This window comes from Hymenobacter coalescens (assembly GCF_054783195.1).
This window is the reverse complement of sequence record NZ_BAAGRA010000016.1, coordinates 113499-343528: the sequence shown is the minus strand read 5'-3', so window position 1 is coordinate 343528 and position 230030 is coordinate 113499. Positions and strand designations below refer to the sequence as shown.

Sequence of the window (230030 nt, the reverse complement as noted above, 5' to 3'; positions counted from 1 at the left end):
ACGTCGGCATCAGCGACATTCTGGACATGTGGATGGGCCAGAGCGAGAAGAAGCTGCACGACCTGTTTGAGCTGGCCCGCATGCAGGCCCCGTGCGTGCTGTTTTTCGACGAAGTGGACGCGCTGGCCGCCAACCGCCACGACCTGCGCCAGAGCGCGGGCCGTACCCTCATCAACCAGTTTCTGGAGGAGCTGGACGGCGCCCGGCACTCCAACGACGGCGTGCTCATCCTGGCCGCTACCAACGCCCCCTGGCACCTCGACCCGGCCTTCCGGCGCCCCGGACGCTTCGACCGCATCGTGCTGGTGACGCCGCCCGACGAGCCGGCCCGCACCTCCATTCTGGAAGTGATGCTGCAAGGCAAGCCTGTGGAAGACAAGGTGAGCCTAAAAGCCGTGGCCAGCCAGACGGCCGGTTTCTCCGGCGCCGACCTCAAGGCCGTGGTGGACACGGCCGTGGAAACGCGCCTGCGCGAGTCGATGCGCGCCGGGCGGCCCCTGCCCGTGCAGCAGAGCGACCTGACGGCCGCCGCCAAGCAGGTGCGGCCCAGCACCAAGGAGTGGTTTGCCACGGCCAAGAACTACGCGCTTTATTCCAACGAGGGCGGCACCTACGACGACATCCTAGTGTACCTGGGCATCAAGAAATAACCTTGAGCCGGCGCGTCGGGCCCTAAGGCTCCGCAGCCTATGCGCACGGCCGATTCGAAGGCAACGACGCGGCGCGAAGCACCCCCAAGCCATGAGTGCGGATATCAGCTCTGCCGACCGCCAACGCCTGCGGGCCCTGTTTGGCCTCCGTCGTCCGGAGCTAGCCGAGCAGGCGCTTCGGCGGCTGCTGCAGCAACACCCGCAGTCGGTCTGGCTACACGGCATGCTCGCGTGGGCCCATTACCAGCAGGATCAATGGCCCGCCGCCCGCGAAGCGGCCGCCACGGCCGTGGCGCTGAACCCGGAATACAGCTACGCCCACTACTTGCTCGGGCTGGTTGCCTTGGCTGAAGGCCGGTTGGGGCTGGCCGCCGTCAGCCTGACCGAAGCCCGGCGCCTCGACCCGCTCGCGGCCAACTACCAGACCGCCCAAGGCATGCTGTACTACGCCCAGCAACGGTACGGCGAAGCCCTGGACGCGCTGGCGGAGGCACTGGCCCTTAATCCTACGGCCACCGATGCCTGGCGCTTTCGGCACGCGGCCCTGGTGGGCCTGGAACGCTACGCCGAGGCCGAACAAACGGCCCGGCAGTGGCTGCGGCTGGAGCCCCAGCACCACCTGGCGCAGCAGGCGGCGGGGCAGGCAGCCCTGCGCCGCAAAGATTACGCGGCCGCCCGGCAGCACCTCGCGGAAGCTCTACGCCTGCAACCGGATTGGCCGGGGGCCAAGCGCGACCTGGCGCAAGCCCTGAAGGGCCGATTCCGGCTGTGGCGGTGGCTCGACGCGGGCTACGAGCACATGCAGCGCCTGTACGAGCGCGGCCGACGCGGCAACGTGCTGGCATGGGTGGCGGTGCTGGCCGGCAGCGTGGTGGTGGCCTATCTTTGCGTACCGCTGTTGCTGCTGCACCTGGGGGTGTACCTGCGCTGGCGCCTCGATCCGCAGGTGCGGCACCTACTCCAGTCGTCCAAACGGAGGCGCTGGCTGAAGAAAACGGCGGGTACGCAGCGGGGCACGTGGATCTGGGTGCTGACCTTAAGCTCGCTGCTGGGCGGACTGATCTGCCTGCCCTTCAACGACACCTGGGGCTACCGGCTGTTGGGCCTGGGCTTGGTAGTAGGAATCATTGCGGAACGTTTCACCGATAAATCCGCCGACTAAAGGCGCCAGATTTCGGAACTTGCCACCGGGCAGCGCCACCGTCCCCTGCCTTTTGTTTATGCCCGCTTACTTGGATACCTCCCGCCTCCACCTGCTGCTGCAGCACAAGCGCCCCCACGACGCCGAGCAGGAGGCCCGCCGCCTGCTCACCGACGACCCCGAAAACGGTTACGTGCAGGCGCTGCTGGCCCTGGCGCTGCTGGAGCAGGACCGCCTGCCCGAGGCCCAGGAGGCGGCCCAGCGCGCCATTGCCGCCGAGCCCGAGTACAGCTTTGCCTACCACCTGCTCAGCGAAACGCACCGCCGCCAGCACCGCCTGCCCGAAGCGCTGGAAGCCATCGAGGAAGCCCTGGCCCTCGACCCGGAGGAAGCCATTTACCACCACGTGCTCGGGCTGATTCGGTTTCAGCAGGGGCAGCTGCAGGCCGCCCTGCGCGCCGCCGAGGCAGGCCTGGCCGCCGACCCCGCCAACGTGGACTGCCTGGGCCTGCGGGCGCGCTGCCTTTCCCGCCTGGGCCGCCGCGACGAGGCCGAGGCCAACTTTGACGAGGCCCTGCGCCAAAGCCCGACCGACGCGGGCACCTACGCCGACCTGGGCTGGGTGGCGCTGGAGCGCGGCCGGGCCAAAGACGCGACCGGGCATTTTCAGGAGGCGCTCCGGCTGAGCCCGACCATGGAGTACGCCCGCGAAGGCCTCGTGGCGTCGCTGAAAGCCCGTTACTGGCTCTACAACTGGTTTTACCGTTACGTAGTCTGGACGCAGACGCTGAGCAGCAGCACGCGGATGGGCATGTTTTTCGGCCTGTACCTGCTTTCCCGCTTCGTGCCAGTGCTGCTGCCGCTGTACTTGGTGCTGGTGTTCATGAGCTGGTTTGCCGAGCCCATCTTCAACTCCCTGCTGCGCCTGAACCGCCACGGCCGCCACGCCCTCAGCCCGACCGATACGCGCGACTCCAACCATTTCCTGGCTACGCTGCTGGGCGGGCTGGCCCTGCTCGGCGCCGGCGTGTACACCCACACCGAGGCACTGCAGGTGCTGGGGCTAGTGGGCCTGGCCCTGCTGTTCCCGCTGGTGGGCCTGCAGCGCGAAGTGCTGCCCGCGCGGCGCCGCCAGTCCATGTGGTACGGCAGCGCGCTGGCCCTGGTGGGCGTAGCGGCCGCCTTGCTCACCGGCCTCGGCCACGAGTGGGGCGACCTGCTCTTTAAGGCTTTCGGGTTTGGGTGGCTGGCCTACATCTGGCTGTTTGCCATCCGCAGCACCTGATTGCCTGAATACCTGACAAAAACGCCCTGCGGGGCCCGAACGAAGCAGTCTGGTCGCTTCGTTCGGGCCCCGCAGGGCGTTTTCGGGCCGCTGGAGGCGCTTACCCGGCATAGCGGCCGAGCACGTTTTCCAGGTATTTCTGGGCCGAGCCGGTGTTGAGCAGCAACAGTTGCTCGTGGGGTTGCAGCCAGCCCGTGGCCAGCAGCTGCCGGGCGGCCATCCACACGGCGGCGCCTTCGGGGGCCACAAACAGGCCTTCCAGGCGGGCCAGCTCGCGCATCCCTTCCACCATGTCGTCGTCGCTGATGCTCAGGGCGGTGCCCCCCGACTCGGCCAGCACCTGCAGCATCAGGGCCTCGCCCAGGGGGCGCGGCACGGCCAGCCCGTTGGCAATGGTGGCCCGGCCCTGGTAGTCGTGGCAGTTGGGCTGGCGGCCGGCCAGCGTTTCCACCAGCGGGCAGCAGTTTTCGGCCTGCACGGCCACCATGCGCGGCAGCTTGGCGTCGGCGGGCAGCCAGCCGAGGTCCTGCATTTCGCGCAGGGCCTTCCAGATGCCGATGAGGCCGGTGCCGCCCCCGGCCGGGTACAGAATGACGTCGGGCAGCTGCCAGCTGAGCTGCTCGGCCAGCTCGTAGCCCATGGTTTTCTTGCCCTCCAGCCGGTAGGGCTCCTTCAGCGTCGAGACGTCCAGCAGGTGGCCGTCGGCGTTCAGGGCGCGCACGCGGGCGGCGCAGTCGTTGATCAGCCCGTCGACGAGCTGCACGTCGGCCCCGTACCAGTAGCATTCCTCCTTGAAGGCCTGCGGCGTGTGGCGCGGCATGACCACGGTAGCGGGCAGGCCGGCTTTGGCGCAGTAAGCGGCCATGGCCACGCCCGCGTTGCCAGCCGTCGGGATGATGCAGCCCTGCGCGCCCAGCTCCTTGGCTTTCGACACGGCCATGCCCAGGCCCCGCGCCTTAAACGAGCCGGTGGGGTTCTGGCCTTCGTCCTTGAGCAGCAAGGAGCGCAGCCCGTACCGGGCGCCCAGCCGGCCCAGGGTGAGCAGCGGCGTCATGCCCTCGCCCAGGCTTACCTGGTTAGCTTCGTCGAGCAGGGGCAACATTTCGCGGTAGCGCCACATGGTGGCCGCACGCGTCAGCAGCACGCTTTGGGGCAGTTTTTCACTTTGCTGGTAGCGCGCGAGCAGCGGCACCGCGCAGCACGTGGAAACAGTTTGGGGACGGAAGGCGTCGTGCGGGGCGTGGCAGCGGCTGCACACCAGGGTACTTAGGCAGCTGGGGGTGTCAACGTCAATGAGCATAGCGGGCCGGGGTGTACTGGGCGGCATCCATACGGCGGAAGTCCACTTCCCCAAACGCCGGCAAGTAGGCCCTGGGTTATGCCCGGAGCAAATGGTAATTCGGCATAGTCTATTCCAGATTGGAATAGTAGCGCAGGGCAAACTGCATAAACTCCCGGAAGGGTGTGAGTTGCTCCGTACCCCGGCGCTGGATAAACTCGAAGTGTCGCGTCAGGTGCAGGTCGCGCACGGCCACCTCGGCCAGCTCGCCGGCGGCCAGGGCCCGGGCCACGGCCTGCCGGGGCAGAAAAGCCAGCACGTGGTCGTCGACGCGCACGAAGTTCTTCAGCGCCTCGGTACCGCCCAGGCGCACCTGCACTCGCAAGTCGGCCAGGCGCACGCGCTGCGCCAGCAGGGCCTGCTCCAGCACGGCCAAGGTGCCCGAACCGGCTTCGCGCAGGGCCAGGGGCACGTCGTAGAGGTCGGCCACGTGCAGCACGCGGTGGCGCAGCGGGTTGCGCGCCGAGCACACGGCCACCACGTCGTCGGTGAGCAGCGGGGTGTAGGTGACGTGGCTGACGCGGTGAATGCCCTCGATGACGCCCAAGTCGATTTCGTGCTCCAGCAGGGCCTTCAGGATGTTCTCGCTATTGCGGTTTTTGAGCGTGAGTTGGGTGTGCGGGTTCTGCCCCAGGTAAGCCGACAGCACAGGCGGCAGCACGTACAGCGACACGGTGGTGCTGGCCCCGATGACCATGTGGATGCCGGGCGTGAAGCGCGGGCTCAGGGCAGCCATTTCCTGCCGCAGCTCGGTTTGCAGCTGCTGGACCTGCAGCAGCTTGCGGTACAGCAGCTGGCCGGCGGGCGTGAGGGCCACCGCGTTGCCGAGCCGCTCGAATAGCCCGACTTTGTAGTATTCCTCCAGCGCCTTCACTTGCTTGCTCACCGCCGACTGGCTCAGAAACAGGCTCTGGCCGGCCTTGGTGAAGCTCAGCCGCCGCGCCACCTCCAAAAATACCTCGTGCTGGGACGACAGCATGGCCCTACTCCGTTGCCAGGCCCACGATGGCCGCCACGGCCCCATTTACCACCTCCGCCATCCGCCGAAAGTCCAGGGTGTCGATGGTATCGGAGGGCAGGTGGTAATGGGGGTTGCGCAGAAACGACGTGTCGTTGAGCATCACCGCGCGGTGGCCGTAGTGCCAGTAGTTGCGCTGGTCCGAGAGGCCCGCGAGGCCCGCTTTGGCGGGCAGGTTGATGCGCTGCACGTCCACGTCGGCAGCGGTTTGCATCAGGCGCTGTACGCGCTCGGCAAAGGCCTCCTGCCCGGTGCAGCCCACCACCGTGATGAAGTTGCCGGTGCTGGGGTAGTGCTTGGCCAGCTCCTCGTTGGGGAAGCGCTGCGAGCCGGGCTCGTCGCGGAAATAGCCGATCATCTCGTAGCAGATCATGGCGTGCACCGGCACTCCGGCTTGGTGCAGGGCCTTGGCGTGGATGGCGCTGCCCATGTACTCGCTGGCGAAGTAGGGCGGCTCTTCGTTGGGGTAGGCCACCAGCTCCACGCAACGCTTCAGTGTGGGCTGCAGGGCCTGCAGCAGCCGGGCCGTTTCGAGCAGGCCGGCCACGGCCGAGGCGTTGTCATCGGCGCCGGGCTGCTCGCCGCACACATCGTAGTGCGCGCCCACCACCACGCGCTCGGCATCGGGCGGCCCGAAAAAGGTCATCACGTTGCGGTACTGCCGGCCGTCGGCTTTGAAGGGCTGCTCCTGCACCGGCAGGCCGGCCTGCTCAAACCCGGCGCGGATGTAGTCGGCGGCCTGGTTGAGCGAGGTCAGGTTGCGGTAGTGGCGGGCCGGCTGCAGCTCGGTCAGAAACTTAACGTCGGCGTAAAGGCGGTCCTGGTCGGCGCGCATGCGGGAGGAGGCTGATGGGCAGGCTAAGCTATACGATAAGCGCTTACCTGCGGCCACCCCCGCGCTGCTCATCCGGCTGGTGGCATAAAACCGACTTCCCCAGCCGCATCAGTTGCACCTGGTTTTTCCCGAATCAGCCCGCCGGCGCGGCTACTGCCGCTACTGCACCTTGGCTAGTTGCTGCTGCAGGGAGTTGGCGTAATCCACGAGCCGGGCCATGTGGAAGCTGTCGGTGTACTGCAGGCGGTGGTCCCGGGCGTACTGCTCGATCAGTTCGGCTTCGGCCGGAAAGTACGCCAGCAGGTCACGCTTGGGCTTGCGCAGCGCCACAATCTGGCCTTGCGGCGTGGCTAGGTACAGCAGTTCGCGCACATCGGTATAAGACAACGACATGCTCTGGTAGCGGGGCGCGTAGCCCATGGCACCGCCGGTGTACTGGTCGGCGATGGGCAGGGCCCGCTGCACCAGCTGCTGGCGGCGCAGCAGGATTACCGGGCCGCCATTGAGCCGTTCAAAAAAGGCCGGAGCGGCCGCCGCGTTGTAGTCCCGGTCGTGGTTCCAGGGGTACACCAGAAACGGCCGGGCGCGCTGCACATCGCGCCAGCGGCGGCGCAGGCGCTGCGGAGCCGCCGCCGGGTTGCCGTACACGCTTGCGGGCAGGCGGTCGAAGCGCATGATTTCGTGGCGTACGGCAAAGGTGCGCACGGCCAGCGCCGGCACGGTGCGCACGGTGTTGTCGGGCATCGTTATCAGCAGCAGATCGGCCTCCTGGTGCAGCGCCAGGGAGCCGCGCAGGGTGTCGCCGCTGGTGAGCACCACGGTGCTCTGGGCAAACTCCTGCATCATCACCGGCCGCTGGCTCTGGCCCCAGGCTCCCACCGGCAGCACGCCGGCCAGGAGCATTCCCTGCAAGAAGCGTAAAGGCTGTTTCATGACCGGAGGCTGGCTGATCTAAGCTAACGAAACGTAGCGGGCCGCCAACGAGTTGGGCCGCGCATGGGACTTCTAAAATAACACCGAAACGCCGGGCAAGCAAGCCCAAGGGGCAGCAGTTGCCCAGTAATTGCGACGTACCCAGCCCGGTGCGGGGCTGTTGAAAAGGCGGCCCTGGAAACGAGAGCCTGCCAAGTCACGAAGAATTGCAGCGGCGATTTCAGAACACGTGGATTTCGCGCAGCTCCAGGGTGAGGTAATCAGGGTAGCGAAGCACGTCAAACGCAGCCGTCAAATCACTCCAAAAGCCGTTCAGCGGCAGCGCGTACCAGATTTCACCCACGATGATAACTCCTGTTCGGTGGGGATGGTCGTAGGGCTCTTCTTCCGCCGTTATCTCCTGGTAACGGCTAGCATCGCCTGCCCGAAATTGTGCTGTTGCTATTGGCGTAACCCGATAACCCTCAGCCTGCTCTTTTCGCTCTTCGATCAGCCCATACCCGTAAATCAACTCCCGTATCAATTCAGGGGTCCATCGCTCAGGAGTATCCTCGTATTCCAGGCTGTGCTCGGTAAACGCATAGGCCTTTTCGTACTCTTCCCGGGCCAGCATTTCTACCCAAGCTTCCACGGCGCTCAGAAGCTCAGCCGCGTCAGCCTGGAGCGTAAAACGAACCGGTGTTGAAATTGATACCTCTTTCATAACGCCGAAATTACCTTGCGGTGGCCTAACCAGCCGCACTTGTTCAGCCCGGTTTTTCTCTACCTTTCCGGCCGCCGCCACCCCTCCCCTATCCCCGTTATGCCTACCCCCCGACTGCTCCGCCTGCCGCTGCTGGTGCTGCTGGCTATGCTATGCGCGTGCTCGAAAAACGGCGCCGACGACGCGGCCGCCAGCCCCGACGGCGAGGAAATCGACCCGTACGAAAACCTGGTCTTCAGTTTTGATGAGCCGGTGGCCGCGCCCGCCCAGCTCAGCCGCTGGGACACCACGCAGTACCTGCAGTTTGAGCCGTCCGTGCGCGGGCGGTTTATGTGGACCTCGGAGCGGGAGCTGGTGTTTGCGCCGGCCGAGCCCTTCCGGCCCAGCACGGCCTTCAAGGCCGAATGGCGCAAAAAGGCCCTGCCCGCCACCCAAACCAAAACGCCCGAGCTGAAGCGGACCCGCTTCCACACGCCCTACCTCGACCTGGGCACGCCGCAGGTGTTCTGGACCGCCGGCGAAACGAGTGGCGCGCCCCAGGTGCGCCTGAACGTGGTGTTCAACTACCCCGTGCGCCCCGACGAGCTGCGCAGCCACCTGCGCCTGTCGGCCAACGGGCAGGTGCTGCCCTTCGAGGTGGTGTCGAAAGAAGCGGACCGCACGCTGGGCGTGCTGCCCACGCAGCCGGTGGCCGCGGGCAGCGCCGTGCAGATTGATGTGCTGCCGGGCTTGCTGCCGGTGGGCGCCGAAGCCCCGGCCGAGGTGCAGAACGGCGACGCGGCGGGCCAGGCCAACGCCCGCAAGCTCTCGGCCGCCGTCACCGTGCCCGACCCGCAGGACCTGCAGGTGCGCGAGCTGACGGGCACCGTGGTGGACGGCGAGCCGGTGGTGAACCTGCTGCTGAATCAGCCCGTGGACGCGGCGGCCGTGCAGCCGCTGATTACGGTGCAGCCCACGGTGGCCTACACCGTGGAAAGCCTGGAAAACGGGCTGCAGCTGCGCGGCGGCTTCGAGGAAGGCAAAACCTACACGGTGAGCGTGCAAAGCGGCCTGCGCGGGCAGTTTGGCGGCGAGCTGCAGCGCGCGTTCAGCCAGGCCGTATCCTTCAGCGACGAGCGGCCCAGCCTGAGCTTCGCCCACGGCGACAAGGCCATGTACCTCGGCGCGGCCGGCCTGCGCAACCTCGGGCTGCGCATCAACGAGGTGGAAAAGGTGCGGGTGAGCATCTACAAGGTGTACGCCAACAACATCCGCGAGCTGCTGTGCTCCGGCCAGCAGTACGGCTACGACGAAGGCAGCGAGGACGGCGGCGACTACGAAGAGGGCGGCGAATACGTGGACCGCAGCTACAACTATTACAACACGGCCGATTACGGCAGCCTGCTCACCGAGCGCACCTACACCACCGCCGGCCTGCCCAAGCAGGGCGCGCTGCGCCTGCTGCACCTCTCGCTGCAGGACCTGGAGTTCGGCAACCAGCTCAAGGGCCTGTACGTGGTGCGCGTGCAGGACCCCGAGCGCACCTGGCTGCAGGTTTCCAAGCTGGTGATGGTCTCGGACCTGGGCGTGGTGGTGAAGCAGGGGCCGCAGGGCGCCACGGTGTTCGTGAATTCGCTGCGCACGGCCAAGCCCGTGGGCGGGGCCGCGGTGCGCTTCATCAGCCTGAACAACCAGACCATGTTTCAGGGCGCCACCAACGCCCGCGGCGTGGCCCAGATGGGCGCCGTGGGCGACACCCTGCTGGCCCGGCGCTTCCGCCTGGGCGCGGTGATGGTGCAGAGCGGCCAGGACTTCACCTTCCTCGACCTGGAGCGCAGCCGCGTGGAAACCTCGCGCTACGACGTGGGCGGCCTGCAAAGCAACGCGGCCCGCTTCCAGGCCTTCCTCTACGGCGACCGGGACCTGTACCGCCCCGGCGACACCGTGCGCACCAACACCGTGGTGCGCACCGACGACTGGCGCCTGCCCGGCGCGGTGCCCATGAAAATCCGGCTGCTGCTGCCCACCGGCAAGGAGTACGCCAGCTACCGCCGCACGCTGAGCAAGCAGGACGGCTCGTTCGAGGCGCAGTTTGTATTACCCCCGGCCATCATGACCGGCCTCTACACGCTGGAAGTGCTGACGGGCAACGACGTGCTGCTCACGTCGCAGAAAATCAGCGTGGAGGAATTCATTCCCGACCGCCTGAAGGTGAGCGTGACGGCCGCGCCGAAAGTGGTACGGCCGGGGCAGACGGTGCAGGCCACGGTGCTGGCGCAGAACCTCTTCGGCCCGCCGGCCACCGACCGCAAAGTGGAAGTGGAGTTTTCGCTCAAGCAGAAGCCCTTCGCCCCGAAAGACTACGCCGGCTACGCATTCAGCCTGGAAAGCGGCACCGAGCGCCGCGGCTCCTACGGCGAGGAGGGCAGCGAGTCGTCGCTGAACGAGCGGTTTGAGAAGGCCGTGCGCGAAACCCGCACCGACGAGCAGGGCCGCGGCACCGCCGCCTACGAAGTGCCCGATTACCGCGACCTGGGCACGCTGGAGGGCACGGCCTTCGCCACGGTGTTCGACGAAACCGGCCGGCCCGTCAACCGGCTGGCCACTTTCGAGGTGCGCACCCAGCCGGTGCTCTACGGCGTGCAGCGCCTGCCCGAGCTGCTGAGCACCCGGCAGCCCGCCACCATCCGCGTGGTGGCCCTCACGCCCGAGGGCAAGCCCGCCCGGCAGGCCGCCGAGGTGCGCGTGGTGCGCCTGCTCTGGGAAACCGTGCTGGAGCGCCAGGGCGGCCGCTACGTGTACCAGTCGCAGCGGCGGCAGGAAACGCTGCTGACCAAAACCGTGCAGGCCGCCCCCACCGGCGAGCTGACGTTTACGCCCACTTACTCGGGCGAGTACGAGGTGCGCGTGGCCCGGCCCGGCGCCGCCACCTACGTGGCCAGCCGCTTTTACGCCTACGGCTACGGCGACACGCAGAGCAACGCCTTCGAGGTGAGCAACGAGGGGCAGGTGGAAATCGAAGCCGACAAGGCCAAGTACCAGCCCGGCGACAAAGCCACCTTGCTGCTCAAGACGCCCTTCCCCGGCCGCGTGCTGGTGACGGTGGAGCGCAACCGCGTGTTCGAGCACTTCTACGTGGATACCGACGAGAAATCGGCCCGCGTGACGGTGCCCATCACCGCCGCCCACGTGCCCAACGTGTACGTGACGGCCACCGCCATCCGGCCCATTTCGGCGGACAGCAAGGTGCCGCTGACGGTGGCCCGGGGCTTCGTGCCGCTGACGGTGGAAAAGCCCGGCACGCATTTGCCCGTTGCCATCAAGGCCCCGGCCCAGAGCCGCTCCCAGACCTGGCAGACAGTGGAGGTGCAAACCAAGCCCGGCGCGGCCGTTACCCTGGCCGTGGTGGACGAGGGCATTCTGCAGCTGAAAAACTACCAGACCCCCGACCCCTTCGGCTACTTCTACCAGAAGCGCGCCCTGGAAGTCTCGGCCCACGACGTGTACCCCTTCCTGCTGCCCGAGCTGGGCACCAGCTCCTCGGGCGGCGACGGCTACGACCTCGCGCGCCGCACCACGCCCGTGCCCTCGCGCCGGGTCCAGCTGGTGGCCCGCTGGAGCGGCCTCAAGCGGGCCGACGACAACGGCCGGGTGCAGGTGCGCGTGCGCGTGCCGCAGTTCAGCGGCGCCCTGCGCCTGATGGCCGTGGCCTACACCGGCGACGCGTTCGGCTCGGCCGACCACACCATGCGCGTGGCCGACCCGGTGGTCATCAGCACCGCCCTGCCCCGCTTCATGAGCCCTGGCGACACGATTGACGTTAGGATTACCTTGACAAATACAACCAATAGGGAAATTATCGGCTTGGCTGGCTTTGTAGCGACAGGCGTAAATGAAAACTTCTCTTTGGATTACGAACTGACCAGACAAATCAGCAAAGGCCCCCTTGCTTCATTGAATCCTGACGTTCCGACGCCGCACTCTTACGCTGGGGCTAGGGCTCTTATCCCTTCACTGAGCCTAAAACCAAATGCAGAAACCGTAGTGAGAGGACGAATTGTGGCAAAATCCATTGGCACCGGGAAGGTGTTGGCTGGAATCAAGGTGGGCAAGGAAACCTTCACCGAAACCATCGAAATACCCATCCGCCCGGCTTCGCCCCTGCAGATGCGCACCGGCGGCGGCACGGTGGCGGGCGGTAAGACCCAGGCGCTGGATTTGCGCACCGATTTCCTGCCGACTTCGCAGCGCAGCCAGCTGGTGCTGAGCCGCTCGCCCATGACAGAGTTCAGCAAGGATTTGCGCTACCTGCTGCAGTACCCCTACGGCTGCCTGGAGCAAACCGTGTCGGCGGCTTTCCCGCAGCTGTATTACCCCGACCTGGCCGCCACGCTGGGCCAGACCAAGAAAGCCCAGCGCTACAACCCCAACTACCACGTGCAGGAGGCCATCCGCAAGATTGAGAGCATGCAGCTCTACAACGGCGCCCTCAGCTACTGGCCCGGCGGCGACTACGACAACTGGTGGGCCACGGCCTACGCCGCGCACTTCCTCTTCGAGGCCAAGCGCGCCGGTTTCGCCGTCAACCAGGGCATTCTGGACAAGGTGATGCGCTACCTGCAGTACCGCATCCGCAAGCGCGAAACCGAGGAGTACCAGTTCATGGACGTGAACAACATCGCCCGGCAGAAGACCATTGCCAAAAAGGAAATTGCCTACTCGCTCTACGTGCTTGCCCTGGCCGGCAAGCCCGACCCGGTGGCCCTGAACTACTACCGCGCCAACCAGCGCCTGCTCGCCCAGGACTCGAAGTTCGTGCTGGCCAGCACCAGCGCCTTATCGGGCCAGACCAAGGGCTTCCGCGACCTGCTGCCGCGCTCCTTCTCCGAGCCCGCCGCCCGCCGCGCCCTCGACGGCTCGTTCTACTCCCCGGTGCGCGACCTGGGCCTGGCCCTGAACACCCTCATCGAAGCCGACCCGAACAACCCGCTGGTGGCGCAGATGGCCCGGCAACTCTCGCGACAGGTGAAGCAGGCCGGCTGGCTAAGCACCCAAGAGCGCGCCTTTGCGCTGCTGGCCCTGGGCAAAGTGGCCAAGCAAAACCGCAACAGTACCGTGACGGCCACCCTGGCCGAAGCCGGCGGCCAAGTGCTGGGCCAGTACAAAGGCCCGCAGGACCTCTCGGTAAACAACGTGGCGGGTCGTCGCCTGCGCCTGCAGACGCAGGGCACGGGCAGCCTGTACTACGCCTGGACGCTGGAAGGCATTTCGCCCACCGGGCAGGTGCGCCAGGAGGATCAGTACCTGCAGGTGCGCCGGCAGTTCTTGGACCGAACCGGCGCGCCGCTCGGCCGGGCCGAGTTCCGCCAGAACGATTTGGTGGTGGTCAAAATCACCCTGCAGGCCGCCGACGCGGCCGGCGAGGTGCCCAACGTGGCCATTACCGATCTGCTGCCGGCCGGCTTGGAAATCGAAAACCCGCGCATCGGGGCGGTGCGCGACCTGACCTGGGCCACCGACGCGGCTACGCCCGACTACCTGGACGTGCGCGACGACCGAATCAACCTCTTCACCACCGCCACCACCCAGCCCAAGCACTTCTACTACCTGGCCCGCGCCGTGTCGAAGGGCACGTTCAAGCTCGGCCCGGTGAGTGCCGACGCCATGTACAACGCCGAGTACCACAGCTACAACGGAGCCGGCGTGGTGCGGGTGCGGTAGCACCAGCCGGGTTGGCCGGGCGGATCCACCGCCCGGCAGGTACGAAAGCAGTAACGGCCGCAAACGGGTGTCAGCGCCCGATTCGCACGTTGAAACAGACCCAAAACGGCTGTCGGCCCTCGTTCTGGAACGGGGCCGACAGCCGTTTTTTGTGCGGGCGGCGTTGGCTTGGGCAATCGAGGCGCTGAGGACGGCCCGTAGCGGCCGGGGCGGTAGCCATTCAGCCGCTCACGGTTACTGCGGCGAAAACTCCCAGAACTGGTTGTAGAGGCCGTTGCCCACGTCGCGGCCGCGCAACACGTAGCCCTTGCCGGGGGCACTCAGATGCACTTTGCCGGTAAAAATCAGGGGCTCAAAGTCCGCCTCGCGCGCCCAGGTGTTGGTGGCGGGATTGTAGGCGTAGAGCATGTTGCCGCCCATGGCGTACCCTTTACCACCCGCCGTGAAGCCGTTCGGTTCGTAGTTGGTCACGGGCAGGTCGGCCTTGCGCGTCCAGCTGTCGGCCACGGGGTCGTACTCCCAGAAATCGGTCAGCAACGCCGAGCTCGTGCCGGTGTCGCCGCCGCCCAGGTAGCCCTTGCCGCCGAGCGAGAAGTACGTGGACAGGTAGCGCCCGGCGCCCGGGAAGCTGCGCTTGCGCGTCCAGGTGTTGGCGGCGGGGTCGTACTCCAGCACACCCTTCGTGTACTTATCGGTATCGACAAGGTAGCCCCGGCCGTTCAGCCCAAACACGGCGCCGTGGTGGGCGTTGATGCGCCCCGGCGAGCTGCGGTGGCTCCACTGGTCGGTAGCGGGGTCGTAGCGGTAAAAGCGGATTTCATCGACCGGGTAGTTGTACAGGTACACGCCCACGTAGGCGTAGCTGCCCGCCACAAAGCTCAGCAGCTCGCCCGCGCGGGAGCTTAAGGCCACTGTCCCGACCGGGTGAGGAGCTTTCGGGACCCAGGTGTTGGCGGCAGCGTCGTAGGCCCACAGCTCGTTGGTGCCGGGCACCATCGCGTAGGTTTTGCCCGCCAGCGTAAACCCGGTGCCGTACATGCCCGCGCCGCCGGGGAAGTCGGCCTTGCGCGTCCACCGCCCCGATACCACCACGAAAGATTCGTGGGTGGTTTCCGCCTGCTTGTGCACCGTCAGGGTGAGCGGCCCGGTGGCCGCGTTGGGGGGTACGGTTACCTTTAGCGTGTCGAGGGGCGTGCCTTTGCGCACGAAGCTGGCTTTGGCTTCGCCGGCAGTAAATTTGACGACGTTGTTGGCCGGCGTCGCGCTGAAGCTGCTGCCCAGAATGGTAACAGTGGCACCCGGCGCGGCCGCCTGAGGCGAAAACCGCAATACGCGCGGGGAAGCCAGGTTTTCGGGCTGTTCGTCGTTACGGCCCCGGCAGCTTGCCACTACTAGCAAAGGCGCTGCGGCCAACAGGATTCGGTTCATATATTTATGATGGTGAGCACCGCTAATTATTCTGTTCATAAAGGTAGCAACCGTATCAAGTTTGCGGTGCGTTTTCTGGCTTTGCGGCCGCTCAATCGGGTATGCGCCAGCTGCTAAGCCCCTTCCTTCGCGCCACCCGGCCCGGGGTGCGGTGGCTGCGGGCCGGGCTGCTGAGCCTGGTAGTCGTGCTGGCCGTGGCCCTGAGCCTGAATTGGCTGTTTCCCCTGCCCCCGGTGCCGCCCTACTCCCCCGTAGTGCTGGCCGCCGATGGCGCGGTGCTGCACGCCTACCTCTCGCCCGACCAGAAGTGGCGCCTGGCGGCCGAACTGCGCGACATAACCCCCACCCTGCGCCGGGCGCTGATTGCCAAGGAAGACCGGTGGTTTTACTACCACCCCGGCATCAACCCGGTGGCGCTTCTCCAGGCGGCCGGTCGCAACCTGCGGGGCACGGGCCGGCGCACCGGGGCCAGCACCATCACCATGCAGGTGGCCCGGCTGCTGGAGCCCAAACAGCGCACCCTGGGCGGCAAGCTGCAGGAAATGCTGCGGGCCCTGCAGCTGGAGGCGCATTACTCCAAGGACGAGATTCTGCAGCTGTACCTGAACCTGGTGCCCTACGGCTCGAACGTGGAGGGCGTCAAGTCGGCCGCGCTGCTGTACTACGGCCAGCCCCCGCACTACCTGTCGCTGGCCCAGACGGTCACGCTGACGGTGGTGCCCAACAACCCCACCGGCCTGGCTCCCGACCGCCACAACGCCCGCCTGCTGCGGGCCCGCAACGCGTGGCTGCGCCGGCTGGGCTCCCGCGGCGTGTTTCCGGCCAAAGACATCGAAAACGCGCTGCTGGAGCCCTTGCTGGCCCGCCGCCGCGCCGCGCCGCAGCTGGCGCCCCACCTCTCGCGCCGGCTGGTGCAGGAATGGTACCGGCAGCCGGCCACGGGCCGGGCCGCCAGCGCGTCGGCCGGCGGGCTTTACTCCACGCTGGTGCGGGGCAAGCAGGCCAAAGCCGAGGACCTGACCCGGCAGTACGTGCGCCGCCTCGCGCCGCTGGGCATCAGCCAGGCGGCCGTGCTGGTGGTGAATAACCGCACCCGCGCCGTGGAAGCCTACGTGGGCTCAGCCGACTTTGGCGACGCGGCCGCCCAGGGCCAGGTCGACGGCATTCGGGCCATCCGCTCGCCGGGCAGTACGCTGAAGCCCTTCCTGTATGCCGTGGCCCTGGACCGCGGTCTGGTCACGCCCAAGCGGGTGCTGCCCGACGTGCCCACCAGCTTCGGCGGCTTCCGGCCCGAAAACTTCGACAAGCGCTGCAACGGCGAGGTGACGCTGGAACGCTCCCTGGCGTACTCGCTCAACATCCCGGCCGTGCACGTGCTGCAGCAGGTGGGCGTGGGCCACTTCACCGGGCAGCTGCAGCGGGCGGGCTTCCGCACCGTGGCCCGGCAGGCGCCGCAGCTGGGCCTGAGCACCATCCTGGGCGGCTGCGGTGCCACGCTGGAAGAGCTGACGGGCCTGTACGCCACGCTGGCCACCGGCGGCCGCTACGAGCCCCTGCACCTGACCCAACCGGGTCGCGCCGCGACGGCGCCAGCCCAACTAGTGTCCGAATCGGCCGCGTTTCTCGTCACCGATATTCTTTCCCAGCTCGTGCGGCCCGATTTGCCCGTGGGCTACGAAAACTCGCTGCGCCTGCCGCGCATTGCCTGGAAAACCGGCACCAGCTACGGCCGCCGCGACGCGTGGAGCATCGGCTACAACCGCCACTACACCATCGGGGTGTGGGTGGGCAACTTTACCGGGCAGGGCGCCCCCGCCCTCACCGGCACCGACGTGGCCACGCCCCTGCTCTTCGACCTGTTCAACGCGCTGAGCTACAACGACGGCGGCGAGTGGTACGCCCCGCCCGCCGGCCTCGACTTTCGCCTCGTGTGCCCCGTTAGCGGGCAGGTCCCGGGCGCGCACTGCCCCGACCAGGTCATGGATTACTTTCTGCCCGGCGTGTCGGACGTGCGCCGCTGCGAGCATCAGCAGGAGGTGTTTGTGGCCGCCGACGGGGCCGTGAGCTATTGCCGCGCCTGCCTGCCCGCGGCGGGCTACCGGCGGGTACTCTTCCCCAATTTCTCGCCCGAAGTACTGGCCTTCAAGGCCGCGCAGGGCCTGCCCCACGCCGTGCGCCCCCCGCACAACCCAGCTTGCACCTTGGTGCGCGCCGCCGACGCCGCGCCCGATCAGGCCCCGCGCATTCTCTCGCCCACGCCTAACGCCGAGTACGTGCTCGACCGCCACGACTCGCAGCAGCTGCAGCTGCGCTGCGCCGCCTGGAGCGACGTGCGGCAGGTGTACTGGTACGCCAACGACCAGTTTGTGCGGGCCGCCGCGCCCACCGAGGCCGTGTTCATCCGCCCCGCCGCCGGCCTGTTGAAGATATCCTGCGCCGACGACCACGGCCGCAACACCAACGTGCAGGTGCTGGTGGAGCACCTGTAGAGGCCGACCAGGATGTGTGCCGGTGCGCCGCCCAAGCGGCCGCGGCGCCTGCCCGGGCTACGTGCCGAAACCCTACGGCAGCAGTGCTGCGCCAGCTACCAACCGCCGCCGTCCGGGCCTACGCCTTGCAGCGCGGCTTCGCGGCGCTGGGCCGTGAGTAGCCACTCGGTGGCTTCGCCTTCCTGGCTGGCGTAGTGCAGCCTGTAGGGCAGCGGGTCGTCGTCGGCCAGCTCGGTACGGCGCAGGCTCTCGGCATCCACGAGGTGCAGGGGCGACACGAGGTAGCTGAAGTACAGGCGCCCGCCCAGGCGGTGCGCGGTCTGGGGCGCAAACTCGTCGAACACCCAGCGCGTGACCACCGGGCTGGAGCTGGGCCGGCGGCGCGCGTCGAGCAGCCAGTAGCGGCACTGGTGCGCGTCCACCTGCTCCAGGTGATGGAAAAGGCGGCGAATCTCATCGTCGGTGGTGGCGCTCAGCCAGCGGACTACCAGAATGTGCAGATCGGGGCGGTAGGAAAGCTCGACGAGCGGAGACGGGGCGGAAAGGCGCATGCGGGCACAACGGGAAACTGCGGCTGCATACGCAGCCGGCCGCGCCCAGTTGGGCTTCGCGGGCGCGGCACATTCAGTTGAAACGCACTCCGCTATCTTCGGCAGGTAATGCGACTCGTTATGCGCCTTCTGCTTTCTGCTTTCGTTGTTTGCGCGGTATCGGCTACGCGGCTTTCGGCCCAGAGCGTGGAGCCGCTGTACGTGGGCACCGTGCCCAACTCCAAGCCCAGCGAGGTAAAGGAAACCAGCGTGACGCTGGCCAACGGCGGCGTGCGCATCTCCAACGTGGTGCAGCCCACGCTGACGGTGTTTCGGGCCCCCAGGGACAAAGCCAACGGCACGGCCGTGGTGGTGTGCCCCGGCGGCGGCTACGCCCGCCTTTCCATCGACCACGAGGGCTACGACGTGGCCCGGCGGCTTACCGAAATGGGCATCACGGCCTTCGTGCTGAAGTACCGCCTGCCCAACGAGCAAACCCAGCCCGACAAAACCACGGCTCCGCTGCTGGATGCCCAACAGGCCCTGCGCCTGGTGCGGCAGCGGGCGGCCGAGTTCGGCGTGAACCCGGCGCGCGTCGGCATCCTGGGTTTTTCGGCCGGCGGGCACCTGGCCAGCACGGCCGGCACGCACTTCGCCCAGCCGCTCGGGGCGCCGAAGGACAACATTTCCGTGCGCCCCGACTTTCAGGTACTGCTTTACCCCGTCATCAGCTTTTCCGACAGCCTGATGCACGCCGGCTCGCGCACCAACCTGCTGGGCCCGGCACCCGCTGCCGAGCAGATCCGGCTGTACTCCAACGAGCTGCAGGTGACGCCCCAGACGCCACCCACCTTCCTGGTGCACGCCGCCGACGACAAGACCGTGAAGGTGCAGAACAGCCTGCGCTTCTACGAGGCCTGCCTGCACCACGGCGTGCCGGTGGAAATGCACCTGTACCCGCAGGGCGGCCACGGCTTCGGGCTGCACAACAAGACCACCAAGGACGACTGGATGGGCCGTCTGCAGAACTGGCTGGATGCCGGCGGCTGGCTGACCCGATAAAATATTTCAACCGGCCATTTCCTTCGCCAAAAAGCCCCTGCAAATGCGTTTTCAGGGGCTTTTTGGCAATATCCAATGTTGCTAATGCACCAGCTTTGGGCGCTGTGTAACCTTCTTTCCACCGCCTCAGTTTAGGGTTGTGTATCCGGTTTTGGCACAGTGCTTGCAAAACACCAAACAGAACTCGGAAACAAATTTTGGTACTGGTTCGCCGAACCTTTAATTGAGACACAGCCATGAAAAAGCTCCCGTATATCTTCAGCCTGATGCTGGCCCTGGTGATTCTGATGCAGTCGGTTTCGGTGCAGGCCCAGGATGGTAAAGTAAGCCCGCAGGCCAAAGGCGCCATCATCGGTGGCCTCGGTGGCGCCGCTGCCGGTGCCATCATCCACAAGCGCAACCGCGTGGTGGGTGGCGCAGTAGGGGCCGCCGCTGGTGCCGGTACCGGTTACATGATCGGCCGCAACATCCAGAACAAGAAGAAAGCCCAGGCCGCCGAGGCCGCCCGCGTAGCCGCCGCCAACCGCGCCGCCCGCGCCGAGCGCAGCGCCGCCGCCGCCCGTGCCGAGCGCAACGCCCTGGCCCGCCGCGCCGAGGCCGCCGAGCAGAAAGCCGCTCTGGCCCAGGCTGGTCAGCTGCCGCAGCAGCAGGCCTTGCAGCCCCAGGGCCAGTATCCGGCTATGGCCACCGGTTTTGCCGCCGCTGGCACCCCGGCCATGCTCTACAACACCAGCAACACGATGGCTGGCGCTTACCTGCCGAACAACTCCTACGGCGACCGTTCGACCCCGTACGCTTCTTCGGAAGTACGTCGTAAGAGCTGGTAAGCAGCCCGCTGCTATCTTCCCCCGAAAACCCAGGCCTTCGGGCTTGGGTTTTCGCTTTCCCTACCCCAACCAAACCCGTTCCATGAAAGCATTTGCATCCGTTCTGCTTGCTTCCGCCCTCGCCGCGGCGTGTACCAAAACCGCCGAAACCCCGGCTGTGAACGTGCAGACCCTCAACCAGCAGTTCATCAGCGCCTGGAACTCGCGCAACGCCATTCAGCTGGATACTTTGCTGGCCGACGACGTGCACTTCCTGCAGGGCGAAGCCCACTACCAGGGCAAGTCGGAGGTGTCCGATAAGTGGGTCCGCGCCACGATGGGCACCATCGAGGACCTGCGCCTGCGCGTGGTCAGCTCCGGCAACGACGCGACCACGGCCTACGAAGGCGGCACCTACTCGGTAGACGTGCTGCCCGCCGGCCCTGGCCAGCCCGCCGGCGAAGGCGAAGGCAACTTTATCCTGCTCTGGAAAAAGAACCCCAAGGGCCTCTGGAAGCTCAGCTACGCGCAGCTCGAAGGCCTGCCGGTGAAAGCGAAGTAATTGTCCGCCGCTTTGCGACGCGAAACGCCCCGATGACCGGAGTCATCGGGGCGTTTCGCGTTTTAGCACCTTGGCCGGTATGTACACAGCTATTGCGGAGCGTTTTGAGAGCGAAGAAGCCGCGGCACAGCTTTTAAACTCTCCGCTGAGCCTACTCCTCGCTTCCCTGCGGGTACTCCTCCCCGTCGTACACCGGGGCCATGTGCTGCTCTTCCTGCTCGGTAAACAGCCGGGAGCGAATCAGAAAGCGCACGCCCAGCGGGATTTCCAGCGAAAAGCTCGCGCCGCGGCCCTTGGTCACGTCGACGGTCAGCTGGGTGTGCTTCCAGTATTCGAACTGCGCGCTGCTCATGAAAAAGTCGCAGCCGTGGATGCGGCCCAGCCACACATCGTTGCTGCCGACCTTGAACTCCCCGGCCGGGAAGCACATGGGCGACGACCCGTCGCAGCAGCCGCCGCTCTGGTGAAACATCAGCGGGCCGTGCGCCTCGCGCAGCACGTCGATGGTGGCTTCGGCGGCCGTGGTCACGAGCACGCGGGGGGTAGGTTCAGGCATTGGCATGGGTTCAGGTGGGTTGAGATGGCAGCAGGCACTTATGGGCTGTTCAATGCGCAACAGGCCGCGCCACCGCCACGGGAAGCGGCACGGCGCGGCCTGCGGCGGCAGCACGCGAAACAAGCAACGCGGGGCGTTTTACCGGCCGGGCCGGGTGCGTCCCCACGGAATTTGACGCGCACCCTGGCCCCGACCGGTAACAGCGCGCCCCCACGCGCTGTGTGAGGTGGTGATTTAGTGACTTAGTGAAGTGCCGTTCTGAATTTCGCTGAGTCGCTAAATCACTAAATCACCATTAGAAGAAGCCCAGCTTCTGCTGGCTGTAGCTGATGAGCATGTTCTTGTTCTGGCGGTAGTGGTTGAGCATCATCTTGTGATTCTCCCGCCCGAAGCCCGACTTGTGGTAGCCGCCGAAGGGCGCGCCGGCCGGGTAATGGTGGTAGCAGTTGACCCACACGCGGCCCGCTTCGATGGCGCGCGGTACCTGGTACAGCTCGTGCGCGTCGCGCGTCCACACGCCCGCGCCGAGGCCGTAGAGCGTGTCGTTGGCCATGGCTATGGCTTCCTCGGTGGTCTTGAAGGTGGTCACGGACACGACCGGTCCGAAAATTTCCTCCTGGAAGATGCGCATCTTGTTGTGGCCCCGGAAAATGGTCGGCTGGATGTAGTAGCCCTCGGCCAGCGCCCCGTCTTCCTGGGCGTAGGCGTCGCCGCCCACCAGCACCTCGGCGCCCTCGGCCTTGCCGATTTCCAGGTAGCTCAGGATTTTCTCGAACTGGTCGTTCGAGGCCTGCGCGCCCATCATGGTTTCCTTGTCGAGCGGGTTGCCGAGCTTGATGGCCTTCACCCGGGCAATGACGCGCTCCATGAACTCGTCGTAGATGTCTTCGTGCACCAGCATGCGCGAGGGGCAGGTGCACACCTCGCCCTGGTTCAGGGCAAACATCACGGCGCCTTCCACGGCCTTGTCGAGGTAGTCGTCGTCGGCGTCCATCACCGACTTGAAGAAGATGTTCGGCGACTTGCCGCCCAACTCCATGGTCACCGGAATGATGTTTTCGGAGGCGTACTGCATGATGAGGCGGCCGGTGGTCGTCTCGCCGGTGAAGGCCACCTTGTTGATGCGCGGCGACGAGGCCAGCGGCTTGCCCGCTTCCAGTCCGAAGCCGTTCACGACGTTGAGCACCCCGGCCGGCACCACGTCCTGAATCAGCTCCATGAGCACCATGATGGAGGCGGGCGTCTGCTCGGCGGGCTTTACCACCACGCAGCAGCCGGCGGCCAGCGCGGGCGCGATTTTCCAGGTGGCCATCAGCAGCGGGAAGTTCCACGGAATGATCTGCCCCACCACCCCGATGGGCTCGTGCACGTTCAAGGACACGGTCGTCTCGTCGAGCTCCGACACGGAGCCTTCTTCGGCCCGAATTACGCCGGCGAAGTAGCGGAAGTGGTCGACGGCCAGCGGCAGATCGGCCGCGAGGCACTCCCGGATGGCTTTGCCGTTTTCCACGCACTCCACGGCCGCCAAGTGCTCCAGGTTTTGCTCGATGATGTCGGCAATCTTGAGCAGAATGTTGCTGCGCGTGGTGGCCGAGGCGTGCTTCCAGGTCTTGAAGGCCTCGTGCGCCGCGTCGAGGGCCAACTCGATGTCCTCCTTGGTGGAGCGCGCCACCTTCGTGAAGGCCTTGCCGTCGATGGGCGACAGGTTATCGAAGTACTGTCCTTTGACGGGTGCTACCCACTTGCCGCCGATGAAGTTGTCGTAGTGGTCCTTGAACTGGGGGCGGGCAACCAGGGTGGAGGTTCTTTCTAGCGTTTCCATGCGGATGGGAATGGGTTGTGGTTTCGATAGCCCAATCTCCCTGTATTCTGCTCCAAAACGCTGTCTTATCCTCTCAACAAACTCACCGATTGTCGCAACTTAGTAAGTACTTGCTCACCGGACATAAATGAGCGTAATTCCGCCCACCACTGCCCTTAGCTTGCCCCGCTTCGGCCCGTACGCCGGCCCGGCCGGCGCAACCAAGTGCCTGCTTTCGGGTTGGTTACCTAAATTAGGAGTCCGCGTTTTCGTTTCTGGCTTACCCCCCGCCCCCATGAGCCGAACCCTCTTGCCCACGCCCATCGCCCTGAACCGCCCAGCCGACCTGACGACGCTGGTCGAGCACCGCACGGTGTACTCGCTCAACGCCTTCGAGCTAAACATCTTCGAAACGCACCAGCAGGCTGCCCGCGTGCCCCTGAACCTGGGTTCCTTGGTGCTGACCACCATGCTGCGCGGCAAAAAGGTGATGCACCTGCCGGGCCGCGAGGCGTTTGAGTACCTGCCAGGCGAGTCGGTCATCGTGGGCGAGCAGCAGACCATGGAAATCGACTTTCCGGAGGCCGACGAGCAGAACCCGACCCAGTGCTTGGCGGTGGCCATTCCGGCCGACACCATCCGCGCGACCATCGATTTGCTGAACGAGCGGTACCCGCGCGTGGAGGAGCACCAGCCCTGGCAACTGGACGACCGTGATTACGCCCACCTGCACAACACGCCTGAGCTGACGGGCACGCTGGAGCGCATCATCCGCGTGTCGCAGGAGGATACCGGCGCCAAGGACGTGCTGGCCGGCTTCACCCTGCAGGAGCTGCTGGTGCGCCTGATGCAGACGCAGGCCCGCAAGCTCATTTTCGACCATTACGCTCAGCACCTGACCTCCCACCGCTTCGCCCACGTGGTGCAGTACATCAAGCGCAACCTGGCCGAACCCCTGCCGGTGGAGAAGCTCAGCGAAATGGCCTGCATGAGCAAGGCCACGTTTTTCCGCCTGTTCAAGCGCGAGTTTGGCCTCACGCCGGTGGAGTACATCATTCAGGAGCGGCTGAAGGAGGCCAAGCGCCTGCTGCGCCACCCGCTGAGCACCGTGGCCGAGGTGTGCTACCGCGCCGGCTTCAACAACCCGGCCTACTTCCAGAAGCTGTTTCGCAAGCACGAAGGCCTTACGCCGGGCCTCTACAAAAAGCAGCAGGGCGTCATCGGCTGATCCGGGCTAGCTTTGCGGCATGGCCGACGACCTCGACACCCTGATTTATAGCTTATCGGACAAGCAGAAAGCCGTGTTTGCCGGCCTGCTCTGCGAGCGGCTGCTGCCGCAGTACGAGGCGTTTTGCCAAGCTGTAGGCTGGGGCAGCCCGGCCGTGTACGAGCGCGGCGTGGAGCTGCTCTACAACTCCGGCCTGGGCGAGTTTCACCGGTCGGAGGCCGCTTCGCTGCTCGAAAAGCTGGAGCTGGTCACGCCGGCGCTGGCCGAATTTGACCACCCGCTGACGTCGTTTGCGCTGGACGCCTGCATCGCCCTGCACGAGGCGCTGCAGTTCCTCGTCGATCAGCAGGAAACGCACATCAGCAACGGCGCCACCGCCACCCTGGACAGCGTGGAGCTGTTCGTGCAGGAATACCGCCGGCTCAGCCCCGACCAGCGCGGTTTCGACGCCACGGTGGCCGCCGACATGTTTATGCAGGCCGAAAAAGCCCGGCAGCACCGGCTACTCGACGCGCTGCTCAGCGTCCACGAGTTCGATGCAGCCAGCATCCACGCGCTGCGCCGGCTCAACGGTAGCGGCGGCATCATCGACGTGGCGCGGCTGCCACAACGCCCCACCTATTGACCTGCTCAAGTACACGACCGTTCCTGTCACCTGGGGTCGGTCAAAACACCACGCTGTAGGGCGCGTCGGCAATGGCTATTTTCTCTTCGGCCAGCTTCACACCTAATATTTCGTGCACGTTCACCCGGATGCGGTTGGCCATCTGGGTCAGCGGCAGGTCGTTGCTGTCCTTGCCGAAAGGGTCCTCGATTTCGTCGCCGATCATTTCCACGCCCAGCAGGGCGAAGGCCCCGAACATGGTGATGGGCACCATAAAGTAGCCGTACGTGGAGAGCAGTACCAGCGGCATCACCACCAGAAACACCGTGATGAAGGCCTTGATGAAAAAGCTGTAGGAGAACGGAATGGGGGTTCTCTGAATCCGTTCGCAGGCGCCGGTCACGTCCAGCAGGGCCTCGTGGTGGCGCTGAATGGCCAGCAGGTGCACCGGCAAAATCAGGTCTTGGCGCAGCAAGTCCTCGTAAAACTCCTGCAGGGTGGCTGCCAGCAGGGAGGGCACATGCCCGGATTGGCGCAGCCCCTCCATGAATTCGGGGCCCAGGTCTTCCAGCTTTTCAAAGCGCACGCCCCCGCGCAGGTGGCCGTCGAGGGCCATCGGGAAGTTGGAAAGCAGCTTGGCGAGGTGAAAACGGTTGACGTGGTCGGTGGCGGGCAGGCGCGCGTGCAGCAGCACGGCCAGGTTGCGGCAGTTGTTGATGAGCTGCCCCCATTGCCGACGGCCTTCCCAGAACCGGTCGTAGGCGGTGTTGGTGCGGAAAGCCAGCAGCAGGCTGAGCAGGATGCCCAGCAGCGAGAAATACTGCGGGTCGACGGTGAACTTTACCTGCATTACCCCGCGCCCCAAGATGGCCACGGCCGTGCCGTAAAGCCCCGAGAGCAGCACCCGGTGCAGCAGCTTGCGGATGATGGACGACTTGTGCAGGTGGCGGAAAGCGTCCCACCAGTCACTTGACTTGTAAACAATCATGGGCTACACACGGGGCGAAAGCGGCCCCACGGGCAAAGCTACGCCGGGCGCCCAAATCCCCGGACCCGCCGCTAGCCGCCGTAGCTGATACCGGTCACCTCCACGGTTTCCTCGCGCGTGCCCAGGTGCAGCGGCACGGTTTGCCCCAGCTTGGCGCCGAGCACCGCCCGCGCAATGGGCGCCACAAAGGCCACTTTACCCTCGGCCACGGAGGCCTCGTCCACGCCCACGATGGTGAAGCGCCGCTCCGTACCCGGCTTGCCCCCGCTGCGGGTGCGCAGCGTTACCGTCGCTCCGAAGCGGATTTCGTCGGCTGGCTGCTGGCGCGGGTCCACCACCTTGGCGCTGGCAATGCGGGCGCTGAGCAAGCTGAGCCGGCCGTTGAGCAGGCTCAGCTGCCGGGTGCGGTCCGTGTCGTTGTCGCGGTTGGCCTCCACCTGGGCGCGCTCGGCTTCCAGCGCCTCCAATTCCTCGCGCAGCAGCTCCAGTCCCCGCGGCGTGACGTAGTTGGGCGTGTTTGGGGGCAGGGCTGCCCGGGGGGGTATGATGGGCGGCTGTTGCGAGTCGTCTTCTTTTACAAAACCTCGGCTCATGGGTGTTCAAACGTAGCCGCCAATAATTTGTGGCGCATGCCTACCATTAACCTGCTGCCGGCCGTGGCACCCGCAGCAGTCGTTTCGGGCGACGCCCACCCAAGCCGCAGCGGATTGTCCGGCAGCCTTGTTACCCGTACGTATCATTCCCGCCCTACAGGCAGCCTATGGCCGAAGCACACAAGCAACCCTTATCCGCGGCACCCGCTGCTCCACCGCTCAGCAGCAGCCTGGTCTGGCTTATGTCGGTGACCTGCGCGCTGGTGGTGGCCAACATCTACTACAACCAGCCGCTGCTGGGCGAAATCGGCCGCACCTTCGGCATTCCCAGCGGCCGGGCCAGCCTCATTGCCACCGTCACGCAAGTGGGCTACACGCTGTGCATGTTGCTGGTGGTACCGCTCGGCGACAAGCTGGAGCGCAAGCGCCTGATCCTGGGCATGCAGTTCGGGGCGGCCCTGTGCATGGCTGCCGCAGCCTGGGCACCCAGCTTCGGGGTGTTGCTGGGCGCCAGCCTGCTGATCGGCGTGTGTTCGGCCGTGCCGCAGCTGCTGCTGCCCATGGCCGCCCACCTGGCGCCCGCCGCAGCCCGCGGCCGCATCGTGGGCCGCATCATGAGCGGGCTGCTGATCGGGATTCTGCTCTCGCGCACCGTGAGCGGCTACGTGGGCGCCCATTTAGGGTGGCGCACCGTGTTTGGCGGCGGGGCGGCCGCCATGGTAGTGCTGGCGGCCGTGCTGGCCTGGCGCCTGCCCACCGACCGGCCGGCCTTTACCGGCACGTACGGGTCGCTGATGAAGTCATTGCTGACGCTCACCCGCACCCTGCCCGCGCTGCGCCGGTCTGCCCTTATTGGGGCGGCCATGTTTGCCGGCTTCAGCGTGTTCTGGACGACGCTGGTATTCCTGCTCGAAGGCCCGCCCTACCACTACCGCAGCGACGTGGCCGGCTTCTTTGGCCTCATTGGCGCCTGCGGGGCGCTGGCTGCGCCGTTGGCGGGCCGTACCGCCGACACCCGCGGCCCCGATTACGCCATTCGCATCGGCATCGGGCTGGCGGTGCTGGCCTACGTGATTATGTTTCTGGGCAGCACTTCGGTGGCGGCGCTGGTCGCAGGCGTTATCCTGCTTGACGTGGGGGTACAGGCCACGCACATTTCCAACCAGTCGCGCGTGTTCTCGCTGATTCCGGAGGCGCGTAGCCGCCTGAACACGGTGTACATGACGGCCTACTTCATCGGCGGGGCAGTTGGCTCGCTCAGCGGCGGGTGGGCGTGGACGCACGGCGGCTGGCCCGGCGTGTGCGCGGCCGGGCTGGCCTTCGTAACGCTGGCCTTGGGCGCCGGCCGCTTCACCGGGCGGGCCGCCGCGTAGGGGGCGTATCGGCGCGCCCCGGCTGGCGCCCGCCGGAGCGGGCCGTCCGGCAGCCGCACGTCCGGTTCTTTCTTCAGCCGCACCGGGCCCTGCTGCCCCTTACCGGCAGCACGATGAGGCCGTGGCCTACCCCGTGGGCAGGTGCCGATGCAAGCTCATCGGCAGGGTGATTTTTATTTCGTATTCTTTTTTCATCCCGAGAATGTTCTTGATATTCAAGGACAACTATCCAAATCCACCATGGAAGTGTACCAAAAACTCGCACACCTCATTCTTTCTTCTTCTCATGAAAAAGCCAACCTCTACCCTCTGGCTTGCCCTCGTAACGGGCAGCCTCCTGTTTGCTACCGGTTGTGAGCAGACGACCATCGCGCCCGCGCCGACAGCTACCGCCGTGCAAGACCTCGCCGACGACAACGAGCGGGGCATTGAAATCAGGGTGGCCGGCATCTACTCCCTGACCGGCCAACGTTTCTCCGCGACCCTGCGCGTGGAAGGCTTCCGCATCGCCGGCGGCGGCGAAATGTACACCATGGTTTCGCTGAGCCAAATCGGCGGCGGATTGTCCAAGGAAGATATTGCGCTGCTGGAGGCCACGCAGCTGGCCTTTTTCACCAACTACCCCGACAACACAGCCTACTCATACTTCAACGCCTGGCAGACCGAGACCAGCTCGTTTCGGTTCAGCCTGTCCCGGCGGGACCTGATCAACGCCGATCCGACCGTGGTGCTCAACGAAGAGTACATCATCACACTCGATCAGCAGACTCCTAAGTACAACCGGATTTCCGCCACCATTGCCAACATCGTGGCGCTTTGGAACCCGGCCACCACCAACGCCGCCGGGCAGCCGTCTTTCTCGGGCTCGGGCCTGAATGCCTCGGGGCTGGTGATGTTGGCGGATTACCTGAACAGCATTGCGGTCATTGTGGGCCGCCCCTAACACCTCACGTTGAACGGCAGGGAAGGATAGCCCACCCGGGCATTGGAAGCCGGCGACTCGGCCGGCTGCGCAGCGCGCACCGCAAGACCTTACGAAATCCTTGTTTTCCACCCGCCGGTGGACGGGCCGGCGCGTGCCGGTTAGGGTCGTCCCCGTTAGGGCTGTGGAGGGGTCCGGCCGGTTGGCTGGCGCCGCGCCGAGGCTTACTCCCACCCGCCCCCCAGCACCCGCACCAGCTGCACGGTATAGCGCAGCTGCTCGCCGCGGCTTTGCACCAGCAGGCGGGCTGCATCCAGGCTCACGCGGTTGGCGTCCACCACCTCGAAGTAATTGGTCAGCCCGGTGCGGTACCGCTCATTGGTCAGGCGTACGGCGGCCCGAGCCGCGCGCTGGGCGCGCTGCTGGGCCGCCAGTTGCTCGTAGCTGTAGCGCACGTCGGCCAGCGCGGTTTCTACTTCCTGAAACGCCGACAGGGCCCGCTGCCGGTATTCGGCTGCCCGGGCTTGGTACTGCGCTTCGGCGGCTTGCTGAGTGGCACGGTTACGCCCACCGTTGAACAGAGGGATGGAAACGAGCCCGCCCACATAGTAGGTATAGTTCTCGGCGACGCGGGGCAAATCCACCAGCCGGGCGCTCTGCGGGCCGATGTAGCCGTTCAACGACACGGTTGGCAGGCGAGCCAGCCGGGCCACGTCCACCCGGGCGTTGGCGGCGGCCAGCTGCCGTTCGGCGCGCTGCAGGTCGGGGCGGCGGGCCAGCAGGGCGGCGGGCAGCGCCACCGGCACGGCGGGCGGCGGGCCGGGCACGCCGGGGCGCGGGGCCAAGGCAAAGGTGCTGGCCGGCTGGCCCACGGCGGCGGCTATGGCAGCTTCCAGGCCGGCGCGCTGGCGCTGCACATCGAGCAGCGCGGCTTCCACCAGGGCCAGCTCGCTTTCGGCGCGGCGCAGGGCTATTTCGTTGTCGACGCCTGCCTTGAAACGCGCCTGGGTGAGCTGTACGGCCCGCTGCCGGTCCTGCCGGGTGGTGTCGAGCACGGCCGCGTCGGCGTCGAGGGCACGCAGGCCAAAGTAGTAGGTGGCCGCGTCGGTGGTAAGGGTGAGCTGCACAGCGCGCAGGTCGGCCTCGGCGGCCTGGGTTTCGGCGCGGGCGGCCCGCACCCCGCCGCGCAGCCGGCCCCACACGTCGGCCTCGTAGCTCACGTTCAGGGGCACGTAATACTGCGTTTGCACCACGCCGCGGGGGTTGTTGGCCCCGTCGCCGAGGGCAAACGGGATGGGACGTAGGCCCGAGAGGCGGGTGCGGTAGGCCTGCGGGTCCAGGGTTAGCTCGGGCAGGCGGTAGGAAGTGGCAATGCGCAGGTTGGCGCGGGCCTCTTCCACCCGGGCCGCGGCGGCTTGCAGGGTGGGGCTGTTGACCAGCGCCTGCGTTTCCAGGGCGGTTAGCTCAGGGTCGGCAAACAGCTCCCACCACGGCGGCAGGGCCGGCGGCTGCTCCAGCGAGGGCACTTCGGCGGTGGTCAGCGGCTGCGGCACGATGGGCGCGGCCGGGTCAGCTGGGGTTTTCCAGGTAGTGGGCAGGGGCACCGCGGGCGGCTGGTAGCGCGGGCTGCGGGTGCAGCCGGCTAGGCCCAGCAGCCCGGCGGCCACCAGCAGACCCAGCAGAAAACAAACGGCAGACCTCATGCGCGGGCGGCGGTTAGGGAGCGACGATGGATACGGGAGCAACAGCACGGCCTTTAGGGTTTACTTTGTGCTGATTCGCCCCCTGGCGGCTTGCCGGCGCCGCGGGCCGCCTGGGCATCTGGCCGGCCAGGGCCCGCCGATTTCTTATCCACGGGCAGGGACTGGCGCGGGCGGTCCGGCTCGTAGAGCGGCTCGGGGCCTTCGGGCTTATCCTTCTTGCCCTTTCCTTTTTCGTCCTTGCCGGGCTCGGCTTTGCGCACTTCCACGGCCAGCCCGTCGCGCAGGGTTTCGCTGGGGTTGATGACCAGCAGCTCCCCGCCCTTCAGGCCCTTGATTACTTCCACCTCGTCGCCAAAGTCCCGGCCGGGCACGATGGGCTGGTAGTACACCTTCTGGTTGCGCACCACCACCACGCGCGGCTCCAGCCCACTCGGCACCAGGGCGTTGGCCGAAATAATTACGCTCGGGGCATTGCGCGGCACCCGGAAGCGAACCAGGGCGAACACGCCGGGCTTGAGCTGTTCCTGCCGGTTGGGCACTTTCACTTCGGTGAGCAGGGTGCGCGTGTCGGGGGCCAGGGCGCCGGCGTCGCGCGAGACGCGGCCGGGGAAGGGCTTGTCCGGAAATTCAGGCACGATGACGTCAGCCATGAGGCCGCGGCGGATGCTGGGCGTGAAGTTCTGCGGCACGTTGACGAAGGCCCGCAGCGTGTCGGTTTGCTCCAGCTTGAAAAGTTGGCGGCCCTCGGCGTTGCTCACCGCAATCAGCCCGCCCACTTCCGCGTTGCGCTCCGTGACGATGCCGCTGAACGGAGCTGTGACGAGCCGAAAGTCGCGCTGGGCCAGCAGCTGGTTGAGAATGGCGCGCTGGGCCTCGTACTGCGCGCGGCCCTGGTCCAGCTCCTGGGCCGAAATGGCGCCCGGCAGCCCCACGTTGCGCAGGCGGTTGTAGCTGGTGCGGGCCAGCTCGGCGTTGGCGCGGGCCTCGGTCACGCGCTGGTCCAGCTCGGGCGTGGCAATGCGGGCCAGCAGCTGCCCGCGCCGCACCCGCGCCCCGATGTCGGCGTACCAGGCCTCCACATAGCCGTCGACGCGGGCGAAAAGGTAGGTTTCGCGGTTGGCGCGGGTGTTGGCCGGCAGCTCCAGGCGGGTGGTGTCGGGCGCTTTCACGGCGGGCAGTACACGCACCACGGGCTTGGCAATGAGGGTGGCGCGGGCGGCTTTTTTCCGCTCCTGGCTTTTCTTGATGCGCGGAATAATGCCCACCAGCAGCAACACCACGAATAAGCCGCCCGCAATCAGCGCCACCAGCCAGAACCGCCGCTTGCTGCGCGGCTTCGACTCGTTGCCGGCGGTCTTTTCGTCTTCCGAATCCACGGCGTTGGCTGACTTATCGTCGGTCTTCTCTGAATTCCGCTCCGAATCCGCCGGCTTTTCCGGGTTGCCCTTTGGCTTCTCGGCGTCCTTATTCTCCCGTTTGTCGTCAGCTGCAGAGTCCTTGTTCTTTGCGGCCGATTTCGCGTCTTTTTCGCCGGACTTGTCGTCTGCGTCTGCTTTAGCCGCGTCCGCGTTGCCCTCTCGCTCCTCCCCTTCTTTCTGCTGCGAAATTGGGTTTTCGCCGAAGCGCATGTGGTCCTTGATGGCTTGCCCGGGCTCGTTGTGGTTTACCGGGTCGGGCGCGGCATGGGCGTCCGGGCTCGGGTCGTCGATGCCGTGCTCGTCCGCGTGGCGGCGCTGCTGGCCCGCAGCGTCCCCAGCTTGGGCGTCGTCTTCGTCGGGGCGGTCGGGGGTCGGTTTATCGGGCTTATCGGCGGACATGCGGCGGCAAAAACACTAACTACGGAGTCGATACAGGACTAGGCGGCTTGCTGCGCGGCGGCGGCCGGCTTTTTCTTTAGAATGCTGTACATCAGCGGCACGAACAGCAGGGTGGTAAACGTGGCCAGCAGCAGCCCGCCGATGACGGCGCGGGCGAGCGGGGCATTCTGCTCGCCGCCTTCGCCCAGGGCCAGGGACATGGGCAGCAGCCCGATAATGGCCGCCAGGGCCGTCATCAGCACCGGCCGCAGGCGGGTAAAGCCCGCGTCCAGGGCCGCGTCGGCGGGGCTTAGCCCGGGCTCGGCGGCCATCCGCTCGTTGGCAAACGACACCACCAGAATGCTGTTGGCCGTGGCAATGCCGATGCACATGATGGCGCCCATCAGCGAGGGCACGCTGAAGGTGGTTTGCGTCACGAACAGCATCCAGAGCATGCCCGATAAGGCGCCCGGCAGGGCCGTGATGATGATGAACGGCGTGAGCCAAGACTGGAAATTGACCACCATCAGCAAGTACAGCAGCAGAATGGCGCCCACCAGCCCCAGCCCCAGGCCCAGAAACGAGGTGCGCATGCTCTCCACCTGCCCCCGCACTTCGATGAATGAGCCCTCCGGTAGGTTCAGCTCCACCGACTTGACGATGTCGCGGATGTCCTTGCTCACCCCGCCCAGGTCGCGGCCTTCCACGCTGGCGTAGATATCGAGCACACGCTGAATGTCGTAGTCGCTGACCACGGCGGTGGCCAGCTCGCGGCGGGTGGTGGCGAAGTTGCCCAGCAGCTGCGCTTCGGGCTGGTTCGGGCCGGTAATGCCGATGTTCTTCACCTGATCGAGCGTGGCCAAGCGGCTGGGCGGCGTCTGCACGGCCACGGTGTAGTTCACCCCCGACTCGGGGTTGAGCCACTGGTTGGGGTTGGTTTGGGTGCTGGAGCTCAGGTTGACCAGCACGTTGTCGGCCACGTCGCTCTGCGAAAGACCGGCCTGCTGGGCGCGGGTCCGGTCCACGTCGACGCGCAGCTGGGGTACTTTGGTTTGAAAGATAAAGGCGTCAACCACGCCCGGCACGGCCGCTATTTTGGCTTGCAGGCGCCGGGCCAGGGCCTCGTTTTCCTCCACCGACCGGCCCGTAATCTGCACGTCGATGGGCGCGGGCAGGCCGAAGTTGAGCGTCTGGTTGACGATGTCGGCCGGCTGGAAGAAGATTTCCAGGTCCGGGTACTCCTGCTTCACCCGCCGCCGGATTTCGGCAATGTACTCTTCGCTCGGCCCGTGCTTTTCCTTCAAAGCCACTAAGATTTCCCCGTCGCCGGGCCCGATGACGGGGTTGTCGCTCAGCAGCAGGTTCACCGGGATGTTGGGCAGGCCGATGTTAGACAACACCAAATCCAGCTCCTCGGCCGGAATCACGCGCCGGATCAGCTGCTCCACTTCCCGGAAGCGCCGCTCGGTTTCCTCCAGCCGGGTGCCCGTGGGGGCGCGCACGTGCAGGCGGATCTGCCCCGCGTCCACCTTCGGAAAAAAGTCCTGCCCGATAAACGGGTATAAACCGGCCGACACCACGAACAGGCCCACAAAGCAGCCGACCACCAGCTTGCGGTGCGCCAGGGACCAGCGCAGGGCGTCCCCGTAGGCGTCGCGCAGCTTGTTGAAACGTTTCTCGAAGCCCAGGTGCACCCGCCAGATCCAGCTTTTCTCGATTTTCTCGGCGCCCTTTTTCTCCTCATCGGTCAGCGGCGCTTCCTCGGCTTCCTGCTGCGGGGTGTCGCGGGCGGCTTCCTTGTCCTGCTCGGCGGCGCGCAGGCGCTGCAGCCCCTGCTCGGCCCTGCTCACCGGCTGCCCGTCGCGGATTTCCTGGCTGGGCACCCGTTCCGGCCCCTGCTGGTGGTAGATGGGCAGCTCCTTACGCATAAACACCGAGGCCATAGTCGGCAGCAAGGTGCGCGAGAGCAGGTAGGAGACGAAGAGCACGATAATCACCGTGGTGGCCAGCGGGGTGAAAATGTCGGCGGCCACGCCCGTCAGAAAAAAAATCGGCACGAACACAATGGCTAGGCCCAGCGTGGACACCAGCGCGGGCAGGGCCACTTCGCTGGCGCTGTCGAGGATGGACTTTTTCACGCCCTTGCCCATGCTCATGTTGCGGTGCAGGTTTTCCACCTCCACCGTCGCGTCGTCCACCAGGTTGCCGATGCTCATGGCCAGCCCACTCAGGGTCATGATGTTGAGCGTTTGCCCGAGCCCGTTCAGGATGATGATGGTGAGCAGCGCGGCCAACGGAATGGAGAGCGTAATCATGCCTGTGGAGCGCCACGAACCCAAAAACAGCAGGATCATCACGCCCGTCAGCGCCGCCGCTGTCAGCCCCTCGATGACCACGCCCGTGATGGCCGAGCGCACAAAAAACGATTGGTCGAAGAGCAACTTCACGTCGAGGCCCGGCGGGGCCGTGTTCAGCACCTGCGGCAGCTCCCGTTTGATGCCATTGATGACGTCCAGCGTGCTGGCCAGGCCACTTTTCAGGATGGGAATCACCGCCGTGCGTTTGCCGTCCTGGCGCACCAGGTTGCTTTGCACGGCCGCGCCTTCGTGCACGAAGGCCACGTCGCGGATGTACACCGGCACGCCGTTGACGGTCTTGATGGGCAAATCGTTGAGCGACTGCACCAGCTCGGGGCTGCTGTTCAGGCGCACGTCGTACTCCCGGTCGCCGATTTTGGCCACCCCCGCCGGCAAAATCACGTTCTGGCTGACCAGGGTATTGACCACGTCGTTGCCCGAGAGGCCCTTGCCGGCCAGGGCTTCGGGGTCGAGGTCGACCATGATCTGCTTGCGGCGGCCACCGTTGGGCACCAGCAGCGAGGCGCCCTTGACCACGGCCAGCCCCGGGCGGATAAACGAGCTGCTGGCATCGTAGAGGTCGGCTTCGCCCAGGCTCTCGGAGCTGAGGCTGGCCTGGGCAATGGGCACGTTGGAGGCCGAGTAGCGGATGATCAGCGGGGCCCCGATGCCCTCGGGCAGCCCGCGGATGAGCGTGGCCGTGATAGCCGTCAGCTGCGCGACGCCGGCATCGGGGTCGGTACCCGACTGAAAAAACACCTTGATCAGTCCCACGCCCTTGATGGCACGCGACTCCAGGTGCTCAATGTTGTTGACGGTGGTGGTGTACACGCGCTGGTTCACGTTCAGCACGCGCTTGTTCATCTCTTCGGCGCTCATGCCCTCGTAGCGCCACACCACGCCCACCACCGGGATGTTCACCTCTGGAAAAATGTCGATGGCCATCGTCAGGATGGTGGCTATGCCCCCGGCCACGATGAGCAGGGCCATGACAATGAAGGTGTACGGGCGCGACAGCGCGATTCGGACTATCCACATTCCTTCGCGGCAACTAGGGCGGCCACCGCAGCATGCGGCGGCCATGGGGTGCCTGTTGCATACGGAGACGCGAGGGTTTCAGCCGAGTTGGCGCTTGCTAACGCCCAAGCCCTAAGCCGCCCCGGCCACGCGCGCGTCGCGGCTTGGGGCCTGGTTGGTTCTTGCCCGAAGTGGCCTGAATCGTTCTGCCGGGCCCTGCCGCCGTGCGAGCCGCGCCACGTCTTCCTTAGTGCTTGCCCGGTCCGGAATTTTCTGGCGCGGCGGGGCCTTGCTTGTTATCGATGGGGCGGTACTGCCGCTCGCGGGGCTGTTTTTCGGTGAGGTACTTCCAGTAGCGCTTGGGCATGTGGCGGCGGTGCAGCTTCACGTTTCGGCGCTCCGGGATGTTCACGTGGTCGAAGTAGGCCTGCCAAAGTACCTGAAACAGCGGCTCCCGCTCGTCGAGCACGGCCGCCGATACGGCGCTGCTGCCCGCCGCCACGGCCTCCACGGCCCCGTCGAAACTCACCACGTCGGTGCGCTGCAAATCATAGTAAAGTCCGTAGCGGCGGCGGCGGTCGAAGATCAGCCAGCGCTGGTCGGCGTAGCGCTTGGTAAAATGCTCGGCGATGAGCGGCAGCACGTCAAAATCGGGCTCGATACTGGCATGAAACAGGCCGTCCTGGGTTCGTTCGAAGCGCACGAAGGCCTCCATGCGGTGCTTCTCGCGAAACAGCTGCTTGGTCACGTCGGCCAGGGCGCGCACCGTGTCGTTGCCGAAGTTTTCGCTGATGTCGGCCCCGCCGGCCTCGATGGCCAGCTGCACGTAGCGAAAGATGAGCAGCTCCCGATCGGGGCGTTCCGACAGGAAGGCTTTGTACAGATTGGTACGCGCCTCGCCGGGCATGTGCCGCAGCAGCCCCTCCCACACGCGCCGCGCCTGCGCTTCGTCGGTGGGCACGAAGTGCGTTTCGCTGAAGAGGCCGCCCTGCGCGCTGCCTTCCTGCTCAATGGCTTCGGGCCAGAGACGCCGCTCCCAGCAGGCCAGCAGCACCGACAGCAGCCCGTCGAAGGAGCCGTCGTAGGTGAAGCGGGCGGCCGCGTCGAAGCGGGGCGGCAGGGCCCCGCCCCGCCGCAGCGACGTAACGGCTGGCTGCGCCGGCAGGCCCGGTGCCCGGCGTTGCAGAGAAGTAATGCGCGGCTTTTTCAAGAGAAGAGCAGGTAATGCAAGCGGTGTGGTCAGGCTTGTCGGACAAATGGAGGTGCCCCACCACGACGCCGTGCGGGCCGGGCGGGTGAAAACGGTGGAACCGAGCAGATCAGTCTCCGGTGCCGTTCACTGGTGCTTAGCTTCCCCGAAGGCTGCCCCTTCCCCGTGGGGCAGCGCGTCGGCCAGAAACTCCAGTAACAGTTCATTCACCCGCTCCGCTTCCTCGTGGTGTACCCAATGGGTGGCCTTGTCGAAGTACGTCAGCCAGCCCTGGTCGCAGTACTTGAGGCTTTCCTCGGCCATGCGCGCTTCCAGAAAGGCGTCGCGGCGGCCCCAGATGAGCTGCAAGGGCACCGTCACACGGCCGTTGCGGGCGCTCTGGCGGCCGGAGCGGGCGGCGGCCCTATACCAGTGAATCATGCTGCGCATGGCGCCCGGCTGGCCCCACGCTTCCTGGTAGCGGCGCAAATCCGCTTCGCTGAACGTACCGCGCCGGCTGGTGCCCACCAGGGTTTTGCGGCCGGCCCACCAGCGGCCCAGCCGCGCCAGCCGCTCGGGCAGCCACGGCAGCTGAAAAAAGAACGCGTACCAGCTTTTGCGGCGCTGGCGCCCGCTGCGGCGCAGGGCACGCCCAAACACGGCCGGGTGCGGCACGTTCAGAATGACGGCCCGCGCCACGCGTTCGGGGTGTTGCATGGCCAGATGCCACGCCACGATGCCGCCCCAGTCGTGCCCGACGATGCTGGCCTGATGCCGGCCGGCCGCCTCGAGCAAGCCCACCACGTCGGCCACCAGCTGCGGCACCGCGTACTCGGCCACGCGCCGGGGCTTGGCCGAGAGGTTGTAGCCGCGCTGGTCGGGGGCCCACACGCGGTAGCCCGCGGCAGCCAGGGCCGGCAGCTGCCGGCGCCAGCCGTACCAGAATTCCGGGAAGCCGTGCAGCAGCACGACCAAAGGCCCCTCGGGCGGTCCGCACTGCACCACGTGCAGGCGCACGCCGTTGGTATCGGCGTAGTGGTCTTCCAATGCGTAGTCCATAGTCCCTATACCGCGGCGGCGGCAACAGGTTGAGGCGCACGCACTTGATGGCGCTTACGCGGCCTCGGCGGGACGCTGCTGGGCGGCCAGCTGCTCGCGGCGGGCCTGCAGCTGCTGGCGCACCAGCGGCAGCAGGTCGGAGAGGCGGCAGCAGCAGGCCATGCGCGCCACTTTATCGGGTTGCTCACCGGCTTCGAGCGGCAGGGCGGGCAGGTCGCGGTGGGAAATAGTCATGTCGGTGTTGAGAGAAGAGGTTGGGAAGGGTTAGCCGGCCTGGCGAAAGAGGTCGAGCTGGGGCGACACCAGATCGGGCGCGGTGACGATGGTGGGCTCCGGCGCGAACAGGTCGAGCTGGCGCTTGACCAGGGACGAGCGCGTCTGCCCGTCGCCGTAGAGGATTTTGCGGCGCACGGTCTGCTCGTCGTACTCGCGCTTTTCCAGGGCCATGCCGCGGCAGGTGATGAAGTAGCGCGCCCGGCGCAGCACCACCCCGAACTTGTGCAGGTGGTCGAGGGTGAGCGGGGCGAAGCGGCGGGCCGCCACGATGCGCTTCGCGGACTTCATACCGATGCCCGGCACGCGCAGAATCAGCTCGTAGTCGGCCGTGTTCACGTCGACCGGAAACACGTGCCGGTGGCGCAGGGCCCAGGCCAGCTTCGGGTCGATTTCCAGGTCGAGGTGCGGGTGCTGGGGGTCGAGGATTTCGTCGGCATCGAAGCCGTAGAAGCGCATCAGCCAGTCCGACTGGTAGAGGCGATGCTCGCGCATGAGCGGCGGCTGCACCACCTGCGGCAGGCGCGCGTCGCCGCTCACGGGCACGTACCCGGAGTAGTACACGCGCTTGAGGCCGTAGCCCTTGTAGAGGCCGTCGGCGAGCTTGATGATCTGGTGGTCGGTTTCGGGCGAGGCGCCCACCACGAGTTGGGTGGTTTGGCCGGCCGGCGCAAACTGCGGGGCCTTGCGAAACAGCTCCCGCTCCTCGCGGTTCTGGGCCACGTTGCTCTGAATCTGGCTCATCGGGGTCAGAATCTCGGCGTAGTTCTTTTCCGGGGCCAGCGCCTGCAGGCTCAGCTCCGAGGGCAGCTCAATGTTGACGCTCAAGCGGTCGGCGTACAGGCCGGCTTCCTTGATGAGGTCTTCCGAAGCGCCGGGAATGGTTTTGAGGTGGATGTAGCCGTTGAACTTCTCCTCGGTGCGCAGCTTTTTGCAGATGCGCACCAGCCGCTCCATCGTGTAGTCGGGCGAGGAGAAGATGCCGCTGCTCAGAAACAGGCCCTCGATATAGTTGCGGCGGTAGAAGTTCATGGTCAGGTCCACCACCTCGTCCACCGTGAAAGCGGCGCGCTTCACGTCGTTCGACTTGCGCGAAACACAGTAGGCGCAGTCGAAGATGCAGTGGTTGGTGAGCAGAATCTTCAGCAAGGACACGCAGCGGCCGTCCTCCGTGTAGGAGTGGCAGATGCCCATGCCCTCGGCGTTGCCCAGGCCTTTGTTTTCGTTTTTGCGCTTGCCGCCGCTGCTCGAGCACGAGGCATCGTACTTGGCGGCATCGGCCAAAATGCTTAGCTTTTCTATGATTCGCTCGTTCATCCAGGGGCTGCGCTTTGGGTTGTAAAGAACCAGAAAAACCGCCTTTTGAACAACAACGTTCCAGTATTTTTGGGACTAATTTTTTTAGGAATAGTTCCGCCGCTGGCCGCGTGGTCAACAGCCCGACGAGTGGTTTCGTATCTTCGGCAGCGACGCCCGGGGCCCGGGCTGAGTTTGCTAAGTTGTGTTTATCTGTTTGCCGCGCTTCCTGTTTGTCCTGCTCACGCTGGTGCTAGCCCTGGCCCCAGCCGGCCGGGCCGTAGCCCAGCAGGTAGGCGCCCCGCCCGCCCCCGACACCACGCGCCGCGGCCCGCAGCCCGTCGACTCGCTGCGCCGGCGCTTCGATGAGCAGCGTTTCCTGGGCGGCTTGAAGGCGTACACCAAGCGCAAGACCATCCTGGGCAAGGCCGCTTCCGTGCTCTTCAACTTCACCGAGCGCCGCGAGGAGCAGGGCGGGCTCGACGCGACCCTGCTCGACCGGCAGTACGACCGGCACAACTACAAGGTGGTGCGGCGCGTGGAGGTGAAAGCCCTCGACGCGTTCGGCTACAACATCAACGACACGACGCGCGTGCCGCGCAACATCCTGGAAAAGGGCGGCAACGCGCTGCACATCATCACGGCGCGGCGCAAGATTCGCAAGCTGCTGCTGTTTCGGCCCGGCCAGGAGCTGCAGCCGCAGGCCCTGGCCGAAACCGAGCGCCTGCTGCGCCAGACCGACTTCATCCTCGACGCGCGCGTGCTCGTCAACGAGAAGACCTCCACCAAGGACAGCGTCGACCTGAAAGTCATCACCAAGGACGTGTTCAGCCTGAGCGCGGGCCTGCAGATCCGCGACGTGGGCGCGGGCCTGCTCACGCTGCGCGACAAGAACTTCCTGGCCCGCGGCCACGACTTCCGCAACCGCCTGGACTACGGCCTCTCCAACCCGCAGGGCTGGCGCTACGAGGGCAGCTACACCGTGCCGCTGCGCAACTACCTCACGGCCCAGGCGCGCTACCGCAACCAGTGGCAGTACGAGGAGATGGGCGCGTCCCTGTACCGCGGGTTCGTGTCGGTGAACACGCGCTACGCCTACGCCCTGAACCTCTCGCGCTACGACCAGGGCCTGCAGCGCACCTACCCCACCGACGGCACGCCGCCCCGGTTCGATCCGATGGGCTCCACCGTGGCCGACGCTTGGGTGGGCCGCGCGTTTCAGCCGCGCTCCTACGATTTGGGTTACGACAACCCGGCGCGCATCATCGTGGCGGTGCGGGCCCTGCGCACCGATTACTACCGCCGGCCCGACGCGACGTTCGTCAACAACAACACCGGCCTGCTGAGCCTGGGCTACAGCGTGCGCCATTACTACAAGGACCGGTATCTGTTCGGCTTCGGCCGCACCGAAGACGTGCCCACCGGCTCCCTGCTCACGCTCACCGGCGGCTACGACGTGAACAGCCGCAACACCCGCCCCTACCTGGCCGGGCGCGTGGCGCTGGCCGGCTTCAACACCCTGCGGGGCTACCTGTACGTCAACGGCGAGTACGGCCGCTACTTGCGCAGCGGCCGCTGGCAGGAAGGCGCTTTCACCGGCGAGCTGCTGGCCTTCACGCGCCTGTACCACACCGGCAACTGGCAGTGGCGGCACTTCTTCTGGCACCGCAGCATCATCGGCATCGGCCGGCCGCCAACGGACCGGGCGCTGAGCATTGCCGGCGACCGGGGCCTGCGCGGCCTCAGCGACGACGGCACGCTGCGCGGCACCAGCCGCTTCGTGCTCAACTACGAGGCCAACGTGTTCACGCCCGTCTCCTTTCTGGGTTTTCGCCTCGCCGGCATTGCCTGGGCCGACGCGGCCTGGCTGAGCACCAACGGCCGTCCTTCGCCCTTCCAGGGCAAACCCTACACGGGCTTCGGCCTGGGCGTGCGCCTGCGCAACGAGTACCTGGCCGTCAGGACCATTCAACTGCTGTTTGGCTTTTACCCCAACGGCATCGACGACGGGCAGGGCACGCGTCTCTACCAGACCTCGCGCAACATCTACCGCTTCAACGATTTCAGCTTCGGCCAGCCCAGCATCGTGCGCTACGACTCCAACCTGTAGGCGGCGGGAACCACAGGAGCCTAGGCATACGGAGTCCAGGTGCGCACGCCGCCGGTTAAATGGGCACCGGCCGACTGCCCACAAAACCCCACCTTTGTAGTGGCGCGTAAGCACGCTGAGCGGCTTGGCTTGCTCCGTGTTTCCTGCCCCTTGACCCTTGCTCCTCCCCTGCCCATGAATCTTGGCGACTATAACGACTTGGAAGTAGCCCGCTTCGTCGAATTTGGTGTGTACCTGACCTCCGACGACGGCGACATTCTCATGCCCGACCGCTACGTGCCGGCCGGCGTGCGCGTGGGCGACGTGCTGCGCGTGTTCGTGTACCGCGACTCCGAGGACCGCCTCGTGGCCACCACCGACGTGCCGCTGGCCCGGGTAAACGAGTTTGCCGTGCTCAAAGTCACCGATACCGGCGCGCTGGGCGCCTTCCTCGACTGGGGCCTGCCCAAGGACCTGCTGCTGCCCCTGCGCAACCAGCCCAAGCGCGTGCACACCGGCGACCGGGTGCTCGTGTACATCTACCTCGACGCGGCCTCCGACCGCCTGGTGGCCACCGCCAAGTGGGAAAAATTCACCGACCGGGAGCCCCGGCTGGAGCCCGGCCAGCAGGTGCCGCTGCTGGTGGCTGGGCAGAGCGAGCTGGGCTACGCCGTGCTCGTGGACGGCCGCTACCAAGGCCTGCTGTTCCGCAACGAGGTGTTCAAGCCGCTGAGCGTGGGCGATACGCTGCCCGGCTACGTGCGGCAGGTGCGCCCCGATGGTAAAGTGGACCTGAGCCTGCAGCGCCAAGGCTACGACGAAGCCCTGGCCGCCGCCGAATCATTGGTATTGTTTCTGCGCAAGGCCGGGGGCAAGCTCTCCATCACCGACAAAACCGACCCGGAGGAAATCTACCGGCGCGTGGGCATGAGCAAGAAGGTGTTCAAGAAAGCCCTCGGCACGCTTTACCGCCGCGGCCAGGTGGAGCTCCACCCCGACCACACCCGCCTCATCGACGACGCGGAATAGAGCCTTGCAACCTTGCCGGCGGCCGGTGCATCTAGAATGCGCCGGCCGCCGCTGCTTTACGGGTGCTGGCGCGTGCTGATTTTCGATAAATACCCACTTCCAGGTATTGGATTTAACCCTGATTCAAGTACATCTTTGTAGATTCAAACTCCTACCCTTGCCGCTTCTCCGGTCTCTATCACTTGGTTTTGATTCTCACCCGCGCTTCCAGACGCATTCCCCCTTTCTAGCCCATTCCGGCCTTGCTGCCTGAACCTGACGGCCGGCGTTGGCCCCCCTTTTCTACTAATTCTGGCGCGCCGGTGCCCCTGCCTTTTTCCGTCTTACCCTTTCCACTTCCCATTTTTCGCATGAAACACTTCTTCCCTTCCATCCTTACTGCCGCGCTCTGCACGGCGGCTATCGGCAGCTACGCTCAGGGCCAGCACCAACACCGCGCGGCTAAGCACAACTGGAGCAAAGCGCCCCACGCTGAAGCAGCCTTGGCCGCCCGCGGCATCAACGCGGCTGTGACCCTGCCGGGCCGCAGCGTCAGCCACTACTGGGACGACCAAACCAACCGGTGGGCCGACGGCCGCATCACGGCCTATACCTACGACACCCGCGGCCGGGTAACGCAGATGATCGAATCGGACTCGGTCACGAACGCGCCGTATGGGAAGTACCTGCTGGCCTATAACGCCCAGGGCCAGATGACGGAAGAAATATCGCAGTACTGGACCGGCATGGCTTACGTCAACAGCAGCCGCGACCTGATCAGCTACGACGCGCAGGGCAACGAAACCCAGTACCTGAGCCAGGAGTGGCAGAACAACGCCTGGGTGACGCGCTACGGTACCCGCATTGCGAATACCTACAACGCGGCCAACGTGCTCACGCGCCAGGTAGAGGAAGACTGGGACCAGAACACCGGCACGTGGCTGCCGGACTCCCGCCAAACCTATACGGTGGACGCCAACAACCGCTGGACGGCCATGCTCCACGAGGACTGGGACAACGGCGCGTACGTCAATGGCTACCGCCTCCAGAACATTACCTGGTACGACTGGGCCAAGCTGCTGCCCTCGAGCCTCGTGGAAGAAGAATGGGACGCAACCACCAGCACCTGGATCGATGCGTACCGCACCACCACGACTTACCAGCCCAACGGCAGCCGCGTGGAAATCGGGCAGGTGCAGACCGGCCCCACCACCTGGCTCAACGACGACCGGCACACCTACACCAACGACAACTTCGGCAACGAAATCCTGCACCAGGGCGAAACCTGGACCAACAACGCCTGGGTTATCGACCACGCCGACCGGAACCTGATCAGCTACACGCCCACCAACGAGATGCGCCGCACCCTGGCGCAGGACTACGACACCAACCTGGGCCGCTACGTGAACCAGGAGGTGACGACCTACGGCAGCTTCGTCACGCTGGCGGCGCGCCGTTCGGCGGGGCTGGCCGCCGCCGCGGCGCTCTACCCCAACCCGACGCTGGGCTCGGCCACCTTCACGCTCACGGGCCTGCGCGAGCAGCCGGCGGTGAAAGCCGAGCTGGTCAACGCCCTGGGCCAGGTGGTGCACACGCTCACGCTGCGCCCCCGGCAGGGCGCCATCCGCCAGCCCCTGGACCTGGGCGCGCTGCCCGCCGGCCTCTACCGCCTGCGCCTGCACGCCGCCGAAGGACTCGTCGTCACGCCCATCGTCAAGCAATAATGCCGGGCCGGCCCGTCGCTGGATGGGCCGGCTACTGGCTTTGGTACAGAGGCACCCGGCTAGCGGCCGGGTGCCTCTGTACGTTACGGCGAGGTAGCAGCTGGCCGCGGAGCGGGGCGCCAGCAGCCGGAGGCAACCTTCGGCCCGGGAGGCCGTTGGGAAAACCGCTTTTCCTTCTTTCCCGATCCTTTGCCTGACATGGACCCCTCTTCGTCGGCCCCCCAGAAAGTCGCCCTCATTGCGGGCGCCAGCGGCCTGGTGGGCAGCCAGCTGCTGCCTCTGCTGCTCAGCTGCGGCCGCTACGCCAAAGTCATCAGCATCGGCCGCCGGCAGCTGTCGCTGGTGCACCCGCGCCTGGAGCAGCGCGTCGTCGACTTCGACCGCCTCGAGGACCACCGCCTTTCGCTTATCGCCGACGACGTGTACTGCTGCCTGGGCACCACCATGCGGCAGGCTGGCTCGCGCGAGGCTTTTTACCAGGTCGACTTCCTGTACGTGGTGAAGCTGGCCGCCCTGACGGCCGCCAACTTCGCGGCTCAGTTCATGGTAGTGTCGGCCATGGGGGCCGATGTGGCGTCGGCTTTCTACTACAGCCGCGTGAAAGGCGACATGGAAGCGGCCGTGCGCCAGGCGCCGTTTCGCGCCATTCACATCTTCCGGCCGTCGTTGCTGCTGGGCAGCCGCCCCGAAAAGCGGCTGGGCGAGCAGCTCGGGGCCGCGCTGCTGCGGCTGGTGAGCCCGCTCCTGCTGGGGCCGCTGCGCCGCTACCGGGGCATCGATGCGCAGGTCGTGGCCCAAGGTATGCTCAACGCCGCTTACCAAGAGGGCGGCGGCGTGCGCGTGTATTTGTCGGATGAAATTGCGGCGGGCATCTCCCCCATGGCCTGAATTGCACTCGAACTAGTAAGTTTGCTTCCTCGAACCACAGAAAACAAGCTTAGCAGTTCGCATTTTGCATCTTTCCATGAAAAAACCACTTATCCTCCTGCTCTTGCTGACACTGACTCTTGGTATCGGCCAAGCGTCGGCGCAGACCAAGAAAACCAGCACCAAGTCCGGCAAGTCATCGGGCAAGAGCAGCGGCGGAGGCGGCGGCAGCGCCGGCTACAAAACGGCCATCGGGCTGCGCGGCGGCAACTACGCCTCGGGCCTGACCATCAAGCACTTTTTCAACCCGGGCAAGAACGCGGCCGTGGAAGGCCTGGTGACCACCGAGTACCTCGGCAAGGGCGCCCGCTTCACCTTGCTGTTTGAAAAGCACTGGACCATCGTGCCCGACGTGAAAAACCTGCAGTGGTACGTGGGCGCGGGCTTGCACGCGGGGGCCTACCGCGGCCGCTACTACTACGTGGTGGAATACCGCCGCAAGCACAAGGACCGCACCTACGTGTACTTCACCGACGACGAAGTGTACCCCGTATTCGGCGCCGACTTCATCCTCGGCCTGGAGTACAAGATTCCCGACCTGCCGCTGGTTATCAGCGCCGACTACAAGCCCTACTTCGACGTGTTCAAGTACGGCAACGGCGTGTACCAGGACGCAGCCGTGAGCGTGCGCTTCGGCTTCTAGACTTTCCCCGCTCAACTTCTATCAAACGGCTTCCGGTGCCCCCGGAAGCCGTTTTTTATTGGCCTGCTGCCGCTGCCCGCGCTGGCATCAGTCTTTCGCTGTTTCAGGCATAGCGCAACTTTATACCCTCATCATACAACTTACCGACGGGGTGCTGACTCCTTGCTACGTTTTGGTTTCATCTCCCTTCCTACCACTATGCACCCCGTTTCACTACCCGCGCTGGCGGTCCTCGGCCTCGGCTTAAGCTTATCTTTCACGGCCGAGGCCCAGACATCCAGCCGCTGGCAACCGCTGCACGCTTCGAGCGCCCACCGTACGGCTGCTCCCTTGCTGGCGGCCCGCGGTACGCTCGGCACCGTCACTCGGCCCGGCCGCGCCGTTTCCTACCGCTGGGATGACCAGCTCAACGCCTGGGAGGCCGCCCCGAAGCGCACCGCCTACACCTACGACGCGCAGGGCCGCCTGAGCACCGCCACCGAGACGGACTCGCTGACCGGAGCCAACCAGCTGCGGGAGCTGCACGCTTACACGGGCCAGGGCCAGCCGCAGGAAATCATCTACCAGCAATGGAACGGCGGCGCCTGGGAAAACGCGGAGCGCGAAGTGCTGCTTTACGACGCGCGCGGCCGCGACCAGGGCTTTGAGCAGTACAGCTGGCAGAACAACGCCTGGGTACTGCGCGGCGGCAGCCGCGCCATCCATACCTACAACGCCGCCGGGGGCCTCACGCAGACCGTGTACGAGAAATACAGCGCCGGGCTGGGCGCGTACGAGCCCGAATCCCGCGAAATCTACACCCTGGACGCCGCCGGCCAGTGGACCAGTCTGCTGAGCCAGGACTGGGACAACGGCGCGTACGCAGACAGCTACCGCCTCCAAAACCTGACGTGGCACAACTTCGCGCAGCTGCAGCCCGCCGGCTACGAGTACCAAGCGTGGAATGCCGCCAGCGGTATTTGGGACGAAGACGCGCGTCAGACTTTCGCTTACCAGACCAACGGCAGCCTGGTGGCGCTCGGCGAAATTCTCGTTGGCCCCAACACCTGGGTAAACGCCGAGCGCTACTCCGAGACCTACGACAACTACGGCAACTACCTGGGCTCCTCGCTCGAGCTTTGGGCGGGCGCGCAGTGGATCACGGCCCTGGCCGACCGCCACCTGCTGACCTACGACGCGAGCCACAATGTGCTGCGCGACGTAGCCCAGGACTACGACGATACTTCCGGCACCTACTACAACAGCAAACGCGTCAACTACGGCAGCTTCGTCACGCTGGCGGCGCGCCGTTCGGCGGGGCTGGCCGCCGCCGCGGCGCTCTACCCCAACCCGACGCTGGGCGCGGCCACCTTCACGCTCACGGGCCTGCGCGAGCAGCCGGCGGTGAAAGCCGAGCTGGTCAACGCCCTGGGCCAGGTGGTGCACACGCTCACGCTGCGCCCCCGGCAGGGCGCCATCCGCCAGCCCCTGGACCTGGGCGCGCTGCCCGCCGGCCTCTACCGCCTGCGCCTGCACGCCGCCGAAGGACTCGTCGTCACGCCCATCGTCAAGCTGTAGGACGGCTTCCATAACACGCCCAACGCCCCGGTAGAACCGTCTACCGGGGCGTTGGGCGTTAGTGGCGGCTGGCTGCCGGAATCCGATCGGCGCGCTAGCGCACCACGATGATGCGGCGGCCACGGGGCACCGGATGGTAGTGCGGCCGCGGTCCGTAGTACGGTCGCGGGGCGGGGCGGTAGTAGGGCCGCGCGCGGTAGTACGGGCGGGGGGCCGGCGCCACGATGACCGGCGCCGGAGCTACCACCACCGGCGGGCGGCGGTCCACCACCGTGTAGGCGGGCGCCACGCAGCTCGTGAGCAGGCCACCGACGGCCGTGGTGGTGAGCAGCAGCAAAGCTTTCAGGGAAATACGCATAGACAAAGGCGCCCGCGGGCGCGGTTAGGTACTGCAGATTAGACGCAGCCGAAAAGGCGGGGTTTAATGCCGCTGGTTGCGAAAATCAGTACTTAACCGTGCCCACGGGCGCCCTAGGCGAGTAGCAATGGATGCTGCCGCCTTAGAGCGGCACGCGCACGGAAGCATCGGTGGCGCCGCCGAAGATGCCGAAGCCCGGCTGCACGTTGGAGTACAGCGGCGTGGGCTCGGCGAAGGGGTTGCCGTCGTTGTTGGTGTACTGCACGAGGCTGTTGTAAAAGAGGAACAGGTCGCGGGTGAGGTGGGACAGCGTGATTTCCAGGTAAAGCGGCCCGCCGGGGTTGTTGGCGTAGTAGGTCACCACGTTGGAGAAGCTCAGGCGCCGGCCGTTCACGTTGGCGTCGCTGAAGGGGTATAAGTTGTACGTGGAGCCGGCCTCTGAGAGGCGGTACTCGGCCACGCTGGCAGCCGCGTCTTCCTCCAGGTCCAGAAAGCCCGCGGGCTGCCCCTGCTGGTCCACCAGGCGCGCCACGGCCAGGTAGTGGTCGGCGGTGCCGCCCGGCTCGTCGAACGATACGGTGACGCGCATGCGGCTCTGCCCGCTGTTGCTGCTCAGGGGCGTCACGGTGGCCTGCACGGGCACCTCGGGGGGCAACGTCAGGCGGCTTTCGGCCGGAGCAATGCCCGGCACGCTGGCGCGCACGCGATACTCCTCGCCGGGCCGGAACTGGTAGCGCAGCGTGGGGCGGTAGGTGCCGGGCTGGCCGAAGTAGGCGGCCGGGCGGTAGCGCTCCACCACGCGACCGGCGGCGTCGCTCACCTCCACGGTGGCGTCGTCGCGGCCGTCCAGGGGGCGCTGGTCGCGCAGGCGCTGGCTGACGCTCACGAAGGGCCGGCGCCCCACAAAGTCGGTGCGCCGCGCCGAGTCGTCGGGCATCAGGTTGTCGAGGGTCAGCTGCAGAGCCACGCCGGGCGTGTGCTCGGGCTCGGGCACGTCGACGGCCATTTCGCAGCCGGCCAGCAGCATCGGCAGGCCCACCCAGGCCCAGGCGCGGTGCCGAGCGGGGGCCTGCGCGGCGGCACCGGCCTTCGCGGCCGGGCGGGTAGCTTTCCGAAGCAGGGAAGTCAGCATAAATCGGGCGGGTTAGAATCGAAAGCTTTTGCTGAAGGACGGAATGATGGGGAACAGGCTGATCTGCCGGTAGCCGGCCTCCTGCTGGCGGCCGTTCACGTCGACGAAGGCGTCGCGGTAGTAGAGGAAGTAGGGGTTGCGGCGGCTGTAGGCGTTGTAGAGCGAGAAGCTGTTCACCACTTCGCCCCACTTCTTTTTCTTGGTGTGGCTTAGGTCCACGTCGAGGCGGTGGTAGGCGCGCATGCGGTAGGAGTTGCGCGGGCCGTAGTCGTCGAACTGGCCGAAGTCGGGGCCGAGCGTGTAGCGCCCGCGCGAGAGCGTGACGGCGTTGCCGGTGCCGTACACCCAGGAGCCGGACAGGCGCAGCGTGGGCGTAAACTGGTGGATAATCACCAGCGAGGCATCGTGGCGGCGGTCGTACTTGAAGGGGTAGATGCGGCCCTGGTTCAGCTCCGGGAACCGGCGCCGGCTCCAGGCCAGCGTGTAGCCGATCCAGCCGGTGGTGCGCCCCGACTTCTTTTGCACGAACACCTCCGCGCCGTAGGCCCAGCCCTGGCCGCTGGTGACTTTATCCTCCCAGTTGCTGTCGGTGGTGCCCAAGAAGCTGGCGCCTTCGCGGTATTCGATGAGCCGCTGCATGGGCTTGTAGTAAGCCTCCAGGCTTAGCTCGTAGTCCTCGTCGCGGAAGCGCAAGTTGCGGGCCGCGCCCACGGCCACCTGCTGGGCTTTCTGCGGCTTGATCTTGGGCGTGGCGGGCACCCACAAGTCGGTGGGCAGGCCGATGCCGCTGTTGGTGAGCAGGTGAATGTACTGCGTGGTGCGGGCGTAGGAGGCTTTCAGCGCCCATTCCGGCGTGAGCAGGTAGCGGGCCGATACGCGCGGCTCCACCGACGGAAACAGCTTGTCGCGCACCATAAAGCCGTTCACGCGCAGGCCGGCGTTGAGCTTCAGCCGGTCGGTGATTTTGTAGTCGTCCTCGGCGTAGAGGCCCAGTTCCTGGGCGTGGGTGCGGGTGCCGATGTCGAAGGACGGGTTGGCGTTCGGGTCGGAAGAGCGGGCCTGGGCCGCCCCGGGTCGGAACTGGTGCCAAATCCACTGCCCGCCGAAGCGCACGTAGTGGTTGGGCAGCGGCACGTAGTCGAAGTCCGTTTTGAGCGTCCAGTCGCGGATGTTGGAGAGGTACTGCAGCCGAAACTTGTCGGTGCGCAGGTCGCCGTTCGCGTCGCGCCGCCGCTGCTCGTCATCGATGCCCACGTCGAACTGGTAGCGGCTGAAGGTGAAGTGCGTGTTGGCAAACAGCCGGTCGTTTACCACGTGGTTCCAGCGCAGCGCGGCCGTCAGGTTGCCCCAGCCTAGCGCGTCGCGCTGCTGGGCGTACTCGCCGTCGTTGAACTGGTCCTTGAAGCGGGCGTAGAACTCGTCGCGGCCGGTGTAGGCGCTCAGGTACAGCCGGTCGCGGCGGCCCAGCTTCCAGTTCACCTTGCCGTTCATGTCGTAGAAGTAGTAGCCTACCACGGTGCCGGCCGCCGCGACCCGGATCAGCGGCCGGGCCAGCACGTCGATGTAGGTGCGGCGGGCCGAGAAGATAAACGAGGCCGTGTCCTTCTTGATGGGCCCTTCCAGGGTGATGCGCGAGGCAATGAGCCCGATGCCGCCCTCGCCGTGAAACTTCTCCATGTTGCCCTCCTTCATGCTGATGTCGAGCACGGAGGAAAGCCGGCCGCCGTAGCGGGCCGGGAAGCCGCCCTTCACCAGCTCCACGTTATTGAGCGCGTCGGCGTTGAACACCGAAAAGAAGCCGAACAGGTGGGAGGCGTTGTACACCGGCGTGCCGTCGAGCAGAATCAGGTTCTGGTCGGGCGAGCCGCCGCGCACGTACAGGCCATTTTGCCCCTCGCCGCCGCTTTGCACGCCGGGCAGCAGCTGCAGCACCTTCAGCACGTCCCGCTCGCCAAACAGCGCCGGCACGGCCTTGATCTGGTTCAGCGGCAGGTTCACGGTGCCCATGCGGGTGGTTTCGGCCAGCTTGTCCTGCCGCGTCCCCACGATTTCCACCGCTTGCAGCTCGCTGCTGGCCGGCTGCAGCCGAATGGTCAGCGTCTGGCTTTTGTCGGCGCGCAGGGGCAGCACCTGGCGCTGGTAGCCCAGGTACGAGGCCAGCAGGCGCGTGGTATCGGCCGCCGCGGACAGCGTAAGCGAGAAGAAGCCGTAGGTGTTGGTGGCCGTGCCCTGGCCCGAGGCGGGGTGCACCACCGCCACCCCGATCAGGTTTTCGCCGGTGCTGGCGTCGCGCACGTAGCCGCTGAAGGTGATGCGCGCCGGGGCCGGCTGCTGAGCCACGGCCACGACGGCCGTCAGCGCACTGCCAAGCATAGTCAGCGCGCCGGCGCGTAAGCATGTTTTCATAGCAACGGGAAAGAAGAAGGTCGGGACCGGAGAAAGAGCAGCGCCGGCCAGCATTGGCAGCGGCTGGGCCTTCAATCGCAGAGAGAAGTGCCGCCGGACTTTGGTTGTATATAGCCGGTAAAAAATATGCTCCCATCCGCCCCAGCGGCCCACCGGCCAAACCGCCCTCCTCCCGGGAAGCGCCCGTTGCGCCCCAGGCATCCGGGGCTGGCCGACGACGGATTGAGTGGATCAGCGTCTGAGTACCGGCTCAGCCGTAAGCTGATGAAAAAAGAACGTCATGCGTCGGCTTCGCTCAGCCTGATGCCCAGCGGAATACACTACCTAAGTGTCGGATCAACGGGCGATGCAGCGCGGGCTTTCGCCCGCGTCCGCCAAACGAAACTGGCCAGCCGGACCTGGGCGAAAGCCCGCGCTGCATCAGCGGCTACGTTGCCAAACGCTCCGCAACCGGAGCTACCAAAAAACAAACCCCGCGGCCGGGTGGGCCGCGGGGTTTGTACGTCGCGGGTGCGGGCTTACTTGCGGCCGGCGGCGTAGTCGGCGTTCAGGCGCTTCAGGATGATGTCGGTGATGTCGAGGCCCTGGCGGGCGTAGGCGATGGTGCCGCCGCCGGCCACCAAGATCAGGTCGTAGTTGTTTTCCTTGCCGTAGCCTTCCAGCAGCTTGTTCACCTTGGTGAGCACCTTTTCGGTCATCTGGGCTTCTTCCTGCTGGGCCTGCTGCTGCAGCTGCTGCTGGCGCTGGGCCACCTGCTGCTCCTGCTGCTGCAGGCGCTGCTCGGTGGCGGCGCGCTGCTCGTCGGTCATGCCGGCGGCCGATTTCTGGTAGTTCTGCACGGCCGTCTGCAGGCTTTGCACGTTGGTGCGGTGCTGCCGCTCCCAGCCGGCCACTTTGCGCTCAAAGGCCTTGCGCGCGTCCTGCAGGCCTTTGTAGCTGTCGAGCAACTTGTTGGATTCCACGTAGGCTACTTTGCGCACGTTGTCCTCTTCTACGGCCGACGCCGCAGTGGTCGGAGCGGCCGGAGTTACCGGCGCGGCCTCGGCCGAATCCGGGGCGGCCTTCGTGGTGGAGGCAGGTGCCGCGGCCGGGGCCGGCGCGGCAGACTTGTTGGCGAAATGCAGGTAGAACAGCACCCCGACGGCAATCAGCAGGATGGCGTTGAGGGCGAGTTGAAGGGGAGAGTTTTTCATGAAGTCGTGAGGCAGCGGGCGCGGACCTCGCGTGGCCCGCATTCGACAAAGAAACGCTGAATTGCCGAAACCCACCCAGACAAACCGGGCGGGACCCTGGAAGGCACAACAGGGGGCCATGCAAGGTACGTCACGCTGTCAGCAGGTGCTGGCCCACCCCGCGGGCGGCCGCGCCGGCTACCGGGCCGGGGCTGCCTCCACGGCCACGTGCAGCAGCGCGTCGCCCTGGTTCACCACCGGCATGTGGTTCAGGCCGATGATGTAGCCGCTGAGCGGCGACACCAGCCGCACGGCCATTTCGCCGTACGGATCGGCAATGATGCCGTACTCCTGGCCCTTTTCCAGGTACTGCCCGGTTTTCAGGCCCGTACGAAACAGCCCGGAGTACTTGGCTCGCAGCCAAGTGTGCCGCCGACACACCACGGTAGCTTGCGCGGGCGCCGGCGCCTCGGCCAGCATGCCCAGGTGGTGCAGAAAGCGGAACGTACCGGCCGTGGCCAGCTCGATGCCGTGCTCATCCAGGCGCAACGACTCGCCGGTTTCGTACACGATGATGCGGCGGCCCTGGCGCATGGCCGCCTCGCGCAGGGAACCGGGGCGCAGGTCGGCGTGCAGGGTGAAGGGCGCGGCAAAAGCGGCGGCCAGCGCGTCGGTTTCGGCATCCACGCCGAGCAGGCAGCGCACCTGCGGGTGGTTGGAGCGCGCCGCGCCGCCGGTGTGGAAGTCAATGCCGTAATCCACCAGCGGCATGATTTCGCGCATGAAGCGGTGGGCCACCCGGCTGGCCACTGAGCCGCGCGGGGAGCCGGGAAACGAGCGGTTCACGTCCTTGCCGTCGGGCACCTCGCGCGAGAAGTTCAGGAAGCCGTAGATGTTCAGGATGGGAATGGCAATGATGCTGCCCTTGAGCGGCTTTTGCAGCTGCCCGCGCCGGATCATGCGCCGGATGGTTTCGATGCCGTTCACCTCGTCGCCGTGCATGCCGGCCATCAGCAGCACCGTGGGGCCGGGGTTGCCGGAGCGGAACACGTGCACCGGCACGTCGATGACGGTGCCGGAGGGCAGTTTGGCAATGATCAGACGGGTGAGCACCTGCTCGCCGGGTCGGATGACGAGGCCGTTAAGCAGCAGGTCGGCGGGGCCGTGGTGGGCGGGGGCAGTAGGCGTGTCGGACAAAGGCGGAGCGGTAGAAATTGAAAGCCGCCGACCCGGCCCGGAAGCGGTGTCGGCGGCTTTCAATTTCTCGATTATTCCGCAGTTTGTGGGCCGCCGGCTTATTCCACCACCAGCCGGCGGGCAGTAACGGCGTGCGTACGCTCGTTGCGCAACCGAAGCATATACACGCCCGGCGGCACGGTTCGCAGGGACAAAGTGACGACGGCACCGCCCGAGCGGCGGCTGAGGAGCGGGCGCCCGCGCAGGTCGAGCAACTCCACGGTGCGCCGCACGGTGTCGTAGCAGGCAACGGTTACCTGCTCGTGGGCAGGATTGGGGAACACCTCAACCCGGGCAGGAAATGCCATTCGAGCCGGGGCCATTGCCGGTGCACCGCCGCCGAATTCATCGGCCGACACCACCCGGTACACGGGATATTGTGGCACGGCCGCGGCGTAGAATGGGCGCAGCATCTCGGCGTCGTAGCGCAGCCGTACCTCGCTGGAGTCCTTGGCTTGGTAGGTAACCAGCGCCGCATAGTCGCCCCGGTTGACGGCGGTGTGCAGTAGCATCTGCTGCGAAAACTGATCGGTCAGTCCCTGCACCTGCTCCCGCTTCAGCGAAGCCGCGTGCACGAGGTAGGTGCCATTGCGCTGCTCCTCGGTTAGGTAATACAGGCGGCGGTATTTTGTAGCCCACGCGTATAGCAACGTGTCGCCCTGCCCTGTGCGGGTGATGAGGTTTTTGCGGGTGGCGGGCTCGAAGCGGATGGTCAGCGCCTGCGTGTCGCGGGCAGACACCAGCACGATGCGGCGGCCGAGTACCTGCTCCAGGTTCACCGGACGCCGCACGGCATAAGGCTCGAAGCTCAGGCTGCTGCCACACCCGCTGCTCAGCAGCGAAAGCAACGCAGCAATCGAAAACAGACGTGGCATAGCATTGAATAACTGAACGATGCACTACTCATGCCGCCGGCTCCGACAAGGTAACCCGTCACTGCTGGAGCGGCCTACAGGTGCTGCTCGTCCGACTGCGTATCGGGCAGGGCTTTGGTGCCCGATTTGCGCGTGGGCTTTTTCTTGACGGCCTTCTTCTTGGCGGCCAACTCGGCGGTGTACTCGATGATTTTGCCGGCAATGTCGAGGCCGGTGGCTTTTTCGATGCCCTCCAGGCCCGGCGACGAATTCACTTCCAGCACCAGCGGGCCGCGCTTGCTCTGCAGCATGTCTACGCCCGCAATGCCGAGGCCCAGGGCCTTGGTGGCGAGCAGGGCGGCCGCCTTTTCGGCGCGGCTGAGCTTGACGAGCTTGCCCGAGCCGCCGCGGTGCAGGTTGGAGCGAAACTCGCCCTCCTTGCCCTGCCGCTTCATGGCGCCCACCACCTCGCCGTTGACCACGAAGGCGCGCAGGTCGGCGCCTTTGCTTTCGGCAATGAACTCCTGCACGATGATGCGGGCCTTGAGGTTGTGAAAGGCCTCAATCACCGACTGCGCGGCTTTTTCCGTCTCGGCCAGTACCACGCCCAGGCCCTGCGTGCCTTCCAGCAGCTTGATGATGACCGGCGCGCCGCCCACCTGCTGAATCATTTCCAGCACCTCGTCGGAGTAGTTCGTGAAGGCCGTTTTGGGCATGCCCACGCCGGCGCGGGCCAGGATTTGCATGGAGCGCAGCTTGTCCCTGGAGCGGACGATGGCTTGGCTGTCGACGGCGGTGCGCACCTTCATCATCTCGAACTGCCGCACCACGGCCGTGCCGTAAAACGTGACGGAAGCCCCGATGCGCGGAATGATGGCGTCGAAGCCTTCCAGCCGTCGGCCCTCGTAGATGATGCCGGGCGTGCCCTGCTCGAGCACAAGGTTGCACTGCAGGTGGTCGATTACTTCGACCTGGTAGCCGCGCTGCTCGGCCGCCTCCACCAGGCGTTGGGTAGAATACAGCTTCGGTTCACGGGAGAGAATCGCCAGCTTCATGGGAGCGAGGAATAGCAAAGGAAAGGAATAGACGGACCGGGCACGGGCCTAGTCCGGGATGGCGCGCTGCTGGCTGCGGTACGAAACGTTGCGCCGGGCCACATCCACCACCAGCCGCGCCTGCCGGAGCAGGGCCCGCCCGACCAGGACGGGGTACTTCATGTCGGAGCGGTCGGAAAGGGAGAATTCCGTCTCGATGTCTTCGCCGAACAGACGAATGACGGCCCGGATGACGTAGCGTTCCTGCACGTCGCCGTTGGAGGAGCGGATGTCGCGCAGCGAAAACTCGGCGAACTGCAGCGGCCGGCCGTGAAAAGCGGGGTGGGCGTCGTCGAGCAGCAGCACGCGCAGCAGCGGCCGCCCGTCGGGCAGCGTGTCCACGTGGATGTCGGAACAGTGGATGGCGCCGGTGAAGGCGCCGGTGTCTACCTTGGCTTCGATGCCGCGCAGCTGAAACTGCGGAAAGTCGACCAGCTCACGGCGGCCGACGATGCGCTTCGGGGGTCGACGGGGGTGCGCCTTCTTCACGGAGACAAAATACGGGCACGGCGCGCAGTCGACCGGCAGCGGGCTGGTATTTTTTTCCGGCCCGCCCGGCTTGGAGGCAGCCGGGCGCCTTCAGCATACCGCTCTGCCCCGCTGCGGGCCTTTTTCGGAGTCGGGCAGCGGGGCAGCGTCATTAGCCAGCGTAGCTGATGCGGTACACGCAGTCGTTCTGGTCGTCGGACACGAGCAGGGAGCCGTCGGGCAGCACCAGCAGGGCCACGGGGCGGCCCCAGGACGATTGGCCCTGCAGCCAGCCGGAGGCGAAGGTTTCGTAGGACGTGGCCTTCTTGCCGGTGGCATCCAGCTTCACCAGCGTGATGCGGTAGCCGCTCTTGCGGCTGCGGTTCCAGGAGCCGTGCTCGGGAATGAACACCTGGTTGCGGTACTGGGCCGGAAACATCTTGCCGGTGTAAAACTTCATGCCCAGCGGGGCCACGTGGGCGCCCAGTTTCTGGGCCGGCGGCGCGTAGGTGCTGGCCGATTTGCCCTTGCCGAACTGCGGATCGGGCAAGTCGCCCTGGTGAATGTAGGGAAAGCCGAAGTGCAGGCCGGCCGTGGGGGCACGGTTCAGCTCGCAGGCGGGCTTGTCGTCGCCGAGCATGTCGCGGCCGTTGTCGGTAAACCAGAGAGCCTTGTCCACCGGGCTCCAGTCGAAGCCCACCGTGTTGCGCACGCCGTAGGCCACGGTTTCCAGGCCCGTGCCGTCGGGGTTCATGCGGTTGATGGTGGCGAATATGGGTTCCTCGGGCAGGCACACGTTGCAGGGCGCGCCCACCGGGATGTACAGCTTGCCGTCGGGCCCGAAGCCGATGTACTTCCAGCCGTGGTGCTCCTTGGTGGGCAGCTGGTCGTACACGACGGCCGGCTTGGGCTTCTGCCGGAGCGTCTGGGCGATGTTGTCGTAGCGCAGCACGCGGCTGATTTCGGCCACGTACAGGGCGCCGTTGCGCACGGCCACGCCGTTGGGCTCGTTCAGGCCCGAGGCAATAGTCACCACCTCGTCGGCTTTGTGGTCTTTGTTGCGGTCGGGCAGGGCGTACACTTTGTCGCCGCGGGTACCCACGTACACGGTGCCGTCGGGGCCCAGGGCCAGGGAGCGGGCCCCGCCCACGTTCTGGGCGAAGTAGCCGATGCGGAACCCTGCGGGCAGCTTGATTTTGGCGAGGTTATCGGGGGCCGGAGCCGGGCGGGAGCCGGCCAGCGGCAGTAACAGCAGGAGCGGAAGAAGTCGGCGCATCATAGCGCTACCAACCTTCGGACCGGGGCAAAGGTTGCGGCCCCGCGCAGGGTATTTTAGCGCCGGCCGGCGTCCCGGTCGCGCAGCAGCTGCTGGTATTCCCGCTCCGACCAGCTCTGCTCGTTCACGAAGCCGTAGGTGGCCAGGCCCTGAATGCCCAGGCCCACGCCCCAGAACAAGGCCGGCCAGATCGGCCAGGGCACCCCGGTGCCGTAGGTGCGGTGGTCGGTGAAGTACCACACGGCCCACAGCAGCGCGTTGACGAGTAGGTAAACGACCAAATGGGATTTGAATTTGGCGCGGGCGCGGGCGATGCGCCACAGCTGAGGGTCACGTTCTTGAGCTTGCATCGCAGTACAGAAGAAAGGGTTAAGTCTATTCAAGCATTCAGCCAGCCAAAGTCCAGAGCCGGTCATTGCCCACTAATTCGTTGGGCCTTGGCGCGGGCCTGACTGCAGGCCCGGCGTTCCTAGCGCTGCTGCGGGCCCTGGCTGCGCTGCAGCTGCTCGTACTCCCGCTCGGTCCACCCCGCAACCGGCCACACCGAATAGGCAGCCAGCCCTTTGAGGGTCAGCCCCACGCCCCAAAACAGCATCACCAGCAGCGGCCATGCGTGGCCGCGGTGCCCGGAGACGTACCACACGGCCCACAACAGCGCGTTGACCAGCACGAACGTGAGCAGTTGGGATTTGAATTTGGCGCGGCTCTGGGCCAGGGTCCACAGGTGCAGGTCGCGGGTCGGGGTGTTCATGGTGTTGGTGGTTTGGCGTTTAGAATGAGACAAACCTAGCGCTGCGCCCCACCCGGCTTCAACTAAAAGAGGCCCGAACGGCAACCTTTAAGCCCGAACTGTCTAAAAAGACGGATGAGCTGTCGGCGCGCCCGGCCTCGTGGTCACCCGTAGCTGCTCCCCCACCCTCGCCTTATGCCCCTGCCCTACTCCGCCAGCCGCGCCTTCGGCCGCATCCTGCTGGCCCAAGCCGATATTACCACGCTCGACACCGACGCCATCGTCAACGCCGCTAACTCCTCCCTGCTCGGCGGCGGGGGCGTCGATGGGGCCATTCACCGCGCTGGCGGCCCGGCCATCCTGGAAGAATGCCGCCGCCTGCGCGCGGGCCACTACGGCAAGGGCCTGCCTACCGGAGAGGCCGTCATGACCACCGGTGGGCGGCTGCCGGCGCGCCACGTCATTCACACCGTGGGGCCGGTGTGGAACGGCGGGCACAAGCGCGAAGCCGAGCTGCTGGCCGGCTGCTACCGCAACTCCCTGCAGCTCGCCGCCGACCACGAGCTGCGCAGCGTGGCTTTTCCCGGCATCAGCACCGGCATCTACGGCTACCCCAAGGCCGAGGCCGCGCGCATCGCCGTGCGCACCGTGCAGGTCTTTTTGGCCGACCATGCCCAGCCGGAAACGGTGGTGCTGGTGGCCTTCGACGACGCCGCGCTGCGCCTCTACGAGCAGGAGCTGAGCCTAGAAGCCTGAGGACTGGGGCCGGTGGGGGCCGCCGTCAGGCGGCCCAGCGCAGCTCCTCGGGGTGGCGGCGCAGGTAAGCGGCCACGTCGTAGAGCAGGCCGCCGTGGCCGGCGTCGAGCAGCACGGTGTGGGCGCTGCTCAGCGAGCCGATAAAGTCGCGCAGCCCGGTGTGCGGAATCACGCGGTCGTGCCGGCCGAGGAAGAACGTGACGGGCGTCGGGCGCTGGTTGAGCAGCCGGGCCAGCCGACGCGTGTCGAAGGTGAGGTGGCGGAAGCCCGTCCAGCTGCGGTACACGCGCAGGCGCTTTTCGCGGCTATCGAGCTGCCACTGGGCAAAGCGCACCAGGCCCGTATCGACCACGCGGCGCTGCGCTAACGCGTCGATGAGGTTCAGCAGGCGCTGGGGGCGCAGCACCGCCCGGCCCAGCACGCCGCGCATCCACGGCGGGTACGTGGCCAGTGAGTACCAGAACTGCGTGCGGATGCCGTCGGGGGCCACCAGCCAGAGGTGCGCCACCTGGGCTGGCAGCTGTTCCAGCAGCGTCAGGGCAAACTTGGCGCCCATGCTGAAGGCCAGCAGCCCGAACGTGTCGATACCCTGCTCGCGCAAGAATTGCGTCAGCAGCGCGCCCAGACGCTTTTTGGTCAGCGGCGCATCGGCCTTAGCCAGCCGGCTGCGACCGTGATAAAACAGGTCGAAGGCGTACACCGTCACCCGCTCCCCCAGCAGCGCGGCCAGGTGCCGCCAGTGGCTTTCGTTTTGGCCGTAGCCGTGAAACGCCAGCACGGGCAGCGGCCCGTGGCCGTACACCTGGTAGTGCAACTTGGTGCGGCCGGATTCGACGAACATGGTTTAATAATTAAGAATTACTAATGAACAATTAATAATGAGTGTGGGTGGCAATGAGCAATGAGGCTACCGGCCCGGTTTCGCCGATTGTTCATTATTCATTGATTCAAAGCTTCGCCACGCCGCCCGACACCACAAACTTCATGACCTGGGAGCTAGGCAAGTCCACGTGCGTCACGTTTTCGCGCGGCACCAGCAGCAGCTCGCCCGAGAAGTTGTAGGAGTCGGGAAAGTACACGGCCACGAGGTCGGGGCGGTGGATGGAGCTCATCGATTCCTGCGTGACAAAACCCAGCTTAAAGCACTCGGTGCCGGCAAACACCTTCACCAGCACCGGCGCGTTGAACTTCTGCTCCTCGCCTAGCAGCGCATCGAATATATCCTTGATACTGGAGTACAGAATGTTAACCACCGGCAGGCGGTTCAAAATCCGCTCCCCCAGCACGATGAAGGGCCGCATCTGCGAGCCGATGAAGCCCACCACGGTGAGCATCACCACCATCAGCGCCAGCCCCAGGCCGGGCACGCCGTTGATGTCGAAAATGGTGTCGAGCCAGTTGAAAAACGCGAACAGGATGTACACCGTCAGCGTGACGGGCGCCAGAATCAACAAGCCGCGCAGGAAATAGCCGAGTATCTTTTTGATCATCGCAACGCAAAAAAACGCCCGGCCGGAGCCAGGCGCACTGTATCTGTAAGCGGAGGGCCGCTGTGTTACGGTCCTACAGGGCGACAGCCTCCCCGATTTCGGCAATGCGGTCGGCCACGCGCTGCATCAGCCACATGGGGGTGCTGGTGGCGCCGCAAATCCCGACGGTACCCACCCCGTCAAACCACTCGTCCTGCAGTTCCTGCTCGTTTTCGACGAAGTAGCTGCGCGGGTTGGTTTGGTTCACGACTTGAAACAGGGCCTTGCCGTTGGAGCTTTTGCGCCCGCTCACAAACACGATGACGTCGTGCTCCTGGGCAAACTTGCGCAGCTGCGGCTCGCGGTTCGACACCTGCCGGCAGATGGAGTCGTTGGCGTCGAAGCTCTGCAGCTCGCCGCCGGCGGCCGCGATGCGCTCCTCGATGAGCTGCTTCATGCGGTAAAAGCCCGCCGTGCTCTTGGTAGTCTGGCTGAACAGGGTCACCGGCCGCGTGAAGTCGATCTGGTCCAGGTCCTGCTCGGTCATTACGATGAGGGCGCGGTTGCCGGTCTGGCCGGCCAGGCCCGCCACCTCGGCGTGGCCGGGCTGCCCGTAGATGACAATCTGCCCGTTCTGGCGGCTCGTCGCGTCGAAGGCGTGCTTCACGCGGTTCTGCAGCTTGAGCACCACCGGGCAAGAAGCATCGATCAGCTCGATGTTGTTCTGCAGGGCCAGTTGGTAGGTTTCGGGCGGCTCGCCGTGGGCCCGGATGAGCACCTTGCAGTCGTGCAGCTCGCGCAGCTGGTCGCGGTCGATGATGCGCAGGCCCTGCTGGTGCAGGCGCTCCACCTCCATGCGGTTGTGTACGATGTCGCCCAGGCAATACAGCTCCCGCGAGTCCTGCAGCTCGTCTTCCGCCATTTGAATGGCGTACTCGACGCCAAAGCAATACCCGGAATTCTTATCGATGGTGACGTTCATTCCTACAAAGTTCGGAAAAAGACCAGTGGCAATTACCACGCCGATCTAACTAACCTTGTCCCAAAAAGCCAACTGGTCAGTATGGTGAGAACAATACTACCGATACGTAGTTCCGGGAGCCGGTGAACGACTCTTGCTGGTATTATTCCGCTACGGTTGAGCTTATTACGGCCTGAGGCCGGGGCTTAGCCCGTCCAAAAGGCTCAGCCGTTCTCCGCCGCGCGCAGCCCGTCGACCAGCACGGACGACACGCGCTCCAGCACAAAGTCCACTTGCTCGTCGATGGTGATGTGCGAGGTGTCGAGCAGCACCGCGTCGGCGGCGCGGCGCAGGGGGCTTTCCGTGCGCGTCGAGTCGAGGTAGTCGCGCTTCTGCAGGTTCTGTACGATGTCGTCGAGGGGCACTTCCTCGCCTTTGGAGGCAAGCTCCACCTGCCGGCGCATGGCGCGGGTGTACACGTCGGCGGTCATGAAGATTTTCACTTCCGCGTCGGGAAAGACGGTGGTGCCGATGTCGCGGCCGTCCATCACCACGCCGCGCTTGCGGGCCATGCGCTGCTGCTGGCGCACCATGGCGTGGCGCACGGCCACGATGCCCGACACTTCGCTGACGGCGTTGGAAATCCGCATCTGGCGGATTTCGTCTTCCCGGATGACGCCGTCGAGGCACAACTCGTTGCGGCCCGAGCGGCGGTTCCGTTTGAAGGTAATCTGCATGTGGTGAAGGGCTTCCTCCACCCGCGGCAAGTCCTCGAACGGAATGCCGTGTTCGAGGAGGTAAAGCGTGACACCGCGGTACATGGCCCCGGTGTCGATGTAAGCATAGCCAAGTTCGGCGGCAACGGCCTTCGCCGTGGTGCTTTTGCCGCAGGAAGAGTAGCCGTCGATGGCTATGACGATATTTTTCATCTAGGGAGCGGTCGGCGGGCCGTCGTCGCGGGGAGCGGCAGCGGAATCCACGTCAACCGACGGGTGGGCTGAGCCGAGAGGCGCTCGGGCACCGATTGGTAAAACCCGACCACCGATTCGGTGAGTCCGTGCGTCAATTGGCGGTCCACATGCTCGAACGGCCGCACAAAGGTATGGGCTCCGAGTTGGATACCCATCACCCCGGCCGCATTGTGCTGCCAGCTGCCGCCGAAAGCACGAATGATGCACTCGCCCAGAAAGCAGCCTAACGCATTGACTACGTTGGGTCTGTCGGCCGAGCCCAGGGCTTCGCGCTGCTTTTCAATAAAATCTGTCAAAACCTGCACGGCGGCTTCGTCAAAGGCAGGTACGTTGAGTTGTTGCCGCACGGCTTCCGCAGCGGCTCGCAGCTCTTCCATGGCAGTAGGTGTGAGAAATTGAAGGAACGAAAGAATGATCAACCTGCGAGAGGTTGATAACGTAGTTACAAAATTTCTACCGGAACGAGCCAAAAGGCACATAAAAAAGCCTCTAGCGAGGCTTTTTATGAGAATCAAATAAGAATATTTGAAGATAGTCCAATTTCAAACTTGCTCCGTTTGTTTAGATCCAGCCGCGCTTGGGCAGCGGCTCGGCCAGCCGCTGCGGCACCGAGGCGTAGAACGCCGTGACGGAGTCCTGCAAGCCGTTGTCGAACTGCAGCATCACCCGGTAGAAGGGGTTGAAGAAGCGCTGCTGCCGGAAGCCCACGCCGGTGGTGCCGTCGGGGCCGGTAGCCCACTCGCCCTGGTGACCCTGCACCAGGCACTGCCCGAAAAAGGCGCCGAGGGCCAGCACGACGCCCTGAATGTTGTCGCGGGAGAGCAACGGGCGCTGCTGCTCGATAAACTCGGAGAGGCGCTGCACGGCCGCTTCGTCGAAACTACTGACTTGCAGCTGCTGGCGTACGGCTTCGGCAGCCTGTTGGAGGTGAGCAAGCGGATGTTCGGGGGCCATGGGCAAGAAACGCGACGCGTTAGTTGGTGGGAGCCGCGGCCGGCTGGGCAATCAGCCCAAAGCCACCGGGCTTGTCCCGAAGATAATACTCCAGGATGGGGCGGGCGTGAATCACGTCGTATTGGCCGGCGCGCAGCTGGCTGCCCAGCACGGGGTGGTCGCCCACCACGGTCAGCATCAGCTGCTGAAAGGCCGTGCGGTCCTGGGGCAGGGCCAGGGCCGTGCCGTTCGGAAACCGCAGCACCGGCACGAGGCCGCTGGCACTGTTGAACTCGAAGAATTCCACCTAGGGACGGCGCCACATGAGGCGGCCGAGCACCGTGGTGGGCGGAATGGGCGGGGCGCCGGCCTTGGTAGGCGCCGGAAACCGCACGTGCTCCACCACGGCAAAGGTGTCGCGGCCCAGCACCACCTGGCGAAACTCCGGCAGGGCGTACGCTTTCTCGGCCTTACCCGAGCCGGCGCGCAGGCCGTTGTTGGTCAGGTACACCGCCGTCCAGGGCTGCCAGTTCAGGCTGTCGCGGAGCTGAAAGCTGCCTTTGCCCTTGCGGAAGTACTGCTGGTCGGCGGTGGCTATCAGGGCCACGTTGGTGGCGGCCCGCACGGCGTTGACGATGAGAGCCGCCTGGGCATGGGCGCCGCCAGCCAGCAGGCACAGCGCTGCCAGCAAGACCAAACGCCGGGGAAGAGTAATCATAAAGGGGAAAAGAAGCAAAATCAGGTGGTGAAGCGGCTGCACTACAGGGCTAGCGGGCTGGCGCGGGTTGGCTGCGGGCCCACTGCGCGTAGGTGGTCATGATGCGCTTCATGTGCTGCGGGCCCAGCTTGGCCCCTTCGATGCCTTTGGCCACTTCGGGGCAGCGACCGAACTGCGGCAGCATGGCTTCGGTGAAGTTGGCGCGGCCCTGCGGCACGAGCACGGCCGGCCCATTCGCGGGCTGTAGCACCAGCATGTGGCCGCCAGGATTGTCGCCCACCGACGGCCCTTGATAGAGGTAAAGTATGTGGTACGGCGTGCGGTAGAGCTGCTTACCGAATGCCCGCGCGACGTGCAGCCGGCTATTTTGGTCAAAGTCGCGGGCTACACCGAAGGTATCGGCATCGACCACAAAGCGCGTGACGATACCAGCGGCGTACTGTACCCTCTCTTTGCTTTCCGTTTCCCGCACGCTCAGCGCGGCCCCACCCTCTTCAAGAAACAGCTTACCGGTCTGCCAGCTGCCGTCGGCCAGCTGGTAGCTGCCGGGTTTATGCGTTTTGAATTTGGGGTAGACGAAGGTGGTCATGCCCTGCGCCCGGGCGGCCACATCTAACAACAGCAGCAAGGCGGCAGCGCCTGTTAGGCGTCTAATCATTTCGGAGTAGGTAGCGTTAGTTAGCGGCGGACCTGCAGGTACTGCCAGATAACAAAGGGAGTTTGGGAGTACACGAGCTGCCCGCTGCGCATCCGCTCCCGCAGCTCGGCGTTGTCGGCCAGAATGGGCAACATGAACTCCTGAAACGCCCGCGGCTGCTGCGGCACGGTTTCCAGCGGGCCGTCGGCAGTGCGGCGCAGCAGGTACACAATGGTCGGCTCGGCTTGGTTGGGCCGGTCGAAGTGCCAACGGGAGTACACCGCGTAGCCGTCCTGCCGCACCACTTGCTGCACGAAGCCGGCCGCGCAGTGGTAGGGCTTCTGCTTGATCTGGTAGTCGAACTCGCGCAGCACCTGGAAGGTATCACGCTTGACCACCACGCGCTGCAGCTGATCCGCCGCGAAGCGCTGGCCCTTGGGGTGCTCGGGCGTGGCAGCTACCAGCAGCAGGTCTCCGCCCCGCAAACACACTTCCCCGGTCTGCCAGCTGCTGCCGGCTGCCAGGTAGCTGCCGGGCCGGTACACGGGCGGGCCGGAATTGGAGAAGGCATTGATGGCCGTGCTGACCATGTGCACCCCGCCAGGGCTCAGCACGGGTACCACCTGGGCCTGCCCGACGCGCGCGAGGCTGAGAAAAAACAACGCCAGCAGCAGGGCGCGGGGTAAGTCGCAGAATCTAGACAAGGGGGAGAATGCGTAGGATGAAGCTAGTTGGCCGCGGCTTTCAGGCTGGCCGTATTGAAGCCGCTGGGCTTCCACTCCAGGTAGGACGTCAGGATTTGCTGGATGTAGCTGGACTCCAGGCCGCCCTGGCGCAGCTGCTCGGCCAGCATGGGCTGGTCGCCCACCAGCTTGAGCATAGCGGCCGAGAAGTCCCGGGTGTTGCGGGGCAGCACCACCACGGTCTGGTCCGGGAAGCGCAGCATCGGTGCGGTGCCGCCCATGGCCCGGTAATGGAACAGCTCCACCTGCGGGTGCCGCCACACGCGCTGGCCCAGCAACGGCGAATCGGCCACTTTCCCGGAGCCGCCCAGCAGCACGTTGTGCATCACCACAAAGGAATCGGCATTGACCACAATCTGGCTGAACTGGTCGAGGCGCAGGTGTTGCGCATCCTTTTTCTTGCCCACCACCATGCCGGTGTTCGACACGCGCAATTCCGCCTCGGGCTGCCACTGCGCCCCCGGCAGCTGGTAGCTCCCGGGGCCGTGCCGGTAAAAGTCGTGGTCGGCCCGGGCCACCGTGGTAGCCAGGTTGGTCACGGCCAGCGCCAGCAGCCCAATTTGGGCCTGGCAGGCGGTATGCAGGCCCAGTCCGAGCGCCGTCAGCAGCCCTGCCCGGAACGCGAAACGCGTGGGTAGCAATCGAATCATAGAGGTAATGTACCGATGAGAAAATGTGCTGAAGTGCTCGGGCTTCCTTATCGGGTGGCAGCGGCCAACACGGCCGCCCAGGCACGATTTGAGCCGAGGTTTTTCCTGCTAAGATAAAAGTGCGGACGGGTTTTTGGTGAACCTGCGGCGCGTAACCTGCCTGCAGTCAGGAGCCTGGCCGATCTACGGAGCTGCCAGCAGGGCCGTGGTGTGGAACCCCGTGGGCTTCCACCGCAGGTAGGTTTCCAGAATCTGCCGGGTGTAGCTGACATCGAGCTGACCGGCGCGCAGCTGCTCGGCCAAGGTGGGATGGTCGCCCACCAGCTCCAGCATGGCCTGCTGAAACTCCTTGCGCTTGCGCGGCAGGGCTATAGCGGCTTGCCCCGGAAAGCGCAGCACCGGCACCGGCTCGCCCACGGCCTTATCGACCATAAACAGCTCTACCTGCGGCCGGCGCAAGGTGCGCCGGCCCAGCACCAGCACGCGCGCGGCTTGCCGGGGCTGCCCCCACACCTGCACGTCGTGAATCGTCTGGAAGGAATCGACGCCGATGACGACGCGCTCCACCTGGTTGAGGTAGTACGTTTGGGGCTCTTTGCCCCGGCCAGCCGATAGCTGCACGTTGTTCACGGCCAGGTAGTCGGTCTGCCAGTCGGCGCCGGCCAGCCGGTAGCTACCCTTGCCGCGCCGGAAGTAAAACTCGTTGGCCGTGCCGAAGCCTTCGGCGTCCGAGTTGGCTCGTAGCAGCCCGACGATAATGGCTGCGGCCTGCCCCTGGGCCGAAACCGTAGCTTGTGAGCCAAGCAGCAGCACGGCCACGCCACAGGCACGCCGTAGTGTTCTTTGAGCGGGCAATGGGGAATACGTTTGAGTCACCGCTAGCAGGTGGTGTTGTCGGGTTGGCACACCCGGGTCGGGCTCTAGTGGCTGTCGCAGGGGCAGGGCACGTGGCCGCCGCGGGCTTTGCGCTTGTAGGAAGCCGTTTTCTTTTGCTGCACGGTACGGCGGGCACAGCCCGTGGTGATGGGCAGCGTGGCGGCCAGCGTGCAAACAGCCAGCAGCAGGGTCAGCGTCTTTCTCACCGGTAATAGCATTGTTAAACAAAGATAACCTTCTTTGCCGCCCCGCTTCACGCGTCGCCCCGGTGGCGCTATACTTTTCCTCCGAACCTGCCCCTGCGTTATGCCTGCTGATTTCACCCTGCGCCTCAACGTCGTCGACATCGAAGCCCAAACCGCCCGCCCGGCTACCCTGCGCGTGGCGGCCGGGCGCATCGCGGCCATTGCGTACGAGGCCGAGGCCCCCGACCCGGCCCTCCCCTACGCGCTGCCGGGCTTCGTCGACGCCCACGTGCACGTGGAAAGCTCCCTGCTGGTGCCGGCCGAGTTTGCGCGCCTCGCGGTGGTGCACGGCACGGTGGCCACCGTCTCCGACCCCCACGAAATCGGCAACGTGCTCGGCGTGGCCGGCGTGGAATTCATGCTCGACAACGCCCGCCAGTCGCCGTTTCACTTCTGCTTCGGGGCGCCCTCGTGCGTGCCGGCCACCGTGTTCGAAACGGCCGGCGCCACCATCACCGCCGACGACATCGAGCAGCTGTTTCAACGCCCCGAAATCGGCTACCTGGCCGAAATGATGAACTGGCCCGGCGTGCTCCACGGCGACGCGGACGTGCTGCGCAAAATCGCGCTGGCCCGGCAGTACGACCTCCCCATCGACGGGCACGCGCCTGGCCTGCGCGGCGAGGACGCCCGCCGCTACGCCGCCGCCGGTATGAGCACCGACCACGAGTGCTTCACCGCCGACGAAGCCCTCGACAAGCTAGCCGTGGGCATGCACATCCTGATCCGGGAAGGCTCGGCGGCCCGCAACTTCGAGGCGCTGGTGGACCTGCTCCACGAGCACTCCGCCCACATCATGTTCTGCTCCGACGACAAGCACCCGGATTCGCTCGTGCTCGGCCACATCGACGCGCTGGTGCGCCGCGCCGTGCAGCGCGGCATCGACGTGTGGAAGGTGCTGCGCGCGGCCTGCCTGAACCCCGTGCGCCACTACCGCCTCGCCGTGGGCCAGCTGCGCCCCGCCGACGCGGCCGACTTTATCGTGGTGGACAACCTGCGGGATTTCCGCGTGCAGCAAACCTTCCTGCGCGGCGAGCTGGTGGCCGAAAACGGCCGCACGCTGCTGCCCACCGCCGCGCACCAGGCCCCCAACAACTTCCACGCCCAGCCGGTGCAGCCCCAGGACTTTGCCCTGCCCGCCACCGATGATACGGCCACGACCGCCCCGGTACACGCCATCCGCTGCTACGACGGGCAGCTCATCACCAGCGCCGACCCGGCCAGCGTGCCCGTGCAGGGCGGCCAGCTTCAGCCCGACGTAGCCCAGGATGTGCTCAAGCTCACGGTGGTGAACCGTTACGAAACTGGCGCGGCGCCTGCCGTGGCCTTTATCCGCGGCTTCGGGCTGCGGCGCGGCGCCCTGGCCAGCAGCGTCGGCCACGATTCGCACAACATCACCGCCGTGGGCTGCTCCGACGAAGCCATTGCCCGCGCCGTCAACCTCGTCATCGAGGCCCGAGGCGGGCTGGCAGCCGTGGGCGACGACGGCGAGGAGTTGCTGCTGCCGCTGCCGGTGGCCGGCCTGATGTCGGACGGCGAAGGCTACGCCGTGGCCGAGGCCTACACCGCCGTCGACAAGTTGGCCAAGCAGCTCGGCAGCCCCTTGGGCGCCCCGTTCATGACGCTGTCGTTTATGGCCCTGCTGGTAATTCCCGCGCTGAAGCTGAGCGACAAGGGCCTCTTCGACGGCGAGAAATTCGAATTCGTGCCGGTGTTACGGTAGCGCGTGGTAGCGCGGACTTCCGTCGGCGCTACCACGCGCTGACGCATCATAAAAAAAGGCCACCCGAGCAGTCGGGTGGCCTTTTGTGTGTGGTCTATCGAACTTAGTTAGCCAGCGCGAAGCGCTTGTCCAGCAGCTTCTGCATTTTTTCTTCGGTGAGCGGCTTGGCCAGGTATTCCACGCCTTCGTACTGGGCCACCCGCGATGTGTCGGCCGAATGCATGGAGGTTGTGAGCACCGTCATGACGGTTTTTTCGCGCACTTCCGGTGCCAGACGGCTGTACTGGTTCAGGAATTCGAAGCCGTCCATGCCGGGCATTTTCAGGTCGACGAAGACCAGCTCCGGCACCTGGTTGGTGGCCACGGCGGCCGGGCCCCACAGCTGGTGAAAGGCCTGCTCCGCGTTGGTGAACGACAGAATGTTTTCGGCCAAATCCAGCCGCTGCAGCAAGCGGTTGTTCAGGAAACTGGTCGTTTCGTTGTCGTCGATCAGGACGACCTGTTGTAGTTTGCGAGACATAAGGTTGACCTGGTTAAATGACTGAAACTACCGGCCACGCCTTGCAGTCGGGAATACTAAGTTACTCAAATTAATCGAGCCAGCCTTGCTCGCGCATCCACTCGTCGTTGTAGATTTTCCCAAGGTAGCGGGTGCCGTGGTCGGGCAGCACGATGACCATCGTGTCGCCTTCCTTCAGATTCTCCTTGGCGTACTCGAGCGCGCCATGCACGGCCGAGCCGCACGACCAGCCCACGAATAAGCCCTCTTCCTTGGCCAAACGGCGCGTCATGAGCGCGGCATCCTTGTCGGTGACCTTGATGAACAGGTCGATCAGGTCGAAGTCCACGTTCTTCGGCAGGATGTCTTCGCCGATGCCCTCCGTCTTGTAAGGGTAGATTTCGTTTTCGTCGAAAACACCCGTCTCCTTGTATTTTTTAAAGACGGAGCCGTAGGTATCGAGGCCGATGCTGACGATGGCCGGGTTTTGCTCCTTCAGGTATTTGGCCGTGCCGCAGATAGTGCCGCCCGTGCCCACCCCGCAGGCGTAATGGGTAATGCTGCCCTCGGTCTGCTGCCACAGCTCGGGGCCGGTGCCCTCGTAGTGCGCGGCCGTGTTGGATAGGTTGTCGTACTGGTTCGGGTAGTAGGAGTTGGGCGTTTCCTGGCTCAGGCGCTTGGCCACCGAGTAGTACGAGCGGGGGTCTTCCGGGGCCACGTCGACGGGGCACACCACCACCTGCGCGCCCACGGCCTTGAGGATGTCCTGCTTTTCCTTGCTCTGCTTGTCCGACATCACGAAGATGCACTGGTAACCCTTGGCAATGGCGGCCAGCGCGAGGCCCATGCCGGTGTTGCCCGAGGTGCCTTCGATGATGGTGCCGCCCGGCTTGAGCAGGCCGGCCTTTTCGGCGTCCTCGATCATGCGGATGGCCATGCGGTCCTTCACCGAGTTGCCGGGGTTGAAGTACTCGACTTTGGCCAGAATGGTGCCGGGAATGCCTTTGGCGACGCTGTTCAGCTTGACCAGCGGCGTGTTGCCGACGGCTTCAATGATGTTATTGAGGTACATGCGTGGGAGGTTGGGAAAGCGCAAAGGTAGAGTTTTGGCAAAGTTGCCGACGCATCTACTTGTGCCTGTCTTGGAACCGAAGCAACTATTAGTGCTGGAACATGCCAACAACATCCCGCGCATGATGGTGCCCGCTGGCAGGAATGAGTGTGAGTCTACCGGACTTGGCACTCCTTGAGGGCGGGGCCAAAGTCAGCCTCACCAGTTAAAGTTATTCGAAACCACGAGCCAGCCAACAAGGCCGCTTACCGTAACATACAAAAGCGCCCCATCCAAGTAGGAAGGAGCGCTTTTGGTGCGCATCTAGAACTTGCGTGCGCAACTATTGCCGCACAAAACGTTTTACTACTGTCCCTTCGCTGGTGTTCAAGCGTAAGCTGTACACTCCGCTGGGCACAGAGGAAAGGTCCAAGGTTTCGTGCAGGGCGCCTCGCTTTGGCTGCAGTTCAAAAGTGCGCACCACCTGCCCAACGTTGCTGATGAGTTCGACATTTATGGGCGCAGAAGAATGCAGCCCCGCTAGGCTAAAGGTCGCGTATTCAGCAGCTGGGTTGGGGTACAGCGAAGCCGAGGCCGCCAGCTCTTGGTTGCGGGCGGCGGTAACAATTGTTTGGAAGTCGCTGTGGTTAGTGCGTTCAACGTTGACAAACGAAGGCATCGTTTGATTGCGTATCTGCGTTACCTCCCGCAGGATGCGGTCATTCGCACCGTAAGAAATAAGGGTACGTCGCTCTTCGTCCAACTCCCAAGCGGCACCATCCCAATTCTCTTCGAGCAAGCCGACTTGGTTGCCAGTGCCGTCAAACGTGATGGTTTCCCGATCAGTATTAGTCCACGTGTTGTTCTCCTTTTTCTGACTTACTGTGACGATGCTAGCGGGGCTATGCGTGAGGGCGTGACGAAAATCAACCCAGCGGGACTCTGCCGTGTTCCACAGCTGCTCATCGTAGGATGCAAGCTGCCTCTGTGACCAATTAGCCCATACAATATTGAACGTGCGCTCTTTCTCTACATAGGTACCATTTTCCCAATTTTGCTCGCTTACCGCCGTGTACTGACCATTGGAAATGGTATAGACAGTCCGATCCGATTTGGAAAAGCTAGGTGCTAGCGCCACTCTGGCTTCCCGCTCAACCTGTTGAATTAAACTTCCGTTGCGCGAGATGACATAGCGAAAAGCCATTGAGTTTACCCAGGTACCGCTGATCCAATTCTCAATTGCATAACCGGTAATATCGCCAAAACTATCGTATGTAATGATGTAGCGGCTTAGGTCAGTCCAAGCACCATTGCTCCAGCCAGAAGACAAATACTGGGTCGGGCGGCCCTGTCCATCGTAAGAATAGGTTACCCGGAGCGAAAGAACGTTGGTGCTCGAATCAGAAATAATCTGCTGGCTGGGCAACCCCTGTCCATTGTAAGTGGTAACCGTCTTCACGGCCGATGATCTGTCCCAGGCACCGTTTCCCCATTCGTATTGAACAGTTGTGCCGGGCTTGTAAATGGTAGCGCTGGTGCGTGCAGCCGAGTGGCCACTGACCTTCGAAATTTCATATTGAGGCGGAGCAGGGGCATAAGGCGCACGGGAAGCTTGGGCCTGGACGCCTGCGGTTGTTGCGACGAACAAAACGGCCGCTAGTACATGTCGGGAAATGCTCATAAGAAGGGAGAAAGGTTGAAGGACTGCGTAGCCCCCAGCAAATGCGACATCAATACTGCCTCGTAATGCCTGCCGCGGGATGCAGCAAAATTCTACGCTGCACGCTCAACGCACAATCACACAAGCATGTGGTGACCAGCCCGCATGTCGTCAGGGTTCCTTTTTGTTTTCGTTTGCGCATGCGGCACGTACGCTATGAGTTTGCCGAGAAAGCGAAAGGTCCATGCAGCGTCTTCCTCGGCGCCTTCACCTTTCAGGTTGAAAGGCTCACTCTATTGTTGTCTGCGATTATCACCGCAGCTTGTAGAGGCCGGCGCAGCCTTGCCTCGCCGCCCGAAAAGGCTACCTTTGCCGCCGGCTCGCCGTAGGCGGGCTTTTCCCACCGAAATATCTTCACTCACCTTCCCACATGAGCGTACTGGTCAATAAGGACTCGAAAGTGATTGTGCAGGGTTTTACGGGCTCCGAAGGCTCGTTTCACGCCCAGCAGATGATTGACTACGGCACCAACGTTGTTGGCGGCGTAACGCCCGGCAAGGGCGGCCAGCAGCACTTGGGCCGGCCCGTGTTCAACACCGTGGCCGACGCCGTGCGCGAAACCGGCGCCGATACCTCCATCATTTTCGTTCCCCCGGCTTTTGCCGCCGACGCCATCATGGAGGCCGCTGATGCCGGCATCAAGGTTATCGTGACCATCACCGAAGGCATTCCGACCAAGGACATGATTGCGGTGAAGGAGTACCTGAAGGGCCGCGAAGGCCTGCGCATGATCGGCCCGAACTGCCCCGGCGTGATGACCGCCGGCGAGTGCAAAGTGGGCATCATGCCCGGCTTTATCTTCTCCAAGGGCAAAATCGGCATCGTGTCGAAGTCGGGCACGCTGACCTACGAAGCCGTAGACCAGCTGACGAAGGCTGGCCTGGGCCAGACCACGGCCATCGGCATCGGCGGTGACCCCATCATCGGCACCACCACCAAAGAAGCGGTGGAGTTGCTCATGAACGACCCCGAAACCGAGGGCATCGTGATGATCGGCGAAATCGGCGGCGGCATGGAAGCCGAAGCCGCCCGCTGGATCAAGGAAACCGGCAACAAGAAACCCGTGGTAGGCTTCATCGCCGGCCAGACGGCGCCTCCCGGCCGCCGCATGGGCCACGCCGGTGCCATCGTCGGCGGCGCCGACGACACGGCCGCCGCTAAAATGGCCATCATGCGCGAGTGCGGCATCCACGTGGTGGATTCGCCGGCCGAAATCGGCGACACCATGCTGCGCGTGCTGAAAGGCGACAAAGTAGAGGCGTAAGCACTACCTGCCTGACATCAAAAGCCCCGGTCTGTAGCAGATCGGGGCTTTTTCATTTGGTCCCCGGCTGCGCCGTTACCGGGGCCGATACGTAATTCCTAGCCCTAGCAGGACCGCCGCCCCACGGTTGAACCCGACCAATTCCTGCTCGGTGGGTGCCGTTTCCTGAGCTACGGCCGAACGCCGCCGGCTGAGGGAAAGCGCCGCGCTTACTTCAGCGTCCCAGCGTTCGGGGGCTTGTGGCGGCCCCAGCCGCACCCGCACGAAGCCACCGGGCTCGTGTCGCTCTTGCTGGCTAGCCGGTAAGCGGTAAGCGGCCTGCTGGTTCGGATCGGTAGCCGTCAGCGAAGTAAACCGCACCTGGGCGTAGCGGTAGCCCATCCCGGCGGCTGCACGCGTTGCCTGGTACACGACGCCCAATTGTGCGTAAGGCTTGCGGTAGCGCGCGAAGTACTCATACTGGTACCCGCCATAGAATATTCCCAATCGTTCGACGGTGCGGGCTCCTTTCGCCCAGGCGTCCCCCGCACTGGCCTGCACCGTCCAGCCGGGCCGTAAGCTCCAGTAAGTGCCCAGCCCCAACCCGATTTGGCGGTTGCGGTGCAGACGAGCCCCGGCAATCGGGTACTGCGGACGCCAATCCCCGCTAGCCAGGAGCAGCACATGGTTGACGGGGGAATAAGCCGCGTTGCCTTCGAGGCGGCCCGTAAACTGAGCACTAGCCCGCAATTCGGTTTGCCCGGCCCCGTTGATAACCGGCAATGCCGGCTGCACGGGGGCGTACACCGTGCAGCCAGTTAGGGCCGCGGCAGTAAGGCAGTAGCGGATATGAGGCATCGGTTAGGTGGGGTGACTACCGCTAAAAGGACTTCATTTTGCCACATTCAGTTAACCCAATTGGTGCTGGTATCTGACTTTTCCAATTTTTCTAAAGCCGCGGCCGCCCATGCTCGAAGCACACCATCAACCCTGGTTGCGGGCTGTCGGCAGAGCAGCCCCTGACTTTGCAGGTAAGGCTTTTGCGCTCTGGGCCAAGCCTATCAGACCTGCCAGTACCACAAGTCGGCTTCCGCGGCCTACTCCCCGCGCCCGTCGCCGCCCACGTTGATGATGATGCCCAGGCTGAAGACGGAGTTGCCGGCTGTCAGGTACTTGCGGTTTTTCAGGCCGAAGTTCCACCCGCTCATGCTCTGAAACTTCAGCGGCCCGATGAGGCCGATGCGGGTGTAGGTCACGGGCTCGAAAAAGATGTTGTCCTCGCCGGGTACGCGCACGCCGTTGACCGTCAGCTCGGGGGTGTTCAGGTAGCTCAGGCGCATGGCGGCGCCGTAACGAAATTCCCAGGTGCGGCCCAGGAACGCGAAGGCGTCGCGGTCCTTCTTGGTGTAGTTCACCTGCGCGAAGTACTTCTCCATGCTGGCCGACACGGTCTTGGTGACTTCCCCCGAGCGAGTCCGCTCGGTGCGCTTGCCATTGCCGTAACCGGCCCCGGCGTACACTTCCAGGATGCGGCTTTCGTCGGCCCCGAAGCGGGTGTGGTAGCCGATGCCCAGCTCGCCGAAGTCCTGATCAAAGATGTTGCGCTTGCCGTTGGTGTGCAGAAAGGAGGCCGTACCGATCAGCCCGACGTGCTCCCCCACCGCGTAAGCGCCCTGGGCCGACACGTTGGCCTTCCAGTTGGTGTGCAGGCCACCGCTGAATTCGCCCTTCTGGGTGAGCATAGGCGCGGCGGCGGGCGGCGGAAAGTAAATGGAGGCGCAGCTGCTGAGCAGCGGCAAAATGCCCAGGGGCAACAGGGGTCGGAGGGCCATGACAACAGCGGTTGGGATGGGTAAGCAACGCCCAAAGCGGCGTTTCGTTGTATGGAGGGCCGGGGGCCGCACACGCCCCGCCGGGGCACCCCGGCTCAACCACACCCCAATATGACTGATTCGAAGCGTTTTGACGCTATCATCATCGGCTCGGGCCAGGCCGGCAATCCGCTGGCGTACGCCCTGGCCGACGCCGGTCGCCGCGTGGCCCTCGTCGAGCAGCACTACCTCGGCGGCTCCTGCATCAACTACGGCTGCTCGCCCACCAAAACCCTGCTCACGGCCGCCCACCGCGCCCACGCCATCCGCACGGCCGGGGAACTGGGCCTGCAGGTGCCCGCGCCGGTGGTGGACATGCCCGCCGTGCTGGCCCGCAAGGACGCGCTGGTGCAGCGCCACCGCGAAGCTATCCGCCAGAACCTCACCCAAGAGCACCCCGGCATTACGGTGCTGCACGGCCACGCGGCCTTCACCGGGCCGCGCACCCTGCTGTTCACGCCCAAGCAGCGCATTGCGGCGGAGCGCCTCACGGCCCCGCTTATCTTCTTGAACACTGGCACGAGCCCCGCCTGGCCCGATATCGAGGGCATTCGGGACGTGGGCGCACTGACCAACGAAACGCTGCTGGATTTGCCGGAGCTGCCCGAGCACCTGATCATTCTGGGCGGCAGCTACCTCGGGCTGGAGTTTGGGCAGATGTACCGGCGCTTCGGCAGCCGCGTGACCATCGTGGAGGCCGAGGCCCACGTGATGAGCCGCGAAGACCCGGATGTGCAACAGGCGCTGCAGCAGGTCCTCGCCGACGAAGGCATCGAGTTTGTACTAGGGGCCCGCGCCCGGCGCGTGTCGCGCGGGGCCGACGAGCAGCTCACGCTCACGGTGGATACCCGCCGGGGCGAGCGGCGGCTGCGCGGCTCGCACTTGCTGGTGGCCACCGGCCGCCGCCCCAATACCGACTCACTCAACCTCGCCGCCGCCGGTATCGAAACGGACGAGCGCGGCTATATCCGGGCCGATGAGCAGCTGCGCACCGGCGTGCGCGGCGTGTACGCGCTCGGCGACGTGAAGGGCGGCCCGCAGTTCACCCACATCAGCTACGACGACTACCGCATCGTGCGCGACCAGCTGCTGCACGGCCGGCGGCGCACCACCGCGCAGCGGCCCACGCCCTACGTGGTGTTTACCGAGCCGCAGCTTGGGCGCGTGGGCCTTTCCGAGCGCGAGGCCCAGGCGGGCGGCGTGCCCTACCGCGTGGGGCAGCTGCCGGTGTACCACATCGGGCGGGCCCGCGAAACCAATGCGCCCGCCGGCTTCATCAAGGTGCTGGTGGGCGCCGACGACCGCCTGCTGGGCGCGGCCGTGCTGAGTGAGCAGGGTGGCGAGCTGATGGCCATGCTGCAGATTGCCATGGCCGGCCGGCTGAAATACCCGCAGCTGCGGGACATGGTGCTGGCCCACCCCACCTGGGCCGAGGCCCTGAACAACTTGTGGAGCCGCCTGAAGCCGCCCAAAGGCTAGGCGCGGCCCGGTACCGGATGCTGGCTGTAAGCGAAATTTGTCGCGGAGTGCGGATAAGCGCTCCACCTCGCTGCGGGTAACAAGCCTGGACTGGACACCTTGCCCCGGACGCCGCAAAGCCCGGGCTACTGCGGGCTAACGGCCCACGCCCAACCGGCCCCCGGTGGCGCATTATTTTTTCCAAATCCCAGCCAACCTTTGCGGACGGCGGCGGCACTTTCCGCCAAAGCTACTCCCGTGATACCGTTGCCTGCCTCCGACGCGCCCTCCGAAGAACAACTGCTGCTGGCCGGCTGCCGGGCGCAGGACCGCGCCTCCCAGTATCGCCTGTACCAGCGCTACAAGTCGTCGATGTTCTCCTCGGCCCTGCGGATTCTGGGCGACCGGGAGCTGGCGCAGGACGCGCTGCAGGAAGCCTTCGTGGATGTATTCCGGCAGCTGGAAAGCTTCCGGCAGGAGTCCACGCTCGGGGCCTGGATTCGCACCATTGTGGTGCGCAGCGCCCTGCGGGTGCTGCGCCGCGAGCAGCGTATGGAGGTGTATGATCAGGACCGGCACCCCGAGCCCCTGGTGGCCTGGCACGACAACCTTACCGGCGAGGCCCTCGAAAAAGCCATCGGCGAGCTGCCCGCCGGCTACCGCGCCGTCTTCTGCCTGATCGAGGTGGAGGGCTACATGCACCGTGAAGTAGCCGAGATGCTCGGCATTTCGGAGGGCACCAGCAAATCGCAGCTGTTCCACGCCAAGCGGCTGCTCCAAGTCAAACTGCACCACCTATACGCATGAGCCACTTCCCCGAACTGCCCGCAGAACCCGGGCAGCACAACCTGCGGCGGGCTCTGCACGAGCTGCCTCCCCACGAACCAGACGAGTCCCTCTGGACTCGCATCAGCGCCCAGCTGGCCACCGAAACCGCCGTGGCCCAGGCCCTGCCCCAGCTGCCTCCCCACGAACCCGACGACGACCTGTGGGCCGTCATCGTGGGGCGGCTGGATGCCGAGCCGCTCACCCCGCTGGCCGTAGCGGAGGCCTCGCCGCTGATGCGAGCCGCCGCCGAAGCGCCCACCGAGCCGGCCCGGACGCTGGCGCCTCCGGCCGCCGTGTACCGGCTCTGGCCCGCCCGCACCTGGCAGCTGGCCGCCGCCGCAGCCGCGGCGGTGCTGGTGGTAACGTTGGTGTGGTGGCAGCGCCCCGCCCGCCCCGCCCCGACCGTAGCCGCCGTGCCGACCGCCCAGGAAACGGTGAGCTACAGCGAGGAAGTACTGCCCGCCCCGGCCGCCGCAGCCCAGCCCGGCTTCACGGCCAGTGGCGCCTTCGACCCGCTCCAAACCCAGGGCGTGGCCTTTATCGACGCGCACTGCACCTCGCTGCCGACGGTGTGCCAGTCGGCCGAGTTTCAGGAGCTGCGCACGCAGCTTTCGGAGCTGGAAGCCGAGGAGCTGCGCCTGCAGCAGGACGCCCGCCGCTTCGGCAAAACCCCGGAGCTGGAGCAGCACCAGGTGCGCGTCACCACGATGAAAGCTACCGTCACGCGCGAGCTGATTCAGCTGCTTATCTCATGAACCAGGCGTGGAAGTGGATGTCCGGCGCCCGGCTTTGTGCCGGGCTGCTGGGGCTGCTGCTGACGCTCGGCGGCGGTCCGGCCCGGGCGCAGGTGAAGGTGCAGGTGGTCACGCGCACCGTGGAGCAGACGCTGCCCTGCCCCATCAGCTCGCTGGTGCGCATCCGGGCCGAAAAGGCCACGCTGCGGGTGCAGGCCTGGGACAAGCCCACCGTGCACGTGGTGCTGCGCCTGGTGGCCCGCCACCCCGAGCGCGAAGTGGCTGAAAAAGACCTGCCCGTGGCCCGCTACCAGATGGCCAAAACCGGCACGCTCATCGAGCTGGTCAACTACTTTTCGGTGCCGGCCGGCGCGCCGGCTATCCGCAGCGACCTGCGCGCCGAATTCACGGTGATGATGCCCGCCGACACCCCGCTGGAGGTGGTCAACGCCTACGGGCACACCACGCTGACGGGGCTGGCCGGGCGGCAGAAGCTGGAGCAGGACTTCGGGCAGGTGACGCTGCAGGATTTGCGCGGCAGCCTGCAGGCCACCGTGCGCTTCGCCGACATCAACGGGACCAATACCAACATGGCCCTGAGTTGCGACGCCGACAAATCGGCGGTGCGGCTGCTGGCGGCCGGCGGCAACTACGCCATACGCAACCGCTACGGCAGCGTGACCATCGAGCCCACCGCCGAGCTGCGCAGCATGGACGTGGCCGCCGAGCGCGCCGAGGTGAAGGTCACGGTACCCCAGACGGGGCTGTTCAACTACGTGCTGAGCACCAACCGCGGTACGCTCACGGTGCCCGCTGCCCTGAGCAGCGGCGTGCGCAAAACCGGCGGCCTGCAGACGCTGCGCGTGAACAACCCCGGCCGCCTGCCGCTGATTCGGGTGGTCACGTCGTACGCGCCCCTGACCTTGCAAACGCCTCCTCTGCTTATCCAACGCTAGTTTCCGCCTGCCAGCTTTCCGCGCTATGATTACACGCTTTACCCTCGTGCTTCGGACGGTCGCCGGGCGCCGCGCAGCCCGGCTAAGCCTGCTGGGCTGCCTGCTGAGCACCGCCGCCGCCGCCCAAACTCCCACGGCGCCGGCGCCCGCCGACACGGCGCGCCTCAGCTACGGCGAGGAAACCATGCCCGAGCCGCTGGGCCCGCCCGTGAACGGCCAGCCGCAGGGCGCCTACAGCAAGCTCGCGCGCCTGCAGATCGAGGAACAGGAGTTGTTTAAGCTCGGGCTGAACAACTTCAGCCTCGGCGGCTACGAGTCGCGCTACGGCGTGCACCTGGCCTACGAGCGGAAGGTGGCCACGGCGTGGTCGGTGCTGGGCGAAATCAGCCCGGATGTGTTCCGCTACCGGCTCGGCCCCACCGACGAGGAAACGCATACCAAGCTGGCCGCGCGCCTGCAGGTGGCTGGCCGCTATTACTACAACCTCAACCAGCGCATCCGCAAGGGCAAAAGCGCGAGCAACTTCTCGGCAAATTACCTCTCGCTCGGCGTCGGGGCGGGCCTGGGGCGCTATTCCACCCTGTCGCCCTACTTCACCTACGGGGAGGCGGGCAAGGCCGTGCGGGCGGTGGCCGCGCTGCATTATGGCCTGCAGCGCCGCCTGGGCCGTTACGGCTTCGTCGATTTCAACGTGGGCATTCCCTTCCTGCTCACTCCCGACGAAACCACCCAGGACAACACCATCAGCCTGCGCATCGACATGAACCTGCGCATCGGGCTGGCACTGGGGCGTTAGCGGTTGGAACCCAGGGCAGTCATCCAATCGCGCCGGAACGCGTTTGAGCAGAAGTTAGCCCTGCCCACTCACCTGCTTTTTACGTGCCCAAGCCCGACACCAGCCCCTTATTTCGCCGCGAAACCCAGCTCCAGCAACTCGCCGCCCGACGCGATTGGGACCTGATTGTCATTGGCGGGGGCGCCACCGGGCTCGGCGTGGCCGTGGATGCCCTGAGCCGGGGCTACCGCACGCTGCTGCTGGAGCGGACGGACTTCGCCAAGGGCACTTCCAGCCGCAGCACCAAACTCGTGCATGGCGGGGTGCGCTACTTGGCCCAGGGCGACGTGGCCCTGGTGCGGGAGGCCCTGTACGAGCGTGGCCTACTGCTCCAAAATGCGCCGCACCTCGTGCACGACCAGTGCTTCATCATCCCCAGCTATGCGTGGTGGAGCACGCCCTTTTATACCATCGGGCTGAAGCTGTACGACCTGCTGGCCGGGCGCCTGAGCCTCGGCCCCTCGGTGCCGCTGGACCGGGCCGACACGCTGCGCCGGCTCGGCAACCTGCGCCCGGCGGGCCTGCGCGGCGGCGTACTGTACCACGACGGGCAGTTCGACGACGCGCGGCTGGCCGTCAACCTCGCGCAGACCGCCATCGAGCAGGGCGGCACCGTGCTCAATCACTGCGGCGTGCAGGCGCTGCTGAAGGATGCGCAGGGCCGCATCAGCGGCGTGACGGCCCTGGATGCGGAAACCGGCCGCCGATACGACGTGCGCGGCCGGGCCGTGGTCAACGCCACCGGCGTGTTCGTCGACGACATCCTGCAGCTGGACCAGCCCGGTGCCCCCCAACTGGTGCGGCCCAGCCAGGGCGTGCACCTAGTGCTGGACCGCTCGTTTCTGCCCGGCGACGATGCGCTGATGATTCCCCGAACCGAGGACGGCCGGGTGCTGTTTGCGGTGCCCTGGCACGGGCGCGTGGTGCTGGGCACCACCGACACGCCTTTGCACGAAACCCGAGCGGAGCCCCAAGCCCTCGACGCCGAAATCGAGTTTATCCTGCGCACGGCGGGCCGTTACCTGGCCCGTGCGCCGCAGCGCCGCGACGTGCGCAGCATGTTCGCCGGGCTACGCCCCCTCGCAGCTCCGCGGGAGGGCTCGGAACAGACCAAGGAAATTTCGCGCAGCCACAAAATCCTCGTGTCGCCCGCCGGGCTTATCACCGTCATGGGCGGTAAGTGGACCACCTACCGCCGCATGGGCCAGGATGCAGTCGACCGGGCCGCGGCCGTGGCGGGCCTGCCGCAGCGCCCCAGCCAAACGGCCCGGCTGCCCATCCACGGCGCGCAGCCCACGCCTGACCGCCGCAGCCACTTCGCCGGGTACGGCAGCGACCAGCCGGCCCTGCTGCGGCTGGTGGCGGAGCAGCCCGAGCTGGCCCAGCCCCTGGTGCCCGGGCTGGAATTCAGCCACGCGGAGGTGGTGTGGGCGGTCCGCCACGAAATGGCCCGCACGGTGGAAGACGTGCTGGCCCGCCGCGTGCGCCTGCTATTTCTGGACGCGGCGGCGGCCATCCGCAGCGCGCCGGTAGTCGCGGCACTGCTCGCGGCCGAGCTGGGCCGCGACGCGGCCTGGCAACGGCAGCAGGTGGCGGCTTTTACGGAGCTGGCGCGGCATTATCAGCTGGTCGACCCGGCTGCGGCGCGGCCCGTCGGCTAAGCGCGGCGCGGCTCCGCAACGGCTGGTAGCAGGCGGGATGAAATTCCGCGTGCCTGCTACCCAGATTGGGCAGGATCTTCTTCCGTTTCCGCCGGCCTTTCTACCGGCGGTGGAGGGCTCCGCCTACCCAGCGGAGGGGGCCCGGCAGTGCCCCAAATGGCTTGCCCGCGTGCGCCCCGGTACCGGCTTTTGTGCACCTTAGCGTTATGCGTGGTCAACTGCTTCTGGTTTGGCTCGGCCTGGCCGGCCCCGCCTGCGGGCAAGGCCTCCCCCCGACGGAGGCTCCGCGCCGCCACGCCCTATACCTGGAGCTGGGCGGCAAAAGCCCATTTTACTCCCTGAACTACGAGCGCACCCTCTGGCAGCGGCCCCGCGCGGCGTACAGTTTGAGCCTGGGCCTCGGCGTCACCGGCGACGAGCTGACGGTACCGCTGGGCGTGGCCGTGCTGACGGGTAGCGGTACCCACCACGCCGAGTTCAGCCTGGGCCTGACGCCCGGCATCCGGCACTACGCCGCCGCCAATACCGACAAAGTCGGCTACCTCGTGCCCGGCATCGGCTACCGCTACCAACTGCCCGCCGGTGGGCTTTTCTGGGGCATAGGCTTCACGCCCGTGGTGTTCATCGATCCGCCCTCCTCCGACCCGTGGGCTTTTTCCTCGCGGCTGTACCCCTCGGGGCGGGTGTCGCTGGGTTGGCGCTGGTAGCTTGGTGCGGGCTCGTGCACGATGCGGAGGCCGGATGCTGCTTTGCCTTCCGCCCGCTTGTGAAATAGCCGCTCCTGGCGCATCTATCTGCTTGTTGTGCCAGCCTATCCTGCTCCATGCGCTACTTCTTTTTACTCCTGTTACTGGCTGCCTCCCACGCGGCCACGTCCCAAACGCTCAGCCTGGAATCGGCCACCCGCAAAGCCTGGCAGCCGGGTCATTCTGTACAGCTTACTGATTACCAGGCGATGCCGTCGGAACAGCTGCGTCGGCTCCGGCAAAAGGCGGGCTTGCAGGCCGATACCCGGGTTAGCTTAAGCTCGGTGCTCGACGTGCCCAGCAGGCGGCGCGACCGGGGACCAAAGTTGGAAAAGGCGTACTTCGCCGCGCTTTGGCTGAAAGATCAATCCGCCACCCTCACCCAGGATACGGCGGAGCTGGCGCAGCAACGCATCTATTTCGACCTGGCCGAATTGGCGGCCCGGCAGGCCCGACGCACGCTGCAGCAGCTGCAGGATAGCACCAACGCCTACGGCACGGTCTACATCTATTACGGGAGGTAGCCAACCGGGCCTGCGCCTGGTACCACCAGCAAAGCGACGCCTACAGCCGGGCCCGGTACATCGACCACGCGCCCGACGCCTACCTTACCTGGCGCCGGCAGGTACGCGCGGCGCTGGCAGCATCGGCCGCTTACGCCACCCCGGTGCAGGATGCTCAGCGCCTGTTGGGCGGGCAGCCCGTGGAGCCCGGCTACGAAAAATCAGCCACCGTGCTGGGCGTGTTGGGCTGTAAATAGCCACGAAAACCGGCCCAGCTTGCCCCGGCAGCTGTCGGAGCGGGCCGGAGTAGCTCTGCCAAGCGGCTGAATGACTGCAAAAACACCCGGTTAACCACCTGCCTACCAGAGCGGTATGCCTTCGTTATCAGGGTTCATTCGATGGAGGGTTTTTCGTCTTCCACAACAGATGCGGACGCACAATGACGCTAAGGGTCGTGTACAGGGTACTAAGCTTGGCTTGGTACAAGGGCCGATCCGTTATATCGTCGGTTCGGCGCGGACGCGGACCGTGCGCCATGGATAAGCCCAAGGAGAGCTGCCCCTGCAGAGCACCCATTTCCGTATGCCGCTGATCGGCCCCTACCCGTACGAATACCAGCGGCTCGCTGCGCACCAGAGTGCGGATATGGGTTGAAGCGCCTGCATTGGTAAAAGCCGAATAGCGCACCTGATTCAGGCGGTACATCGTGCCCAGCGACACGTACGGCGAAGCGTACCAGTGCAGGTAGGCTTCGCCGTAATGCCGCCGAAACCGCGCCCGGTAATCTTCCACGGCCACGCTGTTTGGGTACTTTAACCGGCTCTGCCCACCGCCCGAACCGAAAACTCCACCGGCTAGCCAACGGTGCTTCAAGGACCAATAAGTTCCCAGGCCACCCTCCATCTGCCCCGTGGCAAACTGCACCATTGGCCCGCCCGGCGGCAACGGCGTCCCACCACCGGCAGCGCGTATCATCAGGTGCTTCAGCGGCGAATACGCAACGGCACCTTCGACGTGTGTACTCAGCCGCATGCCTTGGCTCACTTCCAACTGCCCCTGCGCGCAAATGTCCGGAGCGGGCGGCTGCAACGGCGTGTAGATGGTACAGCTGCCTAAGATGACGACACTGAGGACTAGCGCAAGGCGCAGTAACCGTAGGAGCATAGCAGCCGGGCAGATAGGTCAGGTAAAGAGCAGAGGCCGTAACTCGAAACGCGGTTGCATCTTCTGCCCCCTTCCCGGCTGCCGACAGGCCCAGAAAGCGAAAAGCAGTGACCCGACCGATGGTCGAACCACTGCTTTTCGTAGCGGATTGCCGCCGCGCTTACTTGGCGTAGGCTACGGCGCGCATTTCGCGAATCACCGTCACCTTGATCTGGCCGGGGTACTGCATTTCCTTCTCGATTTTCTGCGAAATCTCGCTGGACAGTTCCTGGGCCCGTTCGTCGGTCACGTTGTCAGCATCCACGATGACGCGCAGCTCGCGGCCGGCCTGGATGGCGTAGCACTGGTTCACGCCCTTGAAGGCGTTGGCCGTTTCCTCCAGCTGCTTGAGGCGCTTGATGTAGCTTTCCATCATCTCGCGGCGGGCACCGGGGCGCGAGCCGCTGATGGCGTCGCAGGCCTGGATGATGGGCGAAATCAGGGCAGTCATTTCCATCTCGTCGTGGTGGGCGCCGATGGCGTTGACCACGTCCGGGTGCTCCTTGTACTTCTTGGCCAGCTCCATGCCCAGGATGGCGTGGGGCAGTTCGGGCTCCTCGGCACTCACCTTGCCGATGTCGTGCAGCAGGCCGGCGCGCTTGGCGTGCTTCACATTCAGGCCCAACTCGGCGGCCATGGTGGCACAGAGGTTGGCCACTTCGCGCGAGTGCTGCAGCAGGTTCTGCCCGTACGACGAGCGGAAACGCATGCGGCCCACCATCTTAATCAGCTCGGGGTGCAGGCCGTGAATGCCGAGGTCGACAATGGTCCGCTCACCGATTTCGACGATTTCCTCTTCGATGTTCTTGCGGGTCTTGGCCACGATTTCCTCGATGCGGGCCGGGTGAATGCGGCCGTCCTTCACCAGCAGGTGCAGGGAGAGGCGGGCAATTTCACGGCGCACCGGGTCGAAGCCCGAAATGATGATGGCCTCGGGCGTGTCGTCGACGATGATTTCGACGCCGGTAGCGGCTTCCAGGGCACGGATGTTGCGCCCCTCGCGGCCGATAATTTTGCCCTTCACGTCGTCCGATTCGATGTTGAACACCGACACGCAGTTCTCGATGGCGTGCTCGGCGGCGGTGCGCTGAATGGTTTCCAGCACCACCTTCTTGGCGTCCTTGGTGGCCGTGAGGCGGGCCTGGGCCACCGTGTCCTTGATGAACGACGAGGCCTGAATCTGGGCTTCGTTCTTCAGCGACTCCACCAGCTGCTCGCGGGCTTCGGCGGCGGTCAGGCCGGCAATGGTCTCGAGCTGCTGCTGCAGCTGGTGGCGCAGGGCATCGGCGTCTTCCTGGTCCTGGCGCAGCTGCTCCAGCGCCTGCTCGTGGGCGGCGCGGCGCTTTTCTTCCTGGGCTTCGAACTTCTCCTGCTGGCGCTGGGCGTCATTGGACACCTTCTCGCGCAGCGTGTCGAGTTCCTTCTCTTTGCGCTGCACCTGCTCCAGCTGGCGCTGGGTGGCCTGGGTGAGCTGCTTGACGCTGGCTTCCTGCTGCACCACTACTTCACGGCGCTGGCTCAGGTCCTGGTCGGCCTCCTGGCGGAGGCGACGGATTTCCTGCTCAGACTCGTTACGAACCTGGCGGGCTTTGTCTTTGGCCTGCTGAATCCGCTCTTCGCGGAGGCGGTTGGCCTTGGCCTCGGCCTCCTGCAAGAGTTCGGCGGCGCGGCCTTGGGCTTGCGCTTCGAGGTCCTGCCGGGCTTTACCGGCCATCTGCCGGCCGATGAAGAACCCTACGACGAGGGCTACAACGGCGGCCAGCACGATGTATATTATTTCGGGCATGGTATGGAGAGGTTGGGGAGAGTGAAACAACCCCATAGCCAGCGTCGAATGGGCTGCCGCAACGGCAGTTATAGTGGGCCGGGCCGGCTGCCCTGGGTCCCAAGCGTTACCTAAATGGGTTAGGCGAGTACCACCGACGAGAGCAGCTGGTCGAGCCTGGCGAGGCGTTCGGTCAGCGCGGCGTCGGTACCGTCCTTTTCCTTCACGGCCTTCATGCGGTCGGCCAGTGTGGTCAGCGCAATCATGGCCAGCAGGTCCTGCTTGTCCTGAATGCCGTATTGCTCCCGAAACTCCTTGAGCCGCTCGTTGAGCAGCCGGCCCGCCAGGCGGAGGCGCTCCTCTTCCTGCGGCGACACCCGCAGGGGGTAGTCGCGGTCGGCAATGCGGATTTTAATGGATAGTTCGGTCACAGTCGTGCGGGGCTTGTCGGGTGGGTCGGTGGTGGTTTAGGCTACTCCCTCAAATAGGCAAGGCACTTATCTAGTTCGCGGATGTATTCGTTGAGACGTTGTTTCAGCTCGGTTGCGGTAGCCGGTTCGGCGGCTATGGTGTTAGCAAGTTTAACAATATTTTCCTGGTTCTGGTGCTCCCGCAGCTGCCGCTCCCGGTCACGCACATCCGCCTGTAACTGCTGGATGGTGGTGTGGGCATCGGCCAGCTCCTCGCGCACCTGCTGATAGGCAGCCACTAAGGTGGTTACCTGCCGTTCCAATCGGTCGAGCTGCGCCAGCTGCTGGGATGAGGCCATAATCAGGGAAATTGTGGGGCAAAGTAACGAAATGCGCGGCGCGGAAGCACAAACCCCGCCGAGCTTCGCGGCGCCGGCGGGGTTTGGTGTTACCAGGGGTGGCGAGCCGCCGCACGCGGCCCGTGAGCCGCTGCTATTTGCGGATGACGGCGCCGGCCTGCTGCTCGAACTGGGTCATGAGCTTCTGCATCACCTGATCAATGGCCTGGTCGGTGAGGGTGCGTTCGGGGTCCTGCAGCAGAAAGCTCAGGGAGTACGACTTTTTGCCGGCCCCGAGGTTTTCGCCCTGGTACACGTCGAACACGTTCACCTCGCGCAGGAGCTTGCGCTCGGCCTTCCCGGCAATCTGGCGGAGCTGGTCGAAGGTAACGGCCTGATCCACCACCAGCGACAGGTCGCGGCGCACTTCCGGGAACTTGGCCGGCTCCTGCACCGTGAGGGCGCCGCGGTACTTGCGCAGCAGCCACTGCCAGTCCAGCTCGGCGTACCACACCGGCTGCGTCACGTCCATCTGCTTGAGCACCTTCGGCGACACGCTGCCGAGCTGCACCACCGGCTGGTTGTTGAGCAGCAGCGTCAGGCCGCCGTTCAGGTAGGGATGCTGCACCGGCTGCTGGCCGCTGGGCTGGGCGAAGCCGAGGCTGCGCAGCACCTGCAGTACGGCGCCGGCCAGGTGGTGGTAGGCCGTTTTCTGATCGGGCTGCTGCCAGCTTTCGGCCTGCACGTTGCCGGTCAGGTAGATGGCCAGCGTGGGGCGCTCCTTGTAGGTGCCGTCGTCCTGGCGGTGGTAGCTGCGCCCGAACTCGTAGAGCTTCAGGTCGCGCTGCCGGCGGTTGACGTTGTGGCGGATGATTTCCAGGCCGGTGTGCAGCAGCGAGGGGCGCATCACGTCCAGGTCGGCCGAGTTGTAGTTGAGCACGCGCACCAGGCCCTGGTCGGGCTGCTCCGCGGTTTCGAAGTAGCGCGAGTTGGTAAGCGAGTTGGTCACGATTTCCGAGTAGCCCTGCCCGCTCAGCAGCTGCGACACGTCGCGACGCAGCAGCTCAGGGTCGGGCTGGGGAAAGCGGGCCAGGAAGTCGGCGGCGTTGTGCTGGCGCAGCGGCACATGGTCGAAGCCGTAGATGCGCAGGATTTCCTCCACCACGTCGGCCTCGCGGGTCACGTCCACGCGGTAAGGCGGCACCGACACCATCCACTCCGGCCCGCCTTCCACCTCGTTTTCCTCGGTGATGAGGATGTCGAGGTCCGTCAGGATCTGGCGGATGCGGTCCGGCGCGATGTAGTGGCCAATGAGCTTTTCCACCCGCGGCAGCAGCAGGCGCACCGCCGTGTGCTCGATGTGCTTCGGGTAGACGTCGACCACCGGGGCGGCCACGCGGGCGCCGGCCACTTCCTGCAGCAGCAGGGCGGCGCGCTTCAGGGCCAGCGGCACCATGTGCGGGTCGGTGCCGCGCTCGAAGCGAAACGAGGCGTCGGTTTTGAGCTGGTGGTTCTGGGCCGTTTTGCGGGCCACGGCGGGCTCGAAGTAGGCGCTTTCGAGGAACACGCGTGTGCTGCCCTCGCTCACGCCCGAGGTTTTGCCGCCGAACACGCCGGCCAGGGCCAGGGCCGTGCCGGTAGCGTCGGCAATGACGAGGTCTTCGGCCTTAAGCGTGCGCGCGGTGCCGTCGAGCGTAGTCAGCTGCTCCCCGGCCGCGGCGCGGCGCACCCGGATGCCCTGCCCGCCGATCTGGTCGGCGTCGAAGGCGTGCAGGGGCTGGCCCAGCTCGTGCAGCACGTAGTTGGTCACGTCCACCACGTTGTTGATGGGCGCCAGGCCGATGCTGCGCAGGCGGCGCTGCAGCCACTCCGGCGAGGGACCCACCTGCACGCCTTCCAGCAGCAGGCCGGCGTAGCGCGGGCAACCCTCCGTGTCTTCAATCTCGACCGTGATGTTACCGGCCGGCATTTCGGTAGGCGCGTGAAACTGGCTCACGTCGGGTAGCTGCACGGGCTGGCGCAGCAGGGCGCGCAGGTCGCGGGCCACGCCGAAGTGCGAGGCCGCGTCGGCGCGGTTGGGCGTCAGGCCGATTTCGATGACGTGGTCCGAGCTCAGGCCGAAGTACTCGGCGGCCGGCGTGCCATTGGGCAGGTCGGTATCGAGCACCATAATGCCGGCGTGCGACTGGCCCAGGCCGATTTCATCCTCGGCGCAGATCATGCCCTCGGAGGCGGCCCCGCGGATTTTCGACTTCTTGATCTTGAACGGCTCCCCGCTCGTCGGGTGCAGCACCGCCCCGTCGAGGGCCACCACCACGCGCTGGCCGGCGGCCACGTTGGGCGCGCCGCACACGATGCTGCGCGGCGTGCCGTCGCCCACGTCCACGGTGGTCAGGCTGAGCTTGTCGGCGTCGGGGTGCTTTTCGCGGGTGAGCACCGTGCCCAGCACCACGCCCTGCAGGCCGCCGGGGATGCTTTCCAGCTCCTCCAGCCCTTCTACTTCCAACCCGGAGCTGGTGAGCAGGGCCGAAATTTCAGCGGGTGTTTTATCGGTGGGGAAGAGCGTGCGGAGCCAGTCGAGGGAAATCTTCATAATGGTCGGTTATCAGCGGCCGGTGAGCGGGGTGGCGCGGACGGCGGCGAAAGGCAAAGGTAATACGGTTGGTCGCCGTCTAAACAGAGCAGCGCAGACTTCCATCCGCGGCCGCCTACGCTGGGCTAGTCCTTGTAGGTCTTCTCCCCCACCGGCACCTCAATGGCAAGCCAGTTTTCCTTGGGCGGCATGGGGCAGGAGAAATTGGTGCCGTAGGCGCAGTACGGGTTGTAGGTGCGGTTGAAGTCGAGCACCACCTGCTGGTCGTTTTCGCCGGGCGTTTCCACGTCGAGGTAGCGGCCGCCGCCGTAGGAGCCGCGACCGTTCGTCTTGTCGGTGAAGGGCACGAACAGCGTCTTGTCGGTTTTGCTCACGCGCTGCAGCAGGGTCAGCGTCTGCTCGTGGCCCTGCCAGGTAAAGCGGGCCCGGCCGAAGCGCGTGTATTTGTCGGCCCCGCCCTCGGTGAGCGGTAGGCTGATGGTGTCGCCGGCGGGCAGGCGCTCCAGGTGGGCCGTGAGGCGCCAGGCCGCGTTGGCCGGGTAATAGCGCAGGCTGTCGAAGTTCTCGTGCAGCTCCTCGGGCAGCGGCGACTCGCGGTGGCTGCGGAACTGCTCGTTTTTCTGCTTCCGCTCCTGCTTGAGCTTGTACAGGTACTGGTCGTCGCTGAGCACGAGGTCGAGGGCAACGTAGCCAAGCACGAAAGCCAGGCCGAGGCCGAGCAGGATTTTGGGGGCGGAAAGGGAAGCCATGCCGCAAAGGTAGGGCGGCGCCCATCTTAATGGATGGCTGCCCCGGGCTCAACGAACAGTTCACGGGCCAGGGGTTTGGGGCCGGCCCAGCCATATCTACTCCGGCGTGCTCCTTCAACCCGGAGCCGCGTGGGCGTGAGGAAGCCACCGGCGCGGCCCATGCTATCGGCCCAACATGCGCGGCGGATCCATCGCGTCGGGCTCATGGCGCATCCGGCCTTGCGGAGCCCCGCACGACCATTCTGCCGTTCGCAACGCCCGCCTTTTGAGCGCCGGCACCTGCTGGGTTGCGGCCGATGCACAGCGACGCCACGACGAAAAGCACCCGCCGCTCCGGCTGCCCCGACGCACGTACGAGGGCAATCAGCTGTTCCGCCCCGGTTGAACTTCGGCTGGGGTTGCTGGTTTGCACAAGACCTGAAAGGCAAACCAGCCGCGGGCCTTACGCCCGGCCAGCCCCTATTCCGAAAGCATGAACTACAAGAACGATGCCCCGGTGAGCTTCGAAGGCTTCGTGGATCGGTACATGCGCGGCCGGGCGGAGCCCTTTGCCGAGCAGGCGGGCGGCATCCGGGTATTTCCCTTGTCCATGGCGCCCGCGTTTATCCAGCCGCCGACGCCCCTCTTTCGGGCTGAATACAACTTTTTGCTCCTTTTTGTGGCCGGCGGCGGCCAGCAACAGGTAGACAACGAGGTTGTTGACCTGCAGGCCAACGATGTGCTGTTTATCCGCGAGGGTCACCTGAATGCCATTAAGTCCATCGCCCCCGATACGGAGGGCTATTACATATACATAGCCAGCAGCCTGCTAACCCACATTTTCACGGACAGCAAGCTGCTGCACCGGCTTACTTTTTACCCGAAACACGCCGTTTCACAGCAGGAAATGACCTGGCTGGGCCACTGCTGCGAGCTGCTGGCCGGGCACCAAGCGTCCGGTAGCCACGCCGACGCCATCCGCTGCACGTTGCTCAGGGCTATTGTGCTGAAGCTGGCCGATGCAGCGCCGGCTACGTTGGCCAGGCCCGACCGGCCTTCGGAAATCCACACCCGCTTTCAGGAGCTGTTGTACGACAATTTCCTTGAGAAGCGGGATGTGCGGTTTTACGCCGATGCGCTGGCCGTGTCGGAAAATTACCTGCACCGGTGCGTGACCAGCATCAGCCGCAAGCCGCCAAAGCAGCACATCAACGAAATGGTGATTAACCACAGCAAGGTGCTTTTGCAGGATTCGACCAAAGACATTGCCCAGGTCGCCGTTGAACTCAATTTTTCTGACCCATCCTACTTTGGCCGCCTGTTCAAACAACTAACCCGCCTCACACCCACCGAGTACCGCCACGCCCTGACCGCCAATGACGCCGTTGCGCTCAGCTAACAGGCGGTAGCGCGGAGCTTAGGAGCCCAGCGTCGGGGACTTGGCACCCGCACGCTGGGGGCCGTCCCCGTTACGCAAGGTTTGTCCGAGTACGTGCACGGTTTCTGATAACGACAAAGCCGTGGCGCCCTTCAGCTTTGCGGTGGCCATAGCAAGCCTGCTGCAGCCACCGCTTCCGGACTTTACCACCGCAACCCCGCCATGCTACGCTACCACGCCCTGCCGCTTCTGCTCCTGCTGCTGCCCTTGCGCTTGTCCGCTTCAAAGCCGGTGGGGCTGCCGGCCCTGTTGCAGGTGCACATCCTGAACGCACAAAAAAACAACGGCAAGGTGGTCGTGGAAATCTACAAGTCAGCGGCCGATTGGCTGCAGGCGCCCTACCGGCGAGCGGTGTTGACCGCCACCGACAACTCGGTACAAACGACGTTTGAGGTGCCGCCCGGGAAGTACGCCATTGCCATTTACCAGGACGCGAACGGCAACGGTAAACTAGACCAGAACTTTTTGGGTATTCTTAAAGAGCCCATCGGCTTCGGCAACAACTACAAACCTTTTGGCAAGCCGGATTTTGAGGCCGCCGCCGTTGCGTTCGGCCCCACCGCGAAGTCCGAAGTCATCAAGCTTTTCAGCGTGCTGTAGCCTTCCCCCACACCCATGAAGCAACCCTGGAGCGTAGAACAGGTGCCCGTCCAGCACGGCAGAACGGCCGTGGTGACCGGGGCCAACAGTGGCATAGGCTACGAAACGGCCCTGGCCTTGGCCCGCAAAGGCGCGCGGGTAATCCTGGCCTGCCGGACCCTGAAGAAAGCCGAAGCAGCCCAGGCTGCCATCACCGGGGCGTGTCCGTCGGCCCTGGTGGAGGCCATGCCGCTTGACGTGAGCAGCCTGCGGTCCGTCCAGGCGTTTGCCGAACACTACCGCAGCCGATACGACCGCCTGGATCTGCTCATCAACAACGCCGGCATCATGATGCCGCCCTTCGCCTTGAGCGAAGACGGCTTCGAGAACCAATTGGCCACGAACTACCTGGGCCACTTCGCCCTTACCGGCTGGCTGCTGCCATTGCTCACCGGCACGCCCGGCTCCCGGGTGGTTACGCTGAGCAGCCTGTCCTTCAAATGGGCCGAAATTGATTTCGATGACTTGCACCACGCCCGCAAAGGCTACAGCCGGCGCAAGGCCTACGGCCAGAGCAAGCGCGCCTGCCTGGTGTTTGCCTTCGAGTTGCAGCGCCGCCTAGCCGCAGCGGGGCACCCTACCCTATTCGTGGCCGCCCACCCGGGGTTGGCCAAAACCAACCTGGACCAGTACTTCCCGGCTCTGATTCGGCCGCTGGGCAGCCTTTTCCTACAACCCGCCTGGCAAGGCGCGCTGCCTACTCTTTACGCCGCGCTGGCAACAGGCCTGGCTGGCGGGGAATTCATCGGCCCGGATGGGTTTCGGCAGATGCGCGGCTATCCGACCGAAGTCGGGTCGGATGCGTCTTCCCAGGACCCCCAGATTGGGCGCCGCTTGTGGGAGGCCAGCGAGGAGCTGACGCAGGTTCGCTACCTCAACGAGGGCCGCCGGTAGACGGACCGCCTACATAATTCCCTCGTCGGCGAAGCTGTAGTAGCCGCGGTCGGTATAGATGAGGTGGTCGAGCACGGGCAGGTCCAGAAACTGGCCGCCTTCCTTGAGCTTCTTGGTGAGCAGGATGTCGGCGGCGGAGGGCTGGCGGTTGCCGCTGGGGTGGTTGTGCACCAGGATGATGCTGCTGGCCAGCTTTTCCAGCGCCTGCTTGAAAATCATCTTCGGATCGGCCACGGTGCCGGCTACGCCCCCGCTGCTGATTTTCTCCTGGCGCATCACCACGTTGGCCCGGTTGAGCAGTATCACCCAGAACTCCTCGTGCGGCAAGTCCTGCAGCTGGGGCCGGACCAGGTTGTAGATGTCGGTGGAGCAGGTGATGGTGACGCGCTCGGCGGCGGCGGTTTCCTTGCGGCGGCGGCCCAGCTCCAGGGCTGCCACGATGGTAATGGCCTTGGCCTCGCCGATGCCTTTGTGGCGCATCAGCTCCTTGACCGAGAGCTTGGCCAGTTCGTTCAGGTCGTTGCCGGTGCTGGCCAGGATGAGCTTGGCCACGTCGACGGCCGACAGCTTCTGGGTGCCCGAGCCGAGCAAAATGGCCATCAGCTCGGCGTCGGAAAGGGCGGCGCGGCCCTTCAGCAGCAGCTTTTCGCGGGGGCGGTCTTCCTCGGCCCAGCTTTTGATGCTGAAGCTTTGCGGGGCCTGGTAGGCGCCGCGCGGCGGCTGGTCTTCCGCCAAGATGTCAAACGAATTCATAAGGCACCGGAATTGTTAGGGGGGCTAAGTAAAGTAAAAATCTGCCTCATTCGTCCTTTGCACTAACCGCGCCGGCGCAACCAAAACCGCCCGGCGCGGTTTGTTTCCCCTGATATGTCCCGATACGCTCTGTTGTTTCTGGCCGGCATCCTGCTGGCTGAGTGGTACGCCTCGCAGGCGGTACGCACGCTCTTTACCACCGACGGCTCGCCGGGCCGCCGCTGGGTTACGTTTGGTTACTGGTTTGTCACGCTGCTGGTGTGGGGGCTGGGTTTCTGGGCCATGATCAACCGCCACCAGGGCCACTCCACCTACCGCGCTTACTTCGGCGGGCTGCTGCTGGCTTTCATCGCCGCCAAAATCATCATTGCCATTCCGCTGCTGCTCGAAGACGCGGTGCGCCTGAGCCGCTGGGCCTACCAGCTGGTGTCGCCGCCGGCGGCGGGCAGCGCCGGCGGGCGGTCCATTTCGCGCAGCGAGTTTGTGAGCAAGATGGCGCTGGTGTTCGGGGCCGTGCCCTTTGTGTCCTTGCTCTGGGGCATGGCCAAAGGTGCCACCGACTACACCGTGAAGCGCGTGACGTTGCGCTTCCCGAACCTGCCGCCTGCCTTCGACGGCTTTAAGCTGCTGCAGATTTCGGACCTGCACACCGGCTCGTTTCAGTCGAAGGAGCCGCTGCAGCGGGCCGTGAAGCTCATCAACGAGCAGGGGGCCGACCTGATCTTCATGACCGGCGACCTGGTCAACAACCTCGCCACCGAGGTGGAGGAGCACATCGACACGCTGGCCGGCATTCAGTCGGAGCTGCCCATCTTCTCCGTGCTCGGCAACCACGACTACGCCGACTACGTGACCTGGGAAAGCCGCGAGGCCAAGCAGGCCAACCTGGAGCGCATGAAGCAGAACCACGCCAAAATCGGCTGGCGCCTGATGATGGACGAGCACCACCACATCGAGCGCAACGGGGAGAAAATAGCGGTGCTGGGCGTGCAGAACTGGGGCGCCAACCTGCGCTTTCCGAAATACGGCAACCTGGCCAAGGCCCACGCCGGCTCGGATGCCCCCTTCAAGGTACTGCTCTCGCACGACCCCTCGCACTGGGACGCGCAGGTACACGAGTACGACGACATCGACCTCACGCTCTCGGGCCACACCCACGGCATGCAGTTCGGTGTCAACCTGCCGTTTATGAGGTGGAGTCCGGTGCAGTACGCCTACAAGCAGTGGGCCGGCCTCTACCAGCGCGGGCGGCAGTACCTTTACGTCAACACCGGCCTGGGCTTCATCGGCTACCCCGGCCGGGTGGGCTTCCTGCCCGAAATTACCGTGTTCGAGCTGCGCCGCGGCTGATTTATGGTTGAGTAAGAAACGCTCCGGCGAAGTCGGCGTATAAGGCAGCAGGACAATTCCTCCGGGTTTTGTCCTGTTCTTTTTCTGATTTCTCCCAAGACACCGACTTCTCCCATGAAAAAATACCTCATGCTGCTTTCGTGCGCCGCCGCGTGCACGCTGGCATCCTGCTCGCAGGACAACACGGCTGATACGGCCACAACCGAAACCACGACCACGACCACCGACGCTTCGGGCTCAGGCTCGGCGGCCATGGGCGGCTACTCCGACGCCGACTACAACAGCCGCGCCGACCGCATTGCCAGCGACATGGCCACCAAGATGAAGCTCGACGAAGCGACCCGCGAGAAAGTGCGCACCGCGTACTACAACCGCTCCAAGCGCCTCGGTGAGCTGCACAGCCAGTACACCACCGACACGACCGGCATGGCCGCCGCCATGCGCGACGTGTACTCCGATACGGACACGGAAATGAAGAGCATCTTCACCGACCCGGCCCAGTATTCGGCCTACGAGTCGAGCCGCCCCGACTACATCGAGGACCGCTACATGAGCACCGACGGCGGCATGGCCGACGGCTCGGACATGAGCGCCGACGGCTCGATGAGCAGCGACGGCAGCACGTCGTCGGACATGAGCTCGTCGGGTAGCTCGATGAGCGCCTCGAAGATGAAGACCAAGGACGCCGACGGCGGCAAGCTGAAGGTGAAATCGGACGGCGACGTGAAGGTGAAAGACGCCATGGGCAACAAAGCCAAGGTGGACGCCGACGACGCGACGCTGAAGGAAAAACCGGCCGAAGGCGGCAAAACCGTCATTAAATAACCGGCGTTTGTCGATAAAAAGCCCGCACCGTGCCACGGTGCGGGCTTTTTTTGGCTCCTTGCCACGCGGCTTGCCTACTTTGCGGGCCGTTTTGGTGTTGTGCCGTACTGCATGGGTGCTTACTTCTTTCGATTGATCAATCCGCCGGCGCCGGCCGCCGGCCTGCTGCTGGGGCTGCTGCTGAGCCTGCTGCTGCTTCGTCCCGCCGCTGCCCAGACGCGGCAGGTACGCGTGACGGGTTCGGTAAGCGAAAAGCTGACCCGCAAGCCCATTCCCGGCGCGTCGGTGCTGAACCTAAGCACCGGCCGCGGCGTGGTAGCCGATGAGCAGGGCGACTTTGATATCAAAGTCAAGGCCACCGACACGCTGGAGTTTCGGGCGGTGGGCTTTCAGCCCTCGCGCCTGCCGCTGGGCAACACCGGCCTCGCACAGCTCATCGTGCAGATCCGCCTGGAGCAGGCCAGCGTGCAGCTCACCGGCGTGACCATCCGGGAGGGCCGCCCGGAGGACGAGACCATCCGCCGGGCCTTGCGCAACGTGCGCCGGCAGGCCCCGCCGCCCAACGCGGTGAAACGCGCCCCCAAGCCCAAGCCGCTGTTCCCGGTGGATTCTACCGCGCCCGCGCCGCCGACGCCTAGCTTGCAGAACCCCATCAGCCTGCTCTACGACCAGTTCTCGCGCGAAGGCGAGCAGCGGCGCAAGTTGGAAGCCATCCAGGAGGAAAAGCGCATCGAAGCCGAGCGGGCCAGCCGCCGGGCTTACAACCGCTACTTCCGCATCAACCGCGGCTACGAAGTGGACGACTCCTTGCGGCGCCCCATCACGGCGCCGTGGTACCTGCCCGCCACCCCGCCGGCCGTGCCGGTGCAGCCCGTGCAGCCCCCTGCCGGGGCGCTTTCACCTCGGCCGTAAGGTTCCGCTGTTGGGCTCAGCCGCGCTGCAGCCTAACCCGCCGCGGCCCAGCGGCGTAAGCCCAGGTATGAGAATTGGGTATCCCTGCGTCAACGAGTCGCTCGACTGCACTTCCACCAGCACCTTTCGGCTGGCCTCTTACTCCGATGAGCGCGTGGAGCAGGCCGTGGCCAACAACCTGGCTTGCCTGCAGCGCATCCTGGAATACAACGTGCAGCACAACCTGCGCTTTTTCCGCATCGGCTCGGGCATTGTGCCCTTTGGCTCGCACCCCATCAACACCTACCCTTGGCAGACGCGCTTCGCGGCGGAATTCCGGGCCATCGGCGACTACATTAAGCGCCACGACATGCGTGTGTCGTTTCACCCCGACCAGTTCGTGGTGCTCAACTCGCCCGATGCGGGCATCGTGCAGCGCAGCATCGACGAGCTGGTGTACCAGGGCTCTATGCTCGATTTGATGGGCCTCGACGGCACGGCCAAGCTGCAAATTCACGCCGGCGGCCTCTACGGCGACCGGGAAGGCGCCTTGGCGCGCTGGATTGCTACTTACAAAACCCTGCCCGACGCGGTGAAGCGGCGCCTGGTGGTCGAAAACGACGACCGGTTGTACGCCCTGCAGGACTGCCTGCGCCTCTACGATGCGGTGGGCGTGCCGGTGCTGTTCGACAACTTCCACCACGAATGCCTGAACAGCGGCGAGCCGATGCCCATGGCCGTGCAGCTGGCCGCCGCCACCTGGCACCCCACCGACGACGGGCCCTTGATGATTGACTACAGCTCGCAGGCGCCCGGTGAGCGGCGCGGCAAGCACGTCAATACCATGCAGGAGGACCTGTTTCGCGCTTTTCTGGAGGACCTGCGCGGCGTCGAAGCCGACATCATGCTTGAAATCAAAGACAAGGAAGCCAGTGCCCACCGCGCCTGCGCCATCCTCTCCGATATCGGTCGTCTGACCGCTCTTGCCTCTCCTACCCCGTCCACCAGCTGAGCTATTCTTCCCATGACCAAGCCCAACGACACCGCCAACGCCGACCTGCTCGCCGATACCATCCACGCCTTGCAAAGCGGCCTGACCGCCGTGCCCCTCAGCCAGGCCATGGACACCACCGAAGCCTGGCAGCAGCAGTTTTTGCAGAGCGGCACGCCCGAGTACCAGAACATTGCCCGTGAAATCGGTAACCTGCAGTCTTTGCTCAGCAGCGGAAAGCTCGACGGTCCTACCATTGGCCGCTCCCTGGGTATGCTCGGCGCGCAGATCCTCGACGTGCTGCCCCAGGCACCAGAGGAACGCAAGCTGGGCCTGTCGCAGCTCAGTACCCTGCTGCTGCGCATCGGCGGAGAGCTGGAAGCCGACAACAACGGCCGGTAACAGCGCACGCCGTCGTTGCACGCGTAGCAACACGAGGCTGACGTGCCGGTAACCGCCGGAAGACGTTAGCCAATCGACCTTAGTACGCAGCCCCCAAATAAGCACCGCCCGAAACCGTCGTCAGACAATTTCGGGCGGTGTCGTTTTGGTTTCACCTAAGAACTGGCTTACGTCTGCCAGCGGTTGCAATGCCCTGCACGCAGGGGCTGCCGGCGACGTTAAATCACCGCGTCGTAGTGCGCGGCCGCTTCTTGTTCCACTTCGGTCAGGTCGCCGAAAGCCTGGGCCAGATCGGCCATCAGGTCCTGTGGATCCTCCACGCCGATGCTCAGGCGCACCATGCTGCTGGTGATGCCCATTTCGCGCTGGGTGGCCGGCTCGATGTCGGAGTGCGTCATGGTAGCGGGGTGCTCGGCTAGGCTTTCGGTGCCGCCCAGGCTTACGGCCAGCTTGATGAGCTGCAAGCGGTTCAGAAAGGCAAAGGCCTCGGCCTCGCCGCCGCGGATGTCGAAGGAAATCATGGAGCCAGGCGAGAGGCACTGGCGCTGGTAGATGTCCTGCTGCGCGGAATCGTGCTCCAGGTGGCCGAGGTAGTAGGTGCGCGTTACCTGCGGGTGCTCCCGCAGCCAGTCGGCAATGATCTGGGCAGAGTGAGCGGCCCGCTCCATGCGCAGCTTCAGCGTTTCGAGGCTGCGCATGAGCATCCAGCCGGTGTTCGGGTCGCACATCGAGCCCATGAAGGTGCGCATGGCCCGCACTTCCTTCATCAGCGCCTTGGAGCCCAAAGCCGCACCGGCAATCAAATCGGAGTGCCCACCCAGGAACTTGGTGGCGGAGTAGATAACCAGATCGGCGCCGTGCTTGAGCGGGTGCTGGAATACGGGGCCCAGGAAGGTGTTGTCCACGACCACGCGGCAGGGCCGCTCGGCGGTGCCGGCCCGGCGGGCGGCGGCCACGCAGGCGTCAAGGTCTACGAGGTGGTTGGTGGGGTTGGCGGGCGTTTCTACGTAGAGCACGGCCAGCTTGTCGCCCAGCGCGGCGGCGCGGGCCACCAGCTCCTCAGCCGGCAAGGTAGGCGAAAAGCCTTCCGCCGTGATGCCGAAGCGCGGCAGCACGTTTTTGAGGAAGAAATCGGTGCCGCCGTACACGGGCTCGGAGTGCAGCACCACGTCGCCGGGCTTGAGCAGGGCCAGCAGCGAGGTGCTGATGGCGGCCATGCCCGAGGCGAAAGTGGCCGCGTCCTCGGCGCCGTCCCAGAGCGTGAGCCGGTCCTCCAGGATTTCCAGTGAGGGGTTGTTGAGGCGCGAGTAAATCAGGCCCATTTCTTCTTCGGGCGCGGGCTGGCGCAGGCCGTAGGCCAGCTCGAAGAAGGCTTTGCCCTCCTCCGCGTTCTTGAACACGAAGGTCGAAGTCTGGAAAATCGGGCACTTGATGGCGCCTTCGCTCCATTCGGGGTTGAAGCCGTAGCTCATCATCAGGCTTTCGGGCTTCAGCGGCTGCCCGTTGGGCTGAGCCTGCTTGCGGAGTTCTTTTACTTTCATGGGGTGGGAGGGAGAAAAGGGAGAGCGACGAAGGTAGAAATTTGCCCGAAGCCCAGACCATTTAAACGCAGAAAAGCCGCTTCCGAACCCGGAAGCGGCTTTTTCACAGTGGCTGGCGACTCGCCTATTGCTTCACGAAGCGGCGGATCAGCGTCTGGCCGTTGGCTAGGCGCAGGCGCAGCAGGTACGTCCCCGAGGGCAGCGTGCTCACGTTCAGCTTGGCCTCCAGGCGCGGCGCGGCCTCTTGGTGAAGCAGCAATTGGCCCAGAGTAGAGTACACCGCCAGGCCGACCAGCGGGCTGCTAGCGGCCGGCAAGCGCACCTGCAGGTGCTCGGTCGTGGGATTGGGATAGAGCAGCGGCTCGCTCAACTGGCCAAAGTCCACGGCCTGCACCGGCGTGTAGGTAGCCGTGCCGTCGGTGTCGAGTTGCTGGAGGCGGTAGTACACCGTGCCCCCGAAGCGCGCCGCGCCGGCATCGGTGTAGGAGTAGCGCTGGGCCACGGCGGTGGTGCCGTGCCCGGCCACCTCGCCCACCGCCTCGAAGCGGCGGCCGTCGGTGGAGCGCTCTACCACGAATCCCCGGTTATTTTTTTCCTGGGCTGTTTCCCACGTCAGGCGAGCGTCGTTGCCGCGGGCTTTGGCCTCGAAGCGGGTCAGCGTGACGGGTAGCGGCGTTTCGGCCAAGCGGTTCGAGCACAGCACGGACTGGGGCACCACCACGCTGCTACCGCCCGTATCGGGCCCCGAATACGTAAGTGTGAGCACGTTGCTGCCGCCTGCTTCGCCGAAGACCAGCACGAGCGGATACGAGCCCGCTGCCAGTTGCAGGGTGTTGGAGGCGGTCTGCGCGGCGTGCTGGCCGCCGTTGTTGACGGTAGCGCGGCTGATGGACAGCGGCGTTTCGCGGGCCACGTTGCCCAGCCACAGGTACGAGCCGTCGTCGCTGAGCAGGGTAAAGGTGTAAGTACCGCCGGTCGCAATGGTGATGACGCCTTGCATGCGGGCCGTGTACTGGTTCGGGTCCGAAGCCGTGCCGTTGCCGATGGCGGAGACGATGTTGCCCCAGGTTGTGCTGCCGAAGTCCAACCGGCCTTCGGTGCGCGTCAGGTTGGCCGTGCGGGTGCTGAAGAACGTGGATACGTTTTCGGCGTGATAAGCATTGTAGTACTCCGCAAACAGGCCTTGCGTGGCTGCTTGCGCGCTGGGCGTAGTCCCGGCGCAGGCGCCCTGCGGAAGGACCACGGCCGTCAGGACGGCCGCCGTGCTGGCCGTGCCGTTGTTGTTGGAGGCCACGGCATCGGCCGTAGAGGCCGTGCTGCTGGCCCGGCCGTCGACCGGCTGGTTGTTGTTGGGCAGGCTGAACGAGATGAGGAAGCTCTGGCTTTCGCCGTTGCTCAGCGTCTGGTTCGGGGCCAGGGTCAGCAGCCCCGTGTCGAAGTTGTAGCTGCCGCCCGTGACGTTGAAGAGGCCGCGCACCAACTGCACCGTGGTGTTGATGCCCGTGGCCGTGGCCGGCCCGAGGTTGGTAACGGTCGCGGTGTAGTTGACCGTCGTTCCGGCATCGGCCGTCAGCGGACCGCTCAGCGTGGTTTGCAGGTCGGCCGCCGGGGTGATGTCGATGCCCGCGCTGGCCGTGTTGTTGGCCTGGTTGTTATCGAATACCGAGCTGGAGTTGATGGTAGCCGTAGCCGTTACAGTGCCCGAAACAGGAGCCGTAAACGGAATAACCAACGTGCGCGTGGCGCCAGTGTTCAGCGCAAAGGAGCCCGCCGTGAAGGTTACCAGGCCGGTAGCGGGGTTGTAGGTCCAGCCCGCTGAGAGGTTCGCCCCAATGGTCAGACCGGCCGGAAGCTGCACTTGCCCGGTTGTGCTGCCGGAGTTGCTGCCGTTGTTGGCGAAGGTCACGGTGAACTGCCCCGGCTGGCCCGCCAGCACCGCCGCAGCCGAAGCCGCTACCGTTACCGAGAGGTCGGAGGCGGTGTTGGTCAGGTTAATGGGCAGCGTAAAACTGTCGGGGCTAGCCCCCGGTCCGGCGGGGTTGCTCGCGTCTTGCCGGGTGCTGGTGCCGGTGCTGCTGGTCAGGTTGACGTTCCCGTTGACGTTGGGAGTTGTAAAGGAGAATCCAAACGAATTGCTCGCGCCGGCGGCCAGCGAAGCCGCCGTGCCGAAATTGATGGTGCGCACCGCGCTGGCGCCCGTGCCTTGGGTGCTGACAGTGGCCCCGGCAGGCAGCTGGGCGGCCGTCACCGTCGCGCCGGCTGGCAGCGTCACCGTTTGTGCGACGTCCGCAGCAGTGGAAGGGCCGTTGTTGGTAAATGTGGCCGTGTACGTGCCCGAAAGGTCGTTGCGGTCGGCGGCCGCAGGTCCGCTGAGCGAAGTTGTCACGTCAGCCAGGGACGTTATCACCAGTGAAGCCGAGGCTTGGTCCGGATTGGGGTTCGTATTCGGGCTGAAACCCTGTGCCGTGGTGGTTTCAATGCGGCTACTGGCCGTCACCAAAGCCGTAACGGGGTTGGTGAAGGAGATAAAAGAGGAAACTATTTGCCCCGGCAACAGGCTCAGCACGGCAGGGTAGCTCACTATGCCTGTGGCCACATCGTAGGTTCCCCCATTGCTCACGCTCACGTTGCTGAGGCCCGCGGGCAGTTGCACTTGGGCAATGACGTCGTTAGCCCCAATAGTGGTGCTGGTATTGCGGAACGTCACGTCGAAGCCGCCGGGCTGCCCGGCGAAGAAGGTGGTGCCGCTGGCCGCAATAGTGGTCGTCACGTCGGCCGCGGCGCACTGCGGGTTGTACAGAAAGGAGCGCACCAGCCCGTTGGCGCCGGCCGTGGCCCCGTTCTGCGGAAATTCCGTAAGCGAGGGCGAACTAGTAGTCCCATTGGCCCCACCGCTGACGAAGCCGTTGAAGCCCGTGCCCGCGTTGGTGAAGAGCAGCAGGCCGCCCCCGCCGCCGCCGCCCGGCCCTTCCGATTCGGTGCCGGTGGCCGCCTGCGAGTTACCGGTTCCGCCCGTTGCGGTGGCCGTTACGGAGGTGATAGTACCCTCAACGTTGAGCACGATGGTGCCACCGCCGCCGCCGCCACCGCCTGCATCTTGGCCGTTAGCAGTGGTGATGCCGCCGGCGCGCGAACCGCTGCCGCCGTTGGCCACCAGGCTGCCCGTTCCCGATACGTTGCCGGCCGCGAGCAGCAGAATCAGCCCCCCACCGTTGCCGCCCGAGGTGGCGCCGCTGTTGTTGCCATCCCCGGCGCCGCCGCCGCCGCCGAAGAACAGGCGCCCGCGGGTATCAAGTGGCCGGCCGCCCAGCCCTCCGCCGTTGCGGCGCTGGTTGCCGCCCCAAGCGCTGTTCCCCGGCCCTTGGGTGAGGGCGTTGCCGTTGTTGCTGGCGTAGGAGTAGCCGCCGCGCCCGCCGCCAGAGGAGGTGGAAGTGGCAAAGTTCAGGCTTTCCAGGTTCCAGGCCGCATCGAAGACGTTGTTGGCGCCGCGGTTGGGCAGGCCCGTGCCGGTCCAGGCACCCAGGCCGGCGTTGGCCCCGCCGCCACCGGCCGCGTTGTGCGAATTGCCGCCGCCGCCGCCGTTGGCCGGAGCCCCGCGCCCGAAGCGGCCGCCGCCGCCGTCATATACCGTTTGGTAGCCGACGATGCTCTCGCCTTTTTCCCCGCCGAAAGTGGGGTTGCCGCCACGGTAGTCCGTCACATTTACGCTGGCATCGTCGGAGCTGTTATCGACGGCACCGCCGCGAAAACCAAGCCCGGACACATCAATGGTGCCGTTGATGACGGTGTTGCCCTGCACCCGGGCAGCCACCACCCCACCGGTGCTGCCGTTCCAGGCCGGCGCCGTTACCGAGGCCCCAGCGTTGATGGTCAGCGCCAAGTAGCGCGGAATGCGCACTACCTGCACCCGCCCGTTGACGGCGTAGCTGTTCTGAAGCGAGCAGCTTAGGTTGATGGTACCCGTGCCGCTCACCGAAGCCACTTCTACGATTTCGTAGCGTCCGGCGCTGTTGTAAGCGCCCACATTGCCGTAAGCGTTGGTGTCGCTTACATCCATACCGGCTCCCTGCATCTGAATGATCAGGAGTAAATCCTGGGCTCCCAGTACCGCGCCGAAGCGGTTGCTAGTGTTCAGCACGTTGCTGGCCACGCTCAGGCTCGAAGTTCCAGCGGCCGCATCCGCCGTGAGGGATGTGTAATCGTTGATGATGGTGCCGGGCACGGTGATGGCGGCGGCACTGTTGCCCAACTGTGCCAACGCGGTACCGGCTGGCAAACACAGTCCGCCGACAACCAGCAGCCGACTCAGGTAACGTTGACCGGCGCGCACAAATGGCCCAGGTAGCGGAGGTAAGAGGTGTGTCATGCAAGAGGATGTAAAAAGCGCGGAAATGAGCAACTACAGCTCATAGTCAATAGCGCCCAAAATTATTCAACAATAATTATATATTACTATTAATAAACAGCCATTATGAGCTGACTGTTGTCATGTTATCCCTTGTATAGTTCAAAGCACCTTGTATTTATACAAGCCCAAGCAGCCTTATGGCCTACCGCCGCAGTCGCCCATCACGTTCAGCTGCTTCGTTTGCGAAGTGACCCGCAATCCTCGCAGGGCGCGTGCGGCAGCTTCTTCAGCGTGTGTATGCCAGCGGGCAGCACGGCCTTTGCTTTCGCCAAGTGGGCGAGCCGTCTGCCGTTGACGGAGCGCTAGCGCTCCGTCAACGGCAGGGCTAGTGACAAAAAAAGCCGCTTGCTGCACGCAAGCGGCTTTTAAGTGGAGCTGCAGGGAGTCGAACCCTGGTCCAGACAAGGAGAGCGACGAGCCTTCTACGTGTGTAGCTATGCTTGCATTTTCGAAGCAACCGAGGCGCACATCAGGCCTATGGGTTACCCTTATCTGCTAGAGTTTCGCCTGGGCGTCGCAGCGCCACCCAGACTATCCTAATACTTTCGACACCCCGAACTCACCCGTGAAAAGGAAGACGGATGCGGGATGATGGCTAATGCTTAGTACCTAGACTAGGCAGCCATGGCGTACGAGTAGTCGCCAGTTGTTTTTCGGATGATTTTTTAGCGGGAGATTCGTCCAACTCCCGACACGCTTACTCGCGACCTGCGCAAGCTGTCAATTCCGGTCAGCCCCAGTTGTATAAGAACGACGCTCCACGGTGGAGCGAGCTGCGAAGGTATCACAACCAAAGCAATAACGGGGTAAAGGGGCTAAAAAGTTTCGCGGCAACCCTATTGCTAGGGCCGCCGCGAAACTTTTTAGCCTACAAAGGCTAGCCCAGGGCAGGCGTTTTGCGCATGGTCGGGCGCGGCAGGTTGTCGTGGCCGGGCCAGAAAGCTCGGTAGGCCATGTAGGCCGCAAGGAAGGCTTCAACGACCAGCGTTAGCTTGCGCACCAGGTCGCTGTACACGAGCAGGCTCAGCAGAGTCGGGGAAAGCTCGGCTTGCAGCGGTAGGCGGGCCAGCAACAGCAGGCCCCACACGGCTACGTGGCAGGCCAGCACGGCCCAGAGCGCGGCGCGGGGCACCGAAGTCGGCAGGAAGCGAAACAGGGCCAGCACTAGGGCCGTGAGCAGCAGGTAAGGCACATTGAAGAGCAACGTGGCGTTGTCTTCGGGTGTGGCCATCTGCCAGGCAGCCACGTCCGCGGCGCTCAGGTAAGCGCTGGTATCGGCCCAGGAGCGGTATTCGGCCAGCTCGTTGAAGATAGCGGCGCCTAGGCAGTAAAACGTCAGCAGGACGTATGCCAGGAATAACCAAGTGGAACGGGAGTAAGCGTATCGCATGGCAAAGGGGTTAAGTGGGAATTGGTCAGGCAATTAGTGAGGCGTCGGCACCATTGGTGAAGACACCTATAATATAGGGGATGTTAAATTATAATACAAATAATAATTGATAAATCAACAAATAAACCCAACTCACTTTGGGCATCCAGCAGCGGTTCAGGCGGTTGGCGGCGAAAGCCTCAATAAGGGCTGGCAGCTCAGCCGGGTCTCGAACTTTCCTTCCAAAGCCGGCCTTTTCAGGGTATCTTTGCAGGAAGAGAGCATGGAAAATTTCGTCGTTTCGGCCCGGAAGTACCGCCCGGCCACGTTCCGCAGCGTGGTGGGCCAGCAGCACGTGACCACCACGCTGCAAAACGCCATCGTAACCGGCCACCTGGCCCAGGCCTTCCTGTTTTGCGGCCCGCGCGGCGTGGGCAAGACCACTTGCGCCCGCATCCTGGCCAAGACCATCAACTGCACCAACCTCACCCCCGAGGCCGAGGCTTGCGACACCTGCGACTCCTGCCGGGCCTTCAACCAGAGTGCCTCGTTCAACGTGCACGAGCTGGACGCGGCCTCCAACAACTCGGTGGAAGACATCCGCTCCCTGGTGGAGCAGGTGCGCTACGCCCCGCAGCAGGGCCGCTACAAGGTGTACATCATCGACGAGGTGCACATGCTCTCCAACGCGGCCTTCAACGCCTTTCTGAAGACGCTGGAGGAGCCGCCGGGCTACGCCATCTTCATTCTGGCCACGACGGAGCGGCACAAGATCATTCCGACGATTCTGTCGCGCTGCCAGATCTTCGACTTCAACCGCATCAAGCTCGACGACATCGTGGGGCACCTCGGCTACATTTCGGGGCAGGAGCAGGTGACGGCCGAAGAGGATGCGCTGCACCTGATTGCCCAGAAAGCCGACGGCGGCCTGCGCGACGCGCTGAGCATCTTCGACCAGATGGTGACTTTCTCGGGCCACCAGCTGAGCTACCGCGCGGTGGTGCAGAACCTGCACGTGCTCGACTACGAGTACTACTTCCGCCTGACCGACTACTGCCTGCGCCAAGACCTGAGTCAGACGCTGCTGCTGCTCGACGAAGTGGTGCAGAACGGCTTCGATTTGCACCAGTTCGTCATTGGCACGGCCGAGCACCTGCGCGGGCTGCTGGTGTGCAAGGACCCGCAGACGGTGCAGTTGCTGGAAGTATCCGAGGGGCTGCGCCAGCGCTACGCCGACCAGGCCCGGCAGGCCCCGCTGAGCTTCCTGGTGACCGGCCTGAACCTGCTCAGCCAGTGCGACCGGGACTTCAAAGCCGCCAAAAACCAGCGCCTGCACGTGGAGCTAATGCTCATGAAGCTGGCCTACCTGCGCAACGCCGTCCAGCTGACGCAGGACCTGGTAGCCGGGACCGGAGTGCAGCGGGCATCGTCGGACAACGGCGAGGCTAAAAAAAAAACTGATCCAGTAGCGTCGGCCAACGGCCACAGCGCGCCGCCGGCACCCTCCGGACCCGTTTCTCCCGGAGCTGCCCCGGCGGTGCGCGCGCCGCAGCCGGCCCCTGCCGCTCAGCCGCTGGCCCATGCGCCGGCCGCCCCCGAGCCCCTCGTGCCCGTGCAGAGCGGCGTGGAGGAACTGCACCCGACGCCCAGCATCGAAACCGAGCCGGAGGAGCGCCCTTCTACGCGGCGTCAGTTGGTGGATACGCTGCCGCACGTGGAAACCGGGCGCCCGAGCGTGGCCGGCCACGAGCCCGGCAACCGCCCGGTGGTGGCCACCGCCGATCCGCTGAGCCCGCCGCCCGGCAGCGCCCGGCCTACGGCCAAGCCCCTGGTTATTCCGAAGCTGAACATTCAAGCCCTGAAAACCCAGGCTACGCAGCGGCAGGAAACCGCCACCGCCGTGCTAGAGGAAGAAGCCGCTGCGCCTGTCACCGGCAGCATCGATCAGAGCGTGCTGCAGCGGGTGTGGCGCGAGCTGGCGGAGGCGCGCAAGCAAATCAGCATGAGCGAGTTCACCATCCTGAATCGCCCCATTCAGGCCGACGAGCAGCACGTCATCCGGCTGCAGCTGGAGAATACCGTGCAACTCGATCAGTTCAACGCGCTCAAACCCGAATTCATCACCGAGCTGCGGCGGCGCACGGGCTACCGCTCCCTCACCATTCAAACGATGGTGACCGAGCAGGTGCAGGACGGCATGCGCCTCTACACTTCGTCGGACCGCTTCGAGTACCTGGCCCAGAAGTTTCCGGTGCTGAACGACCTGAAGCAGCGGCTGGGCCTGGACACGGACTTTTAACCCCAAGAGCCTACTCACCACGGCCCGCCAACGGTGCGGCTCGTGTCCAGCTGGACACGAGCCGCACCGTTGGCGGGCCGGTTCGCGTAGAAGAAGCCTCCCAGCTTCCCCGCTATGCGAAACGCCTCCCTGACGCGCACCAACCAGGTGCTGCTGTTGCTCGTGCTGAGCGCCCTAGTCCTGTATTTCGGCCGCTCTTTTCTGGTTCCGCTGGCTTTTGCGGCGGTGCTGGCCATGTTGCTGGCCCCGGTGGCCGGCTGGTTGGAGCGGCGGCATTTGGGGCGCGTGGGGTCGGCCCTGCTGTGTTTGCTTTTGCTGCTGGCCTTCCTGGGCGGCTGCATCTGGGTGGTGGGGGCGCAGGCGGCTAATATTTCCGAGCAGCTGCCCCAAATCCAGCAGAAGCTGCAACAACTCCTGCAACAAGGGCAGCAGTTCATTGAGCAACGCTTCGGCGTGGCCCCGCAGGAGCAGATCCGCTTCGTGGAAAAGCAGATCAGGAGCTTCGGGCAGTCGGCCAACCGCTACCTGACTACCTCCCTGAAAGGCCTCGGCGGCTTGCTGAGCGCCCTGGTGCTGACGCTGCTGTACTTGTTTTTTCTGCTCTGGGGCCGGGCCAAAATCCGGGAGTTTTTCCTGCAGCTCGCCCCTGAAGGCCAGCGCGGGGAAATGGGTCAGATGCTCAACCAAATGCGGCGCGTGGCAGCCCAATACCTCACCGGCCGCCTGCTGTCTATGCTGTTTCTGGCCGTGTTTTATGCCGTGGGCTTCACCGTCTTCGGGCTAAAAAATGCCCTGCTGCTGGCCGTGGTGGCCGTCTTGCCCACCCTGATTCCTTACATCGGGGCCTACATCGGGGCGCTGTTTCCGCTGACCATGGCTCTGGTTGGCTCCTCCTCGGGGCAGGTGCTGCCGGTGGTGGGGGTGCTGGCGGCGGCCCAGGTCATCGACAACAACATCATCGAGCCGGTGGTGATGGGCCGGCAGCTCAACCTCAGCCCCATCTTCACCATCGTGGCGCTGGTGGCCGGGGAGCTGCTCTGGGGCATTCCGGGCATGATCCTGTTCGAGCCGCTGCTGGCCATCATCCGCATCGGCTGCAGCCACGTGCCGGCCCTGAAGCCCTACGCCTTTCTGCTCGAAGACGAGGCCGAAGAGCCGCGCTGGGTGGGCAAGCTCAAAGCTATGGTGGGCCGCAGCACGGCCTGAGCAGTCGGCAACTCCGCGGTGCGGGTCGGTGTTCTTCGGGCGTAGCTACCTTTGGCTCACCTCCTACTGAACCCGCTGCTATCCGTGAAAAAACCCTTCCTGCTCCTGCTGCCCGCCGTGGCCGCGCTGGGGCTGACCACCCAATGCCAGTCGAGCAAGCCGGCGGCCACGGCGGCCCCCACCGCGCAGACGCCCGCGGCCGAAACGCCCAAGGAGAAAGAGTACAAGTACACCACCGTGGAGGGCGACCCGCTCAACACGCGCATCTACACCCTGGACAACGGGCTGACGGTGTACCTCTCCGACTACGACGACGCGCCGCGCATTCAGACCTACGTGGCCGTGCGCGCCGGCTCCAAGAACGACCCGCACAACGCCACCGGCCTAGCCCACTACCTGGAGCACATGGTGTTCAAGGGCACTTCCCGGCTGGGCGCGCAGGACTTCGCCGCCGAGCAGGCCGAGCTGGCCAAGATTGAGGCGCTGTACGAGCAGTACCGCGGCACCCGCGACGCGGCCCTGCGCAAGAAGTACTACCACCAGATCGACTCCATTTCGGGCGTGGCGGCCAAGTACGCCGTGGCCAACGAGTACGACAAGCTGATGGGCGCCATCGGGGCCAAGGGCTCCAATGCCTATACCTCGGTGGAGCAGACGGTGTACCAGGAGGACATTCCTTCCAACCAGGTAGAAAAGTGGGCCGCCGTGCAGGCCGAGCGCTTCGGCGAGCTGGTGCCGCGCCTGTTTCACACCGAGCTGGAAGCCGTGTACGAGGAGAAAAACCGCGGCCTCGACAACGACTTCAACAAGGAGTTTGAGGCGTTGAACGCGAGCCTATTTAAAAAGCACGAGTACGGCACCCAGACCACCATCGGCACCATCGAGCACCTGCAAAACCCCTCCATTACGGAGATTAAGCGGTATTTCGACAAATACTACGTGCCCAACAACATGGCCGTGGCCATGAGCGGCGACCTGGACTTCGACCAGACCATTCGCACCGTCGACAAGTATTTCGGGCAGCTGAAGCCCAAGCCGCTGCCCACGTTTACGCCCGCCCAGGAAGACCCGATTGCGGCCCCCATCGTGAAGGAAATCAAGGGCCCGAACGCGGAAAACGTGATGCTGGGCTTCCGCTTCCCCGGCACGGCCACCCCGGACGCCCTGGTGCTGCGCATGATCGACAAGATCCTGACCAACGGGCAGGCCGGCCTGATCGACCTGAACCTGAACCAGAAGCAGCTGGTGCTGGAGGCGGCCTCCTTTGCCGACCTCAACAACGACTACTCGACCCACGTGCTCTACGGCACGCCGCGCCAGGGCCAGAGCCTCGACCAAGTGAAAGACCTGCTGCTGGCCCAGCTCGACAAGGTGAAGAAGGGCGACTTCCCCGACTGGCTGATTCCGGCCATCATCAACAACGAGCAGCTGCAGCGCACCAAGAGCTACGAAAGCAACGAGGCCCGCGCCGGCGCCTTCGTGGCGGCCTTCGTGGCCCGCGAAGACTGGAAGGACTTTTTGCAGCAGTTCAAGGACTTCGGCAACATCACCAAGGCCGACGTGATGCGCGTGGCCAACGAGTACTACGGCCCCGGCTACGCCCTCATCTACAAGCGCACCGGCAAGGATACCAGCACGCCCAAGGTCATCAAGCCTGCCATTACGCCGGTGCCGGTGAACCGCGACGCGGCCTCCGATTACTACAAACAGGTGGTGGCCCTGCAGGCGCCCGAGCTGCAGCCGGTGTTCCTCGACTATAAAAAGGATATCCAGCAAACCGAGCTGAAGCCCGGCCTGCCGCTGTACTACACCCGGAACTCCGAGAATAACCTGTTCTCGCTGTACTACGTGCTCGACCTGGGCACCAACAACGACCCCAAGCTGGGCCTCGCGGCCGATTACCTGCAGTACCTGGGCACCGGCAAGTACTCGGCCGCGCAGCTGCAGCAGGAGTTCTACAAGCTGGGTTGCTCCTTCGGGGTGCAGAGCGGCGCCGACCGCGTGTTCGTGAGCCTCTCCGGCCTCGACAAGAACATGGAGCCGGCGCTGGAGCTGTTTGAACAGCTGCTCGCCAACCCCACACCCGACGCGCAGGCGCTGAAGAATATGGTGGCCGGCATTCTGAAAAACCGCCAGGACGCCAAGCTCAACAAGAACGTCATCCTGAGCCAGGCCATGCTGAACTACGTGAAGTTCGGCCCGAAGAACCCCTTCACCAACATCGTAAGCGAAAAGGAGCTGAAAGCGCTTAAGCCCCAGGAGCTGATCAGCCGCACCAAGCAGCTGCTGACCTACCAGCACCGCGTGCTGTACTACGGGCCGCGTTTGGATCAGAAGGTTGTTGCTACACATACACTAGGTGAACAACTGACGGAAAATCAGCAGGCTATGCACCGCCCTTTCATTCCGGATGTGCTAAGCCGACTCCACAAAACGCCCGCCAAGCTCACCCCCACCCCGCCCGCCAAGGACTTCGCCGAGCTGCCGCTCAAGGACCGCAAGGTGTACTGGACGGACTTCAACATGGTGCAGGCCGAAATCCTGTTCCTGGCCCGCGGCGACGCCTACGATAAGGCGCTGGTGCCCACGGTGAGCCTCTACAACGAGTACTTCGGCGGCAACATGGGCAGCATCGTGTTCCAGGAATTGCGCGAGTCCAAGGCCCTGGCTTACTCGGCCACCTCGCGCTACACCAACGCCGACAAAACCGGCCGCTCCAACTACCAGCTCAGCTACATCGGCACCCAGGCCGATAAGCTGCCCGAGGCCATGGCCGGCATGGAGGCCCTGCTCAGCGAAATGCCCATGGCCGAGGCCAACCTCAACATCGCCCGCCAGAGCATCCGCAACAGCATCGCCACGGAGCGCATCACCAAGTCGGACATTCTCTTCAGCTACGAGCGCGCCCGTCGTCTCGGTCTCGACTACGACCTGCGCCGCGACGTGTACGAGCAGACGGCCAACATGAGCCTCGCGGACCTGAAGAAATTCCAGGAAGCCAAGGTGAAAGGCCGCCCGCAGACCATCCTGGTCATCGGCTCCAAGGACCGCCTCAACTTCAAGGAGCTGGCCAAGTACGGCGAAGTCAAGCAGCTCACGCTGAAGGACATCTTCGGGTACTAGGTGCCTCACCCCCGGCCTCTCTCCTAAGGGAAAGGGGAGTCAGACGTCAACAACGATTGTGGCCCCAATGCGCCTGAGCGCATTGGGGCCGCTCTTTTACGCGCTATTCGGAAGCTCCAATAATCGGCCCCGACGGGGCGGCGGAGCGCGAGCGAAGCAGCTCCGCCCCGCCTGCTGACGCCAGGCTCCGCTTCTGCCTTAGGAGAGCGGGTCGGGGGGTGAGGCCCGCATATACGACATTTTTTCCAAACACTTGTTTCCCCCCGTTTTTAGTCGGTGCTTTGCATCCTATTTCGCCCCGGGTGCGTCCCACTACCCGCCCGAAAAGGCCGTTTCACCCCAACCACAACCCACTAACCCCCGCGTCATTTCCTGACAACGCATCATATGGCTGACCAGAAGATTACCATCAAGAACGGCAAACTCAACGTTCCTGACCGCCCCACCATTCCGTTCATCGAAGGCGACGGCACCGGTCCCGACATTTGGGCGGCTTCGGTGCGCGTGTTCGACGCAGCCGTCGAAAAAGCCTACGGTGGCGCACGTAAGATTGAGTGGAAAGAAGTACTGGCCGGCGAAAAGTCGTACAAGCAGCTCAACAACTGGCTTCCCAACGATACCCTCGATGCCTTCCGCGAATACCTCGTGGGCATCAAAGGCCCGCTGACCACCCCGGTGGGCGGCGGCATCCGTTCCCTGAACGTGGCCTTGCGTCAGGAACTGGACCTGTACGCCTGCGTGCGTCCCGTGCGCTGGTTTGAGGGCGTGCCCTCCCCGGTGAAACAGCCGGAGCTGACCGACATGGTCATCTTCCGCGAAAACACCGAGGACATCTACGCCGGCATTGAGTACATGAACGGCACCCCGCAGGCCCAGAAAATGCTGGAATTCCTGCAGGACGAGATGGGCGTGAAGAAAATCCGCTTCCCCGAAACGTCCTCGTTTGGCATCAAGCCGGTGTCCAAGGAAGGCACCGACCGCCTCGTGCGCGCCGCCATCAACTACGCCCTGGAAAACAAGCGCGAGTCGGTGACGCTGGTGCACAAGGGCAACATCATGAAGTTCACCGAGGGCGCCTTCAAAACCTGGGGCTACGAGTTGGCCGAGAAGGAATTCGGCGACAAGGTGTTCACCTGGGCCCAATTTGACAAGCTGGCCGCCAAGCACGGCCAGGACGCGGCCAATGCCCACATGAAGAACGAGCTGGCTTCGGGCAAAATCCTCATCAAGGACAGCATCGCCGACGCCTTCCTGCAGCAGATCCTGCTCCGCCCCGCCGACTACGACGTGGTGGCCACCCTGAACCTGAACGGCGACTACATTTCCGACGCCCTCGCGGCCATCGTGGGCGGCATCGGCATCGCGCCGGGCGCCAACATCAACTACCTCACCGGCCACGCCATCTTCGAGGCCACCCACGGCACCGCGCCCAAGTACGCCGGCCAGGACAAGGTGAACCCCGGCTCGGTTATCCTCTCCGGCGCCCTCATGCTGGAGTACATGGGCTGGCAGGAAGCCGCCGACCTCATCTACAAAGGCCTCGAAGCTGCCATTGGCGCCAAGCGCGTCACCTACGACTTCGAACGCCTGATGGAGGGCGCTACCCTGCTGAAGTGCTCGGAGTTTGGGGATGAGATTGTGAAGAACATGTAATTGCGTTGGCTTCGGTCAAACCGAAACCCCGCGTTGGTGCAAGCCGGCGCGGGGTTTTGGTTTGGCGCCTGATTCGTCTTCACGTCCAGAAGTGTTTGCAGATGTCGAGGTTGGTAACGCGCACCTAGCGCCCCGCCACCTGTGCCAGTGCCTGCGTCAAGGCTTGGTGCCGCTCCTGGACCCGTACTCACATCCTCGCTTTATCACACGCCGAGCTGCCTCCATGGCCCGGCTTAGCCACCGTGCTCCGGCCCAGCTCGCCCACTCGCGGTCGGCCGCTCGTGGTCCGTCTTGCGTATGCCAACCCATGGCTGCCGCTTCACTCTTTCTGAGTTCACCCTAACCAACACCCCGATGAAAAAAGCGCTTTTCCTGGCCCTGACCGCCCTCACCCTCGCCAGCTGCGGCTCCGACAACGCCAATACCGACAACGCCGGCGCCAGCGGTAGCCCGGGCGCTACCGAGGACATGTCCGCCCCCGGCACCGTCGACAGCTTGGAACAGGGCGGCGCCAGCACCACCGACGGCCCCGCCAGCATCGAAGGCACCGACCCCACGACCACCAACAACGGCTCCACCATTACCGACGCCAACGGCGGCACCTCGCGCAATACTACGCCCAGCGGCTCCACCACGGCTGGCAGCGGTACCACTTCCGGCAGCACGACCGGACAATAAGCACTGCTTTGCCACAGCCCAGCGGGCCGGATAGCCCTTCTCCGCCCCGCTGGGCTGCGTGGCCGCGTCTCCGCTCTGGCCATCCGTTACCCGATGGCATCCGCCTCCCGTTAACCCTGATGCATCGGTGGCCCGCCTTACTTTTATTTCTATTCCTGTATATCCCGGGCTGTGCTTGGCTAGCGAAAATTGCCGTTTGTTCACGTATGCGTCCAGACGCGGAATTGTTGACAGAGCGGCGGGCCTTTTCAAACGCTGGCGGCGCAGAGTACCCCGTGGCGCATCCCATGTACCCAATACTAGTTGTGCGGGTACCTCTCCCAGCACCGGCTTGGCCACTAGCTAAGGCTGCAGGGTGCTCTTGTGAGGGTTGCTCAGGGCGGGCGGTTGCGCAGCAGCAAGGCTACGCTGAAACAACGCCCTGCCGCGCGGGTTCTTTGCCAGCAGCTCCTACTCTCCTTGCGTTATGCCCCCTCCTCCCCCAGCCCTGCGCCGCATTTTTCAGGTCATTGATGGCGTCAAGAAGCTCGTCGGCGACGGCTTCGACGTGACCAGCCCCATGCCCGGCTCGCGCATCCGCCAGCTCAGCCCCTTCCTGCTGCTCGACCACACCGGACCCATGACCGTGCACCCCACCGATACGCCGCTGGGCGCGCACCCGCACCCCCACCGCGGCTTCGAGACGGTGACCGTGGTGTACCAGGGCTACCTCGCCCACCGCGACACGGCCGGCCACAGCGGCCACCTCGGCCCCGGCGACGTGCAGTGGATGACGGCCGGCGCGGGGCTGCTGCACGAAGAGATGCACGAGCAGGAGTTTTCGCGCCGCGGCGGCGTACTGGAGCTGCTGCAGCTGTGGGTGAATGTGCCCGCCAAGGACAAAATGGCCCCACCGCGCTACCAGGAGCTGCCCGCGGCCCTGATTCCGAGCGTGCCCACCACCGACGGCCAGGGCTACTTGCGCGTCATTGCCGGCGACTACGGCGGTACCCAGGGCCCGGCGCAGACGTTCTCGCCGCTGGTGCTGCTGGATGCCCACCTGCCCGAGGGCTGCGCTACCACCCTGCACCTGCCGGCCAATTACAACGTGGGCCTGTACGTGGTGCAGGGCGACGTACTGGTCAACGACAGCCGCCCGGCGCAGACCAAGCAGCTCGTCGTGCTCGGCTGGGACGCTCCGGACCTGCGCCTCAGCGCTTCCCAGGACAGCACCGTGCTCATCATGGCCGGGCAGCCCATCGTCGAACCGCTGGCCACGTACGGTCCCTTCGTGATGAATACCAACGACGAGCTGATGCAGGCCATCGACGACTACGAAAGCGGACGCATGGGCCGTTTCGATACCGACGCCCAGTAACCGCGCACCCTGCTCTACTCCTACTGCCCGCCCGCCCGCAGCACCCGCGCCGTCACCAGCAACTGCCCGAGGTGGCGCATGGTGTGTTCGGCGGCGTGGGTAAGCAGGCCGATGATGGTAGAGGGCAACTGGGCCCGGCCCACGCCGCGCGGCAGCGCCAGGGTGGCGGGGTCGGTGGCGCGCAGCTGCGCCAGGGCCCGGTCTACCTGCGCATCGAAGGCTTGCAGCAGCGCGGCCGGCGTAAGCTGCTCCGCGGCCTGCCCTTCAGCGGCCAGATAAGCCAGCTGGGCTTCGGTCAGGTGCTGGCAGCGGGCATAGGTGAGCAGCCGGTCGAGCACCCCGGTGAGGTGCTGCAGGTGAAAGCCCACCGAAGCCACGCCGGCGGGCCGCTGCCACAGCAGCTCAGCGGGAAAGTCGTGAAGGGCGGCGTGTAGCTCCTCGCGGGCCTGCAGCAGGGCGTGCGCCACGGGCTGCAGCAGCGCCGGCATATCGGGCAGGGGGCCGCGCAGCCATACCTCGCGGGTGTCGGGCGGGGTCGTCATGTTTCCCCAACCAGCTCCGCGGCCGGAAGTTGGCAACCGGCCGCTACCGGCCACAAAAAAGCCCTCACGCGGAGGGCTTTTTGCTGACTTCAAAGGCACGGCAGCCCCTGGGAGCGGTACCAGCAACCCCACGGCCCTGCTTACACCGAAGCCGCCGTGGGCACCGTGGCCGCCGCTTCCACGCAGGCCTGAAAGTCCGCTACCATGTCGGCCGAGCCGATGTAGAGCGGGCTGCGCTGGTGAAAGTCGGTGGGCACCACATCGAGCACCGGCCCGTCGGCACCGGCGGCCTGGCCCCCGGCCTGCTCGATGAGCATGGCCAGCGGGTAGCACTCGTAGAGCAGGCGCAGCTTGCCGGCCGGCGTCTTGCTGGTGGGCGGGTAGAGGTAAATGCCGCCGGTGAAGAGGTTGCGGTGGTAGTCGGCTACCAACGAGCCTACGTAGCGGCCGCTGTACGCCCGGCGCTTGCAGTCCATCAGGAAGGTGCGCACGCACTCCGCGTACTGAAACCAGTAGCCCTCGTTGCAGGAAAAGGTGCTGCCCGTGGCCGGGATGGTGATGCTCGGGTGCGAGAGGAAAAACTCGCCCAACGACGGTTCGTAGGTGAAGCCCGCCACGCCATGCCCGGTGGTGTACACCATCATGGTGCTGGAACCGTACAGGATGTAGCCGGCGGCCACCTGCTGCCGCCCGCCCTGCAGAAAGTCTTCGCGCGTGGCCTTCGAGCCCACCGGCGTGACGCGGCGGTAAATGGAGAAGATGGTGCCGATGCTGACGTTCACGTTGATGTTGGACGAGCCGTCGAGCGGGTCGATGGCCACCACGTACTTGCCCTGGTCGTTGCCGGTGTGGATGATGTCGTCTTCCTCCTCGGAGAGCACCGCGCAGGCCTGCCCGCCGTTGCGCAGGGCCCGGATAAAGCGGATGTTGGCCACCACGTCGAGCTGCTGCTGCTCTTCGCCCTGCACGTTCTGCTGCCCGTAAGCGCCGGTGATGCCGGCCAAACCCGCCCGGTTTACCTCGCGGTTGATGATTTTGCCGGCCAGCGCAATGTCGCGCAGCAGCTGCGAGAGTTCCCCGGTAGCGTAGGCAAACTCGCTCTGCTTTTGCATGATGTAGCGCTCCAGCGTGGTACCGACCGGGCTGGCAATGGTATTCTCGGGGGAAACAGGGGTAGAAGGAGTACTCATACGTGGGAAGGTTGACTGGCCATAGGGGGTGGCCATGAAAGCAGCATGCTGAGTTGGTCGGCCGGGCGGGCGCGGTAGCAGCGCTACCGGCACGCAAGATGGGCAACTAACTCAGCATGACTGTTCTGGACTCTACTGTCCGGGAAGAGCAGGGCGGCCGCGCCGGTAGCTTGCACAGCCAATGTAGCGCCGGCGGGCACACCCCGTCTTTCGGTTTCCGGCCCGGGGAGCAGGCCGGAGGGTTCCGCCGTTTAGCTTTTGGCTTCGGGCTGCTTCTGCGACTGCCACAGCACCACCTGCCAGCCTTTCTTCGCGTCCTTGATCTGCACCACCACATACTTGAGGTGGGCGATGTTGGGCGAGCCGTCGGGCTTGTTGGGCTGCGTGATGGTGATGGTGCCGTTCACCACGGCGGCTTTGCCGTCGTTGTAGGCGCGCACGTTCAGGGCTTCCACCTCAATCTTGTCGTACACGCTCTTGCCGTCGCGGATGGACTGGATGTAGTCCGTCTTGCCGTTCTGCTTGCCGTTGGAGTGCGTGTACACCAGGTCGTCGGCGAAGACCTTCTCCAGGAAGGCGTAGTCTTTTTTCACCTGGGCCTCGAAGCGCTGCCGCTCCAGGGCCTCCACTTCCTTCGCGGCCGCCACGTCTTTGCCGGAGGGCTTGCCCGACTGGGCACCGGTGGAAGTGAAGGCCGCCAGCGAAAGCATCAGCCACGCGGCCAGGGTCAGGGAAAGCAGTCGTTTCATGGGGTAGCACTGTCTGGTTGGCGAGCCGGGGGCCGCGGCGCCGATGCGCGTCGCGGCCCGCCGCCCGGCCTAGTTGTCGATATCGATCTGCTTCATGCGCGGGGCCAGGAAGTGCATCAGCACCCAGGCCAGCAGGTACGCGCCGCCGCAGATCAGGAACATGATGAAGTAAGCCGTTTCCTTCTGCCCGATGCTCTCGTAGTACACGAACATCCGCTTCTGCACCAGGGCCGAGAGCAGGATGCCGCCCAAGCCGCCGGCCATGCCGCCGATGCCCGTCACCGAGGCCACAGCCCGCTTGGGGAACATGTCCGACACGGTGGTGAAGATGTTGGCGCTCCAGGCCTGGTGAGCTGCCGCCGCAATGCCGATGACGAGCACCGCCAGCCACATGTTGATCTGGCCGAGGTACTGGGCAAACACGATGGGGAACACGCACAGCGCGATGAGCAGCATCGAGGTTTTGCGGGCCCGGAACGGCTCCCAGCCCTGCTTGATGAAGTTCAGCGGAATCCAGCCGCCGCCCACGCTGCCGATGCTCGACAGCACGTACACCATCGCCACCGGGAAGGCCACGTCGGTACCCTTCAGGCCGTATTGCTTGTTGAGGAAGTCAGGCAACCAGAACAGGTAAAACCACCAGATCGGGTCCGTCAGGAACTTGCCGAGCACGAAGGCCCAGGTCTGGCGGAAGGTCAGCAGCTTAAACCACGACACTTTGGGCTGCGTCTCGATGGAGGCGGCTGCCATGTCGTCCACGTCGCTGTGGATGTACTCAAACTCGGCCTTGGTGAGGCGCGCGTGCCGGGCGGGCACTTCGTAGAGCCAGAACCAAAGGGCCAGCCACACGAAGCCCAGGGCCCCGGTGATGATGAAGGCCCACTGCCAGCCGATGGTTTCGGCGATAAACGGCACGGTGAGCGGAGCAATGATGGCGCCCACGTTCGAGCCGGAGTTGAAGATGCCCGTGGCCAAGGCCCGCTCCTTCTGCGGAAACCACTCGGCGGTGGTTTTGATGGCCGCCGGGAAATTGCCGGCCTCCGTCACGCCCAAAAAGGCGCGCGCCACGCTGAAGCCCAGCGTGCTGCTCACGAAGGCGTGGCCGATGGCCGCCAGGCTCCACAGAAACGTCGACAGCGCGTAGCCCATCTTGGTGCCGAGCTTGTCGATGACGCGGCCCACGCCCAGCATGCCCAGCGAGTAGGCCAGCTTGAAGGCAATTTCAATGTCGGCGTAGTCGGCGTCGGTCCACTTAAACTCGGTTTCGAGGTAGGGCTTCAGCAGCGAAATGACCGCCCGGTCGAGGTAGTTGACGGTGGTGGCAAAAAACACCAGCGAACAGATCGTCCACCGGTACTTCCCGATGGTGTCCCCGTTGAGCGCCGTGGCACCCGCGGAGCGGTTCACCGAAGTGGGGGTTGTCGTCGGCATGGGCGCTACTTCTTAAAGGTGTGAACGAAGGCCATCAGCTCGGCAATGCGGGCGGAGAGGGCGTCCAGGTCGTCCGAGTTCTTGAACAGTTGGGAGCCCATGCCCACCGCGCTGGCGCCGGCGCCAAACCAGGCCGCCAGGCTCTCGGTGGTGGGTTCCACGCCGCCGGTCACCATGATTTTCACCTTGGGCATGGGGCCGTGCACCGCCTTGATGTAGTCGGGGCCGACCACGTTGCCGGGGAAGATTTTCACGATGTCCGCGCCGAGGCGCGTGGCGTGGAAAATTTCGTTGAGCGTCATCACGCCGGGCACCCAGGCAATGTCGTAGTGGCGGCAGATGGCGGCCACGTCGGCCGTGGTGATGGGCTGCACCACAAAGTCGGCGCCGGCCAGGATGAAGGCCTCCGCATCCTTGGCGTTGTAGATGGTGCCGATGCCCAGCAGCATGTCGGGGCAGTTGTCGCGCACGTAGGCGCGCAGCTTCGTGAACACCTCAAAGGCGTTGTCGCCGCGGTTGGTAAACTCAAACACGCGGATGCCGCCCGCGTAGCAGGCGCCGAGGATGCGCTGGGCGTGCTCCACGTCGGCGTGGTAGAACACCGGGATGACCGGCGCCGCCAGCGCGCGTTGCAGCACTTCCTTGGAGGCCAGTTTCGGGGCGTTGTCAGTGGCGAAGGACATAGTTCGGGTGGGCTGGGTGAGACGGGTTATCGGAGCAGGCGGCCGGTGGTGTTGCCGGCCACGATGTGCTCCACTTCGGCGGCCGTCGCGAGGTTGACGTCGCCGTGAATGGTGTGCTTCAGCGCCGAAGCGGCCGTCGCGAAGTTCAGGGCCGCTTGCGCCGAGTTGAGCCGGAGCTTGCCGTACACAAAGCCGGCAATAAAGGCGTCGCCGCCGCCGATGCGGTCCACGACGGGCGTGATGTCGTAGTACTGCGTCTGCAGGTAGCCTTCGGCGGTGTCGTAGAGCATGCCCTTGATGCGCTCGTGCGAGGCGCTCTGGGTTTTGCGCCGGGTGGCCATGACCTGCTTGATCTGCGGGAACCGCTCGGTGAGCAGCTGCGCCATGGAGGCAAAGCTGTTGTCGGCGTCCTCATCGGCCCGAATGCCGAACAAATCCTCCGCGTCGCCTTCGGAGCACACCACCACGTCGCAGCCGGCGGTCAGCTCCGGCATCACGTCCTGGGCGCGCTGCCCGTACTGCCACAGGTTGCGGCGGTAGTTCACGTCGGCCGACACGGTGATGCCGAGGCGGCGCGCCACCCGGATGGCGTCGCGGCAGGCCTGCGCGGCCGGGGCCGACACGGCGGCGGTGATGCCCGTCCAGTGAAACCACTGGGCATCCTTGAGGATTTCTTCCCAGTTGAAAGCGGCTGGGTCCAGCTTGGCAAAGGCCGAGTCGAACCGGTCGTAGACGATGGTGCTGGCGCGCAGCGCGGAGCCGACTTCGAGGAAGTATAGGCCCAGACGCGTGTTCGGGGTGTAGACGGTGTGGCGCATGTCCACGCCCAAGGCGCGGAACTGCTGCGTGGCCGCGCGGCCCAGCTGGTGGTCGGGAAAGCAGGTAACGTGAGCCGCGGGCAGGCCCAGGCAGGCCAGCGAAGCGGCCACGTTGGCGTCGCCGCCGCCGTAGGTTACCTCGAGGTCCGCGGCCTGCTCCAGCCGGTAATTCAGCGGCGGCGAGAGCCGCATCATGATTTCGCCGAACGTGACAATTTGCTTCATGCCAGGGTCAGAACGCCGCCACTCGGGGCGGCGCAAGGTGAAGAGGGGACAAGGGACTACCGACAAGGTCGGCAGGAAAGGAGGCCGAACAATCGTTTGCGCCCCATAAAAACTCCGGCAACGTTGTCACAAACGTTGCCGGAGCGGGTTTTCCTTAGGCTTCGGCCGTGACCGGGGCGGTTTGGGCGACGGTCTGGAAGCCGAAGTACTCGTTGGCGTTGCCGTGGCAGATGTTCTGCACCATGCGGCCGAGCAGCGCCATATCGGCCGGCAGCTCGCCATTTTCCACGTCGTGGCCGAGCATGTTGCAGAGGATACGGCGGAAGTACTCGTGGCGCGGGTACGAGAGGAAGCTGCGCGAGTCGGTGAGCATGCCCACGAAGCGGCTCAGCAGGCCCATGTTCGACAGCGCGTTGATCTGCCGCTCCATGCCGTCCTTCTGATCGAGAAACCACCAGCCCGAGCCGAACTGCATCTTGCCGGCCACCGAGCCGTCCTGAAAGTTGCCGATCATGGTGGCGAACAGCTCGTTGTCGGCGGGGTTCAGGTTGTAGAGAATCGTCTTGGCCAGCTTGTCCTGCGTGTCCAGCCGGTCGAGGAACTTCGACAGCGCCGGGCCCTGCTGGAAGTCGCCGATGGAATCCCAGCCCGTGTCGGGGCCGAGTTGGCGCAGCATGCGGGCGTTGTTGTTGCGCAGGGCACCGAGGTGGAACTGCTGGGTCCAGCCTTTCTCCCAATCCAGCTCGGCCAGGAACACGAGCATGGCCGACTTAAACTGCAGCACTTCGGCGCGCTCCAGCGTCGCGCCGCCGCGCACCTTGGCGAAGATGCGGGTGATGTCGGCGTCCGAGTAGTCGGCGGCGTAGATCTGCTCCAGGCCGTGGTCCGAGAGGCGGCAGCCCAGGGCGGCAAAGTAGTCGTGGCGCACGCGCAGGGCCGTTTGCAGGTCCTGGTAGTTCAGAATTTCCACGGCGGCCGAGGCGCCCAGCTTGTCCAGATAGGCGTTGTAGCCGGCCGCATCTTCCGGCGACATGGCTTTGTCGGGGCGGAAGGTGGGCAGCACCTGCACGCCGAAGGGGTCGGCGGCAATGGCGCGGTGGTGTTCCAGCGAGTCGGCCGGGTCGTCGGTGGTGCAGAGGGTCTGCACGTTCATCTTCCGAAGCAGGTTGCGCACCGAGTACTCGGGCGTGCGCAGCAAGGCCGAGCAGTGGTCGTAGATGCGGCGGGCCGACTCCGGGTTGAGCAGCTCCGTCACGCCGAAGTAGCGCTGCAGCTCCAGGTGCGTCCAGTGGTAGAGTGGGTTGCGCAGGGTGTTGGGCACGGTTTCGGCCCACTTCTCAAACTTCTCCCAGTCCGACGCGTCGCCCGTGATGTAGCGCTCATCGATGCCGTTGGTGCGCATGGCGCGCCACTTGTAATGGTCGCCGTAGAGCCAGATCTGCGTCAGGTTGTCAAACTGCTTGTCTTCGGCAATCTGGTCGGGCAGCAGGTGGTTGTGGTAGTCGATGATGGGCATCTGCCGCGCGTACTCGTGGTAGAGCGTGCGCGCCGTGGCGGTCTGCAGCAGAAAGTCGGGACCGAGGAAGGGCTTCATGGGGTGGTTGTCAGTTGTAGGTTGTCAGTTGTCAGTCGGGGAAATCGAAGGAGGAGGCTGCCCGCCATCAGGCTTTTCGCGCCTGGCAACGGACAACCGACTCCTGACAACTCTTTTATAGGCTCACGCCGCGTTTCCACGGAATAAAGTCGGTTTGCCCGTGGCGCACGGCGGCGACTTCCTCGCCGCTGGCCACGCGGATGACGTATTCCAGAATCCGCTCCCCGGCCTGCTCGATGGTTTCCTCCCCGTCGATGATGGTGCCGGTGTTGAGGTCGATGATGTCGGGCATGCGCCGGGCCAGCGGGGTGTTGGTCGAAATCTTCACCACCGGGGCAATGGGGTTGCCGGTGGGCGTGCCCAAGCCGGTGGTGAAGAGCACCACCGTGGCGCCCGAGCCCACTTCCGCCGTCGTCGATTCCACGTCGTTGCCGGGCGTGCACAGCAGGTTCAGGCCGGGCTTGGTCACCAGCTCGGGGTAATCGAGCACGTCGACCACCGGCGAGGAGCCGCCTTTGCGGGCCGCCCCGGCCGATTTCATGGCGTCGGTAATCAGGCCGTCGCGGATGTTGCCCGGCGACGGGTTCATGTCGAAGCCCGAGCCCACGGCCACGGCCGAGTCGCCGTAGGCTTTCATCAGCGAGCTGAAGCGCTCGGCAATGGCCGGCTCCACGGCGCGGTCCACCAGTTCCTGCTCCACGCCGCACAGCTCGGGAAATTCGGCCAGGATAACCGAGCCGCCCAGGGCCACCAGCAGGTCGGACACGTGGCCCACGGCCGGGTTGGCCGAGATGCCCGAGAAGCCGTCGGAACCGCCGCACTCCAGCCCGATGCACAGCTTGCTGAGCGGGGCCGGCTGGCGGTGCTGGGCGTTGGCCTGCATCAGCCCGGCAAAGGTCTGGCGCAGCGCGGTGCTCACCAGGGCCTCTTCCGTCCCGATTTTCTGCTGCTCCAGAATATAGAGCGGCTTGTAGAACTGCGGGCTGCGCTTGTTGATTTCGTCCTGCAGCATCGACACCTGCGCGTTCTGGCAGCCCAGGCTGAGCACGGTGGCACCGGCCACGTTCGGGTGGGTGATGTAGCCGGCGAGCAGGCCGCAGAGCGTTTGCGCGTCCTGCCGGATGCCGCCGCAACCGCCTTCGTGGGTGAGGAAGCGTACGCCGTCCACGTTCGGGAACAGGCGGGGCTTCTGCTGCCCGTCGAGGGCCGTCTGCAGGTCGGCCTGCAGGATTTCCTCCACCGTCTTGCCAGCCTGCATCAGCTGAATCAGCTCCTGCGTCTGGGGCTGGTAGCTTTTGCGGCGGCCGTAGCCCAGGTCGTGCACCAGGGCTTCTTCCAGCACCTGGATGTTGCGGTTTTCGCAGAACACCAGCGGAATCACCAGCCAATAGTTGGCCGTGCCCACGCGGCCGTCGGGGCGGTGAAAGCCCATGAAGGTGCGGTCCTGCCACTTTTCCACGTTCGGCACGGGCCAGGAGGCGCGGTGCGCGCCCTGCTCGTCGTAGCTGTTGGTGGCGTGCTGGATGTTGGCGGTGGTCAGCAGGCCGCCGAGCGGAATGGCTTCGCGGACTTTGCCCACCAGCACCCCGTACATGGTCACGGAGTCGCCGGGCTGAAAGTCCTGCAGGGCCAGCTTGTGCTTGGCCGGAATGGCGGCCACGGTCTTGATGGCGCTGTCCTCCCACGGAATCGTCGTGCCGGCCGGCAGGTCCTGCAGGGCCACCAGTACGTTGTCGTGGGGGTGGATTTTGGCTACTAAGTGTTTCATCTTGGAGAGGAAAGGTCCCCGAAGGACTAGGCGGGAACCTGGGTGTTCAGGTGGCTGGCTACGGTGGCGTACACGCCCTGGTCGAGCATCTGCTGCAGGTAGCCGGCCACGGCGGCGGCAAAGCCCGGCAGCACAGCCAGGTCGTGGTTCCACAGCGCCTGGTTGTGCAGCACGGTGTTGGTCAGCTCGGTCGGCGCGAGGCGCTGCCAGAGCTCGGCGAAGTAGCCCGCCTTCTCGTCCTGAATGGCGTAGGGCTCCCCGCCCAGCTCGCCGTACCACGTGTGGTCCTGCTGGTGGGTGCCGCGCATGAAGAGCAGGTAGGCCGCGAAGCCCAGCGCCGCGCACTGCGGCACGCGGTGGTTTCGCTCGAAGTACTGCACCAGCGTGGCCACGTTGCGCATCTGCATCTTGGCCGAGTAGTTCAGCGTGATGGCCAGCCAGCGGTGCTCGATGTAGGGGTTGCGGAAGCGGTCCAGCACCTGCCGGCCAAACGCGCGCGCCACCTCGTCGTCGACTTGGTAGGGAATGCCGGCGCGCAGGTCGTCCAGCATCAGGCGCGAGAGGAAGGCACCGAGCACGTCGTCGTCCATGGCGCCGCGCACCGTCTCGAAGCCGCTCAGGAAGGCCAGGCCGCAGCCGAGGGTGTGCGTGCCGTTGAGCAGGCGCAGCTTCAGCTCGCGGAACTGGTTGATGTCGGGCTGGATGATGACGCCCCGGTCGGCCTGCTCGAAGGAGAGCACCGCGCGCACTTTCTCGTCGCCCTCGATGGCCCACAGGCGGTAGACCTCCGACATGGTGAGCAGGTCGTCGTCGTAGCCCAGTTCCTCGGTCAGGGCATTGTAGGCGCCCACGTCGGGGCGGCCCGGCACGATGCGGTCGACCAGGGAATTGCAGCAGGTGTTGGCCGTTTCCAGCCAGTCGATGAAGTCGGCTTCCAGCTCGTTGCGGTGGGCCAGCTCCAGCAGGATGGCTTCCAGCTTCGAGCCGTTGTCGGGAATCAGCTCCGTCGGCACGATGACCAGGCCCTTGCTCCGGTCGCCCTTGAAGGCTTTCCAGCGCACGTAGAGCACGGCCAGCAGCTTGCCGGGAAACGACACGGGCGGCGACTGCCGCACGTCGTCGGCTACGAGTTGGATGCCCACTTCGGTGGTGTTGCTGATGACCACCTGCAGGTCGGGCGACTGAGCGAAGCGCAGCACCTCGGCCCACTGGCTTTTGGCCGACAGCACGCGGCTGATGGCCGAGCTGACCACATTTTCCTCCACCCGCTGGCCGTCTTCGATGCCGCGAATGCAGAGCGTGTACAGCCCGTTCTGGCGGCTGAAGGCGTTGATGTCGCCGCCGTCGGTGGACTTCACGACCACCACGCGGCCGTTGAAGATGCCCTGGCGGTTGGCTTTATCGATGAGGTAGTCGGGCAGGCCGCGCAGCAGCACGCCGGTACCGAATTGCAGAACCTTCTCGGGCAGGGCCAGGTGCGCCGCTTCGGGCAGTGCGACGGCCGGCGTGGCCTCGGCCAGCGCAATGTTGCGAGACAAGTAGCTCATGGGGGTATTCTCTTATAGTCCGCTCTTTCCGTTCGCCCACTGGTGTTGCCACTTGGGGTAATCTTTGGCCAGCAGCTTGGCGGGCCAGGTGCCGGCGTAGGCGTAGCCTACGCGGCGTTCATGCTCGATTTCGGCCAGGGAAGCGTGCTTCACCCCGTCGCGCCCGACGTAGATGGGCTGGTTGGTTTCCAGGTCGTAGAAACGTGCCCACAAAGTAGAGCCAGGCTCCGCCACCACCTTCCTGTCCTTACCTGTCGGCTGGGCAGCGTCGTCCACGTCCTTCACCGCGAAACCCTCCATCTTCACCCCGTTCAGCCAGGCCACCGCGGCTTCGATGGACTGTTTGATTTCGGGCGTGGGCTGAGGCACGCTCATCAGGAACTCCACGATGCCCACCGTCTCGAAGCCGCTCAGCGAGGCCACCTCGAAGGCGCGGGCCTTGCAGGGCAGCAGGGTGCGGCGGTCGTGCTGGGCGCCCCAGCCGGTGAGCTTGCCGTTCTGTACGTACTGGCTGCGCACGATGCAGCGGATGCCGCGCTGCACGGCCTGCTCGGCCTGGGGCACCAGCGCGAAGTCGATCAGGGCGAAGTCACCTTGCTTTTCGGCCACGTTCTTGAGCAGCTTCAGCGCCCGCACCATGGCGTTGTCGTTGTAGGTAATCTGGGCGCGGTAGGAGGAGCTGTCGGGGTAAAACTGCGGGAAGCCGCCGTTTTGGTGCTGCATCACCAGCAGGTAGCGGATGCCCTGCTCGGCCGCGCGACGGTAAGCCGGGTTGTTGGTTTTCTTGAAGGCCCCGAGCAGGTAGGTGATTTCGCGGGTGGTGGCGTTGTTGTCGATGGTGGCATCCTTGCGGCCAGCGTCCTTGCGGGTGGCGGCGCGCTCGGCGGCCGTCAGCGCGTGCTGGTAGTCTACCTTCTTCTCCCCTACCGCCTTGGGCCAGCCGCCGATGGCGCGCTGGTACACCAGCATGCGCTCGGCCACCGAATCCTTGGCGACGGGCGCGGCGGCCGCGGCGGTCGTCCCGGCGGGTGAAGCGCCTACTTTGCCCGTGACCGGGTCCCAGGTGCCACCGAAGGTCCAGGCGGCGTTGATCTGCTTGGCCGTGGGCGCGCCCGCGGCCGTGCTCAGGTTGTCCTTGAACCAGGCAAAGTCGCCGCCCTTGCGGTGGCAGTCGGCGTAGTACACGCGGCGGCCCCACAGCGGGGTGCCGGGACCGGAAGTGGCGTGGTAGATGTCGGCGTCGGCCATGTCGGCGCTGAACTTGCAGCCGACGAGGTAGAACTGCGACTCGCGGTGGTAGCGGCCGAGCTTGAAGCCCTTGTCGCCTTCGAAGGAGCAGTTCTTGAGCACTGTCTTCGAGTCCTTGTTGCCGGAGCCGTCGTGCCAGATGCCGGCCGTGGTGCCGCGGCAGATAAAGCGGCAGTTTTCGGCGTAGGCCCAGCCGCGCGGGCAGTAGAAGTCCACGCCGCCCTCTAGCGTGCAGTCCTTGAAGTAGAACTGCCCGCCCTCGGTGTCCCAGGGGCTGACGGTGTCGCCGCCGTAGGCGCGGAAGGTGCAGCGCACAAACTTCATGCGCGGCGAGCCGGCGAAGGTGCGCAGCGCCATCTGGTGGGCGGTTTTGCTGATTTTCTTTTTGCCGCTGGGGTCGGCCGAGCAGTCGATTTCCGTCTGCTCGGGGGCGTTCAGGCCGTAGCTGTTCTCCACGGTCAGGTTTTCCAGCGTCAGGTCGGGCGAGTTGCGCACGTTGATGGTGGCCACGCCCCAGTCGTCGGTGTTGCCGGCGCAGCGGGCGGCCTCGCGGGCCAGCGCCACCTGCAGCTTGGTTTGCGCCTCGCCGGCGCCGCGCAGGGTCAGCTTCTGCTTGCCGTCGATAAACAGTTGCTCGCGGTAAACGCCCTTCTTGATGGTGATGACGCGCGCTTTGTCGGCGCGGTCCGGCAGGCTGTTGATGGCCGCCTGGACCGTTTTAAACTGGCCCGAGCCGTCGGCGGCCACGGTGATTTGCTGGGCCGCGGCCGCGCAAGTCACCAGGGCAAAGCCCGCTCCGAGTACCAGTTTGGTAAGCCAACGTCGCATCATCTCTCGCATCTCGTCTTTCCCCGCGGGGAGTATTTACACAAAGTCGGCCCGCAGGGGGCTAAAGGAATCCAGCAGCACGCCGGCCTGCCGGCAGGTGGTGCCGTGCAGCGTATGGCCGGGCACGAAGCAGCTGTCGCCGGCCCGCAGCACGCGCGTTTCGCCGGCAATGGTGTAGGCAAACTCGCCGCTTTCCACGTAGCTGGTCTGCGCGTGCGGGTGCTGGTGCTGTGCGCCCACGGCGCCGGCCTCGAAGGCCACTTTCACCAGCATCAGCTCGGGGCCGTAGGCCAGCACTTGCCGCCGCACGCCCTCGGCCACGGGCTCCCAGCGGAGCCCGTGGCCGGCGCAGAACAGCGGAGTTGCGTGTTCGGGCGTAGGCATTAGTAACCGAAGTTTTGCTTCAGGGCCGGGTCGGCCGCCAGCGTCGCCTGCGGGATGGGCAGCAGCTCCTTGCCCTTGCCGGGCAGGTATTCGGCGGCCAGACCGGCGGCGGTGCTCGTCGCCGTGGTGGTAGTCGTGCCGATGGTCAGGCTGTAGGTCGTGTTGACGGGCTTCGTGTTGGCGATGTACGCCGCGTCGATGGCCTGGCGCCAGTTCACGCGCGTGGTGCCAGCCGGGGCGGTCGTGTACGGCGAAGGCCGGTAGAACGAGTTGACCCACTGCACCGGGCTGGCCGACGGGGTGCGGTAGAACATGTACTGCGGGATGTTCTGGTAAGGCGCCTGGTTTTTGGCCATCTTCTCGATGTTGGCCTTCACCTCGGCAATCTTGGTTTCGAACAGGTTCCAACGCAGCAGATCGTACTTGCGGATGCCCTCGCCGCCGAACTCCAGGTACCGCTCGTTGGCCAGCGCGTTGAAGAAGCTAGTCTTGGAGTTCAGGTCGAGGCCGGCCGAGGCGCGGGCCGCGTTGCCGCCGAAGCCGCGCGTGCGCACTTCCATCAGGGCGTTCTTGGCCGCCAGCGTCGGGCCGTTCAGCTCGTTCTCGGTTTCGGCGAACATCAGCAGCACGTCGGCGAAGCGGATCAGCGGCCAGTTGTAGTCGAGGTAGTTGCTCTGGCCCGTCAGCGGCGGAATGTGCCAGTCGCGGCGCCACTTACCGTCGGTGATGTTGGTCAGGGCAATACCCGACTGGAAGTTGCTGTTGGCGCCGATTTCGTAGGTCGTGATGGTCACGTCGCGGCGCGTGTCGGTCGAGTCGAAGGCGTAGAAGTACGGCGGGGCGATGGTCACGGCGCCCTGCGTGGAGCCGTACGTGCCGGCCGAGTTGCGCAGGCGCGGGCCGTTGTAGTAGCCCAGCTTGCTGCCCGAAGCCCCGGTGGCCGTCGACATGCCCACCTGGAACATGATTTCGTTTTTGGCGTCCGGGCGCTTCTCGTTCATGCTCTTGAACAGGTCCAGGAAGCTCGGCGTCAGGTCGTGCTCGGTGCGGTTGGCCATCAGCTGTTGGCACTCCAGCCGGGCAATGCGGTAGTAGTCGAGGTAATCGGAAGCACGCTCCATCACCCCGGTGGTGGAATTGGCGCTGTAGCCGCCGCGGTACAGTGCAATGCGGGCGCGCAGGGCTTTCACGGCGCCCTTGGTGATACGCTCGTTGGCCGTGCCCACCTTCGAGCGCCACGGCACCAGCTTCGCCGCCAGCGCCAGGTCATCGATCAGGCGCGAAAGCGTAGCCCGGCGGTCGGCGTTGGGCAGGAAGAAGTCCTGGCCGGCCACCGAGGGCGTAAACTGCGCGGGCACGTCGCCCCAGTTGCGCACCAGCTCGAAGAGGTACTGCGCGCGCAGCGTGAGGGCTTCGCCGTGCAGGCGGTGCATGGCGGCCGTGTCGGCGGCCGTGCCGTTGTTGTAAATCTCGGACTCCGGGATGCGCTTCACGCAGATGTTGGCGCGCTCCACGCCCTGGTACAGCTGGTTCCAGGGGTTGGTGATTTCCGAGTTCGTGGCCAGGGCCGTGTAGCGGGCAATGCTGCGGCGCGCCTGGTCGGGCGGGCCGGCCGAGCCGATCATCTCGTCGCTGTCGTACGGGTAGTACATGCTGACGCGGGTGCCGTAGCCGTTGTCGCCCGAGAGCGGGTCGTAGGCGCCGATGATGGCGGTGGTGGCCCCGTCGACGGTGCTGAAGGTATACTCCGCGGAGTTCAGGCCGAGCGGCTCGACTTCCAGAAAGTCGCGGCAGGACGACAGCGCACCGGCGGAACCCACCAGGGAGGCTGCGGTCAGCGCCACGCGAAAGAAGCTGAACGATTTCATATGCAGGAAAGACAGAATCGGGTGGGAATTACAGGGAGAGGTTCACGCCGAAGAGGAAGGCACGGCTGCGCGGGTAGGCGGCGTAGTCGACGCCCGGGGTCAGCGGCGACGAGCGGCGCGTGTTCACCTCCGGGTCGTAGCCCGTGTATTTGGTGAACGTGTAGAGGTTGTTGAGCGTCACGTAGAAACGCAGGTTGCTCACCTTGGCGCGCTCCGTCAGGGCTTTGGGCAGGGTGTAGCCGAAGGTCACGTTGTTCACGCGCAGGAACGAGCCGCTTTCAATGGCCCAGGAGTGCAGGGCGAAGTTGCGGGTGGGCGTCCAGATGTCCGCGTTCTGGTTGACCTCGCGCAGGCGCTCCAGCGACGTGATGGGCGAGCCATCGGCTTCCACGGTGCGGTAGCGGTTGCCCATGATGTCCAGCAGGTTGCTGAACGCCGTGTTGGCCGTGTTCGAGGTAAACTCGATCTTGTTGGCGTTGTAGATGTCGTTGCCGAGCACGAAGTTCAGGAACACGCTCGCGTCGAAGCCCTTGTAGCTGAACTGCTGGTTCAGGCCGCCCACCACCTTGGGGTTGGCGTTGCCAATTACCGTCTGGTCCTGCGAGTCAATTTTGCCGTCCCCGTTCAGGTCCTTGAACTTCAGCAGGCCCGGCCGGTACGACGTTTCGCCGATCAGGCCCAGGTTGTTCACCAGCCCAGCTTTGGGCACCCAGGTACCCAGGCCGCCGGTGGTCGAGGGCGTGTAGCTCTCGAAGTCGTCGGCGGTCAGGAAGCCGTCGGTGATGTAGCCGTACATCTGGCCCACCGGCTGGCCCACGCGGGCCACGTAATCCGGCACCAGCGAGGGTTGGTTGGCCCAGCCCGAGGTGATGCCCAGGATTTCCTGCTGGTCGCCGCCCAGGCTCTCAATCTTGCCGCGGTTCATGGAAGCGTTGGCCGTGGCCGTCCAGGTGAAGTTACCGCTCTGAATCACGGTACCCGTCAGCTGCATTTCGATGCCGCGGTTCGAGGTCGAGCCCACGTTTACCTGCTGGGTGGCGTAGCCCAGGAAGCCGGGCACCGGCTTGTCGAGCAGCAGGTCGTGGGTGGTGTTGTAGTAGGCGTCGGCCGAGAACTGCACCCGGTTCTGGAACAGGGCCAGGTCCACGCCGATGTTGCGCGAGGTCGTCGATTCCCAGACCAGCTCGGGGTTGGGCAGGCGGTTAGAGGCCGCCGAGCCGTACACGATGGTGTTGTTCAGCGAGTACGGGGCCCCGCCGGCCTGGAACAGCTGCAGGTACTGGAAGTCGCCGATGCGGTTGTTGCCGGCCTCGCCGTAGCTCAGGCGCAGCTTCAGGTCGTTTACGGCCGAGATGTTCCCGAAGAAGCCTTCCTTGGAGATGCGCCACGCGAACGAAGCGCCGGGGAAGAAGCCCAGGCGGTTGCCCTCGGCAAACTTCGACGAGCCGTCGGCCCGGAACGTGCCGGTGAAGAGGTACTTGTCGTCGAAGGAGTACGTGAGGCGGCCGAAGCCCGAGAGCAGCTTGAAGTTCTGCGGCACGCTGGTGGTCGGCGGGAACGGCTGCGCCGCGGTGCCGGCCGGCAGCACGCCCTGGTTGATGTTGGCCCAGGCCTGCTCGGCGGTGATGTCCTGCGGCAGGTAGTTGGTCTGGATGTACTGCTGGCGGTTCAGCTGCGTGTACACCTCCTGGCCCAGCAGCAGGCCCAGCGAATGCCGCTCCTTCTTCAGGCTGTAGTCCAGCACGTTCGAGTTGTTGAGCGTGGTCTGGGTGGTGGTGGTGATGGTGGCGAAGGGCAGCAGGCCGTAGCTGCCAGCGGCCGAGCGCAGCGTGGGCGAGTAACGCCCGTTGAAGGTGCTCAGGTCGAAGTTGGTGATGTCGAAGCCGGCCGTGGAGCGGAAGGTCAGGCCCTTGGCCAGCTCCAGCGCCGCGTTGCCGCCCACGTTGATGGTGCGGCGCTTGTCTTCGCGGAACTCGTTGTCGATGGTGACAATCGGGTTGGTCAGGTTCGACTGCTCGAAGTACTCCGGGTCGAAGGCCGAGATGTCCTCAAACGAGCCGTCGGGGCGCGGAATCATCATGGGCTGGAACTGCACCGCGTTGCGCAGGCGCGAGGTCGTGTTCGAGCCCGCGGACGACGTACCCGCCCCGTTCGTTTCCTGGTTGTTGAAGCGCACGTTCAGGCCAAAGCGGAACTTCTCCGTGGCCTTCGTGTCGAAGCGGAAGTTCACCAGGTTGCGCACGTAGTCCGAGCCGCGCTGGATGCCGTCTTCCGTGTTGCGCGTCAGGCTCAGCGCGTACGTGGTGCCTTTCACCCCGCCGGCCACCGACACGTTGTGCGTCTGCTGAAACGCCGAGCGGCCGAAGGCTTCGTCCTGCCAGTCGATGAAGGGCGACTGGCGGACGCGCCGCAGCGTGTCGCTGTTGAAGTTGGCGCTGCCAAACAGGTTGCGGAAGGTCGGGATGCCGCCGGGGCTGTTGCCGATCAGGCGCGTGCGCTCGTACTGGTAGTTGAGGTAGTCATCCGGGCCGAGCACATCCAGCGTCTTGGCAATCTTGCGGAAGCCGGCGAAGCCGTTGTAGCTCACCACCGTCTTGCCTTCGATGCCCTTCTTGGTGGTGATGATGATAACGCCGTTGGCGCCGCGCGCGCCGTAGATGGCCGTGGCCGAGGCGTCCTTCAGCACGTCGACGGAGGCAATGTCCTGCGGGGCGATAACCGACAGCGCATTCTCAATCTGAATGCCGTCGACCACGTACAGCGGCGAGTTGTCCTGGGTGATGGAGCCGCCGCCGCGCACGCGCACCTGCACGTTCTGGTTGCCGGGCGAGCCTTCGGCCGAGGTCAGCTGCACGCCGGCCAGGCGCCCGGTCAGGGCTTCGGCGGCGGAGTTGACGGGAATATCCTTGATCTGCTGGGCGCTGACCGACGACACGGAGCCGGTCACGTCGCGGCGCTGCACCTCCTGGTAGCCGATAACCACCACGTCGCTGAGTACTTTGGCGTCTTCCCGCAAGGTCACCGTCACGTCCGAGCGGCTGCCCACTTCCACGTCCTGCGGCTCGAAGCCGATGTAGCTCAGGCGCAGCACCACGTTGCTGCCGGTCACGTTCAGGCTGAAGCGGCCCTCCGGGTCGGTGGTGGCGCCGTTGGTGGTGCCTTTCACGACCACGGTCACGCCGGGCAGCTCTTCGCCCTTGGCCGAGCGCACGACGCCTGTCACGCGTCGGCTCTCTTGGGCGTTGGCCGTCACCGCTATGCTTAGCAGCGACCCAGCCAGTAATAGATGTTTTTTCATGGGAAGAACGATGTGGGAATCGAAGGCGGTTGAGAAGAAACTAGCGCAGCTGGTGGATGCTGACCGGGTCCATGTCGGTGTACTCGAGGTTTTCGCCGGCCATGCCCCAGATGAAGGCGTAGGCGCTGGAGCCGCAGCCGGTGTGGATGGACCAGGGCGGTGAGAGGATGGCCTGCTCGTTCGACACCCACAGGGGGCGCGTTTCGCTCGGCTCGCCCATCAGGTGCAGCACCCGCTGGTTTTCGGGCAGGTTGAAGTACAGGTAGGCTTCCATGCGGCGGGTGTGGGTGTGCGAGGGCATCGTGTTCCACACCGAGCCGGTTTTCAGCTGCGTGAGGCCCATCACCAGCTGGCAGCTCTGAATGCCTTCCGAGTAGATGTACTTGTAGATGGTGCGTTGATTGGCGGTTTCCAGCGCCCCCATCTCCACCGGCGTGGCTTCGGCCTGGGTGCGGCGGGTGGTTGGGTATTCCTTGTGCGCCGGCGCCGACAGCACGTAGTAGCGGGCGCCCTCACCGCCGAACTGCACGTTCTGGCTGCCTTTGCCCACGTACAAGCAGTCCTGGTGGCCCAGCTCGTACACCGTGCCGTCCACCGTTACCTGGCCGGCGGTGCCCACGTTCAGGATGCCCAGCTCGCGGCGCTCCAGAAAGAAGTTGGCTTTCAGCTCGCCGGGGTTGGGCAACGCCAGCGCCCCGGCGCCCTGCGGCACCACCGCGCCCACAATCATGCGGTCGTAGTGGGTGTACACCAGGGTTACCTCGCCGGCCACGAACAGCTGCTCAATCAGGAAATGCTCCCGCAGCGCGTCGGTGTTCATCTGGGCGGTTTCGCGGGGGCTAACGGCAAAGCGTTGGGTCATCAGGAGAAGGAAGAAGGAGGGAGAAAGAAGGAATGGTGCGAAGGTCAGGATGTGGGTGGTGCTCCTGGGTCCTTCTTCATTCCTCAGTAAAGCTTAGCGGCCCATCCAGCCGCCGTCGACGGTGAGGATGGTGCCGTGCACGTAGTCGCTGGCCGCGGAGGCCAGGAACACGGTGGGGCCTTTGAAGTCGGCGGGGGTGCCCCAGCGGCCGGCCGGGATGCGGCCCAGGATGCTGGTGGAGCGGTCCGGGTCGTTGCGCAGGGCCTCGGTGTTGTCGGTGGCGATGTAGCCGGGCGCAATGGCGTTGACGTTCACGCCGCGGCCGGCCCACTCGTTGGCCAGCGCCTTCACCACCGAGCCGATGGCGCCTTTGCTGGCCGCGTAGCCCGGCACGTTGATGCCGCCCTGGAAGGTGAGCAGCGAAGCCGTGAAGATGATCTTGCCCGAGCCCTGCTCCAGCATGCGGCCGCCGAGGGCGCGGGCCAGGCGAAACGGCGCGTCGAGGTTGATCTGCAGCACTTCGTCCCACAGCTCATCCGAGTGCTCGGCCGCCGGGGCGCGCTTGATGGTGCCGGCGTTGTTCACCAAAATGTCGATGCGCGGGAAGTCGCGCATGACCTGCGCCACAAAGGCGTCGACCTTGGCGCGCTGGCTGAAGTCGCACTGGTAGGCGGTGAAGCGGCGGCCCAGGGCCTGCACCTGCTGCTCCGTGTCGCTGCCTTGCAGGGCCATGGTGGCCGATACGCCGATGATGTCCGCGCCGGCTTCGGCCAGGCCGAGCGCCATGCCCTGCCCGATGCCTTTGTTACAGCCCGTGACGAGGGCGACTTTGCCGGTGAGGTCAAACCATTCGGGAGCGTGGGCCATGTAGTGCGCGGTTAGTAACTTTTCGGGGACCAAAGCCTTGGCGACGAAGCAGTTTCGCCGGAGCTGGTTTGTTAATTTTCATAGCTTCTCAGACAAAACGAAACCGGCTCCTGACTTTATTTGTGCAATCGTTATCGGGAACGTTGCCAATTGGAGCACTCGTTCAATTCCCCATAGTTCGGCACCCCAACTCTGCTGCACTCTCCTGTTTCGGAGCCAAAAAAAAGCCTTAACTACGCGTCCCGATTAATTGCACTTTCACCAGCCCACCCGCTTTGGATACCGTCACCATCAAAGACATTGCCCGCGCCCTGAACCTCTCGACCTCCACGGTGTCGAGGGCGTTGCGCGGCAGCTACGAGATAAATCCCGAGACCAAGCGGCTGGTGCTGGAGTACGCCGAGCGCCTGAACTATCGCCCCAACCCCATTGCGCTCAGCCTCAAGGGCAGCAGCTCGCGGGCCATCGGCGTCATCGTGCCCCAGATAGCCAACTACTTCTTCTCGCAGGCCATCAACGGCATCGAGGCCATTGCCTACAACCGCGGCTACCACGTCATTATTTTCCAGACGCACGAGTCGTACGAGCGGGAAGTGGCCAACGTGCAGCAGGCCATGTCGCGCAAGGTCGACGGGCTGCTGATTTCGCTCTCGAGCGAAACCTCGGACGTGGAGCACCTGCGCGAGCTGCTGGACCGCAACATGCCCATCGTGCAGTTCGACCGCGTGTCGAACGAGCTGAACACCACCCGCGTGGTGGCCGACAACTTTGCCGGGGCCTTCGCCGCCACCGAGCACCTGATCAAGGCCGGGCGCCGGCGCATTGCTCACCTGACCATTCCGCCGTGGATGTCCATCACGCAGGAGCGCCTGGCGGGCTACCGCGCCGCCCTGGAGCAGTACGGGCTGGAGTACGACGAGAACCTGGTGCGCTACGGCACCTTCGGCCCGGACGAGGCCACGGCCATGGTCGATGATCTGCTGGCCCAGTCGCCGCGCCCCGACGCGTTCTTCACCGCCTCCGACCGCCTCGCGCTGGGCGCGCTGGCGGCCCTGCAGCAGCGCAAAGTGGCCATTCCGGACGATGTATCCATCATTGGCTTTACCAACCTGAACGTGGCCGAACTGCTCTCCCCGTCGCTGAGCACGGTGGTGCAGCCGGCCCAGGAAATCGGGCAGATGGCCGCCGAGCGCCTTATCGAACTGATCGAGCGGAAGCACAAGGCCGCCCCGCCGGCGACCATCGTCATTCCCTCCCACCTAGTCGTGCGCGAGTCGACGCGGGTGGTGGAGTAGGCTCCACTCCTACCGCCAAAAAAGCGGCGCCGTGACCCAGCTGGGTCACGGCGCCGTTTTGGATTTGAACGGGCTCCGGCGGCTTTACTTGGCCTGCTGCAGCAGCCAGGCAGCCAGGTCTTTGGCCGCGGCGAAGTTCTGGAACTGCGCCGGAATCTTGCGGCCGTCCACGTACTCGTTGTACAGCCACGGGTCGCCCACGGCGAAGACGGTGCCCTTGCCGAGCTTGGCCGTGGCCATGATGACGTTCGGCCCCTGCTGGACGAGGGCGGTGGCCGGGCTGCTCACCGTGAGCGGCGCCAGCTCCTTGATGTAGGCCGCGCGGGCGTTCTTGAACACCACGTTGCCGGCCGGCAGCTCCACCAAGCCCTGCTCAAACTGGTTGCCCTTTACCATGTTCAGGTTCAGCGGCTGAAACTGCAACCCGAAGGCCTTGGCCAGCCCGTTGAAGCGCGGAATTTCGCAGTTGGAGGTGTCGTTGGCCATCAGCACGAGCACGCCGCCGCCCTTCACCCACTCGGTCAGCGCCTTCACGTCGGCGGGCTGCACGTAGTTGGGCTTGGCGGTTTCCTTTTTCGTGTCCGGATCCACGATGATGTACACGTCCACGCCTTTCAGCGCGGCCGCGGTGGGCGCCGTGGGCACGTAGGTGGTCTTGGCGCCCAGGTCGCGGAACTGGTTGCCCCAGAAGTAGAAGCCGCCGTGGGTGCGGTCGTCCCAGGTGTAGTGCCAGGTTTCCTCCAGCCCGCTGAGCGTGTTCTTGCGCAGCTCGTGGTTGAAGTAGTTGTCGAGGCCCACGGTCTTGCCCTTGCCGGTGGCCTGCTCGGCGGCCACTTCCATTTCCAGGCTGGCCAAGATGAACGGCCCCACCCCTTTCAGGTCGTTTTTGCGCAGCGGCTCGGAGAGGTAATACTCGAAGCTGCCGTCGCGGTAGGGCTTGCCGCCGAGGCCGCCCACGCTCACCGTGCCGTTGAAGGCCAGGGCGCCGCTTTCCTCGGCCACGAAGGTCTTCAGCAGGCCGTCGTAGCCCTTTTTGGCCACGTCGGCGTACTTTTTATCTAGGTAACCCAGCCGCACGCCCTTCTGCAGGAAGTACACGAACATGCTGCTGCCCGAGGCCTCGGCGTAGTTGCCCTTGCGCGCGGCCTGGTCCACCACCAGCGACCAGGTGCCCGTTTTGGCGTCCTGGTACTTGGCCAGCACCGGCGCCAGGCGCTGCACGTACTTGACGAGCTGCGGGCGCTGCGGGTGGTTCTGCGGGAAGTAGTCGAGCACGTCCACGAGGGCCATGGCGTACCAGCCCATACCCCGGTCCCAGAAGTTCGGCGACTGGCCCGTTTGCTTGTTGGCCCACTGCTGCTCGCGGCTTTCATCGTAGCCGTGGTACATCAGGCCGGTTTTGGGGTCCACCAGGTGCTGCTCGATCAGCGCAAACTGCTTGGCCACGTCGTCGAAGCCGGCGGGCTGGTTGAAGACCCGGCTGTACTCGGCGTAGAAGGGCTCGGCCATGTAGAGGCCGTCGAGCCACATCTGGTTCGGGTACACCTTCTTGTGCCAGAAGCCGCCGGCCTTGGTGCGCGGCTGCCCGTCGAGCTGCTTGCGCAGCAGCTGCGCCGCCTTCGCGTACTTCTGCTGCGCCGCCGAGCTGCCCAGCGACATCTGACTGAGCGTGAGCACCACGTGGCCGGTGGTGAGGTTGTCGAGGTTGTAGTCCTCCAGCTTGTAGGTGCGGATGGTGCCGTCCTCGCGCACGAACTGGTCGAGGTCTTTCTGGATGTAGGTGAAGTACTTCGGGTCGCCGGTGCGCTGCCATACGCGCTCCAGGGCCTTGAGCATCAGGCCCTGCTCGTAGTCCCAGCGGGCGGTTTTGCGGTTGCCGATCAGGATGGAGTCGGGGTGCCAGCCGATAAAGGAATCGGCCATGCGCTGCGACATGGACCGGGCCGGGGCCTGCTGCGCCTCGGCGGCGGGGCTCAGCGCCAGCAAGCTCAGCAGCGGAAGAAGGCGGAGGGTTATCTTCATGAGGGTGGAAAAGGCTAGTATCTGCAAACGCCGGTCATCCTGAAGCTGGCGTACGCGGCGCAGCCAAAGGACCTTGTCACCGCGGCACGGCGAGCGTCGGGCCGTTACGCCCCAACGCGACAGGGTTCTTGGCTGCGCCTTTCTGTGGTTCGCTTGGCTCAGGCAGACAGATCAGGCATCGTACGGCCTGCGTGGGTGTCGGCGCCGGTTACGCAACTTCGTTGCCAAACCGGCGCCGAGGAATTAGCTTTTGGAAATCGACACGGCTTTCTTGGGCACGTTAGCGCCCATTTCCACGTCTTTCTTGGCCGATTTGGTGTTGGTGTTTTGCACCTTCACGTTCTTGGTTCGGTCGCCGCTCACGCGCAGCAGCACCTCCGCGTTGTTGGCGTAGCGGATGCCGTCGAGGGTGATGTCGCGCGAATTTTGGATTTCGAGCACCGGGCGGGTTTCCTTCGAGAGCAGCGTCACGTTTTTGAGGCGGATGTTCTCGGCTTCCTGGCACACCAGGCCCTTCTCCGACTCCAGCACGGCGTTTTCGATGCTGATGTCCTTGATGGCCATTTCCGGCAGGCCGCGCACCAGAATGCCGGTTTCGGCGCCCTTGCAGGTCACGTTCTTGATCTGGAAGTTGCGGAACTGCGGCGTGCCTTCGCCCAGCGGCTCGGCTTTCATCACCGGCGGCGCCGTCGATTCGCCCTTCAGCGGCACCGGGTCCTTGGCCGCGTAGTACATGTCGAACAGGATGGCCTGGCCGGCAATGTCGGTCATGTCCACCCCGTCGACGAAGATGTTCTCCACTACGCCGCCGCGGCCGCGGGCCGTCTTGAAGCGCAGGCCCACGTCGGTGCCCATGAAGGTGAGGTTCTGCACGTACAGGTTGCGCGCGCCGCCCGACATTTCGGAGCCAATCACGAAGCCGCCGTGCGCGTGGTACACGCGGCAGTTGCGGAAGATGAAGTTTTCGGTGGGCACGCCGCGCTTGCGGCCCTGCTCGTCGCGGCCCGACTTGATGCAGATGCCGTCGTCGCCCACGTCGAAGGTGCAGCCCTCCACGATGCCGTTGCGGCACGATTCGAGGTCCAGCGCGTCGGTGTTCTGGCCGTACCAGGGGTTTTTGGCCGTCACGTTGCGGATAATAATGTCGTCGCAGAGCAGCGGGTGAATGGTCCAGGCCGGCGAGTTCTGAATGGTGAAGCCCTCCAGCAGCACGCGCTTGCAACGCTGCAGGCTGAGCATGTTGGGCCGCAGGAAGTCCTTCACGTCGGTGAAGTCCTTTACATCCTGCTTCTGGGCTGTCAGCACGCCCGGCTTGTCCGTCAGCGAGGCCTGCAGCGACTGCTGCGAGGGGTACCAAGTATCCTTTTTGGCGTTGACGGCGCCGCCGGAGCCCACCAGCTTGTCCCACTGCGTCTCGCTGAGCTTGCTTTTCTTGACCGGGCGCCACGCGTCGCCGGCCCCGTCGAAGATGCCCTGGCCGGTAATGGCAATGTTTTCCAGGTCGGCGCCGTAGAGCGGCGAGAGGTTGCGCACCGCGTCGAGGCCCTCCCAGTTGGTTTTGATCAGCGGGTAGTCGTTGCGGTTGCTGGAGAACTGCACCAGCGCGCCTTGGGCCAGGTGCAGGTTCACGTTGTTCTGGAGCACGATGGGGCCGGTCAGCCACAGGCCGCGGGGCACCAGCACCACGCCGCCGCCGGCCTGGTTGCAGGCGTCGATGGCTTTGCGGAAGGCGTCGGTGTTCAGCGTCTGGCCGTCGGCCACGGCGCCGTATTTGAGGATGGAAAGGGTGTCGGCGCGAAACGAGGTGGTCTTCACGGCGGGCAGGTTGGGCACCTGCGCGGCCGCTTCGGGGCCCGTGAGCAGCAGGCCGCTCAGCGCCAGGGGAAGCAGGAAAAGGAATGCTTTCATCAAAAAGGGGAAAAGGAAAAAACCTCTGCCCGGCGGGGAGGCCGGACAGAGGGAAAAGGGATTTAGCGGTAGCCTTGGTTCTGCGTGAATTCGGCTTTGTTGAGGATGGCATCCAGCTGCCGCTGCGGAATGGGCCGTACCACGTGGTGACTCTGGATGTTGGGCCCCGCCTCGGGGTTGTGGGTGCGCACCCGGTCGAGCAGCTTGCCGGTGCGTTTCAGGTCAAACCAGCGGTGCTGCTCGCCGGCCAGCTCCCGGGCCCGCTCGTCGAGGATGAAGTCCAGAGTGACCTGCCCGGCGGCAATTTCCATCTGAGCTTCCTTGCCCGGCAGGGCGGCGCGGCGGCGCACCGTGTTGATGAGCGTGGCGGCGCCGGCGGGGTTGTTCAGCCGCAACTGGGCCTCGGCGGCCAGCAGGTACACGTCGGCGAGGCGGATGAGGTAGGCGTCGCGGGCGCTCTGCTCCTCGGCAATGGTGGGGCGCGTCGGGTCGTCAAACTTGCGCAGGCACACGTAGTGCAGCCGGTCGCCGCTCACCGTGCCGTTGGCGCGGTACACCTTGCTCAGGTCCCAGGTGCGGTAGTTTTTGGTGGCCTCCACCGCGTTGGGAATTTCGCGCTTGGTGGCAAACACGGCCGTGTCGCCCACGGCCAGGCGGCCGGCCACGGCGGTATTGGCAAACCACACCGTCTTGAACGTGGCCTGGTAGCGCGCGTCGCGGGTCTCGTCGAAGAGGTTGAGCAGGAACAACGACGGCATGTAGCGGTTGAACGGCCGGCCGTTGGCAATGTCGCGGATCATGCCCGGCTGGTCGTCGTACTTCATCATCCACAGCAGGTGGCCGTTGTTGCCGCCGCGCGGGTGGCCGTCGGGGTACAAGGTGGCGTCGACGCGGTCGTTCAGGCTCAGGTCCTTGGAGTAGTTGACGGCCCAGATGATTTCGCGGTTCTCCAGGTTGGTCATCGTCCAGAGGTCGGCGAAGCGCGGCTGCAGCTGGAAGTTGTAGCTGCTGATGACGCGCTGGGCCAGCGTGGCGGCCTGCTGGTAGTTGCCGCGGGTCAGGTGCACCTTGGCCAGGAAGGCTTCGGCCGCCGGCTTGGTGACCCGGCCGTAGTCCGGAGTGGAGTTGGGCAGGTTGGCCACCGCGAAGTCCAGGTCCTCAATGATCTGCTGGTAGAAGCGGTCCACCGGCGTGCGGTTGGCCGTGGTCTGCACGCTCTTCGTGGCCTCGGTGGTGAAGTGCACGCTGCCCCAGGTTTCCACGATGTGCCAGTAGTAAAAGGCCCGCAGCATGCGCAGCTCGGCTTCGCGCACTTTTTTCTGCGCGTCCGTCAGGCCCGAGCGGCCCACGTAATCCAGGCCGGTGTTGCACACGTTCACGGCGGCGTAGAGCTTGCCCCAGAGCACCTCCAGGGCCCGCGAAGACGACTGCAGGCTGCTGGTGTACTCGGTCAGCTCGGGGTTCACGTCGCCGGCGCCGCGCAGCCACAGGTCGGTGCCCAGCTCCGAGGCGCTGAAGCCGTCTTCCTTGCCGTACCACCAGCGGTTGTAGGAGTACGCGGCGTTGACGAGGCTTTCGAAGCCGGCCGGCGTGGTGTACACGGCTTCGGCGGTGAGGCCCGAGGGGTTATATTCTTCCAGCTGCTTGTTGCAGGCGGTGGAAAGCAAGGCCAGCAGCGTGCCCGCTCCCAGCAGCAGTTTGTTTGTCGTGGTGTTCATGACCAGTGCAGGCTAGGAGTGGCTAAAAGCTGAGGTTGAGGCCCACGGTCAGCACCCGCGGAATGGGGTTGGACAGCGGCGCCAGGCCCACGCGGGCCCCGGCGGGCGTCGAGGTGGAGCTGGTGGCCGTGGCCTCGGGGTTGGAAGCGGCCGCGGCGGCCCCGCGCTCGGGGTCGTAGTTCTTGATTTTGCTGAGCACCAGCAGGTTTTTGCCCTGCACGTAGAGGCGGGCCGTGCCGAAGCCCATTTTGCTTAGCCAGGGCGCCGGCAGGTTGTAGCCCAGCGTGGCGGCGCGCAGCTTCACGTAGGAAGCGTCGCGGTAGGCCAGGGTGCTGAAGTACAGCATGCTGGCTTTCGACACCGACGCGTCGGGGCGCGGGTAGGCGTTGGTGGGGTTTTCGGGCGTCCAGTAATCCTGCTGCGAGCTGTTTTCGATGCCCTGCGGGTCGAAAATCTGGTCGTACTCGTAGTTGATCATCTGTCCGACCCGGGCAAACCACTGAAACGAGAGGTCGAAGCCCTTGTAGCTCACGTCGCTGCTCAGGCTGCCGTTCCACTTGGGCAGGGCCGAGCCGACGATGATGCGGTCGTCCGCGGCCGATATTTTGCCGTCGCCGTTCTGGTCCCGCACCTTGATCTGCCCCGGTTTCTGCCCGTAGCTGCGGGCCTCGTCGGCTTCCGCGGTCTGCCAGATGCCAATCTTCTCGTAGTCGTAGAATACCCGCGTGGGCTGCCCGATAAACCAGCCGTTGTTGATGTCGTTGGCGCCGGTGCTCAGGGCCAGGATTTCCTCCTTGTTGGTAAACCAGGTCAGGCCCAGGTTCCAGCGCAGCGTGCCGTTGTCTATAAGAGCCGCATTCACGCCCACTTCCACGCCGCGGTTGCGCGTCTCGCCCACGTTGCGGGTGCTGAAGCTCTGCCCCGACGACATAGGCAGGAAGGCATCGATGAGCAGCTTGTCGGCGAAGGTATCGTACACGTCGATGCTGCCGGTGAGGCGGTTGCGCACCAGGCCGAAGTCCAGGCCTACGTTGGCCGTGCGCGAGGTTTCCCACTGCAGGTTGTCGTTGCCGAGGCGGGCGCCCAGGGTGTAGCCCGGGGCCGAGGTTTCGCCGTAGGCGAAGGGCACCTTGCTCAGCGGCGTCTGCGAGGAGTAGGCGGCAATGTCGTAGTTGCCAGCCCGGCCGTAGGAAGCGCGCAGCTTCAGGTCGGAGAGCACCGCGACGCCCTTCAAGAAGTTTTCGTCGATGAGGCGCCAGGCCACGGCGGCCGAGGGAAAGAAGGCCCAGGGGTTGCCGGGTAGTTTGCTGGAGCCGTCTTCGCGGCCGGTCAGCGTGAGCAAGTAGCGGCCCTTGTAGCCGTACTGCACCCGGCCCGTAAACGAGACGAGGTTGCTGGCCACGTAGGCGCTGTTGATAACCACCTGCTGGTTGGCGTTGCCCAAGGCGTAGAACTGCTGGAAGCTCAGCAGCTGGTTGGCGCCCTGCGCCCGCGCCTGTTCGGTCTTGAACGTGAGCAGCGAGGTGACGCCCGTGGCCGAGATGCTGTGGTCGCCGAAGGTCTTGTTGTAGTTCAGGATGTTTTCCCAGCTCCAGTTCGTATCCATCTGCGTGCCGTAGGATGTAAGCGGCACGCTGCCGTTGCGGTCCACGGTGTTGGAGCCGAAAAAGGTACCCACGCGGGAGTTGCCCAGCGTCAGGCCCACGTTGGAGCGCAGGTTCAGGTTGGGCAGCACGTCGTAGCTCACGTAGCCGGTCAGGAACGTGCGCATGGTGCGGGTGTTGTTCTCGTAGTTGTCGCCCAGCTCGTCGGCCAGCGGGTTGATGTCCTTGCCGTTGTTGGGAAACACGATGACTTGGCCGTTCTCGTCGCGGGCGGCGCCGAGCGGGTCAATCTTGTTGGCGATGTTGAGCGGGTCGCGGCGGTTGTTTTGGTTGTAGTAGGTCAGCTGGTTTTGCATGCCGACCTTGATTTTGCCGGTCACGGCCTGCTCCAGGTTGAAGCGCGTGGCGTAGCGCTTCAGGTTATCCATGCGGAAAATGCCCTGTTCGCCGTAGTAGTTGGCCGAGAGGTAAAATTTGGTTTTCTCGCCGCCGCCGGCCAGGCCGATCTGGTGCTCCTGCTGCAGGCCCTTGCGCAGGAACTCGTCGGGCCAGCGCGTCCAGGTGCCGTTCTGGATGGCGGCCAGCTGCAGCGGCGTGAGGATCTTCGAGTCGTCGGCCACGCTGGACCAGAGGCCGCTGGCGCGGTTGGCCTCGCGCTTCTGCGCGATGTAGGCCGGCCCGTCGTTCACGTAGGGGTAGTACTGCACCTCCGTCTGCCCCACGTAGGTGTTCAGCGTGAGGGTGGTTTTGCCCGAGGCGCCCTTCTTGGTGGTCACGATAATCACCCCGTTGGCACCGCGCGAGCCGTAAATGGCCGTGGACGCCGCGTCCTTCAGCACCTCCATCGACTGAATGTCGTTGGGGTTGATGTCCTGAATGGAGTTGTACTGAATGCCGTCGACAATGAACAGCGGGCCGTTGTTGGCCGTCAGGGAGCGGTTGCCGCGCACGGTAATGTTCACGCCCGAGGAGGCCGAGCCGCTGCTGCGCGTGATGTCGACGCCGGGCAGGCGGCCCTGCAAGGACTCCATCACGTTGGCCACCGGCACCTTCTTCAGGTCTTCCTCCTTCACCGACACGATGGCGCCGGTCACGTCGCTGCGCTTCACTGCCCCGTAGCCGATGACCACCACTTCGTCGAGGGCCTTCTGGTCGGTGCGCAGCTTCACCGTAACGCTGCCCTGCCGGCCGGCGCTGACCGTTTCGGTGAGGTAGCCCACGTAGCTGAACACCAGCGTCGCGTCGCTGCCTTCGGGCACGCTGAGCGTGAACTCGCCGTTCTCGTTGGTGGAGGCGCCGACGGTGGAGTTCTTCACGACCACCGTCACGCCGGGCAGGCCTTCGCCGGAGCCGGCGTCGAGCACCCGGCCAGTGAGCGGCCGGGTTTGTTGGGCTTGGGCGAGCGTGGCCGAGGTAACGGCCCATAACGCCCCGAGGAGTAAACCTTGTCGCATGTACTGAGAAGTATTAAGAGGTGGGAATGAGCTCTTCACGGACGAGGTCGACTTAGGTGGGAGTCGTCTTCAGTGCAATCAAGGTCACCCTAAAATGAGCCGTTCGGCCGCGGCCCGGGCCTTTTTTTTATGCAATCGTTATCGGGAACGTTCCCAGCGGCTGCGGCTTCGGGGGCGGTGCCGGTTCAGGCCCCGGCCGGTTGCTTGCACCAGCGGCGGCTGATAGGACTTCAGCCGGCCGGGCAGGCGGCCCAACCCCCACCGGTTGGGCCAGGCTGATTGCCTCCGGGCCGCTGAATGTTACTTTTCCTGCAATCGATGTCGGGAACGTTGCCGGCATAATCCTGTGGGCCACTGGTTAGCAGCGCCGTTTTTTTCCCCGTTCTTCGGGCCACTGCTGCCGCCCGGCGGCGGTGCGGCCGGCCACCGCCGGGCCACGCCGCCGCGTATAAGCCCGGTTTGGCGGTGGCCAACACTTCCCCTCTTCGCGGGCGGCCGCCGGGTCGCCTCCCATCCTTCATTCCATGGCTAAAATCGTTTCCCCGCAAGTCGAGTTTGCCGAGCTGATTCGGCAGGTTAAGCAGGTTACTCCCGAAATCTTCGACCAGGACGGCCGCTACCTCAACCTGATGGAAGGCCGCTGGCAGGAGCCCGGCAAGCCCCAGGACTTTGTTTCGCCCATCGACGGCTCGGTGCTCGGCGCTTTGCCCATGCTGGAGCGTGCCACCGCCGGCCGCGCCGTGCAGGCCGCCCGCCAGGAGGCCATCGACTGGGGCCGGGTAGACCTGGATGAGCGGAAGCGCCGCGTTCAAGACTGCCTCGACCAGCTGCGCACCCACGTGGAGCTCATCGGCAAGCTGCTGATGTGGGAAATCGGCAAAACCTACAAGCTGGGCTTCACCGACATTGACCGCTGCATCGACGGCGTGCAGTGGTACGTCGACCACATCGAAGGCATGCTGGGCTCGCGCAAGCCGCTGGGCGTCGTGTCGAACATCGCCTCCTGGAACTACCCCATGTCGGTGCTCATGCACGCGGTGCTCACGCAGGTGCTCTGCGGCAACGCGGCCGTGGCCAAAACGCCCACCGACGGCGGCTTCATCTCGCTGAGCGTGACCTTTGCGCTGGCCCGCCGCTGCGGCCTGCCCGTGACGCTGGTGAGCGGCTCGGGCGGCGAGCTGAGCGACGTGCTGGTGAAGGACCAGGCCATCGACTGCCTGAGCTTCGTGGGCGGGCGCTACAACGGCCGCAACATCGCCGACGCGCTGGCCTCGGTGCACAAGCGCTACATGCTGGAGATGGAAGGCGTGAACACCTACGGCATCTGGAATTTCAGCGACTGGCGCGGGCTGGGCGAGCAGCTCCAGAAGGGCTACGACTACGGCAAGCAGCGCTGCACGGCCTACGTGCGCTTCGTGGTGGAGCGCCGCCTGTTTCCGCAGTTCCTGGAAACCTACTGGGAGGCCATTCGCGGTCTGAAGGTGGGCAACCCCACCCTCGTGGACGACCCCGGCGACAAGCTGCCGGAGCTGGCCTTCGGCCCGGTCATCAACCGCCGGCAGGCCGAGGACCTCGACCGCCTCTACGCCGACGCCCTGAAAACCGGCGCCACGCCCGTTTACGAGGGCCGGCTCGACGACTCGCTGTTTTTGCCCGGCCAGGACATGTCGGCCTACCGCGCGCCGCGCGCCCTGGTGAATTTGCCGCGCCAGAGCGAGCTGTACTTCAAGGAACCCTTCGGCCCCATCGACTCCATCGTGCTGGTGGACCGCGTGGAGGAACTGGTGGGCGAAATGAACATTTCGAACGGCGCCCTGGTGGGCGCGCTGGCCTCCGACGACGAGAAGTGGGCCCAGCGCACGGCCAAGGAAGTGCGTGCCTTCAAGATGGGCATCAACAAGCTCCGCTCGCGCGGCGACCGGGAGGAAGTGTTCGGCGGCCTGGGCGAGTCGTGGAAGGGCGCCTTCGTGGGCGGCAAGCTGCTGGTGGAAGCCGTGACGCAGGGCGACCCGACCCAGCCCGTGCTCGGCAACTACGAGGAAGCCACCCTGCTGCCCGAGAAGATTTAAGCTCCACCAGCTCACACGCAGCAAAGGCGCGAAACCACCCGGTTTCGCGCCTTTTTGTTTGCGGCCAACGGGGCCCCAACGGTTGGGCGGGGCCGCGGCCTCCGGCACCAGGCCGGCTGCGGGCTGCGCCGGGGTGTTGGTCCCGCCGAAAGGCCGGTTGGTGTAATAGTTTTTCAGGCGGGCCGAAGTCGGGATAGGTTTGAATCATCAAGGCGGGCGAGGCCCCAAGCCGGCCGCCAGACCACAGCCTTTCACCTCATTCCCGCTCTTCTTTTCCCATTCCTATGTCGCCGTATTTCTACCGCCGCTCCGTATTCCTGGCCATTGCCTTCGGCGCGGCCGTGCTGTCCTGCCGGGCCCAGCTACCCGCCACCGCTTCGCCCACCCCTGATTCGGCCGCTGCGGCCCGCTCCGTGCTGCTCAAGCTGGGCACGGGCCTCACCCGCGGCCTCACCGTGGGCGGCTACATGGGCACCGCGCTGCCGGTAGTGGCCGGCGCCGAGTGGCAGCTGGCCCCGGCGTGGTCGGCCTACGGCAACGTCAGCAGCGCTTGGCGGGTGGGCCCGCGCACCGCCGCCCCCGACGGCAGCCGCCACAGCGCCCGCGTGATGGAGCTGGGCGTGGAGGTGGGCGTGCGCCGCTATTACCGCCAGCCGCAGCGCCGCGCGGCGGGCCGCGCCGCCGGGCCCTTCGTGGGCAACTACGTGGCGCTGCAGGGCCTCCACAGCCTCACGCCCTCTTACAGCCCGCGCCTGCACCACGAAGTCAGCGCCCTGGCGGGCCAGTGGGGCATGCAGCGTCGGCTGGGCGGCCACGGCCTCATCGATGCGTACGTGGGCGGCGGGCTGGAAACGCGCCGCCTGAGCGCGCCCAACGCCCCGCGGCTGAGCCCGCACCTGGAGGCCGGCCTGCGCCTCAGCCTCGTGCGCTAAGCCCGGCCGCCGTGGCCACCGGCCCGGCACTTTGGCCGCTGCCCGGTCTTTTTCAAGTTCGTCCACCTCTCTGCGCCCACGCGACCTGGATTTATGAACACCTTTACGCTATCATCTTCCTCTACCGCCCAACTAGCCATTCGTGTGCCCCGCTTCAAGACTATTCTTTACCACATCATGGCGTGGGTGGCCTACTACCTCTACGAATCCATATTTGTTGTAGCTCTGCAGGGCAAATACCCAGACGCACTAGGAGACATTTTTCAATTTTCGCTATATGCTTTTATCGTTTATATAAATAGCGAATGGCTGTTTCCCCGGTTTTTTATTACGAAACGATATGGTGTCTATGCGCTGGGGGTAATCGGCCTGTTTGTCGCTTTTTTAGCTCTACGTATTGGCATTACCACTTTTATCCTGCCTTCTCTTCATCTTGAGTCGACACAGAAGTTTATTAATATGCGGGTGTTTTTTGCCATAGGCATATTCCGCGGAATCTATTTTTATTCCTGCAGCTTAGTATACGCTTCCGTCAAATACGCACTTCGTATCCAACAGCAGCTGCGGGAGCAGGAACGCAGCCTGCTGGAAGCCGACATTGCCTTCCTGAAAAGCCAGATCAACCCGCATTTCCTCTTCAACGCGCTCAACTTCCTTTACGCCCAGGTGTACCCGCTGTCGGAGCCCACGGCCAAAAGCGTGCTGCTGCTCTCCGACATCATGCGCTACGCCCTGAACGAGGGCGGCGAGCAGGGCAAGGTGATGCTGGACAAGGAGGTACAGCACCTGCGCAACTACGTCGCGCTGAACCAGCTGCGCTTCGGCCACCAGCTGCAGGTGCAGTTTGAGGTGCAGGGCAGCACCCAGTTCCTGATGATTCTGCCGCTGGTGCTCATCACCTTCGTCGAGAACTGCTTCAAGCACGGCGAGCTGTTCGACCCCGCGCACCCCTTGCTGCTGCAGGTGCGCGTGGCGGAAAACCAGCTGACGCTCGTCACCCGCAACCGCAAGCGCCGGGGCCCGGTGGAGTACTCCACCGGCATCGGCCTCGACAACACCCGCCGGCGCCTGCAGGCCATTTACGCCGACCGCCACCAGCTGACCATCCGCGACGAGCCCGACTTCTACTCCACCCACCTCCACCTGGTTCTCTAGATGATTAAGTGTCTTATTGTCGACGACGAGCAGGGTGCCATCGACATTCTGCGGCAGTTCGTGGAAAAAACGCCCTTTCTGCAGCTAGCGGCCAGCACCACCAACCCCGTGGAGGCGCTGCGCATCGTGGCCACCGAGCCCATCGACCTGGTGTTTCTCGACATCCACATGCCCCAGCTCTCCGGCCTCGACGCGATGCCGCTGCTGGCGGGCAAGTGCCAGGTGATTCTGACCACGGCCTACAGCGAGTTTGCCGTGCGCGGCTTCGAGCTGGAAGCCCTCGACTACCTGCTCAAGCCCATTGCCTTCGAGCGGTTTCTAAAGGCGGCGCAGAAAGCCCTGAAGGCTCAGGCCCCGGTGGCCCAGCCCCTGGGCCTGCCCCCCGACAACTACATCTTCGTCAAGACCGAAAGCAAGGGCAAGATGCGCAAGGTAGCCTTCGAGGAAATCGTGTACGTGGAGGGGCTCAAGAACTACGTGTCCATTTACACCGAGCAGGAGCGCATCATTACCCTGCTCAACATCAAGGACCTGCAGGACCGCCTGCCCGCCGCGCAGTTCATGCGCGTGCACAAGTCCTACATCGTGTCGCTGCCCAAGATCAAGGCCCTCGACGGCAACCAGATTCTGTTTCAGGACGGCAAGGCCAGCGCCCCGCTCGGCGACACCTACCGCCGGGGCTTTTTCGAGGCTCTGCAGCGCCACGTGGTCGGCGGCAAAGGCGCTGCCGAGTAGCGCGCTGGCCCTTTGCTGCCGGTGGGGCTGCACCGCTCGCACCCGCCGTTGGCTCCCCCCTCAACGGGCGGTTGGAGCACCACTTACCCGCCGCACCACCTCGGGCAGGGTGCTTATGCTCGCCTGCTGCCCGGCCGATTTTCGAGGCATTCGTTTTTCATCTTCATCGTTTTTCCTATTCCATATGTCCCTTTCCTTTACGCTACGCCACGTGGCAGCCCTGTGTGGGTTCCTGCTGTCCTTTCTGCTGGCCTCGTGCTCCGAAAAAGGGTCCGACGACCCGGCTCCCGCCACCGGACAGGTACGCGGCGTGCTCACCCCACTCGGCGCGACCAGCCGCCTGCAGCTCACGCTGGCCACCGGCACTGAATACACCGCGCAGCCCGATCCTGCGACCGGCGCATTTGCATTCAGCGGCCTGCCGGCGGGCGACTACACGCTCACGGCCACGCCCACCACGGGCTTCAACCCCACCACCCCGGTTCCGCTGACGGTGTACGCCAACCAGACCACTACCAAGAACCTGCAAATGACGCGCGACGGCCGAATCCGCGGCACAATGAGCTGGACGCTGAACGGCGTGACGCACCAGGCCACTGCGCTGTTTTACGGCCAGATTCTGGACAACTTATTCTCCCTGGAAGGCAGCAGCCCCGCGGACGCCAGCGGTGCGTTTCACGCGGTTACGCTGGTGGTGCCCCAGCTGGTGCGCGCCCCTGGAGTGTCGTTTCAGGGCGTGGGCACCTACCCGCTGGGCGTGGCCGAATACCCGTTCGGCATGGTCAATGCGTATCCCCGCGCCGGCGCCGGCTACGACCGCCACATCACCAGCTACGCCGGCCGCCGCCTCGGCCAAGTGGTCATCACGCATTTCGACCTGACGACTCGTACGGCCCGGGGCACCTTCGAATTTGAAGCCCAGCTGGTAACCAATAACTCCGGCAACGCCCCCAGCACCGTGGCTGTCACCAACGGCCGCTTCGACGTCACCTTCTGAAAGTCTGCGGCCAGGCTCGGGCACTTGCCCTGACCCGGGGCTGAGCCACCACACGCGGCCCCAAACACAACCCAAGCAACGCCCTGCTCAGAAGCGCGAACCGGAACAGTGTCACCCCACCACGCGCTCTTTCCACGCCCGCCGGTGCCGGCCCGACGGCCTGGGCGAGCCGTGGAAAGAGCGCGTGGTGGGCGGCAAGCTGCTGGTAGAAGCCCTCACGCAGGGCGCCCGGCCTAGCCCGTGCCCGGCCACTACGAGGAAGCGCCCCTGCTGCCGGAGGGGGGACAGCAGCCTACCACTAAAGGGTAATAAACGACCGTTCAACTGCCCGCTTCCAGCTCGGCCTCCAGGTCATTGGTAAGCCACTTCCACACCACCCGCCCGCCCGGAGCCGCCAGCAACAAAACAGCGGTAAGCACCTGCAGGCGCATCAGGTGGTGGAACGGCCATTCGCTCTTCCGGTAATCGATGGGAATACCACCCAATGAGTAATCGAAGACGTGAGCCACTTGCCGCAGCACCAAGCCGCTCAACAAGACAGCCCCGAGGGCCAGCAGCCACTGCCACCACCGCCACCCGGCCAGTACCCACCCGTAGGCCGGCAGCAGCAGCGCATACGCCAGAAGGTACCAGAAGGCGGCGAACGGGAATACAATCAGGCAGCCTTGCCCGCTGCACTTGCCCGTTTCGTGCCAGGCCGAGCTCATCACCAGCCACGCGAAGTAGGCCGATACAGCCAGGAAGCCCAGCAAGCGCGCCGTCTGGACTTTTGATTTCTTCGCCAGGTAATAGATGGCTACCCCAGGCACCAGCAAATATTTACCAACCAGAATAATCAGCAAAAGCAGGGTACTGCCGTCCATCGTAATTGCGGCGAGTATCGCGGCGCCGGCCGACTAAGTTGCCGGCCAATATACAGCCGGGGCCGGGTGGTGGTGCCCCGCCTCTCCACGGGCCGTTGCCCTCGGACGGGGTGAACCGCCAACGGAACACGATACCCCAGTTCTTCTACCTGGTCTCCGCCGCTATATTTGGCCTCATGCCCCACGTATCCCAGCGCGGCGCGGCCATGCCCATGTCGCCGTACCGCAAGCTCACCCCCTACGCCGACGCGGCCAAGGCCCGCGGGGTGCAGGTCTTTCACCTCAACATCGGCCAGCCCGACATCGAAACGCCGCCCCAGGTGCTGGCGGCCGTGCAGCAGGCCGATATCCGGGTGCTGGAATACTCGCACGGCGCGGGCCACCTGAGCTACCGCCAGAAGCTGGCCGCTTACTACCAGCGCAACGGCATCGGGGTGGCCGCCGAGGACATCATCGTGACAACCGGCGGCTCGGAGGCCATTTGGTTTGCCCTGCTCAGCTGCCTGAACCCCGGCGACGAAGTCATCGTGCCGGAGCCCTTTTACGGCGCCTACACGGCCTTTGCCATTGCCGCCGGCGTGCAGCTGGTGCCGGTGCGCTCCACCATTGCCACGGGCTTTGCGCTGCCGCCGCTGACCGCGCTAGAAGCGCACGTGACCGAGCGCACCAAGGCCGTGCTGCTCTGCAACCCCAATAACCCGACGGGCTACGTGTACCGGCGCCCGGAGCTGGAGCTGCTGCTGGACCTCTGCCAGCGCCACCACCTGTTCCTGCTTTCCGACGAGGCCTACCGCGAGTTCTGCTACGACGCGCCCTGCGTCAGTGCCCTGCACCTGGGGCCGGACGCCGAGGCGCACGTGGTGTTGCTCGATACGATTTCCAAGCGCTACAGCGCCTGCGGGGCCCGCCTCGGGGCGCTGGTGACGAAGAACCCCGACGTGCGCGACGCCGCCTTCCGCTTCGCGCAGATGCGCATCAGCCCGCCCGGCCTGGCGCAGCTGCTGGGCGAAGCCGCCGCGGAGCTGCCCGACGCGTACTTTGAGCACACCAAGGCCGAGTACCAGGCCCGCCGCGACCGGATGGTGCAGCGCCTGCGCCAGATGCCCGGGGTGCAGTGCCCGGTGCCCGGCGGCGCCTTCTACGTGATGCCCCAGCTGCCCATCGACGACTCCGAGCGGTTTGCGCGCTGGCTGCTGGAGGAGTTCGAACACCAGGGCCGCACGGTCATGCTCTCCCCCGCCACGGGCTTCTACGCCACGCCCGGGGGCGGCCGCCAGGAAGTGCGCTTGGCCTACGTGCTGAACCTGCAGGCCATCGACGCGGCCATGGACTGCCTGGCCGAGGCCTTGCGCGTGTATCCGGGACGCCAGCCCTAATCCTTACCTTGCCCGCCGGCGGCGGGCCCTTACGCCAGCCTCACCATGTCACAACCTGTTACAACCACCCCGGAAGCGCCGGCCACACCGAAGTATTCCGGCGCGCTGCGCCTCTGGCACTGGGCCAACGCCGCCACCATTGCGGGCTTGCTGAGCACGATTCTGTTTTTGCGCGTCATCCTCAACCTGCGCGGCCTGCGGCCTGAGATGCAGGAAGTAGCGCGCCAGGGCGGCACCGTGCTGAGTGAGGAGCAGGCGCGCAGCATCAGCCGGTTGGTCAGCCACCGCATCTGGGACTGGCACATCTACCTGGGCGTTTTGCTGGCCGTGCTGCTGGGCTGGCGCCTGGTGGCCGAGCTGGCCGCCCCCACCCTGCAAACCTTCCGCCACCGGCTGCGGCGCTCCAAAGAGCACCAAGCCGAGGCCCCGCGTGCGGCGTTTCGGCTGCGGCACTCGGTGCTGGTGAAGTACAGCTACCTGGTGTTCTACCTGCTGCTGACGGTGATGGTGGTAACCGGCCTTATCCTTACGTACGCCGACGACGTGCAGGCCCTGCACGACATCGAGCACACGGTGAAGGAAGTCCACAACGTGAACATGTACCTGCTCATCGCCTTCACGGTAGCCCACCTCGCGGGCGTGGTGTGGGCCGAGCTGCGCCGCGACAAAAACATCACCTCCGACATGATTCACGGCGGCAAAATCCGCAAGTAAGGCGCCGCGCTTTTGGGCCGTTTCGCAGCGTTGGCATACGAAACCGGGTCGGTGCGTCGTATTTTCGGCCAATGCCCGGCTGCCCCGGCCGGGCCACTCCGGCATGATGTATTTGATTTTTGGGCCGCTGCTGGCCTTGCTTCCGCTGCTTACCCCAGTAGCCGACCCCGTTTCCCGGCGGCCGGCCGTCGCCCCGCCCCGCCGCTTCACCTTGCTCGTCAACGGCATTCCGACCGCCGTCGACACGGCATACTCCCGCATCGAGCTGTCGTCGGGGGCGGGCAAGGTGCTTACGCTGAACCTCATCCGCGCCGATTCGCCCGACGACCCCGGCCTGACCATTCTGGTGGATGAGTTCAAGGCCGTGCCGCAGGTGTATCGCTTCAAGGAAATCCTGAGCGCCCACGTGCGCGAGGCCACCTACCGCGTGGGCAACCTGACGGCCGAGTCCATGGCCTGCGGCGTCAACGACGGCGAAGTGCGCGTGACGGCCGTGGATACCGAGGCCCACGTGCTGACGGGCACGTTCCGGGCCGTGACGTGCTCCACCAATTCCCCGCGCAGCGCTAAGAAGCTAACTTTTCAGGGCACGTTCCGCTGCGCGTACGAAGTGCGCTAAACGCGCCTGACGGCATCCGGCGCAATCAAAAAGAACCTTGCCTCGGGCAGACCAACCGCGTCAGAACGGTTCGGTTCGCCCGAGGCAAGGTCCTTGACCACATCGGCCGGCCGTTGCTGCCTGTAGGATAGCGGCCTGCTCAATCATGCAGCCATCCCGTCGTGCAAGCCTGGGCGACTACAGCGTGGCCAGATCAATCACGAAGCGGTACTTCACGTCGCTGCGCAGCATCCGCTCGTAGGCCTCGTTGATGTAGTCGATGGGAATGACTTCCACGTCCGACACGATGTTGTGCTCGGCGCAGAAGTCGAGCATTTCCTGGGTTTCGGCAATGCCGCCGATGTGCGAGCCGGCCAAACGGCGGCGCTGCCCCACGAGCGGGAAGATGCCGATCTGCGGGGCTTCGGGCGGCAGGCCCACCATCACCATCGTGCCGTCGAGGCGCAGCAGCAGCAGGTACTGGTTCAGGTCGATGTTGGAGCCGACGGTGTTGATGATCAGGTCGAAATAGTTGCCCACCTCTTTCACCGCGTCCTTGTCCTTGGTTACCACGAACTTGTGGGCACCCAGGGCTTTGGCGTCCTGCTCCTTGGCGGGCGAAGTGCTGAGCACGGTGACTTCGGCGCCCATGGCGGCGGCCAGCTTCACGGCCATGTGGCCCAGGCCGCCCAGGCCCACCACGCCCACGCGCTTGCCGGGGCCGGCGCCCCAGGTGCGCAGCGGCGAGTAGGTGGTGATGCCGGCGCAGAGCAACGGCGCCACGCCCGCCAGCGGCAGCTTGTCGGACACGCGCAGCACGTAGTTCTCGTCTACCACAATCTGCTGGGAGTAGCCGCCGTGGGTGCGCGTCTGGCGGTCCTGCAGGGTGCTGTTGTAGGTAAAGCTGATGTGCGTCTCGCAGTACTGCTCGAGGCCCTGCTCGCAGTTGTGGCAGGTGCGGCAGGTGTCCACCATGCAGCCCACGCCCACCAGGTCGCCGGCCTTGAACTTGCCAACGTGGGCGCCCACCTGCGTCACGCGGCCCACGATTTCGTGGCCGGGCACCATGGGAAAGGTGGAGCCGCCCCACTCGTCGCGGGCTTGGTGCACGTCGGAATGGCACACGCCGCAGTACATGATTTCGATTTGCACGTCGTGGGCGCCCAGGTCGCGGCGGTCGAGCTGAAAGGGTGCCAGCGGGGCGCGGGCCGCGGAGGCTGCGTAGGCTTTGGTTTGCGTCATGGGGTTGGTTAGGAAGGATGACAAGTAGCACTGCCCGCTGCGGCGGCCGTGCCGGTGGAAGGTGGTAACTTTGCCGGGTTCTGTTTTGTTGGTACGCCGATGCTGTTTCGTCTGTTTTCTTCTTCTGTGGGTCGCCTGCGGGTGGTCGGTTTCCTCGAAGGGTTGTCGTTTCTGGTGCTGCTGGGCATTGCCATGCCGCTGAAGTACGTGTTGGGCCAGCCCGAGGCCGTGCGCCACGTGGGCATGGCCCACGGCGTGCTCTTCGTGCTGTACGTGCTGCTGCTCATCGCCGCCACCCTTGAGCACGGCTGGTCGGTGCGCAAGGCCGCGCTGGGCTTTGTGGCTTCGTTGGTGCCGCTGGGCACGTTCTGGGCCGACAAGAAGCTGTTTCGCGAGGAGCGGTAGGCCCGCGGCGCAGCGCCGCCTGGAGTACCCTCTGCCGCCTGAAGAGGCACCGCAGGCGTGCTGCACACCGTGGCATCCGGGCCCTCTACGCAGGCGGCTACCACGCCGAAGCCCAGCGGCAATTGCACCTGGAGCTAGCCCACAAGCCTAATCAGCAGCGCCGTCAGTTCCTGCTGGATTTCACTGCCGACCTGGCGCTGCGGAGCTAACGGCTTTGATGCTGCTTGCCGCAATGGGTTTGCCTCCTTCCCGCAACGCCTCGCCTACCAGCCGCCGCATCCGCTTCATAGACTCGCGGGCAAACTTGCGCTGCAGGGAGCGGCCGAACAGCTTGAAGCCGATGCGGTAGAAGATGTTTTGGATGCGGTCGGGCTGGGAGTAGGCTTTCACCTGAAACTTCACCCGCCCGGTGCGCAGGTTTTTGTGGATGGTGAAGTCGATCTGGCCCTTTTCGAAGTGCCCTTCCAGCGTGCGGTAGTTGTAGCCCCACACCTGCTCGGGGCCGTCGGGGGTTTGTTGCTGCTCGTCCGTCACGCCGCCGATGCGCACCCCAAACCAGAAGGTGAAAAACAGGAAGCGCCCGCGCAGCAGCATCACGCGCTCGGCCAGCGGCGCATCGGGCACGAAGATGCCGGTAATGAGGTCGGGCGGCGGAAAGGAATAGTTCAGCAGCACCTGCTTGGCCGCCTCCCAGCTGCCACCGCTTACGGGCGGGCCCGGCGGCTCCGAGGGCAGCTCGGTGTTGTAGTCGTCGAGGCGCCAGCCGGCTTCGGCGGTGTACTCGTGCACGCGCTCCAGGTCGTAGTTGACCTTGGCCTTGCTGAACGCTTCCAGCTGCGTGCGGTACTGCTGCCACAGGGGCGGCGCGGCGGGGCTAGTTGCGCTCATGGTGCTCGTGCTGCTGGCCCGATTCATCCTGCTCGGTGGTATCCACCTGCACCGGCCCGAGCGGCTCGCCGCCGCTGGCTTCGGCCACGCGCTGGCAAAAGGTTACCCAGGTCTGCTCCTGCACCTGCTTGCCCACCCCGAGCGTACCGTAGGCGAAGGCCACCAGCCCGTCGCGGGCGCGGGCCCGGGAGCGGATTTCGAAGCGCACGACCTCGGGCCGGCTGGGCAACTGGCGCAGCGAAAACCGGATGGTGCCGGCTTCGGGGTGGCCCTCCAGGGTGCACAGCTCGAAGTGCTGCTCGGCTACTTCCGTCACGCGCACCGAGCCGTTCCAGGGCCCCAGGATTTTGATGTGAAACTCGTCGTTGACCTTCAGCCGGTGCTCCTCGCCCTTGGCTTTGTGAAAATCAGCCAGCAGCTCCGGCGAAAACTTCTCGATGTGGCACTGGATGTCGCGCATCAGCTCGGCCGCCGGGCGCTGGGGCCGGGCCACGTCGATGTAGTAGCGGCGCACCGTGAAGGGACCGGCGCCTTCCGCCGCATCTTGAACAGGTTTGGACATGGGTTGGGGCCGGCCCGGATACAGCGGCCGGCGCTTTTCCAAACGTACCGTTCCGGTTCTGGGTTAGGCCGCGGCCGGTGGCAGCCGGGTTCCGGCGGCGCGCAGGGCCTGCATTACTTCCTCGTCGGTGGTTTGGGTGAAATCGGCGTAGTACTCGCCCACGGCCCGGAATCCCGACGGCGCGAGCAGACACACCACGTCCTCGGCCACGGCCTGCAGCTGCGCCAGGGCCGCCGGGGCCGCCACCGGCACGGCCACGGTGATGCGGGCGGGCTGCTGCCGGCGCACCAGCGCCACCGTGGCCAGCATGGTGTGGCCGGTGGCCACGCCGTCGTCGGTGATGACGACCGGCCGCCCCGTCAGCGGCAGCGGCGGCTGGTCGCCGAGGTAGGCGCGGCGGCGGGCCTGCAGTTGCGGCCGAATGCGGTCCATCTGCTCGGCCAGGTATTCATCGGGTAGGTGCAGCCCGGGCTCCAGCACGTAGCCCCAGGCGCTGACGGCCCCGACGGCGAATTCGGGATTGGCCGGATGCCCGATTTTCTTCACCATCGCCAGGTCCAGAGGCCAGCCCAGGGCCTGCGCCAGCACCGCCCCCACGGGTACGCCGCCCCGCGGAATGGCCAGTACCACGCCCGGCGGCCCGCCGCTCAGCAGGGGCAGCAGCCGCTCGGCCAGCGCACGGGCCGCAGCCAGACGGTCGTCGAATGCGGGGAACATAGGCAGAAAGAAGGTCAACAACGGCCCCCATCAGGGCTCAGGTCAGGTGCTGCTGGCACCAGTCCACGGCCAGGTCGGCCACTTCGTCGAGGGTGCCGGGCTCGTCGAACAGGTGGCCGGCCCCGGGCACCGTGCGCATCTGCTTGGGGCAGCTCAAGGCTTCCAGGGCCTGCTCGTTGGCGCCGATGACGGGCCAGTCCTGCCCGCCCACGATGAGCAGTGTGGAGGCCTGCACCCGCGCCAGGGCCGGCAGGGCCAGATCGGGGCGCCCCCCACGCGAAATCACGGCGCTGACCTGGCTGCCCAGCTCGGCGGCGGCGTTCAGGGCCGAGGCCGCGCCGGTGCTGGCCCCGAAAAAGCCCAGGCGCAGATCGTGCAGGCGCTGCTCGCGGCGCAGCCAGCTGGCGGCGCCCAGCAAGCGGCGGGTGAGCAGGTCGATGTCGAAGCGCGCTTCGAAGGCGCGGTCTTCCTCGGGCGTGAGCAGATCGAGCAGCAGGGTGGCAAACCCGGCCTGCTGCAGGCACTGGGCCACGTGCTGGTTGCGCGGGCTCAGGCGGGAGCTGCCGCTGCCGTGCGAAAAAACGACGATGCCGGAAGCGGCGGGCGGCACGGCCAGGTCGGCCGCGAGGGTGGCGTGGGGCAGCTCCAGGCGCACGGGCTTTGGAGCGGAGAGGGCAAGCATGGCAGAAATGCGAGTAGACACAACGCGCGACACGGGGTGTACGCAAATCGGGCGCTGCTTGGCTGCATCGATGGCGGAAAAACCACCAGCGCGGGAGTAGCGGCGATGTGGGCGCAACTGCGTAGGTTTGGGTTGGTCCTTGACTTACCGTTTCGTTTTACCTGATTTCTTGATGCAACTACGCTTTTTCGGGCCGCTGCTGGGCGGCCTGCTGGCCTGGGGCCTGGGCTCCGCTCCGGGGGCTTCGGCCCAAGTACCCGCGCCGGTCGCTCCTCCCTCCCGCTTCGTGGCCGACAGCCTCGACCAATATATCCAGCGCGGCATGCGCCAGTGGCAGATTCCGGGCCTGGCCGTGGTGGTGGTGAAAGATGGCCAGGTGGTCGTCAGCAAGGGCTACGGCGTGCGAGCCGTGGGCAAGCCCGAGCCGGTGGACGCCAACACGCTGTTCCTGATTGCCTCGAACACCAAGCTCTTCACGGGCCTGGCGCTGGCCAACCTGGAGCAGGAGAAGAAACTTTCCCTCAACGACAAGGTCACGCAGTACCTGCCCGATTTTCAGCTTTACGACCCCACCAGCACCCAGCTGGTGACCGTGCGCGACCTGCTGGGCCATCACCTCGGCACCAAGACCTTCCAGGGCGACTTCGCTTTCTGGGATTCCAATTTCTCGCGCGAAGACATCATCCGCCAGATGCGCGTGCTCAAGCCCAGCCTCCCCTTCCGGCAGGACTACGGCTACTGCAACGCGGGCTTCCTGGCCGCCGGCCAGGTAATTCCGGCCGTGACGGGCGGCACCAGCTGGGAAAACTACGTGGAGCAGACCATGCTCCGCCCCCTGGGCATGACCAACACCTACATGCTCACGGCGGGCTTCGGCCAGCGCCCCAACGTGGCCCTGCCCTACTCCAATGCGTACGGCCCGCTGGCGGTGCTCCCCATCGACGAGGTGGATAACCTCGGGCCGGCCGCCAGCATGGTGTCGAGTGTGGGCGACCTGGGCAAGTGGCTGCAGTTTCAGCTCGACAGCGGCAAGCACCAAGGCCAGCGCGTGCTGCCCTGGGCCGCGCTGCGCCGCACCCGCGACGTGAACACGGCCGTGTCGGCGCGCAAGTCGGCGTTGCTGCCCGAGCACTTCCGCACCTACGGCCTGGGCGTATTTGCCGCCGACTACAACGGCCGGCAGGTGTATTGGCACACGGGCGGGGCCACCGGGTACGTGAGCAACACCTGCTTCGTACCCGAGGAGCGCCTAGGCATTGCCGTGCTCACCAACCAAGACAACCAGAGCTTCTTCGAGGCGCTGCGCTACCAGCTGCTCGATGCCTACCTAGGCATGCCTTACGTGGACCGCAGCCGCCAGCTGTGGAACCGCGGCGCCGCCGGCCGTGCCGAAGCCGCCGCCGAGCTGGCCAAGCTAAACGCCCGCGTAACGAAAAAGGGCAAGCCCGCGCTGCCGCTCAAGGCCTACGCGGGCCAGTACGCGCACCCGGTGTACGGCCCCATCACCATCACTGCCAAAGGCAAGCAGCTGCTCATCAGCTTCAGCCGCCACCCCGAGCTGCGCGCCACGCTCGACTATATGGACGGGCAGCAGTTTCGCGCCACGTACTCGAACCTGACCTACGGCATCTACCCCGCCGCCTTTACGGTGGAGGGCGAGCAGGTGAAGTCGGTGGAGCTGCGCGTCAACGACGGCATCGACCAGGACCCGTACGTGTTCGTGCGGGGGTAGTGGGCAGCGCTGCTTTGCAACCACTCCGTTGAATTAGGGCTCCTGAAGCTGTTCGTCCACAGCTTCAGGAGCCCATTATGTTTTACTTACCCCTATTCACCCGTTTCGGACTTCTAGTAGCTGGTTCTCCTTGACGAGTTGTTGCGAGTGTAGCATTGATGGGCCAATCACCGATATAAAACTCCGTTTCAGCTCCGATAGTCTCGGCGGAACCGGCTTCACCAAAGCCGAGGTACAATCCGCTTATCTAATACGTTACGCTACCCCCGATTTTACAAGGGTAGTTGACACGTTGTGGCAACGGCCAGCTGGTCAGAATCCCGACGTCCCGCCTTTCTCGGTTCAGTATACCAAGCTGAGCGAGGAGTTTACCTTTTGGGCTCGTAGTCCCGTAGGTGGGCTTAGTGCTGATAACAGCTTTCGGGTAGTCGTACCAGCTGCCGGCCGCTCCTACGACCTGAACGGTATCGACATCAAGACCAGCAGTAATGCCTTGGGGCCCTGCTCGTGTCCCTCCCTGGACCGCTTTAAGCTCAAAATCAATGGGCACCAGGCAGATGCGCGCAACAAAACCCCGGAGCTGGTACGCTGAGGGCGGCTAAGAACCGCACCGGTTTTCCGGCCGGCCGCGCCCTCTAGGTCCGCATCCGCGTATCAAACCGAAACGCTCCGCCCCGATGGCCTACTACCGCCCCTACCACCCGCCCGCCGACCCCGAGCTGGTGCGCCAGCTTACCCAGCAGCAAAACGACATGCGCCAGCGCCAGCGCCTGGAGCCACTGGCCGCGCCGCCCCGGCTGATTGCCGGCCTGGATTCGTCGTTTCCTACCCCCGACACCATCCTATCGGTTATCGTGGTGCTGAAATTCCCCGAGCTGGAGCTGGTGGAAAAGGTGTACAACTACGGCCCGGTGGATTTGCCCTACGTGCCGGGCTTCCTCTCCTTCCGCGAGGCCCCGAACCTCATCCATGCCTTCGCCAAGCTGCAGCACCAGCCCGACGTGCTGATGGTGGACGGCCACGGCTACGCGCACCCGCGCCGCATGGGCATCGGGGCCCACATCGGCATTCTGCTCGACAAGCCCAGCTTCGGGGTGGCCAAGCAGGTACTCACGGGCCAGCACCCCGAGCCCGACGCGCCGGCCGGCAGCCGGGCCCCGCTTACCGACAAGAAAACCGGCGAGCTGATCGGGGAAGTGCTGCGCACCAAGGACCGCGTGAAGCCGGTGTTCGTCAGCCCCGGCCACCGGATCGACCAGGCCACGGCCACCGAGCTGGCCTGGCGCTGCACCCGCGGCTACAAGCTGCCCGAGCCCACCCGCCTGGCCGACCACTGGGCCGAGCAGTTCAAGCAGGAAGTCCGATGAGGCGCGGCCTGATTTGCCTGGCCCTGCCGCTGCTGGCTGCCTGCCAGTCCCGCAACGAGTCCGGGGCCTGGTCGCCGGCCGACCTGGACGCGCCGCGCGAAGTCATTAAGGAACGCCCGCTGCCCGCGGCCGCCGCCACCCAGGCCGATACCACCGTGGCCGGGGCCTTCATCCGCTGGGCCGACGCCCTGCGCCAGGCCGATACGGTGGCCGTCAACGGCTTTATCCACCCGGCGCACGGCCTGTGGGTGCTGGAGCAGCCCGGCGCCATGCCCGTGCTGACGCGCCTCACGGACGTGCGCCGTTTTCGCCGCAACCAGCCGCAGCCCTCCTTCTTCACCCTCGCCGCCGAGCTGATGTCCTGCCTGCGCCCCACCCCGGTAGATACGCTGCCCACGGCCACCTGCCAGGGCCAGCCCGGCAACGAAGCCGGCTTTGCGCGCAACGGCTGCCTGCTGGGCCCGTCGCGCGGGGAACCGCTGGCCGCCATCTGGCCCCACGCCACCCTGCGCGGTGGCACGGCCGTCCAAGGCCGCGCCGCCGTGGCCGGTATCCGCTGGGCCGTGCTCCAAACCGATACGGGCTACCGCTTCCACTGGGCGCGGCGGCAGGGCCGCTGGTGGCTGGTCCTAGTGGATCTGCGCATTCCGTGCAGCGCCTGAGCGGCCGCAGCACCGGCGTAACTATCCGATGTGGGCCAGGGGTGCGGCGCCCAGAGCCAACAGCAGCTGAGCCAACGATTCGGCGCTGGCGGCCGGCAGCTGCAGCACCTGCGCCACGGCCGCATACACTGGCTGCGGACCGCCGGCCGCGGCCAACACACCCCTATCAAGCGGCTGCTGCTGCGACTTGCTGAGCTTGCGGCCGTCGGGGCCGGGCAGCAGCGGGTGGTGCAGGAAGTGGATGCGCGGGGCGCTGAACGCGGCCGTTTCGGGCAGCTGCTGGGCCAGCCAAAGCTGGGCGGCGGTGCTCGGCAGCAAGTCCTGGCCGCGTACAATGAGGGTAGTACCCAGGCGCAGGTCGTCGGCCACGGAAGCCAGCTGGTAGGCCACCACACCGTCCTTCTTGCGCAGCACGAAATCGGGCATGGCCCGGTCCAGCTCCAGGCTTACCGGCCCCAGCCACCCATCCGCGAAGCCGACGGTGGTGCCGGGCGGCACCACGGCCCGCCAGGCCGCCCCCGGCTGATCGAAATCGGCGGGCACTTCGGCCGCCTGCGTGCGGCTGCGGACGCTGGCCTGCAGCAGGCCGGGCACCAGCCGCAGGCGGCGCAGCAGGTAGTTGTAGGCGGGCAGGTGCAGCAGCTGCGAGTGGTGCCGCAAAAAGTCGTCGGGGCCGCTGGGGCCGTGGTCGTAGTCGAGGCCCAGCCACTCAATGGTGCGAAAGATGCTCTCCAGGTAGGGCCGGCGTAGCCGGTTGCGGTCCAGGTCGTCGATGCGCAGGTGCAGCTGGCCGCCGCTGCGGCGCACCAGCAGCCAGGTCAGCACAAAGTTGACCGCGTTGCCCAGGTGCAGGTAGCCGCTGGGCGTAGGGGCCAGCCGCCCCACCAGTGGGGCTGGGGCAGCAGCGGCAGCGTCAACAGTCATCGGCGGAATCATGGCCCGAACTTACGCAGCGGCCTACTCTTCTTCCGCCGTGTTCTTGAGCTTGCCCAACAGGCTGTAGGCACCTTCGGTCACCACCGTGGCCTCGGCGCCCACGCTGGCGGGCAGCACCACCGGCACCGCGCCATTTTCCACGGCGCCGGTCCGCCGCACCTCCACCATGCGGTAACGCGCCGTGCCCGGCGCGGGCTGCACGAAGATGTAGCTCTTGCCCTCGAAATCCACCACGGCGGCTTCGGGCAGCGAAGGACCGGTGGCGGCGGCCGCGGCCTGCGTTTCCACCGTGGCCCGCACAAACATGCCCGGCAGCAGGCGCGGGTTGTTCTCGTCGTCGGGGTGGGCGTGCACGCTCACGGTGCGCGCCTCCGGATCGACGGCCCGGCTCACCAAGGTGATGCGGCCCGTGTGCTCCCCGCCGGCCGAATCGGAGGCGAGGGTAAAGCGGATGCGCTGTCCCACCCGCAGCTGCGGTGCGTCCTTTTCAAACACGGTCAGCTCCACGTGCAGGTGGGTGGGGTCTACCAGCTCGGCCACGGCGTCGGTGGGGCCCACTGTCTGGCCAATGGTGGCGCGCACGTGCCGCACGAAGCCGGTGATGGGCGCGCGCAGCTCGGCGGTACTCACCATGGCCCCGCGGGCGCGCACGGGCAGGCCGGCGAGGCGCAGTCGGGCCGCCAGGGCGTCGCGCTGCGCTTCCAGGCTGCGAAACTCGGCCTGGGCGCGCTGGTAATTTTTGGCCGGCGCTACCTCCTCGCGCACCAGCTCGCGCTGCCGTTCCAGCTCGGCGCGGGCGTAGTCGAGCTGGCTGAGCAGCTGGCGGTATTCCTGCTGCACCTGAATAAACTCGGGGTTGCGCACCCGGGCCACCGCCTCGCCTCGGCTCACGTGGGCGCCCGGCAGCAGGGGCAGCTGCTCGATGTAGCCGCCCAGCGGCGCGCTCAGCACCACCAGGCTCTGGGGCGGCGCCTCCAGGGAGCCATTGACGCGCAGCACGCCGGCCGTGGCCCGGTAACGCACGCGCCCGGTGCGCACGCCCGCCACGCGCAGCTCGTCGGAGCTGAGGGTCACCTCGTCCGGGGCGCTGGCGGCTGCTTCAGCAACGGGTTTTTCGGCCGGGGCCGAGCTACAGGCCGCAAAGCTGGCCAGCGCAGTTAGGGGGAGCAGGTATCGGAAGAAGGTGGGGCAAAAGAGCATGTGAGTTGATTTGTTTGCGCGCGCTACAGCGCAGTTAGCGCGGACTTCAATCGGTATAGCCGAGCAGGTATTCCACCTCCAGCACGGTTTGGTTGTAAACCAGCACGGCGTCGAGGTAGTCGACGCGCAGGCGCTGGGCCCGTTCGGCGTGCAGCAGGTACTCAGCGAAGGGCATTTCGCCGGCCCGCCAGCCTTTGCCGGCCAGGCGCAAAATCAGCGCGGCCTGCGGCAGGCCGGTTTGCTGGTAGAACTGCAGCCGCTCCTGCTGCTCACGCAGCCGCTCCAGCAGCGCCGCCTGCGTGGCTGCCACTTCGGCCACGCGGCGCTGGTAGGCCGCCTCGGCCGCCAGCGTCTGCAGGCGCAGCGCCTCCGCACGGGCTTTGTGGGGCCGCGTCCAGAGCGGTACGTTCAGGCTGAGCTGGGCGGCCTGAAAGCGGTTGCCGGGGCCGTAGAAGCGCTCGGCGCCGCGGTACTGAATGCTGCCGCGCAAAGACTGGTTCAGGTAGGCCAGGCCCAGCTCCGGCCGGCGGCTGCGCTGCTCCACCAGGGTTTCGGCGCGGCGCTCGGTGGCCTGCCGGGCCAGCAAGCGGGCCGTGGCATCGGCCACCGTGGCGGTATCCGCGAGGCGCGGCAGCGAGTCGGCCAGCAGGGTGGCCAGCTCCTGAGGCAGCGGCAGCGGCAACAGCAGGCTGTCGGCCGGCGTGGGCGCGGCGGGCAGCTGCAGCAGGGCCTGCAGCTGTCGGCGGGCCGTCTGGTAGTCGGCGCGGGTGCGGGCCTGGGCCACGCGCGTTTCGCCCTGCTGCACCAGCGCCGTGGCCGGCTCGATGCGGGCTGCTTCGCCGGTGCGGAAGCGCAGGTCGGCGGCGCGGCGGAACTCGCGGCTCAGGCTGTCCTGGGCGCGCAGCAGCACCAGCCGGTGCCGGGCGTGCACGGCCTGCTGGTAGGCCAGGCGCACCTGCCGGCGCAGCTCGGCGCGGCGCAGGTTCAGCTCGGCTTCGGCCACCGATACCTGCGCCGTGGCCAGCCCCGTGAGGGCCCGGTAGCGCCCCAGCGCGGGCAGCGGCTGCGCAATGGAAAACTGGTTGTCGAGGTAGGGCGAGTTGAACTGCCCGTAGCCGGCCTGCACGGTGGTGCGCGGCAGCTCCCATAAGGCCCCGCGCACCGCCGTGCGGGCCGACAGCTGATAGGTGGCGGCTTGCACGTCGCCGCTGCGGCCTAGGGCCGTTTGCACGGCGCCGGCGGCGGTCAGGGGCGTGGTGGCCGGGTCGGGCGAGGCGGCGGTCTGGGCCGCCGCCGGGTTCAGCCCCAGCGTCAGCAGCAGGGCGGCGCCGGCAGTTACGGCGGCGGGTCGGGGGGCGCGGCCGAGCAGGTTGCGCCAGAAGCCGCCCTCCGACTCGCTCAGGTAATAGAGCACTGGCAGCACCAGCAGCGTGAGCAGCGTGGCCGTGAGCAGCCCGCCGATGACCACCGTGGCCAGGGGGCGCTGCACTTCGGCGCCGGCCGTGCCCGCCAGGGCCATCGGCAAGAAACCCAATGACGCCACGGTGGCCGTCATCAGCACCGGGCGCAGGCGTTCCTCGGTGCCGCGCAGCACCCGCGCGCGCACGTCCCGGATGCCGAAGTCGCGCAGCTGGTTGAAGGAGCTGATGAGCACGATGCCGTTGAGCACGGCCACCCCAAACAGCGCGATGAAGCCCACGCCGGCCGAGATGCTGAAGGGCAAGTCGCGCAGCCACAGGGCCAGCACCCCGCCCACCGCCGCCAGCGGAATGGCCGTGAAGATGAGCACGGCCTGCCGCAGGGAGCCGAACGTGAGGTACAGCAGCCCGAAGATGATGAGCAGCGCCACGGGCACGGCCACGCCGAGGCGGGCGTTGGCCTGGCGCAGGTTTTCGAACTGCCCGCCGTAGTTGACGGTGTAGCCCGGGCCCAACTTCACCTCGCGGCTCACCAGGGCCTGCACTTCCTCCACCACGCGCTCCACGTCGCGGCCGCGCACGTTGAAGCCCACCGTGATGCGGCGCTGGGCGTTGTCGCGCTGAATCTGGCTGGGGCCCACCTCGTAGGCCACGCGCGCCACCTGCTCCAGCGGCACCTGCCCGTGGCCGTCGGGCAGCGGAATGTTCAGGGCCCGCACCTGCTGGATGTCGTGGCGAAACTCATCGGCGAGGCGCACCACCAGCTCGAAGCGGCGGTCGGCCTCGAACACCTGACCCGCCCCCGCCCCGGCAAAGGCCGCGGCAATGCTCTGGTTCAGGTCGTCCACGCTCAGGCCGTACTGGGCCAGCCGCTCGCGGTCGGGGCGCACCACCACCTGGGCCAGGCCGGTGGCCTGCTCCACGTAGAGGTCGGTAGCTCCGGGCACCTGCTTCACCAGGCCGCCCACGCGGCGGGCGTAGCCGGCCAGCTGGTCGAGGTCTTCGCCGTAAATCTTCACCACCACGTCCTGCCGCGCCCCGCTGATAAGCTCGTTGAAGCGCATCTGGATGGGCTGCTGGAAGCCGAACGTGACGCCCGGCAGCACCCGCAGCGCGTGAGCCATGCGCTGGGCCAGGTCTTCACGGGTGGAGGCGGAGGTCCACTCCGCGCGGTCCTTGAGCACCACGATCAGGTCGCAGGCTTCGAGGGGCATCGGGTCGATGGGAATTTCGGAGGAGCCGATTTTGGCTACCACCTCCTTCACCTCCGGGAATTTATCCTTGAGCAGGTCCGAGGCCTGCTGAGCCTGCTTGATGGTGTAATCGAGCGAGGAGCCGGGCAGCACGCGGGTTTCCACGGCGAAGTCGCCCTCTTCCAGCGTCGGGATGAACTCGCCGCCGAGGGTGCTCAGCAGCAGCGCCGCGCCCACCAGCAGCGCCACGGCGGCGGCCAGCACCAGCCGCGGCGCGCCGAGCACGCGTGTCAGCAGGCCGCGGTAGCGCCGCGCCAGCCGGGCCAGCACGCGGTCGGACCAGCCGCCGTGCACGCCCTTGCGCAGCACCAGCGCCGACATCACCGGCACGTAGGTCAGGGACAGGATAAAGGCGCCCAGAATGGCAAAGGCCACGGTTTCGGCCATGGGCCGGAACATCTTGCCCTCGATGCCGGTGAGGGCCAGAATGGGCAGGTACACCATCAAGATGATGAACTGCCCGAACGAGGCCGACTGCTGAATGCGCGAGGCCGCGTCGTACACTTCCGTGTCCATTTCCGCGGCCGTCGGGTCGTCGTTGGTCAGCGGAATTTCGCCCGCGCCGTGCGCCGGGCTGAAGCGCAGGGCCAGCCGGTGCATGGTGGCCTCCACGATGATGACGGCCCCGTCGACGATGAGGCCGAAGTCGATGGCCCCCAGGCTCATCAGGTTGCCCGATACGCCGAACGTGTGCATCAGGCCGATGGCGAAGAGCATGGCCAGCGGAATCACCGAGGCCACCACCAGGCCGGCGCGCAGGTTGCCCAGAAACAGCACCAGCACGAACACGACGATGAGTGCGCCCTCCGCCAGGTTTTTGGCGACGGTGTGAATGGCCTGGTCCACCAGCTTGGTGCGGTCAAGAAAGGGCCGGATTTCCAGGCCGGCGGGCAGCGTTTTCTCGATAGCGGCCATCTTGGCTTTCACCGCTTCCACCACTTCCGAGGAGTTGGCCCCGCGCAGCATCAGCACCAGCCCGCCCACGGTTTCGCCGGCGTGGTTGCGCGTCATGGCCCCGAAGCGCGGCGCGGCCCCGGCGCGCACCGTGGCCACGTCGCGGATGAGGATGGGCCCGCGGCCGGGGGCGGCGGGGCGCACCACCGCCCGCCCGATGTCGGCGGCCGACTGCGCCAGCCCTTCGGTGCGGATAAACCAGGCCTGCGGGCCGCGCACCAGGTAGCCGCCGCCGGCGTTGCCGTTGTTGCGGCTTAAGGCCAGCTGCAGGTCGGTCACCGTGAGGCCCTGGCTGCGCAGGCGGGCCGGCTCCACGGCTACCTCGTACTGGCGCAGGTAGCCCCCGAACGAGGACACGTCGGCCACGCCGGGCGTGCCCAGCAGCTGCCGGCGCACCACCCAGTCTTGCAGGGTGCGCAGCTCGGCCAGCGTGTGCTTTTGCTTGAAGCCGGGCTTGACGCGGATGGTGTACTGGTAGATTTCGCCCAGGCCGGTGGTGGGCGGCCCCATTTCGGGCTGTCCCAAGCCGGGCGGAATCTGCGCCTCGGCCGTGCGCAGGCGCTCGGCCACCTGCTGGCGCGCCCAGTAGTTGTCGATGTCGTCGGCGAAGACGATGGTGACCACCGACAGCCCGGCGCGCGAGAAGGAGCGCACGTCTTGCCGGCCCGGAATGGTGGCCACGCTCTGCTCCACCGGGAAGGTGACGAGCCGCTCCACGTCGGCCGCGCTCAGGGAGGGCGACACAGTGTAGACGATGACCTGGTTGTTGGTAATGTCGGGCACCGCGTCGATGGGCAGGTGCCGCAGGGCGTACAGGCCCCACACCAGCAGGGCAGCCACGCCTACCCCCACGCCCAGCTTGTGCCGGAGGCTGAGGGCAATAAGCTTATTGAACATGCATCCGCGCGCCGCCGTGCCGCCCCCACGGGAAGCCGGCAGCCTTCAGGAAAAGCCAACCGAAAAAGCCACGGGCCGCGCCGCGCCGCCCGCAGGAAGCACGCACCGCACCGCCCAAGCCGGGCCGTTAGCTACGCCCGGCTTGCCACGAGGGCAGCCGCGGGGCGTGGGGGCTGAAAACAGGGACGCGAGATGCCGCGCGGGGCCGACGCCACGTACTCGCCGCGGTACTGCCGGGCTTCGGCAAACACCGGCGGCTGCGGCGGCAGCGCCAGGCGCAGCGCCGGCGGCAGGGCCATGACCGGGGCCTGGTGCTGGCAGCAATGCAGTGGCAGGGCCTTATGCTCGCGCTGGTGCTCCTGGTTGTGGCGGCCGGCGTAGTGGTCGTACAGAAAGCGCCACACCGAGTTGGTGGGGTGCTGCTGCTGGTAGTGGCTGATGAGCACGGGCAGCTTGGCCAGCTCCACCGCGTCGGCGGCGGGCAGCAAGCTTACCCCAAACAGGTGCAGGCTCAACAGCAATATGACCAACTGCTTCAGCATCTCGGCGACAAAGATACGGCATTGGCCGGGCAACACCCCGCGCGCCCCGCGCTTTCGGGCTGCCGCCCGCGCAGCAATTAATCAGCGGCGGACTGACAACCCCTGACCGGGGAGCGGGCTCTTCCGGTAAACCCCGTGTGCTATGCTTACCATTGCTTATTCGCGGCGCGGACTGAGCGCCCTGCTGGCCGTAGGACTCGGCGGCTGCCAAGGCCTTGAAGCCCCCGACTGCTCCACCGTAAAGTGCAGCAGCTTCGCCTACGACGTGCCGCTGCGCCTCGACCTGGACAGCCTCAACGCGGGCTTCCGCCGCCGGGAGGTGCGCTCGGCCTACCTCGTACGCTACGCCGATGCGGCCCTACGTCAGCCCCTCGACACGACCTGGCAGCCGCCGCGCGGCCCGCAGGACTTTTACCTGGCGGGTGGCGCCGTGTCGCTGCTGGCCGCGCTGCCCGCCGAGGGCCGTACCGTGCAGGAGCTGCCGCGCTACCACTTCCAGCTGCTGCTGCCCGCCGCCGGCCGTAGCTACCGCATTACCAATCTGCAGGTGGCCGCCCGCACGCCCGAGTGCTGCCCGGTGAACGTGCGCCGCCGCTTCAACCTCAACGGTACGCCCGTGGTAGCCGACGGCGAAAATACGCCGCCGACGGTGCTGCGGCGCTAAAACACTTGCGGCGGCCAGCCCCGAAGTGCTGACCGCCGCAAGTCCGTTCAGATTTACTGCATCACAAACTGAGCGTCAGGATTTTTTCCACTTCCGCGTGGCCGATGTCGGCCCGCTCGCCCAGCCGGGTGCCGCGCTCCGCGAAGCGTTGCGTGATGCGCCGGATGGTATCGGTGCCCAGCTCGTAGTCGGCCAGGCGCGTTTTCACGTCCAGCGACTCGAAGAAGCGCACGGTGGCCTGAATAGCGGCCTCGGCGCGCTCCTCGTCGGTGCCGGCCGTGATGTTCCACACGCGCTGCCCGTACTGCACCAGTTTCTGCAGCTTGCCCGCCTGCTGGTGGCGCAGCAGCGAAGGCAGCACGATGGCCAGCGTGCGGGCGTGGTCGATGCCGTGGAAGGCCGTCAGCTCGTGGCCGATCATGTGCGTGGCCCAGTCCGTGACGACGCCGGCCGAGAGCGTGCCGTTCAGCGCATTGGTGGCGGCCCACATGAAGTTGGCCATGGCGTCGTAGTCGCGCGGGTTCTGCAGCACCTTCGGGCCTTCCTCGATGAGCGTGAGCAGCACGGCCTCGGCCTGCCGGTCCTGCAGCGGGGAGTTGACGGGGTAGGTCAGGTACTGCTCCAGCACGTGCACGAAGGCGTCGACGACGCCGTTGCTAATCTGCCGCGCGGGCAAGGAAAACAGGGTTTCCGGGTCGAGAATGGAGAATTTTGGGAACGTATGCGGGCTGCCGAAGGAGTACTTTTCCTGCGTCGATTCGCGGGTGATGACCGCGCCGGAGTTCATTTCCGAGCCCGTAGCCGCCAGTGTCAGCACAGCGCCGAAGGGCACGGCGCGCTGCACCTTCACTGTGGCTTTGTTGGCCAGCAGGTTCCAGGGGTTGTCGCCCGCGTACTCGATGGCGGCGGCAATGAACTTGGTGCCGTCGAGCACCGAGCCGCCGCCCACCGACAGGATGAAGTCGATGCGCTCGGCCCGGGCCAGCGCCACGGCCCGCATCAGGGTTTCGTAGTGCGGGTTGGGCTCGATGCCGCCGAATTCGACCACCTCGTGGCCCTGCAGCGCGGCTTTCACCTGCTCGTACACGCCGTTGTGGAAGATGCTGCCCCCGCCGTAGGTCAGGAGCACCTTAGCCCCCGCCGGCACCTGCTTGCCGAGCTGCTGAATCTGGCCCTTGCCAAAGAGGATGCGGACGGGGTTATAAAACTGAAAGTTGTTCATGAAGGAGATGTAAGGGTTTCCGGCGCCGGCCAGAAAAAGCCCGGCGCCGGTCCGTTTGCCGGGCTATTGCGCGTCGGCCACTTTCACCACGGCCTTGCCGGTATTCTCGCCGTGGAACAGGCCCAGAAACGCCTGCGGAATCTGCTCGAAGCCTTCCGTGACGGTTTCCTCGAACTGCAGCCGGCCCTGCTGGTACCACTCCGTCAGCGCCTGGGTGCCCTCGGGCCAGCGCGGGTAATAGTCGCCCACGATAAAGCCCTTGAGCAGGGCGCTGGTCTTAAGCAGCTTGGGCTCGGGCCGCGGGCCGGTGGGCTCCTGCGCGGCGTTGTAGTGCGCAATCTGCCCGCACAGGGCGATGCGCGCGTGCTTGTTGAGCAGGTTGTACACGGCATCGGTCACCGGGCCGCCCACGTTGTCGAAGTAGCAATCGACGCCGTTGGGGCAGGCCTGGGCCAGCGCGGCGGCCACGTCGGCCGTTTTGTAGTTGATGGCTTCGTCGAAACCGAGTTGCTTCAGGTAGGCCACCTTATCGGCCGAGCCGGCGGTGCCCACCACGCGGGCGCCCTGGATTTTGGCCAGCTGGCCCACCACCATGCCCACGGCCCCGGCCGCACCGGATACCACCACCGTTTCGCCCGCCTGGGGCCGGCAGATGTCGAGCAGGCCGAAGTAGGCCGTCAGGCCCGTCATGCCCAGCAGCCCGAGGTAGTAACTCAGCGGCGCCCGATCGGCCGGCACCGGCTGCAGGCCCTTGCCGCCCGCTACCTGGTACTCGCTCCAGGCCAGGTTGCCCACCACCACGGTGCCCACGGGCAGCTGCGCGTTGCGGCTCTCGGCCACCTGCGCCACCACGCCGCCGCTGATGGGCTGGCCCACCTCAAAGGGCGGCACGTACGATTTGCCCTCGTTCATGCGGCCCCGCATGTAAGGGTCGACGGACACGTACAGCGTGCGCAGCAGCACCTGGCCTTCGCCCGGCTGCGGCACCGGCGCCTCTTCGAAGCGGAAAACGTCGGCGCCCGGCTCGCCCTGGGGGCGGTGGTCCAGAATGATGGTTCGGTTGGTCATGGCAAAAAGGGAAATGCGGCGTGGAGGACGCTAAAAACAACGGGGTGACGACCCGCCGGGCGGGTCGTCACCCCGTCTAAACTCGCACCTTAGGCGACGGGTTGGGCGGCGTTGGTCGTGGCCACGAGGTTCACCTCGATGTTGCCGCGGGTAGCGCGCGAGTACGGGCAGATCTGGTGCGCGGCAGCCACCAGCTCGTCGGCCTGCTGCTGCTCCACGCCGGGCAGGTTCACGTGCAAGTCGGCCGCGATGCCGAAACCGCCGTCCTCGGCCTTGCCGAAGTGAACGAAGCTTTCAATGGTCACGTCCTGCAGCTTCACGTTGGCCTGCCGGGCGGCCACGCCCAGCGCCCCCTCGAAGCAGGCGGCGTAGCCGGCCGCAAACAGCTGCTCGGGGTTGGTGGCGCCGGCTTTGCCCATGCCGCCCATGGCCTTGGGCGTGCTCAGCTCCAGCGTCAGCGCGTTGTCCTGGGTGGTTACCTGGCCGTTGCGGCCGCCTTTTACGTGGGCTTGCGCCGTGTACACTTTCTCGATTTTCATCGCGGAGAAGAGAAATGAAGCTTTCCCGTTGTTAGGAAAGTAGGGTTAGAATGCGGTTGAGTTGGGTGCGCAGTGCCTCGAACTCCGGGGCCGTAAGCTGCAGCTTCTCGAATAGCTTTTCGGGGATGCAGTGCGCGCCGGCCTGGAGGGCCTCGCCGGCGGGCAGCAGCCCGATAACGACGGAACGCTCGTCCTGGGCGGCGCGGCGGCGGCTGAGCCACTGCTTCTGCTCCATGCGCTTGAGCAGCGGCGTGAGCGTGCCCGAGTCGAGCAGCAGCCGCTCGCCGAGTTGCTTGACGGTCAGCTCGCCGTGCTCCCACAGCAGCAGCAGCACCAGGTACTGCGGGTACGTCAGGCCCAGTTCCTGCAGGTAGGGCTGGTAGGCTTTGGTAAACTGCCGCGACACGGCGTAGAGCGGAAAACACAGCTGGTTTTCGAGCTGCAGCAGCGGATCGGGCGTCGGCGAGGCGGGCTTGTTCATGGCGTTCAGGCTATAGAAGCGGTTGGGGCATAGCTTTGTTTGGTTGTGCACAATTTAATTTTTAACAACCATAATAATCTACTGATAACCAGTCGGAAACTTTTGATCAGCGACTAGTACATAGCAACCCATACATATTCACTAAACCTTTGCCGGGGCCTGAGCTCCAAGGACTACTTTTCCCACTGCTATGAACCGTTATCTACTCTGCTGTGCGCTGCTGTTTCTGCTGGCCGCGCCGCTGCGGGCCCAAACGCCGCTGTATTTCCCACCGACCACGGGCACGGCCTGGGCCAGCGCCACGCCCCAAAGCCTGGGCTGGTGCCAGCCGCAGCTCGACAGCCTGCTGAGCTACCTCGGCCGCCAGCACACCAAGGGCTTCATCGTGCTCAAGGACGGCCGGATGGTGGTGGAACAGTACTACGGCTCGTTTACCCGCGACTCCATCTGGTACTGGGCCTCGGCCGGCAAGACGCTTACCGCTACGCTCGTCGGCATGGCCCGGCAGGATGGGCTGCTGAGCCTCTCCGACTCCACTTCGCGCTTCCTCGGCCGGGGCTGGACGGCGGCGCCGGCGGCCAAGGAGCGGCTCATCACGGTGCGCCACCAGCTCACCATGACCTCCGGCCTCGATGATAGCCCGCCCGCGCCCTGCGACAACGAAAGCACCCAGCCCGCCTGCCTGCTCTACCGCGCCGATGCCGGCACCCGCTGGGCGTACCACACCGGCCCCTACCGCCAGCTGATGCCCTTGCTGGCCCGAGCCAGTGGCCTGACCATCAACCAGTACACCAACCAGAAGCTGGCCGCGCCCATCGGCATGAGCGGCTTCTGGCTTAGCGAGGTGTACTACAGCCGCACCCGCGACGCGGCCCGCTTTGGGCTGCTGATGCTGGCCCGCGGCAGCTGGAACGGCACCGCCCTGCTGCGCGACACGGCCTACTTCCGGCAGATGACCACGCCTTCGCAGGCGCTGAACCCAAGCTACGGCTACCTCTGGTGGCTCAACGGCCAAAGCCGCTACCTGCTTCCTGGCTCGCAGCTGCCGCTGGCGGGCCCGCTGGTGCCCACCGCGCCGCCCGACCTGATAGCTGCTCTGGGCAAAAACGACCAGAAAATCTACGTGGTGCCGAGCCTGGGCCTGGTGGTGGTGCGCCTGGGTCAGTCGGCCGGGCAACCCCGCATAGCCCTCTCCTCCTTCGACACGGAGCTGTGGCGCCGGCTGATGGCAGCCGTGCAGTGCCGCCCGATGGGCATTTCCATCGCCGCGGCAGCCCGGCGCGTGGCCGTGTATCCTGTGCCGGCCGAGGAGTGGCTGCGCGTACGGCTACCCGCCGAGCTCGGCCCGGTACGGCTGCGGCTGACCGATGCGCTGGGCCGGGTGGTGCGGGAAACCCCAGGGCAGGCACCGGAAACCCCGCTTCCACTGGCCGACTTGCGCGCTGGCGCCTATACCTTGCAAGTCATTAACGCACAAGGGTTAATCATTGCCACGCGGCGCGTACTGCATTGAGCTACTGCCGGGTGTATCCGTGCTAGCCCCATGTCGAAAACCCGTGCCCGCACGGATTGTAGCGGCCCCGGCGGTGCCGTTACTTTGCTAACAGCAAGACGCTATTTGTCCGCTCACATCTACAATCACTAGCTCCGCCTCCCCGCCTTACTTGCCGCCGCAAGGAATCCGGTTTTTTACCCAGTTCGTGGCCTATTTTGATGCAAGAGTAAGCCCCTCCGCCGGTACGGGGGGGCTTTTTTGTTTGCCGGAGCTCCCACTTTAAAGCAAATACCGCCCGAGCAAGCAGCCGCCGCCGCTAATTTTGCCGGCATTGGGGCGCGCATGCAACGTTTGTTCAGCTGCGAAGCTCCTGCCAACGCCCGCAGTCGTCATCAGCTGCTCGCGGGCGACTTGGTTAACGCACGCTTCGTATGCCCAAACTATACCTTTTGCTGGCCGGGCTGGGGCTGGGTCTGCCCCTGGCGGGCTGCTACGTGGAGGTGGACGAGCCAGCCACGCTGCCCACCTACCGCCCGCTGCTCATGGCCCGTGCCACGCTGGAGCAGGCCGTGGCCGTGGTGCCCCCGCGCGAGCTGCACAACCCCGGCAAAATCTACCGCAAAGGCACGTTTGTGTTCATCAACGAGCGGTATGAGGGCCTGCACATCATCGACAACCAAGACCCGACCCGGCCCCGGCCGGTGAGCTTCCTGCGCATCCCGGGCAGCATCGACCTGGCCGTACGCGGCAACCTGCTGTACGCCGATAACGCGGTGGACCTGGTCACCATCGACCTGACCAACCCGGCCAGCATCCGCGTGGTTGGCCGCGTGCGCAACGCCTTCCCGGAGCTGGCCCCGCCGGAAGCCGCCAGCATCGAACCCGGCTACCGCCCCGAAAACCGCCCGGCCGATGCCATCGTGGTCGGTTGGCAAAAAGTAAACTAGCCTGGCCATGCCGTTTCGCATCTTCTTCTCCCCTGGCCGCTGGGCCGCTCTGCTCCTGCTGCTGGCCGGCTGCACCAGTGCCGACGTCAGCCCGAAGGCGGCGGACGTGGGCCAGGCCGGCTCCATGGCGCGCTTCGCCATCTTGGGCAGCACGCTCTACACCGTCGACGCGCAAAGCCTGCGGGTGTTCAACCTCGGCGGCACGGCCGGAACCAGCGCCAGCACGCCCACGCTGGTGACCACCTCGCCACTGGGTGTGGGCATCGAAACCATTTACCCGAACGGCCACTACCTGTTCGTGGGCACGCAAAGCGGCATGTACATCTTCGATGCGTCTGTTCCCCAGCAGCCCCGGCAGATCGGCTATTACCAGCACGCCGTCAGCTGCGACCCGGTGGTGGTGGACGGCCGCTGGGCCTACCTAACGCTGCGGCAGGGCCGTGCCTGCGGCGGCGGGCTCAACCAGCTGCAGGTGGTGGACCTGCTCGACCCGACCCACCCGCGGCTGGCGCAGGCTTATCCCATGCGCCAGCCCTACGGCCTGGGCGTGGACTCTTCCACGCTGTTCGTGTGCGACGACGGGCTGAAGGTGTTTGATACCAGCCAAGCGCCCACGCTCAGCCAGCGCGACGCATTTGCCATCCAAGCCTACGACGTGATTCCTTACCAGGGGCACTTGCTGGTCATCGGCAGCGCGGGGCTGTACCAGTACCGCTACCGCGCCGGCAACCTCAGCCTGCTGAGCGTGCTGCCTATCACGCCCCGGCCCTGATGCGGACGCTCACTTCCGGCGGCGCGGTATTGAGTGCCGGCCTACTGCTCATGGCGCCGGCCAGGGCCCAGCAGCTGCCGACGACGCGGCCCGGCGCGCTGGTGCTGAAAACCAATGTGCTGCAGCCGCTGGTGCGGGGCTACCACCTGGAAGTGGAAACACCCTGGCGCGCGTACCCGCGGCTCAGCCTGGGCCTCACGCTGCAGTGGTACCAGGGCCACGTGACGGAGCTGAGCGCCAAGCGCCCGGTGCAGGCCGGCGAGCGGGTGCGCGGCTACGGGGCCGAACTGCTGCCGCGCCTGTACTTCCCCGGCTCTGATCCGGATCTGCTGAGCGGCTTTTACGTGGGCTTCGGGCCGCACCTGCAGCGTTTCAAGCTGGATTTTCAGGAGTACGGCTGGCAGGAGCAGCTCACCGGCGATGGACTGAAAATCTACGTGTACGAGCCGCAGCCCTACACCGAAACCATCCGCCGCTACGGCGCGGCGGCGGTGGCCGGCTACCAGGGTCCGCTGGAGCTAGGCCCCCTATTCCTGGATTTTTACGCCGGCGTGGGCTGGCGGACGGCGCGCTCTACTTCGGCTTTTGCCACCAGCCGCTACCGCGCCTCCGCGCTTGATTACGGCGCCCGCGGCGTTTACTTTCCGGTTGGATTTAAGCTAGGCGTAAAGTTGTAGCCCGCGCGACGGGCACTTGCAATATCCTATTCAAGAACAGCTGATTTCTATAACCCCCGAACCAGCTTCGCACCTGACAACCAAGCGCTTCCCAAGGGCCGTATTCCGCCCCGGCTGCTAGCGGCCGACAATATTTTAGCGGTAATCAACCATTAACTCGCTGGTATTGGTGGCATTTAGATTAGTATCTTTGTGGTGCTGCTCAGTATAGCCAGCCTATTTTCATTGCATGAAACACTTTTTACTCGCGGGGCTGCTTAGCCTGGCCGCAGTAGCCCAGGCCCAGGACGTCAGCTACCAAACGCCTCCTAAAGCCATTGCCGATTTAGTGGATGCCCCGCTCACGCCGCGCATCAGCCTCTCGTCGGATGGCAAGTGGCTGGCCCTGCTGGCGGTGCAGGCCATGCCCACCGTGGCCGAGCTTTCCCAGCCCGAGTTGCGCCTGGCCGGCCTGCGCATCAACCCGCGCCTGAACGCCCCGAGCCGCCAGAGCTACGCCACCGGTCTGATGCTGCGCCGCCTCGAAGACGGCAAAGACATGGCCGTGCTGAACCTGCCCCAGCCCGCCCTGATCAGCGACGTGGTGTGGTCGCCGGACAACAGCAAGCTGGCGCTGACCATCGCCACCAACGCCGGCGAAGGCCGCACCGAACTGTGGGTGGTCGACATCAACACCTTTACCGCCCGCCGCATCGCCGGCGTGTCGCTGAACGCGGTGTTCGGTACGCCTTTCGAATGGCTGTCCGACAACCAGACGCTCATCGTGCGGGCCCTGGTGGCCGGGCGCGGTGGCGCCCCCAGCACCACGGCGGCTCCCACGGGCCCGGTGGTGCAGGAAAGCGTAGGCCGCAAGGCCGGCGCCCGCACCTACCAGGATTTGCTGCGCAACCCCACCGACGAAAAGCTGTTCGACTACTACGCCACCTCGCAGATGGTGAGGGTCACGCTCGACGGCAAGCTGCAGCCCATCAGCCAGCCGGGCATCATCCAATCGGCGGTGCCCTCCCCCAACGGCCGTTACCTGCTGGTGAAGACGCGCCACCGCCCCTTCTCCTACACCCTGCCGGTGAGCAGCTTCCCGCTGAAGGTGGAGGTGTACGACGTGCAGACCGGCGACCCGGTGAAAACCCTGGCCGACCTGCCCCTGGCCGATGCCGTGCCCACGGCCTTCGACGCGGTGCCCACCGGGCAGCGCGGCCACGGCTGGCGCGCCGATGCCCCGGCCACGCTGTACTGGGCCGAAGCCCAGGACGGCGGCGACCCGAAAACCGAAGCCGCCATCCGCGACAAAGTATTCACCCTGCCGGCGCCTTTTACCGGCAACACCGAGGAATTTGCGGCCCTGCCGTTGCGCTACGACGGCATTAGCTGGGGCAACAACTCCGTGGCGCTGGTGTACGGCTCGCGCTGGGCCGACCGCAAGGAAATTACCTGGCGCGTGACGCCGGGCGCGCTGCCGTCGCTGGCGGTGCTGTTTGAGCGCTCTTCCCAGGACAAGTACACCGACCCGGGCACGCCCTACCTGCACCGCAACGCGCAGGGCAAGCAGGTGCTGCTGACCGACGTGCAGGGCAAGACCCTCTACTTTCTTGGGCAGGGGGCCTCGGCCGAAGGCGACCGGCCCTTCGTGGACGAGCTGGACCTGGCCACGAAGAAAGCCACCCGCTGGTGGCGCTCGGAGGCCCCCTACTACGAGGTGCCACTGGCCATCCTCGACGAGGACAAGCGCCGCCTGCTCACCCGCCGCGAGTCGGCCGACCAGAACCCGAACTACTACGTGCGCGACCGGAGCGGCAAGCTGACGGCCATTACCAAGTTTCCGAACCCGTACGCGGCTGTGGGTGGCTCCTTCAAGAAGCAGGTGCTGCACTACAAGCGCGCCGACGGCGTAGCCCTCACCGCCAACCTGTACCTGCCGCTCAACTACAAGCCGACCGACGGCCCGCTGCCGACGCTGATGGAGGCTTACCCGGTGGAGTTCAAGGATAAGAGCAACGCCGGCCAGGTGTCGGGCTCGCCTTACGCCTTTACCCGGGTGGGCTACGGCTCGCCCATCTTCTGGGTCACGCAGGGTTACGCCGTGCTGCAGGGCGCCAGCATTCCGATTGTGGGGGAGGGCACCAAGGAGCCCAACGACACCTACACCGAGCAGCTGGTGAGCAGCGCCAAGGCCGCCATCGACGAGGGCAAGCGCCTGGGCGTGGTGGACCCGAACCGCGTGGCCGTGATGGGCCACTCCTACGGGGCCTTCATGACGGCCAACCTGCTGGCGCACTCCAACCTGTTCAAGGCCGGCATTGCGCGCAGCGGCGCCTACAACCGCACCCTGACGCCCTTCGGCTTCCAGGGCGAGGAGCGCAACTACTGGCAGGCGCCGGAGGTGTACAACGCCATGTCGCCTTTCAACTACGCCGACAAGATCAAGACGCCGATTCTGCTAATTCACGGCGAGCTGGACAACAACTCCGGCACGTTCCCCATCCAGAGCGAGCGGTTCTACAACGCCCTGAAAGGCAACGGCGCCACCGCCCGCTACGTGGTGCTGCCCTCCGAGTCGCACGGCTATGCGGCCCGCGAGAACATCCTGCACATGCTGTGGGAGATGAACGCCTGGCTCGACAAGTACGTGAAGGCCCCGGCCGCCGCGGCGGCCAACTAACTTCAGCTGCCTCTACGAAAAGCCCTGCATTGGTCAATGCAGGGCTTTTTTGTGCCCTTGCGGCGAGCTGGGCCGCAACAGGTGAAATACGCCCGCATTCGGGCGGGCCGAGCGGCGAGCTGTGCAAATCCGTAAACCTGAAGCAACTGCCGCCGTTCTGCTTACCTATACCTTCCTGCGCCTTCTGCCATGCCCAGCATCACCGGCCACCTGGCCGCCCCCGACCGCTACGTGACCGACCTGACCACCGCCAGCGGCCACGCCCTGCTGGCCGACGAGCCGCTGGCCGAGGGCGGCGAAAACATGGGCCCCAGCCCGGGCGAGCTGCTGGCCGCCGCCCTCACGGCCTGCACCTGCATCACGGTGCGCATGTACGCCACGCGCAAGGCCTGGCCGCTGCAGGAAGTGCGGGCCGTGGTGAGCTACGAGCAATCCGCCGACCACGTGGTGCGCCACCTGCAGCGGGAGCTGCACCTCACGGGCGCGCTGACGCCTGAGCAGCGCCAGCGCCTGCTGCACGTGGCCAACGCCTGCCCGGTGCACAAGGCCCTGGCGGCGGGAATAACCGTTGCCACGACACTGGCCGAACAGGGAAGCCCTGGGTAAGGCCGGGCCCGTTACATCCGGCATCCGCTGCTCGCGGTGCAGGGGTGCAGGCCGCGGCACTTGCCCCGTTACCTCTGCCTCGGCGGGTGGGAGGCAGAGGCAGCCGTTCGGTTACCAAATCTTGTCTAAGTACCGTTGCCGGCGGCCGGAATAGCTTCCTTGCACCGTGCTATTCTCCTATTTTACAGCCTTCCAGGCGCTGGGCCGGCCTTCTTCGGCGCGGCGTGGATTTGTCTTGGAGTACGTCAGGCCGTAGCCCCTGCTAGATGACTATTACGGGAAGCCCGGACGGCTTCCACCGGGCCACAACAACTTTTTCCAGTGCGGCGGGTATACCGGCTTACTCAATAAAGGCCAATTCAAGCCTTTAAAAAGCCGCTTCTATGAAACACTTTATTCCAAACTGTCGGCGGTTGCTCGCGGTGCCCTTGGCCCTGCTGGCGGTGGCGCCGCACCTTTCCCAGGCCCAAACGGCCGACCGCAAAACCAGCATCGGCCTCTACGGCAGCACGCTGCAGTACAAGGGCAACCTTGGCTCGCAATACTGGAAAGCGGGCGACAATTTTGAGTTCGGCGCCGGCCTCTCGGTGTACCGCTACATCACCAAGGGCCTGGACCTGGGCGTCGACCTGAACTACGGCGACATGCAGTTCGACGCGCCCGCCGGGGCACCGTACTTCGGCTCCAACTTCTCGGCCAACGTGGCCACGGCCAACTTCGGCATCAAGCTGAAGCTGCCCGTGAAGGAAACGTTCTTCGTGCAGCCCTACCTGCTGATTGCCCCCGGCTTGGCCGTGGCCAGCACCGACGGCACCGTGAACCAAGCGGCCAGCGGCCAGTCCTTCCCTTTCGACCGCAGCACCACCTACTTCGACCTGCACGGGGCTGCCGGCCTCAAGTTCCGCCTCTCCGACGGCGTGGGCCTGTTTGTGCAGACCGGCCAGCACTGGCCCGTGGGTGCCAACTTCGACAACATCGCCGACCGCGACGAGAACAGCTGGGACGACCGGTTTCTGCAGCACTCGGCCGGCCTAACCTTTAACCTGGGCAAGGCCAAGGACGAGGACGGCGACAAAGTGCCCGACCGCAAGGACAAATGCCCCGGCACGCCCGCCGGCGTGGCCGTGGATGCCAACGGCTGCCCGCTCGACGGCGACAAGGACGGCGTGGCCGACTACCAAGACAAGTGCCCCACCGAAGCCGGCAAGCCCGAGCTGCAGGGCTGCCCCGACCGCGACAACGACGGCGTGGCCGACGGCGACGACGCCTGCCCGGATACGCCCGGCAAGCCCGAGCTGAAAGGCTGCCCCGATGCCGATAACGACGGCGTCATCGACCAGAACGACAAGTGCCCCGACACCCCGGCCGGCGTGAAAGTGGATGCCGCGGGGTGCCCGCTGGATACCGACGGCGACGGCGTGCCCGACTACCAGGACCGCTGCCCGAACCGCCCCGGCCCGGCCTCGAACCGCGGCTGCCCGGAAATCAAGGCTGAGGCCAAGAAGCGCCTGCAGGAAGCCACGAAGTACATCAACTTCGAGTTCAACAAGGCCGTGCTGTTGCCTTCTTCCTATCCGACGCTGGACGCCATCGTGCAGATCCTGAACGAGTACCCGGACTACACCCTGAGCATTGCCGGCCACACCGACAGCAAGGGATCCGACCCGTACAACCTGCGCCTCTCGCACGACCGCGCTGCTTCGGCCCGCGTGTACATGATCAGCAAAGGCATTCCGGATTCCCGCATTGAGGCCCGCGGCTACGGTGAAACCAAGCCCATTGCCGACAACGCCACCGACGCCGGCCGCGCCCTGAACCGCCGCGTGGACTTCGACCTGTTCCTCACCGGCGACCCGAACACGGCCGAGGTGAAGTACGGCCCCGAGCCCACCATGCCCGACATCGTCATTCCCTCGACGCCGGCCAAGGCTACCCCGGCCAAGAAGACGACGACCAAAAAGGCCCCGGCCCGCAAAGCCCCGGTCCGTAAGCCCGCCCCGCGCCGCTAGACACCGGCTGACTTAGCGCAAAAAGGCCCGCTGCATCGTGCAGCGGGCCTTTTTTGTGTGTTAGAGCCACCCATGCTGAGCCGGTGGTCTGACAACTGGCAACCCGCCCCCACTCAACTCCTCTACTCCGTCACCCAGGTCACTTTTTCCTCGATGGGCTTGCGGATGTTGCGGCCGGGTGCGTTTTGCACGTAGCCCAGGTAGAAGAAGCCGAGCAGCTGGTCTTCGGGACCGAGGCCGAAGAAGGGCTTGGCCGCTTCCATGTAGGTGATGCCGCCCGAGCCCCAGTAGCCGCCCAGCCCGTGCGTGACGGCCGACAGGTGCAGGTTCTGCACGGCACAGGCCACAGCTTCCACCTCCTCCACTTCGGGCAGAATGTGGTGCCGCTTCAGGCCGATGGCAATGACGTGCGAGGCCAGCAGCGGGTTCTGCGCCAGCTTCTGGTACTTCTTCTCGTCGAAGTACTCGCCGGCCCACTCGCGGTACAGTTCCGACTGGAACGTGGCCAGCCGCTGCAGCCCCGCGCCCCGGAACACCACGAAGCGCCAGGGCTCGGTGCGCTTGTGCGTGGGGGCCCAGTTGGCGTTTTCCAGCAGCTGCCGCACCACGTCGTCGGGCACCACGCGGCCGGGCTCGAACTGCACGGGCTGAATGCTGCGCCGGGCGCGAACAAGCTCGCTGAACTGATCGGGGGTGGGCAGGGAAGCTGCTGAGGACATGCGCGAAGGGGGATGAACGTGCTACGGCGAGCCGCCGGCGGCGGGCGCTGGCACAAAGTAAGCCTTTGGCGGCGGCCATGCCGCCCCAGCGTGGTCCTTCTGCCTGCTTAATTTCCGTGCGGGTGCCGCAGTCCTCCGGGCCCGGTGGCCGGGCTCCGCATACCAAAACCAGGTGTTGCCTTACAAAAATAGCCGCCGTGCGGACCGGCGGCCTTTATTTTACCGGTGCTCCGGCCTGGTTGCCGATTCGGCCGCGCCGGACCGCCCGACGCTGTTCCACCGCTCTTCTCCGCATGAGACATCCTTACTTTCTCCGCGGTCTGCTGACCGCGCCCCTGCTGGCGGCTGCCCTGCTGAGCCAGGCGCAAACGCCGGGCTCCGTCGGCATCGGCACCGCCACGCCCGACCCAAAAGCGGCCCTGGATATCCGCAGCACCGACAAGGGCCTGCTCATCCCGCGCATGGACTCGGTGCAGCGCGCCGCTATCAGCAGCCCGCCCGACGGGCTGCTGGTGTTTCAGACCAGCGGCCGGCGGGGCATCTGGTACGCCGTGGGCGGGCAGTGGGTGTACATCCCGGACAAAACCAAGTCGGGCGACAACCTGGGCAACCACACCGCCACCCAAAACCTGGGCCTCACCGACTACGACTTGCGTCTGCGGGGCACCACCGACGGCAACCACGGCCTGGGCTGGTACGGCAACAGCAACAGCGTCAAAAACTGGCTCGGCCAGACCATCGACGGGCCGGTGCTCTACGGCTACACCGGCGGCGTGCTGGGCATCAACCGCGACGGGTTCCGCCAATCGGTACTTACGTGGACCAACAACGGCCTCGTGGGCATCGGGGCGGCCAGCCCAAACACGCGCCTGAGCATCACGCCCACCGTCACCGAGCCCAAAATCACGCTCTGGGACGGCGGCAGCACCAGCAACCACTACGGCTTCGGCGTGAGCGGCGGGCAGCTGAACTACCACGTGGACGCCGCCGGGGCCAGCCACGTGTTCTACGCCGGGGGCAAAAACGGCACCGGCACCGAGCTGCTGCGCATCCGGGGCAACGGCCGGGTGGGCATCGGCACCAGCGACCCGCAGCAGGCCCTGGACGTGAACGGCACCGCCCAGGCCGATGCCTTTACCTACAGCACGGCTCAGACGCGCTACCTCACCGTGAGTGCCGCGGCCTTCATCAGCTCGGCGCCCCACGTCTACGCTACCAACGTGACGATTGGTTCGGCCACGGGCTCCCCGCTGATGCTCAACCTGCCGAATGGCACCGTCGGGCAGCCGGGCTACGTGGTAGCGCCGGTGCAGCTGCCCCAGGGCGCCACCATTACCAGTCTCACGCTTATTGCCTTCGACAACGACGGTACCAGCGTGGCTCCTCAGGCCCTGCTGGGCGCTATTCTGCCGGCGGCCAGCGGTACCAATATCAACGTGGCCTACGTGGGCCAAGTGGCCCTGACAACCGAAACCGGCGACTGGCAAACCGTCACGCAACCCACCAGCCACACCGTACGCAACGATTTGTACACGTACAACCTGCGCGTGCGTCTGGCCCAGAACAGCAGTGGCAGCCTGCTGTTCTGCGTGCGCATCGGCTACACCGTGCCCCAGCCCGACTAAGCCCGCCCCAACGGCCGCTTCTGCTGGGGGGGCCTTTTGTTGCCTAGCCTGGCTGCTTAGTTTTGCCGCCGCCGCGCTTATTCACCCGCTTCTACCCAACCTTCTGCTATGCGAAACAGCTACCTCGCGCTGCTCCTGCTGCTGCTGGGGCTGCCCACCGCCCTGCGCGCCCAGACCGGCGGTGCGGTGGGCATCGGCACCAGCACGCCCGATCCGAAAGCGGCGCTGGACATCCGCAGCACCGACAAGGGCCTGCTCATCCCGCGCCTCACCGAAGCCCAGCGCCTGGGCATGGGCGCGGGCCTGCCCGCGGGCCTGATGGTGTTTCAGACCGACGGGCCCGCGCCCGGTTTCTGGTACTACTTCGGCGGGCAGTGGAACCGCATTCCAACCAGCACCGCCGGCGACAACCTGGGCAACCACACCGCCACTCAGAACCTGGGCCTGAACGGGCGCTGGCTCAGCAACGACGGCGGCAACGAGGGCCTGCGCATCCTCGACAACGGCAACGTGGGCATCGGCACGGGCAACCCCAGCGCCCGGCTCGACGTGAGCGGCAGCGCCCGCGTGAGAGACGCCGCCACCGTGGGCGGCGACCTGACCGTGCAGGGCACCACCGCCGTGGGCTGGATGCTCGTCACCAGCGACGACGCGATTGGCGGCAACAGCCGCGGCCAGTTCGTGCTCTTGTGCCCGGCCGGTATGCGCGTGCTGGGCGGCGGCGGCGGCCACCGCGACTGGAACGCCGCCGCCAGCGACATCACCGTGAACTACTCCGGCCCCGACCCCGCCGCCCCCGAGACGCGCTGGCGCTTGATTGTGAGCAACACGAGCACCAGCAGCCGGGCCGTGCGCCTGTACTGCACCTGCGCCCGCGTGGCGCCCTGAGACCGGACCCGGCCCGTGCGTGGGCCCCTTGCCCGACCACGGGGCGGGCAAGGGGCCGGCCCCGAAACCAGGGGACCTCTGACCGCTGCTGCGCCGTGCTTGCCAGCCGGCGAGCTTCGCTCCGGCCTGCATTTCAGGCATAGTTGCTCATCTTTTTTTCCGCTGACCATGCAGTCACTCTACTCCTTAGCCCTGGCCGCCCTGCTGCTGAGCGCCGGCGCGGCCCGCGCCCAGTCGGTGGGCATCGGCACCGCCGCGCCCGACGCCGCGGCGGCCCTGGACATCCGCAGCACCGACAAGGGCCTGCTCATCCCGCGCCTCACCGAAGCCCAGCGCCTGGGCATGGGCGCGGGCCTGCCCGCGGGCCTGATGGTGTTTCAGACCGACGGCGCGCAGCCCGGCTTCTGGTACTACTTCAGCGGGCAGTGGCTGAGCCTGCCCAACCAGCAGGCCGCCGCCGTGACGGCCGAGAACGGGCTCACCAAGAGCGGCGCGGCCGTGCAGCTGGGCGGCGCGCTCACGCAGCCCACCACCGTGGCCGCGGGCACCCAGCCGCTCACCGTCTCGGCGTGGCCCGGCACCTACCAGCCCACCGCCGCGCCCGACGCCGGGAATGCGGCCGCCCCGGCCGGCTCGGTGAACCTGAACGGCGCCAGCCAGACGTTTACGGTGCTGCAGTCGGGCCTGCTGCGGGAGCTGCGCGTGACGGGCGACCCGCAGGGCACCATGACGGGCACCACCACGGTGCGCGTGGAGCTGCAGGGGCCGCTGCCGGCCACCACCCCGCAAACGTCGGTCACGACAATTGCCACCACGGCCGGCCTCACCGCGTCGCTGCCCAGCGGCTTGGCGGTGCAGGCGGGCCAGCAGTACCGCCTCGTCCTCAGCCGCCTGGGCAACTCGCCAGGCTCGTTGCTGGTTTCGTACTCCGCCAACGACGCCTACTCCGGCGGGCAATCGTCGGCCGGGGCCGGGCGCGACCTGCTCTTCAGCGTCGGGGTGCAGCTGCCCAGCCCCGAGGCGCCCCTGCTCCACGCCGAGGCGGGGCGCGTGGGCGTGGGCACCGGCAGCCCTCAGGCGCCCTTGCACGTGGTGGGCGCCAGCCGCTTCGATCAGCTCGCCGGCACGGGCACCCGCCTAGTGACGGCCGACGCCGCCGGCAACCTGAGCACCCAGACCGTGGCCTCGGTGGGCGACAACCTGGGCGACCACACCGCCACCGAGCCGCTGAAATACAACGCGAACGACGGCGACAAGCTGCTGCTGCTGCGCGACTACGGCGCCACCGGCCCGAAGCTGGCCCACGGCAGCGGCTGGACCCTGGACTACTACGCCGGCCCCAGCAACAACAACCTGGGCGTGCACCGCTTCCTGACCGGCACCAGCACCGGCTGGCAGGAGCGCCTGCGCATCGCCAACAACGGCAACGTGGGCATCGGCACCAGCAGCCCGCAGCAGGCCCTGGACGTGAACGGCACCGCCCGCGCCACCGGGTTTGTGTACACGACGCCTCTCACCTACACGTACGTGGTCACCCCGGCGGATTTTCGGGCCGTCTCCAACGGCAGCTACGACGCGGTGCTCGCGTCCTTGGGCTCGGGCAACCCGCAGGGCGTGTACATGTCGGGCAGCGGCGTGGGCAACCTGGCGGCCCCGCTGCGCCTGCCTGCCGGGGCGGTGGTGACCCAGCTCCAGCTCCGCGTAATCGACAACGACGGCAGCACCACCACGCCCACCCAGCTGCGCCTGAGCTGGCGCCGCCCCGAGCCGGGCATGGTCTTTTACACGGGCGGCGAAACGGCCTGGGCCACGCTGGCCGCCGACAACGCTAACATCCAGGAAGTGTCGCTGAACACCAACGTTACCATTGACAACAGCTCCAACTACTACCTGCAGTTTCAGGCCAACCGCAGCGGCTCCTGCGCCTTGCAGAGCGTAATTGTGACGTACACCCTGTCACGGCCCTGGTGAGCAGCCCAGGAAGCGCCCTGGTTGCCGGCTCGCGGCGGGGCGGGCGTCGTATCTTCCGGGCCTATTGTCCCCCGGGTGCCGGCCCGTTTACCGGCAATTCTTCCCCTATGCCCCTTTCCTTATCCGAGCTAAAAGACCGCGCCATCCGCTTTGCCCAGGAGTGGCAGGGCGAAACCCGCGAACATGCCGAGGCCAAGGCGTTCTGGATTGACTTCTTCCAGGTGTTCGGCCTGAACCGCCGCCGCGTGGCTTCCTTCGAGGAGCCGGTGAAGAAGCTCTCCGGCCAGCAGGGCTTCATCGACCTGTTCTGGAAAGGCACCCTGCTGGTGGAGCACAAAAGCCGGGGCAAGGACCTGGACCGCGCCTACCAGCAGGCCATCGACTACTTCCCCGGCCTGCAGGACTACGAGCTGCCCAAGTACATCCTCGTCTCCGATTTCGCCCGCTTCCGCCTCTACGACCTGGAGGAAGGCCAGCAGCACGAGTTTCCGCTGGAAGAGCTGCACCAGCACCTGCACCTCTTCGCCTTCCTCACCGGCTACCAGAAGCGCCAGTACGCCGCCGAAGACCCCGCCAACGTGCAGGCCGCCGAGCTCATGGGTGCCCTGCACGATGCCCTGCTGCACGGCGGCTACCACGGCCACAAGCTGGAGGTGCTGCTGGTGCGGGTGCTCTTCTGCCTGTTTGCCGAAGACACCGGCATCTTCGAGAAAGACGCCTTCCGGGCCTTCCTGGAAGAGCACACCCGCCCCGACGGCTCCGACGTGGGCACCCGCCTCGCGCAGTGGTTTGAGGTGCTCGACCAGCCCGCCGCCCAGCGCCAGCGCAGCCTGCCCGAGTACCTGCAGGTGCTGCCCTACGTCAACGGCTCCCTGTTCACGGAGTTCTTCCCCTTCCCGGCCTTCGACGCGGCCCTGCGCCAGCAGCTCATCCGCTGCACGTACTTCGACTGGTCGCGCATTTCGCCGGCCATCTTCGGCTCCCTGTTCCAGTCGGTGACCGACCCGGTGAAGCGCCGCAACCTGGGCGCCCACTACACCTCCGAGACCAACATCCTGAAGGTCATCCGCGGGCTGTTCCTGGACGAGCTGGAGCAGGAGCTGCGCGCCGCCGGCCACGACCGGCGCCGCCTCGACGCGCTGCACCGCCGCCTGGAGCGCACCCGCTTCCTCGACCCCTCCTGCGGCTGCGGCAACTTCCTGGTGGTGACCTACCGGGAGCTGCGCCGCCTGGAGTTCGAAATCCTGGAGCGGCAGTACCCGGCCGGCCCCGACCGCCAGACCGTCAACCTGACTCTGCTGGCCCGCGTGCAGGTGGACCAGGCCTACGGCATCGAGGTGGAGGAATTTCCCGCCCGCATTGCCGAGGTGGCCATGTGGCTGATGGACCACCAGATGAACATGCGCTTCTCCGAAGCCTTCGGCACCTACTACGCCCGCCTGCCCCTGACGCGCACCGCCAAAATCGTGCACGGCAACGCGCTGTTGGTGGACTGGAAAGACGTGCTGAACTTGCCCGATTTACAATACGTCGGCGACTCGGCGACTCGGCGACTCGGCGACTCGGCGACTCGGCGACTCTAGCAGCGGCAGCGGCGTAGGAGCGGACACCTACATCCTGGGCAATCCGCCGTTTATCGGCTCGAAGCTGATGACCGAGCCGCAGCGCCGCGAGCTGCTGGCCGTGGCCGGGCCGAAGCTGCAAGGCGCGGGCGTGCTCGATTTTGTGGCCGCGTGGTACCTAAAAGCCGCCCAATACATTCAGGGCACGGCCGTGAAAGTGGCCCTCGTCAGCACCAACAGCATCACGCAGGGCGAGCAGGTGAGCATCCTGTGGGGCGAAATGCTGGGCCGCTACGGCATCCACATTCAGTTTGCGCACCGCACCTTCAAGTGGAGCAACGAGGCCCGCGGCAACGCCAACGTGTTTTGCATCATCGTCGGCTTCGGGCTGGAAGCGCCGCCGGTGCGCCGCCTGTTCGACTACGCCACGCCCAAAAGCGAACCGCAGGAGCTGCGCGTGAAGAACATCAACCCTTATTTAGTAGATGCTGAGAATGTTGTTGTCGGCAGTCGTAGCAAACCTATAGCTCCTATTGCACCAATGCGTTTCGGAAACATGCCCTTAGATGGAGGGCATTTGATATTGGATGAAGAGGCAAAGCAAGAACTGCTGGCAGCGGAGCCGTTGGCTCTTCGCTTTATTCGCCCTCTCATCGGCGCACATGAATTTATTAATAATAAACAGCGGTGGTGCTTATGGCTCGTAGATGCTACACCTTCAGATGTGAAGAATATGCCAATGGTACAAGAGCGCATTAAACTAGTAAAGCAATTCAGGGAAGCGAGTACTGCTCCTTCTACCCAGAAATTTGCTCTTGTGCCCAGCTTATTTCGTGATACAAAACAGCCCTCCACTCAATATCTGATTATTCCCCTCCATTCATCTGAATCGAGAAGGTACATTCCTATTGGCTTTATGCCGCCAGATTGTATTGCAAACAACAGTTGCTCGATAGTACCAGAAGCTACCCTTTATCAATTTGGAGTTATGACCTCCGCCATGCATATGGCGTGGGTTCGTCAGATATGTGGACGTCTAAAAAGCGACTTCCGCTACTCAAAGGATTTAGTCTACAACAACTTCCCCTTCCCCACCGCGCCCAGCCCCAAGCAAGTAGCGGCCGTGGAAGCCAAGGCCCAACAGGTGCTGACCGTGCGCCAGCAGTTCCCCACCGAGAGCCTGGCCACCCTCTACGACCCGCTCACCATGCCGCCCGCGCTGGTGCGTGCCCACCAGGAGCTAGACCGCGCTGTGGACCTGTGCTACCGCCCGGCGGCCTTCCCCACCGAGCTGAGCCGCCTGGAATTCCTTTTCGAGCAGTACCGGCAGCTGGCGGCGGCGGCCGAGGCGCCCGCCCCCCCAAAGCCGCGCCGGGCGGCCAAGGCGTAGACCCGTCTTCTAACCGACCTGTTGGGGCGCGCCCAAATCCATGACGTCGGCCACGAACGCGGCCAGTTCGCGGTAGGGGGCGGGGCGCGCCTGCCGGATGGCGCGCAGCAGGCGCTGCATGGGCGGGGTTTCTTCTACGTCCTCCTGCTTGCAGAAACGGATAAAGTCAGGCAGGGCGGCTGGCAGACCCAAGTCGGGCAGGTGGATGCCGGCAGCTCCGGCCGTGTGATACAGCCACGCGTCGCAGGCAGGGTTTAGCACAATGAGGTGCTGATAAGGCCGCTGCGGGTGCCGAAGCACTTGGTGAATATGGGTGGGGCCACCGAAGACCAGCTCCGTAAACTGCCGCAGGTACAGGGACTGGGCAAATTTCTTATCGGCATCTACCAGCCCCACCACCCGGCGTCGGTCGTGGGGCGCGGCAGCCTGCTCCTGCAGCACGCGGGCTACTTGGCTGATGCCCTGCCGGTGGCTGACGAACTCGTAGCGGAAAGAGAGCAAGGCCAGCGCCAAGGCCGTATCCACGTTGCACTCGGGCACGAACTGGGCGTACTCAGGCATCGGCGGGGCGCGGAATGAAGCGGCGCATGTTCAGGAACACGTCCACGGAGTCGCTGCGGATGCTGAGCATCTGCTCATCGGTAAGCTGGTGAATTTTGGTCTGGTGGTCCTCGTAATACGCCACGAAAATGCCTAGCTCGCCGATTTTATCTTCGTAGGGCAGCATCTGCTCCACCACCTCTGTGAACAGGTAGGGGCTATGGGTGGCCACGAAGAACTGGTTGGTTTCGCTGTCCACCATGCGCCGCGCCAGCCCGGCCACGTAGCCGGGGTAGGAGTGCGCCTCGGGTTCCTCGAAGAGTAGCACCGAGTTTTTATTGGATTCAATGGCCGCTGTGTAGAATATGATGCGCTGCAAGGTGTCGGCGATGAGCGAATAAGGATAGTTGTAAACCAGATCCTCTTCCTCTTTTTGAATCTCGAATTTTCGCTCCCCTACCCGCAACACCAGCTTTTGCCCGTAGGGTTTGAAGAGGGCGGCCACATACTTCCGCAGCGCGGGGTGGAACTGCACCACTTCCCACAGATTGTACCCACTCGGAGGCGCCAGAAATGAGTACCGGTAAAGCTGATTATGCGGCTGACCGACTCGATAAACATACTTTTTGGGCAAGGCCGATACGTTTGAGTATAAGCTGGTAGTGGAGCCCGCGCTTCTTCCGTCAGGCTGCAAGGGCATGTCACAGAAACTAAATGCGGCTTCATGCTCCTGAAATTCCGGGGCTAATCGCCGCAACATAGGCCGCAGCGACAATGCACCCCAAGCCGTAGAGGAAACGCCACGGTTACTTTGTTCTGCCTCCTGCTGAGCTAAGGCGGCACTGTGCAAAACATTGGAAAACTGCAAAAACTGATACTGGCCGATGATGTCTGCTCCCAATACGGCCTGTAAATCAGCGGACTCTACTATCACCGGCACACTGGTATCGTTATCGTAAAACAGGTTGGACACCGTTTCATACCGGATTACCTCATCCATAAACCGGTTGCTCCGGTCGTAGAGACCCGTCCCCAACAAGCTCAGCGCCTCCAGCACGTTGGACTTGCCCACGTTCGGCTGGCCGATGAGCAGGTTCACGCGGCGCGGCTGCAGCGTCACATCCTTGATTGACTTAAAGTTGCGGATGCGCAGCGAGCGGATGGCGTTTTCCATGGAGCGGGGGTTTGCTCAAAGATAGGAGACCGGGCAATGACAGGGAACCGGGCCGCCGCCGCCAGCCAAGGCGCCCATTACTCCCGAAATGACGGTAAAAGCGGCGGCAAAGCAGCCCACGGGGCCCGGCGAAGGGGCTTTTGGTACCCCGGCCGCGCCAACAACACCCCCGGGACAGCCACCGGCCCGGCCGTACACATTCCGCTCGGGCACCAACAAGCCGGTTGGGGGGGAAATATCCTGCGAGAATTGATTAGAGTTGTTCCCGAATAGAAAACCGGCAAAAACCGGTCATGCTCGATCTGGCGTCCGCTTGTCGAAGCATCTCTACCGCTTCGCCAGCTAGCATTCAACGAAGCGGTAGAAATGATTCGCGAGGCTCAGCAGGACGGGCTGACGCGAGTTTGCTAATTCGGGAACAACTCCATTGGCTATGAGAGCCGGGTGAAAAGAGGATAGAGCTAACGAGAAAAGACGGCGGCCGGGGCGGGCAAGCGCGGCGTGTCAGGGGGCCCGGGCCAGGCGGATAAGGAGCGGCGGTAAGCGGGCGAAAGATGCGGGTTGCGGCCGGGCTTTGCAAGGGCGGCGTGCATTGCGCGGGCCAAATATTTGTCGCAGTTTTACCGGGATTATCCGGCCCTTACGTTGCCTGCATGAACGTCTTCTACCGCTACCTGGCTGCGGCGCTGCTCAGCGCCGGTAGTTTCCACGCCGCCGCCCAGTCGGTGGGCATCGGCACCAGCACGCCGCACGCCTCGGCCGCGCTGGACATCAGCAGCACCGGCCGCGGCCTGCTGCCCCCGCGCCTGACCTACCAGCAGCGCACGGGCATCTCGAACGCCGCCGCCGGCCTGCTCGTGTACCAGACCGACGCCAGCACCAGCCCCCCGGCCCCGGCCGGCTACTACTACCACACCGGCACGCAGTGGCTGCCGCTGGCCGGCCAGCCCGACAACCTGGGCAACCACACCGCCACCCAGGCCCTGAACCTGAACGGCCAGCTGCTGACCGGCGGCGGCGCCCAGGGCCTGAGCGTGAGCAGCACGGGCAGCGTGGGCATCGGCAACACCGCCCCGCAGGTGCCGCTGGAAGTCACCGGCGACTTCCGCACCACCTCCGGCACCACCACCACCCCCACCGGCGCGGAGCAGTCCCTGAGCCCGGTGGGCGGCAGCAGCGTGCTGAACTTCACCGATAACCCGCTGGGCCAGTCGTTTACCCTGCCGGTGGCGGCGGTCGTCACGTCCGTCGGGCTCAGCCTCGACAGCCCCGGCGGCACCAGCCTCACGGTAAGCTTCCTGAACGGGGCGGGCCTGGGCGGCACGCAGGTGGGCAGCGCCCAAACCTTTACGGTGGCGCCCACCGGCCCCGGCGTGCGCACCTACACGCTGGACACCCCGCCCGCGCTGGCGGCCGGGCAGCCGTACACGCTGCGGCTCTCGTTTGGCGGGGGCACGGCCGTGCGGGTGGTGGCCGGCGCCACCATCGGCGGCGGCGCCATTCACACGGGCGGCTCCACGCTGGCCAACTACTCGCTGAACGGCTCCATCCGCTACCGCAGCAGCACCACCGCGCCCACCCCCGTGCTGGCCAGCACCGGCAACCGCGTGGGCGTGGGCACGGCCGCCCCCCAGGCCGAGCTGCACGTGGCCGGCGCGGGCAGCACCGTGCGCCTGGAAGGGCTGGCCGGCGCGGCCACCCGCCTGGTGACGGCCGACGCCAGCGGCAACCTGGGCACCAGCGGCCTGGGCCTGACCAGCAGCGGCTACGTGGGCATTGGCACCAGCTCGCCGGGCGTGCCGCTCGACGTGCAAACCAGCGTCAACGCCGCCGTCGGCGGCTACGCCTACCTGGCCAACGTGGGCCCGAGCCCCACCGGCTACAACGGGGGCGGCACCAACGCGGTGAGCATCCGGGCTTCGGCCCGCGTGGTGGCCGCGGAGTTCAATGCCACGTCCGACCGGCGCCTGAAAACCCTCATCGGCCTCTCCGACCGCGCCGCCGACCTGGCCCTGCTGCAGCGCCTGCGCATCACCGATTACCGGATGCGCGACCGGGCGCAGTTCGGGGACCGGCGCTTTAAGAAAGTCATTGCCCAGGAAGTGGAGGACGTGTTTCCGCAGGCCGTAAACCGCCAACGCGGCTTCCTGCCCGACATTTACCAGGTGGCCAAGGGCCTTACGGCCCTGCCCGGCGACTCGCTGCTGGCCCTGGCCGTGCCCGTGCCGCCCGCCGGCGCCGCGCCCGGCCAGCGCCTGCGCCTGGTGCTGCCCGACGGCCGCCTGCTGGAAACCGCCGTGGCCCACGCCGCCGCGCCCGGCACGGCCCAGCTGCTGGTGCGCCGCCCGGCCGCGCTGGCCGGCGCGCTGCCCGCCGGGCTGTTCGTCTACGGGCTGGAGCACCCGGACGTGCGCACCGTGGACTACGAGGCGCTGGCCATGCTGAACGTGTCGGCTACGCAAGAGCTGGCCCGCCAGCTGGCCGAGCTGCAGCAGCAGCACGCCGCCTTGCAGCAGCATACCACCGCCGCTCAGGCCGCCGCGGCCGATCTGGCGCGGCGGGTGCAGGCGCTGGAGGCGCAGGGCCAGCAGGCGCGCCGCTGACCGGCGCGGCGCGGCGCCGGAGGCGGTTCTAGGCCTCGGCGGGCTGCACCTCGTCCATCAGCCGCCTGACCTGCTCGGGCTGGCCGAAGACGTAGAGCGTGTCGTGGAGGCGGATGACGGTGTCGTCGGTGACCTGCTCCAGCGGGTTGCCGCTGCGGCGGATGGCCAGCAGGCTCAGCCCGAAGCACTGGCGCACCTCCGATTCGAGGCGGCTGCGGCCCACCAGGTGCGCCCGCGGGTCCACGTCGACGGGCACGCCGGCCAGCTCGCCGCCCGCCAGCCCCACGTGCATGCCCGACCACGCGGCGCGCGTGAGCGAGCGGGGCCGCAGCATGGCGTGGCTGCCGTGGCGCAGCTCGACGATGAGCTTTTCGATTTCGTGCAGGGGCACCAGGAAGCGCGCCAGCACGTGGGCCAGCACCTCCATGGAGGTTTCCTGCTCTTCGGAAATGACCTCGGTGGCGCCCACGCGGTACAGCTGCTTCCGCTCGTGCAGGTAGAGGCTGCGCACGAGGATGCAGGCCGTGGGATTGAGGCGCCGGATAGCGGCCACGGCCCGCAGGCTGGCGGCCGGGTCGGATATGGCCAGCACCACCACCCGGGCCCGGGCCACCCCCACGTGCTCCAGCACGTGCTCGTGCGTCACGTCGCCGTACACGATCCGCTCCCCGCGCTTCAGGCCCCGGTGTACCTTGTCGGGGTCGGCCTCCAGGATGACGTAGGGCAGCTTGGCAAACTTGGCGGCCCGCACCAGGTTGCGCCCGTTCAGCCCGTAGCCCACCACGACGAGGTGGTCGGTGAGCGGCTTTTCGGCGGCGGCCAGGGGCTGGGTGGGCAGGTCGGCGTCGGAGTGCAGCTGCTGCTCCAGGCGCAGCGGCAGCGGCAGGCGCATCACCCAGGCCACCGCGGGGCCCGCCAGGCGCATCACCAGGGGCGTGCAGCACATGGTGAGCACCGATATGGCGAGGAAGATCTGGTAGCTGTCGGGCTTGATGAGGCCGGCATCCAGCCCGGCCCGCGACAGCACGAAGGAAAACTCCCCGACCTGGGCCAGGGCCACGCCCGCCAGCAGCACCTCGCCGATGGGCACGCGCAGAAACACGGCGGCGGCCGGCGTCAGCAGCATCTTCAGTGCCATCACGCCCAGGGTGATGACCAGAATCTGCACGGGGTGGTCCAGCAGCACGTGCACGTCGAAGAGCATGCCGATGGACACGAAAAAGAAGCTGGCGAAAATCTCGCGGAACGGGAGCACGTTGCTCACCGCCTCGTAGCTGTACTCCGACTCGGAGATGATCAGCCCGGCCATGAAGGCGCCCAGCGCCATCGATAGCCCGGCCATTTCGGTCAGCCAGGCCACGCCCAGGCAGGTACCGATGATGGTGAGCAGAAACAGCTCGCGGCTGCGGGTGCGCACCACTGCCAGCAGCAGCCGGGGCATCAGGTAGCGGGCCCCTACCACCACCACGGCCACCACCGCCATCATTTTGGCCAGCATCACCCCCAGCCCCAGCCAGGGGCTGCCACCCGCTTGCCCGCTGAGCAGCGGCGTGAGCAGCATCATGGGCACCACCACGATGTCCTGAAAAATAAGGATGGCCAGCACGATCTGCCCGTGCATGGATTCCACCTCCATGTGCTCCTGCATCACCTTCAGCACGATGGCCGTGCTGCTGAGCGAGAGCAGAAAGCCCCAGAAAACCGCCGTGCCGGGCGTGCAGCCGGCGGCCAGGGCCAGCACCGCCACCACGGCCACCGTGAGCCCCACCTGCAGGGTGCCGCCTAGAAACACCGCGCGCTTGATGCGCGCCAGGCTCTGCACCGAAAACTCCAGGCCGATGGTGAACATGAGCAGCATCACGCCCAGCTCGGCCACGTGGTCGACCTTGGCCGGCACTTTCACCAGCCCCAGCGCGTAGGGCCCCGCCAGCATGCCCGTCACCAAAAATCCGATGATGGACGGCAGCTTGATGCGGTTGAAGAGCAGGGTTACGCCCACCGACAGCAGCAGGATAACCAACAAGTCGTAGAGTACGGATGAGGAATGCATGACGGTAAGCGTTGGGCGCCCCAACTTCTTCATTCCCAACCGCCGGCACGCATGCCGGCAGCTCCTGCAAGTCGGGTAGCCAGTACCCTGTTTCTCCCCCTCGGCCCAACTGGTTTCGGCTATGCGAAACGGTGTTGCGGCACCATCATCCTTCGTGTAAGATACGGAAAAGACAGCCCAAATAATAGAATAGCTGCATATACAGACCACCTTGGCGTCGCTCCCCCCACGCGGTTGCCCGCAAAAAAGGCCCGGACAAACGCGTCCGGGCCTTTTAGTATGGATCATGCATCCGACGCCGCTAGGCGGGCTGCGGAGCCGCCGGGGCGGCGGGCGGGCCGCCGTGCTCCTCGTCGGGCTGGTAGCTGGCTTCCAGCTCGGCCAGCTTGGCTTTGCCGTAGGCCACGCGCGTGATGAGCACGTAGAGCACCGGCACGATGAAGATGGCCAGCACCGTGGCCGAAATCATGCCGCCGAGTACCGTCCAGCCGATGGTCTGGCGGCTCTGCGCGCCGGCGCCCGAGGCAAAGACCAGCGGCAGCACGCCCAGGATAAAGGCTAGCGAGGTCATCACGATGGGGCGCAGGCGCAGGCGCACGGCTTCCAGGGTGGCTTCCACCAAGGGCATGCCCCGGTCCACGCGCTCCTTGGCAAATTCGATGATCAGAATGGCGTTTTTGGCCGACAGGCCGATCAGCGTAATCAGGCCGATCTGCGCGTACACGTTGTTGGTGAGCTTGGGCAGGAACGTGAGGGCCAGGATGGCCCCGAAGGCGCCCAGCGGCACGGCCAGCAGCACCGAGAACGGCACCGACCAGCTTTCGTAGAGCGCGGCCAGGAACAGGAACACGAAGATCAGCGAGAGGGCGAAAATGTACACCGTCTGCCCCCCGGCAATCTGCTCCTCGCGCGAGAGGCCCGAAAACTCGTAGCCGTAGCCCTGCGGCAAGGCCTGCTCGGCGGTTTCCTTCAGGGCCTGAATGGCGTCGCCGGAGGAGTAGCCGGGGGCGGCGTTGCCGTTGATTTCGGCCGAGCGGAAGAGGTTGTAGTGCGAGATGAGCGGCGCCGACTCGCTGCGCTTGTAGCTGGTGACGGTGCTCAGCGGCACCATGCCGCCCGAGGAGTTGCGCACGTAGTACTGGCCCAGGTTGCTGATGTCGGCCCGGTGCGTGCTGTCGGCCTGCGTCACCACGCGGAAGTTGCGGCCGTAGAGCGTGAAGTCGTTCACGTAGGCCGAGCCGAGGTAGGTGCGCAGGGCCGTGCCGATGTCCGAAATCGAGACGCCCAGCTTCTTGGCCTTTTCGCGGTCGATGGTGAGCTGGTAGCCCGGCGTGTTGGCGGTGAAGAACGAAAACGGGGCCGCAATTTCGGGCCGCTTGCGCAGCGCGCCGAGGAAGGCCTGCAGGTTGGCGTCGAAGTTCTTGATGTCGCCGCCGGCCTCGCGCTCCTGCAGCACAAACGAGAAGCCGCCCGAGTTGCCCAGGCCCGGAATGGCCGGGGGCGAGATGACCACGATGTTGGCTTCGCGCAGGCGGCTCAGGCGTTGCTGCACGGTGGCAATGAGGCCCTGCAGCTGCTGCTCCTTGTCTTTGCGCTCATCCCAGGGCGCCAGCTGGCAGAACACGGTGCCGCTGTTCGACTTGGAGGAGAAGTTCACCACGTTCAGGCCCCCCAGGCCGGCGTAGTGGGCAATGCCCTTGATCTGGCTTAGCTCCTTCATCACCTCCTGCAGCGTGGCCACCGTACGCTCCGTGGAGGAGGCTTCGGGCAGCGTGAAGGTGACGAACAGGCGGCCTTCGTCCTCGGTCGGGATGAAGCCGGAGGGCTTGTTCTTGAACAGCAGCCCGGTGCCGGCCACGATGCAGACGAGGATGATGACCACCAGCCGCGAGTGTTTGATGCCCCGCTGCACGCCGTTGCCGTACTTGCCCGTCACGCGGTCAAACCACGTGTTGAACTTGAAGAAGAAGCGGTCCAGGCCTTTGGATTCGGCGTCGCGCTTGTGGGGCTTGAGCAGCAGCACGCAGAGCGCGGGCGTCAGCGAAAGGGCCACAAAGGCCGAAATCAGCACCGAAATGGCAATGGTAATGGCAAACTGCTGGTACAGGCGCCCGGTGATGCCCGGAATGAAGCCCACCGGCACGAACACGGCCGCCAGAATCAGGGCAATGGCAATGACCGGGGCCGAAATTTCGCGCATGGCCGCCAGCGTGGCCTCGCGCGGGCTCAGCCCCCGCTCGTTCATGTTGTGCTCCACGGCTTCCACCACCACGATGGCGTCGTCGACCACGATGCCGATGGCCAGCACGAAGCCGAACATGGTGAGCGTGTTGATGGTGAAGCCCAGCGGGATGAAGAACAGAAACGTACCCACGATGGACACCGGAATGGCCAGCACCGGGATGAGCGTGGAGCGCCAGCTCTGCAGGAACAGGTACACCACGATGACCACCAGCACCAGGGCCTCCACCAGCGTGTGCAGCACCTCGTTGATGGACACCTTCACCACCGTCGCCGACTCGAAGGGCACGATGTAGTCCAGGTCGGCCGGAAACTGCTTTTTCAGCTGGGCCATGGTGGCATTCACGTTGTCGAAGGTTTCGAGCGCGTTGGCGCCGGGCGCCTGGTACACCAGCAGGTAGGCGGCGCGCTTGCCGTCCACGAAGGAGTTGTTGGCGTAGTTGAACTTGCCCAGCTCCACGCGGGCCACGTCCTTGAGGTACACCACCGAGCCGTCCTCGGGCCGGGTCTTGACTACGATGTCGCCAAACTCCTCGGTGCTGGTGAGGCGGCCCTTCACGAACACGATGTACTCAAACGTCTGCCCGGTCTGGGCCGGCGGCGCGCCGATGGAGCCGGCCGCAATCTGCGCGTTCTGCTCCTGAATGGCGGCCGTCACTTCCTGGGCCGTCACGCCGAGCTGCGAGAGTTTGTCGGGGTTCAGCCACACGCGCATCGAAAAGTCGTCGGCTCGGCTCACGATGTCGCCCACGCCCTTGGTGCGCAGCAGCGCGTCCTTGACGAAGACGTTGGAGTAGTTGTCGAGGAAGGTGGTGCTGTGCGTGCCCTTGGGCGAGTACATGGCCACCAGCATCAGGATGCTCGGGTTGCGCTTGCGCACCGTCAGGCCCAGGCGCTGCACTTCCTGCGGCAGCGTAGGCAGGGCAATGCCCACGCGGTTCTGCACGTCGAGGGCGGCGATGTTGATGTTGGTACCCACCTCGAAGTTCACCGTCATGCTCATCTGCCCATTGCTGGTGCTGTTGCTCTGCAGGTAAGTCATGCCGGGCGTGCCGTTCACCTGCACTTCCACGGGCGTGGCCACGGTTTGCTCCACGGTTTGCGCGTCGGCCCCGGTGTAGGTGCCGTTCACCGATACCGTCGGCGGCGTGATTTCCGGGTACTGCCCCACGGGCAGGTTCAGGATGGCCAGCACCCCCACCAGCACGATGACCAGCGAGATGACAATGGCCGTGACGGGGCGCCGGATAAAGGTTTCTGCAATCATAAGGGCCTCACCCCTGGCCCCCTGCCCTGCGGCGAGGGGGAGCCTGACGATTGGGGGCTGGTTACGTCAGATACGTTGTTTTTCCTCTCATTCTGCGCCAAGCGCAGGACCTTATCACGCCAGATAGAAACCACCTGACGCCGGCCGTTCTGCGGGGCTAAGCTCCTGCGCTTGGCGCAGGATGACAGACGATTTTTCCGCTTGTTACTTGGCCGCGGCCGCCGTGGGGGCGCCGCCCGCCGCCGGGGCCGGCCCGGCCTGAATCAGGCCGCCGTCGCGCAGGCGGTTCAGGCCCTCGGTCACCACCTGGTCGCCGTCCTGGAGGCCATCCAGCACCACGATCTGGTCGCGCAGGCGCGGGCCCAGCTGCACCTTGATCTGGCGGGCCTTGCTGCTGTCGCCGGCCACGAACACGAAGTTCTCGCCCATCTGCTGCACGATGGCCCGGAAAGGCACCACCACGCGGCGCCCCGACTGCCGGTTGAGCACGCGCAGCACGGCGCTCATGCCGTCCTTCAGCTTCCGGTCGGGGTTCGAAAACTGCACCCGCACCCGCACGGTCCCGGTTTGCTGGTCCACGCCGCGGTCGATGGCCAGGATGCGGCCGGGCTGCCCGTAGGACGTGCCGTCGGGCAGCTCCAGGCGGAACGTGGAGTCGGCGCGGGCGCTGCCCTGGCGCTGCATCTCGCCGAAGCGGGCAATGTCGGACTCGGTCACCACGAAGTCCACGCCCATCGGGTCTTCGCCGCCGATGGTGTTCAGCAGGGTGCTGCCGGGGCTCACCTGCGAGCCTAGGCGCACCTGCGAAATGCCGATGCGGCCGCTGAACGGCGCCTTGATCAGGGAGTAGTCGAGGTCGGTGCGGGCGGCGGCCACGCCGGCTTCGGCCACGGCCACCTGGCTCTGGGCGGTGGCGTAGGCCGTCTGGGCGTTGTCCACGATCTGGCGGGCAATGGCGTCCTGCTGGGCCAGGCGCTGGTAGCGGTCCAGGTTTACCTTGGCGTTCTGGGCCGTGGCCTGGGTGGCGCGCAGCCCGGCCACAGCCTGCTGGTACGCCGCTTGGTACTTGCGCCGGTCTATTTCGTAGAGCGTCTTGCCCTTGGGTACCACTTCGCCTTCCTTGAAGAAGATGCCGGTGATAAAGCCCGCCACTTGGCTGCGCAGCTCCACGTTGTTGAGGGCTGCCACGGTGGCCGGGTACTCGTCGTAGTACACGGCATCGGTGGTGCGGGCCGCCACCAGGGTTACGGGCGTGGCGGGCGGCGGGCCGGCCGCCTGGCCGGCCTGCTTGTTGCCGCAGCCGGTCCAGGCCAGCAGGCCCGCGGCATAGGCGAGGGCGAGAAAGGATTTATTCATGTTGGGGGTAGGGTCAGAACGTAGTCTTCAGCTCGTCATTCCGAGCGAAGTCGAGGAATCTCGCTGGATAGTAACTTTCCCGTTACAAGAGAAAAACGCTATCCGATGTCAGCACGCGAAATGTCTCGGCTTCGCTCGACATGACGTTCAATTATTGACAGCTAATCAGTACTGAATCGGCAGCGTACCCTGGGCGCGCAGCAGGTCCACCTTGCTGCTCAGCACCTGGAACAGGGCCTGGTAGTAGTTGAGCTGGGCCGTGCGCAGGGTGGTCTGGGCCACGATGACGTCGAGGTAGGTTTTGATGCCTTCGCGGTACTGCAGCTGCACCACGTCGTACACTTCCTTGGAGAGGGCGAGGTTGCGCTGTCCGGTAAGGTAATCGGCATAGTAGCTCTTGTAAGACGCCAGCGCCTGCTCAAACTCGGTATTGACGCGGTTGCGGGTGGCCAGCAGGCCCTGGTCGAGGCGCTGGTCTTCGAGCCGCTCCCGGCGCAGGTTCTGCAGGCGCCGCGTGCCTTGGAAGATGGGCAGCGAAAATTGCAGACCGGCCAGGGAGTTGGGCAGGCGCTGGTTGTAGAGGTCCGAGATGTTGTTGCTCAGAAAAGCCGTGTTGTAATTGCCGAAAGCCGACAACGACGGCAGCCAGCCGTACTGGTAATAGCTGATCTGGGTGCGCTGCAGGGCCTTTTGCGAGAGCAGCTGCTGCACCTCGATGCGGTTACCGGGGTCCAGGGCCACGGCCGTGTCCACCGCCGCCGCCTGCATCAGCCGCAGCGTGTCGTACTGCAGCTGCAGCTGCTGGGGGGCGCTCAGGCCCATCAGCTCCTTCAGGTAAGCCGACTTGGCGTTGATGGCTTCCTGGGCCTGCTTGCGGGCTACGATGGAGTTGTTGAGCAGGATTTCGGCCTGCTTGTAGTCGATTTTGTCCACGATGCCGGCTTCGTAGCGGGCCCGGGCGTCCTGCAGGCTGCGGCGCAGGCGCAGGATGTCCTCGCCGAGCACCTCCAGTTGCCGCTGCGAGAGCAACACGTCGTAAAAGGCCTTGCTCACGTCCGCCACCACGTCGATGCGCACGCCGGTGGTGTTCTGCTGATAGAGCTGCCGCGAGGGGGCCGCCGCGCGCCGCGCCAGCAGCACGTCGTTGTTGAACAGGGCCTGGGTGGCGGCCAGCCCGACGGTCGACTGGTTGCTCAGGCCGAACTGCCGGGGCGTGTTTACCCCGTCGATGGGAATTACCGAGAAGGGCAGCTGAAAGTAGTGCTGGGCGGAGGCGTTCAGCGCTACCTGCGGCAGCCAGCCGGCCAGCCCGACGCGGATGTTGGTCTCGTTGATTTCCTCGTCGAGGCGGGCCTGGCGCACGGCGGGCTGGTTTTGCAGGGCCACCTGCAGGCACTGCTCCAGGCTGAGCGGGCCGGCGGGCACGGCCGGCGTGGGTTGCTGGGCCCGGGCCTCGGGCACCGACATAGTGGTCAGCAGCAGGCCGCCGAGCAAACCGGCGGCGCGGACCGCCAAAGAAAAATAGCGCATGTAGCTCAAGGGCGCGAAAAGCGCGCAATTCAGAGTGTTGGGGCGGACAGTACTCGTTGCTGAGTTGGCAGCGGGGTCCGGACTGGACTTTACCCAACGCCAAATCCACTGCCCGGCGGGTAGCCAGGCGAAGCAGGCAGCAACAATCATTCACCGGGTGGGTGGGGCGGTTAGGCTCAGTTAAACCTAGCGCCTGCCAAAAGGTTATGCCCGGGGTTGGGCGGCGGGCAGTCGCTCGAACGCTCACCGTCAGCGCCTTACGAAATATTCTACCCACAATACCACCGGGGCGCTTTAGTAAATCCAAAAACCGGGGACTTTTCGGTAAAAAACTGCCGCTGATACCCAGCCCACCCCCGAACATCAAACGGACAAACATCCGCGCTAAGCCGGATCTGAGGGAGCGAGCGGGCCTGCGTTGCCGGGCGGCCGGAGGGTCAGGGAATCGAGGCTTCAACCAAGTGGAGCATCTGCCGGGCGTTGTAAATGGCCGAGGCATCGATGTCGTTGTTGAAGTACAAGAACGCCTGCCGGACCGCCGGGGCTGCATCGGCGGCGGCCTTCACCCCGCCCAGGAAGTCCTCCTCATAGGGCGACTGGTACAGGTGCGGCACGCCGTGGAAGCGGTAGTACAGCGTCGGGGCGGTGGCCACCACGGCATCGGGCAGCAGGGGGTGGCTTTGCCCGCAGAAAGCCACGCCGCGCTGCTGCAGCTGCTCGTACACCGCCCCCGTCCACCAGCTCGGGTGCCGAAACTCCAGCACGTTCTGAAAAGCCGGGTCCAGGTAATCCAGGATGCGCTGCAGCCGCTCGGGGGTGTAAGCCGCCCGCGGTGGCAGCTGAAACAGCACCGGCCCCAGCTTTTCCTGCAGGCCGTCTTGCACCGTGGCGTAGAAATCGGTCAGCAGCCCGGCCACGTCGTTGAACTGCTTGTAGTGCGTAATCAGCCGCGGGGCCTTTACCGCGAACAGGAAGCCGGGCGGGCTGTTCTGGTGCCAGTTCTGCAGGAAGCTGAGCTGCGGAAAGCGGTAAAACGTCACGTTCAGTTCCAGCGTGCCGAAATGCTGGGCGTAGAACTCAAACCAGCGGCGCACGGGCAGCTTTTCGGGGTAGAAGCGCCCGCGCCAGTGGCGGTAGTGGTAGCCGGAGCAGCCGATGTGGTAAGGGGGCATGGCAGGAAGGGATACACCCGGGGACCGGAGTTCTTCCCGGGCCGATGAGCGTATACGGCCGTGGCCTGCCGACTTCAGCCCCTGACGCACAAAAACCCGCCACTGTTCAGCGGCGGGTTTCTGCAGGCAGTGCCCCGGGGCCACTACGGGGTTCCCTGGGGCGCGTCGCTCTCGAAGGGCGGCACGGCAATGATGGGGCCGCCGGCGCCGGTGTACACCGAGTACAGGCTGGGCGGCTGGTGCAGGTAGCCGGGCAGGCGCACCAGCCCGTCGGCCTGCACCTGGTAGCGCAAGTCGGTTTCGTACTCCTCGAAGGCCCGGCGCACGTCCACGTCCAGGTCGCGGATGTGGCCGCCCTGCGTGTCGTACACCCAGCCGTGCACCTTCAGGGGCTTGCCGAGCGCGGCGGCGCGCTGCAGCACGGCCGTCTGGTGCAGGTTGTACACCTGCTCCACCACGTTTAGCTCCACCAGGCGGCGGTAGCGCTCCTCCTCCGTCTCCAGGCCCGACAGCTGCTGCTGGTGGCGCTGCATCACCGTGCGTACGTGGCTGAGCCAGCCGTTGAGCAAGCTGTTGTCGGGCTCCTGCATGGCTACGCGCACGCCGCCGCAGCCGTAGTGCCCGCACACCACCACGTGCTCCACGCCCAGCCCCTCCACGGCGTACTGCAGCACGGCCAGCAGGTTCAGGTCGGTGCTTACCACCAGGTTGGCCACGTTGCGGTGCACAAACACCTCGTCGGGGGCGGCACCGGTAATCTGGCTGGCGGGCACGCGCGAGTCGGAGCAGCCGATGAAGAGGAACTTGGGAGTGGGCTCGTGGCGCAGCTCGGCAAGGTAGTGCGGGTCGCGGCGCAGCTTTTCGGCCACCCAGTTGCGGTTGTGCCCGAACAACTTGTAGTAAGCTTCAAAATCGGTGTCGGTGCCGGTGGTTGCGCGCTGTTCGGCCAGGTTTTGGGCGTACTCGGCGCCCTGCCGCAAAAACAGCAGCTGGATGTTGCGGGCGCGGGCCGTCTCGCGGAAGTTCTCGATGGCGCTGACGATGTCGCGGTCGATAACGGCCGAGCTGGTGCCGTCGACTTCCACCGTGCTGTTATCCGGGGCGCTGTGCAGCACCTTCAGGATGCTGGCCTTGTTGATGAAGGACACGTTTTTGCCCAGGTTCACGCGGATGCGCTCCTGCCCCTGCACCACGTACCGCTCGTGCCGGTGGGCGTGGCGGTAGTTTTCGCGCAGCACGAAGAACACGCCCACGGCCGCCCCGATGCCGATGCCCACCAGCAGGTCGGTGGCCAGGATGGCCAGCACCGTCACCGCAAAAGGCAGGAACTCCTTCATGCCCTCCCGGTACAGCTCCCGAAACAGCTTGATGCGCGTGAGCTTGTAGCCGGTTACCAGCAGAATAGCCGCCAGGGCGGCCCAGGGCACGTAGTTCAGCAGGGCCGGAAACAGCAGCACGCTCAGCAGCAGAAACGTGCCGTGCAGCAGCGCGGCCAGCTGGGTGCGCCCGCCCGCGTTGATGCTCACCGAGCTGCGCACCACCACCGAGGTCAGCGGCAGGCCGCCCAGCAGCCCGCTCACCACGTTGCCCACGCCCTGCGCCTTCAGCTCGCGGTTGGTCGGCGACTTGCGCTTGAGCGGATCCAGCTCGTCGGTAGCTTCCACCGACAGCAGCGCCTCCAGGCTGGCCACCAGCGCGATGGACAGGGCGGCCGAGTACAGCGCCGGGTTGCGGAGCTGCGCGAAATCCGGCAGCGTAAACAGACCCAGGAAGTTCTCCAGGCTGCTCACGACGGGTAAAGTAACCAGGTGCGTCCCCCGCAGGGCGGCGTCGGGGTAAAATGCATTCACCATCTGATTCACCCCCACTCCCAGCAGCACTACGATCAACGCGCCTGGTATTTTCGACAGCACCGGGTGGCGTTTCACCACCGGTTGTTCCCAAAGCACCAGCACCGCCAGCCCCAGGCTGGCAATGGTGAGTGCCGTGGGACTGATGTGCTGCAGGGCCAAGCGCAGCAGGTCCACGATGCTGCTGCCCTGCTGCGGAAACAGGGTCAGCGCTTCGGTGGCGTCGGCATCGTAGCCGAGCACGTGCGGCACCTGCTTCATAATTAATATGAGCCCGATGCCGGCCATCATGCCCTTGATGACGGAGGACGGGATAAACTGGCTGATCATGCCGGCCCGGGCTAGTCCCATGCCGATTTGCAGCAGGCCCGCCAGGCAGATGGCCAGCTGCACCGCCGCAAAGGAGCCCAAGGCCTGCAGCGCCCCGACCACCACCAGAATCAGGCCTGCTTCCGGGCCTGAGATGCTCAGGGCCGAACGGCTCAGCGCCCCGACGACCAGCCCCCCGACGATGCCGGCGATAATGCCCGCAAACAAGGGGGCCTCCGACGCCAGCGCGATGCCCAGGCACAGCGGTACGGCCACCAAAAACGACACGAAGCCGCCCTGCAAATCACTTTTCCAGTACTTCAAGTCCCAGCTTTGCCAGGTAACATTGGCGGTCGGTTGCGGCATACCTATGCGACGATTATGGCCGCGCCGTAGGGCGCCGCCGGGCGATACATGTCGGGTAGGAATGCCGGTGGCATGGCAGGGTCGCGCAGCGGCTGCCTGAGGCATCTTTCGGCGCCTCAATTGCGGTGGTGTCGGCGAGTAACTCAACAGCTCAAACGGACGAGCTGCCTCAAGACAAATCCTATTTTCTTCCCCTGCTATAACTAGCCTTACAAAAGTAGCCCGTTTAACTACCTACGTATTAATATCGGCTTAAAATGCAGTTATAATTGAATTAAAATAATATTATAGAAGAATTAAAGCGACACAACAGATCAATTAAAACGTGTTTTAACCTATTCTCCTTTACGTCAAGCGGCAGGTGCCGTCATTAAAAATTCCTTTAATACCATTTTAACAAATTCAAGGCTCACCGGCTTGAACGCCCGCACCGCCCCGGCTGGCCGAGGAGTGCGGGCGGAAAGGCATCGAATGGCGGGCGCGCTCAGCAGCAGCTGGCGGCCGGAGCATCGGCTGGGGCCACGCCGCTCGGGGCCGGGCCGCAGGGAAAGAGGCCGAAATGGTGCTGCTTGTCGCCGAGCACGCGGAAGTGCGGGGCGTAGCGGGTGCGGGTGAGCATGTCGGCGGTGTTGCCGCACACGAGCACGGGGCGGCCGGTTTCAAAGTGATGGTGGTCGTCGAGGGTGAAGCCGTGGGGCTCATCGGGCACGGTGCCCAGGTAGGTGGCTACCTGCCCGTAGTCCTCGCACTGGTCTTCCAGGTCCAGCTTGAAGGCCCGCACCGTCATGGAGTAGAAGCGGATGTTGCCCACCTGGCGCTCAATCTCGGGATTGTCGATGCTGAGGCGGCGCTGGGCGGTGAGGCGGTAATCGTGCACGCCCAGCTGGCGCAGCAGGCGGCGAAAATCCTCGATGTACAGCGCCCCGCTCAGGCATTCGCCGTAGAGCACCGGGTCGTGGCGCAGGGCTTCGGGCACGCGCCGGTCGGCAAAGACGTCGGCGATGAACAGCTCGCCGCCGGGCCGCAGCACGCGGAAGATTTCACGGTAAGCGGCCGTCTTGTCGGGGCTCAGGTTCAGCACGCAGTTGCTCACCACCAAGTCCACGGAGTTGTCTTCCAGGCCCGCGGCGGCCAGGTCTTCCAGGTAGCCGTGGCGAAACTCCACGTTGGGCTGCGGGTAGCCGAAGCGCGCGGTGTGGGCTGGCACGTGGCGGTTGGCCACGGCCAGCTGCTCGGGCGTCATGTCCACCCCGATGACGCGTCCCCGCTCGCCCACCAGCTTGGAGAGCAGAAATGCGTCGCGGCCCGAGCCCGAGCCCAGGTCGAGCACGGTGAGCCCCTCCACGGCCGGAGGCACGCACACGCCGCAGCCGTAGTACTTCTCCAGCACTTCGGGTGCCAGCTGGGCCAGGATGCGCTTGTGGGCGGCCGGGATGTCGTCGGTGCAGCAGGCGTTGGTTTTCAGGTCCCGGTTGGTTTGCAGCTCGGTACCGTAGTACTCCTGCACTTGCTGCTGAATGGTGGTGTCCATGGGCGGTCGAAGAGGGGCTAAGATTGGGCGGGAAGATTGCGCACCGAAGCACAGCGGTGGGCCGGATCGGTTGGGCGGCCGGCAAAATTAGGTAACCCTGCGCCGGGTCCGGCGGTAAGCATCAGGCAGTATGCTACCCAACCACAACCAATCATCATGGCTAACCATCAAACTGTTCTGATTACCGGCGCTTCCTCGGGCATCGGCTTCGAGCTGGCCCGCTGCTTTGCCCGCGACGGGTACCGCCTGATCCTCTCGGCCCGGGAGGAAGCCGGCCTGCAGGAAGCCGCGCAGAAGCTAAAAACCGAGTTTGCAGCCGCCCAAACCGTGGTGGTTTCCGCCGACCTGAGCACCCACGAGGGCCCCGTGCAGCTCTACGAAGCCGTGAAAGCCCAGGGCCTGCAGGTCGATGTGCTGGTGAACGACGCGGGCTTCGGCGAGGCCGGTCTGTTTACGGAAACCGATCTGCAGAAGGAAATCGGCATCGTGCACGTCAACGTGCTGTCCCTGATGCACCTGACTAAGCTGTACCTGCGCGACATGGTGGCCCGCAACGAAGGCAAAATTCTGCAACTGGGCTCGGTGGTGTCGTTTCTGCCCAATCCGCGGCAGGCCGTGTACGCGGCCACCAAGGCGTTCGTCCTGAGCTTCTCGGAGGCCCTGCAGCAGGAGCTGAAGGAGCAGAAATCGGATGTTACGATAACGATTCTGTGCCCGCCCGCTACCGAAACCAACTTTTTTAAGGTGGCCAACGCCGAGGACACCAAGGTGGGCCAGAGCAAGAAAGCCACGGCCGAGGAAGTGGCCGAGGGCGGCTACAAGGCCCTACTGGCCGGCGACGCCCGTTCGCTGCCCACGTTCGGCGCCAAGATGAACTTCGCCAGCAGCGTGTTCTTCCCCGATTCCATGCTGGCCACCATGATGAACATGCAGATGCAGCCGGAAGGGGATAAGTAAAGCCGCGCCGCCACCGCTGAACTGGCATTCTTTGCTCGTCCTGCCGCATGTCGCCGAAGTTTTTGCTTCGTCGGCGCGCGGCAGGACGTTCTTTTTCGTACCATCGGCCACCGCGGCCGGGCGGGGCGGCCATAACCCGCCGACGGCCCCGGCAGTACACCGCCGGAGCGGGCCCCACTGCCCTGCTCCTTCAACCAGCCACTCCGATGAAGCGCATCGTCACCCTGACCCTGAACCCGACCGTGGACAAGAGCACCAACGTCGACCACATCGTGCCCGACCAGAAGCTGCGCTGCGCCGCGCCCAAGTTTGAGCCGGGCGGCGGGGGCATCAACGTGGCGCGGGGGCTGCGGCGGCTGGGCTCCGAAGCCGTGGCGGTGTTTCCGGCGGGCGGCCCGAGCGGTACGCTGCTGCAGGAGCTGCTCACGGCCGAGGGCATTGCGCAACAGGCCGTGCCCGCCGCCGGCTACACCCGTGAAAACTTCATCGTCGTCGATACTTCTTCCAGCCAGCAGTACCGCTTCGGCATGCCGGGCACCCCGCTCACGGCCGCCGAGCAGCAGCAGGTACTCAGCACCCTGCGGGCCCTCACGCCCGCCCCCGATTACCTGGTCATCAGCGGCAGCCTGCCGCCCGGCGTCGAGCCCGACTTTCTGGTAGAGCTGGTGCAGGCGGCCCGCGCCGCCGGCACCAAAGTGGTGGCCGATACCTCGGGGCCAGCCCTGCAGCGCGTCATTGAGGCGGGCGTGTACCTGATCAAGCCCAACGTGGGCGAGCTGAGCAAGCTGGCCGGTGTGGATGAGCTGGACAGCGCCGCCCTGGCCGACGCCGCTCGCGCCCTCATTGGCGAAGGCCGCTGCGAGGTGGTGGTGGCGTCGCTTGGGGCCCAGGGTGCCTGCGTGGTTACCCAGGACCTGGTGGACCACATTCCGGCGCCTGCCGTGAAGAAGCGCAGCACCGTGGGCGCCGGCGACAGCATGGTGGCCGGCCTCGTGCACGCCTTCGCCAACGGTTACTCCGTGCGGGAAGCGGCCCGCCTGGGCGTGGCCTGCGGCACGGCCGCCACCATGAACCCCGGCACCGAACTGTTCAAAAAGACCGACGTGGATCGGCTCTACCAGTGGCTGCTCGACACAATGCCCGGCGAACGGGCCGCCGCCTAGGGGCTGTGGACAGCAGCTGCAAAGGTCATTTTAAGTCTTTGTAGGCAGTCATGCTTCGACAAGCTCACCATGACTGCCTTTTGGCTTAGTGTCCACACAATCTAGGTCCTGAGCGGCCAGCCTGGCATCAAGCCACTTCCGGTTCGGGCCTACCGGCCGCTCAGCCGAGCAGCAGCGGCTGCAGCTCTTGAGCGTTGAGCACGCCCACGCCTCCGATGCCGTTGTTGAAGAACACGTATGCTTCCTGCACGCCCGGTGCGGCCCGCACGTCGGCGGCCAGGCGCTGCAGGAAATCGGGGCTGTAGCTGGATTTGTACAGCTCGGGCACGCCGTGCAGGCGGTAATAGAGCAGGCGACTGGTGGCCACCACGTCGTCGGGCAGGGGCATGGGGTGGCTCTGCCCGCAAAAGCTGATGCCGTGGCGCGTGAGCGTGCGAAACACCTCCCCTTCCCACCAGCTCGGGTGCCGAAACTCCAGCACGTTCTGAAAAGCCGGGTCCAGGTGCTCCAGGATGCGGCCGAGCAGTTCCTCGGTGTAAGCGGCCTTGGGCGGCAGCTGGAAAAGCACCGGTCCGAGCTTTTCGCGCAGGCCTTCGCGCACCGTTCCGTAAAAATCGGCCAGCACGGGCCCGGCTTCGGCGTTGAACTTCTTGTAGTGCGTAACGGTGCGCGGCGCCTTCACCGCGAAGCGGAAGTGCGCCGGGCTCTGCGCGTGCCAGCCTTCGAAGGCGGCCAGCTCGGGCATGCGGTAAAACGTCACGTTCAGCTCCAGCGCGTCGAACTGCGTGCAGTAGTAAGCAAACCACTTGCGGGGCGGCAGCTCAGCGGGGTAGAATACGCCTTTCCAGTCGCGGAAATGGAAGCCGGAGCAGCCGATGTGGTAGGTAGTGGGCATGGAATGGGCCGGATGCTAAAGGTCCGATACCCGCGGCATACGCAGCTGGCCGCCCCGGCAGCCGGCTCATGCTGCTTACGAACTCATCCTGTGGCTGATACCGCCCAGCGGCTGGCCGGGTTGCTGGCAACGTTCCCGGCATCGTTTGCGCAAATAAAGCTCCGGCGTACCGGCCGGGGCCGGAGCAATAAGCAGATCTTCCGCCAGTTCCGCTGCCGAGCCCCACGCGTTCCGGCTTAAGCAGGCTGGCCAGCGCCCGGTGCTGGCCGCGCCTTCGTCCTCTCCCCTTTCCCACGCCTCGTATGCCCAAACGTTTACTTGCTCTGGCGACTGCCTGCACCCTGCTCAGCCCCGCGGCTTTTGCCCAGACGGCCCCTTTCGGCCTGTTCGGCTACGCCAGTCTGACCACCGGCACCACCGGCGGCGCGGGCGGCGCCACCGTGACGGTGAGCACCGGCACGGCGCTGATGGCGGCCATCCGGGCCAATACCAGCAACGCGCCGCTGACTATCTACGTCAACGGCACCATCACCCCGGCCAACACCCCCCCGACCTACGACAAGATTGAAATCAAGGACCGCGACAACATTTCCATCATCGGGGTGGGCACCAGCGGCGAGTTCAACGGCATCGGGCTGTTCGTGCGGCGGGCCAGCAACATCATTATCCAGAACCTGAAGATTCACCACGTGCAGCTCGGGCCCAAGGACTGCATCGGCATCGAGGGGCCGGCCGACCACATCTGGGTGGACCACTGCGAGCTGTACAACCAGTACCAGGGCGTGGGCGTGGACGACTACGACGGCCTGCTCGACGCCAAGGACGACTGCCAATACATTACCTACTCCTGGAACTACCTCCACGACGCGTGGAAGGCCAGCCTCTGCGGCTACACCGAAACCGACACCTTTGACCGCAAAATCACCTACCACCACAACCGCTTCGAGAACATCAACTCGCGCTTGCCGCTGTTTCGGGGTGGCACGGGCCACGTGTTCAACAACTACTACAAAGACGTGGCCTCCACGGCCATCAACTCGCGCGTCGGGGCCTGCCTGAAAATCGAGAACAACTACTTCGACAACACGAAAAACCCCTACGTGTCGGCCTACAGCAGCGTGGTGGGCTACGGCGACATTTCCGGCAACCAGCTCACCAACGGCACGGTCTTCCAGTACTCCAACGACACCTACCCGCTGGGGGCCTGCACCTCCGCCACGCCCTACAGCTACGCCACCGTGCTCCACCCGGCCAGTGCCGTGCCGGCTGTGGTGCTGGCCGGCGCCGGCGTCGGCAAGATTGGCACCGTGACGGCCGCGCGCAAAGCCACCGAAACGCCGTTTCAAGCTTTCCCGAACCCTTTCCGCGGCACCACCACCTTCCAGGTAGAGCTGCGCCAGCCCGGACCGCTCAGCATCACGCTTTTCAGCGCCGAGGGGCGCAAAGTGGCCGACGTGACGCCCGCCGCCCAGCAGTACCCGGCCGGCACGCACCGCGTCCCGTACCACAATGCCGCGCTGCAGCCGGGCGTGTACTTCTACGCCGTGCGCACGGCCGCCGGCACCACCACGCAGCGGCTGCTGGTCGAATAAGCCCGCGTGCCCAGCTGCCCGGGCTGCCAATGCGGCCCGGGCAGCGGCACTGCCTAATACCGGTGCGCTAGTGCGCCGGTATTACGCCCATAATGCGCAGAAACCAGCCGAAGAGGTAGAATCCGCCCAGCATCAGCAGAATGGCCCACCACGGCAGCCCGCCGCGCAGCCCTCCGAAACCCATCGGTCGTTTCTCGTTCGTTGCCATCGGGGTACCCAACGTTTGTGTGTGTTGTCAAGGATAAGATACTATAATATTTTCAAGAATAAAATAGGTTTATCGAAACACCGGAATGCTGGCCCTACTTCGTGGCGCCTAAGCTTTTGGGGCATCGGGGGGTGCAGCCGCGTTGGACAGGGAGCAGACAGGATGGGGTAACGGACGGCCTTTGTCAAAATAATACGTCTGTTTATCAGTAACTTATTACCCCACCTCCAACCCACACCCCTACCGCCATGAATGAGCAAACGGCCCTGATTACGGGCGCCAGCAGCGGCATTGGCTTCGAGCTGGCCCGCTGCTTTGCCCGCGACGATTATCGCGTGGTGCTCGTCGCCCGCCACCAGGAGGAGCTGCAGGAAGCCGCCCGCCTGCTGCACCAGGAATTCGGCAGCGTCGACATCGTGCTGCTGCCCCTGGACCTGAGCCAGCCCGAGGCGCCCGAGCGGCTTTACCAGGAAACCGAGCGCCGCGGCCTGCGCATCCACGCGCTGGTCAACGACGCGGGCTTCGGCGAAACCGGCTACTTCACCGACACCGACATGCAGACCGAGCTGCGCATGATTCAGGTGAATGCGGCCTCGCTGGTGCACCTCACCAAGCTGTACCTGCGCGACATGGTGGCCCGCAACGAAGGCCGCATCCTGCAGGTGGGCTCGGTGGCCTCTTTCGCGCCCAGCCCCTGCCAGGCCGTGTACGCGGCCACCAAGGCCTTCGTGCTCAGCTTCACCGAAGCCGTGCAGCACGAGCTGAAACAGCAGAAATCGGCCGTCACGATGACCATTCTCTGCCCGCCGCCCACCGACACGAACTTCTTCCACGTGGCCCACGCCGAGGATACTTGGGCCGCCCGCCACACCGCCTCGGCCCGCGAGGTGGCCGACGAAGGCTACGACGCGCTGATGGAGGGCGCCGCCCGCTCGCTGCCCACGCTGGCGGCCAAGGCCAACTTCTTTTCCAGCCTGCTGCTCCCCGACTCGGTGCTGGCCACGCTCATGAACACGCAGCTGCAGCCCGCCGGCCGCTAACCGCGCCCTGCTGTTCCCGCCGAAGCCAGGCCCCGTGGCAGCGGAACCTGGCTTTTCGGTGTGTGCGGCACGCTAAGTGCCCGGCGGTAGCGCCAGCCATCGGGTATGGCACCCGCCGCGATATATTCGGGCCCTATTCCGGCGCCCTCATGCACTCCCGCTCTTCCTTGCTCCTGCTGGCGGCCCTGGCTGCCCGCGGGCCTCTGCTCACCGCCTTTTGCCCCGGAGCCGCGCCCCCGGCCAGCACCCCGCTCGCGGCCCTGCCGCCCGCGGCTCCCTACCAGATCATCAACCTGATGCCGGCCTTCGAGAAATTCTGGCGGCAGGCCCGGGACCAGGACGAGGCCACGCAGATCCGGCTGTTCCAGCAACTGCTCGCCGGGCGCTACCCCGAGGTGTACAACAACCAGGTGCTGGGCGGCCCGGCCGACAAAACCCTGGCCGAAACCCTGCCCGCGCGCTACCCCAAAGTGCAGAGCATGGTGCGCCCCCAAATGGACCTGGTGCTGCGCCTGGGCCGGCAGATCGGCCAGGATTTGCCGCGCTACGAGACGCGCTTCCGCCAGACCTTCCCCGACCTCGATTACCGCGGGCGCATCTACTTTCTCTATTCCCTGGGCGGTTTCGACGGCGGCACCCGCACCATCCAGGGCCGGCAGGCCCTGCTCTTCGGCCTCGACATGATTGCCTACGTGTACGGCGAAGAGGCCGACCCCGAGCCCTTCTTCCACCACGAGCTCTTTCACCTCTACCACAGCCAGTTTCTGGGCGAAGACCCGGCACTGGTATCGGCCCTGTGGCGCGAAGGGCTGGCTACGTACGTGGCCCATGCTCTCAACCCCAAGGCCGCCGGCGTAAACCTCTTCGGCCTGCCGCGCAACACGCCCGAGCGCACCCAGGCCGACCTGCCGCGCTACGCCCGCGAGCTGCGCGCCGTGCTCGGCTCCACGTCGAACGAAGATTACGCCCGCTTTTTCCTCGGTGGCATGGACGAGCAAGCCGCCACGCCCGCCCGCTCGGGGTACTACATCGGCTACCTAGTGGCCGAAAAACTGGCCCGGCGCCACTCCCTGCAGGAGCTGGCCCACGCCCCGCTAAGCCAGCTGCGCCCCGAAATCGAGCAGGCCCTGGCTGAGCTGGCCGACGCAACACCCACCAGGCCCTAGGGCGGCCAGCCGCCGGTAACCGGGCCGCCGTTTACCCGCGTCGGCACCGCAGCTCTCTTCCGAAGTATGCCCGCTTCCCGTAGCCCAAGCCCCTGCTCCAAGCCACCCACCGTACCCACCGCTTATGAAAGTTCTGCTGGCCGTGTGCCTGCTGGCTGCGGCCGCGCCAAAAACCGCGGCCCAGGCAGACCGCGCTGCGCCCCCTCACGTCGTTTACGAGTCGCCCAGCCTCATCATTACGCAGGTCGCGGCCAACACCTTTGTGCACACGTCGTTTTTGCCGACCCAGACTTTCGGGCGGGTTTCCTGCAACGGCATGGTGGTAAAAAGCGGCGGTGAAACCATTGTGTTTGACACTCCTGCCGACACCCCGGCCTCCCACGAGCTGATTACCTGGATAACCAAGACGCTCAACTGCCGGGTAAAAGCCGTCGTTCCCACCCACTTCCACGAAGACTGCGTGGGCGGGCTGCCCGCATTCCGGCGGCACGGTATTCCCTCCTACGCCAGCCACCAAACCATTGCCTACGCCCGGCAGCGCCGCTTCCACGTGCCCCGCCACGGATTCACCGACAGCCTGACGCTCCGGGTGGGCAGCGCCAGCGTGCACGCCACCTTTTTCGGCGAGGGGCACACCAAAGACAACGTGGTGGGCTACTTCCCGACCGATAAAGTGCTGTTCGGCGGCTGCCTGATCAAGGAGCTGCAAGCCGGCAAAGGCAACCTCGCCGACGCCAACGTGCAGGCCTGGCCCGCCACCGTAGCCCGCGTAAAGCAAGCTTACCCGGCCGTGCAGGTTGTCATTCCCGGCCACGGCACCACCGGCGGCCCCAGCCTGCTCGACTACACCATGCAGCTGTTTCAGCAGCCCTAACGCCCTCTCCGCAGGCCGCCCTCAAGCCGAACTAACCCTTTGATTGCCCGCCCGCTGCCAGCAGGACGGAGGTCCGCAACCGGACCCTGGCACCTCCGGCCAGCGCGTGCCTCACCCGGCGCACTCTACGGGCGGCTCCGGGCGGCAGCCGGCGGCGCCCGTTCCAATACAATTGCTCCTGGTCCCATCCAAAACACCCCGGCCCCGTACTGGTAGCGGCTCCGTACGCGGCCGTTTGCCGGATCAGCAGTTCGGCCCGGGCGCCGGCCTGCTCGCCGCCTTTACCCACCCGGCCCGTACAGCAAGCCAACGCCCCGCTCGCGAAACCGCCATAACTTGCCGCGAAGCTGAGCAGCGCCTCCACGCGTACCAGCCGAAAACGAACACCCAGAAACAAACACCCAGCACATGGCTTCAGGCTTTTTTGCGCTACTCGATGACATCTCCGCCTTGGTAAAAGTAAGCGCGGCCAGCTTAGATGACGTGCCTGCTCAGGTAGCCAAAACCACCGGCAAAGTATCCGGCATCGTTATCGACGACACGGCCGTGACGCCCAAATACGTCGTTGGCCTCGACCCCTCCCGGGAGTTGTCCATCATCTACCGGATTGCCAAAAAATCCCTCATCAACAAACTCCTGATTCTGAGCCCGGCGGCTCTGATCCTGGGGTATTTTGCCCCCTGGGCCATTACGCCCATTCTGATGCTGGGCGGCGCTTATCTGTGCTTCGAGGGGTATGAAAAGGTGCACTCCATGTTCAGCAAGCACCACGAGGTGAACGTGGAAACCGAGCAGGTAGAAACCATTACGCCGGAGGAGCTGGAACAGCAGCGGGTGACCAGCGCCGTGCGCACCGACATTATTCTGTCGGCCGAAATCATGGCCATTGCCTACAGCCAGGTAACCGACCAGCCGTTCATCAACCAGGTTGCCGTCATGCTGGCCGTGGCCGTTTTCATCACCATCGCCGTGTACGGCTTCGTGGGCCTCATCGTGAAAGCCGACGACATCGGCGTGCACCTGGCCAAGGACAAATTCAGCCCCGCTACGCAAAAGCTGGGGCGCGGCATCGTCAAGTTCATGCCGCACTTCCTGAGCATCCTCAGCTACGTGGGCACGGCCGCCATGCTGTGGGTGGGTGCCGAAATCATTGCCCACGGCATTCCGTTTACCGCGCATCTGCTGCACGAGCTGGAAGAGTCGCTGGCCCACATCCCGGCGGTGGCCTGGCTGGCCAAGGCCCTGTCCTGCGCTATTGGCGGGTTGGTTATTGGCTTTGTGGTGGAGAAGCTGGTGCTGCTGGTAAAGAAGGTGTTGGGCAAAGGCAAATAAGGCTTCTTGCCGCTGAGCGTCGGTAGCAGTACCGCCGCGCGCCGGGGTGTTATCCACGTCTTGTCCACATAGAAAAAGCCGCTTCTTCCGAAGCGGCTTTTTCTATTCAGGCTCGTCTCCTCGCCCGTGGGCTGGATACTACCCGAGCAACCCACAAAACGCAGAAACCAAGTAAAAGGGCTGCTTTCTTTCCGTTGAGTCAAACAGCCAGCTGCGGCCTGGCGCCAAAGCTTACTGAATCTTCGGCTCCATCACGTAGTAGCCCAGATCATCCTGGTACACCGCAACCCATTCGATGGGCAGCTTAAAATCTGCTTTGCCGTTCGGCCCCAGGTGCCGCACCACCTTCACGTCGTAGGTTCCGACCTCCCCAAAGTAGAAACAGAAGATACCGTCGTTCATGACCACGAAAGAGCCCGACTCGGACTTCCCCGTGTAGATAGGCTCCGTTTTCAGCAACACGTAATTCATGCTGCTGGCCACGGCGGGGTTGTATTTGGTCCACTGATCCGGCCGCGCTACGTACACCGTACTGGCTTTCGGTGCCCCAATCTTGGAGGCAGCCGTGTACGTAATTTCAAAAGCGACCGTATCGCCCTGCTGAAAAGCAAACGGAGCCTGATTACGGAACAGCGAATCGGCCGGCACCGCCCACACGCCGGTCTTGAATTCCTCGTTGGCCACTACCACTTCCTTCGCCGCCTTGAAGTCCCCTAGCTTTTTGGTCAGCACCCCGTCGGCGGGCACGTAATTGCCCTTGATGGGCATCGAAGACCAAGGCATCAGGTTTTCCCGGTTTGTCGTATGTTTCCGGACATACTTATAAGGCCCGCGCAGCTTGGTTTTCGCGTCGGCGTAGCCCAGGCTGTACTTGGGCGCAAATGAAGTGGGGGCCGTCTCCTTGCCCGGAGCCGGGTAGCGCAACAGCTTCATGTCGCCCTGGCCTTTCACTTTGTAGGTGACGAGCTGGTGCGGACCTTCCTTGGTGACTACCCATTCCTGGTTCTCCACGTTGTCCACCTTTTGGATACGCTTCATAAATTCCGCCTGGTCGCGCTTCACCGGGTCGGTAGGGCCGTCGAAGTACGTCTGCATCTTCTTGTCGCCCGAGAACTGCACCTTCAGCCGGTCGCCCTCATACAGGTAAAACCAGCCGTTAATCCCATTCTTGCCGCTGTAGAGCAGCTGCTGGCCTACTGCCTGCCGGGCGCAAACGGCCACTAAAAAGAGGCTAAACGCAAGCCGTAAAGTTGATTTCATATTTGTACTTTTTTACCACAAACTTATTCATTCTTCCCCGGAGTCCAGCACATTATTAGCGCGCTCGTTCCCAAGCGTAGACGCAAGCACCCAAAGCCAGAGCCCGCCTGTCCAAACCCCGGCCGCAGGCTTTCCAAGGCCAGCCACAGCCCCCCAAAGTCCGGCCCCAAGCGTCCAAAGCCTGGACGCACCCGCCCAACCCCGGGCGCATTCGTCCAAAGTGCAGCATCCATCATCCAAAGGCCAGCCCCACCCCTCCAAAGCCCGGCCGCACTCGTCCAAAGCCCGGTCACACTTTTTCCGGCCGCGGTATTACCATAATCCTCCCGAATATTCCTATTCTTGAGCTTCGCTCCTATCCCGCCTTCGCGCACACCTATACCAGTCGTCTGATTTCCACTTTTACCCTACCCCCATTCCGCTTATGCTTACCGCCAAACAAGACAACCGGCTCACCGCCGCCCAAAACGTCGTGCTTGCCTTCCAGCACGATGCCGCCCCGTACCAGCAGGACAAAGCCCTGCAGCACGCCCTCGCCGAGCTGCAGCAGCTCACCGACGACCTCACCCCGCTGCGCCAGCAAACCCTGCGCGCCTCCAAGGGCAAAACCGCCGCCAAAACCGACCGCCGCGAGCTGCTCTGCACCAGCGCCGGGGAAATTGCCGGCGACCTGTACGCCTTCGCCACCGACCGGCAGGACCGCCCTCTGCAAGCCGCCGCCAACCACAGCTACGGCACCCTGCTCAGCCTGCGCGCCACCGCCCTCACCGACGTGGCCCAGCACCTGCTCACCCTCGCTACCGAACACAGCAAGCGCCTCGAAGACTACGGCGTGACGAAAGAGCGCCTGCAGGAGCTAACCGACGCCCTCGCCGCCTTCGACGGCAGCAAAAACGAGCCGCGCCAGCACATCAGCGACGCCAAAGCCGCCCGCCTCGCCATCAAAGACAAGTTCAGCCAGCTGGCCACCCTGCTCGAAGACCGCCTCGACCGCAGCCTGCGCAAGTACGCCCGCTCCCACCCCGAGTTCTACCAGCGCATCCAAGCCGCCGGCAAAGTCATCAACCGCCCCGGCAAGCAGAAAAGCAGCCTGGAGACGCCGGCGAAGCTGGGGTAACAGATAACCGCATCAGCAACCCCAGTCGCCTGTCATCCTGAACGCAGCGAAGCGGAGTGAAAGAACTCACCCGCTTCGCTGCGTTATTATTGCTGACAATAGTTAAGCAAGCAACAGCTATACTTGCTAGCAAGCGACTCAGGACCATAAATATTTTGCCTCAAATCGAGAACATGAAATTTACAACAAAAAAAAGTGTAGCTGTAGTTGGCGGCATTGACTTCCCCCAGCCACTTGGAATAGAAATCCACAGGTATAATATACGAGGACTACAGCCAAAATCTTGGATCAGAAAATTCGAAGAAATCAACCAATTAATAAAGGAAAAATACTTACACGGTATTATAATATATTTAGCTACACCGCTTTTCTTGGAAGTATCAAAACCAGAGTATTTTACACATTGGATAAATTTTTTGAGGATATGCGGTCAAACTAAATCAATAATAATTGTTTATGAAGAAAACATACACGAGAATTTCAACTACTACGATTATGAAGAAGAACGCTACCTATCTTATCCAGAATTACTGGAACGTATTCTAGTTATTGAGACCGAATTAGTTGCCCAAAACAGGCACCCATTTTGGAATGAGCAGCAGTTCACAGACGAAGAAATACACATCATTCTAAGTGGAGCACCACCAATCCCAGATGAGCCACGCTATGGCTATAGTTCTCTTCTAGAAACGCTACGTATGGCGCAACAAAGAATAGAAGATTACCACAATCGCAAAGACGATATATCCAGTTCCATAGACGCAATACTTTCTTCTGAGGTATCTCTTAAAACATTTAAGGAAAAACAAAGTATTGCTCACGTTATCGAAGATTTTCTATTCGATATAATCAAGGATGTATTCTTTAGTATTTACGTTTCCAACGAACAAATTTTACATGAAGAATTTTCTGATTTTGTGAAAGTATTCGAAAAATACATGCGAAACATAGAAGGCGTGAGTTTTATTGTAGATGCTGATAGTAGCCCCAATGGAACTACGTACTACTTCAAATCTAAAACCCTCAATGGCACACAAGAATTTTCAAATGCTATTCGGCGTTTCGATAAATTTATAGAAGTGTATTTAGAAGCCCCAGAAGAAGCCGCCAAACTTGTAGCCAAAGAGTATGCTAATTCGATAGAGGTTTTTGATGCAATGCAAGGTATTATAAAAAAGTATCAAAGATTATTATTAGATATAAAGCACCAACAAGAAAGGATTAAAATGTTGATGAGGCAAGATTTTGAGAACTTCGCCCTGGAGAAAACCATGTATAACGAGGAGCTTAATTTACTGAATTCTAAAGGACTTATTAAAGACTCCACTTATTTTATTGGAGGCAAAGTAGGCTCTTTCGGATTCGACGCCAGTGCAGAAGGATATTCGAAGAATGATGCAGAAATCTTAAAAATAGTAGCTCAATATGGCAGCAAGGAGGATTTGACTCTTATAAAATCTAGTATTGACAAATTGAAGGATGAAGAATCATCGCAGACTGACAAAATCAGTTCCTCGGAAAAAATCAAGGGTTTTTTGATTAAAGCTCTTAAAAAAACGGGTGAGCATGCAGAGAATATCGGAGTGAAAGTATTAACCACATATTTGGACAACTTGGTAAAAGGCACCATGCAGTAGCACATCTAATTCGGCCAAATTGTCCTCCAATTCTTTCACGTTATTTATCTTTTCTGCCAAAAAGTCCGCTTTCCGCACCTAGCCCACCATTTGCTAAGTCCGTATCAGCAGAACCAAGCACCTGAAACAGACTTAGCGCTATGAACTTCAACAACTTCACTATCAAGGCTCAGGAGGCCGTGCAGAAGGCCACCGAAATTGCCGGTGGCTACCAGCAGCAGGCCATCGAGACGGGCCACCTCCTGAAAGGCCTCTTTCAGGTGGATGAAAACGTAACCGGGTTTCTGGCCGGCAAGCTCGGCGTGAACCTGAACATCCTTACCCCGCGCCTGGATGCCATTGTGCAGGCATACCCCAAGGTGAGCGGCGGCTCGCCCTACCTCGCCAACGAAGCTGCCGCCGCCATGCAGCGCGCCAACGGCTTCCTCAAGGAGTTCGGCGACGAGTACGTGTCGGTGGAGCACCTGCTGCTGGCCCTCGTGGACGGCCGCGACCAGGTGGCTACCCTGCTCAAGGACACGGGCTTCAATACCAAAGACCTCAAAGCCGCCATCAAGGAGCTGCGGGGCGGCCGCAAAGTGACCTCGCAGTCGGCCGAGGACCAGTACCAGAGCCTGAACCGCTACGCCCGCAACCTCAACGAGCAGGTGCGCACCGGCAAGATGGACCCGGTGATTGGCCGCGACGAGGAAATCCGCCGCGTGCTGCAGATTCTCTCGCGCCGCACCAAGAACAACCCCGTGCTGCTCGGGGAGCCCGGCGTGGGCAAAACCGCCATCGTGGAGGGCCTGGCCCAACGCATCGTGGCCGGCGACGTACCCGAGAACCTCAAGGACAAGACCATCATGTCCTTGGACATGGGCCTGCTCATTGCCGGCGCCAAGTACAAGGGCGAGTTTGAGGAGCGTCTGAAAGCCGTTATCAAGGAAGTCACCGACTCCGAGGGGCAGATCATCCTGTTTATCGACGAGATGCACACGCTCATTGGGGCGGGCGGCGGCGGCGAGGGCGCCATGGACGCGGCCAACCTGCTCAAGCCGGCCCTGGCCCGCGGGGAGCTGCACTCCATCGGCGCGACCACGCTGAAGGAGTACCAGAAGTACGTGGAGAAGGACAAGGCCCTGGAGCGCCGTTTCCAAGCCGTGATGGTGGACGAACCCAGCACCGAAGATGCCATCAGCATCATGCGCGGCATCAAGGAAAAGTACGAGCTGCACCACGGCGTGCGGATTACGGACGACGCCGTCATTGCCGCCGTGGAGCTGTCGAGCCGCTACATCACCGACCGTTTCCTGCCCGACAAGGCCATCGACCTGATGGACGAGGCGGCAGCAAAACTGCGCATCGAGCTGAACTCCATGCCCGTGGAGCTCGACGAGGTGCAGCGCCGCATCATGCAGCTGGAAATTGAGCGCGAAGCCATCCGCCGCGAAGACAACAAGGACCGCGAAGCCGTGCTCAACAAGGAGCTGGCCGAGCTCAGCTCGAAGCGCGACGACCTGAAAGCCCGTTGGGAGTCGGAGAAAAACGTGCTCAACGACATTCAGGAGCAAAAAGAGGCCATCGAGCGGTTTAAGCTGGAAGCCGAGCAGGCCGAACGCCAGGGCGACTACGGCCGCGTGGCCGAGCTGCGCTACGGCAAGATTCAGGAAGCTGAAGCCAAACTGAAAACCCTGCAGGAGCAGGCCAACGCGAATAAAGACGGTGGCTCCATGCTGCAGGAAGTGGTAACCCACGAGGACATTGCCGAGGTAGTGGCCAAGTGGACGGGCATTCCGGTGAGCAAAATGCTGCAGTCGGACCGCGAGAAGCTGCTGAACCTGGAAGGCGAGCTGGGTAAGCGCGTGGCGGGGCAGTCGGAAGCCATTGCGGCCATTTCGGACGCCGTGCGCCGCAGCCGCGCCGGCCTGCAGGACCCCAAGCGGCCCATCGGCTCGTTTATCTTCCTCGGCACCACCGGCGTGGGCAAGACGGAGCTGGCCAAGGCCCTGGCCGAGTACCTGTTCAACGACGAAAACGCCATGGTGCGCATCGACATGAGCGAGTACCAGGAGCGCCACGCCGTGTCGCGCCTGATCGGGGCGCCTCCCGGCTACGTGGGCTACGACGAAGGCGGCCAGCTGACCGAGGCCGTGCGCCGCAAGCCGTACTCCGTGATTCTGCTCGACGAGATTGAAAAGGCCCACCCCGACGTGTTCAACATCCTGCTGCAGGTGCTCGATGATGGCCGCCTCACTGACAACAAGGGTCGGGTGGCGAACTTCAAGAACACCATCATCATCATGACCTCGAACACGGGGGCCGACATCATTCAGAAGAACTTCAAGGAGCTCAACGAGTACAACCACGACGAAGTGGTGGACCGCACCCGCGAGGAAGTGGTGGAGCGCCTGAAAGGCCACATGCGCCCCGAGTTCCTGAACCGCATCGACGAAATCGTGATGTTCCAGCCGCTCAAACGCCGCGAGATTCGCAAGATCGTGGACATCCAGTTCCGGCAGATTCAGCACCGCCTGGAAGAAGCCGGTATCCGGCTGGAAGCCACCGACGAGGTCTTGGACTTCCTCGGCGAGCAGGGCTTCGACCCGACCTTCGGTGCCCGGCCCCTCAAGCGGGTATTGCAGCGGCTGATTCTGAATGAGCTGAGCAAGGAAATCCTGAGCGGCAAAGTCAGCAAAGACGCCGTGGTGGAAGCCGAGCTACGCGACGGGCATATCCAGTTCGTGAACGTGGAAATGCCAACAGTAGAATAAGCTCGGAGCTGCGCTGATAGTGAAAAGCCCCGCCGGCTGTGTGCCGGCGGGGCTTTTTGCGTTGTTGGGTTTGTGCGCGGCTAGCGCGCCGCCGCTTTCTCCAGCCGCTCGTTCAGCGCCACGCCGATGCCCGTTTCCGGCAGGCGTTCGGCCAGCAGCTGCCGCAGACCCAGACCATCGAGGCGGTGCAGGGCGGCGTAAAGGCCGTGGGCGGCTTCGGCCAGGTCGCCGCGGCCGGGGCTGAGCACCACCTGCTGTCCGCTGGGCAGGCCCGGCACCGGCTCGCGCAGGGTGAGGGCGCCGGTGGTGGCGGGGTCGAAGGCGGGTACCTCAGCCAGGCCGGGGCCAAACAGCTGCAGCGGCGTGTGGGGCGAGTAGTGGAAAGGCAGCAGGCCGGGACTGGCCGCTTTTTGGGTTTTCTCGGCGGCGGTGCGCAGGCGGGCGGTGGGCACTACGGCCTGCAGCTGCTCCAGTGAAATGGCCCCCGGCCGGTACACCACCGGCTCACCGGCGGGCCCAAAGCCCACCACCGTGCTTTCGATGCCTTGCTGGCACGGGCCGCCGTCGAGGATGTACGGAATGCGGCCGCCCAGCTGGCGCAGCACGTGTTCGGGCAAGGTGGGGCTGATGTAGCCGAAGGGATTCGCCGACGGGGCCGCCAGCGGGAAGTCGAGGCGGGCCAGCAACTCGTGCACCAGGGGATGCGCCGGGATGCGCACGGCCACGTCGGGCAGGCCGGCCGTGACGGTATCGGGCACCACGGCCGGCTCGCGCGGCAGCAGCAGCGTGAGCGGGCCGGGGCTAAAAGCCGCCAGCAGGATATGCGCTGCGGCGGGCACGGCATCGGGGCGCACGTAGCCGGCCAGGTGCGCGGCGCTGGCAAAGTGCAGGATCAGCGGGTTGCTCAGCGGCCGGCCCTTCACCTCGAAGATGCGGCGCAAGCTGTCCTCGCGCAAGCCGTGCCCGGCCAGGCCGTACACCGTTTCAGTTGGCACGGCCACCAGCTCGCCAGCCCGCAGCAGGGCGGCGGCGCGGTCTAGGTCGGTACCCAGCAGCGTGTTCATGGGGTCATGAAAGCGGCTCCGGACGTTCGGAGCGGGGGCAAAGGTACGCGGCCCGGCCAAAGGCCGCCGCGCACAGCCGGTTCCAGGCTTTGCGAACAGCAACGGTGAAGCGCATCATGCTCATCTGACGCCTTGGAAAGCGCCCAAACATGTTTTTTGATTACCCGCCCCTTCCACCAGCGTAACCAGCGCTGCAGCGCGCTGGGGTGAAAACGGCTCGGCCCGCGGGCGGAAGCTATGCGCCACCTGAACGCAGGTTGCGGAAGCAGATATATGCGTTTTACTATGTTCTGAGCACTGCGCCGGTGTAAGTTGCCGCTGCAAATCAGGTCAGGCACTTAGCCACTTACCCCCATGAAACGCATCCACCTGTTCGAGTTTGAGGACTTCCCGTGGTTTCCCAACTGGCTCCGCACCAGCCTGACGCGGCTCATTGTGGTGATGCACAAATTCCTAGGCTCGTCGGCGGACTTGACCCAGCTACTCAATCGGGCCCTGATGCATACCAACACCGCCGCCGTGGTGGACCTGTGCTCGGGCAGCGGCGGGCCCATGCTGCCGGTGTACCAGGCGCTGAAAGCCCAACCCGGCCACGAACACCTGCAGCTTACCCTTACCGACCTCTACCCCAACCTGGAGCTGGCCGCGGCCATCAACGGGCGGCTGGAACCCGGTATTCGCTACGAAACCCACCCCGTGGACGCTACCCGCGTGGGGCCCGAGCTACGCGGCGTGCGCACCATGATTTGCAGCCTGCACCACATGCGCCCCGAGGTGGTCCGCCGCATCTTGCAGGACGCCCAGCAGCAGCGCCAGCCCTTCTGCGCCTACGAAATCAGCGACAACAGCTTCCCCATTGTGCTGTGGTGGGTGGCCCTGATTCCGAACTTCCTGATGGCGCTGTTCATCACGCCGCTGGCGCGCCCGCTCACGCTCCGGCAGCTGTTTTTCACTTACCTCGTGCCCGTCATTCCTTTTTGCTTTGCCTGGGACGGCGCCGTGTCCAACGCCCGCACCTACACCCTCGGGGATATGGCCCTGCTGCTCGAAGGATTACAGTCGGAGGATTACACCTGGGAAACCGGCGTGCTGGCGGGCAAGTCAAAAAAACTATACCTGCTGGGGCTGCCCAAGCTGGGGTAGCAGCGCTGCTGACAGAGCTTGGCCGAGGTATCTGCGGCGCGGCAGTAGCGCATCGGGCTCAGACGGGGCGATGAATGAAGCGAGTTTTGGGAAGTGGATGCCCAGGGGCTGGTGGTGCCTTGCTTCACCTTGGGTACGCCTCTGGCTACCGTGGCGGGCTTTTTGCGCTGGGCTGATCTTCTCCCCCTAACCTTTCTTCTATGAAAAAGCTCCTGTTATTGGCTGGCCTCGCGGGCCTCTATTGTGGCCCCGTCCAAGCCCAAACTACCCCTGGCAACACGGCCGTCGTACGGGTGCGCGAGTCGGGGGGCTGGAACAACGTGGTGGTAAGCTACGGCCCGGGTAAAACCGAAATGATGGAGCTGATAGCGGTGCCGAACAAGAAAGAGCAAGTCAGCAACGCTGAGCGGCTGCAGGTCGTGTTCGACAAGCTGTTTGCGGCCGGCTACGTGCTTCAGGGCTCGTTCAGCGGCGCCGAAGACGACAACAACACCAGCACGCTGATTTTCCGCAAGCCTTAGCGGATCCTCAGAGCCCCGCCGCTGCCGGCGGGGCTCTGAGGATCCGGCATTCTACGCGCTACCGGCGCAGCGCTTTCTGCTGCGCCTTCAGCTTTTCCATCTGTAACGACTGCACAATAGCAACCCGCACGATGGCCGCCTGCGCGTAGTGGCGCGGCTTAAGTTTGCGGCGCAGGTTGGCCGGAATGGGTTTGCCGGCTTCGTAGTCGCGCTGAACCTGACCCAGGCCACTGCGGCTGTATTTGACCAGCCGGGCCACCATTATGCCTGCCCCACCTACCATCAGCGGCACCCCAATGGCGACCTGCCATGCCGCCGGCGGATCGGTGTCTACCAGCTGGTCATTGATGTACTCCTTCGACGGCTGCACCATGGCCAGGCCCAGCGGTGCCAGCGGCAGAAACCACCAGGTGTTGGCCCGCTTGGTGGCGTAGAGCGACAACAGCGCCCCGGCCGTGTCGGCCACCGTGGCGCTGGACTGGTAGTGCGGCAGGTACCAGTTTCCCAACTGCTTGGGAATGGAATCGGGCAGCGTGGGCAGCGGGGCAATGGGGGCCGTCGGGGTTTGTGCCAGTGCCGGGCCGCTCAGTACGGCCAGTAGGGCCGCCGAGAGCAAACGTGTTAGCATATTATGAAGCAGGTGGTCCTGGTTGGAATACAGCCTATCCAAGCGTCAGAGGTGGCAGCCTAGCTGCTCGGCGGGCGCAAAGCAGCAGGATTTCGGTGGTCAGGCCCATTGCGAAGAGACGTTTGGGCAGCGCAACACACCAGAACGAAGGGTGGCGTATCAAGCAAAAATAGCGGGCCGCCTTGGACTCAGCCAAATGACTTGGTTTGCTTCTGCGGCCTGAACTTCTCAAAGGCCGAAATGCTTGGTCTGCAAGCGGCGGCGCACGAACCGCGGCAGCGGCTCGCCCTGCTGATACGCGGCCACCACTTCGTCGCGGCGCTTAGTGCTGAACCGGATGCTGCGCCACAGGCCCAAGCCCACCGTCGAGCCGCTGAACAGCAGGCCCAGACCCGAAGCCTGTCCCCGCGTAATGCGTGGCCCGTAGTAGGCGGGCCAGATGTTGGCAATGCCGACGCCAGCCGCCACCACGCCGCTGCCGCTAAGCAGCCAGGCCCCGTGGTGGCTGCGGGCGTTGAAGAGCCGCCGCACGGCGCGCACGGTATCTTCCTGAGTGGGCGCCGTGCCCAGCGGCCGCGGCATAGGCTGGGCGCCAATGCCCGGCGCAGTCAGTAGCAGGCTTAATAGCAAGGTGCCGGCCAGCCGGCGGCTACCCCGTGGGCGGTAATAGGCATCAGGAAGTAGCATATGACACTGTTTATCCCAGGAGCCCGCCCCAACCGTGAAGGTTGCCCCGAAGATGTTGATTGCCTCCTGCTTCTCAAATGACCGGGTGGGGTAGTAAAGTCACCGGTCGACACTGACTGGATGCCAATCGACCCCGGCCGCTACTCGGCGAAAGTGAGGACTCACCACCTCACTAACAAGGCATGAGGTTTCCCGGCAACGTTCCCGATAACGTTTGCACAAATAAACGCCCGCCGCCGAGCCCAGCAGGCCATTTCATCCTGCTAATATTCAACTGATTCTCACCCCAACCACCACTACATGCATCAAATTTCTACGCTATCGAGGCGAACAGTCGCCTTGCGCTGGCCCTTCTTGACC

The 230030-nt window shown here is 65.1% G+C and carries 188 protein-coding genes, 1 other RNA gene and 1 pseudogene (2 of these 190 cut by a window edge); 83 read left to right on the top strand and 107 right to left on the bottom strand.

Translation table 11 applies throughout. The annotated features are described in order from the left end of the window. The 3 genes from ACYVKQ_RS12880 to ACYVKQ_RS12870 all read left to right on the top strand — a co-directional run. A protein-coding gene (locus ACYVKQ_RS12880) for an ATP-binding protein (RefSeq protein ID WP_460675749.1) crosses the window boundary here: on the top strand, positions 1-650 show its 3' end. It extends 724 nt beyond the left edge of the window; the window shows 650 of its 1374 coding nt (coding positions 725-1374); the start codon falls outside the window, past its left edge; the stop codon is at positions 648-650. Positions 651-741: 91 nt separating this feature from the next. Continuing rightward, the gene (locus ACYVKQ_RS12875) at positions 742-1812 is read left to right on the top strand and encodes a tetratricopeptide repeat protein (RefSeq protein ID WP_460675748.1); all 1071 of its coding nucleotides are present in this window, start codon (positions 742-744) and stop codon (positions 1810-1812) included. Between the two features lie 58 nt (positions 1813-1870). Further along, entirely contained in the window at positions 1871-3076 is a 1206-nt protein-coding gene (locus ACYVKQ_RS12870) for a tetratricopeptide repeat protein (RefSeq protein ID WP_460675747.1), read from the top strand. A gap of 100 nt (positions 3077-3176) precedes the next feature. On the opposite strand, the gene ACYVKQ_RS12865 is transcribed toward ACYVKQ_RS12870, so the two are convergent. The 5 genes from ACYVKQ_RS12865 to ACYVKQ_RS12845 form a co-directional block, all read right to left on the bottom strand. Beyond that, complete coding sequence (locus ACYVKQ_RS12865; RefSeq protein ID WP_460675746.1) at positions 3177-4376, bottom strand: threonine synthase; 1200 nt, start codon at positions 4374-4376, stop codon at positions 3177-3179. Positions 4377-4485: 109 nt separating this feature from the next. After that, positions 4486-5394: a LysR family transcriptional regulator gene (locus ACYVKQ_RS12860; RefSeq protein WP_460675745.1), complete on the bottom strand. Its 909-nt coding sequence runs from the start codon at positions 5392-5394 to the stop codon at positions 4486-4488. Between the two features lie 4 nt (positions 5395-5398). Next, a complete protein-coding gene (locus ACYVKQ_RS12855; RefSeq protein ID WP_460675744.1) occupies positions 5399-6268 on the bottom strand; it encodes a M28 family peptidase in 870 nt (289 codons plus the stop codon). A gap of 159 nt (positions 6269-6427) precedes the next feature. Next, positions 6428-7201: a hypothetical protein gene (locus ACYVKQ_RS12850; RefSeq protein ID WP_460675743.1), complete on the bottom strand. Its 774-nt coding sequence runs from the start codon at positions 7199-7201 to the stop codon at positions 6428-6430. Between the two features lie 220 nt (positions 7202-7421). After that, on the bottom strand, positions 7422-7904 hold the full coding sequence (locus tag ACYVKQ_RS12845) for a hypothetical protein (RefSeq protein WP_460675742.1): 483 nt from the start codon (positions 7902-7904) through the stop codon (positions 7422-7424). Between the two features lie 99 nt (positions 7905-8003). On the opposite strand from ACYVKQ_RS12845, the gene ACYVKQ_RS12840 reads away from it, so the two are divergent. Next, positions 8004-13604 carry an alpha-2-macroglobulin family protein gene (locus ACYVKQ_RS12840; RefSeq protein WP_460675741.1) on the top strand — a complete coding sequence of 1867 codons (5601 nt, stop codon included), beginning with the start codon at positions 8004-8006 and terminating at the stop codon, positions 13602-13604. A 234-nt stretch (positions 13605-13838) separates the two neighbouring features. Here the strand turns inward: ACYVKQ_RS12840 and ACYVKQ_RS12835 are convergent, their stop codons facing one another. Then, complete coding sequence (locus tag ACYVKQ_RS12835) at positions 13839-15032, bottom strand: IPT/TIG domain-containing protein (RefSeq protein ID WP_460675740.1); 1194 nt, start codon at positions 15030-15032, stop codon at positions 13839-13841. 101 nt (positions 15033-15133) lie between these two features. Here ACYVKQ_RS12835 and pbpC point away from each other — a divergent pair, with 101 nt between their 5' ends. Then, positions 15134-17521, top strand: a complete 2388-nt coding sequence (gene pbpC, locus ACYVKQ_RS12830; protein ID WP_460675739.1) for a penicillin-binding protein 1C — start codon at positions 15134-15136, stop codon at positions 17519-17521. A gap of 95 nt (positions 17522-17616) precedes the next feature. Here the strand turns inward: pbpC and ACYVKQ_RS12825 are convergent, their stop codons facing one another. Beyond that, complete coding sequence (locus ACYVKQ_RS12825) at positions 17617-18072, bottom strand: hypothetical protein (protein WP_460675738.1); 456 nt, start codon at positions 18070-18072, stop codon at positions 17617-17619. A 120-nt stretch (positions 18073-18192) separates the two neighbouring features. Here ACYVKQ_RS12825 and ACYVKQ_RS12820 point away from each other — a divergent pair, with 120 nt between their 5' ends. From ACYVKQ_RS12820 to ACYVKQ_RS12810, 3 genes are all read left to right on the top strand, one after another. After that, positions 18193-19113: an alpha/beta hydrolase gene (locus ACYVKQ_RS12820; RefSeq protein ID WP_460675737.1), complete on the top strand. Its 921-nt coding sequence runs from the start codon at positions 18193-18195 to the stop codon at positions 19111-19113. A 236-nt stretch (positions 19114-19349) separates the two neighbouring features. After that, the gene (locus tag ACYVKQ_RS12815; RefSeq protein ID WP_460675736.1) at positions 19350-19940 is read left to right on the top strand and encodes a YMGG-like glycine zipper-containing protein; all 591 of its coding nucleotides are present in this window, start codon (positions 19350-19352) and stop codon (positions 19938-19940) included. An 82-nt stretch (positions 19941-20022) separates the two neighbouring features. After that, positions 20023-20481 carry a YybH family protein gene (locus tag ACYVKQ_RS12810; RefSeq protein WP_460675735.1) on the top strand — a complete coding sequence of 153 codons (459 nt, stop codon included), beginning with the start codon at positions 20023-20025 and terminating at the stop codon, positions 20479-20481. A 151-nt stretch (positions 20482-20632) separates the two neighbouring features. Here ACYVKQ_RS12810 and ACYVKQ_RS12805 read toward each other — a convergent pair whose 3' ends face one another. After that, positions 20633-21043 (bottom strand): DUF779 domain-containing protein, encoded by a 411-nt coding sequence (locus ACYVKQ_RS12805; RefSeq protein ID WP_460675734.1) that lies wholly within the window; start codon positions 21041-21043, stop codon positions 20633-20635. 289 nt (positions 21044-21332) lie between these two features. Next, positions 21333-22859: an aldehyde dehydrogenase family protein gene (locus tag ACYVKQ_RS12800; protein WP_460675733.1), complete on the bottom strand. Its 1527-nt coding sequence runs from the start codon at positions 22857-22859 to the stop codon at positions 21333-21335. 274 nt (positions 22860-23133) lie between these two features. Here ACYVKQ_RS12800 and ACYVKQ_RS12795 point away from each other — a divergent pair, with 274 nt between their 5' ends. After that, positions 23134-24066 carry an AraC family transcriptional regulator gene (locus ACYVKQ_RS12795; protein ID WP_460675732.1) on the top strand — a complete coding sequence of 311 codons (933 nt, stop codon included), beginning with the start codon at positions 23134-23136 and terminating at the stop codon, positions 24064-24066. A 19-nt stretch (positions 24067-24085) separates the two neighbouring features. Next, a complete protein-coding gene (locus ACYVKQ_RS12790; protein WP_460675731.1) occupies positions 24086-24691 on the top strand; it encodes a DUF416 family protein in 606 nt (201 codons plus the stop codon). Positions 24692-24731: 40 nt separating this feature from the next. On the opposite strand, the gene ACYVKQ_RS12785 is transcribed toward ACYVKQ_RS12790, so the two are convergent. Beyond that, the gene (locus tag ACYVKQ_RS12785; protein WP_460675730.1) at positions 24732-25658 is read right to left on the bottom strand and encodes a bestrophin family protein; all 927 of its coding nucleotides are present in this window, start codon (positions 25656-25658) and stop codon (positions 24732-24734) included. A gap of 71 nt (positions 25659-25729) precedes the next feature. After that, on the bottom strand, positions 25730-26251 hold the full coding sequence (locus tag ACYVKQ_RS12780) for a GreA/GreB family elongation factor (RefSeq protein WP_460675729.1): 522 nt from the start codon (positions 26249-26251) through the stop codon (positions 25730-25732). A 242-nt stretch (positions 26252-26493) separates the two neighbouring features. On the opposite strand from ACYVKQ_RS12780, the gene ACYVKQ_RS12775 reads away from it, so the two are divergent. Together ACYVKQ_RS12775 and ACYVKQ_RS12770 are read left to right on the top strand one after the other, a co-directional pair. After that, positions 26494-27624: an MFS transporter gene (locus ACYVKQ_RS12775; RefSeq protein ID WP_460675728.1), complete on the top strand. Its 1131-nt coding sequence runs from the start codon at positions 26494-26496 to the stop codon at positions 27622-27624. 286 nt (positions 27625-27910) lie between these two features. Continuing rightward, on the top strand, positions 27911-28567 hold the full coding sequence (locus tag ACYVKQ_RS12770) for a hypothetical protein (protein WP_460675727.1): 657 nt from the start codon (positions 27911-27913) through the stop codon (positions 28565-28567). A gap of 203 nt (positions 28568-28770) precedes the next feature. Here the strand turns inward: ACYVKQ_RS12770 and ACYVKQ_RS12765 are convergent, their stop codons facing one another. From ACYVKQ_RS12765 to ACYVKQ_RS12735, 7 genes are all read right to left on the bottom strand, one after another. Then, positions 28771-30249 (bottom strand): efflux transporter outer membrane subunit, encoded by a 1479-nt coding sequence (locus ACYVKQ_RS12765; protein WP_460675726.1) that lies wholly within the window; start codon positions 30247-30249, stop codon positions 28771-28773. 53 nt (positions 30250-30302) lie between these two features. Further along, entirely contained in the window at positions 30303-32066 is a 1764-nt protein-coding gene (locus ACYVKQ_RS12760; RefSeq protein WP_460675725.1) for an efflux RND transporter periplasmic adaptor subunit, read from the bottom strand. Between the two features lie 38 nt (positions 32067-32104). Further along, positions 32105-35440 (bottom strand): efflux RND transporter permease subunit, encoded by a 3336-nt coding sequence (locus ACYVKQ_RS12755; protein WP_460675724.1) that lies wholly within the window; start codon positions 35438-35440, stop codon positions 32105-32107. A 226-nt stretch (positions 35441-35666) separates the two neighbouring features. After that, complete coding sequence (locus ACYVKQ_RS12750) at positions 35667-36629, bottom strand: TIGR03915 family putative DNA repair protein (protein WP_460675723.1); 963 nt, start codon at positions 36627-36629, stop codon at positions 35667-35669. Between the two features lie 126 nt (positions 36630-36755). Next, complete coding sequence (locus ACYVKQ_RS12745; protein WP_460675722.1) at positions 36756-37667, bottom strand: alpha/beta fold hydrolase; 912 nt, start codon at positions 37665-37667, stop codon at positions 36756-36758. Between the two features lie 54 nt (positions 37668-37721). After that, positions 37722-37901 carry a hypothetical protein gene (locus tag ACYVKQ_RS12740; RefSeq protein WP_460675721.1) on the bottom strand — a complete coding sequence of 60 codons (180 nt, stop codon included), beginning with the start codon at positions 37899-37901 and terminating at the stop codon, positions 37722-37724. Positions 37902-37931: 30 nt separating this feature from the next. Then, positions 37932-39257 (bottom strand): putative DNA modification/repair radical SAM protein, encoded by a 1326-nt coding sequence (locus ACYVKQ_RS12735; protein WP_460675720.1) that lies wholly within the window; start codon positions 39255-39257, stop codon positions 37932-37934. Between the two features lie 196 nt (positions 39258-39453). On the opposite strand from ACYVKQ_RS12735, the gene ACYVKQ_RS12730 reads away from it, so the two are divergent. From ACYVKQ_RS12730 to ACYVKQ_RS12705, 6 genes are all read left to right on the top strand, one after another. Beyond that, a complete protein-coding gene (locus tag ACYVKQ_RS12730; RefSeq protein ID WP_460675719.1) occupies positions 39454-41346 on the top strand; it encodes a BamA/TamA family outer membrane protein in 1893 nt (630 codons plus the stop codon). Positions 41347-41520: 174 nt separating this feature from the next. Further along, positions 41521-42354: a CvfB family protein gene (locus ACYVKQ_RS12725; RefSeq protein WP_460675718.1), complete on the top strand. Its 834-nt coding sequence runs from the start codon at positions 41521-41523 to the stop codon at positions 42352-42354. Between the two features lie 350 nt (positions 42355-42704). After that, complete coding sequence (locus ACYVKQ_RS12720) at positions 42705-44057, top strand: T9SS type A sorting domain-containing protein (protein ID WP_460675717.1); 1353 nt, start codon at positions 42705-42707, stop codon at positions 44055-44057. A 198-nt stretch (positions 44058-44255) separates the two neighbouring features. Continuing rightward, entirely contained in the window at positions 44256-44945 is a 690-nt protein-coding gene (locus tag ACYVKQ_RS12715) for an NAD-dependent epimerase/dehydratase family protein (protein ID WP_460675716.1), read from the top strand. 103 nt (positions 44946-45048) lie between these two features. Then, positions 45049-45627 carry a hypothetical protein gene (locus ACYVKQ_RS12710; protein ID WP_460675715.1) on the top strand — a complete coding sequence of 193 codons (579 nt, stop codon included), beginning with the start codon at positions 45049-45051 and terminating at the stop codon, positions 45625-45627. A gap of 198 nt (positions 45628-45825) precedes the next feature. Continuing rightward, on the top strand, positions 45826-47184 hold the full coding sequence (locus ACYVKQ_RS12705) for a T9SS type A sorting domain-containing protein (RefSeq protein WP_460675714.1): 1359 nt from the start codon (positions 45826-45828) through the stop codon (positions 47182-47184). 94 nt (positions 47185-47278) lie between these two features. Here the strand turns inward: ACYVKQ_RS12705 and ACYVKQ_RS12700 are convergent, their stop codons facing one another. The 11 genes from ACYVKQ_RS12700 to ACYVKQ_RS12650 form a co-directional block, all read right to left on the bottom strand. Further along, positions 47279-47542 (bottom strand): hypothetical protein, encoded by a 264-nt coding sequence (locus ACYVKQ_RS12700; RefSeq protein WP_460675713.1) that lies wholly within the window; start codon positions 47540-47542, stop codon positions 47279-47281. 142 nt (positions 47543-47684) lie between these two features. Next, complete coding sequence (locus tag ACYVKQ_RS12695; protein ID WP_460675712.1) at positions 47685-48674, bottom strand: DUF4249 domain-containing protein; 990 nt, start codon at positions 48672-48674, stop codon at positions 47685-47687. Between the two features lie 12 nt (positions 48675-48686). Beyond that, on the bottom strand, positions 48687-51080 hold the full coding sequence (locus tag ACYVKQ_RS12690; RefSeq protein ID WP_460675711.1) for a TonB-dependent receptor: 2394 nt from the start codon (positions 51078-51080) through the stop codon (positions 48687-48689). Between the two features lie 518 nt (positions 51081-51598). Then, positions 51599-52273, bottom strand: coding sequence for an OmpH/Skp family outer membrane protein (locus tag ACYVKQ_RS12685; RefSeq protein WP_460675710.1), 675 nt, complete (start codon positions 52271-52273; stop codon positions 51599-51601). 177 nt (positions 52274-52450) lie between these two features. Next, entirely contained in the window at positions 52451-53449 is a 999-nt protein-coding gene (locus tag ACYVKQ_RS12680) for a succinylglutamate desuccinylase/aspartoacylase family protein (RefSeq protein WP_460675709.1), read from the bottom strand. Positions 53450-53547: 98 nt separating this feature from the next. Further along, positions 53548-54363, bottom strand: a complete 816-nt coding sequence (locus ACYVKQ_RS12675; RefSeq protein ID WP_460675708.1) for a T9SS type A sorting domain-containing protein — start codon at positions 54361-54363, stop codon at positions 53548-53550. Between the two features lie 74 nt (positions 54364-54437). Then, the gene (rimK, locus tag ACYVKQ_RS12670; RefSeq protein ID WP_460675707.1) at positions 54438-55397 is read right to left on the bottom strand and encodes a 30S ribosomal protein S6--L-glutamate ligase; all 960 of its coding nucleotides are present in this window, start codon (positions 55395-55397) and stop codon (positions 54438-54440) included. A 48-nt stretch (positions 55398-55445) separates the two neighbouring features. Next, a complete protein-coding gene (locus tag ACYVKQ_RS12665) occupies positions 55446-55925 on the bottom strand; it encodes an ATP-dependent zinc protease family protein (RefSeq protein WP_460675706.1) in 480 nt (159 codons plus the stop codon). A gap of 151 nt (positions 55926-56076) precedes the next feature. Further along, entirely contained in the window at positions 56077-57180 is a 1104-nt protein-coding gene (locus ACYVKQ_RS12660) for a PQQ-dependent sugar dehydrogenase (RefSeq protein ID WP_460675705.1), read from the bottom strand. Positions 57181-57236: 56 nt separating this feature from the next. Continuing rightward, positions 57237-57530, bottom strand: coding sequence for a 2TM domain-containing protein (locus tag ACYVKQ_RS12655; protein WP_460675704.1), 294 nt, complete (start codon positions 57528-57530; stop codon positions 57237-57239). A 119-nt stretch (positions 57531-57649) separates the two neighbouring features. Beyond that, positions 57650-57931: a 2TM domain-containing protein gene (locus ACYVKQ_RS12650; protein ID WP_460675703.1), complete on the bottom strand. Its 282-nt coding sequence runs from the start codon at positions 57929-57931 to the stop codon at positions 57650-57652. Positions 57932-58105: 174 nt separating this feature from the next. Between ACYVKQ_RS12650 and ACYVKQ_RS12645 the strand changes: the two genes are divergently transcribed. Beyond that, positions 58106-58666 carry an O-acetyl-ADP-ribose deacetylase gene (locus tag ACYVKQ_RS12645; RefSeq protein ID WP_460675702.1) on the top strand — a complete coding sequence of 187 codons (561 nt, stop codon included), beginning with the start codon at positions 58106-58108 and terminating at the stop codon, positions 58664-58666. Between the two features lie 25 nt (positions 58667-58691). Here the strand turns inward: ACYVKQ_RS12645 and ACYVKQ_RS12640 are convergent, their stop codons facing one another. The 13 genes from ACYVKQ_RS12640 to ACYVKQ_RS12580 form a co-directional block, all read right to left on the bottom strand. Further along, entirely contained in the window at positions 58692-59507 is an 816-nt protein-coding gene (locus ACYVKQ_RS12640) for an alpha/beta fold hydrolase (RefSeq protein ID WP_460675701.1), read from the bottom strand. 106 nt (positions 59508-59613) lie between these two features. Continuing rightward, a complete protein-coding gene (locus tag ACYVKQ_RS12635) occupies positions 59614-60156 on the bottom strand; it encodes a DUF502 domain-containing protein (protein WP_460675700.1) in 543 nt (180 codons plus the stop codon). Positions 60157-60229: 73 nt separating this feature from the next. Next, entirely contained in the window at positions 60230-61117 is an 888-nt protein-coding gene (locus ACYVKQ_RS12630) for a 4-hydroxy-3-methylbut-2-enyl diphosphate reductase (RefSeq protein WP_460675699.1), read from the bottom strand. Positions 61118-61320: 203 nt separating this feature from the next. After that, on the bottom strand, positions 61321-62025 hold the full coding sequence (cmk, locus tag ACYVKQ_RS12625; protein ID WP_460675698.1) for a (d)CMP kinase: 705 nt from the start codon (positions 62023-62025) through the stop codon (positions 61321-61323). Further along, a complete protein-coding gene (locus tag ACYVKQ_RS12620; protein ID WP_460675697.1) occupies positions 62022-62444 on the bottom strand; it encodes a hypothetical protein in 423 nt (140 codons plus the stop codon). The genes cmk and ACYVKQ_RS12620 overlap by 4 nt, the downstream gene beginning before the upstream one ends. Positions 62445-62628: 184 nt before the next feature. Next, positions 62629-63021, bottom strand: coding sequence for a hypothetical protein (locus ACYVKQ_RS12615; protein ID WP_460675696.1), 393 nt, complete (start codon positions 63019-63021; stop codon positions 62629-62631). Between the two features lie 19 nt (positions 63022-63040). Then, the gene (locus ACYVKQ_RS12610) at positions 63041-63307 is read right to left on the bottom strand and encodes a hypothetical protein (RefSeq protein WP_460675695.1); all 267 of its coding nucleotides are present in this window, start codon (positions 63305-63307) and stop codon (positions 63041-63043) included. Then, positions 63308-63718, bottom strand: coding sequence for a hypothetical protein (locus ACYVKQ_RS12605; RefSeq protein WP_460675694.1), 411 nt, complete (start codon positions 63716-63718; stop codon positions 63308-63310). Positions 63719-63767: 49 nt separating this feature from the next. After that, on the bottom strand, positions 63768-64376 hold the full coding sequence (locus ACYVKQ_RS12600) for a hypothetical protein (protein ID WP_460675693.1): 609 nt from the start codon (positions 64374-64376) through the stop codon (positions 63768-63770). 20 nt (positions 64377-64396) lie between these two features. Then, positions 64397-65059, bottom strand: coding sequence for a hypothetical protein (locus ACYVKQ_RS12595; protein WP_460675692.1), 663 nt, complete (start codon positions 65057-65059; stop codon positions 64397-64399). 23 nt (positions 65060-65082) lie between these two features. After that, complete coding sequence (locus ACYVKQ_RS12590) at positions 65083-65748, bottom strand: hypothetical protein (RefSeq protein ID WP_460675691.1); 666 nt, start codon at positions 65746-65748, stop codon at positions 65083-65085. Positions 65749-65931: 183 nt separating this feature from the next. After that, complete coding sequence (locus ACYVKQ_RS12585) at positions 65932-66603, bottom strand: hypothetical protein (protein ID WP_460675690.1); 672 nt, start codon at positions 66601-66603, stop codon at positions 65932-65934. A gap of 65 nt (positions 66604-66668) precedes the next feature. After that, positions 66669-66830, bottom strand: coding sequence for a hypothetical protein (locus tag ACYVKQ_RS12580; RefSeq protein ID WP_460675689.1), 162 nt, complete (start codon positions 66828-66830; stop codon positions 66669-66671). 100 nt (positions 66831-66930) lie between these two features. Between ACYVKQ_RS12580 and ade the strand changes: the two genes are divergently transcribed. Next, positions 66931-68592 (top strand): adenine deaminase, encoded by a 1662-nt coding sequence (ade, locus tag ACYVKQ_RS12575; RefSeq protein WP_460675688.1) that lies wholly within the window; start codon positions 66931-66933, stop codon positions 68590-68592. 103 nt (positions 68593-68695) lie between these two features. Here the strand turns inward: ade and ACYVKQ_RS12570 are convergent, their stop codons facing one another. The 3 genes and pseudogenes from ACYVKQ_RS12570 to ACYVKQ_RS12560 all read right to left on the bottom strand — a co-directional run bounded on the left by ACYVKQ_RS12570 (position 68696) and on the right by ACYVKQ_RS12560 (position 71823). Next, complete coding sequence (locus ACYVKQ_RS12570; protein ID WP_460675687.1) at positions 68696-69112, bottom strand: response regulator; 417 nt, start codon at positions 69110-69112, stop codon at positions 68696-68698. A gap of 73 nt (positions 69113-69185) precedes the next feature. After that, positions 69186-70163 (bottom strand): annotated as a pseudogene (locus ACYVKQ_RS12565) (PLP-dependent cysteine synthase family protein); the annotation flags it as partial. A gap of 322 nt (positions 70164-70485) precedes the next feature. Beyond that, complete coding sequence (locus ACYVKQ_RS12560; RefSeq protein WP_460675686.1) at positions 70486-71823, bottom strand: T9SS type A sorting domain-containing protein; 1338 nt, start codon at positions 71821-71823, stop codon at positions 70486-70488. A 409-nt stretch (positions 71824-72232) separates the two neighbouring features. On the opposite strand from ACYVKQ_RS12560, the gene sucD reads away from it, so the two are divergent. Then, positions 72233-73126, top strand: coding sequence for a succinate--CoA ligase subunit alpha (sucD, locus tag ACYVKQ_RS12555; protein ID WP_460675685.1), 894 nt, complete (start codon positions 72233-72235; stop codon positions 73124-73126). Positions 73127-73201: 75 nt separating this feature from the next. On the opposite strand, the gene ACYVKQ_RS12550 is transcribed toward sucD, so the two are convergent. Further along, a complete protein-coding gene (locus tag ACYVKQ_RS12550; protein ID WP_460675684.1) occupies positions 73202-73963 on the bottom strand; it encodes a hypothetical protein in 762 nt (253 codons plus the stop codon). 239 nt (positions 73964-74202) lie between these two features. Continuing rightward, on the bottom strand, positions 74203-74937 hold the full coding sequence (locus ACYVKQ_RS12545; protein ID WP_460675683.1) for a hypothetical protein: 735 nt from the start codon (positions 74935-74937) through the stop codon (positions 74203-74205). A 111-nt stretch (positions 74938-75048) separates the two neighbouring features. Between ACYVKQ_RS12545 and ACYVKQ_RS12540 the strand changes: the two genes are divergently transcribed. The 8 genes from ACYVKQ_RS12540 to ACYVKQ_RS12505 all read left to right on the top strand — a co-directional run bounded on the left by ACYVKQ_RS12540 (position 75049) and on the right by ACYVKQ_RS12505 (position 82718). Further along, positions 75049-76455, top strand: a complete 1407-nt coding sequence (locus ACYVKQ_RS12540; protein ID WP_460675682.1) for a mercuric reductase — start codon at positions 75049-75051, stop codon at positions 76453-76455. Positions 76456-76692: 237 nt separating this feature from the next. Further along, positions 76693-77241 (top strand): RNA polymerase sigma factor, encoded by a 549-nt coding sequence (locus ACYVKQ_RS12535; RefSeq protein WP_460675681.1) that lies wholly within the window; start codon positions 76693-76695, stop codon positions 77239-77241. Next, positions 77238-78017 carry a hypothetical protein gene (locus ACYVKQ_RS12530; protein WP_460675680.1) on the top strand — a complete coding sequence of 260 codons (780 nt, stop codon included), beginning with the start codon at positions 77238-77240 and terminating at the stop codon, positions 78015-78017. The genes ACYVKQ_RS12535 and ACYVKQ_RS12530 overlap by 4 nt, the downstream gene beginning before the upstream one ends. After that, positions 78014-78952, top strand: a complete 939-nt coding sequence (locus ACYVKQ_RS12525; protein ID WP_460675679.1) for a hypothetical protein — start codon at positions 78014-78016, stop codon at positions 78950-78952. The genes ACYVKQ_RS12530 and ACYVKQ_RS12525 overlap by 4 nt, the downstream gene beginning before the upstream one ends. A 25-nt stretch (positions 78953-78977) precedes the next feature. Then, on the top strand, positions 78978-79748 hold the full coding sequence (locus tag ACYVKQ_RS12520; protein ID WP_460675678.1) for a hypothetical protein: 771 nt from the start codon (positions 78978-78980) through the stop codon (positions 79746-79748). Between the two features lie 83 nt (positions 79749-79831). Next, positions 79832-81448, top strand: coding sequence for a glycerol-3-phosphate dehydrogenase/oxidase (locus ACYVKQ_RS12515; RefSeq protein WP_460675677.1), 1617 nt, complete (start codon positions 79832-79834; stop codon positions 81446-81448). Between the two features lie 206 nt (positions 81449-81654). Next, entirely contained in the window at positions 81655-82155 is a 501-nt protein-coding gene (locus ACYVKQ_RS12510; protein ID WP_460675676.1) for a hypothetical protein, read from the top strand. 116 nt (positions 82156-82271) lie between these two features. Beyond that, on the top strand, positions 82272-82718 hold the full coding sequence (locus tag ACYVKQ_RS12505; RefSeq protein WP_460675675.1) for a hypothetical protein: 447 nt from the start codon (positions 82272-82274) through the stop codon (positions 82716-82718). A 363-nt stretch (positions 82719-83081) separates the two neighbouring features. On the opposite strand, the gene ACYVKQ_RS12500 is transcribed toward ACYVKQ_RS12505, so the two are convergent. The 6 genes from ACYVKQ_RS12500 to ACYVKQ_RS12475 form a co-directional block, all read right to left on the bottom strand. Continuing rightward, positions 83082-83861, bottom strand: a complete 780-nt coding sequence (locus ACYVKQ_RS12500) for a hypothetical protein (protein ID WP_460675674.1) — start codon at positions 83859-83861, stop codon at positions 83082-83084. Positions 83862-84021: 160 nt separating this feature from the next. Then, on the bottom strand, positions 84022-85686 hold the full coding sequence (rny, locus tag ACYVKQ_RS12495) for a ribonuclease Y (RefSeq protein ID WP_460675673.1): 1665 nt from the start codon (positions 85684-85686) through the stop codon (positions 84022-84024). Between the two features lie 119 nt (positions 85687-85805). Then, the gene (locus ACYVKQ_RS12490) at positions 85806-86096 is read right to left on the bottom strand and encodes a cell division protein ZapA (RefSeq protein WP_460675672.1); all 291 of its coding nucleotides are present in this window, start codon (positions 86094-86096) and stop codon (positions 85806-85808) included. Between the two features lie 41 nt (positions 86097-86137). Further along, a complete protein-coding gene (locus ACYVKQ_RS12485) occupies positions 86138-86434 on the bottom strand; it encodes a hypothetical protein (protein ID WP_460675671.1) in 297 nt (98 codons plus the stop codon). A gap of 133 nt (positions 86435-86567) precedes the next feature. After that, entirely contained in the window at positions 86568-89006 is a 2439-nt protein-coding gene (pheT, locus tag ACYVKQ_RS12480) for a phenylalanine--tRNA ligase subunit beta (protein ID WP_460675670.1), read from the bottom strand. Positions 89007-89131: 125 nt separating this feature from the next. Beyond that, a complete protein-coding gene (locus tag ACYVKQ_RS12475) occupies positions 89132-89755 on the bottom strand; it encodes a DUF1684 domain-containing protein (protein ID WP_460675669.1) in 624 nt (207 codons plus the stop codon). A gap of 472 nt (positions 89756-90227) precedes the next feature. Between ACYVKQ_RS12475 and ACYVKQ_RS12470 the strand changes: the two genes are divergently transcribed. The 3 genes from ACYVKQ_RS12470 to ACYVKQ_RS12460 all read left to right on the top strand — a co-directional run bounded on the left by ACYVKQ_RS12470 (position 90228) and on the right by ACYVKQ_RS12460 (position 92705). Next, positions 90228-91133, top strand: a complete 906-nt coding sequence (locus ACYVKQ_RS12470) for an AraC family transcriptional regulator (RefSeq protein ID WP_460675668.1) — start codon at positions 90228-90230, stop codon at positions 91131-91133. A gap of 201 nt (positions 91134-91334) precedes the next feature. Beyond that, positions 91335-91772 (top strand): DUF2141 domain-containing protein, encoded by a 438-nt coding sequence (locus ACYVKQ_RS12465; RefSeq protein WP_460675667.1) that lies wholly within the window; start codon positions 91335-91337, stop codon positions 91770-91772. Positions 91773-91787: 15 nt separating this feature from the next. Then, the gene (locus ACYVKQ_RS12460; RefSeq protein WP_460675666.1) at positions 91788-92705 is read left to right on the top strand and encodes an oxidoreductase; all 918 of its coding nucleotides are present in this window, start codon (positions 91788-91790) and stop codon (positions 92703-92705) included. Positions 92706-92714: 9 nt separating this feature from the next. On the opposite strand, the gene radC is transcribed toward ACYVKQ_RS12460, so the two are convergent. Continuing rightward, positions 92715-93458, bottom strand: coding sequence for a RadC family protein (radC, locus tag ACYVKQ_RS12455; RefSeq protein ID WP_460675665.1), 744 nt, complete (start codon positions 93456-93458; stop codon positions 92715-92717). A 114-nt stretch (positions 93459-93572) separates the two neighbouring features. Here radC and ACYVKQ_RS12450 point away from each other — a divergent pair, with 114 nt between their 5' ends. From ACYVKQ_RS12450 to ACYVKQ_RS12430, 5 genes are all read left to right on the top strand, one after another. Beyond that, positions 93573-94808, top strand: a complete 1236-nt coding sequence (locus tag ACYVKQ_RS12450; RefSeq protein WP_460675664.1) for a metallophosphoesterase — start codon at positions 93573-93575, stop codon at positions 94806-94808. 114 nt (positions 94809-94922) lie between these two features. Next, positions 94923-95633 carry a hypothetical protein gene (locus tag ACYVKQ_RS12445; protein ID WP_460675663.1) on the top strand — a complete coding sequence of 237 codons (711 nt, stop codon included), beginning with the start codon at positions 94923-94925 and terminating at the stop codon, positions 95631-95633. A 132-nt stretch (positions 95634-95765) separates the two neighbouring features. Beyond that, the gene (locus ACYVKQ_RS12440) at positions 95766-96545 is read left to right on the top strand and encodes a carboxypeptidase-like regulatory domain-containing protein (RefSeq protein WP_460675662.1); all 780 of its coding nucleotides are present in this window, start codon (positions 95766-95768) and stop codon (positions 96543-96545) included. 67 nt (positions 96546-96612) lie between these two features. After that, on the top strand, positions 96613-97536 hold the full coding sequence (gene uvsE, locus ACYVKQ_RS12435) for a UV DNA damage repair endonuclease UvsE (RefSeq protein WP_460675661.1): 924 nt from the start codon (positions 96613-96615) through the stop codon (positions 97534-97536). A 12-nt stretch (positions 97537-97548) separates the two neighbouring features. Further along, the gene (locus tag ACYVKQ_RS12430; protein WP_460675660.1) at positions 97549-97917 is read left to right on the top strand and encodes a hypothetical protein; all 369 of its coding nucleotides are present in this window, start codon (positions 97549-97551) and stop codon (positions 97915-97917) included. A 218-nt stretch (positions 97918-98135) separates the two neighbouring features. Here the strand turns inward: ACYVKQ_RS12430 and ACYVKQ_RS12425 are convergent, their stop codons facing one another. From ACYVKQ_RS12425 to ACYVKQ_RS12410, 4 genes are all read right to left on the bottom strand, one after another. Beyond that, positions 98136-99458, bottom strand: a complete 1323-nt coding sequence (locus ACYVKQ_RS12425) for a cystathionine gamma-synthase family protein (protein ID WP_460675659.1) — start codon at positions 99456-99458, stop codon at positions 98136-98138. A gap of 124 nt (positions 99459-99582) precedes the next feature. Next, positions 99583-103824: a T9SS type A sorting domain-containing protein gene (locus ACYVKQ_RS12420; RefSeq protein WP_460675658.1), complete on the bottom strand. Its 4242-nt coding sequence runs from the start codon at positions 103822-103824 to the stop codon at positions 99583-99585. Between the two features lie 409 nt (positions 103825-104233). Beyond that, positions 104234-104604, bottom strand: a transfer-messenger RNA (tmRNA) gene (gene ssrA / locus ACYVKQ_RS12415). Positions 104605-104743: 139 nt separating this feature from the next. Then, on the bottom strand, positions 104744-105256 hold the full coding sequence (locus tag ACYVKQ_RS12410; RefSeq protein ID WP_460675657.1) for a hypothetical protein: 513 nt from the start codon (positions 105254-105256) through the stop codon (positions 104744-104746). A 262-nt stretch (positions 105257-105518) separates the two neighbouring features. On the opposite strand from ACYVKQ_RS12410, the gene ACYVKQ_RS12405 reads away from it, so the two are divergent. The 6 genes from ACYVKQ_RS12405 (at position 105519) to ACYVKQ_RS12380 (ending at position 115551) form a co-directional block, all read left to right on the top strand. Continuing rightward, a complete protein-coding gene (locus tag ACYVKQ_RS12405) occupies positions 105519-107534 on the top strand; it encodes a DNA polymerase III subunit gamma/tau (protein WP_460675656.1) in 2016 nt (671 codons plus the stop codon). A gap of 114 nt (positions 107535-107648) precedes the next feature. Then, on the top strand, positions 107649-108740 hold the full coding sequence (locus ACYVKQ_RS12400; protein WP_460675655.1) for an AI-2E family transporter: 1092 nt from the start codon (positions 107649-107651) through the stop codon (positions 108738-108740). A gap of 84 nt (positions 108741-108824) precedes the next feature. Further along, positions 108825-111863: a M16 family metallopeptidase gene (locus ACYVKQ_RS12395; RefSeq protein WP_460675654.1), complete on the top strand. Its 3039-nt coding sequence runs from the start codon at positions 108825-108827 to the stop codon at positions 111861-111863. A 387-nt stretch (positions 111864-112250) separates the two neighbouring features. Next, complete coding sequence (gene icd, locus ACYVKQ_RS12390; protein ID WP_460675653.1) at positions 112251-113516, top strand: NADP-dependent isocitrate dehydrogenase; 1266 nt, start codon at positions 112251-112253, stop codon at positions 113514-113516. 354 nt (positions 113517-113870) lie between these two features. Beyond that, positions 113871-114194 (top strand): hypothetical protein, encoded by a 324-nt coding sequence (locus tag ACYVKQ_RS12385; RefSeq protein ID WP_460675652.1) that lies wholly within the window; start codon positions 113871-113873, stop codon positions 114192-114194. Positions 114195-114660: 466 nt separating this feature from the next. Then, positions 114661-115551: a pirin family protein gene (locus ACYVKQ_RS12380; RefSeq protein ID WP_460675651.1), complete on the top strand. Its 891-nt coding sequence runs from the start codon at positions 114661-114663 to the stop codon at positions 115549-115551. 20 nt (positions 115552-115571) lie between these two features. Here ACYVKQ_RS12380 and ACYVKQ_RS12375 read toward each other — a convergent pair whose 3' ends face one another. The 15 genes from ACYVKQ_RS12375 to kduD all read right to left on the bottom strand — a co-directional run bounded on the left by ACYVKQ_RS12375 (position 115572) and on the right by kduD (position 135453). Beyond that, positions 115572-116093: a DinB family protein gene (locus ACYVKQ_RS12375; protein WP_460675650.1), complete on the bottom strand. Its 522-nt coding sequence runs from the start codon at positions 116091-116093 to the stop codon at positions 115572-115574. A 140-nt stretch (positions 116094-116233) separates the two neighbouring features. Then, positions 116234-117283 carry a class 1 fructose-bisphosphatase gene (gene fbp / locus ACYVKQ_RS12370; protein ID WP_460675649.1) on the bottom strand — a complete coding sequence of 350 codons (1050 nt, stop codon included), beginning with the start codon at positions 117281-117283 and terminating at the stop codon, positions 116234-116236. A 251-nt stretch (positions 117284-117534) separates the two neighbouring features. Beyond that, a complete protein-coding gene (locus ACYVKQ_RS12365) occupies positions 117535-118032 on the bottom strand; it encodes a nuclear transport factor 2 family protein (protein WP_460675648.1) in 498 nt (165 codons plus the stop codon). A gap of 69 nt (positions 118033-118101) precedes the next feature. Beyond that, entirely contained in the window at positions 118102-119463 is a 1362-nt protein-coding gene (locus tag ACYVKQ_RS12360) for an MFS transporter (protein WP_460675647.1), read from the bottom strand. A gap of 5 nt (positions 119464-119468) precedes the next feature. Then, positions 119469-120146, bottom strand: coding sequence for a beta/alpha barrel domain-containing protein (locus ACYVKQ_RS12355; protein ID WP_460675646.1), 678 nt, complete (start codon positions 120144-120146; stop codon positions 119469-119471). A 26-nt stretch (positions 120147-120172) separates the two neighbouring features. Further along, positions 120173-121189: a PfkB family carbohydrate kinase gene (locus ACYVKQ_RS12350; protein ID WP_460675645.1), complete on the bottom strand. Its 1017-nt coding sequence runs from the start codon at positions 121187-121189 to the stop codon at positions 120173-120175. A 154-nt stretch (positions 121190-121343) separates the two neighbouring features. Then, positions 121344-122783, bottom strand: a complete 1440-nt coding sequence (uxaC, locus tag ACYVKQ_RS12345) for a glucuronate isomerase (RefSeq protein WP_460675644.1) — start codon at positions 122781-122783, stop codon at positions 121344-121346. Between the two features lie 115 nt (positions 122784-122898). After that, entirely contained in the window at positions 122899-124551 is a 1653-nt protein-coding gene (locus tag ACYVKQ_RS12340; protein ID WP_460675643.1) for a UxaA family hydrolase, read from the bottom strand. 26 nt (positions 124552-124577) lie between these two features. After that, a complete protein-coding gene (locus tag ACYVKQ_RS12335) occupies positions 124578-126098 on the bottom strand; it encodes a tagaturonate reductase (protein ID WP_460675642.1) in 1521 nt (506 codons plus the stop codon). Between the two features lie 12 nt (positions 126099-126110). Then, entirely contained in the window at positions 126111-128177 is a 2067-nt protein-coding gene (gene pelA / locus ACYVKQ_RS12330; RefSeq protein ID WP_460675641.1) for a pectate lyase, read from the bottom strand. 33 nt (positions 128178-128210) lie between these two features. Further along, complete coding sequence (locus tag ACYVKQ_RS12325) at positions 128211-128558, bottom strand: cupin domain-containing protein (RefSeq protein WP_460675640.1); 348 nt, start codon at positions 128556-128558, stop codon at positions 128211-128213. Then, a complete protein-coding gene (locus ACYVKQ_RS12320; protein WP_460675639.1) occupies positions 128558-130426 on the bottom strand; it encodes a RagB/SusD family nutrient uptake outer membrane protein in 1869 nt (622 codons plus the stop codon). The genes ACYVKQ_RS12325 and ACYVKQ_RS12320 overlap by 1 nt, the downstream gene beginning before the upstream one ends. A 28-nt stretch (positions 130427-130454) precedes the next feature. Next, the gene (locus ACYVKQ_RS12315) at positions 130455-133724 is read right to left on the bottom strand and encodes a SusC/RagA family TonB-linked outer membrane protein (protein WP_460675638.1); all 3270 of its coding nucleotides are present in this window, start codon (positions 133722-133724) and stop codon (positions 130455-130457) included. A 40-nt stretch (positions 133725-133764) separates the two neighbouring features. After that, positions 133765-134586: a 5-dehydro-4-deoxy-D-glucuronate isomerase gene (gene kduI / locus ACYVKQ_RS12310; RefSeq protein ID WP_460675637.1), complete on the bottom strand. Its 822-nt coding sequence runs from the start codon at positions 134584-134586 to the stop codon at positions 133765-133767. A gap of 93 nt (positions 134587-134679) precedes the next feature. Further along, positions 134680-135453, bottom strand: coding sequence for a 2-dehydro-3-deoxy-D-gluconate 5-dehydrogenase KduD (gene kduD / locus ACYVKQ_RS12305; RefSeq protein ID WP_460675636.1), 774 nt, complete (start codon positions 135451-135453; stop codon positions 134680-134682). 275 nt (positions 135454-135728) lie between these two features. On the opposite strand from kduD, the gene ACYVKQ_RS12300 reads away from it, so the two are divergent. Beyond that, positions 135729-136748, top strand: a complete 1020-nt coding sequence (locus ACYVKQ_RS12300; protein WP_460675635.1) for a LacI family DNA-binding transcriptional regulator — start codon at positions 135729-135731, stop codon at positions 136746-136748. An 84-nt stretch (positions 136749-136832) separates the two neighbouring features. Here ACYVKQ_RS12300 and ACYVKQ_RS12295 read toward each other — a convergent pair whose 3' ends face one another. The 4 genes from ACYVKQ_RS12295 to ACYVKQ_RS12280 all read right to left on the bottom strand — a co-directional run bounded on the left by ACYVKQ_RS12295 (position 136833) and on the right by ACYVKQ_RS12280 (position 145454). Next, the gene (locus ACYVKQ_RS12295) at positions 136833-138770 is read right to left on the bottom strand and encodes a glycoside hydrolase family 88 protein (protein ID WP_460675634.1); all 1938 of its coding nucleotides are present in this window, start codon (positions 138768-138770) and stop codon (positions 136833-136835) included. Positions 138771-139013: 243 nt separating this feature from the next. Continuing rightward, on the bottom strand, positions 139014-140678 hold the full coding sequence (locus ACYVKQ_RS12290) for a glycoside hydrolase family 28 protein (protein WP_460675633.1): 1665 nt from the start codon (positions 140676-140678) through the stop codon (positions 139014-139016). Positions 140679-140740: 62 nt separating this feature from the next. Next, positions 140741-142396, bottom strand: a complete 1656-nt coding sequence (locus tag ACYVKQ_RS12285; RefSeq protein WP_460675632.1) for a RagB/SusD family nutrient uptake outer membrane protein — start codon at positions 142394-142396, stop codon at positions 140741-140743. A 22-nt stretch (positions 142397-142418) separates the two neighbouring features. Further along, positions 142419-145454, bottom strand: coding sequence for a SusC/RagA family TonB-linked outer membrane protein (locus ACYVKQ_RS12280; RefSeq protein WP_460675631.1), 3036 nt, complete (start codon positions 145452-145454; stop codon positions 142419-142421). Positions 145455-145978: 524 nt separating this feature from the next. On the opposite strand from ACYVKQ_RS12280, the gene ACYVKQ_RS12275 reads away from it, so the two are divergent. The 5 genes from ACYVKQ_RS12275 (at position 145979) to ACYVKQ_RS12255 (ending at position 151342) form a co-directional block, all read left to right on the top strand. Next, complete coding sequence (locus ACYVKQ_RS12275; protein ID WP_460675630.1) at positions 145979-147523, top strand: aldehyde dehydrogenase family protein; 1545 nt, start codon at positions 145979-145981, stop codon at positions 147521-147523. Positions 147524-147807: 284 nt separating this feature from the next. After that, positions 147808-148455: a hypothetical protein gene (locus ACYVKQ_RS12270; protein WP_460675629.1), complete on the top strand. Its 648-nt coding sequence runs from the start codon at positions 147808-147810 to the stop codon at positions 148453-148455. Between the two features lie 465 nt (positions 148456-148920). Beyond that, positions 148921-149610, top strand: coding sequence for a sensor histidine kinase (locus ACYVKQ_RS12265; protein WP_460675628.1), 690 nt, complete (start codon positions 148921-148923; stop codon positions 149608-149610). Next, positions 149611-150345: a LytR/AlgR family response regulator transcription factor gene (locus ACYVKQ_RS12260; protein ID WP_460675627.1), complete on the top strand. Its 735-nt coding sequence runs from the start codon at positions 149611-149613 to the stop codon at positions 150343-150345. It abuts the gene before it with no gap. 184 nt (positions 150346-150529) lie between these two features. Next, positions 150530-151342 carry a carboxypeptidase-like regulatory domain-containing protein gene (locus ACYVKQ_RS12255; RefSeq protein WP_460675626.1) on the top strand — a complete coding sequence of 271 codons (813 nt, stop codon included), beginning with the start codon at positions 150530-150532 and terminating at the stop codon, positions 151340-151342. A gap of 320 nt (positions 151343-151662) precedes the next feature. Here ACYVKQ_RS12255 and ACYVKQ_RS12250 read toward each other — a convergent pair whose 3' ends face one another. Beyond that, a complete protein-coding gene (locus tag ACYVKQ_RS12250; protein WP_460675625.1) occupies positions 151663-152205 on the bottom strand; it encodes a hypothetical protein in 543 nt (180 codons plus the stop codon). A gap of 176 nt (positions 152206-152381) precedes the next feature. On the opposite strand from ACYVKQ_RS12250, the gene ACYVKQ_RS12245 reads away from it, so the two are divergent. From ACYVKQ_RS12245 to ACYVKQ_RS12235, 3 genes are all read left to right on the top strand, one after another. Beyond that, positions 152382-153581 carry a pyridoxal phosphate-dependent aminotransferase gene (locus tag ACYVKQ_RS12245; protein ID WP_460675624.1) on the top strand — a complete coding sequence of 400 codons (1200 nt, stop codon included), beginning with the start codon at positions 152382-152384 and terminating at the stop codon, positions 153579-153581. Positions 153582-153626: 45 nt separating this feature from the next. Beyond that, on the top strand, positions 153627-154295 hold the full coding sequence (locus ACYVKQ_RS12240) for a cytochrome b/b6 domain-containing protein (RefSeq protein WP_460675623.1): 669 nt from the start codon (positions 153627-153629) through the stop codon (positions 154293-154295). A 103-nt stretch (positions 154296-154398) separates the two neighbouring features. Continuing rightward, positions 154399-154914: a hypothetical protein gene (locus tag ACYVKQ_RS12235; protein ID WP_460675622.1), complete on the top strand. Its 516-nt coding sequence runs from the start codon at positions 154399-154401 to the stop codon at positions 154912-154914. A gap of 177 nt (positions 154915-155091) precedes the next feature. On the opposite strand, the gene ACYVKQ_RS12230 is transcribed toward ACYVKQ_RS12235, so the two are convergent. Next, positions 155092-156135 carry an NAD(P)-dependent alcohol dehydrogenase gene (locus tag ACYVKQ_RS12230; RefSeq protein WP_460675621.1) on the bottom strand — a complete coding sequence of 348 codons (1044 nt, stop codon included), beginning with the start codon at positions 156133-156135 and terminating at the stop codon, positions 155092-155094. Positions 156136-156234: 99 nt separating this feature from the next. Between ACYVKQ_RS12230 and ACYVKQ_RS12225 the strand changes: the two genes are divergently transcribed. Beyond that, on the top strand, positions 156235-156540 hold the full coding sequence (locus ACYVKQ_RS12225; RefSeq protein WP_460675620.1) for a DUF3817 domain-containing protein: 306 nt from the start codon (positions 156235-156237) through the stop codon (positions 156538-156540). Positions 156541-156720: 180 nt separating this feature from the next. Here ACYVKQ_RS12225 and ACYVKQ_RS12220 read toward each other — a convergent pair whose 3' ends face one another. The 4 genes from ACYVKQ_RS12220 to ACYVKQ_RS12205 form a co-directional block, all read right to left on the bottom strand. Further along, entirely contained in the window at positions 156721-157428 is a 708-nt protein-coding gene (locus tag ACYVKQ_RS12220) for a DUF1990 domain-containing protein (RefSeq protein ID WP_460675619.1), read from the bottom strand. Beyond that, positions 157415-157990, bottom strand: coding sequence for a DUF1990 family protein (locus tag ACYVKQ_RS12215; protein ID WP_460675618.1), 576 nt, complete (start codon positions 157988-157990; stop codon positions 157415-157417). Before ACYVKQ_RS12215 ends, ACYVKQ_RS12220 begins: the two co-directional genes overlap by 14 nt. 63 nt (positions 157991-158053) lie before the next feature. Then, positions 158054-158707 carry a phosphoribosyltransferase gene (locus ACYVKQ_RS12210; RefSeq protein ID WP_460675617.1) on the bottom strand — a complete coding sequence of 218 codons (654 nt, stop codon included), beginning with the start codon at positions 158705-158707 and terminating at the stop codon, positions 158054-158056. Positions 158708-158744: 37 nt separating this feature from the next. Further along, positions 158745-159389, bottom strand: coding sequence for a dienelactone hydrolase family protein (locus ACYVKQ_RS12205; protein ID WP_460675616.1), 645 nt, complete (start codon positions 159387-159389; stop codon positions 158745-158747). Positions 159390-159561: 172 nt separating this feature from the next. On the opposite strand from ACYVKQ_RS12205, the gene ACYVKQ_RS12200 reads away from it, so the two are divergent. The 3 genes from ACYVKQ_RS12200 (at position 159562) to ACYVKQ_RS12190 (ending at position 163150) form a co-directional block, all read left to right on the top strand. Next, complete coding sequence (locus tag ACYVKQ_RS12200) at positions 159562-161121, top strand: serine hydrolase (RefSeq protein WP_460675615.1); 1560 nt, start codon at positions 159562-159564, stop codon at positions 161119-161121. Positions 161122-161798: 677 nt separating this feature from the next. Then, positions 161799-162488 (top strand): deoxyribonuclease V, encoded by a 690-nt coding sequence (gene nfi, locus ACYVKQ_RS12195; RefSeq protein ID WP_460675614.1) that lies wholly within the window; start codon positions 161799-161801, stop codon positions 162486-162488. Then, positions 162485-163150, top strand: a complete 666-nt coding sequence (locus tag ACYVKQ_RS12190) for a hypothetical protein (RefSeq protein ID WP_460675613.1) — start codon at positions 162485-162487, stop codon at positions 163148-163150. The genes nfi and ACYVKQ_RS12190 overlap by 4 nt, the downstream gene beginning before the upstream one ends. Before the next feature lie 21 nt (positions 163151-163171). Here the strand turns inward: ACYVKQ_RS12190 and ACYVKQ_RS12185 are convergent, their stop codons facing one another. The 4 genes from ACYVKQ_RS12185 to ACYVKQ_RS12170 form a co-directional block, all read right to left on the bottom strand. Further along, on the bottom strand, positions 163172-164074 hold the full coding sequence (locus tag ACYVKQ_RS12185; protein ID WP_460675612.1) for a glutamate--tRNA ligase family protein: 903 nt from the start codon (positions 164072-164074) through the stop codon (positions 163172-163174). Positions 164075-164107: 33 nt separating this feature from the next. Next, positions 164108-165286 carry an efflux RND transporter periplasmic adaptor subunit gene (locus ACYVKQ_RS12180; RefSeq protein ID WP_460675611.1) on the bottom strand — a complete coding sequence of 393 codons (1179 nt, stop codon included), beginning with the start codon at positions 165284-165286 and terminating at the stop codon, positions 164108-164110. Between the two features lie 46 nt (positions 165287-165332). Continuing rightward, positions 165333-169808: a CusA/CzcA family heavy metal efflux RND transporter gene (locus tag ACYVKQ_RS12175; protein WP_460675610.1), complete on the bottom strand. Its 4476-nt coding sequence runs from the start codon at positions 169806-169808 to the stop codon at positions 165333-165335. A gap of 131 nt (positions 169809-169939) precedes the next feature. Further along, on the bottom strand, positions 169940-170350 hold the full coding sequence (locus ACYVKQ_RS12170; protein ID WP_460675609.1) for a hypothetical protein: 411 nt from the start codon (positions 170348-170350) through the stop codon (positions 169940-169942). Between the two features lie 142 nt (positions 170351-170492). Here ACYVKQ_RS12170 and ACYVKQ_RS12165 point away from each other — a divergent pair, with 142 nt between their 5' ends. Continuing rightward, a complete protein-coding gene (locus ACYVKQ_RS12165) occupies positions 170493-171014 on the top strand; it encodes a hypothetical protein (RefSeq protein WP_460675608.1) in 522 nt (173 codons plus the stop codon). Between the two features lie 61 nt (positions 171015-171075). Here ACYVKQ_RS12165 and ACYVKQ_RS12160 read toward each other — a convergent pair whose 3' ends face one another. From ACYVKQ_RS12160 to ACYVKQ_RS12145, 4 genes are all read right to left on the bottom strand, one after another. Beyond that, positions 171076-172236, bottom strand: a complete 1161-nt coding sequence (locus ACYVKQ_RS12160; protein ID WP_460675607.1) for an iron-containing alcohol dehydrogenase — start codon at positions 172234-172236, stop codon at positions 171076-171078. A 63-nt stretch (positions 172237-172299) separates the two neighbouring features. Then, positions 172300-173304 (bottom strand): NADP-dependent oxidoreductase, encoded by a 1005-nt coding sequence (locus ACYVKQ_RS12155; RefSeq protein WP_460675606.1) that lies wholly within the window; start codon positions 173302-173304, stop codon positions 172300-172302. Between the two features lie 89 nt (positions 173305-173393). Beyond that, complete coding sequence (locus ACYVKQ_RS12150) at positions 173394-173843, bottom strand: organic hydroperoxide resistance protein (RefSeq protein ID WP_460675605.1); 450 nt, start codon at positions 173841-173843, stop codon at positions 173394-173396. A gap of 31 nt (positions 173844-173874) precedes the next feature. Beyond that, positions 173875-174324 (bottom strand): MarR family winged helix-turn-helix transcriptional regulator, encoded by a 450-nt coding sequence (locus ACYVKQ_RS12145; RefSeq protein ID WP_460675604.1) that lies wholly within the window; start codon positions 174322-174324, stop codon positions 173875-173877. Positions 174325-174514: 190 nt separating this feature from the next. Here ACYVKQ_RS12145 and ACYVKQ_RS12140 point away from each other — a divergent pair, with 190 nt between their 5' ends. The 7 genes from ACYVKQ_RS12140 to ACYVKQ_RS12110 all read left to right on the top strand — a co-directional run bounded on the left by ACYVKQ_RS12140 (position 174515) and on the right by ACYVKQ_RS12110 (position 183489). Continuing rightward, on the top strand, positions 174515-175837 hold the full coding sequence (locus tag ACYVKQ_RS12140) for a serine hydrolase (RefSeq protein ID WP_460675603.1): 1323 nt from the start codon (positions 174515-174517) through the stop codon (positions 175835-175837). A 413-nt stretch (positions 175838-176250) separates the two neighbouring features. After that, positions 176251-176766, top strand: a complete 516-nt coding sequence (locus tag ACYVKQ_RS12135; protein WP_460675602.1) for a hypothetical protein — start codon at positions 176251-176253, stop codon at positions 176764-176766. A 7-nt stretch (positions 176767-176773) separates the two neighbouring features. Further along, the gene (locus ACYVKQ_RS12130) at positions 176774-177538 is read left to right on the top strand and encodes an LVIVD repeat-containing protein (RefSeq protein WP_460675601.1); all 765 of its coding nucleotides are present in this window, start codon (positions 176774-176776) and stop codon (positions 177536-177538) included. Continuing rightward, on the top strand, positions 177538-178215 hold the full coding sequence (locus tag ACYVKQ_RS12125; RefSeq protein WP_460675600.1) for a hypothetical protein: 678 nt from the start codon (positions 177538-177540) through the stop codon (positions 178213-178215). Before ACYVKQ_RS12130 ends, ACYVKQ_RS12125 begins: the two co-directional genes overlap by 1 nt. 229 nt (positions 178216-178444) lie before the next feature. Then, a complete protein-coding gene (locus ACYVKQ_RS12120; RefSeq protein ID WP_460675599.1) occupies positions 178445-180874 on the top strand; it encodes an alpha/beta hydrolase family protein in 2430 nt (809 codons plus the stop codon). Between the two features lie 189 nt (positions 180875-181063). After that, the gene (locus ACYVKQ_RS12115; protein WP_460675598.1) at positions 181064-181480 is read left to right on the top strand and encodes an OsmC family protein; all 417 of its coding nucleotides are present in this window, start codon (positions 181064-181066) and stop codon (positions 181478-181480) included. A 383-nt stretch (positions 181481-181863) separates the two neighbouring features. After that, positions 181864-183489: an OmpA family protein gene (locus ACYVKQ_RS12110; RefSeq protein ID WP_460675597.1), complete on the top strand. Its 1626-nt coding sequence runs from the start codon at positions 181864-181866 to the stop codon at positions 183487-183489. A gap of 122 nt (positions 183490-183611) precedes the next feature. On the opposite strand, the gene ACYVKQ_RS12105 is transcribed toward ACYVKQ_RS12110, so the two are convergent. Beyond that, entirely contained in the window at positions 183612-184208 is a 597-nt protein-coding gene (locus tag ACYVKQ_RS12105) for a nitroreductase family protein (RefSeq protein WP_460675596.1), read from the bottom strand. Between the two features lie 293 nt (positions 184209-184501). Here ACYVKQ_RS12105 and ACYVKQ_RS12100 point away from each other — a divergent pair, with 293 nt between their 5' ends. The 5 genes from ACYVKQ_RS12100 (at position 184502) to ACYVKQ_RS12080 (ending at position 191644) form a co-directional block, all read left to right on the top strand. Beyond that, complete coding sequence (locus tag ACYVKQ_RS12100) at positions 184502-185833, top strand: hypothetical protein (RefSeq protein ID WP_460675595.1); 1332 nt, start codon at positions 184502-184504, stop codon at positions 185831-185833. Between the two features lie 108 nt (positions 185834-185941). Then, on the top strand, positions 185942-186721 hold the full coding sequence (locus ACYVKQ_RS12095) for a hypothetical protein (RefSeq protein ID WP_460675594.1): 780 nt from the start codon (positions 185942-185944) through the stop codon (positions 186719-186721). A gap of 168 nt (positions 186722-186889) precedes the next feature. Further along, positions 186890-188692 carry a hypothetical protein gene (locus ACYVKQ_RS12090; RefSeq protein ID WP_460675593.1) on the top strand — a complete coding sequence of 601 codons (1803 nt, stop codon included), beginning with the start codon at positions 186890-186892 and terminating at the stop codon, positions 188690-188692. Positions 188693-188799: 107 nt separating this feature from the next. Then, positions 188800-190275 (top strand): type IIL restriction-modification enzyme MmeI, encoded by a 1476-nt coding sequence (locus ACYVKQ_RS12085; protein ID WP_460675592.1) that lies wholly within the window; start codon positions 188800-188802, stop codon positions 190273-190275. Beyond that, positions 190211-191644 carry a type IIL restriction-modification enzyme MmeI gene (locus tag ACYVKQ_RS12080; protein ID WP_460676076.1) on the top strand — a complete coding sequence of 478 codons (1434 nt, stop codon included), beginning with the start codon at positions 190211-190213 and terminating at the stop codon, positions 191642-191644. The genes ACYVKQ_RS12085 and ACYVKQ_RS12080 overlap by 65 nt, the downstream gene beginning before the upstream one ends. Positions 191645-191653: 9 nt before the next feature. On the opposite strand, the gene ACYVKQ_RS12075 is transcribed toward ACYVKQ_RS12080, so the two are convergent. Next, positions 191654-192205 carry a hypothetical protein gene (locus tag ACYVKQ_RS12075; RefSeq protein WP_460675591.1) on the bottom strand — a complete coding sequence of 184 codons (552 nt, stop codon included), beginning with the start codon at positions 192203-192205 and terminating at the stop codon, positions 191654-191656. Further along, positions 192198-193358, bottom strand: a complete 1161-nt coding sequence (locus tag ACYVKQ_RS12070; protein ID WP_460675590.1) for an AAA family ATPase — start codon at positions 193356-193358, stop codon at positions 192198-192200. The genes ACYVKQ_RS12075 and ACYVKQ_RS12070 overlap by 8 nt, the downstream gene beginning before the upstream one ends. 653 nt (positions 193359-194011) lie before the next feature. Between ACYVKQ_RS12070 and ACYVKQ_RS12065 the strand changes: the two genes are divergently transcribed. Continuing rightward, positions 194012-195961, top strand: coding sequence for a tail fiber domain-containing protein (locus ACYVKQ_RS12065; RefSeq protein ID WP_460675589.1), 1950 nt, complete (start codon positions 194012-194014; stop codon positions 195959-195961). Between the two features lie 28 nt (positions 195962-195989). Here ACYVKQ_RS12065 and ACYVKQ_RS12060 read toward each other — a convergent pair whose 3' ends face one another. From ACYVKQ_RS12060 to ACYVKQ_RS12030, 7 genes are all read right to left on the bottom strand, one after another. Next, entirely contained in the window at positions 195990-198011 is a 2022-nt protein-coding gene (locus ACYVKQ_RS12060) for a cation:proton antiporter domain-containing protein (protein ID WP_460675588.1), read from the bottom strand. 301 nt (positions 198012-198312) lie between these two features. Continuing rightward, positions 198313-201519, bottom strand: coding sequence for an efflux RND transporter permease subunit (locus ACYVKQ_RS12055; RefSeq protein WP_460675587.1), 3207 nt, complete (start codon positions 201517-201519; stop codon positions 198313-198315). 204 nt (positions 201520-201723) lie between these two features. Continuing rightward, positions 201724-202875, bottom strand: coding sequence for an efflux RND transporter periplasmic adaptor subunit (locus ACYVKQ_RS12050; protein ID WP_460675586.1), 1152 nt, complete (start codon positions 202873-202875; stop codon positions 201724-201726). 165 nt (positions 202876-203040) lie between these two features. After that, positions 203041-204405: a TolC family protein gene (locus ACYVKQ_RS12045; RefSeq protein ID WP_460675585.1), complete on the bottom strand. Its 1365-nt coding sequence runs from the start codon at positions 204403-204405 to the stop codon at positions 203041-203043. Between the two features lie 437 nt (positions 204406-204842). Beyond that, positions 204843-205577, bottom strand: coding sequence for a DUF72 domain-containing protein (locus ACYVKQ_RS12040; RefSeq protein WP_460675584.1), 735 nt, complete (start codon positions 205575-205577; stop codon positions 204843-204845). Positions 205578-205720: 143 nt separating this feature from the next. Further along, the gene (locus ACYVKQ_RS12035; protein WP_460675583.1) at positions 205721-208102 is read right to left on the bottom strand and encodes a SulP family inorganic anion transporter; all 2382 of its coding nucleotides are present in this window, start codon (positions 208100-208102) and stop codon (positions 205721-205723) included. Positions 208103-208586: 484 nt separating this feature from the next. Then, positions 208587-209633: a methyltransferase domain-containing protein gene (locus ACYVKQ_RS12030; protein ID WP_460675582.1), complete on the bottom strand. Its 1047-nt coding sequence runs from the start codon at positions 209631-209633 to the stop codon at positions 208587-208589. A 156-nt stretch (positions 209634-209789) separates the two neighbouring features. Between ACYVKQ_RS12030 and ACYVKQ_RS12025 the strand changes: the two genes are divergently transcribed. Beyond that, positions 209790-210590: an SDR family NAD(P)-dependent oxidoreductase gene (locus tag ACYVKQ_RS12025; protein WP_460675581.1), complete on the top strand. Its 801-nt coding sequence runs from the start codon at positions 209790-209792 to the stop codon at positions 210588-210590. 206 nt (positions 210591-210796) lie between these two features. Further along, positions 210797-211753 (top strand): 1-phosphofructokinase family hexose kinase, encoded by a 957-nt coding sequence (locus ACYVKQ_RS12020; protein ID WP_460675580.1) that lies wholly within the window; start codon positions 210797-210799, stop codon positions 211751-211753. A 160-nt stretch (positions 211754-211913) separates the two neighbouring features. Here ACYVKQ_RS12020 and ACYVKQ_RS12015 read toward each other — a convergent pair whose 3' ends face one another. Continuing rightward, positions 211914-212648 carry a DUF72 domain-containing protein gene (locus ACYVKQ_RS12015; protein WP_460675579.1) on the bottom strand — a complete coding sequence of 245 codons (735 nt, stop codon included), beginning with the start codon at positions 212646-212648 and terminating at the stop codon, positions 211914-211916. Positions 212649-212950: 302 nt separating this feature from the next. Here ACYVKQ_RS12015 and ACYVKQ_RS12010 point away from each other — a divergent pair, with 302 nt between their 5' ends. Further along, positions 212951-214240: a pectate lyase family protein gene (locus ACYVKQ_RS12010; RefSeq protein WP_460675578.1), complete on the top strand. Its 1290-nt coding sequence runs from the start codon at positions 212951-212953 to the stop codon at positions 214238-214240. A gap of 67 nt (positions 214241-214307) precedes the next feature. Here ACYVKQ_RS12010 and ACYVKQ_RS12005 read toward each other — a convergent pair whose 3' ends face one another. Beyond that, positions 214308-214448, bottom strand: coding sequence for a hypothetical protein (locus ACYVKQ_RS12005; RefSeq protein ID WP_460675577.1), 141 nt, complete (start codon positions 214446-214448; stop codon positions 214308-214310). A gap of 248 nt (positions 214449-214696) precedes the next feature. Here ACYVKQ_RS12005 and ACYVKQ_RS12000 point away from each other — a divergent pair, with 248 nt between their 5' ends. The 4 genes from ACYVKQ_RS12000 (at position 214697) to ACYVKQ_RS11985 (ending at position 218860) form a co-directional block, all read left to right on the top strand. Further along, complete coding sequence (locus ACYVKQ_RS12000; RefSeq protein ID WP_460675576.1) at positions 214697-215488, top strand: SDR family NAD(P)-dependent oxidoreductase; 792 nt, start codon at positions 214697-214699, stop codon at positions 215486-215488. A 149-nt stretch (positions 215489-215637) separates the two neighbouring features. Further along, the gene (locus ACYVKQ_RS11995; protein ID WP_460675575.1) at positions 215638-216654 is read left to right on the top strand and encodes a DUF2268 domain-containing putative Zn-dependent protease; all 1017 of its coding nucleotides are present in this window, start codon (positions 215638-215640) and stop codon (positions 216652-216654) included. Between the two features lie 124 nt (positions 216655-216778). Then, on the top strand, positions 216779-217528 hold the full coding sequence (bla, locus tag ACYVKQ_RS11990; RefSeq protein ID WP_460675574.1) for a subclass B1 metallo-beta-lactamase: 750 nt from the start codon (positions 216779-216781) through the stop codon (positions 217526-217528). A 408-nt stretch (positions 217529-217936) separates the two neighbouring features. Then, a complete protein-coding gene (locus tag ACYVKQ_RS11985) occupies positions 217937-218860 on the top strand; it encodes a DUF808 domain-containing protein (RefSeq protein ID WP_460675573.1) in 924 nt (307 codons plus the stop codon). Between the two features lie 231 nt (positions 218861-219091). Here ACYVKQ_RS11985 and ACYVKQ_RS11980 read toward each other — a convergent pair whose 3' ends face one another. After that, positions 219092-220081 (bottom strand): hypothetical protein, encoded by a 990-nt coding sequence (locus ACYVKQ_RS11980; protein ID WP_460675572.1) that lies wholly within the window; start codon positions 220079-220081, stop codon positions 219092-219094. Positions 220082-220544: 463 nt separating this feature from the next. On the opposite strand from ACYVKQ_RS11980, the gene ACYVKQ_RS11975 reads away from it, so the two are divergent. The 3 genes from ACYVKQ_RS11975 to clpB all read left to right on the top strand — a co-directional run bounded on the left by ACYVKQ_RS11975 (position 220545) and on the right by clpB (position 225627). Further along, positions 220545-221237 carry a hypothetical protein gene (locus ACYVKQ_RS11975; protein WP_460675571.1) on the top strand — a complete coding sequence of 231 codons (693 nt, stop codon included), beginning with the start codon at positions 220545-220547 and terminating at the stop codon, positions 221235-221237. Positions 221238-221293: 56 nt separating this feature from the next. Continuing rightward, positions 221294-222874: a hypothetical protein gene (locus ACYVKQ_RS11970; protein ID WP_460675570.1), complete on the top strand. Its 1581-nt coding sequence runs from the start codon at positions 221294-221296 to the stop codon at positions 222872-222874. 140 nt (positions 222875-223014) lie between these two features. Continuing rightward, the gene (gene clpB / locus ACYVKQ_RS11965) at positions 223015-225627 is read left to right on the top strand and encodes an ATP-dependent chaperone ClpB (protein WP_460675569.1); all 2613 of its coding nucleotides are present in this window, start codon (positions 223015-223017) and stop codon (positions 225625-225627) included. 80 nt (positions 225628-225707) lie between these two features. Here the strand turns inward: clpB and ACYVKQ_RS11960 are convergent, their stop codons facing one another. Then, positions 225708-226691 carry an L-threonylcarbamoyladenylate synthase gene (locus ACYVKQ_RS11960; RefSeq protein WP_460675568.1) on the bottom strand — a complete coding sequence of 328 codons (984 nt, stop codon included), beginning with the start codon at positions 226689-226691 and terminating at the stop codon, positions 225708-225710. A 354-nt stretch (positions 226692-227045) separates the two neighbouring features. On the opposite strand from ACYVKQ_RS11960, the gene ACYVKQ_RS11955 reads away from it, so the two are divergent. Both ACYVKQ_RS11955 and ACYVKQ_RS11950 read left to right on the top strand, forming a co-directional pair. After that, positions 227046-227834 (top strand): hypothetical protein, encoded by a 789-nt coding sequence (locus tag ACYVKQ_RS11955; protein WP_460675567.1) that lies wholly within the window; start codon positions 227046-227048, stop codon positions 227832-227834. Between the two features lie 200 nt (positions 227835-228034). Continuing rightward, positions 228035-228355, top strand: coding sequence for a hypothetical protein (locus ACYVKQ_RS11950; RefSeq protein WP_460675566.1), 321 nt, complete (start codon positions 228035-228037; stop codon positions 228353-228355). A gap of 58 nt (positions 228356-228413) precedes the next feature. Here the strand turns inward: ACYVKQ_RS11950 and ACYVKQ_RS11945 are convergent, their stop codons facing one another. Together ACYVKQ_RS11945 and ACYVKQ_RS11940 are read right to left on the bottom strand one after the other, a co-directional pair. Continuing rightward, a complete protein-coding gene (locus tag ACYVKQ_RS11945; protein ID WP_460675565.1) occupies positions 228414-228983 on the bottom strand; it encodes a hypothetical protein in 570 nt (189 codons plus the stop codon). Between the two features lie 228 nt (positions 228984-229211). Continuing rightward, the gene (locus tag ACYVKQ_RS11940; protein WP_460675564.1) at positions 229212-229670 is read right to left on the bottom strand and encodes a hypothetical protein; all 459 of its coding nucleotides are present in this window, start codon (positions 229668-229670) and stop codon (positions 229212-229214) included. Positions 229671-229970: 300 nt separating this feature from the next. On the opposite strand from ACYVKQ_RS11940, the gene ACYVKQ_RS11935 reads away from it, so the two are divergent. Further along, positions 229971-230030: the start of a pectinesterase family protein gene (locus ACYVKQ_RS11935; RefSeq protein WP_460675563.1), read on the top strand. The gene runs 3540 nt beyond the window's last position; the window shows 60 of its 3600 coding nt (coding positions 1-60); its start codon is at positions 229971-229973; its stop codon lies off the right edge, out of view.

Excerpts from the sequence above, each read along its gene's own strand:
- ACYVKQ_RS12540 (WP_460675682.1), top strand. The coding sequence starts at position 75,049 with ATGACTGATTCGAAGCGTTTTGACGCTATCATCATCGGCTCGGGCCAG.
- ACYVKQ_RS12780 (WP_460675729.1), bottom strand. The coding sequence starts at position 26,251 with ATGAGCCGAGGTTTTGTAAAAGAAGACGACTCGCAACAGCCGCCCATC.
- ACYVKQ_RS12770 (WP_460675727.1), top strand. The coding sequence starts at position 27,911 with ATGAAAAAGCCAACCTCTACCCTCTGGCTTGCCCTCGTAACGGGCAGC.
- ACYVKQ_RS12335 (WP_460675642.1), bottom strand. The coding sequence starts at position 126,098 with ATGAGCTACTTGTCTCGCAACATTGCGCTGGCCGAGGCCACGCCGGCC.
- ACYVKQ_RS12075 (WP_460675591.1), bottom strand. The coding sequence starts at position 192,205 with ATGCCTGAGTACGCCCAGTTCGTGCCCGAGTGCAACGTGGATACGGCC.
- ACYVKQ_RS12095 (WP_460675594.1), top strand. The coding sequence starts at position 185,942 with ATGCGAAACAGCTACCTCGCGCTGCTCCTGCTGCTGCTGGGGCTGCCC.
- ACYVKQ_RS12545 (WP_460675683.1), bottom strand. The coding sequence starts at position 74,937 with ATGGCCCTCCGACCCCTGTTGCCCCTGGGCATTTTGCCGCTGCTCAGC.
- ACYVKQ_RS12260 (WP_460675627.1), top strand. The coding sequence starts at position 149,611 with ATGATTAAGTGTCTTATTGTCGACGACGAGCAGGGTGCCATCGACATT.
- ACYVKQ_RS11960 (WP_460675568.1), bottom strand. The coding sequence starts at position 226,691 with ATGAACACGCTGCTGGGTACCGACCTAGACCGCGCCGCCGCCCTGCTG.
- ACYVKQ_RS12845 (WP_460675742.1), bottom strand. The coding sequence starts at position 7,904 with ATGAAAGAGGTATCAATTTCAACACCGGTTCGTTTTACGCTCCAGGCT.
- ACYVKQ_RS12065 (WP_460675589.1), top strand. The coding sequence starts at position 194,012 with ATGAACGTCTTCTACCGCTACCTGGCTGCGGCGCTGCTCAGCGCCGGT.
- ACYVKQ_RS12765 (WP_460675726.1), bottom strand. The coding sequence starts at position 30,249 with ATGAGGTCTGCCGTTTGTTTTCTGCTGGGTCTGCTGGTGGCCGCCGGG.
- ACYVKQ_RS12785 (WP_460675730.1), bottom strand. The coding sequence starts at position 25,658 with ATGATTGTTTACAAGTCAAGTGACTGGTGGGACGCTTTCCGCCACCTG.
- ACYVKQ_RS12695 (WP_460675712.1), bottom strand. The coding sequence starts at position 48,674 with ATGCTGACTTCCCTGCTTCGGAAAGCTACCCGCCCGGCCGCGAAGGCC.
- ACYVKQ_RS12525 (WP_460675679.1), top strand. The coding sequence starts at position 78,014 with ATGAACCAGGCGTGGAAGTGGATGTCCGGCGCCCGGCTTTGTGCCGGG.
- uvsE (WP_460675661.1), top strand. The coding sequence starts at position 96,613 with ATGAGAATTGGGTATCCCTGCGTCAACGAGTCGCTCGACTGCACTTCC.
- ACYVKQ_RS12425 (WP_460675659.1), bottom strand. The coding sequence starts at position 99,458 with ATGAAAGTAAAAGAACTCCGCAAGCAGGCTCAGCCCAACGGGCAGCCG.
- ACYVKQ_RS12180 (WP_460675611.1), bottom strand. The coding sequence starts at position 165,286 with ATGCTCTTTTGCCCCACCTTCTTCCGATACCTGCTCCCCCTAACTGCG.
- ACYVKQ_RS12460 (WP_460675666.1), top strand. The coding sequence starts at position 91,788 with ATGAAGCAACCCTGGAGCGTAGAACAGGTGCCCGTCCAGCACGGCAGA.
- ACYVKQ_RS12600 (WP_460675693.1), bottom strand. The coding sequence starts at position 64,376 with ATGATTAGACGCCTAACAGGCGCTGCCGCCTTGCTGCTGTTGTTAGAT.
- ACYVKQ_RS11940 (WP_460675564.1), bottom strand. The coding sequence starts at position 229,670 with ATGCTACTTCCTGATGCCTATTACCGCCCACGGGGTAGCCGCCGGCTG.
- ACYVKQ_RS11950 (WP_460675566.1), top strand. The coding sequence starts at position 228,035 with ATGAAAAAGCTCCTGTTATTGGCTGGCCTCGCGGGCCTCTATTGTGGC.
- ACYVKQ_RS12090 (WP_460675593.1), top strand. The coding sequence starts at position 186,890 with ATGCAGTCACTCTACTCCTTAGCCCTGGCCGCCCTGCTGCTGAGCGCC.
- ACYVKQ_RS12520 (WP_460675678.1), top strand. The coding sequence starts at position 78,978 with ATGATTACACGCTTTACCCTCGTGCTTCGGACGGTCGCCGGGCGCCGC.
- kduD (WP_460675636.1), bottom strand. The coding sequence starts at position 135,453 with ATGGCCCACGCTCCCGAATGGTTTGACCTCACCGGCAAAGTCGCCCTC.
- ACYVKQ_RS12150 (WP_460675605.1), bottom strand. The coding sequence starts at position 173,843 with ATGAAAATCGAGAAAGTGTACACGGCGCAAGCCCACGTAAAAGGCGGC.
- ACYVKQ_RS12210 (WP_460675617.1), bottom strand. The coding sequence starts at position 158,707 with ATGTTCCCCGCATTCGACGACCGTCTGGCTGCGGCCCGTGCGCTGGCC.
- ACYVKQ_RS12110 (WP_460675597.1), top strand. The coding sequence starts at position 181,864 with ATGAAACACTTTATTCCAAACTGTCGGCGGTTGCTCGCGGTGCCCTTG.
- ACYVKQ_RS11945 (WP_460675565.1), bottom strand. The coding sequence starts at position 228,983 with ATGCTAACACGTTTGCTCTCGGCGGCCCTACTGGCCGTACTGAGCGGC.
- pelA (WP_460675641.1), bottom strand. The coding sequence starts at position 128,177 with ATGATGCGACGTTGGCTTACCAAACTGGTACTCGGAGCGGGCTTTGCC.
- ACYVKQ_RS12185 (WP_460675612.1), bottom strand. The coding sequence starts at position 164,074 with ATGACTGTTGACGCTGCCGCTGCTGCCCCAGCCCCACTGGTGGGGCGG.
- rimK (WP_460675707.1), bottom strand. The coding sequence starts at position 55,397 with ATGAAGCTGGCGATTCTCTCCCGTGAACCGAAGCTGTATTCTACCCAA.
- ACYVKQ_RS12655 (WP_460675704.1), bottom strand. The coding sequence starts at position 57,530 with ATGCAAGCTCAAGAACGTGACCCTCAGCTGTGGCGCATCGCCCGCGCC.
- ACYVKQ_RS12375 (WP_460675650.1), bottom strand. The coding sequence starts at position 116,093 with ATGACGACCCCGCCCGACACCCGCGAGGTATGGCTGCGCGGCCCCCTG.
- ACYVKQ_RS12245 (WP_460675624.1), top strand. The coding sequence starts at position 152,382 with ATGCCCCACGTATCCCAGCGCGGCGCGGCCATGCCCATGTCGCCGTAC.
- ACYVKQ_RS12615 (WP_460675696.1), bottom strand. The coding sequence starts at position 63,021 with ATGGCCCCCGAACATCCGCTTGCTCACCTCCAACAGGCTGCCGAAGCC.
- ACYVKQ_RS12000 (WP_460675576.1), top strand. The coding sequence starts at position 214,697 with ATGAATGAGCAAACGGCCCTGATTACGGGCGCCAGCAGCGGCATTGGC.
- ACYVKQ_RS12800 (WP_460675733.1), bottom strand. The coding sequence starts at position 22,859 with ATGGAAACGCTAGAAAGAACCTCCACCCTGGTTGCCCGCCCCCAGTTC.
- ACYVKQ_RS12230 (WP_460675621.1), bottom strand. The coding sequence starts at position 156,135 with ATGACGCAAACCAAAGCCTACGCAGCCTCCGCGGCCCGCGCCCCGCTG.
- ACYVKQ_RS12215 (WP_460675618.1), bottom strand. The coding sequence starts at position 157,990 with ATGTCCAAACCTGTTCAAGATGCGGCGGAAGGCGCCGGTCCCTTCACG.
- ACYVKQ_RS12250 (WP_460675625.1), bottom strand. The coding sequence starts at position 152,205 with ATGGACGGCAGTACCCTGCTTTTGCTGATTATTCTGGTTGGTAAATAT.
- ACYVKQ_RS12025 (WP_460675581.1), top strand. The coding sequence starts at position 209,790 with ATGGCTAACCATCAAACTGTTCTGATTACCGGCGCTTCCTCGGGCATC.
- ACYVKQ_RS12735 (WP_460675720.1), bottom strand. The coding sequence starts at position 39,257 with ATGAACGAGCGAATCATAGAAAAGCTAAGCATTTTGGCCGATGCCGCC.
- ACYVKQ_RS12805 (WP_460675734.1), bottom strand. The coding sequence starts at position 21,043 with ATGCCAATGCCTGAACCTACCCCCCGCGTGCTCGTGACCACGGCCGCC.
- ACYVKQ_RS12085 (WP_460675592.1), top strand. The coding sequence starts at position 188,800 with ATGCCCCTTTCCTTATCCGAGCTAAAAGACCGCGCCATCCGCTTTGCC.
- ACYVKQ_RS12420 (WP_460675658.1), bottom strand. The coding sequence starts at position 103,824 with ATGACACACCTCTTACCTCCGCTACCTGGGCCATTTGTGCGCGCCGGT.
- ACYVKQ_RS12720 (WP_460675717.1), top strand. The coding sequence starts at position 42,705 with ATGAAACACTTCTTCCCTTCCATCCTTACTGCCGCGCTCTGCACGGCG.
- ACYVKQ_RS12875 (WP_460675748.1), top strand. The coding sequence starts at position 742 with ATGAGTGCGGATATCAGCTCTGCCGACCGCCAACGCCTGCGGGCCCTG.
- ACYVKQ_RS12760 (WP_460675725.1), bottom strand. The coding sequence starts at position 32,066 with ATGTCCGCCGATAAGCCCGATAAACCGACCCCCGACCGCCCCGACGAA.
- clpB (WP_460675569.1), top strand. The coding sequence starts at position 223,015 with ATGAACTTCAACAACTTCACTATCAAGGCTCAGGAGGCCGTGCAGAAG.
- ACYVKQ_RS12225 (WP_460675620.1), top strand. The coding sequence starts at position 156,235 with ATGCTGTTTCGTCTGTTTTCTTCTTCTGTGGGTCGCCTGCGGGTGGTC.
- ACYVKQ_RS12220 (WP_460675619.1), bottom strand. The coding sequence starts at position 157,428 with ATGAGCGCAACTAGCCCCGCCGCGCCGCCCCTGTGGCAGCAGTACCGC.
- ACYVKQ_RS12100 (WP_460675595.1), top strand. The coding sequence starts at position 184,502 with ATGAGACATCCTTACTTTCTCCGCGGTCTGCTGACCGCGCCCCTGCTG.
- ACYVKQ_RS12405 (WP_460675656.1), top strand. The coding sequence starts at position 105,519 with ATGGAAAATTTCGTCGTTTCGGCCCGGAAGTACCGCCCGGCCACGTTC.
- bla (WP_460675574.1), top strand. The coding sequence starts at position 216,779 with ATGAAAGTTCTGCTGGCCGTGTGCCTGCTGGCTGCGGCCGCGCCAAAA.
- ACYVKQ_RS12320 (WP_460675639.1), bottom strand. The coding sequence starts at position 130,426 with ATGAAATCGTTCAGCTTCTTTCGCGTGGCGCTGACCGCAGCCTCCCTG.
- ACYVKQ_RS12360 (WP_460675647.1), bottom strand. The coding sequence starts at position 119,463 with ATGCCGACGACAACCCCCACTTCGGTGAACCGCTCCGCGGGTGCCACG.
- ACYVKQ_RS12650 (WP_460675703.1), bottom strand. The coding sequence starts at position 57,931 with ATGAACACCCCGACCCGCGACCTGCACCTGTGGACCCTGGCCCAGAGC.
- ACYVKQ_RS12835 (WP_460675740.1), bottom strand. The coding sequence starts at position 15,032 with ATGAACCGAATCCTGTTGGCCGCAGCGCCTTTGCTAGTAGTGGCAAGC.
- ACYVKQ_RS12160 (WP_460675607.1), bottom strand. The coding sequence starts at position 172,236 with ATGAACAACTTTCAGTTTTATAACCCCGTCCGCATCCTCTTTGGCAAG.
- ACYVKQ_RS12500 (WP_460675674.1), bottom strand. The coding sequence starts at position 83,861 with ATGCTCCTACGGTTACTGCGCCTTGCGCTAGTCCTCAGTGTCGTCATC.
- ACYVKQ_RS12015 (WP_460675579.1), bottom strand. The coding sequence starts at position 212,648 with ATGCCCACTACCTACCACATCGGCTGCTCCGGCTTCCATTTCCGCGAC.
- ACYVKQ_RS12635 (WP_460675700.1), bottom strand. The coding sequence starts at position 60,156 with ATGATCAAAAAGATACTCGGCTATTTCCTGCGCGGCTTGTTGATTCTG.
- ACYVKQ_RS12290 (WP_460675633.1), bottom strand. The coding sequence starts at position 140,678 with ATGAAAGCATTCCTTTTCCTGCTTCCCCTGGCGCTGAGCGGCCTGCTG.
- ACYVKQ_RS12200 (WP_460675615.1), top strand. The coding sequence starts at position 159,562 with ATGCAACTACGCTTTTTCGGGCCGCTGCTGGGCGGCCTGCTGGCCTGG.
- ACYVKQ_RS12505 (WP_460675675.1), top strand. The coding sequence starts at position 82,272 with ATGCGCTACTTCTTTTTACTCCTGTTACTGGCTGCCTCCCACGCGGCC.
- ACYVKQ_RS12050 (WP_460675586.1), bottom strand. The coding sequence starts at position 202,875 with ATGAATAAATCCTTTCTCGCCCTCGCCTATGCCGCGGGCCTGCTGGCC.
- ACYVKQ_RS12620 (WP_460675697.1), bottom strand. The coding sequence starts at position 62,444 with ATGGAAGAGCTGCGAGCCGCTGCGGAAGCCGTGCGGCAACAACTCAAC.
- ACYVKQ_RS12700 (WP_460675713.1), bottom strand. The coding sequence starts at position 47,542 with ATGCGTATTTCCCTGAAAGCTTTGCTGCTGCTCACCACCACGGCCGTC.
- ACYVKQ_RS12795 (WP_460675732.1), top strand. The coding sequence starts at position 23,134 with ATGAGCCGAACCCTCTTGCCCACGCCCATCGCCCTGAACCGCCCAGCC.
- ACYVKQ_RS12240 (WP_460675623.1), top strand. The coding sequence starts at position 153,627 with ATGTCACAACCTGTTACAACCACCCCGGAAGCGCCGGCCACACCGAAG.
- ACYVKQ_RS12825 (WP_460675738.1), bottom strand. The coding sequence starts at position 18,072 with ATGCGCCTTTCCGCCCCGTCTCCGCTCGTCGAGCTTTCCTACCGCCCC.
- ACYVKQ_RS12850 (WP_460675743.1), bottom strand. The coding sequence starts at position 7,201 with ATGAAACAGCCTTTACGCTTCTTGCAGGGAATGCTCCTGGCCGGCGTG.
- ACYVKQ_RS12560 (WP_460675686.1), bottom strand. The coding sequence starts at position 71,823 with ATGAGCATTTCCCGACATGTACTAGCGGCCGTTTTGTTCGTCGCAACA.
- ACYVKQ_RS12280 (WP_460675631.1), bottom strand. The coding sequence starts at position 145,454 with ATGCGACAAGGTTTACTCCTCGGGGCGTTATGGGCCGTTACCTCGGCC.
- pheT (WP_460675670.1), bottom strand. The coding sequence starts at position 89,006 with ATGAAGATTTCCCTCGACTGGCTCCGCACGCTCTTCCCCACCGATAAA.
- ACYVKQ_RS12675 (WP_460675708.1), bottom strand. The coding sequence starts at position 54,363 with ATGCCACGTCTGTTTTCGATTGCTGCGTTGCTTTCGCTGCTGAGCAGC.
- ACYVKQ_RS12790 (WP_460675731.1), top strand. The coding sequence starts at position 24,086 with ATGGCCGACGACCTCGACACCCTGATTTATAGCTTATCGGACAAGCAG.
- ACYVKQ_RS12350 (WP_460675645.1), bottom strand. The coding sequence starts at position 121,189 with ATGAAGCAAATTGTCACGTTCGGCGAAATCATGATGCGGCTCTCGCCG.
- ACYVKQ_RS12140 (WP_460675603.1), top strand. The coding sequence starts at position 174,515 with ATGAACCGTTATCTACTCTGCTGTGCGCTGCTGTTTCTGCTGGCCGCG.
- ACYVKQ_RS12630 (WP_460675699.1), bottom strand. The coding sequence starts at position 61,117 with ATGAACGTCACCATCGATAAGAATTCCGGGTATTGCTTTGGCGTCGAG.
- ACYVKQ_RS12715 (WP_460675716.1), top strand. The coding sequence starts at position 44,256 with ATGGACCCCTCTTCGTCGGCCCCCCAGAAAGTCGCCCTCATTGCGGGC.
- ACYVKQ_RS12070 (WP_460675590.1), bottom strand. The coding sequence starts at position 193,358 with ATGGAAAACGCCATCCGCTCGCTGCGCATCCGCAACTTTAAGTCAATC.
- ACYVKQ_RS12510 (WP_460675676.1), top strand. The coding sequence starts at position 81,655 with ATGCGTGGTCAACTGCTTCTGGTTTGGCTCGGCCTGGCCGGCCCCGCC.
- ACYVKQ_RS12190 (WP_460675613.1), top strand. The coding sequence starts at position 162,485 with ATGAGGCGCGGCCTGATTTGCCTGGCCCTGCCGCTGCTGGCTGCCTGC.
- ACYVKQ_RS12645 (WP_460675702.1), top strand. The coding sequence starts at position 58,106 with ATGCCCCTGCCCTACTCCGCCAGCCGCGCCTTCGGCCGCATCCTGCTG.
- ACYVKQ_RS11955 (WP_460675567.1), top strand. The coding sequence starts at position 227,046 with ATGAAACGCATCCACCTGTTCGAGTTTGAGGACTTCCCGTGGTTTCCC.
- ACYVKQ_RS12355 (WP_460675646.1), bottom strand. The coding sequence starts at position 120,146 with ATGTCCTTCGCCACTGACAACGCCCCGAAACTGGCCTCCAAGGAAGTG.
- ACYVKQ_RS12035 (WP_460675583.1), bottom strand. The coding sequence starts at position 208,102 with ATGCCGCAACCGACCGCCAATGTTACCTGGCAAAGCTGGGACTTGAAG.
- ACYVKQ_RS12175 (WP_460675610.1), bottom strand. The coding sequence starts at position 169,808 with ATGTTCAATAAGCTTATTGCCCTCAGCCTCCGGCACAAGCTGGGCGTG.
- ACYVKQ_RS12030 (WP_460675582.1), bottom strand. The coding sequence starts at position 209,633 with ATGGACACCACCATTCAGCAGCAAGTGCAGGAGTACTACGGTACCGAG.
- ACYVKQ_RS12385 (WP_460675652.1), top strand. The coding sequence starts at position 113,871 with ATGAAAAAAGCGCTTTTCCTGGCCCTGACCGCCCTCACCCTCGCCAGC.
- ACYVKQ_RS12870 (WP_460675747.1), top strand. The coding sequence starts at position 1,871 with ATGCCCGCTTACTTGGATACCTCCCGCCTCCACCTGCTGCTGCAGCAC.
- ACYVKQ_RS12590 (WP_460675691.1), bottom strand. The coding sequence starts at position 65,748 with ATGATTCGATTGCTACCCACGCGTTTCGCGTTCCGGGCAGGGCTGCTG.
- ACYVKQ_RS12465 (WP_460675667.1), top strand. The coding sequence starts at position 91,335 with ATGCTACGCTACCACGCCCTGCCGCTTCTGCTCCTGCTGCTGCCCTTG.
- ACYVKQ_RS12135 (WP_460675602.1), top strand. The coding sequence starts at position 176,251 with ATGCCCAAACTATACCTTTTGCTGGCCGGGCTGGGGCTGGGTCTGCCC.
- ACYVKQ_RS12855 (WP_460675744.1), bottom strand. The coding sequence starts at position 6,268 with ATGCGCGCCGACCAGGACCGCCTTTACGCCGACGTTAAGTTTCTGACC.
- ACYVKQ_RS12365 (WP_460675648.1), bottom strand. The coding sequence starts at position 118,032 with ATGAAACGACTGCTTTCCCTGACCCTGGCCGCGTGGCTGATGCTTTCG.
- ACYVKQ_RS12550 (WP_460675684.1), bottom strand. The coding sequence starts at position 73,963 with ATGCCTCATATCCGCTACTGCCTTACTGCCGCGGCCCTAACTGGCTGC.
- pbpC (WP_460675739.1), top strand. The coding sequence starts at position 15,134 with ATGCGCCAGCTGCTAAGCCCCTTCCTTCGCGCCACCCGGCCCGGGGTG.
- ACYVKQ_RS12640 (WP_460675701.1), bottom strand. The coding sequence starts at position 59,507 with ATGTTCGTCGAATCCGGCCGCACCAAGTTGCACTACCAGGTGTACGGC.
- ACYVKQ_RS12860 (WP_460675745.1), bottom strand. The coding sequence starts at position 5,394 with ATGCTGTCGTCCCAGCACGAGGTATTTTTGGAGGTGGCGCGGCGGCTG.
- ACYVKQ_RS12570 (WP_460675687.1), bottom strand. The coding sequence starts at position 69,112 with ATGTCTCGCAAACTACAACAGGTCGTCCTGATCGACGACAACGAAACG.
- ACYVKQ_RS12165 (WP_460675608.1), top strand. The coding sequence starts at position 170,493 with ATGCTTACCATTGCTTATTCGCGGCGCGGACTGAGCGCCCTGCTGGCC.
- ACYVKQ_RS12275 (WP_460675630.1), top strand. The coding sequence starts at position 145,979 with ATGGCTAAAATCGTTTCCCCGCAAGTCGAGTTTGCCGAGCTGATTCGG.
- ACYVKQ_RS12815 (WP_460675736.1), top strand. The coding sequence starts at position 19,350 with ATGAAAAAGCTCCCGTATATCTTCAGCCTGATGCTGGCCCTGGTGATT.
- ACYVKQ_RS12430 (WP_460675660.1), top strand. The coding sequence starts at position 97,549 with ATGACCAAGCCCAACGACACCGCCAACGCCGACCTGCTCGCCGATACC.
- ACYVKQ_RS12445 (WP_460675663.1), top strand. The coding sequence starts at position 94,923 with ATGAAAAAATACCTCATGCTGCTTTCGTGCGCCGCCGCGTGCACGCTG.
- ACYVKQ_RS12115 (WP_460675598.1), top strand. The coding sequence starts at position 181,064 with ATGCCCAGCATCACCGGCCACCTGGCCGCCCCCGACCGCTACGTGACC.
- nfi (WP_460675614.1), top strand. The coding sequence starts at position 161,799 with ATGGCCTACTACCGCCCCTACCACCCGCCCGCCGACCCCGAGCTGGTG.
- ACYVKQ_RS12120 (WP_460675599.1), top strand. The coding sequence starts at position 178,445 with ATGAAACACTTTTTACTCGCGGGGCTGCTTAGCCTGGCCGCAGTAGCC.
- ACYVKQ_RS12325 (WP_460675640.1), bottom strand. The coding sequence starts at position 128,558 with ATGCCTACGCCCGAACACGCAACTCCGCTGTTCTGCGCCGGCCACGGG.
- ACYVKQ_RS12045 (WP_460675585.1), bottom strand. The coding sequence starts at position 204,405 with ATGCGCTATTTTTCTTTGGCGGTCCGCGCCGCCGGTTTGCTCGGCGGC.
- ACYVKQ_RS12810 (WP_460675735.1), top strand. The coding sequence starts at position 20,023 with ATGAAAGCATTTGCATCCGTTCTGCTTGCTTCCGCCCTCGCCGCGGCG.
- radC (WP_460675665.1), bottom strand. The coding sequence starts at position 93,458 with ATGAATTCGTTTGACATCTTGGCGGAAGACCAGCCGCCGCGCGGCGCC.
- fbp (WP_460675649.1), bottom strand. The coding sequence starts at position 117,283 with ATGAGTACTCCTTCTACCCCTGTTTCCCCCGAGAATACCATTGCCAGC.
- ACYVKQ_RS12125 (WP_460675600.1), top strand. The coding sequence starts at position 177,538 with ATGCGGACGCTCACTTCCGGCGGCGCGGTATTGAGTGCCGGCCTACTG.
- ACYVKQ_RS12145 (WP_460675604.1), bottom strand. The coding sequence starts at position 174,324 with ATGAACAAGCCCGCCTCGCCGACGCCCGATCCGCTGCTGCAGCTCGAA.
- ACYVKQ_RS12005 (WP_460675577.1), bottom strand. The coding sequence starts at position 214,448 with ATGGCAACGAACGAGAAACGACCGATGGGTTTCGGAGGGCTGCGCGGC.
- ACYVKQ_RS12130 (WP_460675601.1), top strand. The coding sequence starts at position 176,774 with ATGCCGTTTCGCATCTTCTTCTCCCCTGGCCGCTGGGCCGCTCTGCTC.
- ACYVKQ_RS12010 (WP_460675578.1), top strand. The coding sequence starts at position 212,951 with ATGCCCAAACGTTTACTTGCTCTGGCGACTGCCTGCACCCTGCTCAGC.
- ACYVKQ_RS12485 (WP_460675671.1), bottom strand. The coding sequence starts at position 86,434 with ATGGCCTCATCCCAGCAGCTGGCGCAGCTCGACCGATTGGAACGGCAG.
- ACYVKQ_RS12475 (WP_460675669.1), bottom strand. The coding sequence starts at position 89,755 with ATGGCTTCCCTTTCCGCCCCCAAAATCCTGCTCGGCCTCGGCCTGGCT.
- ACYVKQ_RS12315 (WP_460675638.1), bottom strand. The coding sequence starts at position 133,724 with ATGAAAAAACATCTATTACTGGCTGGGTCGCTGCTAAGCATAGCGGTG.
- icd (WP_460675653.1), top strand. The coding sequence starts at position 112,251 with ATGGCTGACCAGAAGATTACCATCAAGAACGGCAAACTCAACGTTCCT.
- ACYVKQ_RS12450 (WP_460675664.1), top strand. The coding sequence starts at position 93,573 with ATGTCCCGATACGCTCTGTTGTTTCTGGCCGGCATCCTGCTGGCTGAG.
- ACYVKQ_RS12605 (WP_460675694.1), bottom strand. The coding sequence starts at position 63,718 with ATGATTACTCTTCCCCGGCGTTTGGTCTTGCTGGCAGCGCTGTGCCTG.
- ACYVKQ_RS12775 (WP_460675728.1), top strand. The coding sequence starts at position 26,494 with ATGTCGGTGACCTGCGCGCTGGTGGTGGCCAACATCTACTACAACCAG.
- ACYVKQ_RS12285 (WP_460675632.1), bottom strand. The coding sequence starts at position 142,396 with ATGAACACCACGACAAACAAACTGCTGCTGGGAGCGGGCACGCTGCTG.
- ACYVKQ_RS12295 (WP_460675634.1), bottom strand. The coding sequence starts at position 138,770 with ATGAAGATAACCCTCCGCCTTCTTCCGCTGCTGAGCTTGCTGGCGCTG.
- cmk (WP_460675698.1), bottom strand. The coding sequence starts at position 62,025 with ATGAAAAATATCGTCATAGCCATCGACGGCTACTCTTCCTGCGGCAAA.
- ACYVKQ_RS12690 (WP_460675711.1), bottom strand. The coding sequence starts at position 51,080 with ATGAAAACATGCTTACGCGCCGGCGCGCTGACTATGCTTGGCAGTGCG.
- ACYVKQ_RS11975 (WP_460675571.1), top strand. The coding sequence starts at position 220,545 with ATGCTTACCGCCAAACAAGACAACCGGCTCACCGCCGCCCAAAACGTC.
- ACYVKQ_RS11995 (WP_460675575.1), top strand. The coding sequence starts at position 215,638 with ATGCACTCCCGCTCTTCCTTGCTCCTGCTGGCGGCCCTGGCTGCCCGC.
- ACYVKQ_RS12820 (WP_460675737.1), top strand. The coding sequence starts at position 18,193 with ATGCGCCTTCTGCTTTCTGCTTTCGTTGTTTGCGCGGTATCGGCTACG.
- ACYVKQ_RS12745 (WP_460675722.1), bottom strand. The coding sequence starts at position 37,667 with ATGGACTACGCATTGGAAGACCACTACGCCGATACCAACGGCGTGCGC.
- ACYVKQ_RS12410 (WP_460675657.1), bottom strand. The coding sequence starts at position 105,256 with ATGCGATACGCTTACTCCCGTTCCACTTGGTTATTCCTGGCATACGTC.
- ACYVKQ_RS12380 (WP_460675651.1), top strand. The coding sequence starts at position 114,661 with ATGCCCCCTCCTCCCCCAGCCCTGCGCCGCATTTTTCAGGTCATTGAT.
- ACYVKQ_RS12270 (WP_460675629.1), top strand. The coding sequence starts at position 147,808 with ATGTCGCCGTATTTCTACCGCCGCTCCGTATTCCTGGCCATTGCCTTC.
- ACYVKQ_RS12705 (WP_460675714.1), top strand. The coding sequence starts at position 45,826 with ATGCACCCCGTTTCACTACCCGCGCTGGCGGTCCTCGGCCTCGGCTTA.
- ade (WP_460675688.1), top strand. The coding sequence starts at position 66,931 with ATGCCTGCTGATTTCACCCTGCGCCTCAACGTCGTCGACATCGAAGCC.
- ACYVKQ_RS12725 (WP_460675718.1), top strand. The coding sequence starts at position 41,521 with ATGAATCTTGGCGACTATAACGACTTGGAAGTAGCCCGCTTCGTCGAA.
- ACYVKQ_RS12400 (WP_460675655.1), top strand. The coding sequence starts at position 107,649 with ATGCGAAACGCCTCCCTGACGCGCACCAACCAGGTGCTGCTGTTGCTC.
- ACYVKQ_RS12040 (WP_460675584.1), bottom strand. The coding sequence starts at position 205,577 with ATGCCCCCTTACCACATCGGCTGCTCCGGCTACCACTACCGCCACTGG.
- ACYVKQ_RS12105 (WP_460675596.1), bottom strand. The coding sequence starts at position 184,208 with ATGTCCTCAGCAGCTTCCCTGCCCACCCCCGATCAGTTCAGCGAGCTT.
- ACYVKQ_RS11985 (WP_460675573.1), top strand. The coding sequence starts at position 217,937 with ATGGCTTCAGGCTTTTTTGCGCTACTCGATGACATCTCCGCCTTGGTA.
- ACYVKQ_RS12660 (WP_460675705.1), bottom strand. The coding sequence starts at position 57,180 with ATGCGCCGACTTCTTCCGCTCCTGCTGTTACTGCCGCTGGCCGGCTCC.
- ACYVKQ_RS12340 (WP_460675643.1), bottom strand. The coding sequence starts at position 124,551 with ATGAAACACTTAGTAGCCAAAATCCACCCCCACGACAACGTACTGGTG.
- ACYVKQ_RS12205 (WP_460675616.1), bottom strand. The coding sequence starts at position 159,389 with ATGCTTGCCCTCTCCGCTCCAAAGCCCGTGCGCCTGGAGCTGCCCCAC.
- ACYVKQ_RS12755 (WP_460675724.1), bottom strand. The coding sequence starts at position 35,440 with ATGTGGATAGTCCGAATCGCGCTGTCGCGCCCGTACACCTTCATTGTC.
- ACYVKQ_RS12255 (WP_460675626.1), top strand. The coding sequence starts at position 150,530 with ATGTCCCTTTCCTTTACGCTACGCCACGTGGCAGCCCTGTGTGGGTTC.
- ACYVKQ_RS12470 (WP_460675668.1), top strand. The coding sequence starts at position 90,228 with ATGAACTACAAGAACGATGCCCCGGTGAGCTTCGAAGGCTTCGTGGAT.
- ACYVKQ_RS12055 (WP_460675587.1), bottom strand. The coding sequence starts at position 201,519 with ATGATTGCAGAAACCTTTATCCGGCGCCCCGTCACGGCCATTGTCATC.
- ACYVKQ_RS12865 (WP_460675746.1), bottom strand. The coding sequence starts at position 4,376 with ATGCTCATTGACGTTGACACCCCCAGCTGCCTAAGTACCCTGGTGTGC.
- ACYVKQ_RS12685 (WP_460675710.1), bottom strand. The coding sequence starts at position 52,273 with ATGAAAAACTCTCCCCTTCAACTCGCCCTCAACGCCATCCTGCTGATT.
- ACYVKQ_RS12170 (WP_460675609.1), bottom strand. The coding sequence starts at position 170,350 with ATGCTGAAGCAGTTGGTCATATTGCTGTTGAGCCTGCACCTGTTTGGG.
- rny (WP_460675673.1), bottom strand. The coding sequence starts at position 85,686 with ATGCCCGAAATAATATACATCGTGCTGGCCGCCGTTGTAGCCCTCGTC.
- ACYVKQ_RS12840 (WP_460675741.1), top strand. The coding sequence starts at position 8,004 with ATGCCTACCCCCCGACTGCTCCGCCTGCCGCTGCTGGTGCTGCTGGCT.
- ACYVKQ_RS12235 (WP_460675622.1), top strand. The coding sequence starts at position 154,399 with ATGATGTATTTGATTTTTGGGCCGCTGCTGGCCTTGCTTCCGCTGCTT.
- ACYVKQ_RS12530 (WP_460675680.1), top strand. The coding sequence starts at position 77,238 with ATGAGCCACTTCCCCGAACTGCCCGCAGAACCCGGGCAGCACAACCTG.
- ACYVKQ_RS12740 (WP_460675721.1), bottom strand. The coding sequence starts at position 37,901 with ATGACTATTTCCCACCGCGACCTGCCCGCCCTGCCGCTCGAAGCCGGT.
- ACYVKQ_RS12155 (WP_460675606.1), bottom strand. The coding sequence starts at position 173,304 with ATGACCAACCGAACCATCATTCTGGACCACCGCCCCCAGGGCGAGCCG.
- uxaC (WP_460675644.1), bottom strand. The coding sequence starts at position 122,783 with ATGAAGCCCTTCCTCGGTCCCGACTTTCTGCTGCAGACCGCCACGGCG.
- kduI (WP_460675637.1), bottom strand. The coding sequence starts at position 134,586 with ATGACCCAACGCTTTGCCGTTAGCCCCCGCGAAACCGCCCAGATGAAC.
- sucD (WP_460675685.1), top strand. The coding sequence starts at position 72,233 with ATGAGCGTACTGGTCAATAAGGACTCGAAAGTGATTGTGCAGGGTTTT.
- ACYVKQ_RS12060 (WP_460675588.1), bottom strand. The coding sequence starts at position 198,011 with ATGCATTCCTCATCCGTACTCTACGACTTGTTGGTTATCCTGCTGCTG.
- ACYVKQ_RS12020 (WP_460675580.1), top strand. The coding sequence starts at position 210,797 with ATGAAGCGCATCGTCACCCTGACCCTGAACCCGACCGTGGACAAGAGC.